The organism is Microbacterium sp. MPKO10, assembly GCF_026107415.2.
Lineage (GTDB): Bacteria > Actinomycetota > Actinomycetes > Actinomycetales > Microbacteriaceae > Paramicrobacterium.
In genome coordinates, this window is sequence record NZ_JAPCHX010000001.1 from 1 (window position 1) to 230686 (window position 230686).

212 protein-coding genes, 7 tRNA genes and 1 pseudogene (1 of these 220 cut by a window edge) are annotated in these 230686 nt (G+C 64.7%); 86 read left to right on the top strand and 134 right to left on the bottom strand.

The genetic code is table 11. The annotated features are described in order from the left end of the window. Positions 1-207, top strand: a 207-nt coding sequence (locus OK352_RS00005; protein WP_265139345.1) for a hypothetical protein, incomplete at its 5' end; no start/stop codon positions are given. A gap of 275 nt (positions 208-482) precedes the next feature. On the opposite strand, the gene OK352_RS00010 is transcribed toward OK352_RS00005, so the two are convergent. The 8 genes from OK352_RS00010 to OK352_RS00045 all read right to left on the bottom strand — a co-directional run bounded on the left by OK352_RS00010 (position 483) and on the right by OK352_RS00045 (position 13311). Beyond that, positions 483-1643, bottom strand: a complete 1161-nt coding sequence (locus OK352_RS00010; protein WP_265139346.1) for a hypothetical protein — start codon at positions 1641-1643, stop codon at positions 483-485. 102 nt (positions 1644-1745) lie between these two features. Further along, on the bottom strand, positions 1746-2405 hold the full coding sequence (locus tag OK352_RS00015) for a hypothetical protein (RefSeq protein ID WP_265139347.1): 660 nt from the start codon (positions 2403-2405) through the stop codon (positions 1746-1748). Between the two features lie 132 nt (positions 2406-2537). Further along, complete coding sequence (locus OK352_RS00020; protein WP_265139348.1) at positions 2538-6419, bottom strand: DNA-directed RNA polymerase subunit beta'; 3882 nt, start codon at positions 6417-6419, stop codon at positions 2538-2540. A 44-nt stretch (positions 6420-6463) separates the two neighbouring features. Further along, positions 6464-9955, bottom strand: coding sequence for a DNA-directed RNA polymerase subunit beta (rpoB, locus tag OK352_RS00025; protein WP_265139349.1), 3492 nt, complete (start codon positions 9953-9955; stop codon positions 6464-6466). A 264-nt stretch (positions 9956-10219) separates the two neighbouring features. Then, entirely contained in the window at positions 10220-10693 is a 474-nt protein-coding gene (locus OK352_RS00030) for a P-loop nucleotide/nucleoside kinase family protein (RefSeq protein WP_265139350.1), read from the bottom strand. Positions 10694-10813: 120 nt separating this feature from the next. Then, positions 10814-11671, bottom strand: coding sequence for a 5-oxoprolinase subunit C family protein (locus OK352_RS00035; RefSeq protein ID WP_265139351.1), 858 nt, complete (start codon positions 11669-11671; stop codon positions 10814-10816). Next, a complete protein-coding gene (locus tag OK352_RS00040; RefSeq protein WP_265139352.1) occupies positions 11668-12294 on the bottom strand; it encodes a 5-oxoprolinase subunit B family protein in 627 nt (208 codons plus the stop codon). The genes OK352_RS00035 and OK352_RS00040 overlap by 4 nt, the downstream gene beginning before the upstream one ends. Positions 12295-12564: 270 nt before the next feature. Continuing rightward, complete coding sequence (locus tag OK352_RS00045; protein ID WP_265140224.1) at positions 12565-13311, bottom strand: 5-oxoprolinase subunit PxpA; 747 nt, start codon at positions 13309-13311, stop codon at positions 12565-12567. Positions 13312-13587: 276 nt separating this feature from the next. On the opposite strand from OK352_RS00045, the gene OK352_RS00050 reads away from it, so the two are divergent. The 4 genes from OK352_RS00050 (at position 13588) to OK352_RS00065 (ending at position 16815) form a co-directional block, all read left to right on the top strand. Then, positions 13588-14439: a spermidine synthase gene (locus tag OK352_RS00050; protein WP_265139353.1), complete on the top strand. Its 852-nt coding sequence runs from the start codon at positions 13588-13590 to the stop codon at positions 14437-14439. 2 nt (positions 14440-14441) lie between these two features. After that, on the top strand, positions 14442-15716 hold the full coding sequence (locus OK352_RS00055) for a PQQ-dependent sugar dehydrogenase (RefSeq protein WP_265139354.1): 1275 nt from the start codon (positions 14442-14444) through the stop codon (positions 15714-15716). Positions 15717-15803: 87 nt separating this feature from the next. Then, positions 15804-16271 (top strand): tetratricopeptide repeat protein, encoded by a 468-nt coding sequence (locus OK352_RS00060; protein ID WP_265139355.1) that lies wholly within the window; start codon positions 15804-15806, stop codon positions 16269-16271. Positions 16272-16323: 52 nt separating this feature from the next. Next, on the top strand, positions 16324-16815 hold the full coding sequence (locus OK352_RS00065) for a SprT-like domain-containing protein (protein WP_265139356.1): 492 nt from the start codon (positions 16324-16326) through the stop codon (positions 16813-16815). Between the two features lie 135 nt (positions 16816-16950). On the opposite strand, the gene OK352_RS00070 is transcribed toward OK352_RS00065, so the two are convergent. The 4 genes from OK352_RS00070 to OK352_RS00085 all read right to left on the bottom strand — a co-directional run bounded on the left by OK352_RS00070 (position 16951) and on the right by OK352_RS00085 (position 22155). Beyond that, positions 16951-18171, bottom strand: coding sequence for an ROK family transcriptional regulator (locus OK352_RS00070; protein WP_265139357.1), 1221 nt, complete (start codon positions 18169-18171; stop codon positions 16951-16953). Between the two features lie 48 nt (positions 18172-18219). After that, positions 18220-19440, bottom strand: coding sequence for a multiple monosaccharide ABC transporter permease (mmsB, locus tag OK352_RS00075; protein ID WP_265139358.1), 1221 nt, complete (start codon positions 19438-19440; stop codon positions 18220-18222). Between the two features lie 4 nt (positions 19441-19444). Further along, complete coding sequence (mmsA, locus tag OK352_RS00080) at positions 19445-20977, bottom strand: multiple monosaccharide ABC transporter ATP-binding protein (RefSeq protein ID WP_265139359.1); 1533 nt, start codon at positions 20975-20977, stop codon at positions 19445-19447. A gap of 68 nt (positions 20978-21045) precedes the next feature. Next, entirely contained in the window at positions 21046-22155 is a 1110-nt protein-coding gene (locus OK352_RS00085; protein WP_265139360.1) for a substrate-binding domain-containing protein, read from the bottom strand. Between the two features lie 391 nt (positions 22156-22546). Between OK352_RS00085 and xylA the strand changes: the two genes are divergently transcribed. The 6 genes from xylA (at position 22547) to OK352_RS00115 (ending at position 29628) form a co-directional block, all read left to right on the top strand. Beyond that, a complete protein-coding gene (gene xylA / locus OK352_RS00090) occupies positions 22547-23740 on the top strand; it encodes a xylose isomerase (RefSeq protein ID WP_265139361.1) in 1194 nt (397 codons plus the stop codon). Between the two features lie 85 nt (positions 23741-23825). Next, the gene (gene xylB / locus OK352_RS00095) at positions 23826-25220 is read left to right on the top strand and encodes a xylulokinase (protein WP_265139362.1); all 1395 of its coding nucleotides are present in this window, start codon (positions 23826-23828) and stop codon (positions 25218-25220) included. A gap of 107 nt (positions 25221-25327) precedes the next feature. Further along, positions 25328-26317 (top strand): LacI family DNA-binding transcriptional regulator, encoded by a 990-nt coding sequence (locus OK352_RS00100; RefSeq protein ID WP_265139363.1) that lies wholly within the window; start codon positions 25328-25330, stop codon positions 26315-26317. A 141-nt stretch (positions 26318-26458) separates the two neighbouring features. After that, complete coding sequence (locus OK352_RS00105) at positions 26459-27736, top strand: ABC transporter substrate-binding protein (protein ID WP_265139364.1); 1278 nt, start codon at positions 26459-26461, stop codon at positions 27734-27736. A gap of 72 nt (positions 27737-27808) precedes the next feature. Continuing rightward, the gene (locus OK352_RS00110; protein WP_265139365.1) at positions 27809-28699 is read left to right on the top strand and encodes a carbohydrate ABC transporter permease; all 891 of its coding nucleotides are present in this window, start codon (positions 27809-27811) and stop codon (positions 28697-28699) included. Continuing rightward, positions 28696-29628 (top strand): carbohydrate ABC transporter permease, encoded by a 933-nt coding sequence (locus tag OK352_RS00115; protein WP_265139366.1) that lies wholly within the window; start codon positions 28696-28698, stop codon positions 29626-29628. Before OK352_RS00110 ends, OK352_RS00115 begins: the two co-directional genes overlap by 4 nt. On the opposite strand, the gene OK352_RS00120 is transcribed toward OK352_RS00115, so the two are convergent. Continuing rightward, positions 29618-31060, bottom strand: coding sequence for an MDR family MFS transporter (locus OK352_RS00120; protein ID WP_265139367.1), 1443 nt, complete (start codon positions 31058-31060; stop codon positions 29618-29620). The two genes, OK352_RS00115 and OK352_RS00120, sit on opposite strands and share 11 nt — an antisense overlap. A 69-nt stretch (positions 31061-31129) precedes the next feature. Here OK352_RS00120 and OK352_RS00125 point away from each other — a divergent pair, with 69 nt between their 5' ends. Further along, positions 31130-31744: a TetR/AcrR family transcriptional regulator gene (locus OK352_RS00125; protein WP_265139368.1), complete on the top strand. Its 615-nt coding sequence runs from the start codon at positions 31130-31132 to the stop codon at positions 31742-31744. Positions 31745-31806: 62 nt separating this feature from the next. On the opposite strand, the gene OK352_RS00130 is transcribed toward OK352_RS00125, so the two are convergent. The 5 genes from OK352_RS00130 to OK352_RS00150 all read right to left on the bottom strand — a co-directional run bounded on the left by OK352_RS00130 (position 31807) and on the right by OK352_RS00150 (position 36925). Next, positions 31807-32598: a carbohydrate ABC transporter permease gene (locus OK352_RS00130; protein ID WP_265140226.1), complete on the bottom strand. Its 792-nt coding sequence runs from the start codon at positions 32596-32598 to the stop codon at positions 31807-31809. Between the two features lie 113 nt (positions 32599-32711). Then, a complete protein-coding gene (locus tag OK352_RS00135) occupies positions 32712-33728 on the bottom strand; it encodes a carbohydrate ABC transporter permease (protein ID WP_372338066.1) in 1017 nt (338 codons plus the stop codon). After that, the gene (ngcE, locus tag OK352_RS00140; RefSeq protein WP_265139369.1) at positions 33725-35140 is read right to left on the bottom strand and encodes an N-acetylglucosamine/diacetylchitobiose ABC transporter substrate-binding protein; all 1416 of its coding nucleotides are present in this window, start codon (positions 35138-35140) and stop codon (positions 33725-33727) included. Before ngcE ends, OK352_RS00135 begins: the two co-directional genes overlap by 4 nt. A gap of 82 nt (positions 35141-35222) precedes the next feature. After that, positions 35223-35978, bottom strand: a complete 756-nt coding sequence (locus OK352_RS00145; RefSeq protein ID WP_265139370.1) for an SIS domain-containing protein — start codon at positions 35976-35978, stop codon at positions 35223-35225. Continuing rightward, a complete protein-coding gene (locus tag OK352_RS00150; protein WP_265139371.1) occupies positions 35975-36925 on the bottom strand; it encodes a MurR/RpiR family transcriptional regulator in 951 nt (316 codons plus the stop codon). The genes OK352_RS00145 and OK352_RS00150 overlap by 4 nt, the downstream gene beginning before the upstream one ends. A gap of 101 nt (positions 36926-37026) precedes the next feature. Between OK352_RS00150 and OK352_RS00155 the strand changes: the two genes are divergently transcribed. Both OK352_RS00155 and OK352_RS00160 read left to right on the top strand, forming a co-directional pair. Then, positions 37027-38001 carry an N-acetylglucosamine kinase gene (locus OK352_RS00155; protein ID WP_265139372.1) on the top strand — a complete coding sequence of 325 codons (975 nt, stop codon included), beginning with the start codon at positions 37027-37029 and terminating at the stop codon, positions 37999-38001. A gap of 278 nt (positions 38002-38279) precedes the next feature. Then, positions 38280-39302, top strand: a complete 1023-nt coding sequence (locus tag OK352_RS00160) for a LacI family DNA-binding transcriptional regulator (RefSeq protein ID WP_265139373.1) — start codon at positions 38280-38282, stop codon at positions 39300-39302. A gap of 166 nt (positions 39303-39468) precedes the next feature. On the opposite strand, the gene OK352_RS00165 is transcribed toward OK352_RS00160, so the two are convergent. Further along, positions 39469-40281 carry a zinc metalloprotease gene (locus tag OK352_RS00165; RefSeq protein WP_265139374.1) on the bottom strand — a complete coding sequence of 271 codons (813 nt, stop codon included), beginning with the start codon at positions 40279-40281 and terminating at the stop codon, positions 39469-39471. Between the two features lie 283 nt (positions 40282-40564). Here OK352_RS00165 and OK352_RS00170 point away from each other — a divergent pair, with 283 nt between their 5' ends. The 4 genes from OK352_RS00170 to OK352_RS00185 all read left to right on the top strand — a co-directional run bounded on the left by OK352_RS00170 (position 40565) and on the right by OK352_RS00185 (position 44962). After that, positions 40565-41689, top strand: coding sequence for a Gfo/Idh/MocA family protein (locus OK352_RS00170; protein WP_265140230.1), 1125 nt, complete (start codon positions 40565-40567; stop codon positions 41687-41689). An 11-nt stretch (positions 41690-41700) separates the two neighbouring features. After that, positions 41701-42861, top strand: coding sequence for a dihydrodipicolinate synthase family protein (locus tag OK352_RS00175; protein ID WP_265139375.1), 1161 nt, complete (start codon positions 41701-41703; stop codon positions 42859-42861). Beyond that, positions 42858-43718, top strand: coding sequence for a sugar phosphate isomerase/epimerase family protein (locus tag OK352_RS00180; RefSeq protein ID WP_265139376.1), 861 nt, complete (start codon positions 42858-42860; stop codon positions 43716-43718). The genes OK352_RS00175 and OK352_RS00180 overlap by 4 nt, the downstream gene beginning before the upstream one ends. A gap of 467 nt (positions 43719-44185) precedes the next feature. Beyond that, a complete protein-coding gene (locus tag OK352_RS00185) occupies positions 44186-44962 on the top strand; it encodes a sugar phosphate isomerase/epimerase family protein (protein WP_265139377.1) in 777 nt (258 codons plus the stop codon). Positions 44963-45194: 232 nt separating this feature from the next. Here OK352_RS00185 and metE read toward each other — a convergent pair whose 3' ends face one another. Beyond that, a complete protein-coding gene (gene metE, locus OK352_RS00190) occupies positions 45195-47555 on the bottom strand; it encodes a 5-methyltetrahydropteroyltriglutamate--homocysteine S-methyltransferase (protein ID WP_265139378.1) in 2361 nt (786 codons plus the stop codon). A 302-nt stretch (positions 47556-47857) separates the two neighbouring features. On the opposite strand from metE, the gene OK352_RS00195 reads away from it, so the two are divergent. Beyond that, a complete protein-coding gene (locus OK352_RS00195; protein WP_265139379.1) occupies positions 47858-49279 on the top strand; it encodes a L,D-transpeptidase family protein in 1422 nt (473 codons plus the stop codon). A gap of 12 nt (positions 49280-49291) precedes the next feature. On the opposite strand, the gene OK352_RS00200 is transcribed toward OK352_RS00195, so the two are convergent. The 11 genes from OK352_RS00200 to OK352_RS00250 form a co-directional block, all read right to left on the bottom strand. Beyond that, a complete protein-coding gene (locus OK352_RS00200; RefSeq protein ID WP_265139380.1) occupies positions 49292-50314 on the bottom strand; it encodes a LacI family DNA-binding transcriptional regulator in 1023 nt (340 codons plus the stop codon). Positions 50315-50449: 135 nt separating this feature from the next. Continuing rightward, on the bottom strand, positions 50450-51481 hold the full coding sequence (yjfF, locus tag OK352_RS00205) for a galactofuranose ABC transporter, permease protein YjfF (RefSeq protein ID WP_265139381.1): 1032 nt from the start codon (positions 51479-51481) through the stop codon (positions 50450-50452). Next, positions 51478-52515, bottom strand: a complete 1038-nt coding sequence (locus OK352_RS00210) for an ABC transporter permease (protein WP_265139382.1) — start codon at positions 52513-52515, stop codon at positions 51478-51480. The genes yjfF and OK352_RS00210 overlap by 4 nt, the downstream gene beginning before the upstream one ends. Then, the gene (locus OK352_RS00215; protein WP_265139383.1) at positions 52512-54053 is read right to left on the bottom strand and encodes a sugar ABC transporter ATP-binding protein; all 1542 of its coding nucleotides are present in this window, start codon (positions 54051-54053) and stop codon (positions 52512-52514) included. Before OK352_RS00215 ends, OK352_RS00210 begins: the two co-directional genes overlap by 4 nt. Positions 54054-54113: 60 nt before the next feature. Then, complete coding sequence (locus OK352_RS00220; RefSeq protein ID WP_265139384.1) at positions 54114-55097, bottom strand: ABC transporter substrate-binding protein; 984 nt, start codon at positions 55095-55097, stop codon at positions 54114-54116. Between the two features lie 289 nt (positions 55098-55386). Then, positions 55387-56664, bottom strand: coding sequence for a sugar ABC transporter ATP-binding protein (locus OK352_RS00225; protein WP_265139385.1), 1278 nt, complete (start codon positions 56662-56664; stop codon positions 55387-55389). Beyond that, positions 56664-57677, bottom strand: coding sequence for a LacI family DNA-binding transcriptional regulator (locus OK352_RS00230; RefSeq protein ID WP_265139386.1), 1014 nt, complete (start codon positions 57675-57677; stop codon positions 56664-56666). Before OK352_RS00230 ends, OK352_RS00225 begins: the two co-directional genes overlap by 1 nt. Before the next feature lie 105 nt (positions 57678-57782). After that, positions 57783-58574 carry an ABC transporter ATP-binding protein gene (locus OK352_RS00235; RefSeq protein WP_265139387.1) on the bottom strand — a complete coding sequence of 264 codons (792 nt, stop codon included), beginning with the start codon at positions 58572-58574 and terminating at the stop codon, positions 57783-57785. A 32-nt stretch (positions 58575-58606) separates the two neighbouring features. Continuing rightward, on the bottom strand, positions 58607-59635 hold the full coding sequence (locus tag OK352_RS00240; protein ID WP_265139388.1) for an ABC transporter substrate-binding protein: 1029 nt from the start codon (positions 59633-59635) through the stop codon (positions 58607-58609). Positions 59636-59665: 30 nt separating this feature from the next. Next, positions 59666-60487 (bottom strand): ABC transporter permease, encoded by an 822-nt coding sequence (locus OK352_RS00245; protein ID WP_265139389.1) that lies wholly within the window; start codon positions 60485-60487, stop codon positions 59666-59668. Between the two features lie 160 nt (positions 60488-60647). Further along, positions 60648-62045 carry an MFS transporter gene (locus OK352_RS00250; RefSeq protein WP_265139390.1) on the bottom strand — a complete coding sequence of 466 codons (1398 nt, stop codon included), beginning with the start codon at positions 62043-62045 and terminating at the stop codon, positions 60648-60650. Positions 62046-62106: 61 nt separating this feature from the next. Here OK352_RS00250 and soxR point away from each other — a divergent pair, with 61 nt between their 5' ends. Next, positions 62107-62580, top strand: a complete 474-nt coding sequence (gene soxR, locus OK352_RS00255; RefSeq protein ID WP_265139391.1) for a redox-sensitive transcriptional activator SoxR — start codon at positions 62107-62109, stop codon at positions 62578-62580. Between the two features lie 24 nt (positions 62581-62604). Here the strand turns inward: soxR and OK352_RS00260 are convergent, their stop codons facing one another. The 6 genes from OK352_RS00260 to OK352_RS00285 form a co-directional block, all read right to left on the bottom strand. Beyond that, complete coding sequence (locus OK352_RS00260) at positions 62605-63768, bottom strand: cystathionine gamma-synthase (protein ID WP_265139392.1); 1164 nt, start codon at positions 63766-63768, stop codon at positions 62605-62607. Positions 63769-63813: 45 nt separating this feature from the next. Beyond that, on the bottom strand, positions 63814-65178 hold the full coding sequence (locus tag OK352_RS00265) for a cystathionine beta-synthase (RefSeq protein ID WP_265139393.1): 1365 nt from the start codon (positions 65176-65178) through the stop codon (positions 63814-63816). Between the two features lie 77 nt (positions 65179-65255). Further along, positions 65256-67136, bottom strand: coding sequence for an ABC transporter ATP-binding protein (locus tag OK352_RS00270; RefSeq protein WP_265139394.1), 1881 nt, complete (start codon positions 67134-67136; stop codon positions 65256-65258). 68 nt (positions 67137-67204) lie between these two features. Continuing rightward, positions 67205-68182, bottom strand: a complete 978-nt coding sequence (locus tag OK352_RS00275; protein WP_265139395.1) for a carbohydrate ABC transporter permease — start codon at positions 68180-68182, stop codon at positions 67205-67207. Next, positions 68179-69150: a carbohydrate ABC transporter permease gene (locus OK352_RS00280; protein WP_265139396.1), complete on the bottom strand. Its 972-nt coding sequence runs from the start codon at positions 69148-69150 to the stop codon at positions 68179-68181. The genes OK352_RS00275 and OK352_RS00280 overlap by 4 nt, the downstream gene beginning before the upstream one ends. Positions 69151-69226: 76 nt before the next feature. Beyond that, positions 69227-70576, bottom strand: coding sequence for an ABC transporter substrate-binding protein (locus OK352_RS00285; RefSeq protein WP_265139397.1), 1350 nt, complete (start codon positions 70574-70576; stop codon positions 69227-69229). A 292-nt stretch (positions 70577-70868) separates the two neighbouring features. On the opposite strand from OK352_RS00285, the gene OK352_RS00290 reads away from it, so the two are divergent. Beyond that, entirely contained in the window at positions 70869-71876 is a 1008-nt protein-coding gene (locus tag OK352_RS00290) for a LacI family DNA-binding transcriptional regulator (protein ID WP_265139398.1), read from the top strand. A 6-nt stretch (positions 71877-71882) separates the two neighbouring features. On the opposite strand, the gene OK352_RS00295 is transcribed toward OK352_RS00290, so the two are convergent. The 4 genes from OK352_RS00295 to rplJ all read right to left on the bottom strand — a co-directional run bounded on the left by OK352_RS00295 (position 71883) and on the right by rplJ (position 74683). Next, positions 71883-73103: an MFS transporter gene (locus OK352_RS00295; RefSeq protein WP_265140231.1), complete on the bottom strand. Its 1221-nt coding sequence runs from the start codon at positions 73101-73103 to the stop codon at positions 71883-71885. Positions 73104-73142: 39 nt separating this feature from the next. Next, positions 73143-73619 carry a MarR family winged helix-turn-helix transcriptional regulator gene (locus OK352_RS00300; RefSeq protein WP_265139399.1) on the bottom strand — a complete coding sequence of 159 codons (477 nt, stop codon included), beginning with the start codon at positions 73617-73619 and terminating at the stop codon, positions 73143-73145. A gap of 107 nt (positions 73620-73726) precedes the next feature. Next, the gene (gene rplL / locus OK352_RS00305) at positions 73727-74119 is read right to left on the bottom strand and encodes a 50S ribosomal protein L7/L12 (protein WP_265139400.1); all 393 of its coding nucleotides are present in this window, start codon (positions 74117-74119) and stop codon (positions 73727-73729) included. A 48-nt stretch (positions 74120-74167) separates the two neighbouring features. After that, a complete protein-coding gene (gene rplJ / locus OK352_RS00310; protein ID WP_265139401.1) occupies positions 74168-74683 on the bottom strand; it encodes a 50S ribosomal protein L10 in 516 nt (171 codons plus the stop codon). Between the two features lie 345 nt (positions 74684-75028). Here rplJ and OK352_RS00315 point away from each other — a divergent pair, with 345 nt between their 5' ends. From OK352_RS00315 to xdhC, 4 genes are all read left to right on the top strand, one after another. Continuing rightward, positions 75029-75187 (top strand): hypothetical protein, encoded by a 159-nt coding sequence (locus OK352_RS00315; protein WP_265139402.1) that lies wholly within the window; start codon positions 75029-75031, stop codon positions 75185-75187. 179 nt (positions 75188-75366) lie between these two features. Further along, complete coding sequence (locus OK352_RS00320; protein WP_265139403.1) at positions 75367-76800, top strand: xanthine dehydrogenase small subunit; 1434 nt, start codon at positions 75367-75369, stop codon at positions 76798-76800. After that, positions 76797-79169 (top strand): xanthine dehydrogenase molybdopterin binding subunit, encoded by a 2373-nt coding sequence (xdhB, locus tag OK352_RS00325; protein ID WP_265139404.1) that lies wholly within the window; start codon positions 76797-76799, stop codon positions 79167-79169. Before OK352_RS00320 ends, xdhB begins: the two co-directional genes overlap by 4 nt. Beyond that, positions 79166-79963: a xanthine dehydrogenase accessory protein XdhC gene (gene xdhC, locus OK352_RS00330; RefSeq protein ID WP_306387754.1), complete on the top strand. Its 798-nt coding sequence runs from the start codon at positions 79166-79168 to the stop codon at positions 79961-79963. The genes xdhB and xdhC overlap by 4 nt, the downstream gene beginning before the upstream one ends. Here the strand turns inward: xdhC and OK352_RS00335 are convergent. Further along, positions 79960-81435, bottom strand: coding sequence for an NCS2 family permease (locus OK352_RS00335; protein ID WP_265139405.1), 1476 nt, complete (start codon positions 81433-81435; stop codon positions 79960-79962). The genes xdhC and OK352_RS00335 overlap by 4 nt on opposite strands. 10 nt (positions 81436-81445) lie before the next feature. Next, the gene (locus OK352_RS00340; protein WP_265139406.1) at positions 81446-81943 is read right to left on the bottom strand and encodes a nucleoside deaminase; all 498 of its coding nucleotides are present in this window, start codon (positions 81941-81943) and stop codon (positions 81446-81448) included. 318 nt (positions 81944-82261) lie between these two features. Here OK352_RS00340 and moaA point away from each other — a divergent pair, with 318 nt between their 5' ends. After that, the gene (gene moaA, locus OK352_RS00345) at positions 82262-83320 is read left to right on the top strand and encodes a GTP 3',8-cyclase MoaA (RefSeq protein WP_265140233.1); all 1059 of its coding nucleotides are present in this window, start codon (positions 82262-82264) and stop codon (positions 83318-83320) included. Positions 83321-83340: 20 nt separating this feature from the next. On the opposite strand, the gene OK352_RS00350 is transcribed toward moaA, so the two are convergent. From OK352_RS00350 to OK352_RS00360, 3 genes are all read right to left on the bottom strand, one after another. Continuing rightward, a complete protein-coding gene (locus OK352_RS00350) occupies positions 83341-84831 on the bottom strand; it encodes a nucleobase:cation symporter-2 family protein (protein ID WP_265139407.1) in 1491 nt (496 codons plus the stop codon). A 129-nt stretch (positions 84832-84960) separates the two neighbouring features. Beyond that, a complete protein-coding gene (locus OK352_RS00355) occupies positions 84961-86406 on the bottom strand; it encodes a sensor histidine kinase (RefSeq protein ID WP_265139408.1) in 1446 nt (481 codons plus the stop codon). Between the two features lies 1 nt (position 86407). After that, positions 86408-87151, bottom strand: coding sequence for a response regulator transcription factor (locus tag OK352_RS00360; protein ID WP_306387756.1), 744 nt, complete (start codon positions 87149-87151; stop codon positions 86408-86410). Between the two features lie 251 nt (positions 87152-87402). On the opposite strand from OK352_RS00360, the gene OK352_RS00365 reads away from it, so the two are divergent. Genes OK352_RS00365 through OK352_RS00375 form a run of 3 tightly spaced genes read left to right on the top strand, consistent with a single transcriptional unit; the run spans position 87403 to position 89858 of the window. Next, positions 87403-89079, top strand: a complete 1677-nt coding sequence (locus tag OK352_RS00365) for an MDR family MFS transporter (protein ID WP_265140236.1) — start codon at positions 87403-87405, stop codon at positions 89077-89079. Between the two features lie 10 nt (positions 89080-89089). Next, on the top strand, positions 89090-89581 hold the full coding sequence (locus OK352_RS00370; RefSeq protein WP_265139409.1) for a MarR family winged helix-turn-helix transcriptional regulator: 492 nt from the start codon (positions 89090-89092) through the stop codon (positions 89579-89581). A gap of 7 nt (positions 89582-89588) precedes the next feature. Next, the gene (locus OK352_RS00375; RefSeq protein WP_265139410.1) at positions 89589-89858 is read left to right on the top strand and encodes a thioredoxin family protein; all 270 of its coding nucleotides are present in this window, start codon (positions 89589-89591) and stop codon (positions 89856-89858) included. Positions 89859-89879: 21 nt separating this feature from the next. On the opposite strand, the pseudogene OK352_RS17665 reads toward OK352_RS00375, so the two are convergent. From OK352_RS17665 to OK352_RS00395, 5 genes and pseudogenes are all read right to left on the bottom strand, one after another. After that, positions 89880-90470 (bottom strand): annotated as a pseudogene (locus OK352_RS17665) (Pr6Pr family membrane protein); the annotation flags it as partial. A 65-nt stretch (positions 90471-90535) separates the two neighbouring features. Then, positions 90536-91552 (bottom strand): sugar phosphate isomerase/epimerase family protein, encoded by a 1017-nt coding sequence (locus tag OK352_RS00380; protein ID WP_265139411.1) that lies wholly within the window; start codon positions 91550-91552, stop codon positions 90536-90538. A 270-nt stretch (positions 91553-91822) separates the two neighbouring features. Next, positions 91823-92917, bottom strand: a complete 1095-nt coding sequence (locus tag OK352_RS00385; protein ID WP_265139412.1) for a Gfo/Idh/MocA family protein — start codon at positions 92915-92917, stop codon at positions 91823-91825. After that, a complete protein-coding gene (locus tag OK352_RS00390) occupies positions 92914-94011 on the bottom strand; it encodes a Gfo/Idh/MocA family protein (RefSeq protein ID WP_265139413.1) in 1098 nt (365 codons plus the stop codon). The genes OK352_RS00385 and OK352_RS00390 overlap by 4 nt, the downstream gene beginning before the upstream one ends. Further along, complete coding sequence (locus OK352_RS00395) at positions 94008-94760, bottom strand: sugar phosphate isomerase/epimerase family protein (RefSeq protein ID WP_265139414.1); 753 nt, start codon at positions 94758-94760, stop codon at positions 94008-94010. Before OK352_RS00395 ends, OK352_RS00390 begins: the two co-directional genes overlap by 4 nt. A 123-nt stretch (positions 94761-94883) precedes the next feature. On the opposite strand from OK352_RS00395, the gene OK352_RS00400 reads away from it, so the two are divergent. The 4 genes from OK352_RS00400 (at position 94884) to OK352_RS00415 (ending at position 98850) form a co-directional block, all read left to right on the top strand. Beyond that, on the top strand, positions 94884-96041 hold the full coding sequence (locus OK352_RS00400) for an ROK family protein (protein ID WP_265139415.1): 1158 nt from the start codon (positions 94884-94886) through the stop codon (positions 96039-96041). 70 nt (positions 96042-96111) lie between these two features. Continuing rightward, the gene (locus OK352_RS00405; protein WP_265139416.1) at positions 96112-96696 is read left to right on the top strand and encodes a YqaJ viral recombinase family protein; all 585 of its coding nucleotides are present in this window, start codon (positions 96112-96114) and stop codon (positions 96694-96696) included. Positions 96697-96789: 93 nt separating this feature from the next. Further along, on the top strand, positions 96790-97812 hold the full coding sequence (locus OK352_RS00410) for a diaminopimelate dehydrogenase (protein WP_265139417.1): 1023 nt from the start codon (positions 96790-96792) through the stop codon (positions 97810-97812). 60 nt (positions 97813-97872) lie between these two features. Then, complete coding sequence (locus OK352_RS00415; RefSeq protein ID WP_265139418.1) at positions 97873-98850, top strand: NADP-dependent oxidoreductase; 978 nt, start codon at positions 97873-97875, stop codon at positions 98848-98850. Between the two features lie 46 nt (positions 98851-98896). Here the strand turns inward: OK352_RS00415 and OK352_RS00420 are convergent, their stop codons facing one another. The 6 genes from OK352_RS00420 to OK352_RS00445 all read right to left on the bottom strand — a co-directional run bounded on the left by OK352_RS00420 (position 98897) and on the right by OK352_RS00445 (position 102174). Then, complete coding sequence (locus OK352_RS00420; protein ID WP_265139419.1) at positions 98897-99430, bottom strand: GNAT family N-acetyltransferase; 534 nt, start codon at positions 99428-99430, stop codon at positions 98897-98899. 96 nt (positions 99431-99526) lie between these two features. Next, entirely contained in the window at positions 99527-100216 is a 690-nt protein-coding gene (gene rplA / locus OK352_RS00425) for a 50S ribosomal protein L1 (protein WP_265139420.1), read from the bottom strand. 72 nt (positions 100217-100288) lie between these two features. After that, positions 100289-100717: a 50S ribosomal protein L11 gene (gene rplK / locus OK352_RS00430; protein ID WP_265139421.1), complete on the bottom strand. Its 429-nt coding sequence runs from the start codon at positions 100715-100717 to the stop codon at positions 100289-100291. Positions 100718-100831: 114 nt separating this feature from the next. Next, positions 100832-101707: a transcription termination/antitermination protein NusG gene (gene nusG, locus OK352_RS00435; RefSeq protein WP_265139422.1), complete on the bottom strand. Its 876-nt coding sequence runs from the start codon at positions 101705-101707 to the stop codon at positions 100832-100834. 76 nt (positions 101708-101783) lie between these two features. Then, positions 101784-102059, bottom strand: a complete 276-nt coding sequence (gene secE / locus OK352_RS00440) for a preprotein translocase subunit SecE (RefSeq protein ID WP_265139423.1) — start codon at positions 102057-102059, stop codon at positions 101784-101786. Positions 102060-102101: 42 nt separating this feature from the next. Further along, a tRNA-Trp gene (locus tag OK352_RS00445) sits at positions 102102-102174 on the bottom strand. Positions 102175-102422: 248 nt separating this feature from the next. Between OK352_RS00445 and OK352_RS00450 the strand changes: the two genes are divergently transcribed. Both OK352_RS00450 and OK352_RS00455 read left to right on the top strand, forming a co-directional pair. After that, on the top strand, positions 102423-103040 hold the full coding sequence (locus OK352_RS00450; RefSeq protein WP_265139424.1) for a DJ-1/PfpI family protein: 618 nt from the start codon (positions 102423-102425) through the stop codon (positions 103038-103040). Beyond that, a complete protein-coding gene (locus OK352_RS00455) occupies positions 103037-103966 on the top strand; it encodes a CPBP family intramembrane glutamic endopeptidase (RefSeq protein WP_265139425.1) in 930 nt (309 codons plus the stop codon). The genes OK352_RS00450 and OK352_RS00455 overlap by 4 nt, the downstream gene beginning before the upstream one ends. Positions 103967-103984: 18 nt before the next feature. Here OK352_RS00455 and OK352_RS00460 read toward each other — a convergent pair whose 3' ends face one another. Together OK352_RS00460 and OK352_RS00465 are read right to left on the bottom strand one after the other, a co-directional pair. After that, positions 103985-104854 (bottom strand): ABC transporter ATP-binding protein, encoded by an 870-nt coding sequence (locus OK352_RS00460; RefSeq protein WP_265139426.1) that lies wholly within the window; start codon positions 104852-104854, stop codon positions 103985-103987. A gap of 594 nt (positions 104855-105448) precedes the next feature. Beyond that, positions 105449-105754, bottom strand: a complete 306-nt coding sequence (locus OK352_RS00465; RefSeq protein ID WP_265139427.1) for a hypothetical protein — start codon at positions 105752-105754, stop codon at positions 105449-105451. Positions 105755-106268: 514 nt separating this feature from the next. Between OK352_RS00465 and OK352_RS00470 the strand changes: the two genes are divergently transcribed. Continuing rightward, the gene (locus OK352_RS00470; protein ID WP_372338067.1) at positions 106269-107522 is read left to right on the top strand and encodes a pyridoxal phosphate-dependent aminotransferase; all 1254 of its coding nucleotides are present in this window, start codon (positions 106269-106271) and stop codon (positions 107520-107522) included. 193 nt (positions 107523-107715) lie between these two features. Here OK352_RS00470 and OK352_RS00475 read toward each other — a convergent pair whose 3' ends face one another. The 9 genes from OK352_RS00475 to OK352_RS00515 form a co-directional block, all read right to left on the bottom strand. Further along, complete coding sequence (locus OK352_RS00475; protein WP_265139429.1) at positions 107716-107976, bottom strand: hypothetical protein; 261 nt, start codon at positions 107974-107976, stop codon at positions 107716-107718. A 185-nt stretch (positions 107977-108161) separates the two neighbouring features. After that, a complete protein-coding gene (locus OK352_RS00480; RefSeq protein ID WP_265139430.1) occupies positions 108162-108974 on the bottom strand; it encodes a hypothetical protein in 813 nt (270 codons plus the stop codon). 6 nt (positions 108975-108980) lie between these two features. Continuing rightward, positions 108981-110117: a UDP-N-acetylmuramate dehydrogenase gene (locus tag OK352_RS00485; protein ID WP_265140237.1), complete on the bottom strand. Its 1137-nt coding sequence runs from the start codon at positions 110115-110117 to the stop codon at positions 108981-108983. Positions 110118-110122: 5 nt separating this feature from the next. Beyond that, entirely contained in the window at positions 110123-110560 is a 438-nt protein-coding gene (locus OK352_RS00490) for a MaoC/PaaZ C-terminal domain-containing protein (protein ID WP_265139431.1), read from the bottom strand. Next, the gene (locus OK352_RS00495) at positions 110557-111003 is read right to left on the bottom strand and encodes a MaoC family dehydratase N-terminal domain-containing protein (RefSeq protein WP_265139432.1); all 447 of its coding nucleotides are present in this window, start codon (positions 111001-111003) and stop codon (positions 110557-110559) included. Before OK352_RS00495 ends, OK352_RS00490 begins: the two co-directional genes overlap by 4 nt. 48 nt (positions 111004-111051) lie before the next feature. Continuing rightward, the gene (locus OK352_RS00500; protein WP_265139433.1) at positions 111052-111426 is read right to left on the bottom strand and encodes a hypothetical protein; all 375 of its coding nucleotides are present in this window, start codon (positions 111424-111426) and stop codon (positions 111052-111054) included. Between the two features lie 70 nt (positions 111427-111496). Then, on the bottom strand, positions 111497-112492 hold the full coding sequence (locus OK352_RS00505) for a DNA-3-methyladenine glycosylase 2 (RefSeq protein ID WP_265139434.1): 996 nt from the start codon (positions 112490-112492) through the stop codon (positions 111497-111499). Positions 112493-112495: 3 nt separating this feature from the next. After that, entirely contained in the window at positions 112496-113008 is a 513-nt protein-coding gene (locus OK352_RS00510; RefSeq protein WP_265139435.1) for a methylated-DNA--[protein]-cysteine S-methyltransferase, read from the bottom strand. A gap of 244 nt (positions 113009-113252) precedes the next feature. After that, on the bottom strand, positions 113253-114020 hold the full coding sequence (locus OK352_RS00515; RefSeq protein WP_265139436.1) for a sulfite exporter TauE/SafE family protein: 768 nt from the start codon (positions 114018-114020) through the stop codon (positions 113253-113255). Between the two features lie 80 nt (positions 114021-114100). Between OK352_RS00515 and OK352_RS00520 the strand changes: the two genes are divergently transcribed. Both OK352_RS00520 and OK352_RS00525 read left to right on the top strand, forming a co-directional pair. Further along, positions 114101-114877, top strand: a complete 777-nt coding sequence (locus OK352_RS00520) for an alpha/beta fold hydrolase (RefSeq protein WP_265139437.1) — start codon at positions 114101-114103, stop codon at positions 114875-114877. Beyond that, positions 114874-115635: an SGNH/GDSL hydrolase family protein gene (locus tag OK352_RS00525; protein ID WP_265139438.1), complete on the top strand. Its 762-nt coding sequence runs from the start codon at positions 114874-114876 to the stop codon at positions 115633-115635. Before OK352_RS00520 ends, OK352_RS00525 begins: the two co-directional genes overlap by 4 nt. A 312-nt stretch (positions 115636-115947) precedes the next feature. On the opposite strand, the gene OK352_RS00530 is transcribed toward OK352_RS00525, so the two are convergent. From OK352_RS00530 to OK352_RS00545, 4 genes are all read right to left on the bottom strand, one after another. Continuing rightward, a complete protein-coding gene (locus OK352_RS00530; RefSeq protein WP_265139439.1) occupies positions 115948-118587 on the bottom strand; it encodes a multicopper oxidase domain-containing protein in 2640 nt (879 codons plus the stop codon). Continuing rightward, the gene (locus OK352_RS00535; protein ID WP_265139440.1) at positions 118574-119713 is read right to left on the bottom strand and encodes a hypothetical protein; all 1140 of its coding nucleotides are present in this window, start codon (positions 119711-119713) and stop codon (positions 118574-118576) included. The genes OK352_RS00530 and OK352_RS00535 overlap by 14 nt, the downstream gene beginning before the upstream one ends. Positions 119714-119882: 169 nt before the next feature. Beyond that, positions 119883-120437, bottom strand: a complete 555-nt coding sequence (locus OK352_RS00540) for a YceI family protein (RefSeq protein ID WP_265139441.1) — start codon at positions 120435-120437, stop codon at positions 119883-119885. Between the two features lie 192 nt (positions 120438-120629). Further along, entirely contained in the window at positions 120630-121373 is a 744-nt protein-coding gene (locus OK352_RS00545) for an aminoglycoside 3'-phosphotransferase (protein WP_265139442.1), read from the bottom strand. Positions 121374-121468: 95 nt separating this feature from the next. Between OK352_RS00545 and OK352_RS00550 the strand changes: the two genes are divergently transcribed. Continuing rightward, on the top strand, positions 121469-122095 hold the full coding sequence (locus OK352_RS00550; protein ID WP_265139443.1) for a DUF3887 domain-containing protein: 627 nt from the start codon (positions 121469-121471) through the stop codon (positions 122093-122095). A gap of 21 nt (positions 122096-122116) precedes the next feature. After that, a complete protein-coding gene (locus OK352_RS00555) occupies positions 122117-123139 on the top strand; it encodes a CPBP family intramembrane glutamic endopeptidase (protein WP_265139444.1) in 1023 nt (340 codons plus the stop codon). A gap of 17 nt (positions 123140-123156) precedes the next feature. Here the strand turns inward: OK352_RS00555 and OK352_RS00560 are convergent, their stop codons facing one another. Then, positions 123157-124191, bottom strand: a complete 1035-nt coding sequence (locus tag OK352_RS00560) for a YeiH family protein (RefSeq protein ID WP_265139445.1) — start codon at positions 124189-124191, stop codon at positions 123157-123159. Between the two features lie 70 nt (positions 124192-124261). On the opposite strand from OK352_RS00560, the gene OK352_RS00565 reads away from it, so the two are divergent. From OK352_RS00565 to OK352_RS00575, 3 genes are all read left to right on the top strand, one after another. Continuing rightward, positions 124262-125170 carry a LysR family transcriptional regulator gene (locus OK352_RS00565; RefSeq protein WP_265139446.1) on the top strand — a complete coding sequence of 303 codons (909 nt, stop codon included), beginning with the start codon at positions 124262-124264 and terminating at the stop codon, positions 125168-125170. Between the two features lie 78 nt (positions 125171-125248). Then, the gene (locus OK352_RS00570) at positions 125249-126433 is read left to right on the top strand and encodes a hypothetical protein (protein WP_265139447.1); all 1185 of its coding nucleotides are present in this window, start codon (positions 125249-125251) and stop codon (positions 126431-126433) included. Between the two features lie 104 nt (positions 126434-126537). Beyond that, on the top strand, positions 126538-127911 hold the full coding sequence (locus tag OK352_RS00575; protein ID WP_265139448.1) for a short-chain fatty acid transporter: 1374 nt from the start codon (positions 126538-126540) through the stop codon (positions 127909-127911). A 66-nt stretch (positions 127912-127977) separates the two neighbouring features. Here the strand turns inward: OK352_RS00575 and OK352_RS00580 are convergent. The 7 genes from OK352_RS00580 to OK352_RS00610 all read right to left on the bottom strand — a co-directional run bounded on the left by OK352_RS00580 (position 127978) and on the right by OK352_RS00610 (position 134746). Further along, positions 127978-128051 (bottom strand) — tRNA-Met (locus tag OK352_RS00580). Between the two features lie 23 nt (positions 128052-128074). Then, a tRNA-Thr gene (locus tag OK352_RS00585) sits at positions 128075-128146 on the bottom strand. 97 nt (positions 128147-128243) lie between these two features. After that, complete coding sequence (locus tag OK352_RS00590; protein ID WP_265139449.1) at positions 128244-129038, bottom strand: hypothetical protein; 795 nt, start codon at positions 129036-129038, stop codon at positions 128244-128246. A gap of 2 nt (positions 129039-129040) precedes the next feature. Then, positions 129041-130891 carry a glycoside hydrolase family 13 protein gene (locus OK352_RS00595; RefSeq protein ID WP_265139450.1) on the bottom strand — a complete coding sequence of 617 codons (1851 nt, stop codon included), beginning with the start codon at positions 130889-130891 and terminating at the stop codon, positions 129041-129043. Positions 130892-130899: 8 nt separating this feature from the next. Further along, the gene (locus OK352_RS00600; protein ID WP_265139451.1) at positions 130900-131835 is read right to left on the bottom strand and encodes a sugar ABC transporter permease; all 936 of its coding nucleotides are present in this window, start codon (positions 131833-131835) and stop codon (positions 130900-130902) included. Position 131836: 1 nt separating this feature from the next. Continuing rightward, a complete protein-coding gene (locus OK352_RS00605) occupies positions 131837-133447 on the bottom strand; it encodes an ABC transporter permease subunit (RefSeq protein ID WP_265139452.1) in 1611 nt (536 codons plus the stop codon). Between the two features lie 63 nt (positions 133448-133510). Then, the gene (locus tag OK352_RS00610; RefSeq protein WP_265139453.1) at positions 133511-134746 is read right to left on the bottom strand and encodes a sugar ABC transporter substrate-binding protein; all 1236 of its coding nucleotides are present in this window, start codon (positions 134744-134746) and stop codon (positions 133511-133513) included. 216 nt (positions 134747-134962) lie between these two features. On the opposite strand from OK352_RS00610, the gene OK352_RS00615 reads away from it, so the two are divergent. Beyond that, positions 134963-136681, top strand: coding sequence for a glycoside hydrolase family 13 protein (locus OK352_RS00615; RefSeq protein WP_265139454.1), 1719 nt, complete (start codon positions 134963-134965; stop codon positions 136679-136681). A gap of 119 nt (positions 136682-136800) precedes the next feature. Here OK352_RS00615 and OK352_RS00620 read toward each other — a convergent pair whose 3' ends face one another. After that, a complete protein-coding gene (locus OK352_RS00620) occupies positions 136801-138453 on the bottom strand; it encodes a M23 family metallopeptidase (protein WP_265139455.1) in 1653 nt (550 codons plus the stop codon). Positions 138454-138940: 487 nt separating this feature from the next. Between OK352_RS00620 and OK352_RS00625 the strand changes: the two genes are divergently transcribed. Continuing rightward, the gene (locus OK352_RS00625) at positions 138941-139486 is read left to right on the top strand and encodes a type 1 glutamine amidotransferase domain-containing protein (protein ID WP_265139456.1); all 546 of its coding nucleotides are present in this window, start codon (positions 138941-138943) and stop codon (positions 139484-139486) included. Here the strand turns inward: OK352_RS00625 and OK352_RS00630 are convergent, their stop codons facing one another. Next, positions 139487-140431, bottom strand: coding sequence for a LysR family transcriptional regulator (locus OK352_RS00630; protein ID WP_265139457.1), 945 nt, complete (start codon positions 140429-140431; stop codon positions 139487-139489). 121 nt (positions 140432-140552) lie between these two features. Here OK352_RS00630 and OK352_RS00635 point away from each other — a divergent pair, with 121 nt between their 5' ends. Continuing rightward, positions 140553-141491 (top strand): EamA family transporter, encoded by a 939-nt coding sequence (locus OK352_RS00635; protein ID WP_265139458.1) that lies wholly within the window; start codon positions 140553-140555, stop codon positions 141489-141491. Positions 141492-141565: 74 nt separating this feature from the next. On the opposite strand, the gene OK352_RS00640 is transcribed toward OK352_RS00635, so the two are convergent. Continuing rightward, positions 141566-141647: transfer RNA gene (locus tag OK352_RS00640), tRNA-Tyr, on the bottom strand. Positions 141648-141746: 99 nt separating this feature from the next. Further along, positions 141747-142634: a carbohydrate kinase family protein gene (locus tag OK352_RS00645; RefSeq protein ID WP_265139459.1), complete on the bottom strand. Its 888-nt coding sequence runs from the start codon at positions 142632-142634 to the stop codon at positions 141747-141749. 70 nt (positions 142635-142704) lie between these two features. Here OK352_RS00645 and OK352_RS00650 point away from each other — a divergent pair, with 70 nt between their 5' ends. Then, the gene (locus OK352_RS00650; RefSeq protein WP_265139460.1) at positions 142705-143715 is read left to right on the top strand and encodes a LacI family DNA-binding transcriptional regulator; all 1011 of its coding nucleotides are present in this window, start codon (positions 142705-142707) and stop codon (positions 143713-143715) included. Positions 143716-143856: 141 nt separating this feature from the next. Here the strand turns inward: OK352_RS00650 and OK352_RS00655 are convergent, their stop codons facing one another. Next, the gene (locus OK352_RS00655; protein WP_265139461.1) at positions 143857-145488 is read right to left on the bottom strand and encodes a beta-N-acetylhexosaminidase; all 1632 of its coding nucleotides are present in this window, start codon (positions 145486-145488) and stop codon (positions 143857-143859) included. A gap of 84 nt (positions 145489-145572) precedes the next feature. Between OK352_RS00655 and OK352_RS00660 the strand changes: the two genes are divergently transcribed. Continuing rightward, complete coding sequence (locus OK352_RS00660; RefSeq protein ID WP_265139462.1) at positions 145573-146472, top strand: sugar kinase; 900 nt, start codon at positions 145573-145575, stop codon at positions 146470-146472. Here OK352_RS00660 and OK352_RS00665 read toward each other — a convergent pair. The 7 genes from OK352_RS00665 to OK352_RS00695 all read right to left on the bottom strand — a co-directional run bounded on the left by OK352_RS00665 (position 146451) and on the right by OK352_RS00695 (position 153204). Further along, positions 146451-147359, bottom strand: a complete 909-nt coding sequence (locus OK352_RS00665) for a MurR/RpiR family transcriptional regulator (protein ID WP_265139463.1) — start codon at positions 147357-147359, stop codon at positions 146451-146453. The two genes, OK352_RS00660 and OK352_RS00665, sit on opposite strands and share 22 nt — an antisense overlap. Before the next feature lie 15 nt (positions 147360-147374). After that, on the bottom strand, positions 147375-148319 hold the full coding sequence (murQ, locus tag OK352_RS00670; RefSeq protein WP_265139464.1) for an N-acetylmuramic acid 6-phosphate etherase: 945 nt from the start codon (positions 148317-148319) through the stop codon (positions 147375-147377). After that, entirely contained in the window at positions 148316-149500 is a 1185-nt protein-coding gene (locus OK352_RS00675; protein WP_265139465.1) for an anhydro-N-acetylmuramic acid kinase, read from the bottom strand. Before OK352_RS00675 ends, murQ begins: the two co-directional genes overlap by 4 nt. 25 nt (positions 149501-149525) lie before the next feature. Then, positions 149526-150356, bottom strand: coding sequence for a carbohydrate ABC transporter permease (locus OK352_RS00680; protein ID WP_265139466.1), 831 nt, complete (start codon positions 150354-150356; stop codon positions 149526-149528). Beyond that, complete coding sequence (locus tag OK352_RS00685) at positions 150353-151315, bottom strand: carbohydrate ABC transporter permease (protein ID WP_372338068.1); 963 nt, start codon at positions 151313-151315, stop codon at positions 150353-150355. Before OK352_RS00685 ends, OK352_RS00680 begins: the two co-directional genes overlap by 4 nt. 6 nt (positions 151316-151321) lie before the next feature. Beyond that, positions 151322-152599: a sugar ABC transporter substrate-binding protein gene (locus OK352_RS00690; RefSeq protein WP_265139467.1), complete on the bottom strand. Its 1278-nt coding sequence runs from the start codon at positions 152597-152599 to the stop codon at positions 151322-151324. A gap of 140 nt (positions 152600-152739) precedes the next feature. After that, on the bottom strand, positions 152740-153204 hold the full coding sequence (locus OK352_RS00695; RefSeq protein ID WP_265139468.1) for a nucleoside deaminase: 465 nt from the start codon (positions 153202-153204) through the stop codon (positions 152740-152742). Between the two features lie 55 nt (positions 153205-153259). Here OK352_RS00695 and upp point away from each other — a divergent pair, with 55 nt between their 5' ends. Beyond that, positions 153260-153892 carry a uracil phosphoribosyltransferase gene (gene upp, locus OK352_RS00700; protein ID WP_265139469.1) on the top strand — a complete coding sequence of 211 codons (633 nt, stop codon included), beginning with the start codon at positions 153260-153262 and terminating at the stop codon, positions 153890-153892. A gap of 523 nt (positions 153893-154415) precedes the next feature. Then, positions 154416-155111, top strand: coding sequence for a winged helix-turn-helix domain-containing protein (locus tag OK352_RS00705; RefSeq protein ID WP_265139470.1), 696 nt, complete (start codon positions 154416-154418; stop codon positions 155109-155111). Between the two features lie 7 nt (positions 155112-155118). Here OK352_RS00705 and OK352_RS00710 read toward each other — a convergent pair whose 3' ends face one another. Further along, entirely contained in the window at positions 155119-156027 is a 909-nt protein-coding gene (locus tag OK352_RS00710; protein ID WP_265139471.1) for a GNAT family N-acetyltransferase, read from the bottom strand. Positions 156028-156497: 470 nt separating this feature from the next. Here OK352_RS00710 and OK352_RS00715 point away from each other — a divergent pair, with 470 nt between their 5' ends. Together OK352_RS00715 and OK352_RS00720 are read left to right on the top strand one after the other, a co-directional pair. Further along, positions 156498-157979, top strand: coding sequence for a hypothetical protein (locus OK352_RS00715; protein ID WP_265139472.1), 1482 nt, complete (start codon positions 156498-156500; stop codon positions 157977-157979). A 55-nt stretch (positions 157980-158034) separates the two neighbouring features. Next, on the top strand, positions 158035-158478 hold the full coding sequence (locus OK352_RS00720) for a MarR family winged helix-turn-helix transcriptional regulator (RefSeq protein WP_265139473.1): 444 nt from the start codon (positions 158035-158037) through the stop codon (positions 158476-158478). Here the strand turns inward: OK352_RS00720 and OK352_RS00725 are convergent. From OK352_RS00725 to OK352_RS00735, 3 genes are read right to left on the bottom strand one after another with little or no spacing between them, the layout of a single operon-like run. Further along, complete coding sequence (locus OK352_RS00725) at positions 158475-159485, bottom strand: YihY/virulence factor BrkB family protein (RefSeq protein ID WP_265139474.1); 1011 nt, start codon at positions 159483-159485, stop codon at positions 158475-158477. The genes OK352_RS00720 and OK352_RS00725 overlap by 4 nt on opposite strands. Beyond that, positions 159478-159714 carry a hypothetical protein gene (locus OK352_RS00730; RefSeq protein ID WP_265139475.1) on the bottom strand — a complete coding sequence of 79 codons (237 nt, stop codon included), beginning with the start codon at positions 159712-159714 and terminating at the stop codon, positions 159478-159480. Before OK352_RS00730 ends, OK352_RS00725 begins: the two co-directional genes overlap by 8 nt. 56 nt (positions 159715-159770) lie before the next feature. Beyond that, on the bottom strand, positions 159771-160331 hold the full coding sequence (locus tag OK352_RS00735; protein ID WP_265139476.1) for an HAD domain-containing protein: 561 nt from the start codon (positions 160329-160331) through the stop codon (positions 159771-159773). Between the two features lie 127 nt (positions 160332-160458). Between OK352_RS00735 and OK352_RS00740 the strand changes: the two genes are divergently transcribed. Continuing rightward, the gene (locus tag OK352_RS00740; protein WP_265139477.1) at positions 160459-161376 is read left to right on the top strand and encodes an aldose 1-epimerase family protein; all 918 of its coding nucleotides are present in this window, start codon (positions 160459-160461) and stop codon (positions 161374-161376) included. Between the two features lie 396 nt (positions 161377-161772). Here the strand turns inward: OK352_RS00740 and OK352_RS00745 are convergent, their stop codons facing one another. From OK352_RS00745 to OK352_RS00765, 5 genes are all read right to left on the bottom strand, one after another. Next, positions 161773-163305, bottom strand: a complete 1533-nt coding sequence (locus OK352_RS00745) for an arabinosylfuranosidase ArfA (RefSeq protein ID WP_265139478.1) — start codon at positions 163303-163305, stop codon at positions 161773-161775. Positions 163306-163341: 36 nt separating this feature from the next. Then, on the bottom strand, positions 163342-164241 hold the full coding sequence (locus tag OK352_RS00750; RefSeq protein WP_265139479.1) for a carbohydrate ABC transporter permease: 900 nt from the start codon (positions 164239-164241) through the stop codon (positions 163342-163344). A gap of 1 nt (position 164242) precedes the next feature. After that, complete coding sequence (locus OK352_RS00755) at positions 164243-165172, bottom strand: carbohydrate ABC transporter permease (protein ID WP_265139480.1); 930 nt, start codon at positions 165170-165172, stop codon at positions 164243-164245. A gap of 55 nt (positions 165173-165227) precedes the next feature. After that, positions 165228-166568: an extracellular solute-binding protein gene (locus OK352_RS00760; protein ID WP_265139481.1), complete on the bottom strand. Its 1341-nt coding sequence runs from the start codon at positions 166566-166568 to the stop codon at positions 165228-165230. Between the two features lie 240 nt (positions 166569-166808). Beyond that, positions 166809-167816, bottom strand: a complete 1008-nt coding sequence (locus OK352_RS00765) for a LacI family DNA-binding transcriptional regulator (RefSeq protein WP_265139482.1) — start codon at positions 167814-167816, stop codon at positions 166809-166811. A 310-nt stretch (positions 167817-168126) separates the two neighbouring features. On the opposite strand from OK352_RS00765, the gene OK352_RS00770 reads away from it, so the two are divergent. Next, on the top strand, positions 168127-169110 hold the full coding sequence (locus tag OK352_RS00770; RefSeq protein WP_265139483.1) for an SDR family oxidoreductase: 984 nt from the start codon (positions 168127-168129) through the stop codon (positions 169108-169110). A 34-nt stretch (positions 169111-169144) separates the two neighbouring features. Here the strand turns inward: OK352_RS00770 and OK352_RS00775 are convergent, their stop codons facing one another. Continuing rightward, a complete protein-coding gene (locus OK352_RS00775) occupies positions 169145-169669 on the bottom strand; it encodes a hypothetical protein (protein ID WP_265139484.1) in 525 nt (174 codons plus the stop codon). Positions 169670-169869: 200 nt separating this feature from the next. Next, entirely contained in the window at positions 169870-170280 is a 411-nt protein-coding gene (locus OK352_RS00780) for a hypothetical protein (protein ID WP_265139485.1), read from the bottom strand. A gap of 420 nt (positions 170281-170700) precedes the next feature. Here OK352_RS00780 and OK352_RS00785 point away from each other — a divergent pair, with 420 nt between their 5' ends. Then, on the top strand, positions 170701-172437 hold the full coding sequence (locus tag OK352_RS00785) for a hypothetical protein (protein ID WP_265139486.1): 1737 nt from the start codon (positions 170701-170703) through the stop codon (positions 172435-172437). Between the two features lie 177 nt (positions 172438-172614). Here the strand turns inward: OK352_RS00785 and OK352_RS00790 are convergent. Continuing rightward, positions 172615-172687: transfer RNA gene (locus tag OK352_RS00790), tRNA-Arg, on the bottom strand. A 161-nt stretch (positions 172688-172848) separates the two neighbouring features. Here OK352_RS00790 and mgrA point away from each other — a divergent pair. Continuing rightward, positions 172849-173907, top strand: a complete 1059-nt coding sequence (mgrA, locus tag OK352_RS00795) for an L-glyceraldehyde 3-phosphate reductase (protein WP_265139487.1) — start codon at positions 172849-172851, stop codon at positions 173905-173907. A gap of 152 nt (positions 173908-174059) precedes the next feature. Then, the gene (locus OK352_RS00800) at positions 174060-175091 is read left to right on the top strand and encodes a hypothetical protein (protein WP_265139488.1); all 1032 of its coding nucleotides are present in this window, start codon (positions 174060-174062) and stop codon (positions 175089-175091) included. Here the strand turns inward: OK352_RS00800 and OK352_RS00805 are convergent, their stop codons facing one another. Then, on the bottom strand, positions 175092-175562 hold the full coding sequence (locus OK352_RS00805) for a hypothetical protein (RefSeq protein WP_265139489.1): 471 nt from the start codon (positions 175560-175562) through the stop codon (positions 175092-175094). It abuts the gene before it with no gap. A 302-nt stretch (positions 175563-175864) separates the two neighbouring features. Between OK352_RS00805 and OK352_RS00810 the strand changes: the two genes are divergently transcribed. After that, the gene (locus OK352_RS00810) at positions 175865-176956 is read left to right on the top strand and encodes a VIT1/CCC1 transporter family protein (RefSeq protein ID WP_265140239.1); all 1092 of its coding nucleotides are present in this window, start codon (positions 175865-175867) and stop codon (positions 176954-176956) included. Positions 176957-176984: 28 nt separating this feature from the next. On the opposite strand, the gene OK352_RS00815 is transcribed toward OK352_RS00810, so the two are convergent. Further along, positions 176985-177773 carry a LysR family transcriptional regulator substrate-binding protein gene (locus OK352_RS00815; protein ID WP_265139490.1) on the bottom strand — a complete coding sequence of 263 codons (789 nt, stop codon included), beginning with the start codon at positions 177771-177773 and terminating at the stop codon, positions 176985-176987. Between the two features lie 61 nt (positions 177774-177834). On the opposite strand from OK352_RS00815, the gene OK352_RS00820 reads away from it, so the two are divergent. Then, positions 177835-178236 carry a DUF5997 family protein gene (locus tag OK352_RS00820; protein ID WP_265139491.1) on the top strand — a complete coding sequence of 134 codons (402 nt, stop codon included), beginning with the start codon at positions 177835-177837 and terminating at the stop codon, positions 178234-178236. 179 nt (positions 178237-178415) lie between these two features. Here OK352_RS00820 and ehuA read toward each other — a convergent pair whose 3' ends face one another. From ehuA to ehuB, 4 genes are read right to left on the bottom strand one after another with little or no spacing between them, the layout of a single operon-like run. Further along, entirely contained in the window at positions 178416-179207 is a 792-nt protein-coding gene (gene ehuA, locus OK352_RS00825; RefSeq protein WP_265139492.1) for an ectoine/hydroxyectoine ABC transporter ATP-binding protein EhuA, read from the bottom strand. Next, positions 179191-179847: an ectoine/hydroxyectoine ABC transporter permease subunit EhuD gene (ehuD, locus tag OK352_RS00830; protein ID WP_265139493.1), complete on the bottom strand. Its 657-nt coding sequence runs from the start codon at positions 179845-179847 to the stop codon at positions 179191-179193. The genes ehuA and ehuD overlap by 17 nt, the downstream gene beginning before the upstream one ends. Continuing rightward, a complete protein-coding gene (gene ehuC, locus OK352_RS00835) occupies positions 179844-180572 on the bottom strand; it encodes an ectoine/hydroxyectoine ABC transporter permease subunit EhuC (protein WP_306387757.1) in 729 nt (242 codons plus the stop codon). Before ehuC ends, ehuD begins: the two co-directional genes overlap by 4 nt. 1 nt (position 180573) lies before the next feature. Next, positions 180574-181485, bottom strand: coding sequence for an ectoine/hydroxyectoine ABC transporter substrate-binding protein EhuB (ehuB, locus tag OK352_RS00840; protein WP_265139494.1), 912 nt, complete (start codon positions 181483-181485; stop codon positions 180574-180576). A 276-nt stretch (positions 181486-181761) separates the two neighbouring features. On the opposite strand from ehuB, the gene OK352_RS00845 reads away from it, so the two are divergent. The 3 genes from OK352_RS00845 (at position 181762) to crcB (ending at position 183501) form a co-directional block, all read left to right on the top strand. Beyond that, complete coding sequence (locus OK352_RS00845; protein WP_265139495.1) at positions 181762-182520, top strand: GntR family transcriptional regulator; 759 nt, start codon at positions 181762-181764, stop codon at positions 182518-182520. 169 nt (positions 182521-182689) lie between these two features. Continuing rightward, the gene (locus OK352_RS00850) at positions 182690-183127 is read left to right on the top strand and encodes a fluoride efflux transporter FluC (RefSeq protein ID WP_265139496.1); all 438 of its coding nucleotides are present in this window, start codon (positions 182690-182692) and stop codon (positions 183125-183127) included. After that, the gene (gene crcB, locus OK352_RS00855) at positions 183124-183501 is read left to right on the top strand and encodes a fluoride efflux transporter CrcB (RefSeq protein WP_265139497.1); all 378 of its coding nucleotides are present in this window, start codon (positions 183124-183126) and stop codon (positions 183499-183501) included. Before OK352_RS00850 ends, crcB begins: the two co-directional genes overlap by 4 nt. An 8-nt stretch (positions 183502-183509) precedes the next feature. Here the strand turns inward: crcB and OK352_RS00860 are convergent, their stop codons facing one another. Then, positions 183510-184241: an IclR family transcriptional regulator gene (locus OK352_RS00860; protein ID WP_265139498.1), complete on the bottom strand. Its 732-nt coding sequence runs from the start codon at positions 184239-184241 to the stop codon at positions 183510-183512. A gap of 196 nt (positions 184242-184437) precedes the next feature. Here OK352_RS00860 and OK352_RS00865 point away from each other — a divergent pair, with 196 nt between their 5' ends. From OK352_RS00865 to OK352_RS00880, 4 genes are all read left to right on the top strand, one after another. Further along, positions 184438-186345, top strand: a complete 1908-nt coding sequence (locus OK352_RS00865) for an FAD-binding monooxygenase (RefSeq protein ID WP_265139499.1) — start codon at positions 184438-184440, stop codon at positions 186343-186345. A gap of 20 nt (positions 186346-186365) precedes the next feature. Then, positions 186366-187313 carry an alpha/beta hydrolase gene (locus OK352_RS00870; protein ID WP_265139500.1) on the top strand — a complete coding sequence of 316 codons (948 nt, stop codon included), beginning with the start codon at positions 186366-186368 and terminating at the stop codon, positions 187311-187313. 139 nt (positions 187314-187452) lie between these two features. Continuing rightward, the gene (locus tag OK352_RS00875) at positions 187453-187866 is read left to right on the top strand and encodes a MarR family winged helix-turn-helix transcriptional regulator (protein WP_265139501.1); all 414 of its coding nucleotides are present in this window, start codon (positions 187453-187455) and stop codon (positions 187864-187866) included. Between the two features lie 40 nt (positions 187867-187906). Further along, positions 187907-188512: a DUF998 domain-containing protein gene (locus tag OK352_RS00880; RefSeq protein WP_265139502.1), complete on the top strand. Its 606-nt coding sequence runs from the start codon at positions 187907-187909 to the stop codon at positions 188510-188512. Between the two features lie 55 nt (positions 188513-188567). On the opposite strand, the gene OK352_RS00885 is transcribed toward OK352_RS00880, so the two are convergent. Next, the gene (locus tag OK352_RS00885) at positions 188568-188834 is read right to left on the bottom strand and encodes a Rho termination factor N-terminal domain-containing protein (protein WP_265139503.1); all 267 of its coding nucleotides are present in this window, start codon (positions 188832-188834) and stop codon (positions 188568-188570) included. 184 nt (positions 188835-189018) lie between these two features. After that, entirely contained in the window at positions 189019-189225 is a 207-nt protein-coding gene (locus tag OK352_RS00890) for a CsbD family protein (protein ID WP_265139504.1), read from the bottom strand. A gap of 173 nt (positions 189226-189398) precedes the next feature. Between OK352_RS00890 and OK352_RS00895 the strand changes: the two genes are divergently transcribed. Further along, complete coding sequence (locus tag OK352_RS00895; protein WP_265139505.1) at positions 189399-190154, top strand: class I SAM-dependent methyltransferase; 756 nt, start codon at positions 189399-189401, stop codon at positions 190152-190154. Positions 190155-190217: 63 nt separating this feature from the next. On the opposite strand, the gene OK352_RS00900 is transcribed toward OK352_RS00895, so the two are convergent. The 5 genes from OK352_RS00900 to serS form a co-directional block, all read right to left on the bottom strand. Next, a tRNA-Ser gene (locus OK352_RS00900) sits at positions 190218-190310 on the bottom strand. 88 nt (positions 190311-190398) lie between these two features. Then, positions 190399-191643: an LCP family protein gene (locus OK352_RS00905; protein ID WP_265139506.1), complete on the bottom strand. Its 1245-nt coding sequence runs from the start codon at positions 191641-191643 to the stop codon at positions 190399-190401. 174 nt (positions 191644-191817) lie between these two features. Further along, positions 191818-191905: transfer RNA gene (locus OK352_RS00910), tRNA-Ser, on the bottom strand. A 68-nt stretch (positions 191906-191973) separates the two neighbouring features. Beyond that, the gene (locus OK352_RS00915) at positions 191974-192765 is read right to left on the bottom strand and encodes an HAD family hydrolase (protein WP_265139507.1); all 792 of its coding nucleotides are present in this window, start codon (positions 192763-192765) and stop codon (positions 191974-191976) included. Next, positions 192762-194027, bottom strand: coding sequence for a serine--tRNA ligase (gene serS / locus OK352_RS00920; protein ID WP_265139508.1), 1266 nt, complete (start codon positions 194025-194027; stop codon positions 192762-192764). The genes OK352_RS00915 and serS overlap by 4 nt, the downstream gene beginning before the upstream one ends. A gap of 36 nt (positions 194028-194063) precedes the next feature. Here serS and OK352_RS00925 point away from each other — a divergent pair, with 36 nt between their 5' ends. Next, positions 194064-195041 (top strand): diacylglycerol/lipid kinase family protein, encoded by a 978-nt coding sequence (locus tag OK352_RS00925; protein WP_265139509.1) that lies wholly within the window; start codon positions 194064-194066, stop codon positions 195039-195041. On the opposite strand, the gene OK352_RS00930 is transcribed toward OK352_RS00925, so the two are convergent. From OK352_RS00930 to pheA, 6 genes are all read right to left on the bottom strand, one after another. Next, positions 194992-195702, bottom strand: coding sequence for a hypothetical protein (locus OK352_RS00930; RefSeq protein ID WP_265139510.1), 711 nt, complete (start codon positions 195700-195702; stop codon positions 194992-194994). The genes OK352_RS00925 and OK352_RS00930 overlap by 50 nt on opposite strands. Then, positions 195699-196184, bottom strand: coding sequence for a MarR family winged helix-turn-helix transcriptional regulator (locus OK352_RS00935; RefSeq protein WP_265139511.1), 486 nt, complete (start codon positions 196182-196184; stop codon positions 195699-195701). Before OK352_RS00935 ends, OK352_RS00930 begins: the two co-directional genes overlap by 4 nt. 212 nt (positions 196185-196396) lie before the next feature. Then, complete coding sequence (gene gdhA, locus OK352_RS00940) at positions 196397-197749, bottom strand: NADP-specific glutamate dehydrogenase (protein WP_265139512.1); 1353 nt, start codon at positions 197747-197749, stop codon at positions 196397-196399. 145 nt (positions 197750-197894) lie between these two features. Next, entirely contained in the window at positions 197895-198416 is a 522-nt protein-coding gene (locus tag OK352_RS00945; protein WP_265139513.1) for a hypothetical protein, read from the bottom strand. Next, positions 198413-198973 (bottom strand): hypothetical protein, encoded by a 561-nt coding sequence (locus tag OK352_RS00950; RefSeq protein WP_265139514.1) that lies wholly within the window; start codon positions 198971-198973, stop codon positions 198413-198415. Before OK352_RS00950 ends, OK352_RS00945 begins: the two co-directional genes overlap by 4 nt. Positions 198974-199024: 51 nt before the next feature. After that, on the bottom strand, positions 199025-199984 hold the full coding sequence (pheA, locus tag OK352_RS00955) for a prephenate dehydratase (RefSeq protein WP_265139515.1): 960 nt from the start codon (positions 199982-199984) through the stop codon (positions 199025-199027). Positions 199985-200033: 49 nt separating this feature from the next. Here pheA and pgm point away from each other — a divergent pair, with 49 nt between their 5' ends. Continuing rightward, a complete protein-coding gene (gene pgm / locus OK352_RS00960) occupies positions 200034-201656 on the top strand; it encodes a phosphoglucomutase (alpha-D-glucose-1,6-bisphosphate-dependent) (protein WP_265139516.1) in 1623 nt (540 codons plus the stop codon). A gap of 135 nt (positions 201657-201791) precedes the next feature. Here pgm and OK352_RS00965 read toward each other — a convergent pair whose 3' ends face one another. Continuing rightward, entirely contained in the window at positions 201792-202691 is a 900-nt protein-coding gene (locus tag OK352_RS00965; protein ID WP_265139517.1) for an amidase domain-containing protein, read from the bottom strand. 514 nt (positions 202692-203205) lie between these two features. On the opposite strand from OK352_RS00965, the gene OK352_RS00970 reads away from it, so the two are divergent. The 8 genes from OK352_RS00970 to OK352_RS01005 all read left to right on the top strand — a co-directional run bounded on the left by OK352_RS00970 (position 203206) and on the right by OK352_RS01005 (position 212401). Further along, positions 203206-204465, top strand: a complete 1260-nt coding sequence (locus tag OK352_RS00970; RefSeq protein ID WP_372338072.1) for an ABC transporter substrate-binding protein — start codon at positions 203206-203208, stop codon at positions 204463-204465. A gap of 50 nt (positions 204466-204515) precedes the next feature. Continuing rightward, positions 204516-205640 (top strand): carbohydrate ABC transporter permease, encoded by a 1125-nt coding sequence (locus tag OK352_RS00975; protein ID WP_265139519.1) that lies wholly within the window; start codon positions 204516-204518, stop codon positions 205638-205640. After that, positions 205637-206521, top strand: a complete 885-nt coding sequence (locus OK352_RS00980; protein WP_265139520.1) for a carbohydrate ABC transporter permease — start codon at positions 205637-205639, stop codon at positions 206519-206521. Before OK352_RS00975 ends, OK352_RS00980 begins: the two co-directional genes overlap by 4 nt. Then, on the top strand, positions 206521-207942 hold the full coding sequence (locus OK352_RS00985; RefSeq protein WP_265139521.1) for a GH1 family beta-glucosidase: 1422 nt from the start codon (positions 206521-206523) through the stop codon (positions 207940-207942). Before OK352_RS00980 ends, OK352_RS00985 begins: the two co-directional genes overlap by 1 nt. 39 nt (positions 207943-207981) lie before the next feature. Further along, positions 207982-209019 carry a LacI family DNA-binding transcriptional regulator gene (locus OK352_RS00990; RefSeq protein WP_265139522.1) on the top strand — a complete coding sequence of 346 codons (1038 nt, stop codon included), beginning with the start codon at positions 207982-207984 and terminating at the stop codon, positions 209017-209019. A gap of 63 nt (positions 209020-209082) precedes the next feature. Beyond that, positions 209083-210375, top strand: coding sequence for an aminotransferase class V-fold PLP-dependent enzyme (locus OK352_RS00995; protein WP_265139523.1), 1293 nt, complete (start codon positions 209083-209085; stop codon positions 210373-210375). Next, on the top strand, positions 210372-210812 hold the full coding sequence (gene sufU, locus OK352_RS01000) for a Fe-S cluster assembly sulfur transfer protein SufU (protein ID WP_265139524.1): 441 nt from the start codon (positions 210372-210374) through the stop codon (positions 210810-210812). Before OK352_RS00995 ends, sufU begins: the two co-directional genes overlap by 4 nt. Positions 210813-211177: 365 nt before the next feature. Next, entirely contained in the window at positions 211178-212401 is a 1224-nt protein-coding gene (locus OK352_RS01005) for an NAD(P)/FAD-dependent oxidoreductase (RefSeq protein WP_265139525.1), read from the top strand. Positions 212402-213183: 782 nt separating this feature from the next. On the opposite strand, the gene OK352_RS01010 is transcribed toward OK352_RS01005, so the two are convergent. Both OK352_RS01010 and OK352_RS01015 read right to left on the bottom strand, forming a co-directional pair. Then, complete coding sequence (locus OK352_RS01010) at positions 213184-214005, bottom strand: DNA-methyltransferase (protein ID WP_265140241.1); 822 nt, start codon at positions 214003-214005, stop codon at positions 213184-213186. Between the two features lie 74 nt (positions 214006-214079). Next, positions 214080-215129, bottom strand: coding sequence for a lipoate-protein ligase LplAB (locus OK352_RS01015; RefSeq protein ID WP_265139526.1), 1050 nt, complete (start codon positions 215127-215129; stop codon positions 214080-214082). 52 nt (positions 215130-215181) lie between these two features. Between OK352_RS01015 and OK352_RS01020 the strand changes: the two genes are divergently transcribed. Then, entirely contained in the window at positions 215182-215799 is a 618-nt protein-coding gene (locus OK352_RS01020; protein WP_265139527.1) for a histidine phosphatase family protein, read from the top strand. Between the two features lie 177 nt (positions 215800-215976). Here the strand turns inward: OK352_RS01020 and OK352_RS01025 are convergent, their stop codons facing one another. Together OK352_RS01025 and OK352_RS01030 are read right to left on the bottom strand one after the other, a co-directional pair. Further along, positions 215977-217593, bottom strand: a complete 1617-nt coding sequence (locus tag OK352_RS01025; protein WP_265139528.1) for an HNH endonuclease signature motif containing protein — start codon at positions 217591-217593, stop codon at positions 215977-215979. A 136-nt stretch (positions 217594-217729) separates the two neighbouring features. Continuing rightward, positions 217730-218512, bottom strand: coding sequence for an aminoglycoside phosphotransferase family protein (locus tag OK352_RS01030; RefSeq protein WP_265139529.1), 783 nt, complete (start codon positions 218510-218512; stop codon positions 217730-217732). Positions 218513-218705: 193 nt separating this feature from the next. Here OK352_RS01030 and OK352_RS01035 point away from each other — a divergent pair, with 193 nt between their 5' ends. After that, positions 218706-219320, top strand: coding sequence for a class I SAM-dependent methyltransferase (locus OK352_RS01035; protein WP_265139530.1), 615 nt, complete (start codon positions 218706-218708; stop codon positions 219318-219320). Between the two features lie 43 nt (positions 219321-219363). Continuing rightward, positions 219364-220158: a class I SAM-dependent methyltransferase gene (locus OK352_RS01040; RefSeq protein WP_265139531.1), complete on the top strand. Its 795-nt coding sequence runs from the start codon at positions 219364-219366 to the stop codon at positions 220156-220158. Positions 220159-220265: 107 nt separating this feature from the next. Here OK352_RS01040 and OK352_RS01045 read toward each other — a convergent pair whose 3' ends face one another. The 3 genes from OK352_RS01045 to OK352_RS01055 form a co-directional block, all read right to left on the bottom strand. Next, positions 220266-221006, bottom strand: coding sequence for an NRDE family protein (locus OK352_RS01045; RefSeq protein WP_265139532.1), 741 nt, complete (start codon positions 221004-221006; stop codon positions 220266-220268). A gap of 4 nt (positions 221007-221010) precedes the next feature. Continuing rightward, the gene (locus tag OK352_RS01050) at positions 221011-221874 is read right to left on the bottom strand and encodes an alpha/beta fold hydrolase (protein ID WP_265139533.1); all 864 of its coding nucleotides are present in this window, start codon (positions 221872-221874) and stop codon (positions 221011-221013) included. A gap of 114 nt (positions 221875-221988) precedes the next feature. Further along, entirely contained in the window at positions 221989-222609 is a 621-nt protein-coding gene (locus OK352_RS01055) for a TIGR03086 family metal-binding protein (protein ID WP_265139534.1), read from the bottom strand. A 157-nt stretch (positions 222610-222766) separates the two neighbouring features. Here OK352_RS01055 and OK352_RS01060 point away from each other — a divergent pair, with 157 nt between their 5' ends. The 6 genes from OK352_RS01060 (at position 222767) to thrC (ending at position 229301) form a co-directional block, all read left to right on the top strand. Next, entirely contained in the window at positions 222767-223192 is a 426-nt protein-coding gene (locus OK352_RS01060) for a MarR family winged helix-turn-helix transcriptional regulator (protein ID WP_265139535.1), read from the top strand. 5 nt (positions 223193-223197) lie between these two features. Next, positions 223198-224790, top strand: a complete 1593-nt coding sequence (locus tag OK352_RS01065; protein WP_265140243.1) for an MFS transporter — start codon at positions 223198-223200, stop codon at positions 224788-224790. Positions 224791-224852: 62 nt separating this feature from the next. Continuing rightward, positions 224853-225929: a type III polyketide synthase gene (locus OK352_RS01070; protein WP_265139536.1), complete on the top strand. Its 1077-nt coding sequence runs from the start codon at positions 224853-224855 to the stop codon at positions 225927-225929. Further along, positions 225926-226630: a methyltransferase domain-containing protein gene (locus tag OK352_RS01075; protein WP_265139537.1), complete on the top strand. Its 705-nt coding sequence runs from the start codon at positions 225926-225928 to the stop codon at positions 226628-226630. The genes OK352_RS01070 and OK352_RS01075 overlap by 4 nt, the downstream gene beginning before the upstream one ends. Next, on the top strand, positions 226623-227696 hold the full coding sequence (locus tag OK352_RS01080; protein WP_265139538.1) for an FAD-dependent oxidoreductase: 1074 nt from the start codon (positions 226623-226625) through the stop codon (positions 227694-227696). Before OK352_RS01075 ends, OK352_RS01080 begins: the two co-directional genes overlap by 8 nt. A gap of 180 nt (positions 227697-227876) precedes the next feature. Beyond that, entirely contained in the window at positions 227877-229301 is a 1425-nt protein-coding gene (thrC, locus tag OK352_RS01085) for a threonine synthase (protein WP_265139539.1), read from the top strand. A gap of 9 nt (positions 229302-229310) precedes the next feature. On the opposite strand, the gene OK352_RS01090 is transcribed toward thrC, so the two are convergent. Beyond that, positions 229311-230147 (bottom strand): M55 family metallopeptidase, encoded by an 837-nt coding sequence (locus OK352_RS01090; RefSeq protein WP_265139540.1) that lies wholly within the window; start codon positions 230145-230147, stop codon positions 229311-229313. After that, positions 230144-230686 carry the 3' portion of an ABC transporter ATP-binding protein gene (locus OK352_RS01095; protein WP_265139541.1) on the bottom strand. Its footprint extends 504 nt past the window's final position, so 543 of the gene's 1047 nt are visible here — the last part of the coding sequence; its start codon lies beyond the right edge, outside the window — the gene reads right to left on this strand; its stop codon occupies positions 230144-230146. Before OK352_RS01095 ends, OK352_RS01090 begins: the two co-directional genes overlap by 4 nt.

A 230686-nucleotide genomic window follows, 5' to 3' on the forward strand; every position in this document is an offset into this window, starting at 1 on the left:
CTGACATTCGCTATCAATCAATCAAAGGAATCCCAACCCAGACAAAAAGCCCAGGCCGAGGTTCAAAAATTGGCATTTGACATGTGCACGCTATTGAGTTCTCAAGGACCAGACGCATCTGAAGTGATTCCTTGCGGAATCTGCCTCAGAGCAACCTCATTACTTTACCACACCCGAACGGAGCCTGACGCCGTCAAAGCCCGGTGAGATCTGTACAGATTCACTGTGCTTCCGACTCACGCAGCCTTTGCGGTTCGGGTGGATTCTCCATCCTAAGCCGTGATTCACGGCTCGACAAGACTCGAATAGAATCTTGGGAGAGTTTCGCCGATTGAGGCCTGTGAGCTCTTCGGCTCTTCAGCACCTTTGTGGCGACAGATGAATACTTTACGCAGTCTCCGGGCTCGAGCCAAATCCCACCAGCATCCCGGGCGTGTCGCCTTAAACCGGACAGTTTCGCCGTCCGCGACGACGCCGAACGGTCACCGATACACGGCTTCGCTTTCGTCGCGCTGACGCTCATATTCATCGCGCTCTTCGCGGTTACGGGCTGCAACCTTGCGCCCCCGTGCGGCCGTCCACGCACCGAACCAGATGGGGATCTCACGACCCAGGAGGAATGCGGCGATGGCGGGCCAGGTCAGCAGGTTGTCCCAGATGAATTCGAGAACACGATTCGAGGGAACGCTCATGGCGTCCTGCACCAAGAGTCCACCGATCCACCCGACATACGCGAACACGGCAACCAACAGTCCACCGAGAATCCACGACCACCACCCGGCACGGTTGACAAGCAGAGCCACGACGATGAGCCCAATGAAGAACATGCCCACGGTGATCAGCAGTGCCGGTGACAGGAGCGTCCCGAGGAGGTCAATCTGTTCTCCTGCGAGAACGTCGAGCAGTGTCAGTACCCCGAACATCGCGGCGGCAAAGAGTACTGCCTGAATTATTCCGATACCGATTCCGGCCCAGCGATTGCCCCGGCGCTTGGGCGCGGTCGGGAGTTCGACGAGCGGTGGTCCTGCCAGCGGATCGTTCACCGGCGCTGCCTGCGTCGGTGCGGGGGAGCTGCGTGTCGGCTCGGGCCCCGTGAGCAGATGCTCTGTTGGCGCGTTGTCCGTGTATGCGTCGGTCACCGCGTGGTCCGACCCCGGTGACGGTGCGGGGCGCGCGGCGGGAGCCTGCGGGTACACGTCGGTCTCGACCGCGTCGTCCGTATTCGTCGACCGTTCATGGGCTGCGGCCGGCGGTTCGTCCGGCGTCGATTTCGGTCCGCCCGTCAGTGACGTCGCGTACGGATTCCTGCGGGCGGGCTCCCCGCGATCCGGGTCTCCCCCGGATCGGCTATGGACAGGAGTCGTCGGCGGCTCCGCGCCGTCATGAGAGCTACCGGTCGATGCAGGTGGTTCCGGAGCGTTGTCTGACCGATCGGGAATCGGTGGATGCTGGGATTCCGCCGGATCCGGTGCAGGCTCCGACGACCCCGGAGCATCCTCTGGTGTCCTGGCAGTTTCGGGTGCGTTCGGCGCGTCAGCGGAATCGGAGCGAGACGCGTCGGCCGGTGCCTCCGGGTTCGGAGCCGGGGAATCCTGTCCCTGCTCACGCGTCGGATCACTCGGATTCGAGTTGGGGTCGCTCATGGCAGCCTCCTCGGCGGTCACGTCCAATTGCGGTCACTCTACTGCGAGCCAGGCGGACCGAAGCAGCTGCCTGGGCGTGTCGGTGCTATCAAGAGCCGATGCTCAGGCAGCATCCTCCGACCCGGGCCAGATTGTCTCAACGATGTCTGGCGTGTAGCCGTTGGGAGCGAAGTTCACCCACGACGTGGCGACCCACAGCCCCTCGCGGAAGAAGTGGGATTCTCCGACGTGCCCTCCACCATCGGCGAACGAGATGATGCATCGGGTCCCGCCGAGTTCGTCGTGGCAGTCATACCCCTGAGCATCCATCCTCGCGCGAACCGAGTCCTGCGTACCGGCATCGATTCTCGTGATGCTCGTCGTGAGTCCGTAATCGCCAGCGTAGCCCCAGCTGCAATTCAGATGATTCGTTCCGGCGATCACAGCAGCCAGTTCCTCGTCTTTGCTGCCTACGTTGTCGGCGACGGACGGGTCGTTCAGCGGCATCCCCGTGCCTGTGAGGTAGTCATACATCTCGGCAGAGTAGATCTCGTCGCACGACGTCGGATTGGGACCAGCCGGTGCGGGCTGGGGCTGATTCTGAGGAAGCGGCCTGTCCGGTTCGGGAGTTGAGGACTGCGCAACCGGCGCCTCAGTGCCTGAGTTAGCAGACACCAGAGAGGAGACGAGTGCTCCGCTGGCCACGACGAGGACGGCGATCACGATAGTGGCCACGATGAACCACCGACGTGCCGTTGTGCGTCCACCACCTTGGTCAGTCATGACTTGTCTCCTCGTCCACACCGATCCTATAACCCGCAGACGGACCGTCAGCCCCCGCGTTCGCGGGGCGATGCCCTGCACCATCAGCAAAGCGGAGGGCCCCACAGGGACCCTCCGCTTTGGTGTGGGCTGTTAGCTGTACGTGCCCGGGTTGAAGTCGTCGCTCGAGAAGCTGTCGAAGTCGACGAAGGACAGGTCGGACTCGCTGAACGTTCCGTCATCCGCGAAGATGCGGTTCGGGTAACGCTCAGCCTTCGCCTCTTCCGTCGCCTCGACCGAGACGTTGCGGTACTTGGCGAGGCCCGTCCCAGCCGGGATGAGCTTACCGATGATGACGTTCTCCTTGAGACCGATCAGCGGGTCACGCTTGCCTTCCATAGCCGCCTGCGTGAGTACGCGAGTGGTCTCCTGGAAGGACGCGGCAGACAGCCACGACTCGGTGGCGAGGGACGCCTTGGTGATACCCATGACTTCCTGACGGGCGGACGCCGTGCGCTTGCCCTCGGCCAGAGCCGCGCGGTTGAACTCGTTGTACCGCGAGCGGTCGACGAGCTCACCCGGCAGCAGGTCGGTGTCGCCGTGGTCGACGACGGTGACCTTGCGGAGCATCTGACGGACGATGACCTCGATGTGCTTGTCGTGGATCGGGACACCCTGCGACCGGTACACACCCTGCACTCCGCCGACGAGGTGCTTCTGGACCTCGCGGACGCCCTGCACGCGCAGAACCTCCTTGGGGTCGGTCGCACCGATGTGCAGCGGCTGTCCGAGCTCGACGTGGTCGCCGTCCTCGACGAGGAGCGTCGCACGCTTCAGCACCGGGTAGACGACGGGCTCGTCGCCGTTGTCCGGGGTCAGGATGACCTTTCGGCTCTTCTCTGTCTCTTCGACAGTGACACGGCCGGCAGCTTCCGCGATCGGCGTCGCGCCCTTCGGGGTACGAGCCTCGAAGAGCTCCTGAACACGCGGCAGACCCTGAGTGATGTCGTCAGCCGATGCCGAACCACCCGTGTGGAACGTACGCATGGTGAGCTGGGTTCCCGGCTCACCGATCGACTGAGCGGCGATCGTTCCGATGGCCTCACCGATGTCGACGAGCTTGCCGGTCGCCAGCGAGCGGCCGTAGCACGCAGCGCAGACGCCGATGCTCGACTCACAGGTCAGGACGGAGCGGACCTTGATGGTCTCAATGCCGGCCTCGACGAGACGGTCGATGAGAACGTCACCCACATCGTCTCCTGCCGAAGCCACGACCGTGCCTTCAGCATCAACGACGTCGGACGCCAGTGAGCGAGCGAACACCGAGTTCTCGACGTTCGGGTCGCGTACGAGCGTGCCCTGCGAGTCGAACGAGGCGATCGGGAGCTCGAGGCCCTTCGACGTTCCACAGTCCTTCTCGCGAATGATGACGTCCTGCGAAACGTCGACGAGTCGACGCGTCAGGTATCCGGAGTCGGCGGTACGCAGTGCGGTGTCGGCAAGACCCTTGCGGGCACCGTGCGTCGCGATGAAGTACTCGGCCACCGACAGTCCCTCGCGGTAGCTCGAGATGATCGGACGCGGGATGATGCCACCCTTCGGGTCGTTCACCAGTCCGCGCATACCCGCAATGTTGCGGATCTGCAGCCAGTTACCACGGGCACCAGACGACACCATGCGGTTGATGGTGTTGTCCGCGGGGAACCCGTCGCGCATGGCCTGCGCCACCTCGTCGGTCGCTTCCGTCCAGATCTTGATGAGCTCCTGACGACGCTCAGCGTCTGTCGTGAGGCCCTTGTCGAACTGGCTCTGAACCTTCGCCGCGAGCTTCTCGTGCTTGGCGACGATGTCCTTCTTGCTCGGCGGTGTGAGGATGTCGCTGAGTGCGACGGTCACGCCCGAGCGAGTCGCCCAGTGGAAGCCAGCGTCCTTGATGTTGTCAAGGGTGGTCGCCGTGTCGGTCTTCGAGTAGCGCTCGGCGAGGTCGTTGACGATCGACGAGAGCTTGCCCTTGTCGGCCACCTCGTTCACGAACGGGTAGTCGGCCGGCAGCGCCTCGTTGAAGATCGCGCGGCCGAGCGTCGTCTCGTAGATGAACGGCTCGTCCTGCACGAAGCCCTCAGGCTCCTCACCGGCACGGAAGTGCAGACCGTGGAGGCGAATGCGGATCTTCGCGTTGAGGTGCAGCGTGTGCTGGTCGTGCGCGAGGATCGCCTCGGCGATGCTCGAGAACGCGCGGCCCTCCCCCACAGCACCCTCGGTGAGGGTTGTGAGGTGGTGCAGACCGATGATCATGTCCTGGCTGGGCAGGGTCACCGGGCGGCCGTCCGATGGCTTCAGGATGTTGTTGGACGCGAGCATGAGCACGCGAGCCTCAGCCTGAGCCTCGACCGACAGCGGAAGGTGCACGGCCATCTGGTCACCGTCGAAGTCGGCGTTGAACGCGGCACACACGAGGGGGTGCAGCTGAATGGCCTTGCCCTCAACGAGCTGCGGCTCGAACGCCTGGATGCCCAGACGGTGCAGAGTCGGAGCACGGTTCAGCAGCACGGGACGCTCGCGGATGATCTCCTCGAGAACGTCCCAGACCTCGGGACGTGCACGCTCGACCATGCGCTTCGCTGCCTTGATGTTCTGAGCGTGGCTCAAGTCGATCAGGCGCTTGATGACGAACGGCTTGAACAGCTCGAGCGCCATCTGCTTCGGCAGACCACACTGGTGCAGCTTGAGCTGCGGGCCGACGACGATGACCGAACGGCCAGAGTAGTCGACGCGCTTCCCCAGGAGGTTCTGACGGAAACGCCCCTGCTTGCCCTTGAGCATGTCACTCAGCGACTTGAGCGCGCGGTTGCCAGTTCCCGTGACGGGACGGCCGCGACGACCGTTGTCGAAGAGCGCGTCGACGGCCTCCTGCAGCATCCGCTTCTCGTTGTTGACGATGATCTCGGGAGCACCGAGGTCAAGCAGACGACGAAGACGGTTGTTGCGGTTGATCACACGACGGTAGAGGTCGTTGAGGTCGCTCGTTGCGAAGCGCCCTCCGTCGAGCTGCACCATGGGGCGGAGCTCCGGCGGGATCACCGGGACGACGTCAAGAACCATCGCGGCAGGCGAGATGCTCGTCTGCAGGAAGGCGTTGACAACCTTGAGGCGCTTGATGGCGCGGATCTTCTTCTGACCCTTGCCCTCGGCGATCTGCAGGTGAAGCGACTCGGCCTCGGCCTGCAGGTCGAAGCTCGCCAGACGCTTCTGAACACCCTCGGCGCCCATGTAGGCCTCGAAGTACAGGCCGTAACGGTCCTGCAGCTCCTGGAAGACAGCGTCCTCGGGCTTGAGCTCGCCAACCTTGAGGTTGCGGAAGTCTTCCCACACACGCTCGAGCTGACCGATCTGCTCGTCGTACGACTTGCGGAGCTGCGTCATCTCCTTCTCGGCAGCATCCTTCGTGCGACGCTTCTGGTCGGCCTTCGCGCCCTCTTCCTCCAGCGCAGCAAGGTCGTCCTCGAGCTTCTTCAGCCGGTCGGCGATCTGCGAGTCACGCTGGTCGGAGAGCGTCTTGAGTTCGAGACGGAGCTCGTTCTCAAGCCCCGGCATGTCAGCGTGGCGAGCTTCCTCGTCGACGCTGATCACCATGTAGGCGGCGAAGTAGATGACCTTCTCGAGGTCCTTCGGCGCCATGTCAAGCAGGTAGCCGAGGCGCGAGGGAACACCCTTGAAGTACCAGATGTGGGTGACCGGAGCGGCAAGCTCAATGTGGCCCATGCGCTCACGGCGGACAGAGGACTTGGTGACCTCGACTCCACAGCGCTCACACACGATGCCCTTGAAGCGCACCCGCTTGTACTTACCGCACGAGCACTCCCAGTCACGGCTCGGGCCGAAGATCTGCTCACCGAACAGGCCGTCTTTCTCGGGCTTCAGTGTGCGGTAGTTGATGGTCTCAGGCTTCTTGACCTCGCCAAATGACCAACGACGGATGTCGTCGCCGGTCGCCAGGCCAATGCGAAGCTCGTCAAATGTTGTTGCGTCGAGCAATTTCTCTCCTGAAATTCTCTGAAGTTTCTACAGTGGCCAGGCGCTTAGATCTCGTCGATCGACGAGGACTCGAACCTGGAGGAAATGTTGATCCCGAGCTCCTCGGCGGCGCGGAACGCGTCGTCGTCGGTGTCGCGCAGGCTCACCGCGGTGCCGTCGGCCGAGAGGACCTCGACGTTCAAGCACAGCGACTGCATTTCCTTCATGAGGACCTTGAAGCTCTCGGGGATGCCGGGCTCCTGGATGTTCTCACCCTTGACGATCGACTCGTAAACCTTGACGCGTCCGAGGATGTCATCCGACTTGATCGTCAGGAGCTCCTGCAGCGCGTACGCGGCACCGTATGCCTCGAGCGCCCAGACCTCCATCTCACCGAAGCGCTGTCCACCGAACTGCGCCTTACCACCGAGCGGCTGCTGGGTGATCATCGAGTACGGTCCGGTCGAACGTGCGTGGATCTTGTCGTCGACGAGGTGGTGCAGCTTCAGAATGTACATAAACCCGACGGAGATCGGCTCCGGGAAGGGCTCGCCCGAACGACCGTCAAAGAGACGGGTCTTTCCGGTCGAGTCGATCATGCGCTCACCGTCGCGGTTCGGCAGGGTCGCGTCGAGCAGACCAGCGATCTCGTGCTCTTCCGCACCGTCGAACACAGGCGTAGCGACCTTCGTCCCCGGCTCGCCCTCACGGGTGACCTCCGGGAGTCCCTTCGCCCACTCGGGGTTTCCTTCGACCTTCCAGCCCTGGTTGGCGATCCAGCCGAGGTGGGTCTCGAGAACCTGACCGAAGTTCATGCGGCCGGGGATGCCGAGCGGGTTCAGGATGATGTCGACCGGAGTTCCGTCGGACAGGAACGGCATGTCTTCGACCGGCAGGATCTTCGAGATGACGCCCTTGTTGCCGTGACGGCCAGCGAGCTTGTCACCCTCGGTGATCTTGCGCTTCTGGGCAATGTAGACGACAACGCGACGGTTGACGCCCGAGCCGAGCTCGTCATCGCCCTCTTCCGCGTCGAACTCCTTGACGGCGATGACCGTCCCGTTCTCACCGTGGGGCACCTTGAGGCTGGTGTCGCGCACCTCGCGGCTCTTCTCGTTGAAGATCGCGCGAAGCAGGCGCTCCTCGGCACTCAGCTCGGTCTCGCCCTTCGGCGTGACCTTCCCGACGAGGATGTCGCCGGGGTGCACCTCGGCGCCGATTCGGATGATGCCGCGCTCGTCGAGGTCCTTGAGGAGGTCCGGGCTGACGTTCGGCAGATCGCGAGTGATCTCTTCCTTGCCGAGCTTGGTGTCGCGGGCGTCGACCTCGTACTCCTCGATGTGAATCGAGCTGAGTGTGTCGTCCTTCACCACGTTCTGGCTAAGGATGATGGCGTCCTCGAAGTTGAGGCCCTCCCACGGCATGAATGCCACGAGCAGGTTCTTTCCGAGTGCCAGCTCGCCGTTCTCGGTCGAGGGGCCGTCGGCAATGATCTCGCCGGCCTCCACGCGGTCACCCTCGTTGACGATGACGCGGTGGTTGTAGCTGTTGCCCTGGTTCGAGCGAATGAACTTGTCGAGGTAGTAGGTCTTCGTTCCGCCCTCGTCGAGCTGGAGCGTGACCGTGTCTGCCGAGACCTGTGAGACGACACCGGCCGACGTTGCGGTGATGACCTCACCGGCGTCGATGGCCGCGTAGCCCTCCATACCGGTTCCGACGTACGGCGACTCGCTGCGCAGCAGCGGCACAGCCTGACGCTGCATGTTCGCACCCATGAGGGCACGGTTCGCGTCGTCGTGCTCAAGGAACGGGATGAGCGAGGTTCCGACCGAGACCATCTGGCGCGGCGACACATCCATGTATGCGATCTCGTCAACAGGAACGAGGTCGACGTCGCCGTTCTCCTTGCGCGCAAGGACGCGGTCGTCACGGAAGGTGCTGTCGTCGTTCAGCACCGCGTTGGCCTGAGCGACGATGTAGTCCTCTTCTTCCATCGCCGTCAGGTAGTCGACCTTGTCGGTGACCTTGCCGTCGACGATCTGGCGGTACGGCGTCTCAATGAAGCCGAACGCGTTGATGCGCGCGAACGTGGCGAGCGAGCCGATCAGACCGATGTTCGGGCCTTCAGGGGTCTCGATCGGGCACATGCGGCCGTAGTGCGAGGGGTGGACGTCGCGAACTTCAACGCCAGCGCGCTCACGCGAGAGCCCGCCGGGCCCGAGCGCCGAGAGGCGACGCTTGTGCGTGAGACCCGCAAGCGGGTTGTTCTGGTCCATGAACTGCGACAGCTGGCTCGTTCCGAAGAACTCCTTGATCGCGGCGACGACGGGGCGCACGTTGATCAGGGTCTGCGGCGTGATGGCCTCGATGTCCTGCGTCGTCATGCGCTCGCGGACGACGCGCTCCATGCGCGAGAGACCGGTGCGAACCTGGTTCTGGATGAGCTCGCCGACGGCCCGAATGCGGCGGTTGCCGAAGTTGTCGATGTCATCGACGTCGAGGCGGATGTCAGCATCCTTGCCGTTGCGACGGCCCACGTAGGACGTCTCACCTGCGTGCAGGCGGACGAGGTACTTGATGGTGGCCACAACGTCTTCGACGGTGAGCACCGACGAGCTGAGCGGGGCTTCAAGACCGAGCTTCTTGTTGATCTTGTAACGGCCGACCTTGGCGAGGTCGTAGCGCTTCGGGTTGAAGTAGAAGTTGTCGAGAAGCGCACGAGCGGCTTCGGCGGCAACCTGCTCGCCCGGGCGGAGCTTGCGGTAGATGTCGCGAAGGGCGTCCTCCTTAGTGAGGATCGGGTCCTTCTCAAGTGTCGACGCGATCGACTCGTAGCCGGCGAACTCCTCGAGGATCTCTTCGCTCGTCATGCCGAGCGCCTTGAGGAACGTCGTCACCGACTGCTTGCGCTTGCGGTCGACGCGAACGCCGACCTGGTCGCGCTTATCGATCTCGAACTCGAGCCACGCACCGCGGCTCGGGATGATGCGCGCCGAGAAGACGTCCTTGTCGCTGGTCTTCTCTGGCGTGCGCTCGAAGTACACGCCGGGGCTGCGGACGAGCTGGGACACAACGACACGCTCGGTGCCGTTGATGATGAACGTGCCCTTCTCGGTCATGAGCGGGAAGTCGCCCATGAACACCGTCTGGGTCTTGATCTCACCCGTGAGGTGATTCATGAACTCAGCCTCGACGTACAGCGGAGCCGCGTACGTCTTGCCACGCTCAGTGCACTCTTCGATGGAGTACTTCTCAGGCTCGAGGTACGGGTTGGCGAACGAGAGCTGCATGGTCTCGCCGAGGTCCTCGATCGGAGAGATCTCTTCGAAGATCTCCTCCAGGCCCGAATCGTTCGGCAGATCCTTGCGGTCAGACTCCGCCGCGTTCGCGACGCGGTCCTTCCAGTTCTCGTTGCCGACGAGCCAGTCGAAGCTTTCCGTCTGCAGAGCCAGAAGGTCTGGGACGGTCAGCGTGTCACTGATCTTGGCGAATGAAGGCCGGGATGCGTTGCGGCCATTCTTGGATGTGGTGGTGGTTGCGTTGCGCGCAGCAGCCAAGGGATATAACCTCCGTGGGCCCCGTCGGGCCAAGTTACTGTTAGTAATGGAGTACTCGCCTCACGCCATGTGAAGTCGTGCGTCATGCGAAACACGATGCACTGGGCCGACCGCAATATGAAGGCATGGTAGAACGTCGAGGGAGCGCAAAGATCAAGTGTATGCCGTTTGACGCGCCGTGTCCACTGTGGTTCTTGACGATCGGCAATCTCTCAGGTATAAACAGGGCGCTCGCCCGGCAGCATCCGGATTTCTTCGGCGTCATCACGCGCCCGGGACGACAGTCAACGGCCCCTCCTCCGGCGTCGGGACCTCGAATCCGTCGAAGAAACGGGCTGCGGTATCGGCGCTCAGCATGACATCGTTAGGGCCCGAACCGCGTCGCTCGCTGACACGCCGCAGTGCGACGTCTCGCGGCGTGTCCACATAGACGGTCTCGGGGACGATGCCATAGGGCGCGACGAACGCGCGGTAGGCATCGCGAACCGCCCGCGTCGAGAACGAGAAGTCAAGGACCACGTCGTGGTTCGCGATGAGAAGTTCGGCGAGCCGCTCTCGCAGAAGTGCGTCGATCTCATCAGCATCCTGAACCGAAATCGGATGAGAGCGGAAACCACGCTTCCACGCCTCGTCGTCGATCGACAGACGCGTGAAGGAGTCGGTCTCGACAAGACGCATCGCCACCGCGGTCTTGCCTGACCCGGCGGGCCCGCACATGAATACAACGCGACTCACCATCTGATGCTCAACCCGCGGGATCACGCGCGACACCACTCTCGCCCGCGGCAATGTGGTCGCGGATGCGCCGAGGGCCGACCTCTGCCAGAGAACACGGACGTGACGGAACAACACGGCGCCTTACGCATGACGGAACTCGACAGCCTGCCCCGGGCGCACCTGAGCGAAAACATCAAGATCTTCGCTCGCGACCACGGCGAGCACCGGGTAGCCGCCCGTCACCGGATGATCGGCCAACAGCACAGTGGGCTGCCCGGACGGCGGAACCTGGATGCTGCCAGCCACCATGCCCTCGCTCGGCAGCTCATCGCCGGCGTCGCGCATGAGCGGGTCGCCCGTCAGCCGCGCGCCGACCCGGTTGGACGCTGCACCCACCAGCCACGTGGTGTCGAAGAACGCCTCGAGCGCAGCATCCGGAAACCAGTCGTCGCGCGGGCCTCGCGTGACCGCCACCTCGACGCGTCCATCTGTTGGTGGACTCCACGGTGCGATCTCCAGCGCTGGAATCGGCGCCGGCGGGATGCTGCCGACACGCACCTCGTCTCCGGCAGCCAACGGCTCCGGGCCGAGACCGGAGAGCACATCGTGCGAACGAGACCCGAGCACGACATCTGCATCGACGCCGCCGCGAACGGCGAGGTAGGCGCGCAGGCCGTGCTCGGCGGCGGCCACCCTCAGTGCCTGCCCCGCGCGCACGCGCACAGCTTCGTTGGGGTCGGCCGGTTCGCCGTTCACCGTGATCGGACACCACGCCCCCGTGACGGCGACCCACACGTCGGCATCCGTGCGCGCCTCGAAGCCGCCGACCGTGATCTCGAGCGCCGCCGCCCCCTCGTCGTTGCCGAGGAGCCGGTTCGCAAGCGTCAGCGCACCGCGGTCGAGGGCGCCCGAATGCGGCACCCCAATGTGCGCGAAGCCCGGGCGGCCGAGGTCCTGCACCGTCGTGAACGGACCGGCCTCCAGAACAGTGAGGGTCATCGTGCCTCCCGAAAGACAACGCGCGCACCCGGTTCGAGCAGGGCCGGATGCTCGCGCTCGACGTTCCACAGGTCGGCATCTGTGCGGCCGATCAGCTGCCAGCCTCCGGGCGACGACCGCGGATAGACGCCGGAGAACGCCCCGGCGAGGCCGACAGAGCCGAGGGGAACGGCCGTGCGCGGAGTCTCGCGCCGCGGAACGGCGAGCCGCTCATGATCGGTGACCAGATAGGCGAACCCCGGGGCGAAGCCGCCAAATGCGACGCGCCACGTCGACCCGGTGTGGCACGCGATCACGTCGCGCTCGCTGAGACCCGTGTGCCGGGCAACCTCCGCGAGGTCGGCACCGTCATACTGCACATCGATCGGCACCGGCGGGCCGTCCTCGGTGGCGGAAGGCGGCACGGGAACAGCATCCTCCAGCCAGCGGCGCACCGCGGCCACACCGCTCGGGCGCGCAACGGTGACCAGGATCGTGCGCGCGGCAGGCACGACGTCGACAACGGCATCCGGGCGCCGGGCGAGTCCGCGATGCAGCGCCATCACCTCGTCGAGCGACGAGCAGTCCACCAGCAGCGCACGGTCGCCGACAGGCCGGATGCTGCGACGCTGCGCCGTACTCATGACACCACCGCCGGTGTTGCGCGGTCCGCCGCGTAGATGCTGCGACGTCGTACTCTGCTCATCGCGACACAACCCCCATCGCGACACCGAGCAGACGGAGTTCCCGACGCCGACGGGGCCGTCGCTCCGATGCCCCTGATGCGAGACCAGCCGCATGAATGCTGCGGGCACTGTAGGTTCTGCGGGCACTGTAGGTTCTGCGGGCACTGTAGGTTCTGCGGGCACTGTGGGCGCTGCGCGCACTGTAGGCGCTGCGGGACGTCGTTGCTCTCACAGGCTCACCGCCTCGATCGCAATGCCGTCACGCTCGAGTGCCGCACGGACATCGGCCGCCATCTGCACGGCGCCCGGCGTATCGCCGTGCACGCACAACGAGTCGACGTCGAGACGTACGCGCTCTCCCGTCGCCGCGATGACCTCGTGCTCGGCCACGATGGCGACGGCGCGTTCTGCGACAGCATCCGGAGCCAGCAGCGCTCCCGGGTCGTTGCGCGGCACGAGCGTGCCGTCCGCGCGGTACCCGCGGTCGACGAATGCCTCCCTGATGAACCGCAGACCATGGGCGGATGCTGCGTCAGCGATGCGCGAGTCGGGCAGCCCCATGATCGGAAGCGCACAGCTTCTGGCGACGGCCTCGGCGACAGCGTCGGCACGCTCCGGGTCGCGCGCGATGCGGTTGTAGAGGGCGCCGTGCGGCTTCACATAGCGGACGGCTGTGCCGGCAGCATCCGCGATCGTGTTCAACGTTTCGATCTGCTCGACGACATGGCTGACCAGCGTCGCCCGGTCGATCTCACTGTCGACGCGGCCGAAATTCTCACGGTCGCGATACGAGACATGGGCGCCGACCACGACGTTGTGCCGAACCGCGAGTTCGCACGAGCGGCGCATGCTGTCGGCATCACCCGCGTGAAAGCCGCACGCGACGTTGGCACTCGAGATGTGCGCGAACATGGCGGCATCGTCTGCCGTCGGCTGCCCGTCGACGGTCTCACCGAGGTCGCAGTTGAGATCGATGCGCACGGTTCCAGGCTACCGCGGGGCGCGGTGTCGCGGATGGTGCATGGGGAGCCTCGCGGCAGGAACTCGCTGCGCATTTTCTGTCCTGTGCGGAAAATTTGTGCTTCCGCGGAAGGACATATTTTCCGTAAGTGACAGGAAATGCCGAGGCATCGGCACGGCGGCCCTCGGGATAGAGCACCCCGCAGACGCACGGGACGGAGTGCACCGTAGACCCACGGGACAAAGCACACCGCAGACCCACGAGGCAGAGTGCGCCGTAGACTCACGAGTGTGAGCGAGAGTTCTTCCATCGTGTTGTCGGGCAGTGGCCTGACAGCATCCATCGAGCCGGATTCCTTCGTGGACGGCGCCTTTCAGCTCATCGTCGACGGCACGCCGCAGTCGCACGTCAATATGCGCGATCCGCGCGAGCTGTTCTTCGAATATGTGCGCCGCATCGGGCACGTCGTCGACCTCGTCCGCCCGCCCGGCTCACCGATCACCGCCGTGCACCTCGGCGCCGGCGCGCTCACGCTCCCCCGCTACGTCGATGCGACACGACCTGGGTCTCGGCAGCAGGTGATCGAGCTGCAGCGCGACCTCGTCGATTTCGTTCGCGAGCAGCTGCCCTGGCCAAAACGTGCACAGATCCGCGTGCGCTACGGAGATGCTCGCGAGGTTCTCGGCAAGCTACCCGCGGGGTTGCACGGCACCGTCGACTTGGTGATCAGCGACATTTTCAGCGGATCGCAGACACCGGCTCACGTGACGAGCACCGAATTCTATGCGATGGCGAAGTCGTTGCTGAGCGATGACGGCATCCTCGCCGTGAACGTCGCCGACGGCCCAGGTCTCGCGTTTGCACGCAGCCAGGCAGCAACATTGAGCGCCGTGTTCGGCGAGGTGGCGGCGTTTGCCGATACTCAGATTCTCAAGGGACGTCGGTTCGGCAACGTCGTGCTTATCGCGTCGCGGGCCCTTCTGCCTCTCGACATGGTGCCGCGGCTGCTGGCCGGCGGACCGTACCCCGCCAAGCTGGTGGCCGGCCGCGAACTGCGCGACTTCATCGCCGGTGCCCGCGCCGTGACCGACGCCGAGGCGATTCCCTCCCCCGCGCCGTCCCGAAACGTCTTCGACATGTGATCATGCCTCTTCACGCATATGCCAGACGGATGCTGTCGCTCGGCGTCGCGACAGCGGCATCCGCTCTGGTCCTCACCGGGTGCGTGACCGAGAACACCGCGGTGCCGACCCCCACGGAAGCCGGCGTGATTCCGAACGGGGAATACGAGGTGCTCACCACGGGTCTCGATGCTCCGTGGTCGATCGTGCCGCTCGAGCACGGAGCGCTAGTGTCACTGCGCGACGAGGCGGAAATCGTGTACGTCGATGGCGACGACACCACGGTGATCGGCACCGTTCCTGCCGCCGCACCTGCCGGCGAGGGCGGTCTGCTCGGGCTCGCACTGCTCGACGAGACAGCCAGCACAATGGGCACGGACGCGGGCAGCACCGAGAGCGCAGACGACGGCTACACGGCACCCTCAGAGAGCACGGCTGGCATTGCCGGCCTCGGCGACACCGCAGAGCAGAGGGGCAGCACAGAGAGTGCGGCGATCAGAGACACTGCGGACGACGTGCGCGATGCGGGCGGCACGTGGCTCTACGCGTACGTGACTACGGAGACCGACAACCGCATCATTCGCTTCCCCGTGACGGGGCTCCCGGACGCCCCGCGCCTCGGGGACGGCGAAGCCGTGCTCACGGACATCCCGAAGGCGGCGGTCCACAACGGTGGGCGGCTCGCCTTCGGCCCAGACAGGATGCTGTATGCCACGACCGGTGACGCCACGGGAGGCGACATCGCCCAGGTCGTCAATTCACTCGCGGGGAAGATCCTGCGCATGACGCCCGAGGGCACGGTGCCAGACGACAACCCGTTCGACGACTCTCTCGTCTACTCGATGGGGCACCGGAACCCCCAGGGCCTCGCGTGGACGGACGACGGCACGCTGTGGGCAAGTGAGTTCGGCCAGAACACGTGGGATGAGCTGAACCGCATCGAACCGGGCGGGAACTATGGCTGGCCCGTCGTCGAGGGCCACGCCGGCGATGACCGCTTCATCGACCCCGTCCTCCAGTGGTCGACAGACGAGGCCAGCCCGAGCGGCCTTGCTGCGGTCGGCGACACCCTCTTCATGGCGGGACTCGGCGGTGAACGGCTCTGGGTGGTCGACACACGCGGCGACCCGACAGCATCCGCGTTCTTCACCGACGAGTTCGGGCGCATCAGGGACGTCGTGGCGACGGCATCCGGTTCTCTCTGGCTGCTCACGAACAACACAGACGGACGCGGAAATCCTCGCGCTGATGACGACAGGCTGATCGACATCCACCTGATCAGGGCGCGCGAGGGTTAGCCTCGATCACGAGGTCGGCGTCACGAGACGAAGGAGAGCGCTCTGGGAATCATACTGGGCTACGACACCACCACACTGCGCGAAGAGGTGGATCTTAAAGCCGTCGGCGAGCGCCTTGACAAGCTCGGGGAGATGCGCAGCCTTGAGGCACTGTGCGAAAAGGCGTGGCTACTCAAGGTGGCCGGCCAGCTTGACGAGGCCCTCGACACCGCAAATGCCGCCGTCAGACTTGCGCGGTTCACGGGCAACCGCCGCGACCTCATGAGACCCCGGATGCTGCGTGCACAGGTTCTGCAATTCCGCACCGAGTTCGAGCCGGCACTGCACGAACTGAACTCGCTGATCGAAGAAGCACACACGCACGAATGGCAGTTGTACGAGGCCTTCGCCCTGCAGCACCGAGGCAAGGTCTACTTTGATCAGGGGGAGTACGCGCTCGCCCTCGAGGACTTCAGGGCAGCCGTGCAGATTCGCCGGGCCGCGGGCGCGTCTGAGGCGCAAATCGAGTCGTCGCTTGTCGCCATCACCGCCACAGAATCACGTCTTCCCGCATAACCCACCGGTCGACTGCTCACCAAACGTCGGTGGGGTGTCTTACCGTTAAGGCATGGCAGATCTCGCCCGTGTCAGGGTGTGGGCGCACGCGCTCATCTCCCTCCACCTCGATGCGTCGTGGACATTCGCGTTCGACAACGCGAAGAAGCGAGCGGGGCTGTGCAATTACACGACGCGACGCATCTCGGTGTCGCGATACCTCGCGTCGCGCTATGACGATGACGAGATCCATCAGGTACTCCTGCATGAGGTGGCACACGCGCTTGCGGGGCCGAAGGCCGGCCACGGCCCTGGCTGGGTGAGCATCGCCCGCGACATCGGCTACGAGGGGCAACGGCTGCACCGCGGTGAGATCGCCGACGAGCTGGCACCGTGGGTCGGCGCCTGCCCGCGCGGACACCGGCTGTATCGCTACCGCGCCCCCACGCGCCGCGTGTCATGCGGCGAGTGCTCACGGCGGTTCGACCCCGCGTTCGAGATCGTCTGGACCAAACGCGTGATCACCCCGGAGACCCGGCGCAAAGCGGCGCTCAACGCGACGTGACACAGGGCGATCGACGATACCCCGCTCACCGGATGAGGGCATGCGCCGTGATGGCCGACAGCGTAGATCTGAGTGGTGCCAGATCTGAGTGGCACGAGGCCGGAGTGACGCCGCCCGGTGGGCGAGGGCGACCACTCAGGCGCGGCGGAAGGCGAGCGGATCAGCGAGAAGTGGCGCAAACGCGAGCTCTGCAGCGCCGATCATCACTCGCCGCGATCTCAGGCGCGCACGCGCCAGAACGACCGAGCGGGAGTGCCCCGACATCGAGCGCAGTTTGAGCTCACCGCCGAGGCGCTCATCTGACACCGTCAGCAGGGCGCCCAGGTAGCCGCCGAGAACAACGACCTCCGGGTCAAAGATGTTGACGAGGTTGGTGAGCGCGATCGACAAGAAGCCCAGCTGTCGACGAACCTCCTCGAGCACGGCGTGGTCGCGTGTGACCCCGAGCTCGATGTCGAGCTCGTGCTCATCGGCGCGCGTCAGGCCGAGGATGCCCAGGATTCCCTGCAGGTTGACCTCGGTCTCAAGGCATCCGATGCGACCGCAGTGGCATCGGCGACCGTTGCTGTTGACCATGATGTGGCCGAGCTCGCCGGCAAAACCGGAGGTTCCGCGCAGCGGCTGGCCATCGATGATGACTCCACCGCCGATGCCCGAGGCGCCGCCGTCAACGAAGACGAGATCTTTGGCGTCCTTCGCCGCGCCGAAGAGATTCTCGGCGATCGCACCGACCGAGGCGTCGTTCGCGATGAAGATCGGCAGCTGGAACGCCTGCGCCATCGGGGTGGCCAGATCGACGTCTCTCCACCGCAGCTGCGGTGCATTCACGATGCGCCCCGTCGCGGCGCTCACCAGTCCGGGAACGGCGACGCCCACACCGACGAGGTCGTAAGACTGCTCGATCTCACCGCGCATTCCCTCGACGATCGAGTGAGCGGCACGGACGGCTTCCGCCGGGCTCGGCACGCGCGCACTGTCGAATCGGACGCTGCGGATGATCTCTCCACCGAGTCCGATCAGCCCGATCGCGACGCTGCCACGCTCGGGGTTCACGGTGAGCGCGGCGAGGCGCGGCTCCGGGTGCACTCGCAGGCTGGGCCGCCCGATTTGACCGACCACGGTCTCGGGCTCCCCCTCATATGCGAGGCCCGCCTCGACAAGTTCGGCGACAAGCACGGCGATCGTCGACCTGTTCAACCCCGTGCGCCGTGTCAGCTCGGCGCGACTGCACCCGCCGTTGCGGTGCAGCATCTGCATCAGCATCGACAGATTGAAGCGTCGAAGCTGGTCGTTGCTGGTTCGTGAACCAGACGAGGGAGCGGTGCGTTCCCGCACGCCTTCGTCGCGACGGGTCATCGCCCCGCTCCCCTCTGATCCACTGTGTGCTTTCAAGTCCCTTCGAGACTAGCTGCGGCTGCCGCGTTTTTTATTGAAGATGTCGAACGCGACGGCCAGAAGAAGCACAAGACCCTTGATGGCCATCTGCCAGGCGGCATCCACCGACAGAATAGACAGTCCCATATTGAGCACACCCATCACGAGCGCACCGATAACCGCACCAACCACGGTTCCGACCCCGCCGGTCACGGCAGCCCCTCCAATGAACACGGCGGCAATGGCGTCCAGCTCATAGTTGGTGCCCGCCGACGCCACGGCTCCACCGGCCCGAGCCGTCGACACGACACCGGCGAGACCCGCAAGCAGGCCCATGTTCGTGAGGATGAAAAAGTCGATCCACCGTGTCTTCACACCGCTCATCATCGCGGCGAATCGGTTGCCTCCGATCGCGTATACGTGGCGGCCGAAGACCGTGTTCCGGAGGAGGAACGTGTAGGCGAGGATGATCACCGCGAGGATGATGAGGATGTACGGTGTTCCCGCGTAGTCGCTGAGCAGCCAGGCGAGAGCAAGAATCGCCACAGAGGCGATGCCGAGCTTGATCCAGAACGAGACGAGCGGTTCACGGGCCAAGTCGAGACGACGCTGGGCGGCGCGAGCGCGAGACTGCTGAAGGATGAGCAGGACGACGGCGACGGCCCCGAAGACGAGGGTGAGGGCGTCACGACCACCCAGCTCGCCCAGCCAGCCGGGGAACCAGCCCGCTCCGATGGCGACGAAACCTTCGGGAAGGCCACTGATCGTTCCGCCTGTGAGGAGCACGAGGGTGAGTCCGCGGAAGAGGAGCATCCCTGCCAGGGTGACGATGAACGCCGGGATGCCGACGAAGGCGACCCAGAATCCCTGCCAGGCCCCGACGAGCGCTCCGACGCCGATCGCGACGATGGCGGCGAGCCACCAGGGAAGTCCCCATTGTTGTATGGCGATCGCTGCTATGGCACCGACCATGGCGACAACGGAGCCAACTGACAGATCAATATGACCGCCGATGATGACGATGACCATGCCGACGGCGAGAATCAACACATAGGCGTTCTGCTGGATCAGGTTGTTGATGTTTCCCGGAAGCAGGAGGCGCCCATCGGTCATGATCTCGAACAGCAGGATGATGACCGCGAGCGCGGCCAGGATCCCGTACTGCCTCAGATTCACCGAGATGGACGGCCGCTTTCGCGGCTTCTTCCCTGGTGCCGGTGTGGTGGGTGCTGTCAATGTTGACGTGCTCACGACGTCAGTCCTTTCCCGCTGTCATGTACTCCATGAGCACTTCCTGCGTTGCCTCGGCCCGGGCGACCTCGCCCGTCAGCCGGCCTTCGGATATTGCGTAGATGCGGTCAGAGAGCCCGAGCAGTTCGGGCAGCTCAGACGAGATGACGACCACGGCTTTGCCCTGCGCCGCCAGCTCGTTGATGATTCCGTAAATCTCGTACTTGGCGCCGACGTCGATGCCGCGCGTGGGCTCGTCGAGAAAGAGCACGTCAGGCCCCGTGAAAATCCACTTCGAGAGCACGACCTTCTGCTGGTTTCCGCCGGAGAGCTTCCCCGTGATCGCCGAGACCGACGGAGCCTTGATGTTCATCTTCTCGCGATACGAGTCCGCGACCTTGTGCTCGCGATTGCGATCGACGATGCCACCGCGCGAGAGCTTGGGAAGCGCCGCTGACGACACATTCTCTGCGATGTCCTTGATCAGGTTGAGTCCGTAACGTTTGCGGTCCTCCGTGGCATACGCGATGCCGTGGCGGATCGCCTCGCCCACGGTGCGCACCTGGATCTCCGAGCCGTTCTTGTAGACCCGACCCGAGATTCGTGTGCCGTACGAGCGCCCGAAGACGCTCATCGCCAGCTCGGTTCTGCCCGCGCCCATGAGGCCAGCGAACCCAACGATCTCCCCGGCACGCACCGAAAAGGACGCTCCGTCGACGACCTTCCGCGACGTGTCGACCGGGTGATAGACGGTCCAGTTTTCAACACGGAGAACTTCGTCTCCAATGTCGGGATCCCGCGGGGGAAAGAGGTTGTTGAGGTCACGTCCGACCATCGAGCGAATGATGCGGTTCTCGGTGGCCTCCGGTTCAGACATCGAGAACGACTCGATCGTTTTGCCGTCGCGGATGATTGTGACGCTGTCGGCAATGCGCTTAATCTCTTTGAGCTTGTGCGAGATGATGATGCTCGTGATTCCCTGCTCACGCAGCTGTTCGATCAGCCCGAGCAGGTGTGCGGAATCCTCGTCGTTGAGCGCGGCGGTCGGCTCGTCGAGAATCAGCAGCTTCACGTTCTTCGAGAGCGCCTTCGCGATCTCCACAAGCTGCTGCTTGCCGACGCCGAGTTCGAGAACGGGCGTCGAGGGGTTCTCACGCAGACCAACGCGTTCGAGCAGCTTTGCCGCTTCGGCGTTCGTGGAGTTCCAGTCGATCACTCCGCGGGTCTGCTGCTCGTTCCCGAGAAAAATGTTCTCGGCGATCGACAGGTAGGGACTCAGCGCGAGTTCCTGATGGATGATGACGATGCCGTCGCGCTCGCTGTCGTTAATCGACCGGTATCCGACGGAGTGGCCGTCGAACTGGATGCTGCCGGTGTACGTTCCGACCGGGTTGACGCCGCTCAAGACCTTCATGAGCGTCGATTTTCCCGCGCCGTTCTCACCGCAGATTCCGTGGATTTCACCGCGGCGGACGTCGAGTGAGACTCCGTCGAGTGCCTTCACCGGTCCGAAGCTGATCGCAATATCTGACATTGTCAGGATGCTAGGTGGCTGCATAGGGATTTCCTTCATTGTCGTCGGTGACAAACCGTGTGCGGCCGGCGCTGTGCGCCGGCCGCACGGTCTCACAGGCCGAGCTCAGAGGCGTCGATGAAGCCGCTGTCGATGATCTCCTCCTGCACGTTGTCCTTCGTCACGACGACGGGGTCGAGCTGAGCCGTCGGAACGTCGAGCTTCCCGTTATCGTAAGTGACGGTCGTGGACACGTCGTCGCCCGCGACGATCTCCTGGATCATCTCGAACACGGTCTGGCCGAGCTTGCGGGTGTCTTTCAGCACCGTCATCGCCTGCTCACCGTCGAGGATCGCCTTGACGTTCGCCGTGTCAGCATCCTGACCCGTGATCAGCGGGTAGTCCTCACCCGGCGTGTAACCCGCGGACTTCAGCGATGCCTCAATGCCGATGGCGAGGCTGTCGTTCGGCGAGAGCACGACGTCGACCTTCTCGTCACCCGAATAGAACGAGGTGAGACGGTTGTCCATCTCGGCCTGTGCCTTGTCTGAGGCCCAGCCCTGGATGCCGATGGACGCCCACTCGTCGTTCGAAGCGGGAGCCTTACCGCTCGGCACGACCAGCTGACCATTTTCGACGTACGGCAACAGGACGTCCCAGGCGCCCGAGAAGAAGAACTTCGCGTTGTTGTCGTCGGGGCTGCCCGCGAACGGCTCGAGGTTGAAGGGACCCTCGCCGTCGTCGAGTCCGAGCTGGTCGACGATGAATTCGCCCTGCATCTTGCCGACCTTCGCGTTGTCGAATGTCGCGTAATAATCGACGTCTTCCGTGCCGTTGATGAGGCGGTCGTACGAGATGACGACGGCATCCTGTGTCTTCTTCGCCTCGCTGAGCACGGGGGCGAGAACTTCACCGTCGATGGGAGCGACGACAAGAATCTTCGCCCCGCCGGCGATCTGGTTCTGAATCTGGCTGATCTGCTGGCTGGTCTTGTTGTCTGCGTACTGCAGGTCGACGGTGCACCCGTCGTCTTTGAGCAGTGCTTCAAGCTGCTCGCCGTCATTGATCCAGCGCTCAAGCGATCGCGTCGGCATCGAGATGCCGACGTTGCACTCAACAGCGCCGTCTGAGGTTGATCCCTCTGCGTCGGACGAACAGGCGGCAAGCCCCGCCGCCATGAGCCCGACGGCTCCGAGGGCCAAAGCCTTCTTGGTGATGGACATGTGCTGATTTCCTCTCTGAAATGCGATCACGTCATTGCCACGCGGTGAGGCGCTCACGAGATGTCTGCCGAACGTTCATGCTCGGACTGGCATTCCGCGTAGCTTTGTTGACGGAGAAAACATAGCTGACATTTTTGTCTTTGTCTACGCCGGGAACAAAAAACGCCGCGAAAAAATAGCCCGAAGAGTCGGCGAAGTCCGCTCTGCCCAGCACACGTCTCACAAGAGGGCACATTCGTTGCGTGACACACCAAACGGATGCTGTGACACACAGTAAACGTCGACGGCGCAGGGTTTTTGTCACACACGGCTGGTGCAAACAGCATCCGTGATCTAATATGTTGTGCAGATCGACAAATCATCGACGATGCTGACACAGACGGAGTTTCACATGAGCCCCACACCCACACGCGACGATAAGTTCTCATTCGGACTCTGGACGATCGGGTACAACGGAACCGACCCGTTCGGCGGGCCGACCCGCGCTCCCCTCGACGTTGTTCACGGGGTTGAGAAGCTGAGCGAGATCGGCGCCTACGGCCTGACCTTCCACGACGACGATCTCTTCGCCTTCGGCTCGACAGACGCCGAGCGCCAGACGCAGATCGACCGCCTCAAGCAGGCACTTGCCGACACCGGAATCGTGGTTCCGATGGTCACGACAAACCTCTTCTCGGCCCCGGTTTTCAAAGACGGCGGCTTCACGTCGAACGACCGCGCCGTTCGCCGCTTCGCCCTGCGCAAGGTGCTGCGCAACATCGACCTCGCCGCCGAACTGGGCGCAAAGACCTTCGTCATGTGGGGCGGCCGCGAAGGCGCCGAGTACGACACGGCGAAGGATGTTCAGGCGGCCCTCGAGCGCTACCGCGAGGCCGTCAACCTGCTCGGCCAGTACGTGACTGACAAGGGCTACGACATCCGCTTCGCGATCGAGCCGAAGCCGAACGAGCCCCGCGGCGACATCCTGCTGCCCACGCTCGGCCACGCCCTTGCGTTCATCGAGACGCTCGAGTGCCCCGAGCTCGTCGGCATCAACCCCGAGGTCGGACACGAGCAGATGGCCGGCCTCAACATGACGGCTGGAATCGCCCAGGCGCTGTACCAGGGCAAGCTCTTCCACATCGACCTCAACGGCCAGCGCGGCATCAAGTACGACCAGGACCTCGTGTTTGGGCACGGCGACCTGCAGAACGCCTTCTCGCTCGTCGACCTGCTCGAGAACGGTGGCCCGAACGGCGGACCGTCGTACGACGGCCCGCGTCACTTCGATTACAAGCCGAGCCGCACCGAAGACGAGAACGGCGTGTGGGATTCGGCACGTGCCAACATGCGCTCGTACCTTCTGCTGAAGGAGCGCGCTGCTGCGTTCCGCGCCGATCCCGAGGTGCAGGAGGCCCTGGCCGCCGCGAAGGTCGACGAGCTCTCGACGCCGACCCTCGGCGACGGTGAGACCTACGACGCTCTTCTCTCCGACCGCGCCTCCTTCGAGGACTTCGACGCCGACGCCTACTTCAACGGCAAGGGCTTCGGATTCGTGCGCCTGCAGCAGCTGACGATCGAGCACCTGATGGGCGCTCGCGGCTGACAGCATCCGACCTGCCGCGCATGGCCACCACGGCGAGCACCAGGGTGGCCATGCGCGGTTTGTACGCTGAGGGAAAGGCACAGCCATGACGCTTGTCGCGGGTATCGACTCATCGACGCAGAGCTGCAAGATCGTAATTCGGGATGCCGCAACGGGCGCCGTCGTGCGCCGCGGCCGGGCACAGCATCCCGAGGGAACGGAAGTGCCGCCCGCCGCGTGGTGGGACGCTTTGAGGAGCGCTATCGCAGATGCCGGCGGCATCACAGACGTCGCAGCAATCTCCATCGCCGGGCAGCAGCACGGCATGATCGCGCTCGATGCCGAGGGGGTGGTGATTCGCGACGCGCTCCTGTGGAACGATACGCGCAGTGCTCCCGCGGCCCGCGACCTGATCGACGAGGTTGGCGCCGACGCATACGCCCGTCGCGTGGGTGTTGTACCCGTCGCGTCGTTCACCGGCTCCAAACTGCGGTGGCTGCGTGATGCCGAGCCCGAGAACGCGGCGCGCGTCGCTGCTGTCGCACTCCCCCATGACTGGCTGACCTGGCGGCTGCGCGGTTACGGCCCCGTCGGAGAATCACCTCTCGGCCCGCAGCTCGACCAGCTGACGACCGACCGCTCCGATGCCTCCGGAACCGCCTATTGGTCAGCCGAACACGAGTCGTACGACCTTGAGCTGGCCGAGCGTGCTCTCGGGCACCGCGTCGTCCTCCCGCGCGTCCTCGGCCCTGGCGAACGCGCGGGGACAACACCGGACGGAGCCATCGTTGGTGTAGGCGCGGGTGACAACGCCGGCGCGGCACTGGGCCTCGGCGCAGCATCCGGTGATGTCGTCGTTTCGATCGGCACGTCGGGAACCGTCTTCGCCGTCGCCGACAGACCGACGCGCGACGACTCGGGCACCGTCGCCGGTTTCGCCTCCGCGGACGGGGCCTACCTTCCGCTCATCGCAACGCTCAACGCCGCCCGCATTCTCGATGCCGTGGCTGGCGTTCTGGGCGTCGACCACGCCGCACTCGGCGCCCTCGCTCTGCAGTCCGCCCCGGGAGCAGGCGGACTCGTTCTGCACCCCTACTTCGAGGGCGAGCGAACCCCGAATCTACCCGACGCCACCGCGACCCTCTCGGGCATGACACTGAGCTCGACAACCCGCCCGGGCCTCGCCCGTGCCGCCGTGGAAGGTATGCTCTGCGGCCTCGCCGATGGCCTCGATGCGGTGCGCGCGCAGGGCGTCAGAGCCGACCGCATCCTGATGGTGGGCGGAGCCGCCCAGAACACCGCCGTGCAGCAGATCGCCGCGCAGGTGTTCGATATTCCCGTCGTCATCCCCGAGCCCGGCGAATACGTGGCTGACGGCGCGGCCGTCCAGGCGGCCTGGGCTCTGACGGGCGAGCGCCCGGCATGGACCGTGGCGATCGCGGCCGAGCCGACCGCCGACCATCGTGCGATCATCCGGGAGCAGTACTCCGCGCGCTCCTGATTGACGCAGCCGGTACCGGTCTTGGTAACGTTTCCTCAAGCATTGTGACGAGGAGAGCGATGGCGCCCGACCAGCACCGCGGCCGATCAGGCCCCACACATCCGACGATGAAGCACGTCGCCGCACGCGCTGGCGTCGGGCTCTCGACGGTCTCACGTGTCGTCAACGGTGACCCACATGTCAGCGCGGCAAAAATCGAGGCAGTTCACCGAGCGATCGACGAACTCGGCTATCGCCGCAACGAATCGGCACGCCAGTTCCGCACCGGCGCAACCGAAACCGTCGGGCTCGTGATCGAGGATGTGACAGACCCGTTCTTCTCGCAGCTGACGCAGTCGGTCGAAGACGTCGCGCGCGATCGCGGGTCGATGCTGCTCGTCGCCTCATACCGGCGCGAGAACGACCGCGCGCGGCAGATCGTCCATGCCCTGAGCGCGCGCCGCCTCGAGGGCATCGTCGTCACCCCGTCCGAGCGCGGCGACGTCAGTTACTACGCCTCGGCACTGCAGTCCGGGCTGCAGATGGTCTTCGTCGACCGACCGGCTCCCGACCACATCGCGGATGCTGTCATCAGCGACAATCGCGCCAGCTGCCGAGACGGCATCGCGCACCTCATCGCGCAAGGGCACCGCCGCATTGCTTGTCTCAGCGACCGCGCGCACCTCTACACCACTGTCGAGCGCCTCGCCGGTTACAAGGACGCGCTCGCGGCGGCCGGCATTCCGTACGACCCCGCCCTCGTGCACTCGTCTGTTCCCGACGATGGGCAGCATCGCGTCGCGGTCTCGCGAATGCTCGATTCAGAGAACCCACCAACCGCGATCTTCACCTGCAACAACCGTGCGACGATCACTGTTCTGAAGGCGCTCAGCCTCCGGCGCGAGAAACCCGCGCTCCTCGGCTTCGACGATCTCGAACTCGCCGGATCGCTGACTCCGGGTCTGTCCGTCATCGCTCAAGACCCGTTTGCCATGGGCCGAATCGCGACAGAACAGCTCTTTCAGCGCATCGACGGCTACCGCGGCCCGGCGCGCACGACACTCCTGCCCGCAACGCTGCACTCGCGCGGCTCGGCGGAACGCGGCCCCGAAGGCTGACGGCAGACCAGGCGGACACGAGTGCCGGACATCACGATTCGATAATTACCACGGCGTCGGACTTGCGTTTGGCAACGTTTTCATACTTGAATATGAGAACCGAAGAACTCGGCATTGCACAGTTCCAATGGAGGAAGCACCATGCGCAAGAGAATGTCCATTCTGGCCGGCGCCCTCGCTGTCGGCCTCGCACTCACCGGGTGCTCGTCAGGGGGGTCGAACGGATCCGACCCCGACAACCCCGACCAGGTCGAGGTATTCACCTGGTGGGCCTCGGGATCTGAGAAGGCGGGCCTTGACGCCCTCGTCAAGGAATTCAACTCGCAGTACCCCGACATCGAATTCATCAACGCGGCAGTTGCCGGCGGCGCCGGCTCGAACGCGAAGGCAGCGCTGGCCTCACGCCTGGAGTCCGACAACCCGCCAGACACGTTCCAGGCACACGCGGGCGCCGAGCTGTCCGACTACATCGCCGCTGAGCAGATCCAAGACCTCAGCGGACTTTACGAAGACCTTGGCCTGAACGAGGTCTTCCCCGCCGATCTCATCGATCGACTCACCGTCGACGGCAAGATCTACTCTGTTCCGAGCAACATCCACCGTGCCAACGTCACCTGGGTCAACACCGAGGTGCTCGAGAGCGCGGGCATCGACCCGACGAAGGCTCCGGAGTCGATTGACGCCTGGATCGCTGATCTGCAGAAGGTCAAGGACTCCGGCGTCGATGCACCGCTCGCGATCGGTACCGAGTGGACGCAGATGCAATTGCTCGAGAACGTTCTGATCGCCGACCTCGGCGCCGACGGCTACGCCGGGCTCTGGGACGGATCAACGGCGTGGGACAGCGATGGCGTGAAGACCGCTGTAGACCACTACGACCAGCTCATGGACTTCGTGAACCAGGACTACGCCGGCCTCGACTGGGATGCCGCTTCGCAGATCGTGATCGACGGCAACGCCGCCTACAACGTGATGGGCGACTGGGCGGAGGCTGCGTTCACGCAGGCGGGCCAGACATGGGGAACCGAGTACACGACCTGGCCGACGCCCGGCACGGACGGCGTCTTCGACTTCCTCGCCGACTCCTTCACGCTCCCCGTCGGAGCTCCCCACGAGCAGGCCGCGAAGGACTGGCTGACCACGATCAGCTCAGCCGAGGGACAGAAGGCCTTCAACACGGTCAAGGGCTCCATCCCGGCCCGCACGGATGCTGACCCCGCCGACTACGGCGAGTACCAGCAGAGCGCTATGGAGTCGTTCGCCAACGACACGATCGTCAGCTCGCTCGCGCACGGCGCGGCAGCCCCGATCGCCTGGTCGAGCGACATCTCGTCCGCCGTTGGTAAGTTCGGCAGCGACCGCGACCAGGATGCCCTGATCTCCGCGCTCGTCTCAGCGGCAGAATCAGCGCTGTCCTAAGAAACCACCTGACGGGGCCCGGCCGGCCATTCCACGCTGGCCGGGCCCCGGGATGCGAGGAGAACCGCAACCGTGCGCAAAGGCATACGCAATTGGGGCCCGCCGGTGCTGCTACTGGCACCGAGCCTCGTCCTTGTCGCGATTTTCGTCTACGGACTGATCTTCGCGAACATCCAGACCTCGATGACCGACAGGCACTCCCTCGCCTCCGAGGGAGCGTTCGTCGGCTTCCAGAACTACGTCGCACTGCTCACCGAGGGGCGGTTCCTCCATTCGCTTCTGAACCTCGTCGTGTTCACCGTCGTGTTCATCGCGGGGACGATGATCTTCGGCTTCATCTGGGCCTGGCTCCTCGACAAGGGAGTCAACGCCGAGGGAGTGTTCCGCTCCGTCTACCTGTTCCCGATGGCTGTCTCGTTCGTCGCCTCCGGTGTCGTCTGGCGGTGGCTGCTCAACAGCGCTGAAGGCGACAGGGCTTCGGGGCTGAACCGGATGCTGCAGACATTCGGTCTCGACTTTCTGCAGAACTCGTGGTGGAACGAGCCGATCTGGGGAATGGCCGCCATCGCGATGCCCGCGATCTGGCAGCTCTCCGGCTACATCATGGCCCTGTTCCTCGCCGGCTTCCGCGGCATCCCCGATGAGCTCCGCGAAGCGGCCCGCATGGATGGCGCGAGCGAGTGGAAGCTGTACCGCCACGTGATCTTCCCTCAGCTCAGCCCGATTGCGCTGTCGGCGCTCATCATCGTCAGCCACATGTCGCTGAAGGTGTTCGACCTGATCATGGCCGTCACGAAGGCGATTTACCAGACCGAGGTCCCCGCGACCTACATGTGGGTGGCCCTGACCTCCAACGACTACGCGAAGGCGTCAGCGATTGCCACGGTGCTTTTGATCATCGCCTCGCTGTTCATCATTCCCTACCTGATTCATACGATGCGCGAAGAAAAGAGGTCGTCATGAGCGAGGCAACCCAGACTGACCTCTCCAGCGGAGTCGCCGCGTCGTCGTCCGCCGGTGGCGCGCCGACGGGGAAAGGATCCCAGTTCGTTCTCGGCCGCACAGCCAAGTACGCCCTGCTGCTGTTCTTCGTCATCATCGTGCTCATGCCGGTGTACGTGCTTCTCGTCACCAGCTTCAAGCCGCCGGCCGACGTCAACCCCGAGTCGTCCTGGGGCCTTCCCCTGCGGTGGCCGTGGGAGTCCGTGAACGGTGGGCCGACCGGTTTCGACAACTGGATCACCGCGTGGGACGCCCTCGCACCCGCACTGGGTCGCACGTTCCTTCTGGCGATCCCCGCGGCGCTCATCGCGGCGATGCTGGGCTCGATGAACGGCTTCGTGCTGTCGCGGTGGCGCTTCCCGCATGCGAGCCTTGTGTTCACGCTGATCCTCTTCGGCATGTTCATTCCGTACCAGGCCGTGCTGACGCCGCTCGTGCAGATGAAGACCGATCTCGGTCTGCCGAGCAATATCTCGACGCTGCTGATCGTGCACGTCATCTACGGTCTGCCGATCTGTACCCTCATCTTCCGGAACTACTACGAGGGCATCCCGATCGAGCTCATGGAAGCCTCGCGCATGGACGGCGCCGGGATGCTGCGCAGCTACGCATCGATCGTGCTGCCACTGTCGCTTCCCGGCTTCGTGGTGACGATCATCTGGCAGTTCACGAGTGCGTGGAACGACTACCTGTTCGCTCTGTTCCTCACCGATGTGCAGGGAGGCCCCGTGTCTCTCGCGCTGAACAACCTCGCTCAGGGGGCACAGCTCGCCAACTACGGCGCGGCCATGGCCGGTGCGCTGATCGCGTCGTTCCCGACGCTTCTGGTGTACATCATTCTCGGCAAGTACTTCATCGGCGGCCTCATGAGCGGATCCGTCAAGAGCTGACGACACTCCGCTCCGTCTGCGCATCGTTCTCGGTCGTTCGCCCCAGGTTCTTGCCGGGAAGGACGACCGAGAGCACGACGGCGACCGCGGCGAATCCACACGCCCACCAGAACGCCACGTCGAAGGCACGGGCGGGTGAGGATGCTGTCTGAGCGACACTCTGCAGGATCACCGTGAGCAGGGCGACGCCGACGGCTCCGCCAATCTGCTGCGCGATGCGCGTCAGGATGCTGGCGTGTGGAATCTCGTCATGGACGAGGCCGACGTATGCCACGGTCATCAGCGGCATCGTGACGGCACTGAGCCCGAACCCGCGTACGAACAGCGCGGCGAGGAGGACCCAGAGGCTCGTGTCGGCATCGGCGAAGGCAAACGGCAGCGTCGAAGCGCCGACGACGGCGAAGCCGACGATCGAGACGGTTCGGGCTCCGAAGCGCTCCGTCAGCTGGGCCGCGGCGAAGCGGCTGAGCAGCGCCCCGACACCCTGCGGGATCAGCAGGATCCCCGCACCGAGTGCATCAGCTCCCCTGATGTCCTGCCAGAACAGCGGAAGCAGAACGAGAGCACCGTAGAGAGCGGCACCCGAGAGGAAGAGGAGCGCCGTCGCCGACCACGTCTGGCGGTGTTTCAGCACACGCACATCGACAAGTGACTTTGCCCCGCGACCGGCAGCCCAGAAGGCGAAGCCGATCAGCAGGGCAAGCCCCGCGCCGATCGGGACGATGGCGTCGACGCGCAGGAGTCCGCCGTCCTTGGGCACATTCGCGAGCCCCCAGAGCAGCCCGACCAGTGCCGGGGCGAGAAGGAGCAGGCCGACGAAATCGAGTCGTGCCCGCTCGGCGCCGTGATGATCGGCCGGGAGCACGCGCCAGGCCAGGACCAGGCCGATGACGCCCACCGGTAGGTTGACGAGGAAGAGCCAGCGCCAGTCTCCCGTCGACATCAGAAGTCCACCGATGACGGGCCCCAGAATGGGTCCCAGGGCGGCGGGCAGCGACACCGTGGCCATGAGCTTGCCCAGGTTCTCTCCTTTGGCTGCCTGCATGACGATGGTCACCATGAGCGGAAGCATCACTCCCCCGCCCAGGCCCTGCACAACGCGGAAGACGATGAGGCTTGTCACTCCCCAGGCGCACGCCGAGAGCAGTGATCCCAGGAGAAACACGGCGAGTCCCGCCAGCCAGAGCCGTTTCGCACCGAGGCGCTTCTGCAACCAGCCGACGAGGGGAATGGCCACGCCGAGTGCGAGGAGGTATCCGGTGCTCACCCACTGAATGGTGGCGATCGAGGCATCGAGGTCGCTCGCCAGGTCGCGCAGCGCCACACTGACGATCGTGGAATCGAGGATGACGGCGATGCCGCCGACGAGAGTGACGATCGCGATGATCAGCACACCGCGATCAAGCGGTGTGCGTGTTTTCTCAGCGGACACGAGAGGCTCCTTAAGATGCGCATGTGTATCTAACAGGATCAGCGTACGCCGATGCGATAAGATACACAAATGATTCCTATGGATGATGAGCCGGCGACCCGGCGCCGCGGGGCGGAGCTCGAGAATGCCATCCTCGACGCGTCGTGGGATGTTCTGGTGAAGCGCGGATACAACGACTTCACGTTCGAAGCCGTCGCCGCCGCAGCATCCACGAGCCGACCTGTGCTCTACCGACGCTGGCGTGACCGCACCGAGCTGCTTATCGCCACCCTCGGGCGGGTCCGCGAGCTCTCGCCTACGACGATCCCTGACACCGGGAATCTGCGCGACGACAGCGTCGGCCTGCTCGTCAACGCGAACACGTCGCGAGCCGAGATCGTTGCCGTCCTCAGCGCTCAGCTCGCCGGGTTCTTCACCGACACGGGACTGAGTATCGCCGATCTGCGAGCGCGCACCGGAATCGGCACACAGTCATCTGTCGAACGCATCGTTGAGCGTGCTGCGGCCCGACGTGACCTGGACGTCGCCTCGATACCGAAGCGAGTCCTCGATGTGCCGGCCGACCTTTTTCGGCACGAGCTGCTTTTCACGGGCGCCCGCGTGCCGAGAGATGTCATTGAGACCATCGTGGACGACGTGTGGCTGCCGTTGCTGCGGCAATATGGCGTTCCGGGTGATGCCTGACAACGGACGATGCCACCGCCGGTGAGCGAGCGGTGGCATCGTCCGAACTGACGGTGGTGTGACTACTTCATCGTTCCCTGCGAGACCGAGCCCTGCAGCTGACGCTGGAAGATCACGTACACGATCAGCACGGGGGTGATCGTGATGATGACTGCGGCGAAGAGCGCACCGAAGTTCACGGCATAGCCAGCGGAGGAGGCAAACGAGGCCATCCCCTGCGACAGCACGTACTTGCTCTTATCGGTGTTCAGCGCGATCGGCAGGAGGAACTGGTTCCACAATCCGAGGAAGTTGAAGATCGCGACGGACGCCATTCCCGGCTTCGCCATGGGCAGCATGACCTGGAAGAACGTGCGCCACTCACCGGCACCATCGACGTACGCTGCCTCCTGAATCTCGTCCGGCAGCCCCTTGAAGAAGGCGAACAGGAAGAACACGGTGAACGGCAGTGCGAACGCCACGTACGTCAGCGTCAGACCGGGAAGCGTGTTGAGCAGCCCGATGTTCTTCAGAATGAAGAACAGGGGAACGATCGCGAGGAAGATCGGGAAGGTCAGCCCCGCGAGCATCAGGTAGTAGATCGCCTTGCTGCCGGGGAAGGTGAAGCGCGCGAGAACATACGCGCACATCGCACCCAGCACCATCACGATGACCAGCGCAAAACCGACGACGAGGATCGTGTTGAAGAACATCCCGCCGATGTCGTACTCGGTCCACGCAGAAACGTAGTTCTCGAAGTTCCACTCCGCCGGGAGCGCGAACGGCGACGCGAAGATCTCTTTCGTCGTCTTGAACGACGTCATCAGGGTCCAGAGCATCGGCAGCACGACAATGATCGACCAGATGATGAGCATCGCGTGCGATGCCGTGCCGACCGCGCGGTCCCCGCGGCTCAGCTTCGTCTTGCGCAGGGAGCGAGCCAGATCGTTTGGCTGCACCGTCTGCTTTCGGGTTTCGGTGATGTGACTCATCGACGGCCTCCGTCTTCCTTGCCACCGGCCAGGCGGTTCACGGTGAACACGACAGCGGCGAAGATCAGAGTGATGGCAGCGAGAATGACACCCATCGCGCTCGCGTAGCCGAACTTGCCATGCGAGAACGCGGCCTCGAACAGGTATTGGCTCATCACTAGTGTTGAGTTGGCTGGCCCGCCATTGGGGTTCAGGGCAGCCATATAGACAAACGCGTCAAGCGCCATGATGCCGACGTAAATGTACGCGGTCTGGATGTTGTCGCGAATCAGCGGGATCGTAATCGAGACTGCTGTGCGGAATCGTCCCGCGCCATCCAGCCTGACCGCCTCAAAGGTTTCGGCGGGAATTCCCTTGATGGAGGCGATGAACAGCACCATGTAGAAGCCGACGAAGCCCCAGATGATCACGAATACCGAGACACCCATCGCTGTTCGCTCGTCGCCGAGCCAGGGGAACGACTCGAACATGTCGAGCCCGAACATCCGCAGGAAGCCGTTCACGAGCCCTTCGGGCCCGAAGATTTGCGCCCACATGAGGCCGATGATGATTCCGGGAATCACGTAGGGGAAGAACGACACGACGCGGTAGAAGCTCGATGCCTTGAGACCGCGAGTCTGTCCGTGGCTCGGACCGCCGACGGTGATCATCGTGGCGAAGAGCAGGGCGAGCGACAGCGTGATCAGCGGAACCACGATGGCCAGGAAGATGTTGTTCCCCATGGCCTTCATGAACTGGTCATCCTGAAAGAGGTTGACGTAGTTCTGCACTCCGATGAAATTCATCGTTTGAGAGAAGCCCGACCAGTCAGTGAGTGAATAATACGCGGCCTGGACGAACGGCGAGATGACGAAGATCACAAAGATCGCCAACGGCAATCCGAGAAACACCGCCATAAAGCTGACGTAATCGAACGTGAGCTTACGCCGGCGCCGCCGGGGGGCCTTCTGGCCCCCCGGCTTGCCCAGGGTCGCGGCTATCGCGTTCCCCGGGTCGGCACCGGCCGCTGTCACTTGACTTCCACCTTGTCGATCGAATCGTCGTTGCGCACCTTGTCGGTGATCTTCTGAAGACCATCCGTCAGGTCTGCAACGCTCATCTTGCCGGCGAGGAACTGGTTCCACAGCGTGAGCTGGTCGCCATTCATGCCATACAGGTCGACGAACTTCCAGTTGTAGATGTTCTCACCAGCCGCGTCGAGCATGTCGGTCTGCGACACGAGTGCCGTCGAACCGAATCCGTCATCGGGAACGAGCCCCTTGACGATCGTGGGAGCCAGCTTCGTCTTGGCGAAGTTGGTTGCGGCGTCCTTCGAGAGCATCACACGCAGCAGTTCCTTACCGCCGGCGACGTTCTTGGCCTGGGATGGCACGATGAAGGGCTCACCGGCCGTGGCACGCACGGCTTCGGCGGGCATCTTGGCGTTCTCATCGAGGGCGGGCGTCGGGAAGCCCGTCATCTCAAAGCCGTCTTTCGTCTGATCCTTCATCTCGTTCTCGATCCACGAGCCCGAGGGGTAGAGGATCGCCGCCTGGTCCTGACTCCACTGCGCTTGAGCCGCCGTGAACTGCGTTCCCGCACCACCCGGCTTCACATACCCGGCGTCAATGATCTCTTTGAAGGCATTGAAGACGTCTTGAATGGCTTGCTTCGACCAGCAGCCTTCCTCAAGGTTCTCCAGGGCGAGACGAACTTCGTCGCCACCCTGCTTGATGGCGGCACCGATGGACATCGTCTGGTAGTAGGTGGCGGCTTCCTTGCCCCAGCAGAACAGGTACTTGCCATCTTCCTTCGCCTTGGCGCCGAGGTCCTTGAGGTCGGCCCACGTCGTGGGAACCTCCCAGCCCTTCTCTTTGAAGAGGCTCGCGGAGTACCAGACGCCGTAGATCGTCATGACGTAGTTCACCGCGGCGAACTTGTCGCCGTACGTGCCCGGGTCGAGCGCCCCCGCATACAGCGTGTCGCGGATCGTGTCGCCCTCGAGGTTCTTGGCGTCGATGACGTCGGTGAGGTCTTCGATCTGGTCCATGATGGTGCTGAACCCGATCTGGTCGGCTCCGGAGTTGTCGATGAGGTCTGGCGGGTTTCCCCCGACGAATCGTGGCTGAAGCTCCTGGGTGATCTTGGTCGATGCCGAGACCTTTGTGGTGACGCCGTCATGGTTCTTGTCGAGAACCTTCGCGGCGTACTCAACGTAGTCGACGCCGTAGCCGCCGTCGAAGATGACGGCATCAATCTTGGTGTCGGTGGCGAGGCCGAAGGGGTTGTCTGCGGTGACGTCCCCCTTGGGTCCGGCATCGCCGCCTCCTCCGCCGCCGCCCGTGGCGCACGACGCGAGTGTTGTGGAGAACGGGATCAGCACCGCTGCTGCCACCGCTCCCCGCAGGACGTTCCTGCGATTGACAGAGACGTTTTCGATATTCATCGTGGTGTCTACCTTCCAGTTTCAGGGGGTGTTTCGGGTGTGAGACGGCCGAGATCGTGTGCTGTGACTCGGCCGCGCGCCCTCAGGCGCCTCGGCGGATCCGATCGCGATACAGATCCTCCAGTGCATGATTGTGCTCGTCACCTCCAGGGATGTTCGCCGAGATATACATCGGGGGCACGCCCCCCGATTCTGAGAGACGCTGGGCTACGCCAATCGTCAGCAGCTGCGCGATGAACGCCGCCGTGATCGATGAGATGGCGCCAGCCGAGACGCCGTCCGCGATCTCGAGCGTCGCGTCGCCGTATGGCGCCAGGTTGTCGATCACTACATCCGCGATTTCACTGAGACGCTTGCCACTCGGATGCTTCGGCTCGACGGCCGCGGTGTGCTGAAGGCTCGTGACGGCGATGACCGGGTGCCCCAGTTCTTTCGCCTTGAGCGCGACGCCGACAATTGAGCCGTTGACACCCGAGTTCGACGCGATGATGAAAACGTCGTCCGGCCCGGTTAGCGACACGTCGAACAGTTCGTCGACCACACCAGCCTGCCGCTCCAGCCCGGAGCCGATGAGCTCGTCTGCGCTGCGCCCGCCCCAGAGAGCGATGTCACGCAGGGCGATCTTGTTGGTCGGGATGAGCCCGCCGGCACGTCCGGCGATCTCCATGGCGAACGCTTCGGAGTGCCCCGTCCCGAACGCCTGCACAACACCGCCCGCGTCGATGGCGCCGACCATCAGCGCGATGGCCTCGTCAAGCGCCCCCGCCTCAGCATCCGTCGCAAGCGTTGACAGCCGCGATGTCGCTTGGGCGAGAAAATCGGTGGGTGAGACAGTCATTCGGTGGGCTCCTTGATGCGCAGTGTTGGTCGGTCGTGTGTGCGGGTCGGACGCTGAGGGCGACGATGCCCTGAGACGGCCATAGCGGATGCCGCAAGCCGCGTCGCGGTGTCAGCGAAGCTCTCTTGCGCGACGAGGAGATAGATCAGGTCGAGCACCATCAGCTGCGAGTGCTTGGCAGAGAGGTCATCCGGCTGCAGGTACGGGTCCGGTGCTGCCGTTCCGAGCGTGACATCGGCGACGTCGGCGAGCGGCGAGGTCGACTCGTGCGTGATGGCGACGGTGAAAGCACCGGCGGATGCTGCCTGCGAGAGCATCTGGATCGTCTCGTCTGTGCGCCCGGAGTTCGAGATTCCGATGGCCACCGAGTTCTTCGACTGCAGCGCAGCGCTCGTGAGCCCGCCGTGAACTTCCTGCCAATAGTGCGCGCTCACGCCGATGCGGTAGAGGCGCGCCTGCAACTCTTCAGCCATGACGCCGCTGCCGCCGATGCCGTAGATGTCGAGGTGCCGGCACGTCGCGATCGCCCGCGCAACGCTCTGCACCTCGTCGAGATCGACGAGACCCGCCGTCGTCTCGAGCGCGCGCACGTGCTCGTTGAGAAGAGTCCTGACAACCTCGCGCGGCGTGTCTTCCGGATGAAACTCGCGACCGATGTCTGCCCGCCAGGATTCGTGCGCGTCGCCGCGCCCGATGTCTGAGGCGACGCCCACACGGAACTGCGTGTAGCCGGAGTAGCCGATCACCCGGCAGAATCGCGTCACCGTCGCGGCCGAGGTTCCGGCCTTTTCAGCCAGTTCGGTGATCGAGAGGTCAATGGGCGCTGACGGTGTCTCGAGAAGAACCTCGGCGATCTTCGCCATGGCCGCAGGCATGTCGGGCAGGCTCGCCTGCACACGGCTGGAAACAGTCGTACCGTTTCCGCTGCCGTTGACCTGTGACACCATTGCCTTCATGAAAACTCGCTCGCCGTTGGGAGATTTGTATGAAAACTATTCTTATTCTGGGCGAACGTCAACTCAGCTCCAGTCACGAATAGGTAACGAACATGCTTCAGATCGGTCTTGATGCGGGCGGAACGTCCACTCGCGCGACAGTCGTCACAGCAGATGGCAGATGTGTCGGATACGCGAAAGGATCCGGCGGAAACCCGATCTCATCGGGGAAAGAGCGAGCACTCGCGTCGATCACAACGACGATTGATCGGGCACTCGAGCAGGCAGAAAGCAGCGTCCACGACGTCGACGTCATCGTCGCGGCAATGGCGGGGAGCAACGCAGACGATCGGCAGGGATGGTTGCTCGAAGCACTCGCCGCTCGAGGCTTCTCTGGCCGTCTGGGAATCGATTCCGATCTTCTCGCAACATATTTTTCAGGGGCATTTTCATCATTTGGATACGCCATCGTGTCCGGAACCGGCGCCGCCGTCATCCGGGTCGAGAACGGCCAGCTTGCCGCGACGAGCGACGGTCTCGGCTGGCTGCTTGGCGATGCCGGAAGTGGCTTCTGGATCGGCCACCAGGTCACGCTTGCCGCCCTCGCCCACGTTGACGGGCGGGGGCCGGCGACGGCGCTGACACCCCGCCTGATGGATGAGCTCGGTGTCGCGCCAGGCGGCACACGCTCGAATGGCCGACCCGCCGAGCTTCCGCGGATGATCGGCGCCCTGTATGCGATGCGGCCCGTTGAGCTCGCACAGTTTGCGCCGCTGGCCTTCGCCGAATCAGAGGATGCTGTGGCCCGCAGCATCCTCGACCAGGCGGGTACACTGCTGGCACACTCGGTCGACGCCGTGCACACGCAGCCAGGACCCCTCGTCATTGGCGGAAGCGTGCTCGCGCAGCCCGGGCGGCTGACCACGACCTTCCACGACGAGCTGGCCGCGCGCGGCATCACACCCGAGATCTCCCCCGTCGCCGATGGAGCGGTGGGCTCGGCCCTCCTCGCCCTGAGGGAGGCGGGAACCAACATCACAGGCGACCTGTATCACTCAGTGACGGACAGCCTCGCCCGCCTGCGCTGATACCGGGCACGGCCCCGTACCCGTCTTCCCCGATCCACTGCCGGGCACATGCCGGCCGGGGCGTTCTCTGCCACAATAGGAGAGACACAGACGAAAGGGTGTGGCGATGTCGATGGAACTCGTGTTGTGGCTGATCCTCGGTGCGATCGGAGTCGTCGGCGGTGGTCTCGGGCTCGCAGCCAGCATCGCACTCGCACGCGGCGGATACCGCGGCTAGCCGTACACTCGTCTCCATCACCGCGTGCTCACACGTGCGCGCCGACGCGTGAGGAGCCGTCGTGGAATCAGCATCCCCCGTCACCCTGAATGATGTGGCAGACGAGGCAGGAGTCTCGCTGGCCACAGCATCCCGTGTTCTCAACGGCAGCACGCGCAAGGTGGCCGACTCGTACCGCGAACGCGTGATGGCGGCCGCCCAGAGGCTGGGCTACGCGCCGAACATCTCGGCACAGGCGATGGCGCGAGGGCGCGCGAACATCATCGGGCTGCTCGTCGGCGACATCGCGGACCCCTACTTCTCGGCGATCACGTCCGGCGCTATGGCGGCAGCCGAGGAAGCTGGTCTTGTCGTGACCGTCGCCGTGACCGGGCGGGATGCTGAGCGAGAGCTCAGGACCGTGCGGGCACTGCGCGGGCAGCGGCCCCGCGCGATCGTGCTCGCCGGATCACGGTTCTCAGACGCAACGCTCGACGACGAGTTGACGGCAGAGCTCGACGGGTTCCGGTCGACGGGCGGACAGGTCGTGTTCATCAGTCAGAGCGGCCTCGGGTTCGACACCGTGCGAATCGAGAACACCGGCGCCTCGCGCGATCTCGGGGAGCGCATGGCCTCGCTCGGCTACCGACGCGTCGCCATCGTGGCGGGCCCGGAGCCCCTGATCACATCGACCGAGCGCGCCGCCGGTTTCGCCGAGGGGTTCGCGCGGGGCGGGGGCGAGATCGTGCGCACGGTGCGTGGCGACTTCAACAGAGACGGCGGCTTTGCGGCGGGTGAGCAGCTGGCAGCATCCGGGGTCTCTGACATCGACATCGTCTTCGCCGCGAGCGACATCATGGCCGTCGGGGCGATGTCTGCCCTGCGGCAGGCCGGAGTCACGCCGGGAGCGGACGTCGGAATCGCCGGATTCGACGATATCTCGACGGCGCGGGACGTCACTCCCCCACTCACGACCGTGGCGATCCCCCTCGAGTCGATCGGGCGCAGCGCCGTCGAGCAGGCCCTGCGCACCGACGGCGGGGAAGCTCCGGCCCCCGTGAGCGGGCCCATTCTCGTGCGGGAGAGCACCCCTCTGCGCACGTAGTGTCTGCGCGGTGATGGCGTCAGCTGGCTGGTAGACCACGTGTTCGCCTGCCTGAGCGGGCGACGGTGAACTGCGCGCAACCAGCCCGACCCCACCCATGAGCCGTCTCGCGAGAGCACGCCCGCTCGGCCCTGCCGCACGATGATGCGCGCGCCCGACCGGGCCGTCAGCCGATCGACAGCCCCGTCGAGAGCACGAGCAGGTTGACAGCCACGATGATGACGGCGATCACGATGCCCGTGACCGGCACGCGCGGCAGAGTCAGCGGTTCGCTTGCCACGGACTCCGGCTGACGCTTTCGCGCTCCTGTTGTAAACGGCATCGCCATGGGCGAGAACACTCCGAGGGCGAAGGTGCCCATGAGTACAGCGAAAATCTCGCCTCCCGAGAAGTTGCTGCCCGCGATCAGCAGATTGGCACCGCACAGTGCCAGCATTACAAGGGTGCCGAAGATCCAGGGGTAGAACGTGAAGCAGCGCAGAGCATCCAGGTCGCCCGACGTGTGCCGCAGGGCGACGGAGGCGAAAGCGCGGGCGAGCAGAACGTAGCCGAGCGCCCCGACGGCGAAGCAGGCAAGAGAGACGACGACCGGCGCCCCGAGCGATTCGGCCGTCGTGCCCGTGTCACCGACTCCGAATGGGGTGAGCACGAGGTAGCCGACCCCCTCCATCACCGAGGTGAAGGCCACCCAGATCCAGAGCAGGTGCGCAAAGCCAGCCCGTCGACGAAACGGCTGGATCGCGAGCGCCAGCACACCGATGACAAGGCTGAATGCCGGGCCGGTGAGCGCTGCGATGGCAGCATCCGCAGTGTCTGGATCAGGGTGATGCGTGACGCCGAACGGATACAGTTCGTTGCCGTAGCCGAGCGCGAACCCGGCCACGACGTGCGACAGCTCGTGCAGTAGCACGACGATGAGCTGGGCGGCGATGAAGGCGACGGTGACAGAGAATATGACGGTTCGGCGCGATGCGGTCATGGTTTCTACCTTTGCGCGATTTGCCGAGCACGACAAGTGTGCAGCGCCTGGAGACAGCCTGAACCGCAGCGGGCGGCGGAGTCCCGAGCAGGCCACATCCGCCGCGCGCATCACGTCAATTCTCCGGATGCTGTCGGGGAGAGCGACGCGGTCGATTTCCCCGTCGTTGCTGTCTCACAAAATCTGTCCTACACTTTGGTAAACGCTTTCCCGCCACCGTTTGCGCGGAACCCGAAATCGACAGAAAGAGCTTCACGTGTCAGAGACGACGATCGGCATCATCATGAACGGCGCTTCCGGGCGCATGGGCTACCGCCAGCACCTGTTGCGCTCCATCCTCGCGATTCGCGAGCAGGGCGGGGTGCTGCTTTCCGACGGCACTCGGGTTCAGGTGAAGCCGATTCTTGTCGGCCGCAGCGAAGCGAAGCTCGCCGAGCTGGCCCGGCGACACGACATCGCCGATTACACGACGGACCTGGATGCCGCTCTGGCCGACGACCAGTGGCAGATCTACGCCGACTTCCTCGTCACCAAGGCCCGGGTTCCGGCGCTGAAGAAGGCGATCGCCGCGGGCAAGGCGATCTACACAGAGAAGCCGACGGCCGAGACCTTCGAAGACGCCCTCGAGCTCGCCCGCCTCGCCCGAGACGCCGGCGTCAAGAACGGCGTTGTGCACGACAAGCTCTACCTGCCGGGGCTGCGCAAGCTGAAGCGCCTGATCGACTCGGGCTTCTTCGGGCAGATCCTCTCGGTGCGCGGCGAATTCGGCTACTGGGTGTTCGAGGGCGACTGGCAGCCGGCTCAGCGCCCGAGCTGGAACTACCGCTCAGAGGACGGCGGCGGAATCATCGTCGACATGTTCCCGCACTGGAACTACGTGCTCGAGAACCTCTTCGGCCGTGTGAAGACCGTGTATGCGCACGCCACGACAGAGATCCCCGAGCGCGTCGACGAGAACGGCAACCGCTACACCGCCACAGCCGACGACGCCGCGTACGCAGTATTCGAGCTGGACGGCGGGGTCACCGCACAGCTGAACTCCAGCTGGACGACGCGGGTGAACCGCGACGAGCTCGTCGAGTTTCAGGTGGACGGCACGCACGGCAGCGCTGTCGCCGGGTTGTTCGGCTGCAAGATCCAGCCGCGAAATGCCACGCCCAAGCCCGTGTGGAACCCCGACATCCCCGACACCCACGACTACGACGCCGACTGGCTTGAGTCGCCCGCAAACGACGAGTTCGAAAACGGCTTCAAGGTGCAGTGGGAGGAGTTCCTGCGCCACGTGCTCGAAGACGCACCCCACGAGTTCGACTTCCTCTCGGGCGCACGCGGCGTGCTCCTCGCCGAAGAGGGTCTCAAGAGCTCGGCAACAGGGCAGCGCATCGCACTCCCCGACGTCCAGATCTGAAAGGCGCACCCATGGCAGACTTCACGCTGATCGACACCGCCGGTGCCGTCTCGACGGCCGCCGTGAACCAGGCACCCGACTACCAGAAGCCGAGAGCCGCATTACGCGCGCGGACGGCTTTCGCAGCGTCCCATGTCATTCCGCACGCCTGGGCCGACAACACGCCGGGCCGGCCGGCCGAGATCGACTGGGACGCGACTCTCGCCTTCCGCCACCATGTGTGGTCGTGGGGGCTCGGAGTCGCCGACGCGATGGACACGGCACAGCGCAATATGGGGCTGGATGCTGCCGCCACACGCGAGCTGATCACGCGCAGCTCAGCCGAGGCACGCTCGGTCGGGGGCACGCTCGTCGTGGGCGTCAGCACGGACCACGTCGACGACACGGTGCTCACACTCGACCAGATCGTCGACGCCTACACCGAGCAGCTGCAGCACGCTGAGGATGCCGGGGCCGGAGTCGTGCTGATGTGCAGCAGGCACCTCGCCCGGGCGGCGACATCTGCCGCCGATTACGAGAGCGTGTACGCACGCGTGCTCGCGGCAGCATCCACCCCCGTCGTGCTGCACTGGCTCGGCGAAGCATTCGACCCGCAACTTGCCGGTTATTTCGGCGCCTCCGACTGGCAGACGGCAGCAGACACGGTGCTGCGGATCATCGAGGCGAGCGACGGACGCGTCAATGGCGTCAAGATGAGCCTTCTGAACGCCGAATCCGAAATCTCGGTGCGCCGCCGTCTGCCCGCGGGCACCACGATGTACACGGGCGACGACTTCAACTACGTCGACCTCATCGCCGGGGATTCAGAGGGCCACTCCGACGCGCTCCTCGGTGCGTTCGCCGCCGTCGCGCCCTCGGCATCGGCCGCCATTCAGGCGCTCGATGCCGGGGACGAGGCGCTGTACCGCAGCATCCTGGCCCCGACTGAGGCGCTGTCGCGGCAGATCTTCGCGACCCCCACCTTCTATTACAAGACCGGTGTCGCGTTCCTGTCGTGGCTGAACGGGCACCAGTCCGCGTTCTCTATGGTGGGCGGGCTGCATTCGGCACGCAGCCTCCCGCATCTGTCAGAGATCGTTCGGCTGGCCAACGACTCGGGAGCCCTCGAGCGACCCGAACTCGCTGCCGCCCGCTGGAACGGCCTTCTCGCACAGAACGGAGTCACCGCATGACGCACCCCCGACTGTCGCTCAACCAGGCGACGATCAAGTATGCCGACCTCGACACAGCACTGCGCGTCACCGCCGATGCCGGTTACCAGTCCGTGGGGCTCTGGCGCGAACCGGTGCAGGAGGTCGGCCTGGATGCTGCTGCCGCGATGATCCGCGATTCGGGCCTGCGCGTCTCGAGCATGTGCCGTGGCGGATTCTTCACCCCGCTCGAGGGGCCGGAGCGTCGCCGCGCGATCGACGACAACAGGCGCGCGATCGAAGAGACGGCACGGGTCACGGATGCTGCAGCTGACGGGTCTCGTGCGGTGCTCGTGCTGGTGGCCGGCGGGCTGCCCGGTGGTTCTCGCGATCTGATCGGGGCGCGTGAGCGGGTCGGCGAGGCGCTGGCCGAGCTTGTCGAGCCAGCGCAGGCCGCGGGCGTGCAGCTGGCGATCGAACCGCTGCACCCGATGTACGTGTCGGATCGCGCCGTCGTCTCGACGCTCGGGCAGGCGCTCGACATCGCCGAGCCCTTTCCTGCCGAGGCCGTGGGCGTCGTCGTCGACACGTTCCACATCTGGTGGGACCCTGACGTACTCGCCCAGGTCGCACGCGCGGGGGCGGCGGGGCGCATCGCCAGCTACCAGGTCTGCGATTGGGCGACGCCGCTGCCCGCCGATGTGCTGCTCAGTCGGCACTACCCCGGCGACGGTGTCATCGACTTCGCGCCGCTGACGCGCGCGGTCACCGACGCCGGCTACACGGGCGACGTCGAGGTGGAGATCTTCAACCAGGAGATTTGGGACACGGATGCCGCGACAGCGGCCGCGCGTACGGCCACTGCGTTTGATACAGCCGTCGCGCCGCACCTGTCCTGACGCGGCACGTCAGGCGTGAGCCGTAGTACCTGGCGTGGCGCGCATACCTGTCCTCAGACGACGCACTGGCCTGGCACGCCGCACCTGGCCTGACGCGCCACACCTGGCCTGACGCGCCACACCGGCAGCATGTCGCGAGCTCGGCCCCCGCCCGCACGTGCGCCCCGTCGTCGTACATGCGTCGTCGCGTCGCACCGGCCCGGTCGGGCTCAGCTCTGAATTGGGGACCAACTTCGCCCGAGGGCTCGGCAGCGGCTTACGCTGGGGACAGGCACCGGCCCGCACGAGCCGGGCAGACCCGAGAACATGGCCGAATGGCGCGGGCCGCACGGCACGATGAGGCGACACGATCAGGCGACACCAACCGTTCAACACATGACCGAGCGGCACGTTCAAGCGTCACGACAAGACGTCACGACAAGGCATCACGACCAGGAATCACGACCAGACCACACGAGAGGATCCGCATGCAGCAGCACATGCGCGCCGGGCTGTGCTCGGTGACATTCCGGCAGTTGGCCCCGGACGACGTCATCGATGCGGCCGTCGGCGCCGGACTCGAATCGATTGAGTGGGGAGCGGGAACCGACGAGCACGTAACGCCGGGCGATTCGGCAGCAGCCGCCTCGCTCGGGGAGCGCACGCGCGATGCGGGGCTCGCCGTCGCCTCGCTCGGCGGGTACTTCCGCTGCCGCAACGACGAGTCGATCGAGCCGCTGCTCGACTCCGCCGTCGCCATCGGAGCCCCCCGCGTACGTGTCTGGGCAGGCACCGTCGGCTCAGCGGATGTCGATGACGCCGAACGTGCACGCATCGCCGACAGGCTCACGGATGCCGCGGACCGCGCCGCCGCGCAGGGCATCGAGCTCGCCCTGGAGTATCACGGCCGCACCCTCACCGATACAGTGGAATCGGCGCGCGCGCTGCTTCAGACCGTGGCACACCCCAATCTCACGACGTACTGGCAGCCGACGCAGGGCGCCGACGACGACGTGGCGATCGGCGAGCTCGAAGCCGTTGCCCCGTGGGTCTCGACGCTGCACGTGTTCTCGTGGTGGCCCCGCGCCGAGCGACTGCGACTGAGCGAGCGCGCTGCGCTGTGGCAGCGCGTGTTCGCGCGAACAGCATCCCTCCCCCATGTCACAGACGCACTCATCGAGTTTGTGCCGGACGACGACCCCGCGCTCCTGCCGGCCGAGGCGGCAACGCTGCGCGGCTGGCTCGACGCTCACGACCGGGGATAATGGAGGGCGTCCCGACGCCAGACGAAAGAACCCGATGATGACTCCTCCCTCTGCCGCAGCGGTGTCCGCCGAGTGGCTCGTCACGCACTTCGCGGGGGCGACCTCAAGCGACATCATCGACGCGGTCGAAACCCCGCCGAAAGCTCGGATCACGTCGGGTCATGCGCCCCTCGGTTTCGACAGCCGCATACGCGCCAGCATCCTGGCCCGCTCCCTGCCGCAGAATCAGCACTCATGGCACGGCTGCGGCTGCACTGGGATCGTATGCGCCCAGGCGTTCACGGACGGCACGGGTCGCCTCGACGAGGTGCCGCAGGGCGGGCTCCGCCTCGCCGAGTTGCCGTTCCGTGAGCCCACAATCCGGCACCACCCACAGGTGCTCGGCGTCGACCTCGCTCAGGATGAGCAGTAGGCGCTCCTCAATCTCAGCGACAGATGGAATGTGCGCCGTCCGCACATCGTAGACACCGGGGGCCAGGTCACCACGGTCAGCACCGTCCAGGCCGGTCAGGGCGTCCCACGGGCGGGGCACGGATGCTGAAATGACACGCGCTGCCTCGAAACTCGTGACATCGGCGTCAAGCTGGGTCACCGCCGCACGAATGGCGTCGACGTTCGAGGTGCACACATGGGCCTGTAGGTGCGTGCCGGGGCGCGCACCGCCCGTCGCCAGCCGGAACGCCCGGACGGGCCAGGCGTTCGCTGCCGATCCATCGTCGGGGCGCAGGTCACGCAGCGCAGGCTCGTCGACCTGGATGATCGACAGCCCGGCTTCCTCGAGATCGGCGATTTCGTCGCGCAGCACGAGTGCGATCTGATCTGCTGTCTCGGCGAGGGGCTGATCGTCGCGGACGAACGAGAGCGACATCAACGTCGCCGGCCCCGTGAGAATTCCTTTGACCGGCTTGGCCGTGAGCGTCGTCGCAAACCGTGTCCACGCCACCGTAATGGGGCGCACCCGCGATACGTCTCCCCAGAGAATCGCAGGGCGCGCGCACTGTACCCCGCGCGTCTGCACCCAGCCGTACTGTGTGTTCTCGAACCCCTCGAGATTCTCGGTGAAGAAAGTCACCATGTCAGCTCGCTCGGCTTCCCCATGCACGAGCACGTCGAATCCGAGCCGGTCCTGAAGCGCGATGACCTCACCGATGGCATGCTTCATCGCCGCAACGTATTTCTCAGCGCTGTCGACGCCGCTACGGTACCGCGCCCGGGCCGACACGATCTCATCCGTCTGCGGGAATGCCCCGATCGTTGATGTCGGCAATACGGGCAGGTCGAGTGCCGCGCGCTGAACCGTGCGCCGCTCCGACCGCGGCACACGGTGCCGGTCTCGTTCGTTCACCGAGTTGATCCGTTCACGCACAGCCAGATCGGTGCGGCCCTGTGCAGCCTCGCGATCAGCGAGGGCAGCGGATGCTGCACGCAGCTCACTCGCGACCGACGCAGACCCGTGCTCAAGGCCCGCCGCAACGATCCGCACTTGCTCAACTTTCTGATCGGCGAACGCGAGCCATCGGGCGACGCGGGGATCGAGCTCCGTCTCAAGAGTGACGTCATGCGGTACGTGGATCAACGACGCCGACGTTGACACGCTGACAGTGCGGGTGAGACGGCGCGCTTCCGCGGCTGAGGCGAGTGCCCGTTCGAGGTCTCCGCGCCATACGTTCTGCCCGTCGATGACACCGGCGACGATCGTCTTCTCCGCGAGCCGGGCACGCGTCACGTTGTCGATGCGACGAGGAAGCGGGCCTGTGACCAGGTCCGCGCCGATCGCCTCGACCGGGGTGGCGGCGAGGACGGCAAGCGTATCGCCGATCGGTGCGTATGACGTCGAGACGAAGAGCCCCGGGCGATCAGCGACTGCACCAAGCGCGGTATACGCGGCGGTCGCGGCAGCGAGAACACGGGGTGTTGCGCCAGCGCCGACGATCGCGGGCTCGTCGAGTTGGACCCAGTCTGCTCCGGCGGCTCGCACGCGCGACAGAAGCTCGGCATACACCGGAACGAGTTTGCCGAGGAGTCCGAAGGGGTCCGCGGCCGCGGAGACATCGCGGTCAGGGGCACTGAGCTCTAGGAGCGTAACCGGGCCGACGAGAACGGGGCGCGTGGCGTAGCCGGCGACGCGCGACTCATGCGCGTCCCTCTCCAGGCGCACACTGTTTGCCGCGAATCGCGTGGACGCTCCCACTTCAGGAACGTAATGTTGAATGAGCGAGCCAAACCAGGATGCGCTCTCGAGGGGACGTACCGCCCCGTCCCCACGGGTCAGTCGATCGGCCACTTCCCAGGGGTTGTCCTCCGGACCCACGATGCTCTGAAACCGTTCGGGAAGCGCACCGACTGCAATGGCGGTGTCGAGAACGCCGTCCGTCAGAGGAAGCGGGTCGGGGATCGACGAATTGCGGGCAGAGAGTCCGAGCTGTGCCAGACGTTCTCTTGTACCCGATCGAATCTCGTCGGCATCAGCCTGGAGCGTGGCGAGGCTGATCCGACCCTCCGTATACGACTCATGAGCGGCAGCGAGTTCACGACGAGGCCCGATTCGCGGATAGCCCAGAATCGTGGCCGCCGGAAATCCGTGCGCCCTCATGTCGCGTCCTTTCTGCGTAAAACGGGACCGTGTGGCACGAAACTACGTCAGCTCAACGCAAACCGGAACTATGTGTCGCAATGTTTCTTCGATATGACGCCGTGTGTCCGAAGGATCTTTACAAAACGTCAATCACCGGTCATGCTCACCGTCGGGCGCTCCGAACACAGACACCAGAGGACCACACGGGCACTCTGATTGTTTTCACTTTGTGATCTGGAATATTCCGGTTGTGACATGCGCTCCATTACCATAGGAGTGCAGCTGCGCGCGCATTCGGCGCGCCTCTGGGGGGATGGGCCATGACAACTTCGACGAGCAAGGGCACGACAGCTCAGTCGATCGACGACGCGAAGAAGACGCGGCGCAAGCGCCGTGGGCTGCGCCTGGGACTCGGCTTCGGCATTCCCGGCGCCCTCATCGTTGCTGTTGCAGCCGTGAGTTCTGTCGTTCTGATTGCCCCCGGTGTCAGTGCCGCGGGGACGACAGTCGGCTGGCACACCGCGGACCTCGCCGCTGAAGCAGTGTCTGAGCAGCTGGCCGCGAGCGACATCACGATCACAAGCGATGACGGCAGCGTGACGCTGACCGGTGCCGACCTCGGCGTGAGCGTCGACGCAGCATCCGTGGCCAGCGCCGCACACGACGCACGGCCGCTGTGGAACGTGACGACGTGGAACTCCGGCCCCGTTCCCGTCACGATCAAGGTCGACGAAGACACGGCACTTTCGGCCCTACGCGAGGCCGCTCCCGAGATCTTCACGATGCCCGAGAACGCCTCGATCGCCTTCGACTCCGAGGCCATCGCCTACACGGTCGTGGATGCTGTGGCCGGCACCGGCCTCGATTTCGACGCGTTCGCCGCCGACCTGTCGTCGGTTCTCAGTAGCGACTCACACTCCAACTCCGACGACATCGCGGTGACCGCGACGTTCAATGACGTTGAACCCGCAATTACCACGACGTCGGCGCAGCACGAGGCCGAAACGCTCAACACGATGCTCGCCTCGGCAGGCTTCTACATCGGCGACTCCAAAGTCGTCGGCGTCAAGCCAGCCACCGTCGCCTCGTGGCTCACGGTCGAGAACGTCGACGATGCCGTACATGTCTACGCCGATCAGGCGGCCATCGAAGAAGTCGTCGCCGGTCTTCCCGAAAAGGTCAACCGCCCGGCCGTCGACGAGAAGGTCGTGACGAACTCGGCGGGAACCCACCTGCGCACCATCCAGGAGGGACAGGACGGCTGGAAGCTTGACAGCACGGACGGCGTTGCCGCTGCCTACGCCGAGCAGCTCGCCTCGGGTAACAGCGTGTATCAGCTCGATGTGACGACCGATGAGTCCGAGACGATCGAGCTGTTCCGCAAGGTCGAGGTCGACAAGAGCGCCGGCCAGGTCATCATGTATGAGAACGACAAGGTCGTCTCAACGTTCCCCGTCGCAATCGGCAAACCGGGGACGCCGACCGATGAGGGACACTTCACGGTATACGCGCAGCTCACCATTCAGGACATGGGCTGTGTTCCTGGCTATGACTACTGCACCGAGGACGTCCCCTGGATCTCGTACTTCAACGGAGACCAGGGCTTCCACGGCACGTACTGGCACCACAACTTCGGTGCCGGAGCCATGATGAGCCACGGCTGCGTGAACATGACGATCGAGGCCGCGAAGCAGATGTATTACTTCGCGCAGGTGGGAACCGAAGTGTGGGTGCACGCCTGACCGGCGACCGCCTCAGGGGTGCGGGACGCGCCTCGTCGAGTCTCGTTCGACGAGATCCGGCACGATAGCTGCCCGCGGTGCCGCGGCTTCGTCGTCAAGCTGGGCGAGCACCATGGCCATCACATCGTGGCCGAGGCTGACGAAGTCCTGGCGCACCGTTGACAGAGGCGGCGAGAAGTGCGCGGCCTCGGGAATGTCATCGAACCCGACGATCGAGAAATCCGCGGGAACTTCCCGCCCGCTGTCGCGGAGACCATGGATCACACCGAGCGCCATCTGATCGTTGGCGACGAATGCCGCCGTCGCTGTCGACTCGCCTAGTGATCGCCCGTACTGGTACCCGCTCGCGGGAGACCAGTCCCCCGTCAGAATCTCGTTGGCGACGAGTCCGCGAGCCGAGAGTTCGTCTCGCCACCCCCTGATCCGCTCGCGCGCTTCGAGAGACTGCGCCGGTCCGGAGACGTGGCGAATATCTGAATGACCGAGCTCTGCGAGATGCGCAACGGCCGTGCGCGCCCCCGCATAGTGGTCGATCGCCACGGATGCTGCCCGACCCTCCGCGTGCGGAGCGACGACGATGAGGGGGACGCCGAGTTCCTCGTGCGCCAGCGAGGCGACATCGCTGGCTGTCGCCGCAATGAGCACGAGGGCTTCGACGTTCTGTCGAAGCAGGAGTTCGGCTGCGGAGCGCAGCGCCCCAGCATCCGCTTCCAGCATGCTGGCAATGCTCACGGCGTAACGCGCTTCGCGTGCTGCCTCGTTGAAATAGAGCAGTGTGCTCGACGGCCCGTAGTCCGGCCCGCCCGTCTGGATGAGGCCGAGCGTGCGCGAGCGCCGTGTGACGAGAGCCCGGGCGGCCTGAGACGGCGTGTAGCGCAGCTGCGCAATCGCCTTCTCAACCCGCTCACGGGTCGACGCCCGCACGTTCGGCAGGTCGTTGAGCACGCGCGAGACCGTCTGGTGCGAGACTCCGGCCAGGCGCGCGACATCGAAGATGGTGACAGGCCGGTTCTTGCCGTCGTCTGCGACTACCACCTGTCTGACGTCCCCTCATCGAATGGGCTGCTGCACAAGTCCCCGGAGCCCGCAGGCTCGTGCGCATGCCCAGAATATCGCGCCGGGCGACAGCATCCGCCCCATGCTCGCATCGCCCGGCCCGTGATCTGTGTGTCAGCCACGTCTGAGGGTCAGAACCTTCTGCAGCACGATGAAGATGAGAAGCAGCGCGCCGATGAAGATCTTCGTCCACCACGAGGTGAGTGTTCCGTCGAAGGTGATCAGCGTTTGGATTGTGCCAAGCACGAGCACGCCGAGAACCGAACCGAGAACCGACCCATAGCCCCCGGTGAGCAAGGTTCCGCCGATGACCACGGCCGCGATCGCATCGAGCTCGGTTCCGACCGCAGTGAGGGCATACCCGGAGAGCGTGTAGAACGTGTAGAGCACACCGGCCAGGCCGGAGCAGAAGCCCGAGATCGCGTAGACGAGCACCTTGGTGCGCGCGACAGGAAGCCCCATCAGCGTGCTCGATGCCTCCGAACCACCGATGGCGTACACCGTGCGTCCGAACCGCGTGTACCGCAGCAGGATCACGGCGATGATCACGACCAGGACGGCGACGATCACGCTCGGGGTGATGCTGAGGCCGAAGACGCGCAGCCGGGTCTGGCCCATCATCGTGAAGAAGGGTGCCTCGATCGATATCGACTTGGCGCTGATCACATAACAGAGCCCACGCGCCAGGAACATCGCCGCGAGCGTCGCGATGAACGGCTGAATGTCGAAGTAATGCACCATCACGCCAACGAGCAGACCGAGAACTGTTGTCGACACGAGAATCAGCGGAATGATGACCCCGGCAGGGAGCCCCGATTGTGCCATCGACGCCGTCATCATCGTTGCCAGGGCGAGCACGGCACCCACGGAGAGGTCGATGCCCGCCGTCAGAATCACGAACGTCATGCCAACGGCGAGAACCACGAGGTGGGCGTTGTCGATCAGCAGGTTCACGACGATTTGCGGGTTCGTGAAACCGCGGTACTGCGACATGCCGTAAATGAACATGCCGACAAGCAGCAACCCCGTCACGATCACCGGACCGTACTTGGGGTTCGTGAAGACATCCCGGATGCTGTGGAGACCACGTGCGGAACGCGCGATCGTTCCTGGCGTGGACTCGGGCTGTGTGCGAGTGAGCGTCATGATGCGGCCACCTCCGTGCGCAGGACCCGGCGTCGTCGCCAGGCGTTCAGGTATTCGGCGGTCTTCGGCGATTGCAGAAGACACACGGCAGCAACGACAGCGGCTTTGAAGACCATCGTCACGATCGGTGGGATGCCGACGGTGTAGACGGTCGTGACGAGCGTCTGAATGACCAGCGCGCCGACGACCGTTCCCCAGAGCGAATAGCGCCCGCCCATCAACGATGTTCCGCCGATCACAACAGCGAGAATCGCATCGAGTTCGATGAACAGACCCGTGTTGTTGGCGTCTGCAGCCGTCTGACTACTCGTGAGAATCAGACCGGCTACGGCGGAGCACAGCGCGCAGAACACGTAGACGAGAATGAGCAGACCACGTGCCCTGATACCGGCCATGCGGCTTGCCCGCGCATTGATGCCTGTCGATTCGATGAACAGGCCCAACGCGGTTCGGCGTGTGAGCAGGCCGGCGAATGCGACGGTCACTGCCGCCGCGACGACAGCAAACGGCACGCCGAAGATCACCCCGGAGCCGAGGTAACGAAAGGCGTCACTCGACACGGTGATGATCTGCCCCTTCGTGATGAGCATCGCAATTCCGCGCCCCGCGGTCATCAGAATCAGCGTCGCCACAATCGGCTGGATGCCGATCACCGCCACCAGTGCGCCGTTCCAGATGCCCAGAACGAGCGACACGGCGATGGCCGTCCCGATCGCCACGATGGTGGTTCCCACGCTGTCCGGGTTCGGCGACCCAAGAATGATCGCGGCGGCGACTGCTCCGGCAATCGCACAGACGGAACCGACAGACAGGTCAATGCCCTGTGTCGCAATCACAAGGGTCATGCCGATCGCGATCATCAGGGTCGGTGAGCCATTGCGCAGAATATCGATGACGCTGCCGTACAGGGCACCCTCGCGAATCTGAATCGTGAAGAACCCGGGAAAAGCAATGACGTCGATCACCAACAGTGCCAGGAGCATCGCGATCGGCCAGAACAGCTTCGACGAGGTGATGCGCTTGAGCAGTGTCATGATGCGTCCTCCAGGTCCTGTCCCTCGGCGATCACGGCGAGGACGTCGTCGGTCGTGAGAGTGTCATTGTCGAGAACCGCGACGAGGCGACGGTCGCGCATCACAGCGACCCGGTGGCTGAGGCGAAGAACTTCGTCAAGCTCGGCCGAGATATAGATCACGCCCATGCCGTTCTCGGCCAGGTTGACGACGAGCTTCTGAATTTCGGCCTTCGCCCCGACGTCGATGCCCCGTGTGGGTTCGTCGAGGACGAGCAATCGCGGCGCGATCGCCAGCCATCGAGCGAGCAGCACCTTCTGCTGGTTTCCACCGGAGAGGGTGCGCACGAGAGCATCCGGATTCGCCGGCTTGATTCCGAGTGTGCTGATATAGCTGTCGACGAGTTCGTTGCGGCGCTTGGCCGAGAGCGGGCGGAACCAGCCACGGTCGGCCTGCAGGGCCAGAATGATATTGTCACGGATGCTGAGTTCGCCGAGGATCCCCTCGGCCCTGCGATCTTCGCTGGCGTAAACGACGCGATCGGACAGCGCCCGACGCGGGGTCCGGAATTTGACGGGCGACCCCGCAAAGCTGATGGTTCCCGAATCCGACCTGTCGATGCCGGTCAGGAGCCGGGCAAGTTCGCTGCGGCCGGAACCCAGAAGACCGGCGAAGCCGACGACTTCGCCCTCGAGGACGCTGATGTCCGCCGGGTGGACGGCACCTCGCCGGCCGAGGCCCTGGGCCTCGATGATCGCGGGGATGTCCGATTCCTGCGTGTCCTCGGCGTCATCGGACGACCGCTTTTCGAGAGCATCGAGAACTGTGATCTCTTTGCCGATCATTTTCTGCACAAGGTCGATCCTCAGGAGTTCGTTCGTGAGGTACTCCCCCTCGAACCGTCCGTTACGCAACACGGTCAGTCGGTCGGAGATCTCGTAAACCTGGTCGAGAAAGTGCGAAACGAAGAGAATCGCGACACCGTCGTCCTTCAGCTTCCGGATGATGCGGAAGAGTTCTTTGACCTCATCAGCGTCGAGGCTGGACGTCGGTTCGTCGAGGATCAGAACCGTGGCGTTGATGCTTGTCGCCCGAGCAATCGCGACGAGCTGCTGCACCGCGAGCGAGTGCGAACTGAGAAGCGAGCCCGGGTCGATGTCGATACCCATGCGCGTCAACACCTCGGCCGCGTGCGCTCGGCAGGCCGCCCAGTCAATGCGACCAGCTCGGCGCGGTTCGCGCCCCAGCACGATATTCTCGGTGACGGTGAGGTTGGGAAGCAGGTTCACTTCTTGGTACACCGTCGAGATTCCCGCATCCTGCGCAGCCGCCGTCGAGGCGAAGGTGACGGGGCGCCCGTCGAGAAGCGTCGTCCCCGAGTCCGGGCGATACACGCCGGTAAGCGCCTTGATGAGCGTTGATTTCCCTGCCCCGTTCTCACCCATGAGCGAATGCACTTCGCCGGGGAACATACGGAAGCTGACGTCGTCCAGCGCCTTAACGCCGGGAAAGGTGATCGAGATGTTGGTCATCTCGACGATGGGAGCCGTTGTGGACATCGCGTTATCTCCTCTGATAACACTGTGTGCCGGGCCCCGTCGGGGCCCGGCACGGTGTGATCAGTACTTGCGGTCGGGAAGGGCTTCCTTCGCCTCTTCCTGGGTGAATGTCGTCTCTTCGGTGACAACGCGCTTCTCGACGTCCTCACCGGCAGCGACCTTCTTGACGAGCTCGACGAGCTGGTCTCCGAGCAGCGGGTTGCACTCAACGATGAAGTTGATCTTTCCCTCGGCCAGCGCGGTCATCCCGTCTTTCACCGCATCGACGGTGATGATCTTGATGTCCTCGCCCGGCGTGAGCCCGGCCTCTTCGATTGCTTCGATGGCTCCCAGTCCCATGTCGTCGTTGTGCGAGTAGATCACATCGACGTCGGAGTTCGACTTGAGGAGCGCTTCGGTGACCTGCTTGCCTCCGGCGCGTGTGAAGTCACCGGTCTGCGAGGCGACGATCTCGAACTTGGAGTCGTCCTTGATCACATCAGCGAAGCCTTCGGCACGATCGATCGCCGGAGCGGCACCCGTCGTTCCTTCGAGCTGGATGATCTTCACGGGGTCATCGGAATCCGCATACTCCTCGACGAGCCACTCCCCTGCCTTTTTGCCCTCTTCGACGAAATCACTGCCGAGGAATGTCTCGTACAGCGAGTCATCTTCAGAATCAACGGCCCGGTCGGTGAGGATCACCGGAATACCGGCGTCCTTCGCCTCTTGGAGCACGGCGTCCCAGCCCGACTCGACGACAGGGGAGAACGCGATCACGTCAACACCCTGCTGAATGTACGAGCGGATCGCCTTGATCTGGTTCTCCTGCTTCTGCTGGGCATCAGAGAACTTCAGCTCGATTCCCGCTTCTTCAAATGCGCGTTTGACGTCCTTCGTGTTCGCCGTGCGCCATCCGCTCTCGGCTCCCACCTGAGCGAAGCCGACGATCAGGTCCTCCGGAGCCTTCTCGCCGCCATCGCCACCGGATGCTCCTGCGGAACACCCGGTCAGGGCGAGCAGCATGGCGCCGGCCGCCGCGAGTCCGGTCACAAACTTCTTCACACTAAACCTCCTTGTTCAGCCGCGACCGATTTGGCCGCTCCGGCACCAGTCGCAGTTCGCCTGAGCACCTGCCAGAATGTTAGCGCTCACAATTCACATGTGACAAGCATTCAACATCACGAATCGGTAACGTGCTGAACTATGGGGTTCCGCGGCGAGAAGCCCGATGCTCCTGAAATGTGAGCGTTCTAAACCCCACATCGCTAACAAACGATCGTCAGCACTTCCCCCGTCCGCTCAATGCATGGCGCCGCCAGAGCGCCCCCTGCTCGCTCAGCACATGGCAGGGTCAAAGCGTCAGAATGCGCTCGAGGCGCGGCCCGGTCAGGTCGCCCGCCGCGAGCGCTGCCCGCACGCGGCCGTGAACAACCGCCAGAGCCCCATCGGCGAGCGCCGCGGCGTCATGGGGCCCCGCGGAGATGACGACGGCCGCGCCTGCGCCGGCGATCCGCGAGACCAACTCGATCCGTGCTGCGCGATCATCGGGGCCGAGCCCGAGAAGCGGCTCAGCGATCAGCACCACACGGGCTGGTCCGGTGACGAGGCTCTCCAGCATCCCCTCGAACTGGTCCCTCGACGGCGGCCTGCCGACGCCAACAGCCTGCAGCAGTGACGCCGTCGACACCGGGCGGTACTCGCGGCCGGCGTCGATCACCCCGGTGCGCGAGAGGGTGCGCAGGCGCTCCGCCGAGACACGACTCGGGAGACCACCAATGAACCCCACCTCGTAGCTCAGGGGGTGCTCGGTCGTGAACACCGCTCCGTGCTCGAGGGCCGCTTCGCGGGACAGCCCCACAATGTCGGTTCCGGCGACGGTGACGCTCCCCGAGACGATCTCGCCGTAGCCGCGCCCGCTCAGGCTCGCCAGCAGCTCATGCGCGTGTGTTCCCGCCAGAGCGAGCACCCGGCCAGCGCGCGCCTCGAACGAGATGTTCTCGAACACCGGGCGATCCGCCCGCACCGGGTGGCGGACGGTGACCTCGCGCACGTCAAGCAGAACGTCCCCTGCCGGGCGGGAAGTCACGGGAGCTATGGAGTCGCTGATCCCGAGCGCAGCGCTGAGACCGGCAGCATCCGTCGGTTCGAACGGCCCCCGCAGGCGTTCGTGATCGGCCACGAGCACCTCGTCGACATCCGGATGTAAACCATCGAGCGTTGTCAGCGCTACCACCAGCGGGATCCGACGCGAGGCCTCGACCAGGGCATGTTGCCACCGGATGCTGTCAGCGAGCACAAGCTCCTCGTGCGTGTCGTCCACCAGCACTGCTGGCTCCTCGCCCTGCCTGGCCAGCGCCACGGCCCGCGCGAGCTGCACCAGGCGCGCGTCGACGACGTCGAGGGTGTTCGCCGGCGCCCGGACATCGCCGCGCCACCCGACAGCATCCAGGCATTCGATCGCCTGCGCCTCAAGCTCCCGGCGCCGAATGAGGCCGAAGCGCGTCGGCTCATGACCGAGCATGACATTCTCGGCGATGCTCTGATGCGGGCTCGGCGCGCCGCCGGGAGTGAAGCGATAGCCGGGGAGCGCGTCGGGCAGTCCGCCGAGCACGATTTGCAGGCGCGCCATCAGAGCTGTGCCGTTGACTGCCGCACGATCAGACGCGGTTCGATCGTCTCGACGGGCGCGCCCGCGGAGTCATCGATGTCGTTGATGAGACGGGCCACGGCGCGCCGCCCCACCTCGGTGAAGTCCTGGCTCACTGTGGTGAGCGGGGGCCAGAAGTGCCGTGCTTCCGGAATGTCGTCGAACCCGACAATCGACAGATCGCCCGGAACGTCGAGGCCTCCCTCGCGGAGCGCGTGGATCAAGCCGAGTGCCATCTGGTCGTTGCTGGAGAACACGGCTGTCACACGGGGATCCTCCCGCAGCCGGCGCCCCACGCTGTAGCCGAAGTCTGACGACCAGTCGCCGATCAGGGGCGCTTCAGTGGTGATGCCATGTGCTGCCATCTCTTCGACGAACCCGCGTGTGCGCGCCTCGGCCTCGATCCAGTCCTGCGGTCCCGCCACGTGGGCGATGCGTCGATGCCCCAGTTCGACCAGATGCCTCGTCGCCAGCCGGGCGCCCAAGACCTGGTCAACGGCAATCACGTGTCGGCCAGCTTCTGCTCGCTGATGGACCGCCACATACGGCACGCCAAGCGGAAGCAGGCTGAGCGTATTGAGTACGCGCACCTGCGGGGCGACGATCACGATGCCATCCACCGCCTGATTCATGAGGTGGTCGAGACCGGCACGGATCTCGTCGTCGTCTGAGCCGCCGAGGTTCACCGTGCTTGCAAAGTATCCGCTGTCTTTCGCTGCGATCTCCACGGCCTTGATCATCGTAGCCGGGCCGTATTCAGATCGGTGCGATGCGAGGATCCCGATCGTGCGCGATCTGCTCGTCACGAGTGCACGCGCTGCGCGGTTTGGGCGATAGTTGAGCTCGGTCATCACCTCAAGGACGCGCTGCTTCGTCTCATCGCGCAGGCTCGGGTGATCGTTGATGACACGCGACACGGTCTGATGGCTGACGCCCGCGGCTCGGGCGACGTCTCGCATATTGGGAGCGCGACGTCGTACGTCGTCTGTAGCCATGGGCCCCCTCATCACGCGATCCTGCGGATCAAATCTACGATGCCGGGGGCCGATGTGACAACGTCACATCGACCCCCGGCATCCGCAGTCACAGATTTCGGGTGCTCAGTCTGCGGTAGCTGTTGATCCGAGGAGCTCGCGGACGCGACTGGAAACCCGGTGGAACTCCCCGGTCTCGAGCACACTCGCGTAATCACGCTCCGGGGCGAGATCGACGGTGTGCTCTTCAACGATGCGTCCCGGCCGCGCACTCATCACGACCACCCTGGTCGCCAGGTATACGGCTTCGGCCACCGAGTGGGTCACCAGCAGAACAGTCGTGTTCGTCTCACGCCAAATGCGGTTGAGCTCAACGTTCATCTTCTCGCGTGTCAAGGCATCGAGGGCACCAAATGGCTCGTCCATGAGCAGCACATCCGGCTCGTGCAATAACGCACGGCACAGAGAGACACGCTGCTGCATACCTCCCGACAATTCGTGCGGCAACGCCTTCTCGAACCCACCAAGCCCCGTCATCTCAATCAGTTGATCTGTGCGTTCGTTCGCGGCACGCATGTCCATTCCTCGCATCTCAGCTTGGATCAGGATGTTTCCGCGCACGCTACGCCAGTCCAGAAGAGCAGCTCGTTGGAAGACGTATCCGATGTCCTGCCGAGGAGCGTCAACCCGACTACCGCGGAGCTGGATCTCGCCATGACTCGGCTTAGTCAGGCCGGCGACGGCCTTGAGCAGCGTCGATTTGCCGCAGCCGGATGGTCCCGCAATCGCGATGAACTCACCTTTCTGAACATCGAGATCAATGCCGTCGAGCGCGTTGACACGTCCGCGCTTAGAGGCAAACGTCACAGCCATATCAGCGATCGAGACAATCTGCGAGTCTGTACCTTGCTTCGCCATTGGACTTCCTTCCGGTGTGAGGAGCGTCATGGTCACTTCCCCGGTGAGAATGACGCATCGAAGTAGCCTTCGACGTCACCACCGCCGTCGATGAGCCCGGCGTCCGTGAGGACCTCGATCGTCGACTCCCAGTCCTCCTCTGCATTGACCCCGGGGGCGTCGCCCTCTGTCGCATTCGTGTGGAGCAGCTTGATCGTCTCATTCCACTGATTGAGGAGCACGTCCTGGCTGGGCAGCTGGGGATCCTTGCCCTCCATCGAGGCGACGGCTGATTCGGGATCATCGGTAGCCGCTTCGAAAGCCTCTGAGGTTGCTGCGACCATGGCGGATACCAGGTCTGGATCGCTCGAAATCGTGTCCGTCGGTGCGACGAGCCCGTTGCTGAAGAAGTTCAGCCCCGCATCTGAATAGCGAAGGTAGCGGACGTCCTTGCCGCTCTCCTCAGCGATTGTTGGGCCCTGGTCGTGCGCGAAACCGATGAGTCCATCGACCTTTCCCGAGAGCATGGCAGCCATCTTGCCTGCCGCATCGAGGTTCTGTTGCTTCACGTCCCCCTCAGAGAGGCCCACTGCTTCGAGATAGGCGGGGAAGGTCGTCGTTGGAGCATCACCTGCCGAGACAGCAATCGTCTTGCCCTTCAGATCCTCCGGCGATTCAATTCCCGAATCGGCAAAGACCTGTACGGCCGACGGCGTTGTCTGGAGAAACACTCCGACGCTCTTGATCGGCACGCCCTTGTCAATGTTGGCCAGCACAGCAGGGGTGTCGGCCCAGCCGAAGTCCACTTGCTTCTGGCCAACAGCCTGTGCCGTCTTTGTGGACCCTTGACCGGCCTTGATGGTGAGGTCGATTCCATGCTCTTCGAAGATCCCCTGCTCGACGCCGTAGTAGAACGGCGCGTGCTCCCCATACGGGTACCAGTTGAGCATGAGCGTGACTTCGGTCGTGCCCTCACCGCCCCCGGACGACTCGGCGTCGCCGGACCCGCTGCACCCGGTGAGCGCGAGTGCTGATGCGGCGATCCCGGCAATTGCTGTTAGTGCTGCTTTTGACTTCTTCATCGAAAGCCCCTTTTCTTGGTTTGTGAGTATTCAAAGTCGAACTGTGGTGGCGCCGAGGTCTCGCTTCGACGAATGCCACGGGATGAGGAATCGCTCGGCGACTTGGATGAGTCCGAAGAGAAGAACACCCATGAGCGACATGATGATGAGTGCGGCAAAAAGCATCGCCGTATCAAGGTTTCCGTTGGCTTGAAGGATCACGTAGCCGAGCCCTTCATTCGCGCCGACGAATTCTCCGACCACCGCGCCGGTGACAGCGAGCGTCGCGGCAACTTTAAAACCCGACAGAAGCTCGGGGAGCGCAGCAGGAAGCCGGACCTTGATGAACGTCTTAAAGCGCCCGGCACCCATGGTGGACGCGAGTTGAAGAACGTCCGGATCTGCCGACCGCAGGCCCGAAAGGCCAGAGATCACGACGGGGAAGAACGCCATGAGCACAGCGACGAGGATCTTCGGGCTCGCCCCAAACCCAAGCCACACGATAAAGAGTGGGGCGATGGCGATCTTCGGAACAACCTGGGCGAACAGGATCACGGGATAGAGCGTCTTCTCGAGGCCACCCGAATAAACCATCACCACCGCGACCGCGAGTCCGATCACAATGGCGATGACGAACCCAACAACTGTCTCGTATGTCGTGACCCACGTGTGCTGAGCCAGATAAGCAGCATTGTCGGCAAAAGCCGCCCATGTGTCGACCGGCGAGGGGATGATGTACGGCTTGACCCATCCGGCCTCCGTCACCACCCACCAGACAACCGCAAGCGCGACGACGAACACGATGGGATGCCAGCTCCGGCTCCACCAGCGTGCGAACGCTCCTGGCTCAGACTTCTGTTCTGAAAGAGCCATCATTTCTGTGCCGGGTTGCGTCGATAGAGCCGCCATTGCCACTACCTCGTTCTCGTCGATGAGTTTGGGAAAGCGTATTCCGAGTACGCCACCGATACTAGGTTGAGCATCGAGCGGTGTCAATTCTCCCGACGTTTCTCCCCGGCTCTATTGAGGCGTGTCAGCCGATGTCGGGCGTGAGGTGAGAAGACTCGTCAACGGATGCCGCGACTCGCGGCGCCGCGCAGGCGGCTCCCACCGCAACTGCCGCGGTGAGGGCGAAAACGGCTGCAAACGCCATCGCGCCCGAGGTAAAGACGGCGAAGACAAGTCCCGTGAGCGCCAGCGAGAGGGCACCTCCTAACGAGTCAGCTATCGAGATGGCCGAGCTGTTGAAGCCCTGCTCGCGAACCGTCGAGTATGCAAGCACCAATACGGACGACCTCGGATAGACAAGACCCATGCCTGCACCACCTACCGCCCAGCCGATGATGATCAACAACGGGGGCAAGTGAAGAGCTGCCGTGATGCAAGCAACCGCCATTGACGTGACGATGAGCAGCGTTCCGACGCGGGCAAAAACGACGCTCGGCACCCGCGACCCGATGCGGCCCTGGACAACAGAGCCTCCCGACCAGCTCAGTGCGGCGAGAGTGAGCGCGAGTCCTGCGATGCTTGGGCTGAATCCGAATTCCCGCGTGAGCAGATAGGGCACATACACCTCGGCGCCGATGAATGCCGCTGAGGCGAGGCCACGCAGACTGATTACTGCCGGAAGCCCTCGTGCCGCTCTCAGCGCGCCGCGAGGCATCAGACGTGTTGCTGACGCGATCGCCAGTGCACCAAAGCCCGTTGCGAGAAACCAGCCAATAACCGGCGCAGTTCCGAGAAGGCTCACCCCGAGCACACCGCCCGCGGCAAGGCCTGCGAACCCTAGTCGAGCCCAGGGGATCGGTGTCGTTTCCACACGCGGCCGATCAAGTGATCGCAGCGCGGGAATCACCATGGACAGCGCCAGGCAGACAAGCGCGACGACGCCGAGAAACACCCAATGCCAACTGAAGATCTCGGCGACTGCTCCAGCGACGAACGGCCCAACGAGCGAGGGCACCACCCAAGCCGCCGCGAATGCAGCGAAGATCCTCGGATGCAGTTCGGCCGGAAATACGCGGGCGACGACGACGTAGACTGCAACAGTCAGCCCACCTCCCCCAAAGCCCTGCAGCAGCCGTCCCAAGACAAAGACCGCCATCGAACCAGCCACACCGGCAACGAGCAATCCGATGGTGAACAGGGTGACCGAGGCGTATAGAGAGAGAACGGGTCCGCGCCTATCGGCCCAGCTTCCAGCCCCGACCATGCCGATAATGCCCGTCGCGAGCGGACCGGCGAAGGCGAGCGCATAGAGCGCGTCGCCCCCGAGGTCAGCACTCACGACGGGCATGACGGTCGTGATGGCCAGGGATTCGAACGCCGAGAAGAAAACGAGCGCGACCGTTCCCGTCGTCACCCAGCGATATCTTCTTTTCAGGATCCCGATCGCACCATGGTTCTCGTCGACCGTTTCCCCGCCTGTCACATGTACAACCGTAGAACCTCAACTATGGTTGAGGTCAAGCACAGTGGAAGGGATCCGAGTCATGCCGCAGCTTCCCGGAGGAAAGCACCACGACCTGACGATCGGCGAGCTGTCGAAACGCAGCGGCGTCACAGCATCCGCCCTGCACTTCTATGAACGAAACGGGCTCATCACAGCCGAGCGGACGGGCGGCAATCAACGCCGCTATCGCCGAGACACACTCAGACGCGTCGCGTTCATCCGCACGTCACAGCGTGTCGGCATGTCGCTGGCCGACATCAGGGCCGCCCTCGACTCGCTTCCGGACGGCCGCACCCCGACCAAGCGCGACTGGGCGCGGCTCTCGGCCGGGTGGCGCGCCCAGCTCGACGAGCGCATCGCCGCCCTGCAGCACCTGCGCAACGACCTCGACGGCTGCATCGGCTGCGGCTGCCTGAGCCTCAAGAACTGCTCGCTGCAGAACCCAGACGACTCACTCGGTGAGGCCGGGACGGGACCGCGGCGCTGGCCCGAGGTGGCTCCGCCTCCCGCGTAGCCGCGCTGAGTGGAAGCGGTCGGGTCAGCGCTTCTTCGACGTGCGGGCGAGCGCGCCATCAACGTCGGCAAGCAGATCATCGACGTCTTCGATGCCGACAGAGAGCCGCACGACGTTCTCGGGCACGGCAAGATCTGTTCCGGCCACGGACGCATGCGTCATCGCACTCGGATAGTTGACGAGCGACTCGACTCCGCCCAGCGACTCGGCGAGCGTGAAGACGCTCAGTCGCTCGGCGAAGCGCCGCGCCGCCTTCTCTCCTCCGGAGAGCGCGACAGACAGCATCCCGCCGAATCGCGACATCTGCTGCGCCGCCAGCGCGTGCCCCGGGTGCGACTCGAGGCCCGGGTAGTAGACACGCTCCACGCCCGCGCGTCCCTCGAGGAACTCGGCGATTTTCTGCGCGTTTGCCGAGTGGCGCTCCATGCGGACGTCCAGCGTCTTGATGCCGCGCGAGGTCAGGTAGGCATCGAACGGACTCGACACCGCACCCGCCGCGAAGTGTTGGAATCGCACAGTCTCGTACAGCGCGTCGTCGTTCAGAACGATGGCACCGCCGATCACGTCGGAATGCCCGCCGAGGTACTTCGTCGTCGAGTGCACAACGACGTCGGCACCGAGCGCGAGCGGCTGCTGCAGCGCCGGAGTCGCAAACGTGTTGTCCACGACGACGGTCACTCCGGCGGCATGCCCCACTTCAGCCAGCTCGGCGATGTCTGTCACTTTCATGAGCGGGTTCGACGGCGTCTCGACCCAGAGCACCTTCGTCTCGGCGCGCAGCGCACCCTGCACCTCGCGCAGGTTGCCCAGGTCGACGACGGAGTGTGTGACGCCCCACGCGTCGAAGATCTTCGCGATGAGCCGGTATGTTCCGCCGTACACATCGTTGCCGATGACGATGTGATCGCCCGGCTTCAGGATGCCGCGCAGCAACGCGTCTTCAGCAGCCAGACCGGACGAGAACGAGATTCCGTGCGCGGCCCCCTCAAGCGCGGCGAGCTGCTGCTCGAGCGCGGCCCGCGTCGGATTGCCCGCACGACCGTACTCGTAGCCCTCGCGCAGGTTGCCGATGCCGTCCTGCAGGTGCGTCGACGTCAGGTGGATCGGCGGGATCACCGCTCCCGTTGTTCGATCCGGCGCCTGTCCGGCGTGAACGGCGCGAGTGGAAAAGCCAGGGTGTGTCGACATGAGGTCCTTTCATGCGCTGCCTCGTGCGGCAGCATCCGGTATCGATCAGCTGCTGAAGAAGGTGAGGAGGTCCTGGCGCGTGAGCACGGCCACCGGGTTGCCCTCGTGGGTGACGAGAAGAGCATCGGATGCTGTCAGCTCGGCACGTGCCGCCGCGACAGTCGCTCCGGTTCCGACGAGGGGAAGGGGGTCGCCGATCACCGACGACACGGCATCGTTCATCGCGGTGTCGCCCGAGAACACGCGCTCGAGCAGATCGCTTTCGTTGATCGAGCCCGCAACCTCTCCCATCACAACGGGCGGCTCAGCCGTGAGAACCGGCAGCTGCGAGACGCCATATTCGGTCATGATCTGAATGGCGTCGCGCACCGTGTCTGTCGGGTGCACGTGCACGAGCGCCGGCAGTTCGCCGGTCTTGCCTGTGACGACATCCGAGATCGTGCGTTCCTCGGGGTCGTCGAGGAACCCGTATGAGCGCATCCAGTCGTCGTTGAAGATCTTGCCGAGGTAGCCGCGGCCACCATCGGGCAGAAGCACGACGACCACAGCATCCGCGGGCAGGTCCTGCGCCGCCTTGAGAGCGCTGACGACGGCCATGCCGCTCGAGCCGCCCACCAGCAGCCCCTCCTCGCGGGCGAGGCGCCGGGTCATGGCGAACGACTCGGCATCGCTCACCGCGATGACCTCATCGACGACGCTCGGGTCGTACGCGCCCGGCCAGAAGTCCTCACCGACTCCCTCGACGAGGTATGGTCGCCCGGAACCACCCGAGTACACGGAGCCGTGTGGATCCGATCCGATGATGCGCACGGCACCGTCCGAAACCTCACGCAGGTACCGTCCGGTCCCCGTGATGGTTCCGCCGGTGCCGACGCCCGCGACGAAGTGCGTGACGGCACCATCGGTATCGCGCCAGATCTCAGGGCCGGTGGTTTCGTAGTGACTGCGCGGCCCGTTCTGGTTGAAGTACTGATTGGGCTTGAAGGCGCCGGGAATCTCACGCGCGAGCCGGTCGGAGACCGAGTAATACGAGTCGGGGTCGTCCGGCGCCACCGATGTCGGCGTGACGACGATCTCTGCCCCGTAAGCTGTGAGGACGTTGCGCTTGTCCTCCCCCACCTTGTCCGGCAGCACGAACACGCAGCGGTAGCCGCGCTGCTGCGCGATAAGCGCGAGCCCGACCCCGGTGTTTCCCGACGTCGGCTCGACGATGGTGCCGCCCGGCTTCAGGTCGCCCGCCTCTTCGGCCGCATCGATGATGCGCTCGGCGATGCGGTCCTTCGAGGAGCCGCCCGGGTTGAGGTACTCCAGCTTCACGAGCACGGTTGCGGCAATGCCCTCTGTCACCCTGTTGAGCTTGACGAGAGGGGTGTCACCGATGAGATCAGTGATGGATGAGGCGTACTTCACGTGAGTGTATCCGTTTCAAGGTCGTGTCGCTTCTGGCGTCGCTTCGAGCCTAATACGCGCGCCCTGGGCATGGATGACTATGACGGATGCTGTGACACACCGTGCCCGCCCGACTGCTCGCGGTACATTCGCGCGTACACGCCGTCGGCCTGTACGAGTTCGTCGTGTGTGCCCTGTTCGGCGATGCGTCCGCCGTCGATGACCAGGATGCGGTCAGCGCCAACGATCGTCGACAGCCGGTGGGCGATGGCGATCGTCGTGCGCCCCTGCGATGCGGCGTCGAGTGCCCGCTGCACAACGCGTTCCGAGAGCGAGTCGAGCGCGCTGGTCGCCTCGTCGAGCAGCATAACGGGCGGATCCTTGAGCATCACGCGGGCGATCGCGAGGCGCTGCTTCTCACCGCCGGAGAGCCGGTAGCCGCGTTCCCCCACCGTTGTGTCGTACCCTTCGGGGAACGCCGCGATCGTGTCGTGGATGTTCGCCGCTCGCGCGGCGACTTCAAGCTCAGCATCCGTCGCCTCCGGCTTCGCGTAGCGCAGGTTCTCGGCGATCGACGCGTGAAACAGATAGGTCTCTTGACTCACGATGCCGATGTTGTCGATGATCGACCCCTGTGTGAGCTCCCGCACATCGTGCCCCGCGAATCGCACTGTTCCGCTTGAGGCATCGTAGAGCCGGGCAACCAGATACGAGATCGTCGTCTTGCCCGCTCCGGACGGGCCGACGAACGCCGCGAACTCGCCCGGTTCGATGGCGAACGAGACAGAATCGAGCGTGGGCCGTGACTTCTCGGGAGCATCCGGGTAGCGAAAGCTCACGTTCTCGAAGCGCACACTGCCGATTGGGCCCGGAGCATCGGCGACATCCACGGCGTCCGGGCTCTCGGTGATCGCGGGTGCGAGGTCGAGGTATTCGAAGATGCGCGCAAACAGAGCGCCGGAGGTCTGCAGGTCGAGGGCGACGCGCATGAGGCTCGTGAGCGGAAAGAGCAGGCGGGACTGCACGGTCGTGAACGCGACGATCGCGCCCGCCGTGATGTCACCGATTCCGCCGGTGATGAGGAACCCGGCGCACAGATACACGATGGCGGGAATCGACGACATGAAGATATTGACGAGGGCGAAGAATCCCTGACCGCTCATCGCCTGCCGCACCTGCAGACGGATCTGCGTGCGGTTCGCGTCGCTGTAGCGGTCGATCTCGGAGCGCTGCCTGTTGAAGGTCTTCGACAGCAGAATCCCCGAGACGCTGAGGGTCTCTTGCGTGATCGCTGTCATGTCGGACAGCGATTCCTGTGCCTGCCCGGCAATGCGCGCCCGGACCTGGCCGACGCGTCGCTGTACGAAGACGAGGATGGGCATCAGGATCAGGGCGACGACGGTGAGCTGCCAGCTGATCAGCACCATCGCGACGAACGCGGCGATGACGTTCACTGTATTGCCGAGCACGCTCGAGACCGTGTTCGTCAGTGCGTTTGCGACGCCGCCGACGTCGTTCTGCAGGCGCGATTGGATCACCCCGGTCTTCGTGCGAGTGAAGAAGCTCAGCTCCATCGCCTGCAGCCGCTCAAACAGCGTCACGCGCAGCTCGCCCATCACACTGTTGCCCACGGAGGCCGTCAGGTACGCCTGCCCGACCCCGAGCCCGGCAGACAGCACATAGAGGCCGATCATCGCCGCGACGATGACGCCCAGAGCGTCGAGGTTCGGTGACCCGGATGGCGGAAAGAGCCCCACGTCGAAGGCGTCCTCGACGAGCAGCGGCGGAATCACCGAGATCGCCGCGGTGACGAGCACGACGGCGACGGTGAGCGAGACCGCGAGCTTATGCGGCCGGAACAGCGCCATAATGCGGCGGAAAAGATGCGGAATCTGCGGTGCGCTCGCGTTCTCCCTCTTCAACGCGTTGGCGTCTGCACGCGCGGCGCCGCCCACAGGTCGACCGCCGCGCATGCTCATGCCCTCACCTTATGCAGATGAGGGCATGAGTGTGGGCGCGAACGCGACGCTTTCGGCGAACGCGCCGGTCAGCCCTTCGTCGACCCGGCGAGCAGACCACGTACGAAGTACCGCTGCAGGCTGAAGAACACGATAAGCGGCACGATGAGCGAGACGAAAGCGGATGCTGTCAGCCTCTGCCAGTCCTGACCGCGCGTTCCGGTGAGCTCTGCCAGCCTCTGCGTCAGTGGCGCAACATCTTGCGTTCCTCCCGAGAAGATCAGGGCAACGAGCAGGTCGTTCCAGACCCAGAGGAACTGGAAGATCGCCACCGAGGCGAGCGCCGGCATCGCCAGCGGAATCACGATCCGGAAGAAGATCTGCGCGTGGTTCGCGCCGTCCACTCGTGCCGCCTCGATCACATCGCCGGGAATCTCGGAGATGAAGTTGTGCAGCAGGAAGATCACGAGCGGAAGCCCGAAGATCGTGTGCGCCACCCAGATGGAGAGGTAGCTCTGCTCCGGAATCATCGGGATGATGTCGTGAATCACACCCTGAATCGGCTTGAGCAGCTGAACGGTCAGCTGCAGCAGGGGCAACAGGGCCATCTGCAGCGGAACGATCTGCAGCGCGAACACGAAGATGAACAGCCAGTTCGACCCGCGGAAGCGAATCCACGCGAAGACATACGCCGCCATGGCGCCCAGGATGATCGGGAAGATCGTCCCCGGAATCGCGATTGCGAGCGAATTAACGAAGTACGCGCCGAGCTGCGGTGATGAGGCGGATGCTGAGAGCAGCACCTCCTGGTAGTTGTCGAGCGTGAAGCCCGGGTTCTGGAAGATCGTCCACCAGCCTGTCGACTGAAGCAGCTCGGCGGGGCGGAATGACGAGACGAAGAGCCCGAACGTCGGGATCGTCCAGATGACGGCGATGATCAGCGCGAACGCTGATGCTGTGCGCGAGGTCAGGCGGCGCCTGACCCGCTTGCTCGGCCCCTGGTCGAAGCCGTCCTTGCCTGCCTTGCCGGGCGTCGTCACCGCGGCGGTCGTTGGTGTCGTGCTCATCGGATCTCCCTCTGCTGCCGAAGCACCCTCACGTTGTAGACGACGATCGGGAGCACCATGATGAACAGCACGAGCGCGAGTGCCGACCCGCGCCCGGGCTCGTTCGCACGGAAGGCCTGGGTGTACATCTCATTGGCGACGACGCTCGACCCGAAGTTACCGGCCGTCATCGTGCGCACGATGTCGAACACCTTGAGCGTCGCGATCGTGATCGTCGTGACGACGACGACGAGAGAGCCCCGGATGCCGGGAAGCGTGACGTTCCGGAATCGCTGCCACGCATTCGTGCCGTCAAGTTCTGCCGCCTCAAGCTGGTCGGCGGGGATCGCTTTGATCGCTGCCGAGAGCACGACCATGGCGAATCCGGTCTGAATCCAGATCATCACAATGATGAGCAGGAATGTGTTAATCGGGCTCGACTGCAACCATTGCACGGGGTCGCCACCGAACCACACGACGATCTGATTGAGCAAACCGATCTGATCCCGGTCGCCTGCACGGTAGTCGTACACGAACTTCCAGATGACGCTCGCTCCGACGAACGAAATCGCCATCGGCATGAACACGAGCGCCTTGTAGACCTTCTCGCCCCGAGACTTATCAATGAACACGGCGTAGGCGAGGCCGACCGCCGTTGAGATGGTGGGGACAAGAATGACCCAGAGCACCGTGTTGAGCAGGGTCTGGAGAATCGTCGGCTGGGTGAACATCCAAATGAAGTTGTCCACGCCGTTCCACTCACCATTGCGATTCGTGAATGACAGGAGCGTCGTGCGAATCGCCGGATAGATGAGGCCGACGGTGAGGAGGATCATCGCGGGGGCAAGAAAACCGAGGATCTGCCAGACGGTCTTTCCCCGTCTGGGCGCGCGCCCGAGGAGGAGCAGGAGAATCCCGATCACCGCCGCGAAGATCGCCAGGCCGCCGACCAGCTGAATGATCTTTCCGATGAGATCAGCAGTCGTCATGGTGAGACGCCTTTCCGTGAAGCGAGAGTGAGTGTAGGTGAGGCGCCAGCTGGCGCCTCACCTACACTCAGGGCGTTCAGCTGCTGGGCCAGCTGGACTCGATGGTGTCCGTGACATCCTCCGAGCTCTTGCCGTTCAGCCACTCGATGATGCCCGTCCAGAACGACGAGGCGCCCACGGCGCTCGGCATGAGGTCAGAGCCGTCGAAGCGGAACACGGTGTCCGGGTTCTGCAGAATCTCGACGCTGTCCTTCAAGATGTCGCTTCCCGCGTTCTCCGGGTCGAGACCCGAGTTCGCGCTGATCACACCGCCGAGCGAGACGCGCTTGTTCGCCCACGTGTCGCTCGACAGGTAAGCGCGAACCGCTTCAACGGCGTCGCTCTCGGTGAACGCGACGACGAGCTCTCCGCCGCCGGTCACGGCCTGACCCGCGTCTGCGGATGTCGGCGGCATCAGGAACGCATACACATCACCGTCAGCGGCGACCTTCGTTCCCTCGGGCCAGAAGCCCTCATAGAACGATGCCTGGTGGTGCAGGGAGCATTCGCCGTCAAGGATCGGGAGTCCCGCGTCACCGAATGCCGTCGAGATGATCGTCGAGACATCGCCGAGTCCGCCGTTGACCATGTCAGGGTTCTTCAGGTACTCGCCTGCGGAGTCGAAGGCCTTGACGATTGCCGGGTCGTTGAACGGGATCTCGTGTTCAACCCACTGGTCGTACACGTCCGGTCCGGCCTGGCGGATGACGAAGTCTTCGATCCAGTCCGTCCCCGGCCAGCCGCTCGCCTCGCCGGATTCCATGCCGGCACACCAGGGCTTGTGGTCACCTTCGGCGGCGATGGTCTCGCTGAGTTCCTTGAGCTCGTCGAGCGTGGTCGGGATCTCGTATCCCTTTTCCTCGAACTCACTCGGCGAATACCAGATGTAACCCTTGACACTCGCCATGAGCGGGGCGGCGTAGAACTCGCCGTCGTAGGTGCCGTAGGTCTTCCAGTCTTCCGACCAGAACTCGTCAACGTGGTCTTCCACAGCCTGCGATGCCGGTTTGAGGTAGCCGCCCTCGGCGAGCGTGTTGAAGAGCCCAGGCTGCGGAACGATGCCGATATCGGGAGCGTTTCCGGCCTTCGCCTGTACGGCGATCTGAGTCTCGAACTCCTGCGAGCCCTGATAGTTGACCTCAATGCCCGTGCAGGCAGCGAAGTCCTGCCAGGTCTTCGTCATGAGGTCGGCCTCGGTGTCAACGATGGTGCCCGCGATCGACACCGACTCGTTCTCGAATGTGCCGTACTCCTCGTACGGTGCGCAATCGACGTCCTCTTTGTCTTGGGCCGCGATGTCGCCCGTGCACCCCGTGAGCGCCAGGCCGGCGACTCCGGCAAATGCTAATGGGATGAGAACGCGTCTGCCGCGCTGTGTGAACCTCATCGTTATCCTCCTCGTCGAGTGATGCAGGGCGGGTGGTGTTACCCGAGAAACCGTCAGGAACCGGTTCCAGTTCATAACCTACTTGGCTCTCATCAGACGCACAAGCCATCAAGATCACAAATGGATATCCCCTTGGTTTCCCTCTCATCCCAAATGGGAGCGCTCTCACTGCCCGTTGCGTTTCGGGAATCGGTTCCAGAACGATCCAATCTGCGGTACTGTCGCCTCGGGCGAGAATCCCGGTGACACCGGATGTTCGCACCGTGTTCCATAGAAGCCGACGGAGGACACCATGAGCGCTCTCGCTGATGTTGCCAAACTCGCCGGCGTCTCCAAATCGACGGCGAGCAGAGCGCTCTCGGGCGGCGGGTACGTCTCGGAGGCGACACGGCAGAAGGTCTCGGCTGCCGCCGCGAAGCTCGGCTATGTGGCGTCGAACACGGCAGCGAGTCTCGTCACGGGTCGCACGAAGTCCGTCGGCGTCATGATTCCCTTCATCTCACGCTGGTTCTTCGGCGAGGTCCTCGAGGGAATCGAGTCCGAGCTGCGTACGCATGGCTACGACATGACGCTGTACAACGTGCACCCCAGCGAGCGGAGCGACGACGTCTTCGACTATTTTCTTGCCCGCCAGCGCTTTGACGGCGTCATCGCCGTCGCCGTCGAGCCGGCCGAATCCGACGTGCGTCATCTGCGCGGGCTGGGTCGCCCCCTCGTTGGCATCGGCGGCCATATTCCGGGGATCGCCTCCATCGCCATCGACGACGTGGGCGTCGCGCGCCTGGCAACGGAACACCTAGTGGAGCTCGGACATACCGACATCGTCCATATCGGAGGGGACTCCGGCCCGCGCACCGATTTCTCGGTTCCACGCAAGCGACGTCTCGGATACGACCAGGCGATGGATGCTGCCGGGCTCCCGCACCCGCGGATCCTCGACGCCGATATGAGCATCCCCGGCGGCTACGAGGCAGCCGTCGACGTACTCACTGATGCACGCAATCGCCCGACCGCGGTCTTCGCCGCCTGCGACGAGATCGCGATCGGGGCAATCATCGCCGCGCGAAGGCTCGGCATCGATGTTCCGGGCCAGCTGAGCGTGATCGGCATCGACGGCCACGAGTGCGCGCCGATGTTCGCCCTCACGACGTTCGAGCAGTCACCTCGCGATCAGGGCAGCCAGATCGTCGACACGCTCCTGTCCGCGATCGACCGCGGGGTCGAGCCGGCCGCGGGCGTCGTCTTTCACCAGACACGGCTCAGGGTGCGCAACTCGACGAGCGCGGCACCGACGCGCTGATCACCGTCAGGAGGCGTCACCCGCCGCGATCGCTGTGGCCTCTTCAAGCTCGCTCTCGATCGACGTGTTCACCCGTCGCAGCACGCGATGGCCACCGAGCACGACGAGGAACGAGATGAACGCGGCACCCGCGGCAACGTAATACGGAACGGGAGCACCGAAACCATCGGCGAGCATCGTCGCAGCCGTCGGGGCGATAGCCCCACCCACGAAGCGCACACCCGAGTAGGCTGACGAGGCGACGGATCGCGGCAGGTCCGTGGCCTCCATGACCGATTCCGTGAGCACGGTGTTGAGGACGCCGAGCACGAGGCCGCCGAAGACGATGCAGCCGATCAGGCCGGGGATGCTGTCGATGAAAATCCCAGCGGCGACGAGCGTCAGCGCCAGTAGAGCGAGCGCGATGCGCAGGACGGTCGTGCGATGCAGACGTGCCGTCAGGAACGGAGCGAGGAAGACGCTCGTGATCGCGAGGCCGACCCCCCAGCCAAAGAACGTGAAGCCGAGGCCCATAGCGGGAAGCCCGAGGGGGAACGGCGAGTAGGCGAGCAAAACGAAGAACGCCATGTTGTAAAACAGTGCAGCGATCGCGAGTAGTCCGAGTGCCGGCCGTCCCAGTGCGCGGAATGGCGCTGACAGGGGAATCGGGTCAACGCGCGCGTTGGCGCTGGAGTCCGTCTTCAGCAGAGTGACAATGGCGATGAACCCGAGGGCCATGAGCACGGCAGTGCCGAAGAACGGTCCGCGCCAGCTGATGTGACCAAGCAGGCCGCCGAGCAGCGGCCCGATGGCGATGCCGAGGCCAAGCGCGGCCTCGTAGAGAATAATTGCTGCGCTTGATCCCCCGGCGGCAGCACCGACGATCGTCGCGAGAGCCGTCGAGATGAAGAGTGCGTTTCCCAGCCCCCAGCCGGCGCGGAACCCGATGACAGCCTCCACGTCGTTCGAAAGCGCGGCAAAGAGGGCGAAGGCGACGATCAGCACCAGCCCGAACATGAGAGTGCGCTTAGCCCCGAGCCTGCTCGACAGCCAGCTCGTGAAGAACATGGCGAGGCCGGTGACGGCGAGGTAGCTCGTGAAGAGCATTTCCGTCTCTGTCGGTGTGGCCTGAAGGTCTTCGGCAATGCTCGGAAGAATCGGGTCGACGAGGCCGATGCCCATGAACGCGATGACTGCAGCGAATGCCACTGCCCATACGGACTTCGGCTGCTTCAGGATGTCACGCATACCACCGTCAGAGGCTGCTTTCACGAGAGAGGATCTCCTTTAACTTGTTGAAGTGACACCACCAACTGATGTCCGGTCATTCACGATCTCGAGCGTGCGAGTGATCACGCGTACGTCCTCCGCGCTGAGATCGGCAAAATACGGGGCGAGGGAACGCGCGAGGGCACGGCGCCACTCATCGAGCGCAGCGACACCGCTTTCCGTCACGTCGAGCACCTGCGCTCGCGCATCGTCCGGATCGACAACCCGGCTCGCCCATCCCAGCTCAACCAAGTGCTGGACGATCTTCGTCATCGTCGGCTGCGTCACACGAGACTGCCGTGCAAGTTCACCGAGCCGTGTCGGCCCCAGAGATCGGAGCGCCGAAACAGTGCGCCACACAGCGGGGTTCTGCGGGTCCACAAGAGCCTGCGCGGCAAGCCGAGTGAGCCGGTGCGCCGATACGACGAGTTCACCGATGAGTTCTTCCGGCCCGCTGTCGCCTTCGGAGCGCGAGCCGTCGATCATATCTGCCATTATCTATATAGCCTATCTATAGATCAAACCAACGTTAACCACAGAAGGCTCTGCTCCCACGGGGAGCAGAGCCTTCTGGAATCACGATTGTCCCGGCAGGGACGTGATTACTTGAGTGTGACAGTGGCGCCGGCCTCTTCGAGAGCAGCCTTCGCCTTGTCAGCGGTCTCCTTGTTGGCACCCTCGACAACGGGCTTGGGTGCACCATCGACGAGACCCTTGGCGTCGCCGAGGCCGAGCGAGGTGAGCTCGCGGACGACCTTGATGACCTGGATCTTCTTGTCGCCAGCGGCCTCAAGAATGACGTCGAATTCGGTCTGCTCCTCTGCCTCTTCCTCGGCAGCGGCGCCACCGGCGGCCGGAGCCGCACCAGCAACGGCGACGGGAGCAGCAGCGGTGACCTCGAAGGTCTCCTCGAATGCCTTGACGAACTCGTTGAGCTCGATGAGCGAGAGCTCCTTGAAGCCCTCGATGAGCTCCTCAGTTGACAGCTTTGCCATTGTTTTCTCCTTGTTTTTCGTTACTCACCGCTGTAGTAGGCATACGCCTTACGCAGCGGACTCCTGCTTTTCGCGCAGCGCGTCGACCGTGCGAACGGCCTTCGACAGCGGTGCGTTGAACAGATATGCGGCTCCGAACAGCGAGGCCTTGAAGGCACCGGCGAGCTTCGCCAGCATGACTTCGCGGGACTCGAGGTCGGCGAGCTTGCCTACCTCTTCGGCGGTCAGAGGGTTACCGTCGAAGTAACCACCCTTGATCACCAGAGAAGGGTTCGCCTTGGCAAAGGCACGCAGACCCTTGGCGACGGCAACAGGGTCACCGTGCACGAACGCGATAGCGGACGGTCCGGTCAGGTCATCGTTGAGCGATGACAGGCCCGCGTTGTTCGCAGCGATCTTGGTCAGCGTGTTCTTCACCACGGCGTAGGTTGCGTCCGCACTGATGGACTTGCGCAGCTCCTTGAGCTGCCCCACAGTGAGGCCGCGATACTCGGTCAGCAGAACGGCAGTCGAGCCCTGAAACTTCTCAGTGAGCTCGGCAACCGCGGCTTCCTTGTTCGCCATGGCCACTCCTTATGTATGCGTACGCGCGTCGCGGAAGCGACGCGCCCTGACACCGTGGTGGCTGCGTTCATGAAAAAAGCTCCGGCACAGGAGGCGCGGAGCTGATGCAGAGAACTGCGAAAACTTCGATTCCACCTGCGCGGGCCGTTCTCGAAACGAGAACCTTCGTGCGTGCGCACTTCTGCGCACCACAGACCAACGGTCTTCGGTACGACAAAGATTACGCGACCGAGACAGCAATGACAAATCCACGGGGCCGCACCCTTGACGCACCGTCCGCGAATTCCTATTCTTTCCATATTGCAAGAGTTAGATTTTGCCATATGGAATTTCAAGGGAGATGCCATGACGACAGCAGACGACGACGCACGCCCTGAACCAGGCACCGACGGCGCCGAGCCCATCTGGAACGGCGTGGATGCCGACTTCTACCTTCCACAGGAAGACAGTCGCGGGTGGTTCGGATTCAAACGCCGAGCACGCGATTCCGACACCTCAAGGTAATATCCGCGATGCGAAAAGGGATTTCCGAATTATTGGACGTTGCCACTCGGGCAGGGTAGAATCTCAGCACGCCGTCGTTGACGGCGCAGGGCGGCGCCAATCGGCGCGTATTCCCACCGTATGACGAGGTACGGCGGTTCGAGGCGAACGCCACCTCGGATCGACAAGGAGCCTGACACATGGATGTGACCGTCAACGGGCAGAAGCGCTCGCTCTGCGGGATCCGCGCTCATGAGAACGCGCTGGATTGGCTGCGTGCCAACCGGCTGACCGGCAGCAAAGAGGGCTGCGCTGAAGGTGAGTGCGGTGCGTGCGCCGTCATGGTGGCGCAGCCAGACGGCACAGGCGGCAGCAGATGGACAAGCGTCAACTCCTGCTTGATTCCCGCCGCGGCTCTTGACGGCGGCGAGGTCGTGACGTCGGAGGGTCTCGCCTCGGATGACGCGCTCCACCCGGTTCAAGAAAAGCTCGCCGAGGCCGGCGGCTCCCAGTGCGGCTACTGCACGCCGGGCTTCGCCTGCAGCATGGCCGCCGAGTACTACCGCGGCGACCGCACCCCCTGCGAGCATCCCGAGGACGGCGAGCACGGTGAGAACGGCTTCGACCTGCACGCGCTGAGCGGCAACCTGTGCCGGTGCACGGGGTATCGCCCCATCCGTGACGCCGCATACGACCTGGGACAGCCTGCCGCAGACGACGCGCTGGCCGCCCGGCGCGACAGCGCACCGCCCGAGCCCGCCGCAACGGACTACGCCGCCGATGACGGACGCTTCGTGCGACCAGCATCCCTCGCCGATGCCCTAGCGATGATCGCTGATGATCCCGACGCCGTGATCGTGGCCGGCTCGACCGACTGGGGCGTCGACGTGAACATCAAGGGACGCCGCGTGCCGCTCGTCGTCGCGATCGACAGCCTCCCGGAGCTACGGGGCCTGACGATGGACGACTCGGTCATCGAGATCGGCGCCGCCGTCACGCTTTCCGAGGCCGAACGCTACCTGGGCGGTCGCGTTCCGCTGCTTGCTCAGCTGTTCCCGCAGTTCGCCTCGCGGCTCATCCGCAACCGGGCAACCATCGGCGGCAACATCGGCACGGGCTCCCCCATCGGCGATGCCCCGCCCGCACTTCTCGCGCTCGACGCGAGCGTGGTCCTGGCCTCGGCGCGAGGTGAACGCATCGTTCCCCTCTCCGAGTACTTCACCGGCTACCGACAGACGGTGCGCGCCGGTGACGAGCTGATCCGCGCCATCCGCATTCCCCTCCCCCTCGCGACGGAGACCGCATTTCACAAGATCGCGAAGCGCCGCTTCGACGACATCTCCAGCGTCGCCGTGGCATTCGCCGTCGACACAGAGAACGGCATCATCACCCGGGCCCGGATCGGACTCGGAGGCGTTGCCGCAACGCCGATACGTGGGCTGCGCACCGAAGATCTGCTCGTCGGCAAGCCATGGACGGCCCAGACGGCGCAGGCTGCCGCAGCATCCCTCGCCGGTGAAGGAACACCCATGAGCGACCACCGTGCGAGCAGCGAGTACCGCAGCATCATGCTCTCGCAGGCGGTGCTCAAATTCTTTGCCCAGGCCGCGGAGCACGAGGAGGTGGGAGCATGAGCGCCCTGTCGGAACGCCCAGAGAATCCCGTCGTCGGGGTCCGCGAACCCCACGAGAGCGCTGTCGGTCATGTCACGGGAGCCGCTCTGTACACAGACGACATCGCGACGCGCAGCGACGCCCTCACCGCGTGGCCTGTCCAGGCACCGCACGCCCACGCTCGCGTCATCAGTATGAATGTTGAGGGTGCGCTCGCGGTTCCAGGTGTCGTCCGCGTGCTGACGGCAGACGACGTCCCGGGCATCAACGATGCGGGCGTCAAGGGCGATGAACCGCTCTTCCCGACCGAGGTCATGTACTACGGTCACGCCGTGTGCTGGGTGCTCGGCGAGACGCCCGAGGCGGCTCGACTGGGCGCCGCCGCCGTCGACGTCGAGTACGAACCGCTCCCCTCGCTCATCACGGTGCGCGAGGCAATCGAGGCCGAGTCGTTCCAGGGCCCGCAGCGGCTCACCCGCCGCGGCGACGCGGATGCTGCTCTCGCGGCGGCTCCGCGGGTGTTCGAGGGCGTCACGGAGTTCAGCGGCCAAGAGCACTTCTACCTCGAGACCATGGCGTCGCTCGCCTACTACGACGAGGGCGGCACGCTCTACGTTCAGGCTGGCACGCAGCATCCGTCTGAGACGCAGGAGATCGTGGCGCATGTGCTCGGCCTCTCGAACAACGAGGTAGCGGTGCAGTGCATCCGCATGGGCGGCGGCTTCGGCGGCAAGGAGATGCAGCCACACGGACTCGCCGCAATCGCGGCGATCGGCACGACCCTCACGGGGCGGCCCGTTCGCCTCCGGCTCAACCGCACGCAGGACATCACGATCACCGGCAAACGCCACGGCTTTCACGTCAGCTGGACGGCGGGCTTCGATGACGACGGGAAGATCCTCGCGCTCAAGGCAACGCTCACCGCAGACGGCGGCTGGAGCCTCGACCTCTCCGAGGCCGTGCTCGGGCGCGCCCTGTGCCATCTCGACAATGCGTACTGGATTCCCGACATCGAGGCGCTCGGGCGCATCTCGAAGACGAACAAGACGTCGCAGACGGCGTTCCGCGGATTCGGCGGCCCTCAGGGAGTCTTCGTGATTGAGGACATCATGGGTCGCTGTGCCCCCGAACTCGGCATCGACCCGGCCGAGCTGCGCCGACGCAACTTCTATGTTGCCGGTCAGGCGACCCCCTATGGTCAGCCCGTGCGGCACCCGGAGCGGATGCACGAGATCTGGGACCAGGTGCTCGAGAACGCGAGCTTCGGCGAGCGCAGCGCCGAAATAGCCGCGTTCAATGCGACGCATCCCCACACGAAGCGCGCGCTGGCCGTCACCCCGATCAAGTTCGGCATCTCGTTCAACGTTGCCGCGTTCAATCAGGCCGGCGCCCTTGTGCTTGTGTACAAGGACGGCTCTGTGCTGATCAACCATGGCGGCACCGAGATGGGCCAGGGGCTGCACACCAAGATGATCCAGGTCGCGGCGACGGCGCTCGGCGTGCCGCGCTCCGCCGTGCGCCTCGCCCCGACGCGCACAGACAAGGTGCCGAACACGTCGGCGACAGCCGCGAGCACCGGTGCCGACCTCAACGGCGGCGCTGTCAAAAACGCGTGCGAGCAGATTCGCGACCGCATGGCTGGCGTCGCTGCCACCATGCTGCGCGCCAACCCGAGCGACGTGCGCTTCTCGCAGGGGAAGGTCACGGCGCTCGGCCAGCACGACACGGTCACGTTCGACGACGTGGCGCAGGAGGCCTACCTGCAGCGGGTCCAGCTGTCAGCATCCGGGTACTATCGCACCGAAGGGCTGCACTGGGACGCCGAGGCCTGGTTCGGCTCGCCGTTCAAGTACTTCGCGTACGGAGCGGCCGCCACCGAGGTCGAGGTCGACGGGTTCACGGGTGCGTACCGCATTCGCCGGGTCGATATCGTTCACGACGTGGGCGACTCACTCTCGCCCATCATTGACATCGGTCAGGTTGAGGGCGGGTTCGTGCAGGGCATGGGCTGGCTGACGCTCGAGGATCTGCGTTGGGATTCCTCGGACGGCCCGGGGCGCGGCCGCCTGCTCACCCAGGCGGCGAGCACGTACAAGCTGCCGAGCTTCTCGGAGATGCCCGAGGAGTTCAACGTCACGCTCTATGACCGCGCGCACGAGGACGGCGTGGTCTACGGGTCGAAGGCCGTTGGCGAACCACCGCTCATGCTCGCGTTCAGCGCTCGCGAGGCGCTGCGCCAGGCGGCTGCCGCGTTCGGCCCAGCCGGAACGATGTGCGAGCTGGCCTCGCCCGCCACGCCGGAGAACGTGTTCTGGGCGCTCCAGCGTGCCGCCGCGCTCGCTGACGATGCCCGCCCCGATGCCTCTGAGCCGAGCCTCGCGAGGGCATGATGGACTGGCTCAGAGCCGTTCAGGCTCTGCGCGACCGCCGCGAGAGTCACGTGCTCGTGACTCTCGCGAGCGTGCGCGGGCATACCCCGCGTGACGGTGGCGCCAAGATGGTCGTCTCGGCATCCGACACCTGGGGCACGATCGGCGGCGGCAACCTTGAGGCCACGGCCACCGACCGTGCGCGTGCGATGCTGGAGTCTGGTGCCGCGTCACCCGAGCTGATCACGCTGAACCTGAGCGATAAGGCACCGGCGGAGTACGGCGTGCAATGTTGCGGAGGGGAGGTCACGATGCTTTTGGAACCCCTGCGGCAGTCGCCGTCGGTCGCCATCTTCGGCATGGGCCACGTCGGGCACGAGCTCGCGCGCATCCTGGCACGCCATGACCTGCATCTCACGCTCGTCGATTCACGAGAGGATGCTGTCGCCGCCGACGGTCTCACCGGGATCGACGGCGGCACCGCCACGATCGACGTGCACCACGCGGCTGTTCCAGAGTCTGTGCTGCGGCTGCTCCCCGAGGGCACGCACGTGCTGATCATGACGCACGATCATGCCGAGGACCTCGCGCTGTGCGACCTGGCACTGCGCACTGAGGGGCTCGCCTCGATCGGCCTCATCGGCTCAAGCGCCAAGTGGGCTCGGTTTCGCAAGAAGCTCACCGAGGCTGGGCACACGGCCGACGAGATCGAGCGCATCCAGACGCCCATCGGCATCGACAGCATCCGCGCAAAAGAACCGGCTGCGATCGCCGTGAGCGTCGCAGCCGGTCTTCTGAGCCGGTTCGAGAACTAGCCTCCAAGCAGTGCCGTGATCGGGCCGCGCACGAAGTAGAGCACGAACCCAGCAGCGACGAGCCACAGCAGCCAGTGCACCTTACGCGCTCGGCCTGCGGCCACGTTGATGACGGCCCAGCTGATGAAGCCGATCCCGATGCCGTTGGCGATCGAGTACGTCAGCGGCATCGTCACGATCGTGAGGAACGCGGGAAGCGCCACCGAGAACTTCGTGAATTTGATCGCCGTGATCTGCGCCATCATCATGGCCCCGACGACGACGAGCGCGGCGGACCCGACTTCCATGGGCACAACGCCGGTCAGCGGTGTGAGAAACATGGATGCCAGGAACAGCACACCCGTGATCGCGCTGGCGAATCCGGTGCGCGCCCCCTCGCCGATGCCGGATGCCGAGTCGACGAACACGGTGTTCGACGACCCCGACGTCGCGCCGCCGGCGATCGCTCCGGCACCCTCGATGATGAATGCGGCACGCAGGCGCGGGAACGTTCCGTCCTTATGCGCGAGGCCAGCCTGCTTCGCCAGTCCCGTCATCGACCCCATCGCGTCAAAGAAGTTCGTGAACACGAGGGTGAACACCAGCATGGTGGCCGCGAGCGCACCGATGCGCTCGAACGAGCCGAACAGATCGAAGTTGCCGACGAGAGAGAAGTCGGGAACCGAGACGACAGTCGACGGCAGCGCGGGCACGTTGAGGTGCCAGCTGCCCGGCGCTCCAGGCTCCAGTTTCCAGATCGCCTGCGCGATGATGGCGAGCACTGTCGAGACAGCCATGCCGATCAGGATGCCGCCCGGCACCTTGCGCGCGACGAGGATGCCGATCAGCAGCAGTGCAATGACGAAGATCGCCGTCGGCAGTGTGGCAATGCTGCCGCCGACGCCGAGCTGCACGGGAGTTCCCTCCGCCGCCGTGACGAAGCCGGAGTCAACGAAGCCGATGAACGCGATGAACAATCCGATGCCGACGGTGATCGCCGCCTTGAGCTCTTTCGGGATGGCCCGAAAAATCGCTGTGCGGGCTCCCGTCGCCCCGAGGACGACAATGATGATGCCGTTGAGGATCACAAGCCCCATGGCCTCGGGCCACGTCACATCGTGGATCACGGACACAGCGAGGAACGAGTTGATCCCGAGCCCGGCCGCAAGCCCGAAGGGCAGGTTCGCGACGACGCCGAACAGCAGCGTGATGACGCCGGCGGTGAGGCCGGTGACCGCGCCGACTTGAGCGGCGGGCAGCCACCCTCCCGCGACGTCTGTGGCCGCAGCATCCGCCGAATATCCACCGAGGATCAGCGGGTTGAGAATGACGATGTAGGCCATCGTCACGAAGGTGACGATGCCGCCTCGTATCTCACGGGGTATCGTCGAGCCCCGCTCGGTAATCTTGAAGAACCGATCGAGGAGCGAACGCGAACCGGGCTCGCCGCTGTCGCCGTCGTGTGCGCGTGTCTCAGAACGTGTCTGTGTCATGACGGCCTCCTCAATATTCGATGCGGTTCGCCGTGATGCCCCATTCGATGAACGGAGCTGTCCTCGTCTGATCGTCAAGCGGAACCGCCGCGACCGGGAGCATGCTGTCGCGCACCTGAGGCTCATCAAAGAAGCGGTAGAACGCAGCGTCGTCAAAGCCGGCGCGTGCCGCGTCGTCGCGGTTCGCTGCGAACACGATGCGGTCGAGGCGTGCCCACAACGATGAGGCGAGGCACATGGGGCACGGTTCGCAGCTGGTGTAGAGAACGGCACCGCTGAGGTCGAAGCTTCCCACTCCGGTGCAGGCCGCCCTGATCGCGGAGACTTCAGCGTGCGCTGTCGGGTCGAGGTTCGCGGTGACCCGGTTGACTCCGGCGAACTCCTGGCCATCTGCTGTGACGATCAGAGCGCCGAATGGGCCGCCCTGCTCCTTCACGTTCTGCGTGGCAATGTCGATGGCACGCGCGAGATACTTCTCGTCGCTGCGCGTCGTGGTTTGAACGGTCATCGTCGTCCGTCACCTTCCTGATAGGGAATCCGGACGACACGGGGCGTGAAAACGGCTCAACATCGACCGGGTAACAGTGAATTGTGTTGAATCGCATTTGTCACGGTAATCATCATCGACGAGCGTGTTGCGGGCGAGATTGAATCTAACAGGAAGAAAACCATCTGTCCAGATTTTTGAAATCTTAATTTTGAATAGTGGAAACTATACCCGTCCGCAGTGTTACGGTGAGAGAGCTACCCGGAGGTGATCGTGGCCACAGACCCTGCGCGTGAGACGACATCGTCTGGCGCCCGCTCCACCCCGCTCTCGCTGCCAATGCCGGCGCTTCGCCGACCACGCGCACCGGGAGCACCTTTCGACGCCGATCGCCGCGGTCGGAGTCTGCGTGACCTGCGCATCTCGGTGACCGACCGATGCAATTTCCGCTGCGTCTACTGCATGCCGAAAGAGATCTTCGGGCGCGATTACGCCTTCCTCGAGCGCGAGGAGCTGCTCACGTTCGAGGAGATCACGCGCATCGCACAGGCGGCAGCGCGCGGCGGGGTGCGGAAGATTCGCCTCACCGGTGGTGAGCCGCTGCTGAGACGAGGGATCGAAGAGCTCATCGCGATGCTCGCCGAGATCCGGACGCCGGAGGGTGCCCCACTCGACATCGCGCTCACGACAAACGGCTCCGCTCTCGCCGTCAAGGCTGACGCACTCAAGGCGGCGGGGCTCGACCGGGTGACCGTCTCGATCGACTCCCTCGACGAGCGGACCTTCCAGGCTATGAACGACGTGAAGTTCCCCCTCGCCCGGGTGCTCGACGGCCTCGAGGCCGCCCACCAGGCCGGACTCGGACCCATCAAGGTGAACATGGTCGTCAAGAAGGGGCTCAACGACAAGGATGTCGTCCCCATGGCGCGCTACTTCGCCACCACGCCCTACGTGCTTCGTTTCATCGAGTACATGGACGTCGGGTCGACGAACGGATGGCGGCTCGACGACGTCGTGTCGGCGGACGAGATCATTTCGCGCATCTCGGCAGAGATGCCGCTCGAACCACTGGAGTCGACGGCGACAGGTGAGACGGCGTCGCGCTGGCGTTACAGCGACGGTTCGGGCGAGATCGGTGTGATCGCCTCGGTCACGCAGGCGTTCTGCTCAACCTGCACGCGCGCACGCATCTCTACGGAGGGGCAGCTCTTCACCTGTCTGTTCGCCGATGCCGGCTACGACCTTCGAGCGTTGCTGCGTTCCGGGTGCACCGATGCCGAGCTCGACGGAGCTCTCGGCGGGATCTGGGCGAATCGAGCCGACAACTATTCCGAACGCCGTGCGAGCCTGACACCGGGCTCACGGCGCAAGATCGAGATGTCCTACATCGGCGGTTGACCTCGGTTGGAGAGAGCCCATCAGCGCTCCGTTGCGTCGCCGTCCGCGGTCAGTGTCGGGATCTCGACACCCTGCGTGTCGAGAAGCTTTCCGCCCTCGACATGGTCGCCGTCCTCGAGCGCGCGGACGAGCTCTGCGGGTACGGCACGCGCGGGCGCCGAGGCAAAGACGCTGCCCTCGCTCGTCGACCGGCGCCCGATGTGGTTGAACACGATATTCAGCAGCAGTGCCATGACCGTGGCCGAGCTGATTCCTGACTGGAAGATGACCTGGAACCAGCTGGGGAACTGCGCGTAGATCGTCGGCTGAACAAGAGGCAGCATGCCGAACGACAGTGCAAGCCCCACGATGATGAGATTGAGGTTGTTGCGGTAATCCACCTTCGACAGCGTGTTGATACCACTGGCCGCCACGGTGCCGAACAGGGCGATTCCGACTCCGCCGAGCACCGGTGTGGGGATCGCCGCAACAACGCGCCCCAGAACAGGCAGAACGCCGAGGACGACGAGCACGACACCACCGGTGGCGACGACAAATCGGCTCGACACCTTCGTGATTGCCACGAGACCGACGTTCTGAGCGAACGCGCTCTGGGTGAAGGAGTTGAAGATCGGGGACACGGCGCTGGAGATCATGTCGGCGCGAAGGCCGGCAGCGATGCGCTTCTGTGTCACCTTCGTCTTCACGACCTCGCCGACGGCAAGGATATCCGCCGTCGTCTCGGTGAAGGTGACAAGGATCACGATGAGCATCGAGATGATCGCCGCGATGTCGAACGTCGGGAGTCCAAAGGCGAACGGTGTCGGCACCGCGAAGATGGGGCCGTCCAGCACAGCGGAGAAGTCGGCCATGCCGAGCAGCGCGGCGATGATCGTCGACAGCACGAGCGAGAGCAGAATCGACAGCCGCGAGATTGCCGGGGTGCCGAACTTCGACAGAACGACGATGAGGGCGAGCGAGAGCGCGGCCATGCCGATGTTCGCCACAGAGCCGTAGTCGGGCGCCTCGGCGTCGGCCCCCATCGCCCAGCCGCCGGCGACGGGGAGCAGCGAGAGCCCGATGGCCGTGATGACGACACCCGTAACGACGGGCGGGAAGAACTTCACGATCATCGCGAAGAACGGGGCGACGAGCAGCCCAATGACTGACGAGGCGATCACCGCGCCGAAGACACGTGGAAGGCCGCCTCCCCCGTCAAGAATGGCCGTCATCGTGGCCACACCCGAGAACGAGACGCCCTGAACGAGCGGAAGCTGTGATCCGAAGAACGGCACGCCGAGCGTCTGGAGCAGCGTGGCGAGCCCGCCGATGAACAGACAGCAGGTGATGAGCAGTCCGACCTCGGCTGTTGACAACCCGGCCGCCTGGCCGACGACGAGCGGCGGGGCGATGATTCCCCCGTACATCGTGAGGACGTGCTGGATGCCATAGGCAAGCGTTGGCCACGCCTTGAGCTTCTGGTCTTCTGGCCGTGCGCCAGCATCCGTCGTCTGTGAGCGTGATCGACCCATTGTGCTGACCCCTCTGTCCGCAATTCGTCGCACTATTTCAGATAGTGAAATATCAATTCCACTCAATCAATTGAGTGAAGCAGTGGTTCCGCACGGTGTCAAGCAGCGAACCGCCGCCTCCCGTGAAGACTACCGGGCCAGCGGCAGGCTGATCCGGAAGATCGTCTCCCCCGGCTCGCTCGTCACACTCGACTCGCCCCCGTGGGCAGCGATGACTCCCTGAACGATCGCGAGGCCGAGGCCGGTGCTGCCCGTGGTGCGGGCTCGTGACGAATCCCCGCGCACAAAGCGCTCGAAGACCGTGTCGATGGCGTCCGGGTCAATACCCGGGCCATCGTCGGTGACAGTGATGACCGCGTGTTCCGCACCAGCATCCGACAGCTCCGTCACGACCGTCGTTCCGGCCGGAGTGTGCACGCGCGCGTTTGCGAGCAGGTTCACGATCACCTGGAAGAGCCGCCCCTGATCACCGCGAACCGTGACCGGATGCTCGGGCACAACGACGCGCCACTCGTGATCACCGGCTGCGGCACGGGCATCCGAGACGGCATCTTCGACGAGCCCGGACAGCTCGACGGCTGCGTCATCGAGCTGTCGCCCCTCGTCGAGCCGCGCGAGAAGCAGAAGATCCTCGACAATATCCGTCATGCGCCGGGATTCAGATTCGATGCGCCCCAGCGCGTACGAGGTGTCGTCGGGGATCGTCTCGCCGCTCATTCGCGTCAGCTCCGCATATCCGCGGATCGATGCGAGCGGCGTCCGGAGCTCGTGGCTGGCGTCAGACACAAACCGGCGCACCTTGTCTTCGCTGCTCTGCCTGGCCTGCAGCGCGTTCGACACGTGCTCGAGCATGCGGTTGATCGCCAGGCCGACCCGACCGACCTCCGTGTGGGGGTCGGTATCGTCGTCCGGGACCCTGACGGCGAGCGCGACGTCTCCCCTGTCGAGCGTCATCGTCGACACCGTCGTCGCGGCAGCAGTCACCCGCTCAAGAGGGCGAAGCGTCAACCGCACGAGCCCGTACGCTCCCGCACCCGAAAGCACGAGTGCGCCCAGCGCGACGATGGCGACCACGAGGATGAGCTCCGAGATCGTCGCTTCGATGTCAGCCAGCGGCAGCCCGACAATGATGGCGACGTGCTGGTCAAGCGGCACAGCGACGACGCGGTAATTGCCGAGCGACGTGCCGAGCGAGATGCTCGTAGGGTGTGTGCCGATGTCGCCGGCCTGCAGGGCGGCGAGCTGCTGGTTGTCGAGATAGGGGCTATTGAGGTTCCGGTCGAGATAGGCGCCGGCGACGACGGTTCCGTCGACGCTCACGGCACCGAGGGTGCCGATGGACTGCCCAAGTGAGCCGATGAAGTCCGGGCCATCCGTGGAGTCCGGCGCGTGCTGACCGACGGATGCTGCCGCCCGCGCGCCCGCCTCGACAAGCTGTCTGTCTATGCGGTTCAGCAGAATGGACTGCAGGCTGAAAACGCTGACGAGCCCGATCACCAGCGCCGAGAGCGTGATGAACGCAACGGTCGCGAGCACGAGGCTGCGCCGCAGCGGTCGCTGCTGATGGCGGCCCACGTCACACGGCCTTCAGCATGTATCCGGCTCCCCTGACGGTGTGGATCATCGGCTCACGGCCGGCATCAATCTTCTTCCGAAGGTATGAAATATAGAGCTCAACGACGCTCGCCTTGCCGCCGAACTCGTAGCTCCACACGCGGTCGAGAATCTGCGGCTTGCTGAGAACCCGTCGCGGATTGCGCATGAGGTAGCGCAGCAGCTCGAATTCCGTCGCGGTCAATTCAATGGGGTCTCCCCCGCGCGTGACCTCATAGCTGTCTTCGTCGATCACAAGATCGCCGACGGTGATGATGGAATCGGAGGCCGTCGCCGATTGCGTGGCACGCCTGATCAAGCTGCGCAGGCGCGCGACGACTTCTTCGAGGCTGAACGGCTTGGTCACGTAGTCATCGCCGCCGGCGGTCAAGCCTGCGATGCGGTCGTCGAGAGCATCCTTAGCCGTCAGGAAGAGAACAGGAACGTCGTCACCATCGGCGCGCAGGCGGTGCAGCACGCTCATCCCGTCGAGATCGGGGAGCATGATGTCGAGCACGATCACATCGGGCCGGAACTCACGAGCCTTCGCCAGAGCCTCGTGGCCGGTGGCAGCGGTCTGGACATCCCACCCCTCATAGCGCAACGCCATCTTGATCAGATCGGTCAGGCTCGCCTCGTCGTCGACCGCGAGCACACGGATCGGCGTGCCGTCCACGCGCGTCAGTTTCGTCGTCACGGGTTCGGATGCTTCGGGATACATGCTCATGACTCCAGTATCCGCGGGAACCTATGAAGCAGCTATGTGGTCGCCATGCGATTCCCGTGGGTGTCGATGACGGCCGCGGAACGCCGCCGCCTGAGGGTTCGCCGTGAGTGCGGCATCCTGGCAGGAAATTAGTTGCGCTATGTCAACCATAAATTCTATTGTTGACGAATACAACGATCTGATCCCTCTCTGGAGCTCCCCGCGTGACATCATCTTCCACCGCCCTCCCGCCTGCCGCTTCCCGCGCAAAAATGTCGCATCGTGAGGTGTTGCAGGCCCTCTCCGGCCTCCTCACCGGCATGTTCGTGTCGATCCTCGCCGGCACTGTCGTCAGCAGCTCGCTGCCGATCATCATCGCCGACCTCGGAGGTTCCCAGGCGTCATTCACCTGGGTGGTAACCGCAACGCTTCTGGCGACGACCGTGTCGACACCGATCTGGGGCAAGCTCGCCGACATCCTCAACCGCAAACTGCTCATCCAGATCGCACTCGTGGTCTTCGTCTCCGCGTCCGCAGCTGCGGGCTTCTCGCAGGATCCGGGGATGCTGATCACGTGCCGCGTGTTCCAGGGGCTGGGTGCCGGCGGACTCACCTCGCTCAGCCAGATCATCATGGCCGACATCCTCAGCCCCCGCGAGCGCGGCAAGTATATGGGGCTCTTCGGCGCGGTCATGGGCGTCGGCACGGTCGGCGGCCCGCTCATCGGTGGGTTCCTCACAGACGCCATCGACTGGCGCTGGAACTTCTTCGTCGGCATCCCCTTCGCCATCATCGCGATCATCCTGCTCCAGAAGACACTTCACCTGCCCCGTCGCCCCCAGAAGCGCGTCACGATCGACTACCTGGGCACCGTGCTGCTGGCCGGAGGCGTCTCGCTTCTGCTGATCTGGGTGAGCCTGGCCGGCAACCAATTCGACTGGTGGAGCACGCAGACGTTCCTCATGGTCGGGGGCTCGCTTGTTCTGCTCGCCATCTTCATGATCGTCGAGTTCCGGGCCGTGAACCCGATCATCCCACTCACCCTCTTCAAGAACCGCACATTCACGCTCGCCGTCATCGGCAGCATCTCGGTGGGCGTCGCCATGTTCGGCACCGCGGTGTTCCTCAGCCAGTACATGCAGCTCGCCCGCGGCGCGACAGCAACGGAATCGGGGCTCATGACGATCCCGATGATCGGCGGGATGCTCGTGTCGTCCACGGTCGTCGGAGCGATCATCACCCGCACCGGAAAGTGGAAGCGGTACATGGTGACCGGCTCGATCATGCTGACCGCGGGCATGTTCCTCATGAGCACGATCCGGTACGACACGAACTTCGTGCTCGTCTCGGCATTCATGGTGCTGCTCGGCGCCGGTGTCGGCATGATCATGCAGAACATGGTGCTCGTCGTGCAGAACGCCGTCGACCCCTCCGAGCTCGGCGTGGCCAGCTCCGGCGTCGCCTTCTTCCGCAGCCTCGGGGGCACCGTCGGCATCTCAGCGCTCGGTGCTGTTCTTGGCTCGCAGGCGACAAGCCTCATGGCCGACCGCACGGACGACTTGATGGCCGCCATCGCGAAGCTCGGCGAGAAGGGCGCCGCCGTTGCCGATCAACTCTCGGGCGGGCAGCTTCCCGCGATGAGGGACCTCCCTGACAGCATCCGGGTCATCATCGAGTCCGTGTACGGGCAGGCTGTTGCCGACATCTTCCTCGTCGCCGCGCCGCTCGCGATTGTGACGATCATCACCGTGGCACTTCTGCCGAATCTGAGCCTCAGCGACAAGACCAACCACGAGCGACTCGCCGAAACTCCGGCGGACGAGGCCGGCGAAGAGATCGCGCAGCTGGCCGAAGCGACGGTCGCCGCCGAACCGCGCACCGGTCAGCTCGACGTCGTCACGCCGCCCGCAGGCGACGAGCAGAATGGGCGCGAGGCGGACGCTCGTTAGAATGTGGGCCATGGCGGATCAGCACGAGGCCGTCGCCTCGGATCATGACAACGCGATCAGCGACGTCGAGCGGGAGTTCACCGCGATGTACACGCAGATGCGTCGCGTGCTGATCGCCCGCGCCGAATCTGTGCACCCCGAGCTCACCGTCTTCGGGTACAAGCTGCTCCGTGAGCTCGACCGCGGCGACGACCTGCAGCAGAGCGTCATCGCCGAGCGCCTCCTGTCGGACAAGGGCGCCGTCAGCCGCGTCGTGCGCCAGCTCGAAGATCTCGGGCTCGTCACGCGCACCCCCGACCCGTCGGACGGCCGGGCGCAGCTCGTCGGGATCACCGACAGCGCTCGTGCCGGCCTCAGCTCGGTCTCGGAGGACAACCGCTCGGTTCTGCGCTCGCGACTGACGCTCTGGGAGATCGACGAGATCCGGCGCCTGCGCGACCTGCTGGGCAAGCTGAACGAGACGATGGCCGAACGGGAACAGGCGCGGCACGACGAGCGTTGAACCGAGCATGGATATCGTGCTCTACACCTCGGCGTTCTGCGCGCCATGCACGGCGGCGCGGCGGGCCGTGGCCGAGGTTGAGCGGCTGGTTCCCGTCGTGACGACGCGCGAGCGTGATGTCGCCGCGCACCCGGAGTCGGCTGAAGCCGACAGCATCCGGGCCACGCCCACGCTGCTGCTGCGCTCGCCCAGCGGTCGCGAGGTGTTCCGCGCCGAGGGTGCGCCGCGTGTCAACCAGCTGCTCACGGCCGTCGCGCTGCACATCGACGACGCGTGAGGCACGCACGCGGGTGACCGCGATGGCGCCCAGTGCGGCAGCGATGATGATCGATGACGCGACGCAGACGTACCCGGTGACCGCGACAACTCCCCCGATCTGATGCGGATTGAGGAAGTCATACGGGTACCACCCCGTCACGGCGCCGCGCGCCATTGTGTATCCCAGCCAGGCCAGAGGCAGACCGAGAACTCCGCGGATGCTGCGCCAGGGGAGCGTCCCCGTGCGCCGTGACGCCAGCCACAGCAGGGCGAGGCTCACCGGCGCCCCGAGGTGCAGCACCTCGTTCCCCCAACTGTCGGGGGCCGTGGACACGGGCCGGAGGAACGCGTTGTAGACGGCGCACGTTGTCATCGTGTAGGCGACAGCGACAACGAGGAGGCGGCGGTACCACTCCGGGTCGCTCTCGAATCTCCACGCTACGACCGACCCCAGAACGAGGATCAGGGCCGCGAGGGAGTTGGAGAGCGTCGTGAAATAGCTGAGGTAGTCAGCGAGGTGCTCGAGGGGAGTCATGTGCAGCAGGTGGGCTGTGCGGATGAATTCGTACCCGAGCGCACCGACGATGACAACTGCTAAGGCAGCGCGGACAGCACCCTCGCGTGCACGCATGCCCTCATGCTATGCGGTGGCGCGCGGCCGGGGTAGACCCCGTGAGGGGGTCTAACCCCGCGGTGTCACTGGTTGCTGAACGCGGCGTCGAACGAGGCAGTGGGCTGTGCCCACAGCAGCGAGCGGATGTACCCAACGGCCTCCTTCGCGCCGTGCAGACGATCCATCCCCGCGTCCTCCCACTCGATCGAAATGGGGCCGTCGTAGCCGATCGCGTTGAGCGCGCGGAAGGCGTCCTCCCACGGCACATCACCGTGCCCTGTCGACACGAAGTCCCATCCGCGCCGCGGGTCGCCCCAGGGCAGGTGCGAGCCGAGAACGCCGGCGCGACCCTGCGCGGGGCGCATGCGCGTGTCTTTGCAGTCCACGTGGTAGATGCGGTCGCGGAACTCCCAGATGAATCCGATCGGGTCGATCTGCTGCCACATCATGTGGCTCGGGTCCCAGTTGAAGCCGAATGCCTCGCGGTGCTCGATCGCCTCGAGCGTGCGCACGCTCGTCCAGTAGTCATACGCGATCTCGCTCGGGTGAACCTCGTGGGCGAAACGAACGCCTTCCGCATCGAACACGTCGAGAATGGGGTTCCATCGGGTCGCGAAGTCTTCGTAGCCGGCGTCGATGACGGATGCTGGCACGGGCGGAAACTGCGCCACATATGGCCAGATCTTCGACCCCGTGAATCCGACGACGACGTCGACGCCGAGCTTGCGTGCGACGCGCGCCGAGCGCTTCATGTCTTCGGCGGCACGCTGCCTGACGCCCTCGGGGTCGCCGTCGCCCCACGTGGACGGGCGGACGATCGCCTGGTGGCGGAAGTCGATGGGGTCGTCGCACACCGCCTGTCCGGTGAGGTGGTTCGAGATCGCGTAGACCTGCAGGCCATGGCGGTCGAGGATCTCGAGGCGGCTCTTCAGATAGGCGTCGTCTTCGTCGGCCCGCTCGAGGTCGAGGTGGTCGCCCGAGGCGGCGATCTCGAGGCCGTCGTAGCCCCACTCGGACGCCAGCCGCGCCACCTCCTCGAACGGCAGGTCAGCCCATTGCCCCGTGAACAGTGTGACGGGGTGCGTCGATTCGTTCGTCATTGTGTGTCTCCTTTGTGCCGTGGCGGCTTTCAGCGCCGCGCCCGTGGCAATCTCTGCAGCTGCGGACATCTTGTCAGGGTGTGCGCCCCGAGGTTGTCCGCACCTGCAGACCTTTCTCTGAGTGCTCCGTGTCGGAAGCTGTGGCAAGGCCCCGCGCTCGGCGCAGGATCAGCGCACCTGAGTGAGTTTCTGCGCCTCTGCGGTCACGATTGCCTGCCGCGGCGTTACAGCAGGCCCGCAGGTATGCAGAGCGCCGCGGTCGGTCCAGAGTCACGGGTGACTCTCTGAGGCGGCGGGGGCGACGTCGACCCACGCGTCGGACGCGGCGGCGTTCATCACAGCATCCGTGAGCCGCACGGCGCGCAGCCCATCGTCAAAGCGCGGCAGCCCCTCGGGTGAGGCACCGCTGATCGCCGCATACGTGTCGCTGACGAATGCGTTGAAGGCGTCTTGGTAGCCCTGCGGGTGGCCGGCCGGCACCGTGCAGAGCCTCGCGGCATCCGGAGCCAGCTGATCGGCGTCGCGCGGGACGACGAGGCTGCCGACGCGGCGCCCGACCCACAGGGTCTCGGGATGCTCCTGCTCGAATCCGATGCTCTCTGCGCTGCCGGCAATCTCGATGGTCAGCGCGTTCTTGCGCCCCGGAGCGGTCTGCGACACCAGCAACGTGCCGAGCGCGCCTCCCGCCGTCTCAAGAACAACGGCGGCGGCGTCCTCGGTCGTAATGCCGGTGTGCTCGGCGCGGTCGCCGAAGAAGGTGCGCGTCGTGGATGCGAGCCGTGTCACGCGGTCGCCCGTGACGAACTCGATCAGATCGATCAGGTGCGATCCAATGTCGGCGAACGCCCGCGAGCGCCCGCCTGCGGCAGCATTCACGCGCCAGTTGTCGTCTGTGGAATCCAGCATCCAGTCCTGCAGGTACGACCCGCGGATGCTGAGAACGCGACCAGCCTCGCCCGAGGCGATGCGCGCCCGAGCATGCCGCACCAGCGGATGGAAGCGGTAGACGAAGGGCACTGTCGCAACGATTCCGGATGCTGCGTTCACAAGGCTCTCGGCATCGGCGACGGTCGTCGCCAGCGGCTTCTCGCAGATGACCGGCAGCCCCGCCTGCAGCACGGCGAGCGCCTGCGGAGCGTGCAGAGCGTTCGGCGTGCAGACGTGGACGACATCGACGTTCTCGATGAGTGCCGAAACATCGTCGAACCCGCGCTCGATGCCCAGCTCGTCCGCGACCTGCCGCGAGCGCTCGGGCGAGGAAGCGACGATGCCGGTCAGCTGCGCCCGGGCGGCACGCGCCGCTCGGGAGTGGACGGCGGCCATGAAGCCGCCGCCGAGGATGCCGACGCGGAGCGGGGCCGTCACTGCGACACCGCTGCGCGACGCGGGTCCCACCCTTCCGGAAGCGCGGGCTGTAGCTCGACGGTGCTCTCCACGGTGACGGGCATGCCCGACTCCGAGGCTTCGATCGTCGATACCATGACGTCGAGCACGTGGAACGCCTGCTCGCCCGACGCACGCTCGGTGCGCTCCTCGCGGATCGCCTGCGCCAGTTCGGCGACGCCGGTTCCGCGTGACGTCGTCGTGCCCGTCGAGGGGATCGTGTCGATGTCGTCGCGGCCGCGGTGCACGACCAGATCCCCCTCGAAGGTGTTCGGGTCGGGGACGACGAGCGTCCCGTCAACGCCGGCCACCTCAAACTGGGTGCGGCCGAGCTTCGAATCGAAGCTGAAGATGCTCTGCGCTGTCTGGCCGCTCTCGAACTCATACATCGCGGCGACGTGAGTCGGGACGGTGACGTCGAAGCTCTCGCCCGCACGTGGACCGGAGCCGATCGTGCGCGTGGCGCGGGCCTTCGACGCCGATGCCGTGACGCGCGCGACGGGGCCGAACAGCTGCACGAGCGTCGTGATGTAGTACGGGCCGATGTCGAAGAGCGGACCCGCGCCGTCCTGGAAGAGGAAGTCGGGATTCGGGTGCCACGACTCCGGGCCCGGGCTCTGCATGAGCGTGAGCGCCGTGAGCGGTGCCCCGATCGCTCCGGACTCGAGCAGTCGGCGTGCCGACTGGATCCCGGCGCCGAGGAACGTGTCGGGCGCCGTCGCCACACGCTTTCCCGCCGCGCGGGCGGCGTCGAGCAGTGTGCGCCCCGACTCGCGGTCGAGAGCGAAGGGCTTCTCGCTCCAGACGTGCTTGCCCGCGGCGATGGCCTGCAGAGCGACGTCAACGTGCACGGCAGGGATCGTGAGGTTCACCACGATCTCGATGTCGTCGTCAGCGAGCAGGTCCTCGACGGTTCCGGATGCCGCGACACCGAAGGCCTGCGCCTGCGCGGCGGCACGATCGGTGTCGATGTCCGCGACGAACCGAACATCGAGGTCCGGGAACGTCGTGAGGTTCGTGAGGTACTCCGTGCTGATCGTTCCGGCGCCGATGACGCCCACTCCGACCCGGCTCATGCGCTGACCTCGCTCTCCAGCGAACGCAGGTACCCGAGGCTGGCGATGACCGCCTCGAAGCGGTCGCCGCGCGAGTCGTCGAGCTCAATCACGCGGAGAGCATTCGGTGCCGCCGCGAGAATCGCCGGAATGTTGAGCGAGCCCTGGCCCACCGCGACCTGGTCTTTCGTCTCGGCGGTCGCTGGCCCGTCTTTGACGTGGATCGCGACGACGCGGTCGCCGAGGCGGCCGAGCAGCTCGACCGGGTCAGCCCCGCCGACGGCAACCCAGTACGTGTCGACTTCGAGCACGACAGCCGGGTCGAGAAGGCTCGCGAAGTGCTCGAGCGCGGTGACGCCGTCGATCGTGCTCTCGATCTCGTGCGCGTGATTGTGGTAACCGACGGTGATGCCGTGCTCGGCGGCGATGACCGCTGCCTCGTTGAGGCGGCGCGCGGTGTCGGCGATGTCGTCTGCACTCTGCCACTTCTCGGGAGCGACGAACGGGTCGATCACTGTTGTGATGCCCAGGGATGCTGCGGCAGCAGCGACCTCGGCGATGCTGCCGTCGGCGATGAAGCCCTGATGCGTCGTCGGGGCACCAAGCCCCGTGCTGGTCAGGGCGTCGCCGAGCCCGTCGAACCTCGTGAAGGCGAAGGGCTCGACGCGGTCGAACCCGGCATCGGCCAGACGCCGAAGCGAGCCGAGCAGATCCTCGGCGATCGCTTCGCGCACGGTATAGAGCTGCACTGATATTGCGGACGTAGTCACGGGTCTCCTCGCTGAGCGATGGCGGTTTGCCTGTCTCCGCTTCTATTCAAGGACCACTTCTGTTTTCTGTCAAGCAAAAGTTCACTATTTCGCATCAATAGTGGCGTATGGTTTACTCACAACATGGTGACTGTCACGGGACGCACGGCCCCGCGCGCCGCGTCGGCGGGCGATCTTCTGCAGATCTTGCGCGATGGCGTTCCGCGCACCAAGGCCGAGATCGCCGCCCTCACCGGGCTGTCGCGCTCCACGGTCGCCACACGCATCGACGCACTGCTTGCACGCGGCCTCGTCGAACCGGCGGGCGAAGCCGTGTCCTCCGGCGGCCGTCCCCCCTCGCGGATCGCCTTTGCGGCAGCATCCCGCCTCGTGATCGGCATCGATCTCGGCGCCACGCACGGCGTCGTCGCGATCGCCGACCTCGCTGGAGGCATCCTGGCGGAAAGCTCAGCAGCGATCCGCATCACTGACGGCCCCGAATCGGTTCTCGACTGGGCCTGCACCGAAGCGCTCGCACTGCTGCACCAGGTCTCCCGCGACGTCGCCGATGTTCTCGGGGTGGGTGTCGGGCTGCCCGGCCCCGTCGAGCACTCCACGGGCCTGCCCGTGAACCCACCGATCATGCCCGGCTGGGATCGCTTCGACGTTCCGGCGTTCATCAGATCGCGCATTCCCGTCACCGTCCTCGTCGACAACGATGTGAATATTCTCGCGCTCGGCGAGCACGCCGTCTCGTGGCCCGACTCCGATGAGCTCATCTTCGTCAAGGTGTCAACCGGCGTCGGCGCTGGGATCATCATGGGCGGAGAGATTCAGCGCGGGGCACGAGGCTCTGCCGGCGATCTTGGTCACCTGCGCCTTCCGATCTCTGACGGCACAGACGCTCCCGATCTGGAGGACATCGCGGGTGGACCCGCAATCGCCGCACGCCTCGGCGGGGCCACCAGCTCAGACGTCGTCGAGAGCGTGCGGGCCGGCGACCCCGAGGCGTTCGACGCCGTGCGTCAGGCCGGGCGTGATGTCGGCGAGGTACTGTCCGGCGTCGTCAACCTGCTGAATCCCTCGGTCATCGTCATCGGGGGCAGCATCGCGCGGGCGGGCGAACACCTGATCGCGGGAGTACGCGAAGTCGTCTATCGGCGTTCGATCCCGCTCGCCACACAGGATCTCGCGATCGTCACCTCACGCGGCGGTGAGTCGGCGGGCGCGCTCGGGGCGGCGATCATGGTGATCGGAGCAGCGTTGGCCCCGGAGGCCATCGACGAGATCCCCGCGCGCTGATACAGCATCCGGATGCCGCAACGCGGGCTGCTTGTCAGGGGAAGCCCCTCTGCCGGGTGACAATGGAGAGGTGCATTCCCGTCTCACCAGCCGCATCATCGCCGATTCGAGCGACCGCGTCGGTTGGCTGAGGGCCCGTTCGCGCGGAATCACGGCAACGGATGTCGCCAAACTGTCGACGCCGCACTCCATTCAGGTGGCCGCGGATGCGAAATTGAATGGCACAGGCTTCACCGGAAATGCATACACGGACCACGGGCGGCGGCGCGAACCCGAGATTGCCGCGTGGGTCGCCGCGACGCACGGAATTCAGCCGTCGTCGGCACTCTTTCGGGCTGAAGTGGAGCATCGCCATCTGGCCACCCCGGACGGCGTCACATCGACGCCGGACGACCGCGTCATGCTGGCGGAGATCAAGACGACGACAAAGCCGTGGCGGTCGATCCCCCGCAACTACCTGCGCCAGGTGTGGTGGCAGCAGTATGTGCTCGGCGCCGAGCGCACGCTCGTGGTGTGGGAGCAGCACGAGAACTTTGTTCCCATCGGCGACGAGCCTCTCTGCCAGTGGGTCGATCGCGACGAGACGCAGATCTCTCGGCTCATCACGCTGGCGAATCAGCTCATTGACGAGCTCCACCGTCGCACCGCCCGCTGAGTCGAGACGCCGGTCGCCGTCATCGCGCACACGGCCACGCAACTCTGTCATACGCTGAAGTGACCTGCGAAACGACCCTCGACACGGAGAATAGTGGACACGACGACACCCACCACCGAGACTGCCCCTGCTCACACGCCCTTCCGCGTCGGAATCGTCGGATACGGCAACCTCGGTCGCGGCGTCGAGGCCGCGATCGCGAAGAATCCGGACATGAGTCTCGTCGGGATCTTCTCACGGCGACCGCCGTCGAGCATCGCGCCGCTTGATCCCGCGGCATCCGTCTTCTCGATCGATGACCTCGCCGGCCGCGAGAACGACATCGATGTGCTGATTCTCTGCGGAGGGTCGAAGTCCGACCTGCCCGAGCAGGGCCCAGAGCTCGCCGCACGGTTCAACACCGTCGACAGCTTCGACACGCACGCCCGCATTCCCGAGTACTTCGAGCAGATGGATGCTGTCGCCCGTCGCGCCCAGAACACAGCGCTCATCTCGACGGGCTGGGATCCCGGCATGTTCTCGATGAACCGGCTGTTCGGCGAGGCGCTTCTGCCCGACGGAGAGACGTACACCTTCTGGGGGCGCGGTCTCAGTCAGGGGCACTCAGACGCCGTGCGCCGTGTTCCGGGAGTCGCGGCCGGCGTGCAGTACACGCTCCCCTCGAGCGACGCCATCGACGCCGTGCGGCGCGGCACCCGCCCAGAGCTCACGACGCGCGAGAAGCATACGCGCGAGTGCTTCGTCGTGCTGGAGGAGGGCGCGGACTCTGAAGCCGTGCGCGAAGCGATCGTGACGATGCCGCACTACTTCGCCGACTACGACACCACGGTGACTTTCGTCACCGCCGAGGAGCTCGCCCGTGACCACTCGGCGATGCCCCACGGTGGGTTCGTACTGCGCAGTGGACGCACGGGTGACGGTCACTCGCAGATCATCGAGTACAGCCTCGCACTCGAGAGCAACCCGGAGTTCACGGCGAGCGTTCTCGTCGCCTACGCCCGCGCCGTTCACCGCCTCAGTCTGATGAAGCAGCATGGCGCCGTCACGCTGCTCGATGTCCCGCCCGGTCTGCTGTCGCCGAAGTCAGCTGCGCAGCTGCGCGCCGAACTGCTCTGAGCAGGCGGGTCACGGCTCCCGCGGCGGCACGCGTACGCCCTGCTGTGGCAGACTGCGGGTATGACCGAGAGCACCGCCGTACCTGAGACCATGACCGCAATCGTCGTCGATGAGCCGGGCCCCGCGACGACGCTGCATCCGGCAACGGTCCCGGTGCCTCCGGCCTACATCGGCGAAGTCCTCGTGAAGGTCGCCGCGGCCAGCGTCAACCCCATCGACACAAAGATCCGGTCGGGTGCGAGCCCCACGGCGAAGGCCCTCGCCTACCCCGCAACGCTCGGTCACGATTTCAGCGGAACGATCGCACGCGCGCCGTACGAGGCCCACCCGCTGCAGCCCGGCACCGAGGTGTACGGCATGACGCGGCTGCCCCGTTACACCGGAAGCCACGCCGAGTATGTCTCGGCGCCCACGCTGTGCGTCGCGCCCAAGCCGCACTCCCTCTCCCACGTCGAGGCCGCGTCCGTTCCGCTTGCCGCGCTCACGGCGTGGGGCGCCGTCGTCGATGTCGCCCGCGCCCACCACGGGCAGCGCATCCTCATCCATGCCGGCGCGGGTGGCGTCGGCCAGTTCGCCGTGCAGTTCGCGCGCTTCTTCGGAGCCGACGTCATCTCCACAGCATCCGGACGCAACGTCGATTTCGTGCGCTCGCTCGGCGGATCCACGGTCATCGACTACACGGCTGCCCGGTTCGACGACGAGCTCAGCGACATCGACGTCGTCATCGACCTCATCGGCAACGTCTCAGACGACACCGGGTCGCGCTCGCTGCGGGTGCTGAAGCCCGGCGGCCTCTTCGTGAGCGTGCCGACAGGGTCGTTCCCCACGATGCACGACGAGGCGGATGCTGCGGGCATCACCGCCACACGCTTTACTCTCACGCCGAGCGGCGACGTGCTCGCGAAGATCACGCGCCTCATCGACCGGGGCGAGGTGCGGGTGCACATCGACAAGACATACGAGCTCGCGGATGCTGCAGAAGCACACGCCGCCGTCGAGTCTGGCCACACGCGCGGCAAGGTCGTGCTGACGGTCTGACTGCCGGCCCCTCTCACCGCCGGAGCCCGCGGTGCCCGCGCCGGGCTCAGTCGCGCAGCACGGCCTGCATGACGAAGTCGTCGCACCACCGGTCGCCGACTTTGAAGCGCCGCGTGCCGACGACGGAGAAGCCGGACTTCTCGTAAAAGCGCACGGCGCGTGAGTTGAGCTGGTTGACACCGAGCCAGACGCCACGGGCTCCGTGGGTGAGGGCGGTGTCGAGTGTTGCGCGCATGAGCGCACCCGCAGCGCCGCTGCCGTGTGCCCGCGAGCGCACGTACACCTTGTTGAGCTCGACGGCGGGGCGTGCCGTGACCGCTTCATCAACGTGTGGGTCACTCGGCGGCCTGTCGATCAGCAGGGTATACCCGACAAGCGCACCGTCGTTCTCGGCAGCGAGGAGCACCTGCGTTGGGTCAGTCAGAAACGATTCGAAGCGCTCGGGCGAGAGGTTCTCGCGTGTGAATGCGTCGATGTCTTCCGGTGCCATGTCCGGCGGGCAGGCCAGTCTGAAGGTCTCGACAGCGAGTGCCGAGAGTTCTGCGGCGTCTGAGGCGTCCGCCTGCCGTACTGCGGTCACAGTGGCCAGCCTACCTGCGATTCGTGCGGGCAACCATGCCTGAGAAGCGCAAGACCCCCGCCGCGAGTGCGACGGGGGTCAAGAGTGTCTGTGCGATCAGATCGCGTTGACGTCAAGCGGGATGCCGGGGCCGAACGTGGTCGAGACGGCACCCTTCTGAATGTAACGACCCTTCGAGCTGGTCGGCTTGAGGCGCACGACCTCTTCGAGAGCTGTGTTGATGTTCTCGGCGAGCTGGCCGGCCGAGAAGCTTGCCTTGCCGACGACGAAGTGCACGTTGGCGTGCTTGTCGACACGGAACGCGATCTTTCCGCCCTTGATGTCGTTCACGGCCTGGGCAACGTTCGGCGTGACGGTGCCGGTCTTCGGGTTCGGCATGAGGCCGCGGGGTCCGAGGACCTTTCCGAGGCGTCCGACCTTGCCCATGAGCTCCGGCGTCGACACGGCGGTGTCGAAGTCGGTGTAGCCCTCGGCTACCTTCTCGATGAGCTCGTCGCCGCCGACCTCGTCAGCGCCCGCCTCGATGGCGGCCTCGGCGGCCGCGCCGGTCGCGAACACGATCACGCGGGCGGTCTTACCCGTGCCGTGGGGAAGGATCACGGTACCGCGAACCATCTGGTCTGCCTTGCGGGGGTCAACGCTGAGCTTCAGCGCGACCTCGACCGTCGAGTTGAACTTCGACGAGCCGGTCTCCTTCGCAAGGGCGACGGCGTCGGTGGGTGTGTAGAACTTTCCAGCCTCGATCTTCTCGGCTGCGGCCCGGTAGGCCTTTGACTTCTGTGCCATGTTTTTCTCCTGTTGAGAATGTGGTCATCTGCGCCTGGCCGGCGCTGCCACTGATGTCTGGGGGAACGAGTGTTACTCGACGGTGATGCCCATGGAACGAGCGGTGCCGGCGACGATCTTCTTCGCGGCGTCGATGTCGTTCGCGTTGAGGTCGGCCATCTTTTGCTCGGCGATTTCCTTCACCTGGTCCTGGCTCAGCTTGCCGACCTTTGTGGTGTGGGGAACTCCGGAGCCTTTCTTGACTCCCGCAGCCTTCTTGATGAGCTCGGCTGCCGGCGGGGTCTTGAGGATGAACGTGAACGAACGGTCCTCGTAGACGGTGATCTCGACAGGCACGACGTTTCCGCGCTGCGACTCGGTCGCGGCGTTGTACGCCTTGCAGAACTCCATGATGTTGACGCCGTGCTGACCGAGCGCCGGGCCGATGGGCGGGGCGGGGTTGGCGGCGCCGGCATTGATCTGAAGCTTGATCAGACCAGTTACCTTCTTCTTCGGTGCCATGTTTCTTCCTTCTTCTGGTTATCGAACTCCACCGGATGTGGTGGATGCTCTCCCGACGGCCCTGGCCGGGCCGCGGTAATCCGGTCGGGTGCGTGGAAGCATCCGACCGAGGTTCTAAAGCTTGGTGACCTGGTCGAAGCTGAGCTCGACCGGCGTCTCACGCTCGAAGAGCGAGACGAGCACGGTGAGCTTGCCGCTCTCGGGCTTGATCTCGCTGATCGTGCCGGGCAGACCCGCGAACGAGCCTTCCTTGATCGTGATGGTCTCGCCGACCTCGAAGTCGACCTCGGCGGGAATCGGGCGGGCGGCCGCCTTGGCACCGCCGGTGCCGCCGGTCTTGGCCGGAGCGGTCTCCTTGACCTCGACGAGGCTCTTGAGCATGTTGAATGCCTCCTCGAAGCGCAGCGGGACCGGGTTGTGAGCGTTGCCGACGAAGCCGGTGACGCCCGGCGTGTGGCGCACGACCGACCAGCTGTCCTCGTTGAGGTCCATGCGGACGAGCACGTAGCCGGGGACGCGGACGCGGGTGACCATCTTGCGCTGGCCGTTCTTGATCTCCACCACGTCTTCCATGGGGACCTCGACCTGGTAGATGTAGTCCTCGACCTCGAGCGTGCCCTTGCGCTGCTCGATGTTGGCCTTCACGCGGCGCTCGAATCCGGCGTACGAGTGGATGACGTACCACTTACCCGGCATCATGCGAAGTTCGGTGCGGAACGCCTGGTACGGGTCGACCTCGGGCTCTTCCTCGTCTTCGACAGCGTCAGACTCCTCGGCACCCTCGGCGGCGGGCGTCTCTCCGAGAGCGTCGAGCGCGGCATCGAGAGAACCCTCGACGTCATCGCCTTCGACGTGCAGCGCACGGTTCTCGGCGGGCTCGACGGCCTGCTCGTTACCGGCGAGGACGTTGCCCTCCTGGGCCTCGTCGACCTCCGACGACTGCTCAGCCGCGGTTGCCCAGTCGACGTCGTCTCGGTTTCTCTCTGACACTGAATTCATTCCATTTCTTGTCGTGCGGCGACGCTCCCGTCGGTGTGCGGGGTCGGCGCCGTATGAGTTGACTCGGTCAGACTCCGGGGGTTCCGAAGGCCAAGATCACGAGCCAGCTGAAGAGTTGGTCAAGTCCGAACACGAGCGCCATCATGAAGATCACGAAGACCAACACGACGCCGGTGTAGCTCCACAGCTCTTTCTTGGTCGGTGTGACGACCTTCTTGAGCTCGCCGATGACCTGCTTCAGGAACAAAACGATCCCGGCGAAGGGTCCGCGCTTTGCGGCGCGATCCTTCTTCGCTGCAGCGACGACATCCTCGCTGGGTGTGTCGATTACTTTTCGGGCCAACGTGTTACACCTTTCGTGTGCCGATGTTCGTACATCGACGCGCAGGGCGGACAGGACTCGAACCTGCAACCTGCGGTTTTGGAGACCGCTGCTCTACCAATTGAGCCACCGCCCTATGAGTGGGGTTGCACCTACTCTAGGGGTGAAATCTGCACAGCACCACTGAACCAGGTGCACCCTTTCGGATGCTGAAATAGGCACAGAAAAGCTTGGCAGACTTCAACTACCTTGCATAAGTGTACGCGACGACGGAACCATCTCCAAGCTGAGTCACGCCGCCATTCGCATTGGCGCGTGCAGGGCATCCGCGGCAGATGGGGAATCGGCGTCACGACTGACCGCGCCCCGTGGAAAGATGGAGATATGTCGTTACCGCGCAGGGTCTCCATCGTCCTCTTCGACGGGTTTGAACTCCTCGACGCCTTCGGCCCGATCGAGCTTCTGAGCCGTCTGCCCGACGAGTTCGCCCTCACGCTCGTGGGGCCGGCTGCGGAGCCCATCCGCAGCTACCAGGGCACACGCACCGTCGCCGACGTCAGCTATACCGAGGCCGAGGCCCCGGACATCGTGCTCGTTCCCGGCGGCCAGGGCACCCGATCGCTCGCCGGAGACCCAGGCTTTCTGCGCTGGCTTCACGACTGGGCCGGCGACGCCCGGCTCGTGACGTCGGTGTGCACGGGGTCGGCGCTGCTCGCAGCATCCGGGCTCCTCGACGGATTCCGCGCCACGTCGAACAAACGCGCCTTTGCCTGGGCAACGCAGTTCGGCAGTGACGTGACCTGGGTGCCGCAGGCCCGCTGGGTGGCGGACCGCACTCGGTGGACGTCATCGGGCATTGCCGCCGGCATCGATATGACGCACGCGCTCGTCGCCGACATCGTCGGACCGGATGCTGCCGCCGAAGCTGCCGCGAGCATCGAGTACTCGCCTCGCACCGACCCCGACGATGACCCGTTCGCGCGGGCAAACGGTCTGGCGTGACAGGAGGGACGTCGCGGCCCAGCCTCGCGCTCGGCGTCTACCTCGCCATCGCTTTTGGGCTCTCCTGGATCGTCGCACTGCCGCTGTGGCTGAGCGGCGAGGGGCTTGAGCATCCCGCGTTCGGCACGATCTCGCTCTGCATGATGCTGACGCCCACGGTGGCGGCGCTCGCGACGGTCTTCGCCATCGAGCGCCCGGATCATCCGGCCGAGTCGCTCGGGCTGGTTCCCCTGCGCCCCGCCGGACGGTTTCTCGGGTTTCTGGGGCTCGGCCTCGCGGTACCTGTCACTCTCGTGTTCGCCGCGCTCATCGTCGGCAGCGCGCTCGGCGTGTACCCGGCGGACTTCGCCACCTTCTCGGCGTTTCGCGATCTGCTCGCCCTGCAGTCGGGCGGGCAGCCAGCCCTCCCGATCGGCACGCTCGTCGCCCTGCAGTTCGTGAACGTCGTGCTCGGCAGCATCCTGAATCTGTTGCCCGCTCTCGGCGAAGAGTTGGGCTGGCGCGGATGGCTGCTGCCGCACCTGCTCCGATTCGGCACGATCCCCGCGCTGCTGATCAGTGGTGTCATCTGGGGGCTCTGGCACGCTCCGCTGATTCTGCTGGGCTACAACTACCCGACCGCACCCGGCTGGCTCGGCGTTCTGATGATGGTCGGCATGTGCATCACGATGGGGTCCGTATTCGCGTGGCTGCGCATCAGGTCGCGCTCCATCTGGCCCGCGGCTCTCGCGCACGGGACGCTCAATGCCTCGGTCGGGCTCGTTGTGGTGTTTGCGCGCTCGGGGTCGACGGTCGACACCGTGCACGCGACGATCCTCGGCTGGTCCGGGTGGATCCTTCCGGTCATCCTCGTCGTCACCCTGATCGCAACGGGACAGTTCCGGTGGCCCGCGGCTCCTCCGCTCCGTCGTCGCCGCTTCTTCTGACGACCTGACGGCCGTCGCTCAGCTCCCGTCGCCGGAGCCCGCATCTCCCGGGGTGTCGGGAATCGCATCGAGCGGCACGATCATCGGCTTGCCCGTCACGGGATCGTCGACGCACACGGCACGCAGGCCGAAGACCTCGTGCACGAGCTCTGCCGTCACGATATCGGCCGGTGCACCCTGCGCGACGATGCGCCCGTCACGCATCGCAATGACGTTGTCGGCATAACGGAACGCCATGTTGAGGTCGTGCAGCACGGCGACAAGCGTGTAGTTTCCCCGCGCATGCAGGCTGCGGCACAGGTTGAGCACGTCGATCTGGTGGGCGATGTCGAGAAACGTCGTGGGCTCGTCGAGCAGCAGAAGCTGCGTCTGCTGGGCCAGCACGAGTGCCAGCCACACGCGCTGGCGCTGCCCTCCGGAGAGCTCGTCGACGGAGCGATCGGCCAGATGGACGATGTTCGTCGCCTCCATCGCCTCGCGCACGGCGTCCTCGTCGGCGTCAGACCACTGACGCAGCAGGCTCTGGTGGGGGAAGCGCCCGCGTGAGACGAGATCGAAGACCGAGATCCCGTCGGGCGCGATCGACGTCTGCGGCAGAAGGCCGAGCCGTCTCGCGACTTCCTTCGACCCGTACTCGCTGATCGCACGGCCGTCGAGGATCACCTGACCCTCCGTCGGCGCGAGCAGCCGTGACAGGGCACGCAGCAGCGTCGATTTTCCGCACGCGTTGGGGCCGATGATCGCCGTAAATGAGCCGGCGGGAACAGAGACGTCGAGGTCTTTCGAGATCACGCGTCCGTCGTATCCGAGCGTCAGCCCCTCCGCGGCAAGCGTCTGCTGCGCGATCGTCACGGCTACCTCCGCTCGGTGGGCTCTCGGGTGGGCCATGCCCCGTCCGCACGCAAACTTAGCACAGCCTAACTTTGAGGCGAATGGATGCTGTCACATCGCCCATTTTCAAAAGAACCGCCCAGTTTTCGACCCACCTCCCGCGCGAACGCATCCGACAGAGGATGTGGGCCCGCGGGCTCGAGAAAAACCGTACTTTTTCGCAAACGGGTAATGTCGCATCATTTTTTCCACAGAATTGTGGCCCAACTCCTGTCGCCGAGGCGCACAGTAGTAATTACCCCGCAACACAACCGCGAAGGAGGACATCATGACAAGCACTCGTATTGTGCGCGACACCGATCAGACGCCCGCGGCTGTGGAACTTGCGGCGGCATGGAGCGAAGACCCGTTCTGCCACCTCACTGTTCCGATGGACTAGCCCTCGCGGGCGACGCCAGAACAGTCGCACGGCATACCCGCCAATGCGATGATCGCGTAGAACGCTTTCAACAGATCCGGATGCTGCGGCCCACTGTGGGCCGCAGCATCCGTTCTTTTCTGCCAGCTGACGCTGTACGGCACAGTCAGCTTCCTGTTACTGGCACATCTGCGCGTGCTTTCTGGCGAGCAGCAAGAGTCTGCAGCCAGCTTTCATAAGGCAGCGAGTCGCTGAGAGAACGTCGCGAGAGCGTCAGCAATCACGTGCACATCGTCCACATCGCCATCGGTCGACAGTCGCTCAACGATCCACGTGCGTGCAAGCGTGGAGGCCGGAACGCCCTCGCGCTCCGCTACCACTTCCAAAGCAGCAACTTCAGCCTCGGTCAGACGGATCGAGTACACCCGTGCACGAGCGCCTCCCGGTCTGGTCGCGACGGTACCGGCTCGCTCCGGAGCGTCTTTATTGGCCTCTGCGTGTTCGGCTTCCTCGCGAAGAAAGCCTGCGGTGTCGGTCATCAGCCTGTCTCCCAGTCGTTGTATTTGCGTCGGTCGCGCGCGCTTGATTTCCAACCGTTCACTCCGTATGTGACCCCGGCCTCGGTCGTGAATGTGATTATCGTGAGCAATCGTCCAGCCGACCCTGCCCAGCCGATGGTTCGAACGCTCTTCCCCGATTTACTCGCCGGGTCGGGATCCAGAACCAGCCTCGCCGGATCAGTGAGTGCCTCGTCAGCCTCGTCCGGTCGAACACCGTGACGCACCTCCATGTACGTGCCTCTGTACGTCCAATCCGCCACCCCGCGTATGCTCACAGTGTACGACGTTTCGTAGTACACTGCACGATCTTTCCTTGGGTGTGCGGGTGACCTGCCGCGCCCGAACGGGAGAAAACGTTGCGGGCAGGTCCCGTGGTTGCGCTCATCCATCCCAGCAAACCGGCTACGACGAATGTGTGCTGCGCTCCGGGGCTCGGACGTGGAGCGTTACACTCCCCGACAGGGCTGTGGACGACGATTCAGCGTCACAATGAATGCGGTCCCGGGCGGGCCTGGGAGACGAGAGCCGTACGCGATACCCTCGTTGTGTGGCTACGACACCGAGACTCTCTCAGAAGATCACTGCAATCGCCGAGTCGGCGACGTTGAAAGTCGACTCCAAGGCCAAGGCGCTCAAGGCGCAGGGCGCCCCCGTCATCAGCTTTGCGGCGGGCGAGCCCGACTTCCCCACCCCCGACCATGTCGTCGAGGCGGCTGTCGCGGCGGCGCAGGACCCCGCGAACCACCGCTATACGCCGGGCAAAGGCCTTCCCGACCTGCGCGAGGCCGTCGCCGCCAAGACGCTGCGCGACTCGAAGATCGAGGTCAGCCCCGACCAGGTCATCATCACCAACGGCGGCAAGCAGTCGGTCTACGAATCGTTCCAGGTTCTGCTCAACCCGGGTGACGAGGTCATCGTGCCCACCCCGTATTGGACGACCTACCCCGAGGTGATCGGGCTGGCGGACGGCGTCGCCGTCGATGTGTTCGCCGATGCCGAGCACGGGTACAAGGTCACTGTCGAGCAGCTGGAGGCGGCACGCACCGACCGCACGAAGGTGCTGCTGTTCGTCTCACCCTCGAACCCGACGGGCGCCGTCTACTCACCGGACGAGACCCGCGCGATCGGCGAATGGGCCCTCGAGCACGGTATTTGGATCATCACTGATGAGATCTACCAGAACCTCACGTACGACGGCGTCGAGGCGACGTCCATCGTCGCCGCCGTGCCCGACCTCGCCAACCAGACGCTGCTGGTCAACGGCGTGGCGAAGAGCTACGCAATGACCGGGTGGCGCGTGGGCTGGACGGTGGGGCCGACGGATGCTGTCACAGCGATGACCAACCAGCAGTCCCACCTGTCGGGCAACGTCAACAACATCGCGCAGCGTGCCGCGATCGCTGCGCTGAACGGCTCACAAGAACCGGTCGAGCAGATGCGCCAGGCATTCGACCGCCGTCGCCACGCGATCGTCGAACAGCTGAACCTCGTGAACGGCTTCTCGGTTCCCACCCCGCAGGGGGCGTTCTATGTGTACGCCGATGTCTCCGGCGTGATCGGGCGCGACATCGACGGCGTGACGCCACAGAGTTCTCTCGAGGTCGCCGACCTGATGCTCGAAAAGGCACAGGTTGCCGCCGTTCCGGGCGAGGCGTTCGGCCCCAGCGGCTACCTTCGGTTCAGCTACGCGCTCGGCGACGAGCCACTGCGCGAGGGCGCCCAGCGCCTGCAGAAGCTGTTTGCCTGAGCGAACGGATCATACGAGGCGGCCGGGTGCGACAGCATCCGGCCGCCTCTGTCTGAGCGACCGGCAGGCTGCCCCGCTGTCGGCATGGCTCACGGACACTCGCTGACTCACGGGCGGAACCGCGCCATGAGCATCAGATAGTGAGCTGCACGTCAGATTGCAAGCGGCGCGGCAGATCGTCTCGAGCGACGCGTCAGAGCACGATCGCGAGCACAATGCCCGCGATGATCACGGCAAGAATCGCGATGATCGCGACGACGATCCACGGTGAGATCGTGGAGCGTGCCGGTGCTGGCTTCTGTTCGGGCGACGCACCGTACGGCTGCGACGAATTCGGGAGGTTCCTGACGACGGGGCCCTGGCCTGTCCACGGTTCGCTGCGGCGAGGGGCCGAGCCCGGGCGATCGCGCTTCTCCGCAGCATCCGGATGCTGGTTCGGCTTGTTCTCGCTCATGGGCTGCCTTTCGGGTGAGTCCTCTCTCAGCCTATCTCGCGGCAGCGGCCTCGTGCTGAGGCGCTCGGGGAATGGTCAGGAGTTCACGAGGCGGTGCCCCACTTCAGCATCGGCATCGGCATCGGCATCGATTCTGCGCGGCCGCACCCGCTGAGACGCTCGAGCACAGGTGGGTGACGGGCGCCCTATGACAGGGTCATCGTGAACTGGTCCACGATCTTTTGCGCAAAGCCCTCATGGTCGAAGGACTCAGCACCCAGGCACGAGATCGTGATGCCGTACGAGGAGTCCTGCCACATCATGCCGCGGGTGAGCTGCATGAAGAAGCCGCCCGCGTAGTCGAGCCGGCGGCCCGCGAACTCGATCGTATTGCCGTCGGAAACGGGCATCTCGACGACGAAGTCGTCGCCGTGATCGTCGAGATCCGGAAACTGCGCGAGCAGGTTCGCCTCACTCAGCTCGAGGTCCCGCGTCGTGTAGTAGCCGTCGTTCTTGTCCGGCTCCGGGTCGCCGAAAATGTAGATCCATTTGGGCTCCGCCGTCATGTTGCAGACCGGATCGTCGCTCAGCCAGTACTCACCGAACTTGTCATCTGTGCTGTACCAGTTGTCTGCCAGGTGCTCCTCGAACGTGACGTCCTGCTCGAAATACGCGTAGCTCGACAGCGGATACACACCATCGACGGGAGTGGAGTATGGGGGCGGGTCGTAGCTGGGCGGCTCGCCGAGCCCGGTCTCGGTGGGCTGCGGCGTCGGCGTTGCGCCCCACGGCGCCGTCGGTGCCGCGGTCGGCACGGCAGCAGCATCCGGTGGCGCCTTCGGCAGCGTGCTCGCGACAAGACTCGACACGGCGATCACGGCGATGACCGTGAACGCTGTGATGCCCGCACCCGCGACAATCCAGCCCCACACACGGCGACGCTTCGACGGCGGAACCGGGCGGTTCTCATCGTCCGGGCCGTTCACGCCTTTCGGGACAGGTGGCGGAGTGAAGCTCATGACCGATCAGAGTTCGACGTCGATGAGGACGGGCTCGGGCTGCAGCGTGATGCCGAATTCGGACTGCACGCGTGCCTGGACGAATCGAGCGAGCGCCGCGATGTCGTCGGCACGGGCGTTGCCCTGATTCGTGAGGGCGAGCGTGTGCTTCGACGAGATCGCCGCCCGCGAGCCGGGCAGGTGGAAGCCGCGCGAGATGCTGGCGTGCTCGATGAGCCAGGCGGCGCTGAGCTTCACCTGGCGCTGCGGTGCCGCGGTGATCGGCGGCGGCGCGATCACATCGCTCGACCCGTCGAGCGGAATGACCGTGGCGCTCTCGTCAACGTCACCGAGCGGCCAGCGCGGAGCGTCGGTGGGAAGCGCGTGGGTGGCGGATTCGGCCACGATCGGGTTGGTGAAGAATGATCCGGCGCTCCATGTGTCACGGTCGGCGGCGTCGAGAACCATGCCCTTGGAGCGCCGCAGCGCCAGAACAGCGTCGCGGGTGCGCGCGAGCTCGACGCGGTCGCCGAGGTCGACGTCGAGGGCCTTCGCCAGCTGCGCATAGGCGATCGGGAGGCCGCGACCGTCGGCGGACTCCGTGAGCAGCAGATCGACCGAGAGCACGACGGCCTCGCGGTCAGCATCCACGCCGCCGTGGCGTTTGAGGACGGATGTGCGGTATCCGAGCCCCAGCGCGGACGCGGGAACGTGCGTGCGCTCGCCGGTCTCGTAGTCGAGAAGCTCGACGCCGAAAAGCACGCTCGAGAGCTCCTGCCCGTATGCGCCGATGTTCTGAATGGGGGCCGCGCCGACGGAACCGGGGATGCCCGAGAGCGCCTCGATGCCGGCGAGGTTGTTCTCGATCGCGTACGCGACGAGATCGTCCCAGGTCTCCCCCGCCTGCACACGCAGCACGACTCCGGCGTCGGTGGTGATGCGCTCGATACCGCGCGTGCGCACGAGCACGACGGTTCCCTCGATGCCGGCATCCGCGGCGACGGTGTTGGAGCCACCGCCGAGCACCATCCAGGGGTCGTCGCCCTGCCACAGCTCGGTCAGCTGGTCGACGAGCTCGTCCGGATCGGTGGCCACCAGCATCCGCTCGGGCGCGCCTCCGACGCCGAGCGTGGTGAGCTCGGCGAGGGGCGTGGGCTCGGCCAGTTCACTCACCGCAGATCCACGGCCACCTGTGCCTTGCCGAGCACGGTGGCAGAGTCGAACGAAACGGTCAGGTCGATGCGCGCGGTCTGAGCCTCGACGTCGACGGCGCCCACTTTCGCGGCGATCGTGACATCGGCTCCGCTCTGCGGGTCGACGACGACGGGGCGGGTGAACTTCACCTGGTAGTCGGTCACGCGGGCGGGGTCGCCGAGCCAATCGACGACCGGCTGCACGGCCACGCCCATCGTCAGCATCCCGTGGGCGATCACGCCGGGCAGATCGACGGATGCTGCCACGTCATCGCGATAGTGAATGGGGTTGAAGTCCCCCGAGGCACCGGCGTAGCGCACGAGCGTGTCGCGCGTAAAGGTGACCTGGCGTTCAGCGACGACGTCGCCGACGGTCAGCTCGGCTGCGGGCGGGGCGGATGCTGCGGTGCTCATTCGTCTCCTCGCACAACGAGAGTGGAGATCGCGGTGACGACGTGGTCGCCGGATGCGTCGGTGATGACCGTGTCGGCCGTGACCATGGAGTGCGGCCCGAGGGTCTTGATGCTCGACACGGTGAGCTGTGCTGTCAGTTCGTCTCCGGCGACGACAGCGCGAGTGTAGGTAAAGCGCTGGTTGCCGTGGACGACGCGGCTGAAGTCGATGCCAGCGTCGGGCTCGGCGAGCAGCTGCGCGAGCGTCTTCTCCTGCACCACGACGGGGAACGTCGTCGGGGCGACGAGGTCCGCGTGGCCTGCGGCACGTGCGGCATCGACGTCGAGGTGGATGTCGTTCGTCGCGAGCACGGCATGCGCGAACTCGCGCACCTTCTCACGCCCGACGAGGTACGGATCGGTCGGGGGCAGTGTGCGCCCCTGCAGTTCGGGATTCACTGACACAGGGGCCAGCTTACCGGGAGCCTGCTTGGCACGTGCCGAGAAACGAGGCTAGCGCTGAGCATCTTCTGAGATCTTCTGCCTCAGGGCCGCCACGTCTGCTTGCCGCACCATGAAGCCCAGCGAGACGATCTTCCTGCCGTCCGCACGAGTCGACAGCACATCGCCGTCCGTCGACAGGTCTGCGAGCGAGGTGATCGGGTAGCGCTTGAGCACCATGCCGAGAGGATTCCGCACCTGAACCTCGGTGGCAGTAATCGACACAGACGGGTTCACGAGCATCAGGACGCCCAGAACCATCAGAATCACCCCGGCAACCGCCTGGATCACCTGCGGAGTCACCAGCATCAGAAGCAGATTGAGCGCTCCGATGACGACAAGCGCGATCGGCAGAGGCTTCGAATATCGAATCGTCAGAATGCTCACCCGTTCCACTTTACTGAGACCCGGCTCTTGACAGCCAGGGCAGAGCTACCCGTCTGTCTGCGCACTCGCGTCACACGCAGTACGCGTGCTCCGTCCAGAGATGGAACGTCGCATACGCTCGACGTGGCCGCCAGGCTTCGCCCCGCGCCATCGCCTCGCGCACGTCGGCGGCCCCCATCGCACGCCGCAGCACGAGGTCGCCGGCCGGGAACGCATCGCGATCGCCCACTGCGCGCACCGCGAGGTAGTCCGCTGTCCACGGGCCGATGCCCTTCAGCCCGAGCAGGCGATGCCGGATGCTGACAGGGTCGCCGTCGAGCGTCAGCCCGGACGCCAGCTCGGTGACGACCGTATGCAGTGTCGCCGCCCGCGAGCGCGTGAGCCCGATCGCGTCGCGGATCGTCGCCGGATCAAGCGCGGCGATCTCGGCAGCATCCGGGAAGTGCCGAAAACCCGTCGCCGGGTCGTGCGTGGCGAACGCCGCGACGAAGCGACGTTGAAAGGTGCGCGCGGACGCGAGTGAGACCTGCTGACCCAGAACGGCGAAGCAGGCGGCCTCGAGATCGTCGAGGTGACCGAGGATGCGCAGGCCGGGACGTTTGCTGATGAGCGGGCCGATGACGGCGTCGTCGCCCAGCTGCTCCGCCGTCTCGGTCGGGTCGACGTCGAGGTCGAGCCACCGCCGCACCCGACGCTCAAGGGCGGCGTCAACCGGCAGCGAACTGCTGAGCGCAACGTGGTCGTCGGCGAACGTGACGCGGAGAACTCCGGTGCGCCCGTGGTGCCGGATGCCGCGCTCGATGACAGCATCCTGTGTCTCACCCGTCGTGTTCTGAGCTGTCTTGTTTTGAGCCGTGCCAGTGACCTCGTCGACAGGCTTCGACTCGGTTGTCCTGCGCCCCGCACGAGTTCGGGCACACTCCGTGTGTCCCGGTGCGTGGCGGGCGCCAGTGGGCTCGGGGGCGTCGATTCCGGGTACCGCATGTGTGCGCTGCGCGGCGAGCAGCGCGTCGACGTCGTAGGGCGATGTGAACGCCAGCGTCTGTGCGTGCGGGAGTTCGGGCATCGGTCAGAACAGCCTGTCTGTGGCCGGCGACGAATCGCGTTCGAGCGAGAGCAGAAACCGCTTGCGTTCGAGCCCGCCCGCGTAGCCGGTGAGCGATCCGTCGGCACCGATGACGCGGTGGCACGGAACGATGATCGAGAGCGGGTTGCGCCCGTTCGCCGTGCCGACAGCGCGCGAGAGGTTCGGGTCACCCAGCTCGGTGGCAAGGTCGCCGTAACTGCGCGTCTGCCCGTACGGAATGTCGCGCAGCAGCATCCACACGCTCTTCTCGAATTCGGTGCCCTCGGGGTCGAGCTCCATGTCGAAGCGTCGACGCTCCCCCGCAAAGTACTCGTCGAGCTGGCGTGCGGCGACAGCGAACGCCGCGTCGTCGCGCGGGCCGAGCTCGTCGCCTCCGTGTGCGTGGCGTGGCACATCCATCCACACCGCCGTGAGGTTCGCGCCACCGGATGCTGGTCGACCCACCAGCGTGAGCGCGCCGATCGGTGAGTCGACGACGCTGTGCAGAACGGTCATGATGCCTCCAGTCTCCCGCATACGGCCGACGGTGTGGCGACCGGGCGCCCGCAGGACGGGTACAGGTGGCAGACGCGTGGGCGGCACGATCTGTGAGGCGCGGTTGGGAATCCTCGAGAGACGCCGCACCGGCAGCATCCGCACTCTCGGCGTTCGGCCTGCGGTAGTCCACGCTGTCACAGCTGGTGGCCTGCCTGACGACCGCTGCGTCTGCCACGGAGGGCCGCCGGCGAGCGGCCTCGCGCTAGCGGGTCCGGATCGCCCGGATCGACAGCTGCACGGCGATCGCCACGAGGAAGGCGGCGAACAGGATGTTGCCGAGCATCGGATCCACAGCGCCGGCCACGATCGCGCCGAGTGAGGTGGTCAGGCACGCGCACAGCCCGATCGTGAGCGCCGCCGGAATGTCGACGTTGCGGCGGCGCGAGTTGCCGATCGTCCCCGAGATCGCCGTGGGAATCATCACCGCGAGCGAGGTTCCTTTGGCGACGAGATCGCTCGCTCCGAACAGCAGAATGAGCATCGGGACGATGACCGCTCCGCCCCCGATGCCGAGAATTCCCGACAGGATGCCGACGACAAGACCGAGCACGAGCAGCCCGATGACCGGCAGAACGCCGAGGTGAATATCGGCGTCACGCGAGGGTATGACGAAGAACAGCGAGACGACGACGATCAGCAGGAAGACGATGAACGCCCACTGCACGATCTTCTTCGGCAGCTTATGCAGCAGCACGCTGCCGATCTGCGCGCCGACGATCGACCCGATGCACAGCACGATGGCGGCGATCAGCGCTACGTCGCCATTGACGGCATACGAGATCACCCCCGCGACTGAGATCGGAACAATCGCCGCGAGCGATGTGCCTGCCGCGCGCTTCTGCCCGAAGCCAGCCAGTGTGATGAGCATCGGCACGATCAGAATGCCGCCGCCGACGCCGAAGAGCCCCGACATGAACCCGGCGATGAGACCGATTGCGACGAACCAGAGCCAGTCGATGCGTCGTCTCATTCAGCGGTGCCCCTCACTTTGTCAACGCCACACAGACTATCGCGGTCGCACCGCGTCACGCGCCATGGTCGAATAGAGTCATGCTTCCCACAGCGCCAGACCCCCGCATGATCCGCTCGGGCGATATCGAGATCGCCACCTATGAGATCGGTGATCCGGATGCTCCGCCCGTGGTCCTCGTGCACGGCTTCGCCTCGAGCGCCGAAGCCAACTGGGTCCTCACCGGGTGGACGCGCGAGCTGACACGCGCCGGCTACCGCATCATCGCGCTCGACCACCGCGCCCACGGCCGCAGTGACAAGCCGCACGATCGGGAGGCCTACAGCATGAGCCTCCTGCGTGACGACGTGTACCGCACAATGGACGCCTACTCGATTTCCACGGCGCCCTGGATCGGATACTCGATGGGGGCACGCGTCACCTGGTACGCCGCGCTGACGAAGAACGACCGCATCAGCCGTGCGGTTCTGGGCGGCATCCCAAAGGCTGACCCATTCGCGCGCCTCGACGTCCGGCAGGCTCGGGGCTACACCGAGATGGGGCTGCCGATTTCGGATGCTGTCACACGCACGTACATGCAGATGGCGTCGGAGCAGCGTGACAACGATCTGTTCGCACTCGTCGCGCTCGTCGAAGGGCTTCGCGGCGACCCGGATGCCGCGATCGAGGAGCCTCCCGCACAGCCGCTGCTGATCGCTGCCGGAAGTGACGACGCGATCGCGGCGGAAGCACGCAGCCTCGCCGATGCGACGCCGAATGCCCGGTTTCTCGACCTGCCGGGCCGCACCCACTTCAATGCGCCGACCTCCGGAGTCTTCCGCCGCGCGGCCATCGAGTTTCTGCGGGAGGACGCATGATCCACAGCTACGTGGCTGTCGGCGACAGCTTCACCGAGGGCGTCGGCGATGACCGCCCGGGCGGAACCGTGCGCGGCTGGGCCGATTTCGTGGCGATCGGGCTGCAGGCAGCATCCGCCGACCCTGTCGGCTACGCCAATCTCGCGATCCGCGGGCGCAAGCTGGGTCCGATCATCGACGAACAGCTGGAGCCCGCCCTCGCACTCGGCGCAGACATGCTGACGTTCAACGGCGGCGGCAATGACATCATGCGGCCGCGCGTCAAGATCGATTGGGTCGTCGAGCGCACGATGGACGTGGTCGACCGCACACTCGCCACCGACACGCGACCGGTCATTCTGGCGGGAGCCAACCCGTCGCGGCAGCTTCCGCTGGGCCGGGTGATCCGGGGGCGCGGTGATGCCCTCGCGGACGCCGTCGCCGATGCGCTCGGGGGAACGGGTGTGCTGTTCGTCGACAACTGGCACGACGAGCAGCTTGAGGCGGCCCGCTACTGGTCGGCCGACAAGCTGCATCTGAACGCGCTCGGTCATGCCCGGGTCGCCGCGAATGTGCTTGAGGCGCTTGGCGTCGCTGTTCCGTCAGAATGGGGCGTCGACGAGGTAGCGGATGCTGCCGAGGGCGAACGCCGCACATTCACGTACTACCGCACGTACGTTCTGCCGTGGATCGGGCGCCGGCTGACCGGGCGCTCGTCGGGGGACGGCCGCGAGGCAAAGCGCCCCACGCTTCAGCCGGTCAGCGCACCGAGCGAGTAGCTGGCTCTGCGCCGCTGCCGGTCTGCGCGGCGAGCACGGAGGCGTCGCCCTTTGGCTGAACGGAGCGATTCAGCCCCCGACGCCGTGCACAAATTCGGAATTTGTTCGCGACACGCCGTGGTAAGCGTATTCCAGCACGGCGTGTCGTCCAGATCTCCGAATTTGTGCACACGTACCGCGCGGACACCCCCTGCACACACGGAGTCACTCCGTGACGTGGGCTGCCCCCCAGTCGCCGCCCTTCAGGTGTCACTATGTGCAGCATAGAGCGCTGAATAATGACAACTTCGCCACCTGAAGCGCAGGTCCAGGTCAGCTGACGTGGACCGCTCCGGTTGCGCCCTTCTCAGCATCCGACATCACGTGTGAGACAAACGGGTAGGTGCCCGCCTCGGGGAACGTGAGCTCGACGAACCCGCCCTGCGCCGGTGTCAGGCCCAGCGCTTGGGAACCGCCGACGCCCGTCGACCCGCCGTCCTTCAGCGTGTAGTCTCCCTCTTTCCACACCGTGTGGAACTGCCCGCCGATCACGTGGAACGACGAGGTCACGTTGGGCCCGGCGTTCAGCACCCAGAAGCGCACGGTGTCCCCCGCCTGCACCTCGAGCGGCACGTCGCGATACTGGTTGGCGTAGCCGTTGAATGCGACGATGTCGGGCAGCTGTGTGGCGACAGCATCCGGATCGACGGGCCCGCCCTGACTGCCGAGGTAGAACTCGGACTGCACCATCACGAACTCGTGGTCGACGGGGGCGAGGTCGGGCGGATCGATGATCACGGCGCCGAACATGCCGTTGGCGATGTGGCTCGACATCGGCATCGTCGCGCAGTGGTACATCCAGATGCCGGCGCGCGTCGCCGTGAACGTGTACTCGAGGCTCTCGCCGGGCATGATCGTGCGCATCGGCTCGTCGGGGGCGAGCACGCCGGCGTGGAAGTCAATGGAGTGCCCCATGGTGCCGTCATTCACGAGTGTGACTTTGAAGGTGTCACCGACCGAGCCGCGCAGCACCGGGCCGGGCGCTGTGCCGTCGAACGTCCAGAGGGTCTGCGTCACGCCGGGAGCCACTTCGGTTTCTTCTTCGGTCACCGGAAGAGTGATCTCGTGCACGGTTCCGGCGGGTGCGGGATCGAGCTCGGCGTCGTAGGGGACGAAGCCGGCGTCGGGCGACAGGTGGAAGTCCAGGTCAGCCGCGGCGCTGTCGCCAGCATCCGATGTTGTACCGTGATTGTGGTGGCCGTCGGCCGCGTCATCGCTTGCATCCCCGGCCCCGACAGCGACGACGCTCAACTCCATGCCCATGGCGCGGTGGCCCGTGACGGAGCACCAGCCCTCCATGTCTTCCGAGATCACGCCGACGTCGATCGTCTCGCTGTCTCCCGGTGCCAGGCGCTCCGAGCTCACCCCGTTGGCAAAGGTGAGGTCGTGAATGTCTGTTCCGGTGTTCGTGAACTCGACGACGAGCTCGTCTCCCGCGGGCACCTCGAGAACGTCGGGCACAAAGCGCATGCCGTCGACCGTCACCTCGATCGTTGTGGTTTCACCGGTCGCCTGGGCCTCCGAACCGGCGAGCGTGTTGATGCCCGCCGCTGCTGGGTCGATGGCGATGCCCCCGGCGACAGTGAGAAGAACGACGGATGCTGCCGTGACCAACTGGCCGCTCACGGCGCGCTTGGGCTTCGCCTGCCGTGGTTTCGCGCCGATGCGCAGCTGCTCCCCCGGCGTGTGCGTTGCCGGAGCCGGCTCGGTCTTGCGCTCGCGCAGCCCCACGATGATCCCGCGCACGGCGAGAACGACGACCGTGATGAACAGTGCGAACACGACGACGCTCAGCAGCACCTTCACGACGCTCGGAACCGGGAGCAGGTAGGCGACCATGCCGATGTTGATCGTCGCGGCGCGGAACACGGCACCGCGGTCGAGTTCGGTCTCGGCAGCTTTGCGGGCGTTCGGCCGCCCCATGATCACCGGCAGCAGGTAGCTGAGGGCGCCGAGGACGATCTGCACGGCGAAGCCCGCGACGAACGGCTGCACGATCCAGGCGAGCCGGTCAACAGCTTCGTCCCAGCCGGAGGCACTGCCCACGCCCGCGGCGAGGAAGCCCGCAGATACCGCGAGCCAGCACAGCGCCGCACCGATTGAGAGGCCGGCATAGCTCAGCCGCGCAGCATCCTTCGTCTGTCTGATTCCCTCGAACAGCACCAGCGCCAACGCGCACAGCCACACCACAACGCCCGCGGCGACGAGGGGCAGCACGCCCGCGCCCGCACCGACGAGCACCAGCACCAGCCCGAAGATCGAGATCGTCAGAACGAGCGGCGACCGACGGCCGTCCGTCGGCCGCATGCGCGCGTGCAGCACCGTGGGCCAGAACAGGATCACCGTGCCGAGAACCGTCGTTCCCACCCAGCCGAGCAGGTTCACGGCGACGTGGGCGACGAAGAGGCGGCCGCGCAGCGGGTCGTCGGCGAGCAGCTGTGACATCCAGAACCCGAGTCCGACCCCGACCACGAGCCACAGCGCCGACACCGCGTAGAACCGCACGAGCGGACCGAAGCGCGAGGTGAGCGCGCCGCGAAGCTGCAGCGTCATTATCGTGGCATGTGTCAGCGCGGCCGCGGCCACGAGCGCCGCGCCGGTGAGGATGACCGGCAGTGCGTCCGCCAGGATTCCCGCCACGACGCAGACCGCCCCGACGGTGTGCAGGCCAAGCCGGATGCCGAGGCCGAGGCGCCCTCCCGGCGCCTGTCTGCGGGTCAGGGTGTCGGCGAAATGCTGACTCCAGATGAGGATCGCTGTGCTGACGGCGCCGAGCATGGTCAGGTGCACCATGAGCCAGGTGCTGTGCGGAAGAACCCGGTGCGCTGACACGGCGACGATGGCCGCCAGCATCCAGAGGCCGAGCACCGAGTTGGTGATGATGTACCAGGTGCGACGCTCAAGAGTGCGCATGAACTTCTCCCTTCGGCCGAGCCGCCAGCACGGCTGAGGTCACGGCGCAGAACAGGAACAGCAGGATCGCCGCGACATTGCCGATGCCTCCCGCCTGAACGACGACGACGATGCCGCGCACGTCACCGAGAACGCGGGCGATGAGCGAGAGCTGCAGCAGCACGATCGGCGCGTAGAACCAGGGCCGGTACGGCAGCGCAGTGCGCAACACGGCGGGCAGGATCACCGAGGCGTGGGCCATGATCATCGACATCACAAAGCCGAGAAGCACGGCGTGCGTGACGATGTCGTGCGACGCAGCATCCGGTTCGCCGCCCGCCAGCAGCATCGCCCCGGCCACGGCCAGCCAGGCGTATCCGCACAGAAGGCAGGCCGCCATGTACCGTGCTGCTCCGGTCGAGGTGATTGTGACGCGCGCGACGTCGACGATGAGCAGCCAGGCGACCAGCACGAGCAGAGCCGCCCCCAGCACCGTGTGCGCGATGCCTGGCCACAGCACGGTGGCCACGGATGCTGCCGCCACGACGAGCGCAAGGGCGAGCCCCACGTTTTCACCCCGCGCGGTCAGCCCGCCCACGCGGCCAAGCTCGATGCGTTCTCCCACGATTGTCAGCACCAGGAACATGGCGGCGACGAGGCTGACACGGTCGAAGGGTACGCCGACGCCCCAGAACACGGCGGCGATGAGGCCGCACACGGCGGCGAGCACCTGCACGCTCGTGGCGACGGCTGCCTGCCGCAACCAGATGAGACGGTAGATGACGAGCATCAGCGCCAGGCCGAGAACGGTCGCCGTGCGCCCCACTGCCACGGGCAGCGGGGTGATGAGCGACAGTGCCCCCAGGCTCAACAGCAGCGGTGCGGCGAAGGCCCACGCGCGCCGGATGGCCACCGCTCGCTCGAGGACGACGAGGGAACCGACGAAGCCGAAGAGCATGGCCGGGGCGTGAGCGGCACGGAGCGCTTCAGCATCCGTGAACCAGAGGCCCATGCGCGAGAGCCCTGCAGCCATGCCGATGAGGAGGGCGACTCCGGCCGGCGCCACGAAGGCAAGCCGCCCGGCGCGCACGGCTCCAGGGCCTACGGAGGCGGGCGCGCTGCGGGGAACGGGCGCGGGGTTCTGCACGACTCCAGCCTACCGTCGCTGTTCTACGCCGTGTAGAGCTTTGGGGAGCTCTCCGCGCACACGAAAGGGGCCACCTCTTCGACGTGACGGTTCGCGTCTCGGAGGTTGGAGCTCTCCGCGCACACGAAAGGGGCCGCGGCACGCGCCGCGGCCCCTGAAGCACGAGGGACTACTGCTGCAGAGCGAACTGCAGGTCGAGCGTGATGGAGACCTTGTCGCCGAGCGTCATGCCGCCGGCCTCGATAGCTGCGTTCCAGTTGACGCCGAAGTCCAGACGGTTGATCGTCGTGGTTGCCGTGAGTCCCGCCTTTGTCGCGCCCTGGGCGTCGATGACGCCGCCGAACTCGCCGGTCAGCGTCACAGGCTTGGTGACGCCGCGCAGCGTGAGCTCGCCCTCGACGGTGAAGTCGTCACCGTCGTTCGAGACCTTCGTCGAGCGGAACGTCATGGTCGGAAACTCGTCGACCTTGAAGAAGTCGTTGGTGCGCAGGTGGTTGTCGCGGTCGGCCTGGCCGGTGTTGACGCTCGCGACGTCGATCGTCGCCTCAACCGAGCTGTCGGCGGGGTTCTCGGCGGTGACGACGGTGGCATCGACAACGTCGAAGGTTCCACGAACCTTGCTGATCATGAGGTGCTTGACCGAGAACTCGACCTTCGAGTGCATCGGGTCGAGCTTCCAGGTGCCGGCAATGTACTGGGGGTGAACGAGTGTGTTTTCAGTCATGTATCTATGCAACTGCATAGAGTTCTCTTCTATTCCTTGCCGCGACAACTTTTTTGAGAAATTTTTGCTGCGTTACCCCGGCCCCTCCTCTCGCCTCGGTGTTCAAGTGGCGCAATTGTCACTAAGACGCGCCAGCAAGAACCAATTGCGACATATGAACGCCGTGGGCCGCCGCGGGCGGCGCGCCATCCCTCAGGTGGCGTTCCAGAGGTCGCGATAGTAGACGAGGCGCTCCCTGTCCGGCCTCAGACCGTAGGCCTCGATCAGCGCGTCCTCCCAGCCGGGTCCGTAGTTCCACTCCGTGCTCATCGAGGCAACGGCGATGTCGGCCCAGCGGTCAGCCACGCCCAGTGCACCAAAGTCCACATGTCCGGCGAACTCGCCGTCGGCGTCGAGGAGGGTGTTGGGGCAGCAGGCGTCGCCGTGACAGACGACGAGGCTGTCAGCATCCGGTGGCTCGACCAGCGCATCAGACACACGGATGCCGCGGCGAGCCGCGTTCGCGATGCGGGACTCCACGCTCCAGTCGAAGGGGCACGCGTCGACGGGAAGCGCATCGTGCAGCACTCGAAGCCCGCGGCCGACAGCGGCAACGGCAGTCTCGGGCTCGGCGATCCAGCGTGGAGCGACAGCGCTCTGTCCCGGGAGGGCAACCGTCACCAGCCATTCGTGCGTCGCATCAGAACCATGTTCGAGTACACGCGGGACGCGCGCATACGTTCCCGCCCAGGCGAGGCGTTTGGCCTCAGCATCCATCGATGTCTCGTCTCCCCGCGGACCCCATTTGACGTAGCGGTCTTCCGTGCCGCCCGGCGTCGGCCCGACCCGGAAGGTCAGTCCACCGAGCGCATTACGCCAGATGGGCTCGAGGCGTGCTCCCCCGGCAAGCAACATCACACGGTCGGGCACCGGAACCGGAGTAAGAGGAATGGACACGAAACTCCTTTGCGCCCTGTCGATGCTACTGGGCGGATCACAACGCGTGTAAAGAAAATCTTGACACCGTGAGCATGTAAAGAGAAAATTGACACATGACACAGATCACGGTGACGACCGAGGCGGCTCGCTCGTCGGCAGCTGAGGCGGAGGCCCGTGCCCGGGCGCTCGACAAAGCGCTCGACGACGGCGACGCCAGAACGATCATCGCGGCCGCGGTCGAGGTGAAGAGCACGGCTGATTCAGCCCTCGCTGCCGCCATCCGCGCGGCGCGGGCTCACGGCGCCACATGGCAGCTCGTCGGTGATGCTCTCGGCATCACCCGGCAAGCCGCCTTTCAGCGATTCGGCCGACCGACCGACCCGAGAACAGGAGAACCCATGGATACGCAACCTTTCCCCAACGCCCCTGAACGTGCGCGCGGCGTCTTCGCAGATCTGCAGAGCGGCCGCTGGGACGCCGTCACCACACACTTCGACGAGACGATGCTCGAGAAGCTGGATGACAACGCCCTCTCAACCATGTGGGCACGTCTTGTCGCAAGATTCGGAGAGCTGGAATCGATCGGCTCTGCCTCACCTCAGCGAGCGGCAGATCTCACGGTCACCGACGTCGCTCTCTCGTTCGAGGCGGCCGAGATGGTCGGCCGCCTCTCATCGCGTGAGAACGGCGAGGTTGCTGGCCTGTTCATTCTGACTCCCGAGCAGGCGCGCAGCCTCTGACCGGACAAGGAGATGGTGAAAATGTCGACCAACGATTCGCAGACCGATGCCGCAGAGGTACTGCCTCGCCGCGTTCCCTGGCGTGCGGTCGGAGTATTTCTCATCGTGAGCTTCGGGCTCGCCTGGGCCGTGATGCTGCCGATCTGGCTCGGACCACGAACGATCGACACACCATTTTTCTACCCACTCGCTGTGGTCATGATGTACACACCGACAATCGGCGCTGTGGCTGCGATGCTGCTGTTCCGGCGCCCACCGCGCGGACATCGCACACGTTTTCTCGGAATCACACCGCTGCGCCCCGTAAAATCCAGCATCCTCATGTCTGGCGTGGCGATCCTCGGCAGCCTTGTCGTGATCATCTGCGGGGCATTGCTTGCATCCGCACTCGGGTTTCTCGTCATCGACCCCGTGCACTTCTCAGGACTGCGCGAGCAGATGATGGCAACAGTCGGCGAACGCGCCGGAGAGCCCGCAGCCGCCGCGATTGCGCAGGTTCCGGCCGTCGCCCTCGTGATCTCCCAGGTCAGGAACGCTCTTCTGGGCTCCGTGGTCAACGGTGTGGTGACAGTCGGTGAAGAAGTGGGCTGGCGAGGCTGGCTACTTCCGACTCTTCTGCCGCTCGGCACGTGGCGGGCGCTTCTGCTCACCGGCGCACTCTGGGGGTTGTGGCACGCTCCGATCATTCTGCTGGGATACAACTTCGGACTCACGAACGTGTGGGGCGTGCTGATGATGGTGGCCGCGGCCATGGTGCTGGGTACCGTCATCGGCTGGCTGCGGCTGCGGACGGCGTCACTCTGGCCCTCGGTGTTCGCACATGCAACGTTCAACGCGGCTGCCGTGCTCGTTCCGTCGACTCTCGTTGCCGCGGGGCATTCCGTCGACCCGGTCTCGGCCACGGGGGTTGCGTGGCCGACGTGGATCGTTCTCGCCGTCCTCGTCGTGTTTCTTATCATCACAGGTCAGTTCTCGAGGCGTAAGCTGCCGACGGTGCGCCTCGCCCCGTCGACGACGAACTCGGCGGAGCCGAGCGCCGTGTAGCGACGCCCACGCGAGATTCAGGCAACGAGCATGACGCCGCCGAGCGCGATACCCGCGACGACGAGGGTGCTGCAGGCGGCGAGGGCGAACGGCTTTGGCCCCACCTTCACGAGATTGCGGATCTTCACCCCGGCACCCAGCGCGAACATGGCGGCCGAGAGCAGCGCATTCTGAACGACGGATGCTGCGTCTACGACGATCTCCGGAACGATGCCCGTCGAGCGCAGCACGACCATGACGATGAAGCCCGCCACGAACAGCGGCATGATCGGCGGACGCTTTCCTCCGGTGCCAGCGCTCTGCCTGCGCTGCACCGCGCTGATCACTGCCATCACCGGGGCGAGCATGAGCACCCGCGCAAGCTTGACGATGACGGCGACGCCCAGCGCTCCCCCGCCGATGATGCCGCCGGCTGCGACGACCTGCGCGACCTCGTGGATGGAGCCCCCGGCCCAGAGACCGGCATCGAGTGTGCCGAGCCCCATTGCACCAGCAGCGAGCGGGACGAGCGGGATCATCAGTGTGCCAAAGAGCACGACGAGGGCGATCGCGGTCACGACCTCTTCATCGTCGTCAGGCTCGACCACGCCATCGACCGCGGCGACCGCGGCAGCACCGCAGATCGAGAATCCGCACGCGATCAGCAGCCGCTGCGTGAAGCCGATTCCGAACAATTTTCCGAGCAGCAGCGTCGAGACGATTCCGCCGACGACAATGGCGATCACGACGACGATCACGCCGGCGCCGAGCCCGAGGATGTCCCCCACCACCAGCTGGAGGCCCAGCAGCACGACGCCAAGCCGAAGAAGCTTCTTCGCCGAGAACGCCAACCCCGGCTCGAAGACCGGGTGCACTGGCGTGAGGTTGCGCAGCAGCATCCCGATGACGATGGCGATCAGAAGCGCGCTCACCGCCGGCACAAAATGATTGACGGTCAGTGCGATCACGACGGCGATGGCACAGAGGCCCAGGCCGGGGAGGACAGGAGGGAGAGGGTTTTGGCGACCGGGGCGCTGTGTGGCGCCGGTGCGCTCAGAGACAGGATGAGACATGGTGTCCAGCGTGCCCGGGCTGAGACCGCGGCAGAATGCCCAATTTCTGTCAACGTCATATCATTGCGATATGGCACAGCTCCCTGACCTCTCCGCCCTCGCACTGCTGTGTGCCATCGCCGAGCACGGCAGCGTCAGCCGGGCCGCCGCCAGCATCGGCATGGCACAGCCCAATGCCTCGCGCACGCTCCGGCGACTCGAGGCCGATTTGGGGTTCCGGCTTCTTGATCGCGGCCCGCGCGGCTCGACGCTGACGGAGGAGGGGGCGATGGTCGCCGACTGGTCGTCGGATGTCGTCGCGGCGGCCCGCACGCTGCAGACCGCGGCGTTGGCGTTGCGTGAGTCCCAGCAGTCGCACCTGACGGTTGCCGCAAGCAAGACCGTCGCCGAAGCGTTTCTGCCCCGCTGGCTTGCGGCGCTGAGAGCGGAGCGCCCGCAGCTCGAACTGCACCTGGCCGCGCAGAACTCGGAGGAGGTTCAGGATGCTGTCGAGTCGGGCAGCGCCGACCTCGGCTTCGTCGAGTCGCCCTCCGTTCGCCGCGAGCTGCGCAGCACAGAGGTGGCGCGCGACCGCCTCGTGGTGATCGTGGCTCCACAGCATCCCTGGGCTCGTCGTCGGCGCCCTCTCACCGACGCCGAACTCGCGCGAACCCCTTTGGTCGTCCGTGAGCCGGGATCCGGCACCCGCACAACCTTGGAATCGGCGCTCGCTCACCTCGATCCGGTTGCCCCGACGCTCGAGCTCGACAGCAATGCCGCGGTGCGCATCAGTGTCGCCTCGGGCGCCGGGCCTGCCGTGCTCAGCGAGCTCGCTGTTGCCGACGCGGCACGAGCAGGTGGTCTTGTCGTCGTCCCGACAGAAACCGAATTTGCCCGGCGCATGCGGGCAGTGTGGCTGCCCGGCAGCGTTCATGACGCGGCCGAGCTGCTCATCGGCATCGCCCGGCGCACCTGCGTCACGCATGTGCGACCCGTCTGAGCTTCGCACTCGCCCATGACGATGACGACGCGGCCAAATCGATTCGCACCGATGCCCGTCTCCATCGATAATGTTCAGATGCTACGTCGGCGCACCCGCACCTCATTACGGCTGATCGCCGATGCCCTCGGGTCGTTCGAGGCTGACCCGGCAGTGAGTCGTCTGGCCGCAGCCTTCGGGGGCGACCCCACCCACATCACCGACCGGCGCATCGGCGAGCCCGGGTATCGCTCGAGGCACCTGCACTTCTCGTCTGGCGGCGAGATCGTCACGCACGACGAGGCCGTCGTCTCGGTGACCCTGCACGTCGCACCGACGCCGACCGCCCCGCAGGGAGTCACGCTGAATCATTGGTTCGCGAATGTCGACAATGACGCGACACTCGACGATCTGGCGGCTGCGCTGAAGACGACTCCGAAGTACACGGGAGAAGGCAGCCGGCAATTCACGCTCGAAGGCCTTGATGTGTGGAGCATCTTCACAGAGTCACGCCTGGAAGAACGGGGTAACCTGCTCCGCCTCTTGTTCCGGACTGCGCGCCAGGAACTGGAGCACAGCGACACGCACGAACAATGCCCCACGTGCAGCAACCTTCTTGTCCGCAGGGGAGGTGAGGGCAGCGGGGTCGCCGTGGATGACACCGTTGCCGCTCTCTCACACGCACTCGAGCACGGCCTCGTCACGGAAGATGAGTCGTCTGTCGCGCTTTCTGACCTCCTGCCGCTTCACACCTCGGGGCTGATGGATGCCGCCGAAACGCGGCTCACCTGCACAGCGTGCGGGCGAGTGCTGTGCCTCACGACCTTCCGCAACGCCGATCCGACATTCGAGTACGTCACGTGGGGCGCCGCGAGCACGCGCCCACTCGACGAGATCCCGCCTGTCGAGCAGTGGGGCGACGCCGCGAGAATCGCCGCAGAGAGCGGGCGCATGCACCTCGTGGATCACCTCCCAGGGGGCTGGTTTCTCGTTGAGCAGCGCGGCGAGCTCTTCCTCGACGCCCGGTACAGCTGCGGACCAACCGACTTCTCTGCCTTGATTCGCCTCGACGACTCCGAACGCGAGGCTTACAGAGCCGAGGGTGCCGACTACATCTCAGATCTCGCCAGGAGAATCGACAACAGCGGTCCCTTCCAGAAGGAGTCGCCGTATTTCTCGCGTGACCTCTACCGCACATCGAAGCGGGATCGGTACAAAAATGAGGTCAATAGGGCGGTCTCTCACGTCACCTGGATGGCTCAGCAGCGTCGCCGCCGTCGCTGATAACGCACGCGAGCCGACCGTGACCGGTCAGAGGCTCTAACCGCTCCCCAGCGCCCGGTAGAGTCTCTGTCGTCACATTCGAAGTCGGAACAAAGGAGTTCTCTATGTCGACGCCATCCGCGCCCGAGAAGACCTCGCGACGGCGAAGCGTCATGCGCCCCATCAACCGCTTTCTTGAACGGTGGATACCTTCGGCACTGACATTCGCGATCGTCCTGACGATCATCGTCGCGATCCTGGCGGTAACGCTCACGCAGACGAGCCCCGTCGATGTGGTCAAGGGATGGGGCGACGGTCTCGCGGGTCTGCTCGCGTTCATCACGCAGATGTGCCTGATTCTGCTGCTCGGATATATGCTCGCCAATACCCGCCCCGTGCGCAAGCTGCTCGGGTGGCTGGCGAGCGTGCCGACGGGGCCCGGAACGGCGTACGTTTTCGTTTTCGTCGTCGGTGCGATCGCGAGCCTCATCACGTGGGGACTCGGGCTCATCGTGGGCACGCTGCTCGCGCGCGAGATCGCCGTTCAGTCGCGCAAGCGCGGCTACAAGGCGCACTTCCCTCTGCTCGTCGCCGCCGGCTACTCGGGCTTCGTCGTGTGGCATATGGGCTATTCGGGCTCCGGCCCGCTCACAGCCGCAACGCCCGATTCGTTCCTCGCTCCGGCCCTCGGCGGCGAGGTCATTCCCGTCTCGCAAACGATCTTCTCGTCGTGGAACATGCTCGCCGCCCTCGCGGTGATCGTCGTCGTCGCGCTGCTGTTCTTCCTCATCCGCCCCAAGAGCGGTGACCCGATCTACGAGCTGCCCGAAGCAATCGGATCTGAAGAGCAGGATGCCGCTGGCGATGCCGTCGTCACTCCCGCAGACCGCATCGATGCCTCCCGCATCCTGACCTTGATTCTCGGGCTGGCGCTCGTGGCCTACCTCGTTGTGCATTTCGTGCAGGGTGGAACGCTCACGCTCGACATCGTGAACTGGTCGTTCCTCGCGCTGATCCTGCTGCTGGTGAAGAACCCGTTCGAGCTGATCCACCTGACGAAGAAGGCTGCGTCGAATGTCGGCGAGATTCTGCTGCAGTTCCCCCTGTACGCCGGCATCCTCGGCATCATGTCGTCTTCTGGGCTGATCACGCTGTTCTCAGACGCGTTCGTGTCGATCTCGACGCCGACCACGTTCGGTGTGCTCGCGCTTCTCTCGGCCGGTATCGTCAACTTCTTCGTGCCTTCGGGCGGCGGGCAGTTCGCGGTGCAGGGCCCCATCATGATCGACGCAGCGAACCAGCTCGGCGTTGACCCCTCAATCGCGATTATGGCCGTGGCATACGGCGACCAGTGGACGAACATGATTCAGCCGTTCTGGGCGTTGCCTGTACTCGCGATCGCCGGGCTGAAGATGCGCGACATCCTGGGGTACACGTTCGTCACGCTGCTGGGCTCCGGTGTGGTGATGGCCGCCGTGCTCATTCTCGTGAGTCTCTGAATCGCAGCGCCCTGCCAGGCGAGACGACAGAACCCCCGGTCGCGATGACCGGGGGTTCTTGCGGTGTAGCAGGAGCGGGACTCGAACCCGCGACCTCACGATTATGAGTCGTGCGCTCTCACCAACTGAGCTACCCTGCCGCACGACGCTCCGAAGAACGACGAGCCCCGAGTCAGGATTGAACTGACGACCCCTTCCTTACCATGGAAGTGCTCTACCACTGAGCTATCGGGGCATCGCCCGCTGCTTCCCGCAACAGGCAACCGCTAAAGAATATCAAACCTTTGAGCGGTTCGTGAACACGGCGCCTTCACATCAGCACCGTCGTCGTCTCACCAACCAAGACGTGCGGCGATAGCGTCCGCTGCGTCACTCGGGAAGCCATCCCAGCCGGGCTCGAGCACATCCCGTGCCACGTCGAAGAGGCCATGCGCAGCAGACTCGACATCCTGCGCGAGGGCGGTATCTATCCGCGCAGCGAGCTCGGGGTAACCGCGTTCAAATCGACGAAGCGGATCGGTCTTGTCGCGGGAGCTCGGGAGCTGCGAGGGAATTCGGGCGCGCACCACTCGGGCCAGCAGCTCGACAGCCCAGCCCCGCACGAAGTTCGAACCATTGAGAACCTCCCCGCGACGTGCGCGACCAACTCCAATCAGAAGCTTCACCAGAACGAGCCGCATGTCGTTCGCCGCGCGTTCCTCAGAAGGCGCAGCGAGCCCGTCGCTGGCGTTTGCGCGATCCCGAGCAACCGCGATGATCCGTGCAACGATGCCTTCACTGTCATAAACGATCAGAGCGTCGTCGGCCAACGCGCCAGTGAGTTCGTCGGCTGTTGCCGCCGCGAACTCAAGAATATGACCGTCTGAATACACGACAACGAACCCGATATCGCCTTCACGCCCGAGCAGCACGCTTTTCTCGAATCGCGGCAGCCAGCTCATATCGCGGCGCACGTCGCGCTCGCGGCCCGGTTCAAGGAGCACGAAGAAGTCGTGATCAGACCATTCGTCGCGACGAGTCGCATCTGCCGCTGAGCCGAGCAGCACCAATCCGATTACACCGTCTGTCTCACGGCACGCCTGCTCCAGCTCGTCGCTCAGGCGAGAGAATTCCTCAACGTTCCGCACGCTCAGGCTCCTGCCGTCTGCCACACCGAGAAGTCAGGACCAGTGCCCGACATGCGGATGCTGTCGCCCTCTGTGCTCAGCACCAACCCGCCGAACAGCTGCTCGACAGCATCCGGCGTCGGAATGACCTCGGCAGGCAGATCGACGCTGACGTCAGCGCGCGCTGCCACGATCAGCAGGCTCTCGTCGCCGTCTTCGCGCACGTACGCGAGCGCGTCATCGCTCACGTGCACCCAGCGCATTCCTCCGCCGTTGAGAGCTGAATGCTTGCGGCGCAGGGCAATCAGCTCCGAGTACAGGTCGATGGTTCCGGATGCTGCATCCGCAGCGTGCCACGGTATCGGCGTGCGCGAATGCTCGCCGTCGACCCCCGTGAGCCCGAACTCGTCGCCGGCCCACACGACGGGGATGCCAGGAAGCGTCACAGACATCCCTGCCGCGACCGGGAGTGTGCCCGGCAGCGCGCGCGTGAGAAACCGCGGAGTGTCGTGCGTGTCGAGGGCGTTCATGTTGCCGAGGCGCACCCGCCACGGGAACCCGGCGGTGAACTGCCGGTGGGCCGCATAGAGCTGCCGCCCGGTGTACCGGGGAATCGTCTGCATCGCCATGCCGAGCCCTCCCCCGGCATCCGCGAGCGGCTCAGACAGCCAGCCCCACAGCGGTCGGGTGAAGTTCGCATACGTCATGGCACCGTGCCATGCGTCTCCGTGGAAGTCGCTCGATGCGTCGTTTGTCGACTCGGCGAGCAGGATCGTGTCGGGATTGATCTCGGTCATTGTGCGGCGAATGGTCTGCCGCACCTCGGCGTTGAAGTCATCGTCGCCGAGCCGGCCCGTCATGTTCGCGACGTCGATGCGCCAGCCGTCGAGGGAGTACGGCGGTTTCAGCCACCGCGCGACCACCGAGTCGGCTCCCTCGATGAACCGTCGGCGCAGCTCTCGCGAGTTCCAGTTGAACTTGGGCAGGCTGGGCACGCCGAGCCACGACTCGTAGCCATCGTGCTCGGCATCGCGCCAGTAGTAGAAGTCGCTCTCAACAGCATCCGGATTCTTGTGGGCGGCGACGAACCACTCGTGGGCGTCACCGGAGTGGTTTGTTGTGAGGTCGCCGATCACGCGAAGCCCGCGCTCGTGCGCAGCCTCAACGAGGCGGATCAGCGCCCCATTACCGCCGAGCAGCGGATCGACCACGTCGAAGTTCGCCGAGTCATACCGGTGATTGGAGCGCGCGGGGAAGACCGGCGTCAGGTAGATCATCGTCGCCCCGAGTCGCTCAAGGTGATCGAGGTGTTCGATGATCCCGTCGAGGTCGCCGCCGTAGAACTGCGTCGACCGCGCCTCGGGGTCCAACCGCACCTCGTCGTCCCACGCGGCGGGCACCGCCCACTCGGGGGTCGGTCGCGCGTCCGCGGCATCCGAACGGGCGAATCGATCGGGGAAGATCTGATAGAGCACGGTCGACGCAGCCCAGTCGGGCGGTGCGTCATACGTGACGAGCAGAAAGTCCTCGCTGTCGAGGGTCTCGGTGTCGAAGACGCCCCGGGCATTCACCCACAGATCGGTGCCGGTCGCGGTGCGCAGCAGCCAGCGGTACCCATGCTCACGCGAGGCGACAGTCACGTCGGCGCTCCACCAGTCCCAGCCAAGAGCGGATGCTGTTCGCCGGGCGACAGCAAAGACGGGCTCTCGGTCCGGATTCGAACGAACGCGCACACCCTTCAGCTCGCCCAGCGCCTGGGGCACGCGCAATCGAACGCGCACCGTCTCGCCGAGACGCGGATGCTGTGTCGAGACGTACAGCGGCGAGCCGTCGTGGTGCGGCAGCAGCGGAAGGTCGGGCAGCTCGGTGGTCATGGGGACTCCTACTTCACGGAACCGGCGACGAGGCCGCCGACGATGTACTTCTGCAGGTAGAGGAACAGTGCCATCACGGGCAGTGCGGCGAGCACGGCACCCGCCGCGAAGACGCTCCAGTTGCTCGTGAACTCCTGCGAGACGAACTGGTAGAGCCCGACGGCCAGGGTCTGCTTCTCGGGCGAGACCAGCACGACGCTGGCAATGACGAAGTCGTTAGTCGTGGCGATGAACGACAGCAGCCCGACGACCGCGAGAATCGGCGAGACGAGCGGCAGGATGATCGTGAAGAACACGCGTGCGTGCCCCGCCCCGTCGATCTTTGCCGCTTCGTCGAGCGCCGTCGGCACCGTGTTGAAGAAGCCATACATGAGGTACGTGTTCACGCCCAGCGCGCCGCCGAGGTAGACCATGATGAGGGCGACCTGGTTGTCGATGCCCAGAATCGGGAAGATCTCGCCGATCGTGTTCAGCAGGAGGAAGATCGCGACGACGGCGAGAAGCTGGGGGAAGATCTGCACGACCAGCAGCGAGACGAGCCCGAACCGGCGCCCTCTGAAGCGCATGCGGCTGAATGCATATGCGGCAAGCGCCCCCAAGAAGACCGTGCAGACCGACGCCGTCAGGCCGATGAACAGCGTGTTGCCGAACCATGCTGCATACGGCTGCTGCGGAGATGTGAACAGCGTCACGTAACTGTCGAGGCCGATCCTCGCGAAGAGACCGTTTGAGCTCAACAGCGTCCCATTCGGGTTAAGGGATGCTGAGAGCACATACAGCAGCGGGAATACGGCGTAGATGATCACGATGATTCCGACGAGGTGTCGCCATCCGGTGGCGCGGAACCAGCGGCCGGCGCTGACGGGTCGCTTGCCCGGGAGGGCAGCCGGGTTCGTGGGAACGGCCTGTCGGGTCGCGGGCGATGCGTTCTGTGTGCGGCTCATGTCAGTTCAGATCCTCCAGCGCCTTGGTCTGTTTGAAGCTGATGATCGCCACGAGCGCCACGACGACGAAGATGATGATCGAGAATGCGCTCGCCAGTCCGTAGTCGCTCGTCGCCCCGTCGAACGCAACCTTGTACACCATTGAAATGAGAATGTCCGTGCCGCCGACGTTGATGCCGGCAGCGGCGTCACGGGGACCACCCTCAGTGAGCATGTAGATCAGGTTGAAGTTGTTGAAGTTGAAGGCGAACGACGAGATCAGCAGCGGCGCAATCGAGACCAGGAGGAGCGGGAGCTTGATCAAGCGGAAGACCGCGAACGGTTTCGCCCCGTCGACCGTTGCTGCCTCGGTGAGCTCATCGGGAATCGACTGCAGGGCGCCCGTGCAGACGAGGAACATGTAAGGGAAGCCGAGCCAGAGATTGACCCACAGGATGCTGAGTTTCGCCAACCATGTGTTGGTCAGCCAGGGGATGGCGGCTCCGCCGAAGAGCACGTCGTTGACGAAGCCGAAGTCTCGGTTCAGAAGCCCAGCCCAGACGAGCGCCCCAAGAAAGCCCGGGAACGCGTAGGGCAGGATCATCACGACCCGGTAGAGCTTGCGCCCCTTCATCCGCATGTCGTTGAACACGATCGCGAGAAAGAGGCCGAGCGCGAAGGTGGTGAGAACGCTGAGCAGGGCGAAGGCGAACGTCCAGATGGTGACGCTGATGAGCGGGCCGCGGATGCTCTGCTCCGTGAACGCCTTCGTAAAGTTCTCGACCCCGACGTTGATGCTCCACCCCGGCATGAGCTGCTCGCCGCTCTCGGCAGTGAACGCACCGACCCCGGTGTCTGAGTAGACGGTGCCCGTCTCAGTGTCGGTCATCGTCCCGGCCGCCTCATCGTATTCAAGCGTCGAAACATACAGGTACGCCTTGGAGCCGTCTGGGGTGCGAAGGGCTCCGTCGTTCGGATCGTCGGAGATCTGCACCGTCATCGCGGCGATCTCCTTCTGGTGTTCGAGAATGCCGGCGAAGTCGAGACTCGTGTAGCCCGGGAGGCCGACAGCGACGCCTCCGGACATCTCCGCGTCGCCAACGGAGCTCAACGGGGTGTCGTCATCACCAACGCTGACCGTTCCGTCTGGTGCCGTGACCAGAAAGCTGTAGTTACCGAGTTGTTCGAGCACCGTCAGGTCATACGCCGGTGAGTCGGGCACGCGCTCCTGGGCCGACTGCACGAGTGCCATGACGGCATCCTCTTTCGTGCTGTTGTGTCCCGTACCGTAGTTCGTGAAGGCGATGTAGCCCGTGTAGCCGATCACGAACACCTGGAAGATCAGCAGAAAGACGAGCCCCGGTGTGAGGTATTTGGCGGGCAGCCAGCCGCGGGTGAAGTACACGACGTTGACGACGGCCGCGATGACGAGCACGACGGCAAACACGATCCACTGCCGCTGCGTCATGGCGACGAACAGCGCGAAGAGCGAGATCGCATCGACCACCGCGATGAGGGCGATCTTGATGATGAGAGAGAGGATGCCGCCTGAGGCGTGTTCCGCGATCTGCCGCGCTCGGCGCCGCTGGCGCAGTTCGCGCCCGCTCGGGGCGTGTGGTGTCTGAGTGCTCATGATTCCCTGTGCTCGTCGGGTAGGCGATGCCGACCGGGTACCTGCCCGGTCGGCATCGGGGAATTACTCGCCGTCGATGGCGCTCTGGATGTCGTCGGCCATCGTCGTCCACAGCTCGGCGGGGTCGCCCTTGCCGTTGATGATGTCGGCCTCGGTCACACCCCAGTACTGCCATACCGCACCCATCTCGGGGATGTTCGGCATCGGGACGCCATTGGCACCGACCTCGCCGAAGGCCGCGGTGATCGGGTCAGCGCTGGCCTCGTCGAACGCCGCGGTCAGTGCTGGTGCACGGTTGCCAACCTTGTACAGCTCAAGCTGCACGTCTTTCGTGCCGATGTAGTTGGTGAGGAACTCCGTGGCCGCGAGCACGTTCTTGCTCTTCGCCGAGACGTAGAAGCCCTGCACGCCGACGAACGGCTGAGCGGGCCCGCTGCCCGGAGCGGGGATCGGGTCGACGGCGAGGTCGATGCCCGCTTCTTCAGCAGCGCCCACGTTCCACGGGCCGGTGATGAGGAAGGGCGAGTCGCCACTCACGAACTTCTCTTTGGCGATGTCGCCGTCGACGGTCGTCGGGAGCAGCCCCGCTGCGCCCTGCTCGGCCAGCCAGTTCGCGAATTCGATGCCGCCATCGTTGCCGATCTGCAGGTCGTCAGAGTTGTAGCTCCCGTCGTCGTTGGTTCCGAACACCGGGGCGCCGAACGAGGTCTGGAACGGGTAGAGGTGATACGGGTCGCTCTCTTCACCGACCTGCACAAGGAACGGGAACTCTGTTCCCGCGTCTGTGCCCATCTGCACCATGTCGTCGTAGCTCGCGGGTGCCTCCGGTGCGAGCTCCGTGTTGCGCAGCAGCGCGATACTCTCGATCGAGTACGGCACGCCGTAGGTCTTGCCGTCGTAGCTCATCGCCGTGATCGCGACGTCCTGGAAGTCACCGGCGGTGTCTCCGAGTTCGATTGGCTGCACGACGCCGTTCGTCACGAAGTCGCCGAGCCAATCGTGCGCGCCGATCGTGATGTCCGGCCCTTTCCCAGTCGGAACCTGCTGAACGAACTGCTCCTGAATCTTGCCGAAGTCTTTCTGAACGAGCTTCACCTTGATGCCCGACTCGTCTTCGAACGCCGCGGCGACATCCTTCAGGACGGGCGCGCGGTCGGCGTCGACCCACACGGTCAGCGTCGTGGAGCCATCCTTCTCGCTCGCCTCGTCGCTGCCTCCGGACGAGCATCCGGTCAGCGCGAGCGCTGCCACCGCGGTCATCGCGCCAAGGGCGAGAATGGGGTTCTTCTTCACCGTCATTGGTGTGCCTTTCGATTGCTGTGTGCCTGTGCGGCTCGTGGTGCTCTTCGTGCATGATGCTTGTCACGTTCGATGTGTAAGCGTTTACACTATTACATGAGCAATCCCTAAAACACAAGCGCGAGGGTGCAGTTGTCGCGCCAATAGAGGAAGCTACTCGCGCGCCTCATCAGTAAGCGTTTCCATAAATGCCGAATGCTCCCGTACAGTAGTCGCATGACTCATGCCACCGCACATTCACCCGATGCGCCCCTCGACGCCTCGGCGACCATCGACGGCGCCGAGTGGTGGCGCTCCGCTGTGATCTATCAGATTTATCCGCGCTCGTTCGCCGATGCGAACGGTGACGGCATCGGCGATCTGCGCGGAATCACCTCACGCCTCGATGCACTGAAGCACCTCGGCATCGATGCGATCTGGCTCTCACCGTTCTTCGCCTCACCGCAGAAGGACGCCGGCTACGACGTTGCCGATTACCGCGCCGTCGACCCACTCTTCGGCACGCTCGACGACTTTGATGAGATGACTCAGGCTGCGCACACCCGCGGCATCCGGGTCATCGTCGATCTCGTCCCCAACCATTCCTCCGACCAGCACGAATGGTTTCAGCAGGCACTCGCCGCACAGCCCGGATCGCCAGAGCGCGCTCGGTACATGTTCCGTGACGGGCGGGGGCCGAACGGCGATACAGCACCCAACAACTGGGAGTCCATCTTCGGAGGGCCGGCCTGGACGCGCATTGTCGACGATGACGGCACACCGGGCCAGTGGTACCTGCACCTGTTCGATTCCAGCCAGCCCGACTTCGACTGGTCGAATGCCGATGTGCGTGCCATGTTCCGCGACGTACTGCGTTTCTGGCTCGACCGGGGCGTCGACGGGTTCCGTATCGACGTCGCGCACGGTCTGGTCAAGGCGGACGGCCTCCCCGACTACACCCCGCCGCAGAGCGCCGGGAGCATGGGCGGCACAGGCAAAGCGGATGCTGACCTGCCGCCGTATTTCGGGCAAGACGGAGTTCACGAGATCTACCGGGAATGGCATCAGGTTCTCACCGAGTACGACGGCGAACGCGTGCTCTGCGCCGAGGCCTGGGTAGATCCGCTGTCGACGATGGCGCTGTGGGTGCGTCCAGACGAGATGCAGCAGGCCTTCAACTTCCCCTACCTCGAGACCCCGTGGAACGGGCCTGCGTTGCGCGCCGTCATCGACGAGTCGATCGCCGCGTTCTCTGCGGTCGGCGCGCCGAGCACCTGGGTGCTCTCGAACCACGATGTCGTCCGCCACGCCTCGCGCCTCGCGCTGACCGAGGACAATCCGCAGGGCCACGGCATCGGACCGAAGACCACGGACCGTCCGGACACGGAGCTGGGGCTGCGGCGTGCACGCGCAGCATCCGCTCTCATGCTTGCCCTTCCGGGCGGCGCCTATCTCTATCAGGGTGAAGAGCTCGGGCTGCCCGAAGCGATCGACCTGCCCGATGATGCGCGGCAGGACCCGACGTGGTTCCGCACGCACGGCACCCGCTACGGTCGAGACGGGTGCCGCGTGCCGCTCCCGTGGGAGCCCGGCGCACCGGCATACGGGTTCAGCGAGACAGGTGCGTCTTGGCTTCCGCAGCCCGCCGATTGGGATGCCTACGCTCGCGCCAGCCAACTCGGCGACCCCGCCTCGACACTCGAGTTCTACAGCCGAGCGCTTTGGCTGCGCGCCACCCATCAGCTCGGGCTCGGTGCCCTTGAGTGGCACGACGCGGGTGACGACAGCATCCTCTGGTTCGCCAACGGCCCGGTCACGGTCGTCGCCAATACGGGTGACTCGGATGCTGCCACGCCGACGTCTCTCATTGAAGCCACGCGGATCCTCACCAGCGTTCCGCTGTCGGGTGACGACGTCATCCCGGCGGACACAACGGTCTGGTACCTGACGCCGTAGAGGGTGAGGTGCCGCCGCGGCGGCGCCTCACTCGAGCCCGGCGCTTCACCTCACACAGACTTCACCCCACACAGCAGAAAACCCGGCCGGAGCCGGGAGAGTGATGACGAGTGCCGTGCTTAGTTGGTGTTTTCGTAGAGCCACGCGAGCGGGTCGACGTGCGTGGTTCCGTTGATGAGGATCTCCAGGTGCAGGTGGGCACCGGTCGAGATTCCCGTGCTCCCGGTCTTGCCGATGATCTGGCCGACCGAGACGTGGTCGCCGACCTGCACCGTGCGTGAACCGGGGATCATGTGCCCGTAGAGGCTATGGATCATCTGGCCGTCGATGACGTGCTCGATAACGATCTTGACGCCAAAGCCGCCGCCGGCGTCGGTCGACTCGACGACAACGCCATCGGCGATCGACTGGATGGGCGCCCCGTAGCCGGGGTTGAAGTCCTGGCCGAGGTGGTTCGTCGAGCAACCAAGCGAGCAGCCGGCGCGGGGGCCGTAACCGCTGCCGATGTGCACGCCGACGGAGAACGGCCACTGAACTGTTCCGTTCGGATCGTTCGTGAACGTATCTTCGGGGTTGATCCCGAGCGAGGTCGCGGTCTGAGCAGCCGACAGCGCGCCGTAGGTGTCACGGTGAACGCTGAGATCGGCTGATGCTGTGTTCACCATCGACTGCGCGTCGCCCGGCGCCGACGTCTGCGATGCCACGAGCGCCTCACGCTTCTGCGCCTGCACATCGTCTGCGCTCAGCAGGGCGTTGGCGGGGATGGACGTGGCAACGGTCATGAGGCCGACGGCGAGGAGAGCGCTGATGCTCATGGTCTTCGCGGCGATGCGGCGAATGGAACGCGGCGGGCGCGGTGCCTCGATGGGGTCCGACGACGAAGCGCCGTGACGTCCGCGGCGGTCGGCGGCGGGCTCAGCAGACTCGTCACGGGTCGGGGTCTCGGCCTCGTCCGCGGAGTCCGTCGACGTGTCGACAGGCTCGTCCTCAACGGGCTCGTCCGGCACCGATGACTCGTCGATCGGGAATGCGCCGGCAATGATCTGCTCGAACGACTCGGTCGTTGTCGGGACAGCGTCGGGAGCGACCTCGTGAGCCTCCGCGTCGACCGGCTCAGCATCCGCGTTCTCAGCATTCGCTGCCGATGCCTCGGGGGTCCAGATCTCTGCGGGCTCGGACACCATCGGTCCGGCGTCTGGCTCGGAACTGTTTTCAGGCGTGTGAAGGGCGCTCGTGCCGTCTGTCTCGGCCAGCTCGGCCGGTTCAGCCTCGATGACCTCTTCCGTGCCCTCAGTTGTCGCGGTGGCGGCGTCGAAAATGTCTGCGAGCTGCCGCCCTGCGTCGCTGTCGCTGCGGGGCGCTATTGCCTCGCTCGCGGCGACCTCTTGGATCTCCTCGTCACGGGTCGGCTCCGCGATGGCCTGCTCTGCGCTGCCCGGTGCCGCAGTGCGCCGACGGCCGCGCCGCGTAAGAGGAGGCTCGGCAGGAGCGTCCGGCTGTGACGACAGAGCCGATGACAGGCCGTGTGAGCGGGGCTCGGATGCCGCACGGCGCTCGCGGCGCGTCAGGAACTCCGTGTTGGCCGGCGTCGTCGATGACGAACCGTCAACCAGATCGGCAACCCCTGACGACTGCGCCTGCATACGCGCGGCCTGCGCCTCACGCTCACGGCGAGCCCGACGCGATTCGAATGCGGCTCCTGTGTGAGGGGTCGATGCGGTGCCCGAGGGGTCGAGAACAGATTTGTTCTCTTCAGAGGCACGGCTCGACACAGGCAGACGGACTTTCTTCGCTAGGGGGCACAGCTGTCGCTACGCACGACAATGGGGGCTGTCGTTTTGTAACGGATTGGTAAACAGTAGCAAAGGGAGGCTGAATATTTCCAGACCGCGACGCGTGTTTGTGAAGTCCCCCAAAGGGGGAACAACGCACCTCAGGGCTTCTCGCCTGTCATGACGGGCGAGAACGCCAGCCAGACAAATTTTCCACTCGGGCCATAACCTTCAAGTGTTAGTTCAAAGAATGCGCGTGCTGGCGCCACGGCAAACATGCGACCGGATGCTGTGTCTAGAGACCCGTGATCGGCGTTATCCCGCGTTGTCCGCACCTGCTCGTCTCACCGAATCCCGTGATGAAGAACGTCCCCTTGCATCACACACGACTCCCGAGAACACTGGGGAGTGTTCCGACGTCGTGAACGTTCGCTCTGCACCGAGGCGTCACAGCGATCCTCGGTCGCACCCGATGAGAGGAGAGCATATGAGCACGACAGGTAAGAAGGTGGCGGTTCTCGCCACGAACGGTTTCGAAGACAGCGAGCTGACCAGCCCCTGGAAGGCGCTCGTCGACGCGGGAGCCATCCCCACGATGGTCGCTCCGATTGCCGACAGCATCACGGGCAAAAACGGACATGCGCAGGATGTCGACATGCTTGTTCGCGAGGCGAAGCCCTACGATTTCGACGCCCTGCTGCTGCCGGGCGGCGTGGTGAATGCCGATAGCCTCCGGCTCGACCACGACGCCGTCGCGTTTGCGCGGGGCATTTTCGAGCAGCACAAGCCCGTCGGCGTCATCTGCCACGGAGCATGGATTCTCGCCGACGCGGATGTCCTCGCGGGCCGGACGCTGACGAGTTACCCGAGCCTCCGGACGGATCTGACGAACGCGGGAGCCACGTGGGTCGATCAGGAGGTCGTCGTTGATCAGGGGCTTGTCTCCAGCCGAACGCCCGATGATCTTCCGGCGTTCAACGACAAGCTCGTAGAAGAGGTCGGCGAGGGCCAGCACAGCGGTCAGACGACCTGATCAGACTGTGCGCTCAGAGGCTTCCAGAACGTGCACGGGCGACGGGGGTTCTTCCCACCGCGCGGCCTCAGCCAGGCATTCGCGGAAGGCACGGACCGCCGGATGCGCGCTTCGCCCGGCTCGCACCGCTGTGAACAGCATCCGCTGAGGGTCACCGGGCAACCCGAAGATCTGCGTGCCACCCAGATATTGAGCGGCAATCAGCGCCGGAATGAAGGCGACGGCGTGCCCGGTCCGCGCCAGGTGTGCGTGCATGAGCGGGTCCGGGGTATCGAAACGGACAGTCGGCTCAAACCCGGCGGCGCGGCACTCCATGCGCGCCCAGGCTCCGGTGGGCGCACCCACCGGGTCGAACGCCCACGGAGCATCGGCCAGGTCGCGCAACACGCGCGGACGCGTGCTCAGGGGGCCGCTCTGTGGCAGAACGAGCCTGAGAGGGTCGCTGAGCAACTCAGCGCGGTCGACGCCGTCGCGCACTGGCTCCGGCATCCCCGGATACTCCTCCCCGAGAATGAGGTCGAAGTCGTGCGAGAGCAGCCCGTCGAAGGCGGGACCCACCTCGCGCTGCGTGATCTCCACTGTCACGTCCGGGTGCCGCTCGGCCATGAGGGTCAGCGCCGTCGGAGCGAACGACAGCACAACGGTCTGAAACGACGCCACTTTCAGCGTGCCGCTCACGCGTTGATTCGCCGTTGCGAGTTCGGCTTCGGCTCGCTCGAGCTGCGCGAGAACCTCCTCGGTGTGGGCAACGAGCGTCAGGGCCTCGTCGGTGAGCCGGACCCGGCGTCCGACTCGCTCCAGCAGCGTCACACGGCATTCGCGCTCCAGCAGGGACAGCTGCTGCGATATCGCAGACGGCGTGTACGAGAGCGCACGCGCCACTTCGGCCAGCGTGCCGAGACGGTGCAGCTCTCGCAGCATCCGCAGTCGTGACAGTGACAGCATGAGCACCCTCCCGTTCATTTAGTTCACCTAATGCTAATAGGTAATGAACGATCGCTAGACTTAAGTTTTGGTCCGGGCGACGCTGGAGGCATGCACACGCTTCTCCGCAATCCGGTGTCTGATGACTGATGCACGGCGCTCAGCGTCCGGCGTCGCGCTCGTTCTCGGCTCCTGCGTCTCGCTGCAGTTCGGCGCTGCTTTGGCCACGCAGCTCTTTCCTGACCTCGGATCCTGGGGAGTGACGGCGCTGCGCCTCGGCATCGCCGCCTTGGTCATGCTTCTCGTGGCACGGCCGCGTGTTCGCTCGTGGACCGGTGGGCAGTGGCGCGGAGTGATCGTCCTCGGCATCGCGATGGCGGGAATGAAAGGCTTCTTCTACGCATCCATCGGGCTCATTCCGCTGAGTGCCGCCGTCACGATCGAGTTCGTCGGCCCGCTGCTGCTCTCTGCACTTCTCTCAGGGCGTCGGCTCGATGCACTCTGGCTGGCGATCGCGGCTCTGGGTCTCGCCGCCATCGGCGTTGAGAGCATGGCCGGTGTCACCGCCCTCGACCCCCTTGGCGTCGCGTTCGCGCTGATCGCCGCGGTCTTCTGGATGGGCTACATTCTCGCCAGCGCGCGTGTTGGTAGCAGCGTTCCCGGTCCGTCTGGCCTCGCTGTGGCGCTGGTAATCTCTGCGCTGGTCGTGCTGCCGTTCGGACTGCCCGGCATCGTGGCCGCAACGTTCGACGCCCGGGTGATCATCCTGGCGATCGCAACAGCGGTGCTCGCCTCAGCGCTCCCCTACTCGCTCGAGCTGTCTGCGCTGCGACGACTCCCACGTCACGTCTTCAGCATTCTGCTCAGCCTCGAGCCCGTCGCCGCCGCATTCGTCGGGTGGATGCTACTGCAGCAGCCCTCGGGACTGCTTCGGTTGACGGCCATCGCGCTGGTGATCGTCGCGAGCCTGGGCACCACGATCTCTAATACGGCGCGTCCTACACCTCCTACAGCGAGGACGCGATCGTCCCGTCGAGAGAGAACATCCCCGAGCGCTGTCGGTGCGAGACGCGGCGAATGATGCAGCCACCTATCGAGCGCAGCGTCAGCTACGTCGCGACTCAGACGTCAACGATGTCCCGACTCAGAAAAAAGTGGCGAGTGAGGGATTCGAACCCCCGAAGTCGATGACAGCTGATTTACAGTCAGATCCCTTTGGCCGCTTGGGTAACTCGCCAGGGGCGCGCTCGACCAAACTTGTACAGCCAACCGAAGGCGCCACAGAAATATTAGCCGTTCAGACGGCGTGGACGAAATCGGGCCACGCCGCGCAGAATCATGGCTGGCGAAGAAGCGCTCCCTCGTGGCGGCAGGTCGCTGCGGCGACCCTCATCGCACGTTCCAGAACCTCACCCCAGGCGTCGGGTGACGACGGAACACCCGCTGTCACGAGCCCCGCCGCAACGGACGCGAGAACCGCATCCCCCGCGCCCATCGTGTCGATGACGGCACCGGGAAGCTCAGCGATCGGGCGCGCGATCGTCACCTCTCCCGTGCGCACGATGGCGCCGTCGCGACCCGCCGTCCCGACCACGTGCGGCACCCCGGCGTCGGCCAGACGAGCGACGAGGTCGTCGAGCTCTGTGCCATACAGCATCCGGGCATCATCGTCGCCGACCTTGATCAACGCACTGTGCTCGGCGACGCTCTCGAAACCACGCACGAAACGCTCGCGCGAATGCAGCATCCCCTCACGCGGGTTGGGGTCGACGACCAGACGCCGATCACCACGGGGCAGGGATGCCGTGAGCTCGCCCACCTGCGCAAGATCGTCGAATGGGAAGCAGCTGACCACCGTGAACGATGCATCGGCGATGACGGCCCTCGCCTCGGCCCCGAACTCGATTGCGCGCTTCTGCGCCGCCTCGTTGAAGATGTAGCGAGGCTCGCCGTCCGTGCGGTCGCTGATCGCACGCGAGCTTCCGTTGGGCCCGATCGTGCGCACGAAGCCCACACCGTGCTGGTGTAGAAACTCGGCGATCCGGGCACCGTCAGCATCGTCTCCGACCATCGCGATGAGAGTCGCGGGCACGCCGAGCCGGGCGAGGCCCACGGCGACGTTGAGCGCGGCACCTCCCACGAAATCCCGGGTTCCCGTCTCATCACGCAGTTCGTCAATGAGCGCGTCACCGATCACGGCAACCGGGGCAGACATCGTGTGCATATCGGTCAATGTACACGGCTCAGTATGCTGGTGCTGATCACGTTCGTGCTGATCACAGGCAAGGAGCGCAATGGCCGGGATCGACGAGGTCGCCCAACGGGCTGGCGTCTCGACAGCGACAGTCTCACGCGCGCTGTCCGGGCGCGGCTACGTCTCTGACGCCACACGCGAGCGCGTGCAGGGCGCTGCCTCCGAACTGGGATACGTCGTCTCGTCGACAGCATCCGGTCTGGCCTCGGGCCGCACCCGGAACATCGGCGTCGTCGTGCCGCTGCTCAGCCACTGGTACTTCTCGAGCGTCGTCGAGGGCGCCGAAACTGCTCTGCTGCGTCGCGGATACGACACGACCCTGTACAACCTGACCGGCGGTGATGCCGAGCGCCGCAGCGTGTTCACGCAGTTCCTGCTGCGCAAGCGAGTGGATGCTGTCATCGCCATCAACCTCGAACTCACCGTCGATGAAGTGCGCGCGCTGCACGATCTCAACAAGCCGCTCGTCGGTATCGGTGGGCCGATCCCCGACGTGCCCACGCTGGCCCTCGACGATCTCGAGGTTGCACGACTCGCGACCTCTCACCTGACGGGGCTCGGGCATCGGCGCATCGGGCACATCGGCGGCGAGCGCGAATTCGACGTGGACTTCCACCTGCCGACGACCCGCAGGCAAGGATACGAAGCCGCATTGGTCGACGCGGGGATACCCGTTGAGGGTTCGCTGTTGCAGCCGGCAGATTTCACCATGAACGGCGGCTACATCGCCGCGAAGCAGCTGCTCGGTTCACCGCGCGACCGGCCGACCGGCATCTTCGCCGCCTCGGACGACATGGCGATCGGGGCGATCCTCGCCGCCCGTGATCTGGGGCTCGTCGTTCCGCGCGACGTGTCGATCGTCGGTGTCGATGACAATCAGTTGGCGCCGTTCTTCAACCTGACGACGATTGCCCAGTTCCCGCGGAATCAGGGGGAGATGGCCGTCAATCTGCTGCTCGCCGAGCTGGGCGAAGAGACGACGAAGCCGAGCGATCTCAGTCTGCCGTTCGAGCTGGTCGTGCGCGGGTCGACGGCACGCCCTCAGGAGTGACGGCACGGTCAACGCGCCCAGTGGGACGCTCAGCGCCACGAATTGTGTGGCGGCGTCTCATATTTGCGTCGCCACCACACAATTTGTGGCGCTCATCGGCGTCCCAGGACTCGGGAGGCCACCACAGGGTGTGCGTCTACGTCAGGTCGGAAGGATGTTCTCGACGAGAGCGCGCTGAATCGCCAGGCGTTCTTCGCGGGTGATCGGGTTGCCCGGTGCGTCGGGCCGACTCTGCCAGGGTGCGGGGCCATCGGGATGCCGGTACTCGACGCCGAGCGCGTCAAGCCGGCGCCTGTGCTGATCGAGCCGCGCGTGAAAATCGGGGAGGTTCTTCTCGGCGGACCACACGGCCTCGGCGAGCGCGCACAGTCTCGGAAACAGCATGTAATCGAGCGAGCGCGAGGAGTCGATGTGCTCGCTCCACATGTTCGCCTGACCGCCAAGCACATGTTCCGCTTGTGCGGGCGTGAGCTCGGCGGGCAGCGGGTCAAACGCATAGACGTCGTCGACCCCGAGCGGAAATCCGACAGGAATCGGCTCGCCCGGGTGATCTGACTGCCGGTAGTCGAGATATACCTCCGTGTCGGGGCACACGACCACGTCGTGGCCGGCACGGGCAGCCGCGATCGCGCCATAGCTGCCGCGCCACGAGGCGACGGTAGCGCCCGGGGCCAGGCCTCCCTCGAGAATCTCGTCCCACCCGTACGCCCGCCGCCCGCGACGGCTCAGGTGTGCGTCGATCTGGCTGATGAACCAGCTCTGTGCGGCCTCGCCATCGGGCAGACCGCGTTCGCGCATCAACTCCTGCGTGCGCGCATCGCTCTGCCATTCGTCCTTCTTCGCCTCGTCACCGCCGATGCCGATGAACGTCGAGGGGAAGATCTCAATCACCTCGTCGAGAATGCGGCAGAACGCCGCCACCGTGGCGTCTTCGAGGTTCAGCACACGGGTGCTGATTCCCCAGTGTGCCCATGGCTCCGCGGGGGCCGCGCCGATGCCCCACTCCGGGTAGGCGGCGAGCGCTGCCTGCACGTGCCCGGGCATCTCGATCTCGGGAACCACGGTGATGCCGCGCTCGGCTGCGTAGGCGACGATCTCGCGGGCGTCGTCTTTCGTGTACCAGCCGCCGTGCGGCCGCCCCGTCGTGGTCGCGTTCGGGCCGTGGCCGCGCTGGCTGTCGCTGCGCCATCCGCCGCGTTCGGTCAGCAGCGGAAACGCGTCGATGTGCAACCGCCACCCCTGGTCGTCCGTGAGGTGCAGATGCAGGGTGTTGAGCTTGTGCAGCGCCATCACGTCGATCACCCGCATCACGTCACGCGCGGGCCGGAAGTTGCGGGCAACGTCGAGCATCAGGCCACGCCAGCCAAAGCGCGGTGCGTCCGCGATCACGACGTGAGGCAGCATCCAGCCGACATCGTCGACGATGGCGCGACGATGAATCGCGGCGGGCAGCAGTTGAAGCAGACTCTGCGCACCCCACAGGATGCCGCGCGGTGACCCCGCGCGCACAGACACGCCGCTCTCATCAACCGTCAGCTCATACTGTTCGTCAGCGAACGCGCCGTCCAGGCTGAGCTCGATCATGCCCTGCCCCGGAGCGACGCTGTCGAGAGCGAACCCTGTTGCCGGCTGCAGAAGCCGGCGTAGCTGTGCTGCTTGCCGGGCAAGCTCCGCGGGTGCCGCGATGGTCGCTGACGACGTCAGTTCATACGTGCCCGGCTGTGCTCGCACTTCGCGGGATGCCGGAATGATCGCGATGTCGGAAGTCACCATTGCCACCTTGTCGTTGCGTTATTTGCACAGTAGATTGCAGAGTGCGCTCAAACACCGTATTCTCCGAGACGTGGAGGTGTCAATGTGGACGTGACGTGTCTCGGCGAGATGCTCATCGTGTTAACCCAATCTGCCGCCGAGCCGTTGGAACGCACAACAACGTTTACGCGCTCGCTGGGCGGAAGCGAGTTGAACACCGCAATCGCACTTGCCGAGCAAGGAGCCTCCGTCGGCCTGGCCACGGTGGTCGGTGATGACGGTTTCGGCCGCTACGCCGCAGACACCGCCGCGTCACGGGGGATCGACACGTCAGGAGTCGTCGTCGACGACGAACACGCGACGGGGCTGTATGTCAAAGAGCTCGGCGATGGCGACGCGAGCCGCATGCACTACTTCCGGGCGGCTTCGGCCGGAAGCCTCCTCTCGCCCGCGATCATCCGGCGTCCGGCGATTGAGTCGCTGCTTGAGTCGACACGAGTGATACACACCACGGGCATCACCGCAGCACTCTCCAAGGGAGCGCACGATGCGATCTCCCTCGTCGCCCTCGAACGGGGAGAGCGCTTGATGAGTTTCGACGTGAGTTGGCGATCAGCGCTCTGGCGCTCACGTCATGACGAAGCCTCAGAGGTGCTCGGCACCTTCGTCAGCACCGCCGATATCGTCTTCATGACGAGCCAGGATGCTGTTCGCGCTTTCGGAACCGACGATCCCGCCGCTCTCCGCTCGCTGTTTCCCGAGCCGCGCTGGCTGATGATCACCGGCTCAGAGTCTGTGACCGCGTTCGAGGGCGACGAACGACTGGATGTCCCGCGGCCAAGACAGACGGGTGTCGATGCCATCGGCGCATCAGACGCATTCTCCGGCGGTGTTCTCGCGTCCCTACTTCGCGGAGAGTCGACGGCGAGCGCTGTGGGCGTCGGCCTGCTCCTTGCCACACGTGCGAGCGCGACGACGTCCGATCACCTCTTACCGGCGTCGTAACTTCGACGTCGCCGCGTGTGCGGTATTCGGCGACCCTTCACTGACTCATACGTGAGCCGCAATGACTCAGAGACAACGGGCATCTGCCGTTGCACAACGGCGGCGAAGAGAATGTCGATGACGGCAAGCTGCGCGATACGACTCGACATCGCTGCCGAGCGGTACTCGTCTTCTCGTGAGCGTGTGCGAAGCACGAGGTCGCACGTCAATGCAAGCTCGGACTCCGGGTCGCTCGTGATCCCGATCGCCGTGCCGCCAGCCTTCTGCCCTACAGCAATCGCCTCAATTGTCTCTCTCGTCTGCCCGGAGTGTGAGATGCCGATGATCACGCCGCCCGGCCGTTGCAGTGCGGCAGAAGCCATCGTCAGGTGATGATCGGCAAAATGGTGCGATGGAGCGTCCACACGCTGCATTTTCATCTGCAGATCTGCGGCGACGAGCCCGCTCGAGCCGCTGCCGACGACGTCGATACGCGTTGCCTTAGCCAGTGCCGAGACGGTCGTCTCAACCGTCTCGGCATCCAGATGTTTTGCGGTCTCTTCAATCGTCATCGATTCGCGATAGCCGATCGTGGCGATGATGTCGCTGACCGAAGCATCCGTCGCGATCGGACCGCCATCGACAGAAAAGCGCTCGCGCCTGACGTACTCTCTGCTCGTGGACGTCGCGAGTTCCAGGCGAAAGTCCCGATATCCGGCGTAGCCGAGAGACTGGGCGAAGCGGGCGACGGTTGCCTGCGAGACGCCGCATCGCTGCGCGAGCTCGGTGATGGTGAGCGCAGCAGTGCCCTCGGGGTCAGCGAGCATCGTCTCAGCAACGCGCGCCTCAGCAGCGCTCAGGTTCGGCAGTACTCGACGGAGCGATTGCACAACGTCTTCGTCGGGCACGTCCCCTCCTGTTCCTCATCGAGAATTTTCGCGTGTGAGCGCGTCGCGAATAAATCCGTCGGCTTGTGCAAGTGCGGCACGTGCGTCGGCAGCTGGAAGGCCGGCGAGCAGGGCGACAATCGCAGTCTTCACTGATCCGTCTGCGGCATCCAGCTGATCAGCGGCGTGTTCCCTGCTGCAGCCTGTTGCACGCATGATTGTACGCTCAGCCCGCGCACGGAGCTTTTCGTTCGTGATCTGCAGGTCGACCATGAGCGTGCCGTACGTCTTTCCCAATCGCACCATCGTCAGGGTGCTCAGCATGTTCAGAACCATCTTCTGCGCGGTGCCGGCTTTGAGGCGCGTCGACCCTGAGATGATCTCGGCGCCGACGACGACCTCGATCGGCACGTCGGCCGCTCTCCCCAACGCCGATCCGGAGTTGCATGCCAGGCCAACGGTCAACGCGTTCTGCTCGCGAGCGTATTTCACGGCGCCCAGCACGTACGGGGTGCGACCGGATGCTGAGATGCCCACGACCGTGTCGAGTTCCGTGACGTCGCGCTGCGCCATGTCCTGCGCTCCGAGCGCACTATCGTCTTCTGCCCCCTCGGCCGCCGAACGGATAGCGCCGTCCCCGCCCGCAATGACGCCGATGACACGGTCGGGGTCTAAGCCGAACGTCGGCGGAATCTCGCTCGCGTCGAGCACACCGAGCCGGCCCGGTGTTCCCGCGCCGACGTAGATGAGGCGACCGCCGCGTCGCATGCGATCAGCGATGCCATCGATGGCGCTTGCGATCTCTGGTTCCGCCCGCGCGACCGCGGCGGCAACCGAGGCGTCTTCTCTGTTCATCGCCCGCACCAGTTCGGTCGTGCTCTGCGCGTCAAGGTGCGAATACTCGTCATTCACCTGTTCGGTGTCGAGTCCGCCGATCTCGCGGTGCACTGCGACAGAGGCGTCGCCCTGTTCCTCGGTCATTTCATGTGCCTTTCTCGAATTTGCATCTCACCGATCGATGAGACTCTGGTGTTCGCCGCCCATCCGGCGGGTGTGGTGACGCCAGCCACTCGGGGGCCAACTTTCGGGTCAAGCGCGATCGGTATCGCATGTGCGCTGAAGTATCCTACGAACGCGAAGAGCAGAGACTCCTTGTGAATCGGATCGATGCCCCGCTCGGCGCTCGTTGTCAGTGTGCAGCCGTCTTCGGCGAGCGCATCGCCCATCGAAGCCATCAGCGCAGAATTGCGCACGCCCCCGCCGGACGCGATGAGCGTGCTCGCGCCTCCGGCTCTTCTCAGGGACTCGGCGACAGTGCGCGCGGTGAGCCGCACCAGCGTCGCCAGCAGATCATCGACCGGGACGTCGCCACCGAGTGTGTGAACGGCAGCGTCGACGAAGTCGAGGGCGAACGTCTCGCGCCCCGTGCTCTTCGGGGGTGCCTGCGCAAAATACGGGTGCCCCTCCATGATCTGCAGCAGATGTCGATTGACCCGCCCGGATGCTGCGCGATATCCGTCGTCGTCGAAACTCTCTCGGCCCGACGTTGCACGCATCACGACGGCGTCAAGCAGTCCATTCGCGGGGCCGGTGTCCCACCCCGACGCTGTTCCGACTGGCGTGATCCGGCTGATGTTTGCGATTCCGCCGAGGTTGAGCGTGGCGATGGCTTCGCCCGAGTGCGCTGCTTCTGCCCCGAGCCAGGCTCCGTCGAAGACCGGCATGAGCGGTGCGCCGGTGCCACCAGCCGCAATGTCGGCGGCGCGCAGGTCGCTCACCACGGCCGCCCCCGTGCGCTCGGCGATCACGGCAGACCGCCCGAGCTGCAATGTTCCTCGTGTGCGACCGCCCTCCACCCAGTGGTAAACAGTCTGACCGGGCGCGACGACGAGATCAGCTTCGTGGCAGCCGGCACGAATCACAGCATCCGCGAATGCCTCGCCGATCTGCACGTCAAGACGTGCCACCTCCGCAATGCTCACAGGCTCGCCGAGCGCGATGGCAAGCACACGGTCGCGCAGGGCACTCGGCCACGCGACGTCCGTGAGAATGAGCGGTGTCATGTCGGTGACGCCCGCCCGCTCATCAGTGACAATGTCGACAAGTGCCACATCTATGGCGTCGGCGGAGGTGCCCGAGTGCACGACGGCGACTCTCACCACGTATCTCCCGTCTGTCTCGCCGCGGTCATCCCTTCACGGCTCCGGCGACAAGACCATTAGACAGCTTGCCCTGCACCAGAACGAAGAAGATCATCACAGGAATGGTGATCACCGTGGATGCGGCCATGACAGCACCCCAGTCGTTGGAATGCAGACCGAAGAACTGCTTCAGCCCAATAGCTACTGTGTAGTTCTGGTCTTCACCGCCGAGCAGCGTCATGGCAAAGATGAACTCGTTCCACGCCGTGATGAACGAGAAGATGCTTGTCGCGACCAGCCCCGGCGCGACGAGCGGCAGCAGCACCGAGCGGAACATGCGCCCCCAACTCGCGCCGTCGAGATACGCGGCCTCTTCAAGCTCGACCGGCACAGCGGCGACGAAGCCGCGCAGCATCCAGATACCGAACGGCAGCGAGAACGCCAGATACACGATGACGAGGCTTGTCAACGTGCCGAGCAGTTGCAGATCGCGCACCTGAACGAACAACGGAATGACGAGTGCTTCGAGCGGCACCATCTGCACGGCGAGGATCATCATGAGCATGCCCGTGCGGAAGCGGAACCGGAAGCGCGCGACGGCGACGGATGCGAAGAGGGCAAGCACCGCAGAGATCAGCACGGTGAAGAACGCGACCACCGCTGAGTTCCCCAAGAAGCGCAGGAAGTTGCCCTCGGTGAAGACGAACTCGAAATTGACGAACGAGAATTCGCGAGGGAGGAGGGACTGACCACCGCTCGATGCTCGAGCATCGAAGGCACTGGAGACCATCCAATAAGCGGGAAACAGCGTGAAGATCAGCAGCAGCGTGACGAGAACGGCCTTGGTGATCTTTCGCCCGAGAGTCTGTCGCCTCACAGTTCGTCCTCCTTCAAGAGGTAGCGCACATAGATGGCGGTGACGATGAGCAGCAGCAGGGTAAGAAGCACGGCGATGGCTGAGCCGAACCCGTAGCGGTTCTGACCGAACGATTCGACATACGACCACACGCCAAGGTTGAGCACTTCGCGGTTTGACCCGGACCCGCCCGGCATCAGATAAATCTGTGCGAATACCTTGAAGTCCCAGATCGTCGAGAGGATGAACACAACGGCGAAGACCTGCCGAAGGCTCGGGAAGATGATCTGGAAGAACCGGCGCACGGGGCCGGCTCCGTCCATCTCTGCGGCCTCGAGCATCTCCTGCGAAACACCGAGCAGGCCGGCGAGCACGGTGACGGCGACGAACGGGAAGCCATGGTGGATGATGTTGATCACGACAATGGCGTAGAAGGTCACGGGATTGGTGAACCAGTTGAACGGCTGATCCATGAGTCCGATGCCCTGCAGCATCGAGTTCACGAGGCCGTGATCGGCATCGAAGATCCAGATCCAGACGTAGGTTCCTGTGACAGCGGGCATCGCCCAGGCGACCATGATGGCGCTGCCCACGATGAGCCGCCACACTCTGCCGAGTGAAGCGAGCAGCAGTGCGACAAGCGTTCCGAAAATCACCGTGCCGAGAACCGCGACGATGGCGAAGCCGACGGTGTTCGGCAGAACCACGGTCCACAACTGACTGTCGGTGAAAATCTCGACGTAGTTGCCGAAGCCGATCCAGTTCGGCTCTCCGCTGACAATTTCGCGCAGACCGTAGTCTTGCAGCGAGAACAGGAAGACGCGGACGAGCGGCCACAGCAGAAGCCCCGCGAGCACGATGAGCGCGGGGGCGAGCAGAAGCCAGGGCCGGGTTCGGACGATGAGCGGCGTTCGCCGTCGCGGTGGGGCCGCGGGCGGACGCCGTCCGCCCGCGGCCTTGTGTGGTGTTGTTACCGCCACGAAGGGTTACCCTTCTTCGTTCATGATGCTGTCCATCTCGTCGGCAGCATCTTGTGTCGCCTGGTCCACCGTCTTCTGCCCGGACAGGATCGCCTGGATCATCGCGTTGACGGTCTTCTTTGCCTGGACCGCGCCGAACGTGGGCGTGACAGGCACAGAACCTCCGCCGTCGACCATCTGCGTGGCGAACGGCTTCACGAGCGGGTCGTCCGACCCCATCGACTTTTCAAGCAGTGAGGTCTGGCCGGGGAAGTAACCGGTCTGCTCGCCCCACTTCTCGGCGAACTCACCCGTTGTCATCATCTCGACGAATTGGAAGGCAAGGTCTTCGTTCTTCGTCGTATTGAAGATGCTCAGGTGCGATCCACCGAGCACAGATGGCGCAATCCCGCCGTCCTGGCCGGGGATGGGCGCCGCGGCGAACTTACCCTCGAGGTCGGGGTTGTCCTGCACGACCGTCGCCGGAGTCCACGACCCTTGAAGGGCCATCGCCACGTTGCCCTGCGTGAAGTTGTCGAGGACGTCCGTCTCGTTCCACGTTGTCGCTCCGGCGGAGGAGAAGCCGTGCTCGGTGGCGAGGCCAGTATAGAAGGCAATGCCCTCGCGCGATTCGGGGCTCGCGAGACCGGACTCCCACGTGTCACCGTTCAGCTCCGAGATCTCGCCGCCCGCACCCCATACCCAGGGGTAGACACCGAACTCGGCGTCACCGGGGACGGCGAACGGGATCATGTCGGGCTTTGCTTCCTTGATGGCGTTTCCCACCTCGACGATCTCGTCCCACGTGGTCGGTGCTTCGAGCCCCAGCTCGTCGAAGACGTCGCTGCGGTAGATCAGTGAGCGTACGCCCGCGTACCAGGGCATGCCGTAGAGCTCTCCGTCGTACGTGCCCGATTCGACGAGCCCGTCGACGAGATCATCGCTCAGCCCGGCCTCGTCGACTTTCTCGCCGATCGGCATCAGTGCTCCGGCGTCGGCGAACTCGGCTGTCCACGTCGTCCCCGTCTCAGCGACATCCGGCGTGGTTCCACCGGCGATCGACGTGACGAACCGGTCGTGCGCGTCTGCCCACTGAACGTACTCGACGTCGAGAGTTGCTCCCGTCTTCTCCTTAAACGCATCTCCGACCTCGTCGAAGAAGGCTTCGGAGTCCGGGTTCGTTCCCTGCATGATCCACACGGTCAGGGTGTCGCCGTCCGACGAATCGGAGCCTCCCCCTGAGCATCCGGTGAGCGCGAGGCCAGCCGTTGCAAGTATCGCAAACGGCACGAGTCGCTTCTTCATTTGTCTCCTCGTTGACACATAGAAAAGGAGCGTCGCGCGCTCCACGAATTGGTGATGAAAATAATCTTCACAGAAGAACGGAAGTTTGTAAACTTCTCTCACAAATGAGCAAAAGTCTCCTTCCGACTGACCGCTCCAGGTCAGACTTCGCGGAAGAAACGGGTCAGTAGCTCACCGCATTCGCGCGCCCGTACGCCGGGCACGACCTCAACCGTGTGCATGAGTCTTCGGTCGCGCAACAGGTCGTGGATGCTGCCCGCGGCACCCGCTTTCTCATCCCACGCCCCGAAAACGACAGTGGGAATGCGCGCCGCGAGGATCGCGCCCGCACACATGACGCACGGCTCCAAGGTGACGACGAGGACGGCATCGTCAAGCCGCCATTCCCCGCGCGTCGCTGTTGCCGCGCGAATGGCCTCGATCTCGGCATGAGCCGTCGGATCCGAGCGCGCCTCCCGCGCATTTCGCCCGCGGCCAATCACGGCCCCCGCCGCGTCGACGATCACGGCGCCCACCGGAACATCACGGGTCTGCAGCGCTGCCGTCGCCTCGTCGAGAGCGAGGCCCATCAGCTCCTCGTGATGCGGGTCGACGCCGAGCGGCATCCGGATTCTCCCTCTTGTGCTTCACCGTGCCCATGTGGGCTGTAGGTTTAACAGTATGCGAGTGCACGTTGCCGATCATCCGCTCATCACCCACAAGCTCACGGTGCTGCGCAACAAAGACACGTCGTCGCCGACGTTCCGGGCCCTGACGGACGAACTCGTCACTCTGCTTGCCTACGAGGCGACCCGCGGTGTGCGCACCGAGCCCGTGGATATCGAAACGCCCGTGACAACCACGACCGGGCTCAAGATCAGCACGCCTCGCCCGCTCGTCGTACCGATTCTGCGCGCCGGGCTCGGGATGCTGGACGGCATGGTCAAGCTGCTGCCCACCGCTGAGGTGGGCTTTCTCGGCATGGTGCGCGACGAAGAGACGCTCCAGCCCATGACCTACGCCGAGCGGCTGCCGGACGACCTCTCAAACCGCCAGTGTTTCGTTCTCGACCCCATGCTCGCGACCGGCGGCTCCCTGGGCGCGGCCATTCAGTTCCTCATCAATCGCGGCGCCGTCGACGTCACCGCCGTATGCATTCTCGGCGCACCCGAAGGCCTTGAGCGTCTCAAGCGCGAAACGGAGGGGCTCGACGTCACAATCGTTCTGGGTGCTCTCGACGAGCGGCTCGACGAGAACGGTTACATCGTGCCGGGACTCGGAGACGCCGGCGACCGCCTCTACGGGCTCGTCTGACCCGTCACTCGCTGTTCTCCCTCAGCCCCGCGATCCTCCGTGGGTCGGGAGCACGAACGTGTAGCACGTCCGTGACCGGATGTCGTCGACAGTGACCCGCGCACCCATGTGGAGCGCGCTCGGCCGTAAAAGGTTCTGTGAGCAGCAGCATCCGGCGCCCATCACTGCAAAATAATCTGCATCCTGATTCGTTTTCACTCGCAGAATCATCATTGTTACGCAGTCAAACGTCATTTACTGCAATGATTTGACACACCGATTCGCGCACGGTTTAGATTGATGTCATGACACACAGCACGCGCACCCTGAGCTCCGTCGAGTTCCGTGGGAATGCCGGGTCGATGATGGCCGGCATCGCTGCTGTCATGTGTTGTCGAATGTGCCGCTAACCACTTTCCACTCGCGCCACACATCACCGGATGCTGTCAGCATCCCTCACTTTCGACACCACAGTTACCTCGCCGGGCCCCGACAGACGTTGGAGCGGCTGCGGCGACGCATACCCATCATCTAAGGATCTTTCATGTCACTCGCTACTGCTTTCCCCCAGTCCGCCGCCCAGACCGCGCCCGCCGAGAACCGCTCTCGTGCGCTCCGCGCCGTGCCCGCTGCTCCCGAGCCTCGCGGGTTCGCCCTCTACGTCGGTCTCGACGAAGACGCCGCGCGTGCTGCCGGCACGTCGCTCGGCGCCATTGTCGAAGCCGTCAAGAAGACCATCGACGAGCTTGCGCCGGCGGCACAGTCGTACGCTGCCGTCGCACTGGCACCGGCCGGCGTCGGAGGCCGCGACGTTGATGTCGTGCGCCTCGCCCTGCAGGAGCCCACAGCTGTTGCGCGCAACAGCGCAGGCGACATCGAGGAAGATGAAGAGCTCGACCGCGCACACGCGGGCGTCGTGATCGACATTTCACGCAAGCGCGTCGTCCTCGACAACGCGACCGCCACGCTGACCTACAAGGAGTTCGAGCTGCTGCAGTACCTCGTGCTGCGCGAGGGTCGCACGATCGAGCGCATCGAGCTGATCAATGCGCTGTGGTCCGAACACGAGGGCGACATCCCGAACGAGCGCACCATCGACGTGCACGTACGCCGCCTGCGCTCGAAGCTCGGTCGCTACGAAGACATCGTTCGCACGGTGCGCGGTGCGGGATACCGCTTCGACCGTCACGCCGACGTCTCGATCCGGCACGCCTCGACGCCGTCGCCCGACCTCTTCTAAGCGGCGATCACGCGGCGCCTGCACCTGTAGGCATGCCGGGGTAGCCGTCAGGCGTAACCCACAGCTGGGCAGTGACGATCTCCCGGCCTGCCGCGAGCGCGTTGCGCAGGGATGCGGTGTTGCCCGGGTGGATGTGCCCCCAGAGCACGTCGCCGGTGTTCGGCAGCCGTCGCGCTAGCTCGCGAAGTGTGGCACGGCCGATTCCGCGCCCGCGGTGATCGGCATCGATGCAGATCTCTTGCATGCAGTGCCCGCGCAGCCCGAAGGAGTCATCACGAATAGCGGCGACGACTCCGGCCGAGTCGCCATCCACTCTCACGTCGAAGAGCAGCCCTTCCGCCGCGCACTCCGCCAGCGATTCTTCATCCTCCGGCGTCGCCCAGTCGGCAATGCTCGGGCGGGATGCTGCCAGCTCAGCGTAGATGGCCGAGACACGCTGCGCCGCAGCATCTGATTCGATCGTCTCGAGCGCCACGAAAGGCTCATCGTCGTTCGACGTTCGCACAGTCAGATCAGCGACCTGCCCTGCGACAATCCACATATCCACCGTCGCTGTGGCCTCCCCTGACGCGGCGAGCTCGGGTATCAGGGTGCGCGGTTCAGGGGCGTTCACGCGCAGACACAGCGGCGCGAAGGCCGCATAGTGCGGCAGGATCTCGGCAAGTGCGGTGATTCCCGCAGCATCCGGAGTCACGGACGTCGCGATGATGTCGACGAACGGCTTCGAGAGATCGCCTCCGCGAAACCGGATGCCCGTGACCGCCCAGTTCCCGTCAGCCAGCTCGATGCGGCGGTTCGCCCAATCGAGTGGATCGCCCACGTCGAGGCCCGTCAACCGGCGACCGGTCGCGCCCCACTGCTCGTCGCCGACGAGCCCGAGCTGCGGTTCGAGCCATGCGGCGAGGTTCTTGCGCAATGTCGGCGACCACTCCCGAACCTGGGCGGGAGCCCACCGCTCGGCAGCGTCGAGGTGCTGCTGCGTGGTGTGTTCTGTCTTGACGATTCGTCGTCCTCCGTATGCTCGCCGAGTGGTCCGCGCTCCAGACTATGTGACCCAGGCGGCGATCGCTTCGCCGCCGTTGAGCGAGTGGATAGCGTCCGCCCAGAACATTGGCAGAAAAATAACGCTTTGGTAACTAGACGCTGTTACCTTTCCGTTATATATTCGAAGAGCGTTAGTTGTTTTGCTGTGGCAGCTAACGCGGAATGTGATTGCAGGACACTCTTGGTGCAAGGGAGAGGGCCGGTCGTAAGCCTCTACGACCGGCCCTCAATCTGTTCAGCGCCTCTCGGCGCAGCCTCGCCCGCACCTCACATGGGGAGCCCTCCACCTCGAACGCACGCACGCAGCGCTGTAACGTGGGCGTCGAAGGTGAGGTGGGCTCGATGCGGCGTTCACGCATGCTGATATTCGCCGGTGCGAGCGTCGCCGGGATCGCCGTCGTCGCTGCGGGGCTCAGCGCTTTCGCTCTGCATCAGGCGACGCATTCAGGCGTTCTGTGGGAACACAAGCTCAGCGCGGGGAACCAGTCGGCCACCCACGTGGCTGTCCTCGAGGGCGACATCTATGAGTTCGACAGGCCGACCGACGACAACGGGGCACGCGACTTCACCCGGACGATGGTCACGAAGGTCGACGCCGCAAACGGCCACGTCCTGCAGCGATGGACGCACCCGTCGCTCTCACTCCCATTCATCACCGGCGACAACGAGATTCTCTTCTCAACGGAACAACGCGCACCCGACTCCGACGGTGCGACAGCAGAACTCACGCTGTACTCCCCCACGGATGAGCGCGTCTGGAAGGCCGAGATTCCCCACGGGCCAGACGAGTCTGTGTACGTCACAGCGGCCGCCGACAGCAGCGTCCACGTCGCTGTCTGCGGGGGAAGCGATTCTGTCGAACCACCCGAGACGTCAGCACTGACGAAAGCCACCGAAGTGTCAACGTGTGCCCTCGTCACCATCGATGCCGCGGGCACAGTCAGCCCACCAGACGACTTCGCGTACCCGTGGCAGGCCATGCCCGGCGACGACGTGTGGATGGACCATCCGGGAACGGTGCTCCCCCGCGTCACACTCGTGCCGCGTGACCTCTCGCGCATCGACGTCATCAGTCCGTCGTCAGCCGAAGCGCTCGCGACGCTGCCGTTCTCAGCTGACGATCACGTCTCTGATGTGCTGGTAACTCCCGAGCGCGTGGTAACGATTGCGCATGAAAGCGAAAGCGGCTGGTGCGAAATCCGCTCCCACGGCACGGCGGAGGCGGGACCATTTTCTTGGGTGTCCGCGATCGCGTGCGATCCGACAGATGTCGCCTCGCTCGCCGCCACGACGGACCCCTCCGGCCCTATTCATTTGGCGATCTCGAACGACGACCTCACGATCGCAGCAATTGACGCATCATCGGGAACCCTCCACGTCGTTCCCCCGAGGAGCTTCGACCATCACCGCATACCGCTGACTCACGACAAGCAGCGTCGGCTCACCGAGGTCGCTGCGGGCGGCTGGATCGTTCAGGCCACAGACGCGGGCGAGTGCGAGGTAACGAACGCAACGGAACCGCGCGAACGATTCGACATCGCCGTTCCCGGCTCACTGACGCTGCCGGCATCGGCACACGGAATCACGATGGCTCTGCACAGTGACATCACGAAAGACAGGGACGAACTGCCCGGGATGCTGCGGTTCAATCCCCTGGCGTTGATGTCGGATTTCACCAGTGTCTCGATCGTCAATGCGGCTACCGGAAAACTGGCCGCCCGTGCGTTCATCTCGGTGCCGCTGACCTCGATGATCGCCCTGAACGACAATCGCGCGCTGGTCACGACCGAAGACGGGCGCGTGCTCGTCATCGGCGCACGGTGATTGTGGGCACGGCCTCCGATGTCACCCGTATCCTGGGTGAAGGAGGAGCGAGCATATGCCGAAGAGATCAACAGCGGTTTACGCCTGGGAATCACTGTTCCGTGCCCAAGTTCAGGTGATGCGGGTACTGAATGATGAGTTTCCGACACACTCCATCTCGATAAACGAGTACGACATTCTGTTCAACCTCTCGCTCGAGCCGGAGCACTCCGCACGGCTTCGACTGCTGAACTCGCGCGTGCTGCTCAGCCAGCCCAGCGTCTCGCGCATGGTCGACAGACTGGTCGAACGCGGTTACGTCGAGAAGGTGCAAGACGCCAGCGACGGACGTGGAACGATTGTGCACATGACGGATGCCGGTTACCGCGAGTTCCGGTCGATCGCTGTGAAGCACATGGCCTCGATCACCAACGTCATGCAGGCAGCCCTCACCGACGACGAGCTCACGCAGCTCACGGAACTCACCACAAAGGTACGCACCACGACGGCTGGCTGCTAGTCGCCAAACGACCGGCGCAGCTTGCGTGCGGCGATCACCGCCTTGGCCTCGGCCTCGATCTTCTTGTCGATCATCGTCACGTCGCGGAGCGGCAGCTGAAGCGAGTACTCGGCCGCGATGCCCCGCTGCAACTGCCGAGCGCGTTCCAGCTCTGCTTCAACGCTGATCCCGAAGACGAGCGCCATGTTGCTCAGGTACAGCCAGATGAGAAACACGATGACACCGCCGAGCGAGCCGTACGTGGCGTTGTAGCTTCCCGCGTTCGACACATAGAGCACGAACCCGACCGTCGTGATCGTCCACACCAGCAGAGCCGTCACCGCGCCGAGCCCAACGAAACGGAACTTCGACGGCTTCACGTTCGGAGTGAAGTAGTAGAGCACGGCGATGAGCGCGACAGCCGCAAGAACCAGCACCGGCCACTTCGCGATGTTCCACGTCGCCACCGCAGCATCCCCGAGCCCGATGACGGATCCGACAAGGCGCGCGACGGGTGCGCTGACGATGAGCAGCACGGCCATGATCGTGATCGCCACGAGGCTCATCGCCGTTACGAACAGCACGGTTGCGCGGAGTTTGAGCGCCGGGCGACCCTCGGTGACGCCAAACGCGCGGTTCGCCGCTCGCGTGAACCCGTCGACGTATTTCGAGGCCGACCAGATCGCACCAAGAATACCGAGAACGAGTCCGAGCCCGGCACCTGGCGCCGTCATGATCGTGGTGATCGGCCCCTCGAGGGTCTTCGCCGTCTCTTCCGGAGCAACATCATTCAGCATCTGGATGAGCCCGGTGCTCACCGACCCGTCGGCGTTGACAAGGGACAGGATCGAGACGATCGCGACGAGGCCCGGGAAAAGCGCGAGCACGAGAAAATACGTGAGAGTTGCCGCGACATCGGCACCCTTGTTGACGGTGAACATCTGCACGGCGCGCATGTAGGCGGCCCGGATGCTGCGAAATCGCAGCCGCTTGGGGCGCTGCGACCCCGTGTCAGCGTTCTCACTCATCGTCGTCACCGCTCAGCGCTGTCGCCACAACATAGACGGCTGCGGCGGCCGCGGCGATCCCCACGCCGATCGCCACGGGAACGATCTTCTCTCTGATCGCCGCGATCGTCTCGTCGAGCTCTTCCCTCAGCTCATCGATGTTCAGCTGCCGGACCCACGGCCCGACCTCGCCTGTCCGCTTCTCCCGGTCAACCGGAAGAACCATCGCCCGCCCCGCGTGTTCTGCCATACCGTCACGCTATGAGCATCCGGCCCGCCTGGCAAGAGCCGCGCCGTGCGTCGCGATCAGGACACGGCGATCGGCGCCGCCGTCTGCGCGACGAGGAACGAGCGCATCTGCGCGAGGTGGAGCCGTTCGATTCCGTGCTCGTACACCGTCGTGAGCGTGAGTGACGGAGTGCCCGCCGTTGCCTCGGACACCATCTCACCGTGTGCCATCACCGCTTCGTCGTCGACCCACACGAAGGGGGCTGGAGAGTTCTCTTGGTCGGCGATGATGCTCTGTGCCTTCCACCAGCCGCGCCCGATATCTGAGCTGACAGCGTCGATATCCATGATCGCTCTGCCGCCGAACAGGCCGCCGAGCGCTGGAGCGAGGCTCGTCATCGACGCGTGCATCTCGTTCCAGGTTGAGAGCCACACAAGCTCCACATCGAACTCGTCGCGCAGGGCATCGAGCTCGGCCACGACCTCCGGAGCCCAGGTAAGAGGCATGCGACTCATCATGCCGCCGCCATACTCGATCTGTACACGCGTTGACTTCACCTCCGGGAAGGGTGGCTCGTCTGCGTTGATCGCTCCGTCGACGTCGAGGTACAGGCGGGTCTTCGCCTCTGAGTGAGACATTGTGCTCCTTGCCGATCTGTGCGGGATGATCAGTCAACCATCCGGCTCTGACATCGCCCTGGAATCAGCTATGAATCAGCCATGCATCGGTTCGTTGGCCGCGAACGCATACGGCAAGATGGATGCTATGACACGAGCGCTTTCAGGGCGGCAGATCACGCTGCGGCACGGGGACTATTCGGCATCCATCGCTTCGATCGGCGCCTCACTGCGAGCGCTGCAGTATGCCGGCCGCGATCTCGTGGTTCCGTTCGACGCTGACGACGTGCGGCCCGCGTACCGCGGTGCGACGCTCGTTCCCTGGCCGAATCGGGTCGTCGACGGCCGCTATGCCTGGCGGGGCGCTGAGCATCAGCTGGCGCTGACGGAGCCGGCACGCGGACACGCGCTCCACGGGCTCGGTGCCTGGCTGGACTACGGGATCGTCGAGCAGACCGACGACGCCGTCACGCTGGGAGCGGCGATCCCCGCCCAGGACGGATATCCCTTCGCCCTCGACGTTGCCGTCGCGTTCCGTCTTGACGCCGACGGCCTGCACACCGCGGTCACGGCGACCAATCGTGGCGACCAGGCGGCGCCCTTCGGCACCGGTCCCCACCCGTATCTGGTGGCGGGCGAGGGCCGCGTCGATGACTGGGCCGCAACGATTCCCGCCGAGAACGTTCTGACGGTCACCGAGGACCGCCTGATCCCGACGGGGCTCGAGCCGGTCGAGGGCACACGCTTCGACTTCCGCTTCGCGCACGCGATCGGGGACACGTTCATCGATCACGCGTACACGCAGCTCGCGCGCGATGCCGAGGGAATCGCAGCGGTGCAGCTTCGTTCGCCGTCAGGGACGGGTGTCGAGATGACCTGGGACGACGCGTGCCCCTGGGTGCAGGTGCACACGGCAGACCGCGATGACGCTCCTGAGATCAGTCGCATCGGTCTCGCCGTCGAGCCCATGACGTGCCCGCCGGACGCGTTCAATTCAGGAACGGACCTCATCACGCTCGACCCCGATGCCTCGGCGACGGCGAGCTGGAGCATCCGTGCTCTGTAACTACTGCACCGAGTAACTACTGCACCGAGTAACTACTGCACCGAGCGTGCACCCACGCAGCCAGAGAGCCTCGCACCGTTCAACCATTCGGAAAAACCACCCACCCCGCGGCGTGTCGCACACCGACACGCCGCAACGGGCAGCAAAATTCCGAATCGCTGAACGGTCTCATCCGCCCGCGCGCACAACTCCCCCTCCCCCAACGCAACTGAGCGCCAGTTCCGGAACCGGGCCCCAGAAAATTCTGTGGCGCAATTCCGAAACTGGCGCTCAAGCGGTCTTTCGCAGGGGCGCTGGCTCTGCGGGTCCTCAGACAGCAGAAGTCCGTGGGCCCCGCCCCATCGCAGCCGCCACGCGCGCGGCGAGTTAGCCACGCCGCACGCGTCACAGCGGCCGCTACGCGCGCGTGACGTCGACCTCCACAACCGCCCACGACAGCGCCGGGAGCCGGAGTGACAGCGTCGACCCATCGACCGAGACGCCGTCGAGCGGCGTCATCACGACCGGCTGCGCAGACTCCGTGTTCGACGTGAGGCGGTCACCGCCGTCAGGCACCGTGAGCACCTCAGCACGCGAGACACCGGATGCTGCAAAACCACCGAGCTTGACCGAGACATCCGCAGCCTCGTCAAGACCGCGGTTGGCGAGGAAGAACGCCACCTTGCCGTTCTCGTCGTCCCACGTGGCACTTACGTCGACGGCGTCAGCATCCCCGTATTTGGCGGTGTCGATCTTGTCGGACTCGACCGCCGTGCGCAGGATGGTGCCGCGTGCGAGCTGCGACATGCGCGCGAACGGCCAGAAGATGCTCTGGCGCCACGCCGGGCCGCCCTCTTCGCTGCGGATCGGCGCGATCACGTTGACCAGCTGCGCCTGGTTGGCGATGGTGACGCGGTCACCGTGGCGCAGCAGTGAGTTGAGGAAGGTGCCGACCACGACGGCATCCGTCACGTTGTACTCGTCTTCGATCAGGCGCGGGTGCTTCTGCCAGCTCTTCTCGACGTTGTGCGGCTGGTCGTCTGTGTCGAGGCCGCTCTGATACCAGACGTTCCATTCGTCGAACGAGAGGTTGATGCGCTTTCTCGACTTGCGCTGTGCCCCCACAGCATCCGCCGTGGAAATCACCGACTCGATGAAGTAGTCCATGTCGACGGCGGTGGCGAGGAAGCTCTTCGCGTCACCATCGTGCTCCTGGTAATAGGCGTGCAGCGAGATGTAGTCGACCTCGTCGTACGCGTGATTGAGTACGGCGTGCTCCCAGGCTCCGAAGGTCGGCATGCCCGTGTTCGAGCTGCCCACGGCGACGAGCTCGATCGACGGGTCGACGAGCTTCATGGCCTTGCCGGCCTCCTGCGCGAGACGCCCGTACTCGTCCGGCGTCTTGTGACCGATCTGCCACGGCCCGTCGAGCTCGTTGCCGAGGCACCACACCTTGATATCGAACGGATCCTCTGCCCCGTTCGCGCGGCGCATGTCGCTCCAGGCGGTGCCGCCCGGGTGGTTGGCGTACTCAACGAGTGCGCGCGCAGCATCCACGCCCCGTGTTCCGAGGTTGATGGCCTCCATCACCTCGACGTCGGCCTCGCGCGCCCAGTCCACGAATTCGTGCAGACCGAATGCGTTGGTCTCGATGGTGTGCCAGGCTCCGTCGATGCGCGTGGGGCGCTGGTCGACAGGCCCCACGCCGTCTTCCCAGTTGTAGCCCGAGACGAAGTTGCCTCCCGGGTAGCGCACGATGGTCGGCCCCATCTCTTTCACGAGCTCGAGCACGTCGCGGCGGAATCCACGCTCGTCTGCCTGAGGGTGTCCGGGCTCGTAGATGCCGGTGTAGACGCAGCGTCCCATGTGCTCCACGAACGAGCCGAAGATGCGCCGAGGCACGTCTCCGACACGGAAGTCGCGGTCAATGGTGATGCGGGCGGTGGTCATGGATCTCCTTGTGTGTTACTTATCTGGTCAGCCGGGCTACTGTCCGCCGAAGCCGGTGGTAGCGATGCCCTTGATGATCTGGCGTTGGAAGAAGAGGAAGACGATGATGAGCGGCAGCGCGGCGAGAATCGCCATGGCCATGTTCTGGGCGTACTGGATACCGTAGGCGCTCTTCACCGTCTGCAGTCCGACAGGCAGCGTCATCAGCTGCGGGTCGTTGATGATGATGAAGGGCCAGAGGAAGTTGTTCCATGCCCAGACGAACACGAAGATGGATGCTGCCGCGAGAATCGGCCGCGACAACGGCATCACGATCGACGTGAACACGCGCAGCCGGCTCGCGCCGTCGACGCGCGCGGCCTCTTCGAGCTCGACGGGTATCTGGTCGAAGAACTGCTTGAGGATCAGCACGATGATCGGCTGCACGACCTGCGGGAGGATGAGCCCCCAGTACGTGTCGACAAGGTTCATCGCGAGCATCTCGTAGAACAGCGGCACGATGAGCACCTGCGGCGGAACGGCGATCGCCGCGATCACGATGATGTACACCGTCTTGTTGCCGCGGAACCGGATGCGCGAGAACGCGTACGCGGCAAGCGCTGAGGTCAGCACCGTGATGGCGGTGATCAACGCCGAGGTGAAGAGGCTGTTCCACGCCCAGATCGGCACGTTGCCCTCGGCGAGCACCTTCGCATACGCCTCGAGGGTGTACCCGTGGGCGGGGAAGAGCGTCGCGGACCCCGCAGCATCCGTCTCAGTTTTGAGCGAGGTGACGATCGCCCAGAAAAAGGGCAGCAGCCACGAAATGGCGAGCACGATCAGCACAGCAAGGGCGGCGATTCCGGCCGGGCCGAGCTTTTTACGCTTGACCGGGGCGATGGATGCTGCAGAGCGCCCCTCTGCAGGAACGGTCAGGTGTTCGGTCACTGTCGACATGTCATGCGCTCCTTCGCGCCGTGATGCGGAACTGGATCACCGAGACGATGATGATGAGGATGAAGAAGATGTACGAGATCGCCGATGAATAGCCGAACCTGAATCCCGTGAAGCCGCTCTCGAAGATGTACTGAATAGCCGATCGCGTCGTTCCCGCCGGACCTCCCCCGGTCATCTGGTAAATCTGGTCGAAGACCTTCAGCGACGCGAGCAGCTGCAGGACGATCACCATAGCGGTCGTCGGCCCCAGCTGCGGGATCGTGATCGAGAACAGCGTGCGCCAGGGGCCGGCCCCATCGAGCGATGCCGCCTCGTACTGGGTGTCCGGAATGTTCTGCAGCGCCGCGAGGTAGAGCAGGAAATTGAAGCCAATCGTCCACCACACCGTCGTGACGACGACGGAGAGCATCGCGAGGTCCGGATCCTGCAACCAGGTGACGGGGTCAACGCCGAACCAGCCGAGAATGGCGTTGAAGAGCCCGAGCTGCGGGTTGTACAGCCACACCCAGATGAGCGAGACCACCGTCGAGGCGAGCAGGTACGGCATGAAGAACGACAGGCGCCACAGCCATTGCCCGGGCAGCCCCGTGTTCACAAGGAGCGCGAGTGCAAGCGCGATCACGACGAGGGGAACGGTACTGAGGATCGTGAACCACACGGTGTTGAGCATCGACCGCCACATGTCGGGGTCGCCGAGTGCCTCCGCGTAGTTGGCGACGCCGATGAAGTCACCGCCGGCGCCGGTGAGGCTCTGGTTGGTGAAGCTCAGGTAGATTCCCCAGAAGATCGGCACGAGCATGAACAGAATGAACAGGATGCCGAAGGGGGCGATGAATCCCCAGCCGGTGAGGGTTTCCCGCGGTTTGCCTGGGTGCGACGACCGGGCCGTGGCTCCGGTGTCGGAAAGAACGTTTTGGGCAGTTGCCGTCACAGCGAGACTCCTTCGTCGTCGCGCAGCGCCGTGCGCTGCCGAATCTGTCGTGCGCTCATACCGTCACCGGATTCGGCTTCGAGAGCAGGGTGTTGATGCGGGCGATGAATGATGAGAAGCCCGCTTCGGGCGTTGTGCCGCCGAGCATGACGCCCTGGATGGCGTCGAGGAAGTAGTTCTGAAAATCGGATCCAGAGCCCGTGAACCAGGCTGGCGGGTCGTAGTTGATCAGATCAGCAGCATTCGCGTAATGCGCTTGTGGAATGAGGTCATCGTACGCCGGGTCTTCGATGACCGGCAGGTACGCGGGGATGTGCCCGGCGCCCGCCCACTCGATCGAGTCCTTGAGGAGCGTCGACATGAATTCGTATGCGGCACGACGCTTCGTCTCGTCGGGGTTCGATTGGTGGGGAAGCACGAAAGCGTGTGAATCCGCGTACACGGCGGGAGTGCCGAACAGTGTCGGAATCGTCGTGGCGTCGAAAGGGATCCCGGCGTCTTGCATCGTCCGCAGCTCCCAGACGCCCGAGAAGAGCAACCCGCTCTTCCCACCGGCGAACTCGGCGATGCCGTTGTTGATGTCGCTGTTCTTCGCGGCGACCGTGCCATCGACGAGCTTCGTCATGTACTCGAGCGACTCGATCGCAGCATCCTCGTCGAACTGCGCTGGCTTGCCGGTCTCGAGCACCATGTCGGCACCGTGCTGCTTGTAGAACGTGTAGAACAGCCGCCACAGCTGCGCCCCATCGTTGAGGTATCCCCACGAGAGCCCGTGCTGACCGGTGACCTTCTGCATCTCGAGGGCCATGTCGAGAAACTCGTCGGGAGTCGACGTCTCGATGAGTTTTCCGTCTGACGCGAGAACTCCCGCGTCGTCGGCGACCTCGGTGTTGAAGAACATGATGAACGGGTGCGAATCGAGCGCAACTGAGTAGAGCTTGCCGTCGGTGAACCCCTTCTCCCAGATGCGCGGCTTGAACGTGTCTTCGGTGATGTCGAACTCGGCGAGCAGGTCGAGATCCCACGGGTCAAGAAGTCCGCCGGGCGCCCATCCCGTCACACGGCTCGCGTGCATGATCGCGATGTCGGGAGCGCGACCACCCGCTGCAGCCATGGCGAGCTTCGTGTAATACGGGGCACCCCAGGCGAGAACCGTCTGGTCGACGGCGAGATCGCCCAGCTCTTTCTCGACCTCGGCAACGAGCGTCGCCATCGTGATGCCGTCACCGCCGCTGAGCAGGTGCCAGTACGAGAGATTCGTGATTCCGGATGCTGCGCCAGCGGCCGTGCAGCCGGTCAGCGCGGGGGCCGCGAACGCGCCGCCGAGCAGAGCGGCAGTTCCGGCAAGCATGCGGCGCCGCGACAGTGCGGGACCGCCCGGACGAGATCGTGTCATGAACATCACTCCTTTGTGTTTGTGCGGGACACCATCATGGAATCACCATCATTACATCGATGTAATAGGCGGCGCAAGAGGTCCCTCGCACGAGAAGGTGCGATCACTGGATCAGACGATTACCGTTCACACATTCGGAAAAAACAAAACTGTGCGGCGTGTCGCGGGCTGTCTCACCGCGTGTCGCCCAAAAGTTCCGATTCGTTGAACGGCGGCGCTATGGGCGGGCGCTCTCCCCTATTACGCCCGGGTGCTCTCCCGCACCACCACGTCATACGGCACCCGCACACGTTCGGGCTCGAGCCGCGGATTGCCGAGCCGCTGCTCAAGCCGCCCGATCGCACGCGAAGCGAGGTCGCGCCGATCGAACGCGACGGTCGTCAGCGGCGGAACCGCGTACGGGCTGTCGACAGTGTTGTCGAAGCCCGCCACCCGCACATCGTCAGGCACGCGCAGCCCCCGCGCCCACAGCACGTTGAGCACGCCGAGGGCCATGGTGTCGGTGAACGAGAACACGGCATCAGGAACCTCGTACGTCTCGTCGAGGAACGAGGCAAAAGCGGATGCTGCGCCCGCAGCCGTCCACGCGTCGCAGCCGATCTCAAGAGCAGCATCCGGCGCCAGCCCCGCCTCGCGGAGGGCGTCACGGTATCCCTCCGTCCGCTGCCGAGCCGTCGCTGTCTGAAACTCCCCGATGGGCGACCCGACTGTCGCGATGCGGCGGTTGCCTCCGGCGATGAGGTGCCGTGTCATGTCGCGCGCAGATTCTCGGCTGTCGACACCGACGAGGTCGACGAGGCTCTGCTCCACCTCGCCGATCAGCACCAACGGCGGCAGGTTCTGCACCTGCGCGATCACGCTGTCTTCCAGCGTGATCGGGTTGAGGATCAGGCCGTCGACGAGATGCGCTCGCGCCCGCGACAGCAGCTCGCGCTCACGCTGAGGCTCGGCGCCGGTCTCTTCCACCTGGATCGCCCAGCCGCGCCCGTGCGCAGCCTCCACGAACGCGCCGATGGTCTCCGCAGAATACTGGGTGTCGAGATTGGGCAGGGCCAGTGCGAGAACCCCAGACCTCCCGTTGCGCAGCCCGCGAGCACTCAGATTGGGCACGTAGTCGAGCTCGGCCATCGCCTGTTCGACACGTTCTCGTGTGTCGGGGCGCACGAACACGACGCCGTTGATGACGTTCGACACCGTTTTCGGCGACACCCCAGCCCGCGTGGCCACGTCACGCATTGTCGCTCGCATGTTCTCAGCCTAATCGGCGCCGGCACGGGGGCGCGGCATCGTCGGGTACGGCTCTACCCGATACGGCACTACCCAATACGGCACACTGCTCGGTACGACACCGCCCGATACAGCACACTGCTCGGTACGACACACTGCCGCAGCGACGACACACCCGCGCCAGGGAAGGGAAGACAAGGGGCTACGCCGAGGATGCCGGGCTCGTCGACGCGCCCGAGACGGCACAGCGGGAAGCAAAGCACCGTGCAGGTCGCGACGCCGAGAGCGCGGGGCATGGCCATGCGCTCCAGCATCCGGCATCATGAGTGACATGACACGAGTTCTTTATATCGGCGGTTCCGGCGTGATCAGTTCTGCGTGCGTGCGCGCATCGCTCGAGCGTGGCCACGAGGTGACCGTGCTGAATCGCGGGCGCAGTACTGAGCGGCCGCTTCCCGCCGGCGTCGAGCAGCTGACGGCGGACGCCAGCTCACCAGCATCCCTCGCCGATGCCCTCGGCACACGCGAGTTCGACGCCGTGGCGCAGTTCGTCGCGTTCAGCCCCGAGCACGTGCAGCGCGACATCGAGTTCTTCACCGGCCGCACCGGCCAGTACGTCTTCATCAGCTCGGCGTCCGCCTACCAGACGCCGCCGGCGCGCCTGCCCGTCACCGAGTCGACGCCGCTGCGCAACCCGTTCTGGCAGTATTCTCGCGACAAGATCGCGGGAGAAGACGCGCTGGTCGCCGCGCATCGCGAGCACGGATTCCCCGCGACGATCGTGCGCCCCTCACACACCTACGACAAGACGCATCCGCCCACGATCGGCGGTTGGATTGACGTCGCCCGCATGCGCGCGGGCAAGCCTGTGATCGTGCACGGCGACGGCACCAGCCTGTGGACGCTCACGCACACCTCAGACTTCGCCGTCGGGTTCACCGGGCTGCTGGCCAACCCGCTCGCGATCGGCGACGCGTTCACCATCACCGGCGATCACGCGCCGACGTGGAATCAGATCTACGAGTGGCTCGCAGATGCGGCCGGCGCCACGGCCGACATTGTGCACGTCACGAGCGACCGCATCGCCGCTGCTCTCCCCGATCTCGGTCCTGGTCTGCTCGGCGACAAGGCACACTCGATGGTTTTCGATACGAGCAAACTCCGTGCGCTCGTGCCCGAGTTCGCCACGACGATTCCCTATTGGCAGGGTGCCCGAGAGCAAATCGCCTGGCTCGATGCGCAGGCAGAGCAACAGAGTCCGGATGCTGCGCTCGATGCTGCCTTCGATCGGCTCGCTGCCGAGGCGCGGCCCTGATCTGACGCCCGCACGCGCCGCGGTGCTTCCCCCGTCACCGCAGTCGCGTGCAGTCCCCTGAGGTCTCGCCGCCGACGTTGTTCCCGTTGCCGTTCACTCCGCCATTGCCAGAGCAGCTGAGGTCGCCGCCCACGGTGTTCTTGACGATTGTGCTGTGCTGACTGCCCGTAACGCTGAGTGCACCGTCGAGTGTCGAGAGCTTCACAACGGCACCGTCGTTGTCAGAAAGCGTCAGGTCACCGGTGACGTCCGTCTTGGTGACGACGACTTCGCGGGCACCGTCCACAGTCACCGTGCCGTCCACCGAGGTGTCGATCAGCTTGACGACCGTGTACCCCGTGAACGCCAGGTCGTCGGTGAACTCCTGGTTTTTCAGCACGCAGACGCCGTCATCGCCTGACTCACTGTGCGCATCGCACATCTGGGCAGCGACGTCCTCTGCTGAGTCGTTCGCCCCGGCATCTTCGTCGTCTTCGGCGGAGTCATCGGACTGGTCCTCACCCGGCGACGTCGTCGCGGGGGCAGACTGCGTGGCCTCATTATCCGGGGCGTCATCCACTGCCGGCGCGCAGCCCGCAAGTCATAGCCCGGCAAGGGCAACAATGGCAAGCGCACACGAGATCCGGCGCATAGCGTTCCTCCTAGAAGTTAGGGTTTCGAAGCGCAACGCCGTCGGTGCCGATGCGGGTGGCATCACGTTCACGATATCCCCACATCCCTCCAAGGATGCTTACAGTTGTTACTCGGGTTGTGCACCGGTCAGTCGATGCCGGCGCATTGGTTGACGGCCGAGCCCGATACCGCGTTGCCTTCGCCCTCGACTTTGCCGTTGCCCGAGCAGTTCAGGTCGCCGTGCACGGTGTTGCCGGAGATCGTTCCGTGCTTTCCGCCGTCAAGAGTGAGCGTTGCCCCGATGCTGGTCTTCGTGACGACAGCATCCGCATTCGCCAGCATCTCAAGATCCCCCTGCACATCGCTGCCGGTGATGACGACGCTCTCGGCGCCGATGATCGTCGCCTCGCCCGTGATCGCCGTGCCCACGAGCTTCACCACACGCGTGCCATCGAAGACGATGTCGCCGTCGATCTCTATGTTTTCGAGGACGCACGCGTCATCGTCGTCCGCCGTGCTCTCTGAGGCGCAGATTTCGTCAGCGTTCTGCTCGTCCACGGCGACATCGGTCGCTGACGGCGCCAAGCTCGGCGGAACTGACGGTGTCGCTGTCGGGCCGGCGTCGCTGTCGGCGGGAGCGCATCCTGCCAGGCCAACCGCGACGGCGGCGATGAGAACGGGGATGAAGGCGTGGCGGCGAATAACGGACTCCTCACGACGCGTGCGATTCGGGATGCCGCCCGGCTCAGTGCCGCGGCAGCATCCGGTTCACCATAACCATGCCCCGTGGCTGAGTCAGTAATGATTCCGGAGAGGTGTCTCACGTGCACCCGATGCTCAGGATCGGCACCATCGTGGCCGCGATTGTGTCGGCAAAACGCTCACCGAGGATGCTCGAAACGAGCACCCCGATGACCGCTTCGCGCCGCACGCGGGGTTTCTCCGCGACAATCACCGAAGATCCCAATGGAGGCGATTGTGACACTCAGCACTGGACTCAGCACTGGTCAGCACACCGATGAGAAGCGGTGGATCCGCAGATCCGCTGCCGCTCTCAGCATCCTGTCGATCACGCTTGTGACGGCATGCGCGCAGGGCCCGGCAGCGGTCGACGAGGCGGCATCCGCGACGGACGAGGGGCCGCAATTCGAGTTTCTGGATGCTGGCGAGGGCGTCGTGATTCGCACGGGGGATGACTGGAGCCTCCCCTCCGGCGTCACTCCCGCGCCAAACTCGGGGTTCTTCTCTGAGGAGGCGTCGCCGTCTGACAACGTGTTCACGCGCTCCATCGATGTGTCGTGGCGTCAGATTCAGCCGGAGCCGGGCGCTCTCGATCGAGAGTCGAGCGGAGAGGCGCAGGACATGAGCTTCGCGTCGCTTGATGATCAACTCGCTGAATCGGAACCGTTCTGGATGCGCATCTTCGCCAGCGGCGAGACGTGGGCGCCCGAGTGGGTCGTCGACGACTGCGGGGTCTCGACGTATGGCCCAGACTACGACGGGCAACGGCATCTGCCGATCTGGGACGAATGCGTCTGGGGCCATCTGATGGACACCTACGAGACACTCTTCGTCGATGAGGGGCTCGCTGACGATGAGCGCCTTGCGTTCGTCTACGTGCCCGGCGCATTCACGTGGGCCGAGTTCGACTACGAGATGATCACCGCCGCTGTCGACGACGGGGATCTCGATCTGGAGACGTACCTGTCGTGGTACGACCATGCCTGGACGGACCTTGTCGACCTGTTCGGCGACAACGCGAATAAGCTCGTGTTCACGGGCGAGGACTACCCGTGGGGTCCGTTCGGCGCTGACGATGACCTGCTGGCGAAGCAGGCAGTCGACGCCGGTCTGGGCATCCGCACGGGCATCACCGAGCTGTCGAATTTTCACCTGAGCGAAGCTCCCGCCTACGGGTCGCACATTCTGCCGAACGGTCACATGGAGTTGGACGACACGCTTCCGGTGCACGACGGCACCCGCATCGTCGCGACCGAGAACGAGTGCTACAACGACTGCGGATACGAAACCGACGATCCCTACTACGCGGTGCGGCAGTCGAACCTCAAGGCGCTGCAGCTGCACACCAACTGGATCTACGTTGTGCCCGAGCCCTCGTATTTCGCCGAGTACCCGAAGCTCTGGGATTGGGTGCGGCTCTCGATGGGGCAGACGGCAGACACTTCCGCCGATGCCTGGGCGGCTCTGCGCGACGCTGAGGATATGTATTGGGCTGAAGACGGAGCTGGCCCCGTCGACGGGCAATGGGAGTCGCGCCCCTGGGTGCGCAACCTCGAACGCTGGCTCGTTCAGGTCGATGAGCCCGGATCGGTCGCCCATCGATCGGATGCTGACGTGCACACCGACGTGTTCGAGCCAGACAACGGCACGGCGCACGAGGGACTCTCAACGGATGCTGCGGCAGGCGACACCGGGTTCGTCTTCGACCTTGACACACGGTATGCCTCGGCAACCGAGGGCTCGTCTGACCTCGTGGTGAAGGTGACGTATCTCGACTCGGGATCTGGTGGCTTCACCGTGGACGTCAGCGATTGGTCGTCACCCGTCGTGGAGCGCACGGGCGACGGGCAGTGGAAGACCGCAACCATCGCGCTTCCGACAGACTCCTTCGACGGCAACACGTCGTTTCGGGTGTCGCTGACCGATGGCGCCGACGACCTGACCGCGCGATTCGTGCGCGTTGTGCACGCGTAAGCGCTACCCGCGCACGCCCGGAAGCTCAGCTTCAGTTCTGCTTGGCCCCGAGACTGGGAACGCTCGCCCGATCTCTGCTCGGTCGCGTGATAGCGCCGTCGCGGTACGATGTCGCGATGGTCGAAAAAAGAAGACGGCCCGCTTTCGCGAGCCGTCTCCCACTGTCTCAACACAGAGTGCGCCACGAGGGATTCGAACCCCCAACCTTCTGATCCGTAGTCAGATGCTCTATCCGTTGAGCTAGTGGCGCATGGCCCGAAACTGCGGTGTGGGCCGTAGTAGAGGATACATCACCGTGACGGTCACGCGCCAATCGACTTCATGCTGATCAGCGCGATGCTCGAGTATGCCGCAGAATCGCTACGCTCGAGAGTGTCACGTGACAGCATCCCCGACCCAAAGGAGAATTCGGTGAACGAAGAGCGCTTCGACCAGCCCGTCCCCGAGACGCATCAGCCTTACGTTGCCGCGGCCGATCGGTACACGACATTCGGGTACCGGCGCGTCGGCGAGAGCGGGCTGCTGCTGCCTCCCATTTCGCTCGGGCTCTGGTACAACTTCGGTGACAACAAGCCCTTCGACGGGCAGCGCAAGCTGCTGCGGCACGCATTCGACAGGGGCATCAACCACTTCGACCTGGCCAACAACTACGGCCCACCGGCCGGCAGCGCCGAAGAAAACTTCGGCCGCATGATGCGCAGCGACTTCAAGCCGTACCGCAACGAGCTCATCATCTCGTCGAAGGCCGGCTGGGACATGTGGCCCGGCCCGCACGGGATGCTCGGCACGCGGAAGTATCTGCTGTCGAGCCTCGACGAATCGCTGCAGCGCATGTCGGTGAACTACGTCGACATCTTCTACTCGCACCGCTACGACCCAAACACGCCCGTCGCTGAAACGATCGGGGCTCTCGACACCGCAGTTCGCCAGGGCAAGGCGCTGTACGCCGGCATCTCGTCGTACTCGCCCGAGCGCACGCGGGAGGCCGTTGAGGTGGCGCGATCGCTGGGCACTCCCCTTGTGATCCACCAGCCGTCATACTCGATGCTCAACCGGTGGATCGAAGAGGGCCTCACCGACACGCTCGCCGAGTCCGGCATGGGGTCCATCGGCTTCACCCCGCTGGCGCAAGGGCTGCTCACCGACAAGTTCCTCGGCGGCAAGCACGAAGAGCACGCCACGACGCGAAAGTCGTTCAGCGAGGACATGCTGAGCGACGACAACCTGCGTCGACTCGAGGGGCTCAACAGCATTGCTCAGGAGCGCGGGCAGACACTCGCGCAGATGGCACTCGCCTGGGCACTGCGCACCGTGACCTCAGCACTCATCGGAGCCTCGCGCGTGGAGCAGCTTGATGAGAACATCGCGGCACTCGACAATCTCGAGTTCAGCGATGACGAGCTGCGGCGGATCGACGAGTTCGCGGGAGACGCGGGCGTGAACATCTGGGCGAAGTCCAGCGAGCTCTAACGCGATGCCACAACGGCGGATGCTGTCGCGGTCGTCCTGCGGCAGCATCCGCCGTTGGTGTGTGACGCTAGTCTCGATTCCATGATCGACATCAAGATTCGGACATCCGTGGTTGTCTTCACGTGCGCGCTGCCCAGGGAAATGATCATCTCGTGAGCGCCTCGCCTCCGCACGCTCTCGGCTCGATTCGAGATTTTCGCCCCATGGCGCGCGAAACTGCACCGAAGAGTCTGAGTCGACGCATCTGGGTGGCCGTCGCCGTATTTGCTCTCGTCGGACTGTTGTTCGTTGTCATCGGCATGCTCATGCTTGCGACCGCGTCGACGCCGTCACCAACGATGAGCGCCGGTGAACAATTCACAGCGGGGTCATTAGTTGCCTTCGCCGGGGCCGCAGGCGTCGGCGGGGCAGCAGCGCTCGCCTGGGTGCACAGACGCCGCGCCCGCCGCCTCCGTCAAGCGGCACAGATGGGCATAGAGCATGGATGGCACGTGCGCATCGAGGGCGACCCTCGCGAGCACCCAGCGTCGGCGTTCGGTTCCGGCTCCATCAAGGGTTCGTGGCTTGAGACTCCCATGCATCTGCACGAGCCCCGGTACATCGAGGTCGGAAATTATGTCTTCGACGCAGGACAGTCCGGTCTCGGTCGATCATCAGTCGGCTGGATTGCCATCGAACTCGATCGCCGGCTTCCGCACATGTACCTGTTTTCACAATCGACGCCCCACCAGGTACGTCCCTACAACGTACCGATTTTCTCAGCCGATCAGAGGCTTGATCTTGAGGGGGACTTCAACACGCACTTCCGGCTGTTTTGCCCGCGAGAGTACGCCACTGACGCCCTCTACGTGATCACCCCAGACGTGATGGCGCTGATGATCGATGAGGCGCAGGGTTTCGACATCGAGATCGTCGACGACATGCTGTTCGTTGTCGCCCGGCGGCCATTCGACATGTCTGACAGTCGGATCCTCGAGTTTGCTCAGCGGCTCGCCGCCACGCTCGGAGCGCGAACCGCGAGGCAGGGGGCCCGATACGTTGATCATCGCTCTGGCGATCCCGTCTTCATCGCACACGAAGGAGCGCGGCTGGCGCGTAGGCCTGTGCTCGCGATACTCACTCCACTTCTCGTCACAGCAGCAGTTGTCGCTCTCGCCGGATGGTTCGGCGGAATATTCGGCTGATCAGATCGACACGCGTCGCCGTGAGGTTTCGCGCTCGGCCGCGTGCTCAACACGCGCATCTGCATGGCGGACGCCGATGCGCGCGCCCCAGGCCGCGAGAAGCGCGCAGATGGCGATGAGCGCGAGCATCGAGACAGGCACAACGCTCGGTGCTCCCTCGATGAGCCACAGCCCGATGGCAAGAGCGACGACGCCAATGGGTGCTCCATACGATGCTGCTTTCTGCCGTGCCCGAGACCCGGCGTCGAGCTCTCGGTCACGGATCACGAGCGCGACGAGCACACCGAAGACGACGACAACGCCCACGAGGGCACCAGCGAGCGCCGACACGAGGAGTGCGACCGGCAGCAGCTGGGCGACGATCGAATTGCCCGCGACCAGCGCCGGAAGTGCGGCGCCGATGTACAAAACGGCACCAAGGAATGCTCCGGCCACAACGCCGACGAACGATTCCCTGCCGTACCGCAGCATGTCTTAATGTTAACCTCGCGTTCGGTTTTCGGTAGCCCACGTTCGGGCGACACGCCGGAGATTCCGCGGCAACAGCATCCTCGCCCTGGTCTTCGGCACCGGTTGCGACTAAACTTGCACGTTTGAAGGGGAGTAGTTCCCACGGCCCGGACGCCGGGCAAAGCGGAATGTCGACACACTGGTGCCGCAGCTGGCACCCGGCACTCCACCCGTACGCGGGCGAACGAGACCTTCGGCCGAAACCGGTCGGAGTTCTGTTGCTTTCTCCGGCCGCCGACCAGGAGAAGACCGTGACCGACGCCATGTCAGCCGCACCTCGCAACCCCACGCCAGCAGAGATCCGCCGCTGGCGACAGTACCTCGCCGATGAACGCGCCGAGGCCGCCGTCTACGAAGAGCTCGCCAGCAAACGCAGCGGCGAAGAGCGGGCGATCCTCCTCGGGCTCGTCGAAGCCGAACGGCGCCACGAGGCCCATTGGGTGACGCTTCTCGGTGAGAACGTCGGGCTGCCCACGCGCACGAAGATGCGCACACGGATGCTGGCATTCCTGGCGCGCCGCTTCGGATCGATCTTCGTGCTCGCGCTCATGCAGCAGGCGGAGGCGCGCTCCCCCTACGGCACAGACGACGACGCGACAGACGCCATGGCCGCCGACGAGCAGATTCACGAGGAAGTCGTGCGCGGGCTCGCCGCTCGCGGCCGCACCCGCTTGTCTGGAACGTTCCGCGCTGCCGTCTTCGGCGCGAACGACGGGCTTGTCTCGAACCTCGCACTCGTGATCGGCATGGCCGCGACGGGCGTCTCGAACTCAATTGTGCTGGCCGCGGGCATCGCCGGACTTCTCGCCGGGGCGCTCTCGATGGGCGCAGGCGAGTTCGTGTCTGTGCGCTCGCAGCGCGAGCTGCTCAGCTCGACCCTGCCCAATCCCGAGACGACGAAGGTTCTGCCGAACCTGGATGCCGAGGCGAACGAGCTCGCACTCGTCTACCGGGCGCGCGGAATGACCGAAGAGGATGCCGAGTCCCACGCCCGCGAGCGGCTCTATGGGCTCGAGTGCATCCACGGGGAGGACGACACAGCACGTCGCACCCCGGGCGACGACGGCCACTCGGCGATCGGGTCGGCGTGGAGCGCTGCAGCCTCAAGCTTCTGCTTCTTCTCCTCGGGAGCGATCATCCCGGTGATCCCTCTCTTCTTCGGGGCAACGGGCCTCGTGGCGATCATCATCTCGGCGATACTCGTCGGCATCGCCCTGCTGATGACGGGAGCGATCGTCGGTGTGCTGTCCGGCGCATCGCCGTGGAAGCGTGCGTTGCGGCAGCTGGGCATCGGCTACGGAGCCGCGCTCGTTACCTACCTGCTCGGGCTGCTCTTCGGCACCAGCGTCGGCTAACACCGCGTATCTCGACCCGGATGCTGCGTCAGCGGCGACCTCTTCGGCGCCCACCGGCGGCGCGGCGGCTGGCACGCACCGCGTTCTTGCGCTCGCGTGCGCGCTCGGCCGACTGCCGTGCAGCATCCTTCTTCTGGGCCGCCCGCTGCTTGGCCGCCCGCTGCTCAGCCTCGGCCGAACCGGGCGCCCGCGTGCTGCGCGGCGAGCGCCCCCGCACCACACCGATGAACTGCTCGATCAGCTCGCTCTCCGCCGCCTCCGGCCAGCACAGGCCAATGCGCGTCTCGGCGACCCCTGTGACGGGTCGGCGGATGAGGTCTTTGCGCTCGTACTGCCGCGCAACAGACAGCGGAACAATCACGATCCCGGCACCGCTTGATGCAACCTCCATCGCCTGCCGTGGGGTCAGCCTTTCACCCTCAACGCGCGTGCCTTCGAGAACCTCGTGCGCCACGTCGCGCCATTCAGGCACGTCGTCAGGATGCTGAATCAGATGCTCTCCCGCGAGCTCCGTCACATCCACCGTCGTTGCGGCCTCGACAGTGTGCCCCTTCGCCGCGACGACGACGGGGCTCTCACTGTAGAGCGGGATCACGTGCAGCCCCTCGTCATCGAGCGGCAGCCGCCCGAGCAGCATGTCGGCACGTCCCTCTGACAGCACCGTGTCTTGGCCGGCAGCGTCCTCGAGGGGAACCGCGATCAGTTCTGCGCCCGAGACGCGCTCTCGCCAGAGGCGAAACCACTTGTCCGGCGTCACACCCGGCACGAATGCCACACGGAAGGTCTGCCGTGCAGCATCCAGATCTTTTTCGCTCATGCTGTGCTCCCGTCACGCTCGTGCAAGCGTAGTACGCCCACACCCCGTACGCTTGACCATTATGAGCGCACCGCAATCTCAGTCGATGAAAGCCGCGACAGCCGCCAAAAAGCTTGGTGTTCTGCTGTCGGCGACCCCGCCCGAGTTTCAGGAGGGACCGGTGACGCGAGAGGAGCTCAATGCGCTGCAGAGCGATCCGCCCGAGTGGCTCGCTGAGCTGCGGCGCACGGGGCCACACCCGCGGCAGGAGGTCGCGCGCAAGCTCGGCGTCTCGACCTCGGGTCTCGCGCGCGCCGGCATCACCGATCCACTGACGACGGCAGACATCAAGACGCTTCTCACTGAGATGCCTCAGTGGCTGGTCACCGAACGTGCACGGCAGGCCGAAGTGCACAAGGAGAACGCCCGCATCAAGGCCCAGGATGCGGCTAAGCGGGATGCTGCTAAGCGCACAGGTGCCTGACGCAGCCTGACCTCCGCGTTCTGCCCCCACACATTGACCGACGCCGCTTCCGCGTACTCCCGTCAGGCGTCGCTGGCGGCGCGATGTGTGCAGACGCGACGATGGGCGAGGTTCCGGTGAAGAACCTCGCCCATCGTGGGGTCGGCCCGCATCGCCGTGACGATGTCGGGGCTCGAGCGTCAGTTATTGCCGAGCACGGCAGACAGGAAGTCGCGCGTGCGCTGCTCCTTCGGCGACGTGAACATCGTCTCGGGGTCGGACTCCTCGACGATCTTTCCGCCATCGAACATCAAGACGCGGTTCGAGACGTCACGCGCGAACTGCATCTCGTGGGTCACGATCAGCATCGTGATGTCTGTCTCGTTTGCCACGTCGCGCAGAATGTTCAGCACTTCCCCCACAATCTCGGGGTCGAGGGCAGACGTCACCTCGTCGAGAAGCAGGATCTCTGGGTCCATGGCGAGTGCACGAGCAACGGCCACGCGCTGCTGCTGCCCGCCCGAGAGCTCCAGCGGATGCGCGTCTGCCTTGTCTGAGAGCCCCACCTTCTCGAGAAGGCCCTTCGCCTTCTCAATCGCGTCGGCTTTCGACATCTTCAGCACGTGCACGGGAGCCTCGATGAGGTTCTCCATGACCGTCATGTTCGGGAACAGGTTGAACTGCTGAAACACCATGCCGATGCGCTTGCGCACCTCATTCTTGTGCTTCTCTTTCAGCTCGACCCGCTTACCGCCGCGCTCCTCGTGTGTCAGGGGCTCCCCATCGACGTAAATGTAGCCGCCATTCGCCTCTTCGAGCGTCATGACCAGGCGCAGAATCGTCGTCTTTCCCGATCCACTGGGCCCGATGAGGGTGACGCGGTCACCCTTGGCGACACTGAAGTTCAGGTCGTGCAGAACGACGTTGTCGCCGAATCGCTTTTCGACGTTGTCGAACCGGATTGCGGGCTCTGTATCAGTTTGAGAAGGCAAGTCGCTTTTCCAATCGGCCGATGAGCAATGACGTGGGGTAGCTGGCGATCAGGAAGATGATGCCCGCCGTGGTGATCGCTTCGATGTAGGTGAAGTGGTTTCCACCGAAGACGAGAGCTGCCCGGACCATCTCGGTCACGGTGATGGCGATGAGGAACGGGGTGTCCTTGAACATCGAGATCACGTAGTTTCCGAGAGCCGGGATCGTCGACCGCAGGGCCTGCGGAATCACCACAGCCACCCAGGTTCGAGACCGCGACATCGACAGGGCTGTCGTCGCTTCCCACTGCCCGTCCGGCACCGCCTCGATTCCCGCGCGGTACACCTCGGCCATATACGTCGAGTAGTGGATGCCGAAGATGATGACACCGATTGTCACGGGATCCAGCTCAAGGAACAGGTAGTACGCAAAGAGCAGCTGAACGACGATGGGAGTCATTCGGATGAAGTTCACGATGAACGTCAGCACCGCAGCGATCGGCTTCGGAGCAGATCGCCGTGCGATCGCGATGATTAGTCCGAGCACAGCGGCGATGATGCTGCCGAGGATGGTGACGAGAAGTGTCACCTCGACGAACTTCAGAAGAAGGTCAGGGAGGGACTCCCAGACCATCGTCCAATCCCATTGAAGACCGGTCATGAGATCCCCGCCTTCCCGTCAGCGCTTCGCGGAGTGCGGAAGCTGAGGGCCTCACGCAACGACTCGCCGCGGCCGAGCTTGTGCTTTGCCTGCACCTCGAGTGCGTTCATGATGAGCGTCAGCACGTAGGCGATGAGGAAGTAGATGAGCAGACTGACTCCGTACGCGAAGAACGTGTCTGTCGAGTTGCGGAGCTTGTCTGTCGCATACGTGAGGTCAGTCAGCGTGATGAAGCTGACGATCGCCGTGCCCTTGAGGAGTTGAATCAACAGGTTCGTCAGCGACGGGATCATCAGCGCCCAGGCCTGGGGGAAGATGATCCGCCACATCCGCTGCGTCGAACTCATGCTGAGCGCCGTTGTCGCTTCCCATTGACCGGACGGCACATTGTTGATCGAGCCGCGGACAACTTCGGCACCATAGGCGCCATAGTTGAGGCCGAGCGCGAGGATACCCACGAACATTGCGGGCAGTTCGATTCCGAGCTGCGGCATCACAAAGAAGAACCAGAAAAGCTGGACAACGAGCGAGGTTCCGCGAAAGAACTCGATGATGACGCGCGCAATGCCTCGCAGAACCACATTCTTGAAGCGCGCAAGGAGCCCAAGTGCGACGGCGATGACAAGCGCCAGCAGGGCGCCGCCGATGGTGAGCTGAACGGTGATCCATACACCTTCGCCCACCATCGGCAGCGCCCCGATGAGCGCATCGAAGTTGTCGCCCAAGTTAGCTCAGGTCTCCTTCACAGAGCTGCTCTGTCGTGAGGTCCTCGGGCGGAAGGTTGTCTTCGGTGAAGCCATACTCTCCCACGAGTGACATGTACTTGTCGACGTCACCCGTGATCTTCGCGAGCTCCTCGTTGTACGCATCGAGCAGTTCCGTGTCGTCTTGGCGGAAGACCGTCGATCCGGCACCGATCTGCTCAACGCCGTCGATGACCTGCACGAACGGATCCGTTGTCTCGACGCCAGCATCCGGGTTGTTCTCGGCCATCCAGTTGAGCGAGATCGCGGTCATGGCGAAGACATCGGCACGGCCGTTGGACACGAGGTCCATGCCGTCCTGAGCGTTGTCCACCTCGACGGTGTTGCTGATGCCGAGCGACTCAGCGTAGCCGGCCTCGATGCCGCCTGCGAGGATGGCGAGCTTCACGTCGCCGTCTGTCGCCTTCACGGAGTCAAGGTCCGTCAGACCAGCCGGGTTGCCCTCGGGCACCATCAGCGTCGTCGTATACATGATCTCCGGGTCGCTGAACGCTGCCTTGGCGCAACGGTCAGGCAGAATCGACATTCCCGCGCTGATCACGTCGAAGCGGCCGGCGTTCAGACCGGGGATCAGCGAGTTCCAGTCGGACTCGACGACCTTGATGTCGTCGATGCCGAGGTTCTTGAAGATCTCCTTGTGCATGGCGATGGTGGCGCCCTGAGGCTCACCGTTGTCATCGACCCACGAGTAGGGACGCTCGTCAGCGACGGCGATGGTGATCGAGCCAGCATCAATGGCCTTCTGAAGAGTGCTGCCTCCCTCGTCAGATCCGCCACCGGATCCTGAGTCAGAGCTGCACCCGGCCATGAGGCCAAGTGCCAAGATCCCGACCGCGGCAATGCCGGTACGGGCGAGCATTCGACGCTTTGTCATCGTGTTCCTCTTTCGGTTGTGACGGGGCGAACCCTCACCCTTCGTTGTGAGCGGGGACCCGGCCCGAAATTGGGGATGGCTTTGGATACCTTATTCCCATTCTCGTCAATGCGCACATTCTGCGCGCCTTATTGTCTGCTTGTATACACAGTTGTTATGGTTGGGACGCTGATCGCGGATTATGCTCGATCACGCGTGGCAACACCGGATGCGACCGCTTCACATGCACGTGGAGCCCTCCGGGACCGCTGATCAGCATCGACAAAAGGAACTGTCATGGCACAGAGCACCAGACCGCCGGGGGCGCCGGCTTCGGTACTCCGCGTTCCCCGGACGTCAACAGTGGACCTCATCGCCATCGAGCTGCGCAACGCGATCTTCTCGGGAGCCCTCGCTGTCGGCAGCCAGATCGGCGAAGTCGAGATCTCGTCGCAGCTGGGCGTCAGCCGAAGCCCGCTGCGCGAAGCCACGCAGCGCCTGGTTCAAGAAGGCCTTCTCATCGCCACGCCTGGCCGCGGTCTTCGCGTCAGTAAGATCGGCCCCGAGCATGTCAAAGACCTCTATGTCGCCCGTCTGGCAGTGGAGTCCGAGGCGCTCCGCATCATCATTCGCCGCGACGATGCCGAGGCGATCACGCTGCTCGACACCCAGTTCGCCACGCTCGTCACGGTCAGCGAGGGCACAGACGCCCGGGCGATCGGCAATGAGGATATCGCATTCCATCAGACGCTCGTCGATGCCGCGGGCAGCCGCCGCCTGTCGCACTACATGAGCACGCTCATCATCGAGACACGCATTGCCAGTTTCAGCGCACCCGACGGCTACGCGGTGCGGCGCAGCGTCTCCCCCACCTACCGCGACCTCCTCGACGCCCTTCACGAGCGAAACGTCGATGCGGCGGTCGCGGCGCTGTCTGTGCAATTCGACGATGCCGTCTCGCGCCTGATCGGCGACGACGCCGAGGTCGAGACCGTCGAGACGCCGCCAGACGACGTGCCGCCGAGCTTCGAGCCGATCGACGCGCCACGCCCCTGACAGCATCCGCCTCTCACCGCCACAAGCGACACACGTCCGTTGTTTCTGGCAGACTGAACAACGTGCCCCGGCACAGCGGCGGTGGGGCTCGCCGCACCCGACCTCGGATTCCCCGACAACGGTCCCTACTCGCGGCGCTCGCATGCGCATTTTCGGGTAGGAGACTTACATGATCAGGCAGCATCTGCCACACACGAGGTGGCGGTTTATCGTGCTCGTGGCCGCGGGCGGCGCGGTTGGCAGCGCCGCGCGGGCAGCCGTGGGCCTCGCAATCGGCGGCTCAGCGTTCCCCACCGCGACCCTCACCGTCAACCTGCTCGGCGCATTCGGGCTCGGGATGCTGCTCGAGGCTCTCTCGCGCTTCGGCGATGACTCGGGCCGCCGACGCAAGCTTCGCCTCGGCATCGGCACGGGCTTCTTTGGCGGGTTCACCACCTACAGCACCTTTGCCCTCGATGTCGTTGACCTGTTCGGCAGCCACGAGATCGGTCTCGCTGTCGGATACTCCCTCATCACGGTCATCGCGGGCGCGGTCGCGACGGTGATCGGCATCATGTCGGGAGCGGGTCTGCATCGGCGGCGCACGCAGGGACGGGATGCCGAGTGACCCCCCTCGTATTCATTGCGTTGGCCCTGGCCGGCGGCCTCGGCGCGGCACTGCGGTTCTGGCTCGACGGCGTCATCACCCTACGCAGGCGAACACCGTTTCCCACCGCCACCGCGTTCATCAACGTCAGCGGATCCCTTGCCCTCGGCATCCTGGCCGGTGCGGCTGCCGGTGCCCTCGTACCGACGAACGTCGCGCTCATTGTCGGCACGGGCTTCCTCGGCGGGTACACCACGTTCAGCACGGCAAGCGTCGAAACAGTCCGTCTCATTCAGCAGGGCAAGTGGGCGGCCAGTCTGGCAAACAGTATCGGGATGCTCGTGCTCGCCGTCGCCGCCGCGGCGCTCGGCTGGTGGCTCGGCTCGCTCCTCTGACTCGGCCTTCAGCCGCCGAGCGCGGCGCTGATCGCGGCCGCAGATCGATGCAGTCGCGTCGCTATGGCTTCGACGTCGAGAACCGGTGCGACGTGAACGACGGCGATCGCCGCTGGTTGCCGCCCGCGGAGCGCCAAGGGCACCGCGACCGACTGCACGCTGGGGATCACTTCGTTGTGACTCGTGGCAAAGCCGTGCGCCACGACCTGGCCGACTTCGCTCAGCAGCGCGTCGGACATCCCTGCGGGCCAGTCCGCCCGCGGGAGCTGCGCGATGATCGCTTTGCCCGGCGCTCCCGCCGTCACGGGGTGGCTCGCGCCGGGGCGCTGCGCCACTGAGGCGATCGCGTGTCGCGGCTCGATGCTCGCGAGTGTCGTGCACTGGTCGTGGTCGAGGACGGCGAGAAAGCAGGTCATTCCGAGATCATTGGCCACCGCCGTGAGCTCTGGAAGGGCCTCGGCCTGCAGGTCATGCGACACGCTCGCGGCAAGCGACGCCATCCGCGCACCAAGCACGAGCCGACCGGAGGAGTCGCGACTGACGAGACCATGTTCTTCGAGCGTGCGCACGAGCCGGTAAGCATTCGACCGGTGCACACCGAGCGCGGCGGCGACCTCGTCGATGCTCAAGGGAGAGGCGGCCTCTGCCAGCGTCTCGAGAATTCGGATGCCACGGCTCAACGTCTGCGACGCGGCTCCCGCCGAGGACGCACGTCGCTGTTCCTGTGCGGTGTCGCTCACAGCATCCGCCCCCTCTGTGTGTCGTGCTCTCCCGGCACATCCGCACGCGCGCTCACTTGCACCGCGCTCGTCACGACACGTACCATTATCTGATAGTAGAACATCGTGTTCAATAGTAGAACACAGACGGTGACCAATCGGCCACCCGGTGCGCGAAGAAACCTCGACGACGCAGTCAGGGGAAGGATCACAGACGATGCAGTTTCACCACCACGGATACGTGTCAGGCGACCCCCGTGTACAGCCTGCGGCTGGCAGGGGCGTTGATCGCCCCGCCGATCTTCCCGACACAACAGACGTTCTGATCGTCGGATCGGGCCCGGCCGGGATGCTCCTTGCGGCGCAGCTCTCGCAGTACCCAACCGTCACGACACGACTCATCGAGCGCCGCCCCGGGCGTCTCGAGATCGGCCAGGCCGACGGCATTCAGGCGCGCAGCGTCGAGACCTTCCAGGCCTTCGGCTTTGCCGAGGCGATCACGGCCGAGGCATACCAGATCACCTCGATGAACTTCTGGTCGCCGAACCCGGATGACGTGACGAAAATCATCCGCTCTGGTCGCGAGATCGACGACCCGAACGGCATCAGCGAGTTCCCGCACCTCATCGTCAATCAGGCACGTGTTCTCGACTACTTCGCGGCGAGCGCGAAGAATGGCCCCGGTCGCATCCAGCCCGACTACGGATACGAGTTCGTCGGGCTCACCATCCACGACGAGGGCGAGCATCCCGTCGAGGTGACCGTGCGACACACGGCCGGACCACACCAGGGAAGCACGCGCACGATACGCGCGAAGTATGTTGTCGGCTGCGACGGCGCCCGCAGTGCGGTGCGTGAGTCCATCGGCCGCACGCTGGACGGCGACCAGGCATTTCACGCGTGGGGCGTTATGGACGTGCTCACCGAAACCGACTTCCCCGACGTCCGCACCAAGTGTGCCATCCAGTCCGAATTCGGCAGCATCCTGCTCATCCCCCGCGAGGGCGGCTATCTGGCGCGCTGGTACGTCGATCTCGGCGAGGTCGGAGCCGACGACCATCACGAGGTGCGCTCCACCCCGATCGAGACGATCATTGCCAAGGCGAACGAGATTCTGCAGCCGTACACGCTCGAGGTGCGCAACGTCGCCTGGTGGAGCGTGTACGAAGTGGGCCACCGCGTGACCGACAAATTCGACGATGTTCCCACCGACGACACGGATGCCGTAGACCCGCGCGTCTTCATCGCCGGTGACGCCTGCCACACGCACAGCGCGAAGGCGGGGCAGGGCATGAACGTGTCGATGCAGGACGGCTTCAACATCGGCTGGAAGCTGGGGCAGGTGCTCACGGGACGCAGTCCGGAGAGCCTCTTGCGCACCTACTCGGGCGAACGGCAGGAGATCGCGCAGAACCTCATCGACTTCGACAAGGAATGGTCGACGATGATGGCGAAAAAGCCAGAGGAATTCGAGAACCCGAAGGAGCTCAGTGACTTCTACACAGCCACTGCCGAGTTCCCTGCCGGGTTCATGACGCAGTACCGGCCGTCGATGATCACCGGTGGGGGCGAGCATCAGGAGCTCGCGACCGGGTTCCCGATCGGAAAGCGCTTCAAATCGGCACGGGCCGTTCGCGTCTGCGACACCAACCCGGTTCACCTCGGTCATCATGCCCGCGCAGATGGGCGCTGGCGCATCTATGCGTTCGCGGATGCTGCGGGGCCGGGCGAGGCATCCGCTCTCTCCGCCTGGGCGACATGGATGCTGGACGGCGACAATTCCCCCGTGACCCGGTTCACGCCAGAGGGCGACGACATCGACAGTCTCTTCGATGTGAAGGTCATCTACCAGCAGAAGCTCGATGGCATCGACCTGGGCGACGTTCCGACGATCTTCCTGCCGCACGGCGGACCGTTCCAGCTTGTCGACTACGAGAAGGTCTACGGGGCGCTCGAGGGCGACGACATCTTCGACGAGCGCGGCATCTCACGTGACGGCGCCGTCGTCGTCGTGCGGCCCGACCAATACGTTGCACACGTGCTGCCACTGCAGGCGACGGACGAGCTGACCGACTTCTTCGCACTGAGCATGAATGACTCGAGTCGGCAGCAGCGCACCAGCTGACGTCCGCGTAGATTTGTCCTATGCGCGCGCATCACACCCCTGATCCCAAACGCACCACGGGACGCATCTCACGGGTGTGCGCGCTCGGAGCACTTGCCGTCGTCGTGTGGGCATGCGCGACGGGCTGGGGCGGCATTACGCACGGGCACCCAGCGTACGCAGTGCTGCTGGCTCTGACGACCCTGCTGTCGATCGGCGTGCTCATCTCTGCAGGCACGCGAGACCACCGCCGCGGACGGTGGCGAATGGCCGGCAGAATCATCACCGTGACCCTTGCCATCGTTGGAATCGCGGTCGTGGGCTGGCTTCGACCGCACTCGGCGACGGATCCTTCACTCACGGCGATGACGTCGAGCCCTGACGTGACAGTGACAGAAACGGCGACCTCAATCACGTTCATCCCGGCCGACGGAGACGAGCGCGTCGGACTGTTCTTCCAGCCCGGTGCTTTGGTCGACGCGCGCGCCTATGCGGCGACCCTCCGGCCCGTTGCGGAGTCCGGAACCACGGTCGTGATTGCCAAGCAGCCTCTTGGCATCGCCTTTCTCGCGCTCAGGGCTTTCGACGCGACGCGCTCGGCGCATCCGCTCATTGACGAATGGGTGATCGGCGGGCATTCCCTCGGCGGAACTGTTGCGGCCCAGCTCGCGGCGACAGAGCGCACCGTGTCCGGTCTGATTCTCTTCGCGTCCTACCCCGCCTCAGATATCAGCGACGCAGACATCGTTGCTCTGTCCGTCTTCGGCACTCGTGACGGTTTGTCGACGCCGAATAAGATCGCGGCATCACGACCGGATCTTCCCGACGGCACCGAATTTGTCGAGATCCACGGCGCTTCGCACGCTCAGTTCGGTGACTACGGCACGCAGCGGGGCGACGGCACCCCGACAATCGACGACAACGACGCGCGCCACCAGATCTCGCGTGCGGCCGTCGACATCGTCAACGCGATCGTCACCACGCGCTGAGCGGATGCTGCCTGACACCCGTCACGCGCATCGCCAGCCGCGAACGGCACCGCCATGTCATCCCAGCTCCTTCCCTGCACGCTTGTGAGGGTCGAGAGAGAACTTGCGCATTAGTAACTTAAGGTCTTAAGTTAGTCATATGGATCTCGCATACGAACTGCACGACCTGGTTCGCACACTCGACCGGATGGCCGAGAAGATCCTGCGTCCGCACGGGCTCAACTTCAACCGCTACGTGGCGCTCGTGATCGTCTCCGAACACCCGGGTCTCACCGGTCGCGACCTCTCTGGCGCCCTCGGCGTCACCGAAGCCGCGGGAAGCGGCATCGTGAGATCGCTGCTCACCCACGGTCTGATCGATGATGCTGCGGAGGCCGGCAGCGGAAATGTCCGCCGGCTCCGCGTCACGAATGACGGAGCTGAGCTCGTCCGCCGCTGCTCACGCGAACTGGGCACGTCGCTCGACGACAATGCTCGGGCCATCGGCGTTGACCCCGCGGGTCTTGCCGCAACGATTCGTGCACTTCACGACGAGGTCCGCACGTTCCGCTGACCTCTTATCCACCATCCAGGTCGATCTCAAGGAGATGCCCATGACCGCCGTCCTCGCCAGTGCCACTATTGCTCTGGGAATTGCACGCCTCGCGATGTTCATTGCGCTGCACCTCGTACCCAACGAGTACAGCCCAATCAGGCACGCGGTGAGCGACTACGCTGTGGGGCGCACACGTGCACTGAGTTCGGTTATGACGTGGACGACAGGCGCGATGTGGCTGGCCCTCGCTGGCACGCTCCTCACGGGCCTTCCGACGTGGAGCGACCTGACAGGCGTCACCGTCTGCATCCTCGCATTGGCGGTGATCTTCATCGTCCTGCCGTTTCTTCCGACCGATCTCGAGGGCCAGAAGACGACAACCATCGGCCGACTGCACCTTCTCGCGGCAATCGCCTGGTTCGCGCTGAGCTATGCGTGCATGGGCAACCTCACGCGTCTTCTCACGCCGCTGGCGCCCGCTGCGCTGGGCGCCACACTCTCGGTCGTGTCGACGATCACGCTCGTGGCGCTCATCGCGCTCGTCGCGGCCCTCGTCATACAGCCGCTGCGTCAGCACGTGTTCGGGCTCTCAGAACGCGTCTTCATTCTCGGTGTCACGATCTTCTACGTCGCGGCAGCGTTCGGCATCCTCCTCGTGGCGTGACGACAGCCCCGCAGCATGCGGCGCCGGTGGTCATCGGCGCCGTCGTGCTGTCGGGTCAGTGATTCCGCAGCATCCTGATGACCTCTGCCTTGCGTTTGCCCGAGTATCCGCTGACTCCGAGTTCTTTCGCGCGCGATTTCAGCTCGTCGACGGTCCAGTCCTCGTAGTCTCCGGCTTTTCCGCCGCGCTTACCGACGCGTGACCGTCCTTCGGAAGCCGCCGCGTTCGAGATGCGTGCAGCCTTCTCTTTCGACGCGCCGTCTTTGCGCATCTCTTCGTACATCTCAGGATTCTTGAGGCTCGAGTTCTTTCGTCCCGGCATTGTGCTCACCTTCTTGACCTCGAATGGTGCTGCTTCTCGTGACGATACGTGCTCTGCTCAGAGTTGGCCGCGATGCTGAGACAACTCACATGTGCTGTTCTCGTCGCCGCCATTCCCATGGCCACTTAACGACGTTGCCCCCGCGAAGATTCGCGGGGGCAACATTCATGCCAGAGGCAGCACGTTACTTGTCGAAAAGATCTTTCGCGCCCTGCTTGGCGTTCTCAGCGGCATCCTTGACGTTTTCGCCGACCTTCTTGGCTGTGGCGCTCGCCTGGTCAGCGCGACCCTCATTCTCGAGGTCCTCGTTGTCCGTGGCGTCGCCAATCTTCTCCTTGGCCTTGCCCTTAGCGTCTTCGGCAGCGTTGCTGATCTTGTCTCCGAAACCCATATAAGGCCCCCTTTGTGAGTAGTGGTCTCACACTACGTGTCCGACCTGCATGCGACAAGCAATTGTCAGTAAGCGTGACGATTCCTTTCATCGGCTGCGTGGACTCACTGCCATGACGATCCGAGCCACTACGATCTCAGTACCCGATTCCGTGTGGACGACGAAGGGTCGACATGACAGATTCATATGCTGAGCTCATTGCGTGTGGGCAGGCAGCAGACGTGTCGGGGTGGGACTTCTCATGGCTTGACGGACGCGCCATTGAGGAGAGGCCAGCGTGGGGCTATTCCCGGATGCTGGCGCAGAAGCTGAGCAGAGTTGCGTCCTCCCTCGATATTCAGACGGGAGGGGGCGAAGTCCTCGCCGAGGCGCCAGTGCTGCCCCCGACCGCCGTTGCTACGGAATCCTGGAGCCCGAACATCGCGCGTGCAACGCGGGTGCTTCACCCGCGAGGGGTCGCCGTCGTTTCAGACCCTGACGAACCGCCGCTTCCCTTTGCCGACGAGGCGTTCGAGTTGGTCTCCAGCCGGCACCCGGCAACGATCTGGTGGACGGAGATCGCTCGCGTCCTTCAGCACGGTGGCACGTATTTCGCACAGCACGTCGGGCCGGCAAGCGTCTTCGAGCTGATCGAGTTCTTCCTCGGCCCCCAGCCGGAGGCTCGGCGAGCACGCGACCCGAAGGTCGAGGTCGCCGCGGCACGCGCCGCCGGGTTGGAGATCGTCGATCTGCGTACAGCGCGGCTGCGCATCGAGATCTATGATGTGGCCGCCGTCGTCTACCTGCTGCGCAAGGTGATCTGGTGGGTTCCGGACTTCAGCGTTGAGAAGTACGGTGAACGGCTGCGGGATCTGCACAACCTCATTCAGGAGGACGGCCGATTCATTGCCCACTCGACACGCCATCTGATCGAGGCACGGCGACCATAGCCCCGGTCGTAACAGGACAGCGCGTTCAAGGCCCGACACAAACATACTACGACCAGGGTTTTCTGGCGGAGACGGAGGGATTTGAACCCTCGGTCCCCTAAACGGGGACTCCACCTTAGCAGGGTGGTGCACTCGACCGGACTATGCGACGTCTCCAGGCGCCCACAAGGAGCGCGGGTTCAATCATAACGGGTGAGAGCGTCAGCGGCGAATCACGCGGATGCTGCCGCTCACAGCATCCGATTTACCTGCCGTTACCGTCGGCACAGGTCACCTCTGAGGCGTTCTGTCCGTGAATCGAATCCGGCAGTTCAACCGTGCCGTCATCGGTCTCGTCCGTTGCGTCGGGATCGGGCGTTTCGGTCGGTTCCGTCGTCTCCGGAGGCTCCGTTCCGTCCGTTTCGCCGTCCTTCGGAATCGAACCGCCCGTTCCCCCGGTGACCGAGAGGTTCTTGTCAGCCTTGATGGCATCCATCAGCGTCTCGGCGTCAGAGGTGAGCGGGGCGACGCCATCTCCCTGGTAGTAGTTCGGGTACTGCACGAACGTGATCTTGTCTGTCGGAATCTCGGACACCGACTTTGCTAGCCCCACCATGGTGTTGATGTTGTTGAGACTCTGCGAGAACGTCACATTCGCGCTTGCGACTTTCGCGATGCTGTACAGCTTGACCGGATTCGTGAGTGTCTCTGCTGACTTGAGGTCGCGCACCAGAGCTGAGAGGAACAGCTGCTGGTTGCTGATGCGGCCGAGGTCAGAACCATCGCTCACGCCGTGGCGCGTGCGCAGGAACTGCAGTGCGTCTTTCCCCTTCAGAGACACGTTGCCTGCGGGTAGGTCGAGATCGGTCTTCGGGTCCTTGATCGACTGCGCCAAGCAGACCTCGACGCCCCCGATGGCGTTCGACAGGGCGATGACGCCATTGAACTGCACCATGGCTGCGTACTGAATATCGAGACCGGTGAGCGCCTCGACCGTGAGCACAGTGCAGGCCATGCCGCCATAGGACAGCGAGGTGTTGATCTTCTGACTGCTCATCGCGTAGTGGTACTCACCCGTCGGCTTGCCGTCTTCATCGACCTTCGGGCACGACGGAATCGGAACGTACATGTCGCGGGGAAAGCTCACGACTGTCGCGTTGCTGTGGTCCTCGGCAATGTGAACGAGCATCGTCACGTCGTTGAGAGTGGCCGTCTCGTGCTGGCCATAGCCGTCGCCCTGCCCCTCGCGACTGTCGCTGCCGATCACCAGGATGTTCGCACCGCCCTCGATCGAGTTGATGTCAGGAATGACCTGGCCGGGGGTTTCACCGGCGAGGGTCACTCCCTCGGGGGCCGTCTGCACGACATCCGTGACTGCCCAGGCGACGACAGCAGAAGCGCTCACCAGCAGCACGGCAAGGCTCGATGCCACGAACTTACCGAGGGTCGACCAGGCGCTGCGCCGTGGCAGCTTGCCGTGGCGCGCAACGGGGGCAACTCGTCGCGCCAAAAGGTGTCCTCTCACAGTGGCCAGAACGTCAGAAGTCGCTGGTCAACCCGTGGTCAGGGGAACAGCTGACATTCTCAACCACTGATTTTACGCACAGGTGCCTGAAAATCAGGTAGAAGCAGGCTCGGGAAGCGCCGAAAACTTCCCGATGAGCTGCCCCGCAGAGCGAGAAATTGGCGGAGGGCGTGGGATTCGAACCCACGAGACATTTCTGCCCACTGGTTTTCAAGACCAGCTCCATCGGCCGCTCGGACAGCCCTCCTCGCCGCCTGAAAGACGGCGCGAACGATTCTACCTGACCTGCCGCACGAGAACGATTCGAGGATGCCGCTAGAGCGACGCGAGCACGGGGACGACACCGTCGGACGTGACATCAGCGGTGACGGATGTCGCGGCATCCTTCACTTCATCGGGTGCCTGCCCCATGGCGACGCCGCAACCAGCCTGCCCGGCCCAGCGCAGCATCTCGATGTCATTGCGACCGTCTCCGACCGCGACGACGTGTGCTCGGTCGATGCCCAGCCACGACCGCACGTGTTCGAGTGCCGTCGACTTGTTGACGCCGAACGGGGCAATGTCGAGCCATGCCGTCCACCCGATCGCGTAGGTCACGCGATGCAGACCCATGTCTTCCACAGCCTTCAGGAATTCCTGCTCATCGTGGCCAGGCGAGACGACGACAACGCGCGATACAGGCTTCTCAAGCAGCTGCTCGAACTCCACCATCTCGGCGCCGTCGAGGTTCCAGTCCGTCATCCCCTCGGTGTAGCGGCGGTCGCCGTCGGGATATTCGACCAGGTAGCGCCCGTCATCGAGGTGGTTATGGATCAGCCTCAGTACCTCGGTGGGGTCGAACGTCTCAACGTGGTGCCGGATGTAGCCGCCGTCGACGCGCTTCATGATCACAGCGCCATTCGCGCACACGACGTAGTCGCTGACGATGCCGAGCTGCGTCATCACCGGCTCTGTGGCATCCCAGCTGCGCCCGGTGGCGAGCATGAGCGCATGACCGGCGTCGGATGCTGCCGCCACGGCGTCCCGCACGGCAGGCGACACGTCGCCGTCTTCGTGCAGCACGGTCCCGTCGACGTCGAGCGCGACGAGCTTCGAAACCGCCGTCACGCCACGGGCTCCGCGACCTCGAGTCCGCCCAGGTAGGGGCGCAGCACCTCGGGGATCACGACGGAGCCATCCGCACGCTGGTGCGTCTCGAGCAGAGCGACGAGCCAGCGCGTCGTCGCGAGTGTTCCGTTGAGCGTCGCGACCGGAGCCGTTTTGCCCGAATCCGTGCGATGCCGCGTGTTGAGCCGGCGCGCCTGGAACGTCGTGCAGTTCGACGTCGACGTCAGCTCGCGGTATGCCTCTTGCGTGGGAACCCAGGCCTCGACATCGAACTTGCGGGCTGCGCTCGAACCCAGATCGCCGGCCGCGGTGTCGATGACCCGATAGCTCAGGCCCAGGCTCTGCAGCATCCCCTCTTGCCAGGCAAGCAGACGCTCGTGCTCGGCCTCGGCCTCGGCGGGGTCGGTGTAGACGAACATCTCGAGCTTGTTGAACTGGTGCACGCGAATGATCCCGCGCGTGTCTTTGCCGTGTGATCCGGCTTCGCGGCGGTAGCAGGTGGACCAGCCCGCATAGCGCAGTGGCCCGTTGGAGATGTCGATGATCTCGTCAGCGTGATAGCCGGCGAGCGCCACCTCGCTCGTTCCGGTCAGATACAGGTCGTCGGCTTCGAGTTTGTACACCTCGGCGTCGTGCTCGCCGAGGAAACCTGTGCCGGCCATGATCTCGGGCTTCACGAGCGTCGGCGTGATGAGCGGCGTGAACCCGGATGCAAGGGCGCGGTCGAGCCCGAGGTTCATGAGCGCGATCTCGAGCCGTGCGCCGATTCCCTTGAGGTAGTAGAAGCGTGCTCCCGAGACCTTGGTGCCGCGCGCCATGTCGATGGCATCGAGGGTCTCGCCGATTTCCAGGTGGTCACGCGGGGCGAAGCTGAACGTCGGTTTCTCGCCCTCGGTGCGCAGCAGCGAGAAGTCCTCTTCGCCGCCGGAGGGAACGCCGTCGACGATCACGTTCTCAATCGCCTGCGCGACAGTCGTGAATGCCTCCTCGGCTTCGTTCGCCTCACGCTGCGCGTCTTTCACGCGTGCGGCCAGCTGCTGCACCTCGGCGATCAGCGACTTCTTCTCGTCCTTCGGCGCCGTGGCTACCTTCTTGCTGAAGGCGTTCTGCTCGGCGCGCAGCTCTTCGTAGCTGCCGATCGCGCGTCGCCGGGCAGCATCCGCGTCGATCGCCTCGTCGACCAGGTCGACACGGGACCCACGCGCCTCCTGCGAGCGTCGGATGAGGTCAGGGTTTTCGCGCAGAAGTACGGGATCAATCACAGGCTAAGTCTAAGCGGAACCGGGTAGGTTTCTGCTATGAGCGTCGAAGGCGAGAGATTCGCGGCAGTCGTGTATAACCCGGTCAAGCTGGATGCTGCCAAGCTGAAGCAGGTCTTCACGGCGGGCGCGGCCGAGCACGGGTGGGCTGAACCACGCTTTGTTGAGACCACTGTCGACGACCCGGGCGTCTCGATGGCACGGGATGCTGTGGCCGCCGGAGCTTCGCTCGTCGTCGCCGCCGGGGGCGACGGCACCGTGCGGAGCGTTGCTGAGGGTCTGCGCTCCAGCGGCATCCCTCTTGCCATCGTGCCTGCCGGCACCGGCAACCTCCTCGCGCGCAACCTCGACCTCCCGCTCAACAATCTCAAGCACTCGATGACTGTCGCCTACACGGGCACGCAGCGCTCAATCGACATGGGCATCGCCGAGGTGCGGGCAGACGACGGCACGAATGAATATGTCTTTCTCGTGATGGCCGGCATGGGTATCGACGCGCAGATGATCGCGAACACCAACGACGACTTGAAGAAGTCGGTGGGGTGGCTGGCATACGCGGATGCTGTCGTGCGCTCGGTCGCGGGCCTGAAGCCGTTTCGCATTCGCTACCAGCTGGCAGAATCCACGCCGCACAGCGCCCATGTCAGCACGATCCTCGTCGCGAACTGCGGCACGCTGCCCGCCGGAATCGAGCTGCTGCCCGATGCGAAGATCGACGATGGAAAGCTCGATCTCGCCGTGCTGCAGCCGAAGGGCGTTCTCGGCTGGCTGCAGGTGTGGCGCAAGGTGCGGTGGGAGAACGGCGTGCTGCGCCGGTCGAGCATTGGGCGCCGCATCCTGAAGGCTTCCGAAGGCCGCGACAGCACGGTGACCTATCTGCGTTCGGCCATGGTGACGGTGAAACCGGACGATGCTCAAGAGCTTGAGCTCGACGGTGACGAGATCGGCACGACGTCGGCGACGCGCTTCACGGTCGATCCGGGCGCGCTGACGGTGATGGTGCATCCGAAGCGTTGATGTGTTTCCGACCTTCAGCGATGAGGCCACGCGGATCATCCGCCCAGAAGCGCAGTTTTGTCACCGTGTGAATGCCGCCGCGTGGCTCGAGACCGGGTAAGCGGATCTCGAGGGGCCGCTCGAACTCGATTTGAAGGTTCGTGTCATGGCCGATGCGCACCGCGCAGACCCACTCATCGCCCTCATCGAAGACGCGACGCTTATCTTCATCCTGCGTCGTGTGGAGGATCTCCACCGATGCGATGTCACTCCACGCCACAGGAATATCAAGTTCGAGACCCTCGCGCACGCGAATGCCGTCCGGGCCGACGGTGTGCGGGCGCATAAAGTACGCGCAGAGCAACCCGATCATCCATGTGACGCCCCAGATACCGAGGATCAGGAAGCCGATGCGCACGGGAAGCCACCGATGCACGATCGCATCCACGACGGGGATCTCAATGGCGGAGATGACGATGAAGATGATGAGAATCGTGAGAACCGGGCGATGATAGAGGAACCCGCGTGCTCCGGCGGCAATCGCCGGACGTCGGGCGATCGCACGCCCCAGGCTCTCATAGATGCGCAACTCGACGCGTACCGCACGGATTGCAAGATTCGCAACATAGTGCCACCACCGCGGGCGGGGCGGGCTTGTGGCCTCGCGCGCCGACGTGCTCATCCGACCTCTCTCCTCTCCTCGGGTCGTGCTTCGAGATCGATGTAGGTCACAGGTTCGCCGTCCACAAGGTCGGCGAGGCGTTCGTACACGGCATTGACTCCACGCTCGAATGCCGCGCGATCCGCCTCGTCAACTGCCGACAAAAGCTCGGTCGTCAGCGCGGCGTGGTCGCGCTGCATCCGCGCCATCATCGTCGCCGCCTGCTCCGTGAGAACGACAAGCACCGCGCGCCGATCGTCCGGGTGCGGCTGCCGTTCGACGTAGCCCGTCGATTCGAGCGCGTCAATGAGGGCGGAGACGCTTCTGGGTGTCACCGAAAGTGCAGCCGCCAGAGTCTGCTGCGTTGCGGCGCCTTCGTTCTGCAGAACCCACAGAGCATGCACTCGCGTCTCAGTGAGCGAGGTGCCGTCGAACGAACGTGCGGTGTCTCTCTGAAAAAGCGCACTGATGCCGAGAAGTCGGTCGAGGATTGTGGGTTCCACAATCATTACACTACCTCATTATTACATACTGTAATCATAATCTGAGGTCGTTGCTGAACACGCGATGCCATTCACGGCCCCCGAGGGGCGACCTGCGCGTATGTCAACGAGCTCACCGAATGCGCGCGAAACGCGTGCCAGGGGTGCTGCCTCCCGATCGCGGAAGACGCACCACCTGGCACGCGTTGTGGGTGGGTTGTCGCGGTGGGCTGCTAGATGACGCCCTGCGCGAGCATCGCGCTCGCGACCTGCACGAATGCCGATGTGTTGGCACCAACCACGTAGTCACCGGGGTGTCCGTAGCGCTCGGCCGCTTCGTACGCCGAGCGGTGCACGTTGCGCATGATGTCGTGCAGACGGCGCTCGCTGTCATCGAACGACCAGCGCTCACGCGACGCGTTCTGCGTCATCTCGAGGGCACTCGTCGCCACGCCGCCCGCGTTCGCGGCCTTGCCCGGCCCGAACAGAACTCCCGCCTTCTGGAAGGCGTGAACGGCGTCAGGCTGCGTCGGCATGTTCGCACCCTCAGACACGGCAACGACACCGTTCTTGATCAGTGTCTCAGCGTCCGCAAGGCTCAGCTCGTTCTGCGTGGCGCTCGGAAGGGCGATGTCGCCCTTCACGTCCCACACCGAGCCACCCTCGATGAATCGAGCAGATGTCTTGCGCGCGGCGTACTCCGAGATGCGCAGGCGCTCGACCTCCTTGATCTGCTTCAGCAGATCAACGTCGACGCCGTCCTCGTCGACGATGTAGCCAGACGAGTCGGATGCTGTGATGGCGGTGCCGCCCAGCTGCTGCACCTTCTCGATCGCGTACGTCGCGACGTTACCGGCGCCAGATACGATCGCCGTGCGCCCGTCGATGCCTTCGCCCTTGACGGCGAGCATCTCCTCAGCGAAGAACACGGCACCGTATCCCGTGGCTTCGGTGCGCACCTGCGCGCCGCCCCAGCCAAGGCCCTTGCCCGTGAGCACGCCCGACTCGTGGCGGTTCGTCAGCCGGCGGAATCGTCCGAACATGTAGCCGATCTCACGCCCTCCGACGCCAATGTCGCCCGCGGGAACATCCGTGTACTCACCGATGTGGTGGTACAGCTCGTCCATGAACGCCTGGCAGAAGCGCATGACCTCGGAGTCCGACTTTCCGTGCGGGTCGAAGTCGCTTCCGCCCTTGCCGCCGCCGATGCCCTGACCGGTGAGCGCGTTCTTGAAGATCTGCTCGAAGCCGAGGAACTTGATGATCGAGAGGTTCACAGACGAGTGAAAGCGCAGCCCACCCTTGTACGGTCCGAGTGCCGAGTTGAACTGCACGCGGAACCCGCGATTCACGTGAACCCGATTGGCGTCGTCCGTCCACGGCACACGGAACATCACTTGGCGCTCCGGCTCGACAAGTCTCTCAAGAATGCCTGCCTCGATGAACTCCGGGTGCTCAATCAGCGCGGGCGCGATCGACTCCAGCACTTCGTGCAGTGCCTGGTGGAACTCGGGCTCGCTGGCGTTGCGCGCGACAGCAGTCTCGTAAACAGAGCTGAGGTAGTCATTGACGGTGGAATTCGTCACATGCGGTCTTTCTGTGTGATTCGTCGAAAGCGTCAGACAACGCCGGCTGATGCTCGTCCGGCGAGCACGCGCATGCGGGATGGCGGCGCGCAGAGCACCGGGACAGAGGGTACGACCTTTCGTGGGGCCAGACACAGTTTCGCTGTTACAGCGGTGTTTCGTCAATCTCACGCCGATGAGCGGATGCTGTCAGGTGCCAGCGCGTGGCCAGCCAGAACAGCCCGGCGAACGTGACAGTTCCGCCCGCGAACGCCGGAATCATGTACGCGTGCGGCGCCCATGGCCGGGCGACGCCCCCGCTTGCAAGTTTCCAGAAGTTGGGCATCTCGCCCGAGACGGCGACGACGCCGTGCTCTTGAACGTAAACATCGAGATGGGGTACTTGGAAAGACCCGCTCGCTTCGGCGTCGGCGAGTGTCAGGGCGACGATGTCGTCCATGATGTACGTGATGTTGTCGTCGATGGTCAGGCCATTTCCCCCGGAGAAGGAGTAGTACGTGTACTCGTTGAGGTCGTTTGGGTGCGGCTGCTGATGAACGGTGAGCGATGAGTGTGCACCCACGTATCTCTGTGCCAGTCCCTGAGACACGAACACTGCTCCGCCGACGAGTAGGAGCACGCCGACGACAGTCACGACAAGAGCTCGTCGTGAGATTCTCGAGGTCATCGCGCGGCGACCTGATCGCGTCGCCACGTTGCCGCAGCGAAGAATCCGATGCCGCTCAGAGCGAGAAGTCCCACGGCAATGCAGAACGGCGCAAACCCCAGGATGAACTGGGACTTCGTGTACTCGGCCTGGGTCTGCTCGTCATCGCCGAAGCTGCTCGAGAAGAGATTCGTCGACGTTGCGACAGCAGACTCGTAGGACGTCCACGACCACACAAGCAGAGCGACGCTGAGCACGAGGATGATCCACAGGAACGGGTTGCGCAACAGCAGCGCGGCCTCACTGCGAGGCGGCGTCTTCGCAGCATCCGGTGTCTCATGCTCCTGTTGGTCGAGCGCTCCCCCATGCGCGAGGTGCTCCGCGTCGAAGACGGGCACGGATGACCGTGCGTCCTGCTCCGCGCCAGAGTCGCGCTCAGTGCCCGAATCCCGCTCCGCGCTCATCTGCGCCGACGAGTGGCGCGGACGATGTTCTGACTCGGCATGCACCGCCGGATCGTAGCCCGGCTGGAATCGAGGATCGAACCGCGGATCGAAGTCGGGTTTCGTCTCAGGCATGGTCAGCTCCTTCGCTCACTCGTGGTTGCCGGGTCGCTACCGTGAAAAGCGTCAGCCCTCGGGATTCGGCTCACCCGAGATCAGGCCGCGCAGCCAGTCGCGGGCCTCGATGTACACATCGTCGTCATAGCGGGCGTCGAAGCGCACGGGTGCCTTGTCTGCTCGCGGGTACGAGCCGAGGAACGTGACGCGCGGGCTAAAGCGATGGATGCCCATGAGAGCATCCGCCACCCGCTCGTCTCGAATGTGCCCGTCGATGTCGATGACGAAGCGGTACCGGCCCAGCTCATCGCCGATGGGCCGCGACTGGATCATCGACATGTTGACCCCGCGCGTGGACAGCTGCTCGAGCATGTCGAGAAGCGCACCCGGCTGGTCGACGGGAAGCTCGGCGACGAAGCTCGTTTTGTCGGCGCCGGTGGGGTCAGGGATGCTGCGCGACATCGTCACGAGCACGAAACGTGTGACGGCGTTGATGTTGTCACCGATGTGCTCCGCGAGGATCTCGAGATCGTAATGGTCTGTGATCGTGGGCGGCGCGATCGCGGCGTCAGCGACGTCGCTCTCGAGAAGGTTGGCCGCCGCCGCGACGTTGCTCGTCGAGGGAATGTGCGTGTGACCGGGCAGATGCGTCTCGATCCACCGCCGGCACTGGGCGTAGGCGACCGGATGCCCGTTGAGGTGCGTGACCTGATCGAGCGTTGTTCCGGCACGTGCGACGACGTTGAAGTCGACGGGAACGAGGTACTCGCCCATGATCCGCAGCCCCGGAGTCGTAGCCAGGGCGTCCTGCGCCGCCGAGACCCCGCCGTCGATTGAGTTCTCGAGCGCGACGACAGCACCGTCGGCGACGCCGTTCGCGACATCCGAAAATGCCTCGCCGACGTTGTTGACGCTGCGCCAGATCTGCCCCTCAGCCTCGGCCACCTGGGCAAGCGCTGCCTCGGTAAACGTTCCGCGTGGGCCCAGATAGCTGTACGTGCGCAGGTCGGTGGCGTCATTCTGAGGCATAGCATCGAGCCTAGTCGCCACCGGAAGCGCGCACTGAGAGAATGGGCAGATGAACGAACGTGCCGGAACATTCGCCACAGAGGCCGACCTGATCGACGTCGAAGCTCTGATCGCCGCCTACCACGAGCGCACTCCCGACCCGAGCGTCGCAGCGCAGCGCGTGGTCTTCGGCACGAGCGGGCACCGTGGATCATCGCTCAACACGGCATTCAACGACGCTCACATTGCCGCGACGACCCAGGCCATCGTGGAGTACCGGGCATCGATCGGGGTGGACGGGCCACTGTTCCTCGGGGCCGACACGCACGCGCTCAGCGCCCCGGCCCGCACGACGGCGCTCGAGGTGCTCGTGGCGAACCAGGTGCACGTTCTCGTCGATGAGTACGACGACTTCGTCCCCACGCCCGCGCTCAGCCACGCGATCCTCGTCTACAACAACGACCCGGCGCACCACGATCGCGCCGACGGCATCATCATCACGCCAAGCCACAACCCGCCGTCCGATGGCGGTTTCAAGTACAACCCGCCGCACGGTGGGCCGGCAGACAGCGACGCGACAACGTGGATCGCCGACCGCGCCAACGCACTCATCGAGGGCGGCCTCTCAGAGGTGAAGCGCGCCGAACCGGCGGCCGTCGACACGTACGATTTCCGAGGCCGATACGTCGACGATCTCGCCAGCATCATCGACATGGATGCCATCAAGCACAGCGGCATCCGCATCGGTGCCGACCCTCTCGGCGGCGCCAGCGTGCACTACTGGCAGGCGATCGCCGACCGGTACGACATCGACCTCACCGTTGTGAACCCGCTCGTTGACCCGACCTGGCGGTTCATGACGCTCGACTGGGACGGCAAGATCCGCATGGACCCGTCGAGCCCCTCGGCCATGGCCTCCGTGCTCGAGCACCGAAGCGACTACGACATCCTCACGGGAAACGACGCGGATGCTGACCGGCACGGCATTGTCACGCCCGACGCGGGGCTCATGAACCCGAACCACTTCCTCGCCGTAGCAGTCCACTACCTCTCCCAGCATCGCAGCGGATGGAAGCCGGATGCTGCAGTGGGCAAGACACTCGTGTCGAGCTCGATGATCGACCGTGTTGCAGCATCCCTCAGCCGCAAGCTTTGGGAGGTTCCGGTTGGGTTCAAGTGGTTCGTGCCGGGCCTTGTCGACGGGTCGGTGGGCTTCGGCGGTGAAGAGAGCGCCGGAGCGAGCTTCCTGCGCACAGACGGCACCGTCTGGACGACAGACAAAGACGGCATCCTGCTGTGCCTGCTTGCCGCTGAGATCCGCGCGGTCATGGGAAAGTCGCCGTCGCAGCTCTACGCCGAACTGACCGAACGCTTCGGGGACCCCGCCTACCGGCGCGTAGATGCGAAGGCGACGCCCGCCCAGAAGGCCGTGCTGAAGAAGCTCGACGGCGACAGCATCCGTGCCACCGAACTTGCGGGCGAACCAATCACAGCGAAGCTCTCGCATGCCCCGGGAAACGATGCGGCCATCGGAGGCGTCAAGGTGGTCACCGAGAACGCGTGGTTTGCGGCCCGCCCGAGCGGGACAGAGGACGTGTACAAGATCTACGCCGAGTCATTCCGCGGCACCGAGCACCTCGAGCAGGTGCTTGCCGAGGCGAAAACGATCGTGGACTCCGCCCTGGAGGGCTGACGAGCCGCGACCCTACCGTCGGCACGAACCGTGCGCTTATTTCGGAAATCTGTCGCTGAAACCGACGTGTGGGCGCCTTTTACCGGCGTGTCGCGCCAAAAGTCCGAAATTGTGCACGCGCCCGTACCGTACGGCCTACGGAATCGAGTAGAACCAGGCGTCTCCGCCGGGATGCTCCTCGGTGACAGTCTCGTCGAAGTCGCGGAAATCGTAGTCAACGTTGTGGCCCACGAGCTTGATGTCAATGCTGCCGTCGTCGTTCGTGACGACGTCAGACACGATCATGACGTGGTCGCGATACGTGGTGCCGCTCCAGCTGAAGACGGCGACGTCGCCGACCTCGATCTGATCGCGCTGATCGCTGGACAGTCGCGTGACGTCGGGCACGGTCTGCAACCAGTTGTCGAAGGCGGGCACGAACGCCCACGCATTCGTCGCCGTTCCCGAGTAGTTGTGCCACGTGTTCGTGGGTTCCCAGCCTCGGGCGGCGAGAGTCTGCGACACGAAATTGGCGCAGTCTCCGCCCAGCGGGTTGTAGTCGCCCCATTCCTCGTCGTTGTAGTCCTTCCAGTACGCGAGGGCGTACTGCATCTGGCGATCGACGGGCGTCACCGCGGTGTACTCATAGCTGAGTTCAGCCGATGCCGGAACCGCCTGCTCGCCGATCATCGCGACAACGTCGACGGTGCCCGGCTGGTATGTCGCGTCACGAGGTGCAACGACCGTCAGCGTGTTGTCGTCGACCACCGTCAGATCCGTCGCGGCGCGATCTCCGAACGTCACAGCGCTCACCTGTCCGAGCGACTCACCCGTGAGGGTCACAGTGTCGCCCCCCGAGAGAGATCCGGATGCCGGTGAAACCTCGTTCACGGTCGGAATCGAGACCGCTGTCGCCGTCGCCGACGGGACGGGACGAGGCTCGTGATGGGTTCCCTCACTCGCGGTTTCGGCGAAGGCCGCCGTGCACCCGGCGAGGAGCAGCGCAGACACGACGAATACCGCCGCAGCAGCGACGGCACGTGGCGAATGGCGCATAAAGACCTTCGGGGCGGGGACAGGAACCGCTCTCAATCATAGGCGAAGTGCTCTGAGTGCACCTCGTGCGTCCCCGTACTCTTCCGCGATATGAGCCTTCCTGCTTTCACCAACCGTCTCTCACTCAGCATCACACGGTGCGCTGCTCAATGCTCACGCCCGGCCGCCAGCCCTGATCGCACCCGGTCATGAAACTCTCCCCGCATCCTGCCGGGGCGCTCTCCGCTTCCGTCGCGAGCGTCGTCCGCGCTGTTTGCGAACCGTACGCCGCTCCTGTCGAAGGCGACGCGCACACCGGGTTCGCGACTGAACCTCGTGGAGACGATTGACAAATCACCACGCACCTGTCTAGAGTCTTTCCAGATTGCGTGAGAGCGCTCTCACGCCCCCAAATGAGAGCGCTCTCACCCTTCGCCTCACAGAAACCGCACCCACCACCCACAAAGGAGTGACCGTGAAACTCTCACGACGCACCAAGGCAACAGCAACAGTTGCCGGCGTTGCGGCCCTCGCCATGCTGGCCACTGGCTGTTCAGCAGACGGCGGCTCGGCAGCATCCGGTGATGAAGACATCACCCTCACCATCACAACGTTCGGCACTTTCGGTTACGACGACCTGTACGCCGAGTACGAAGAACTGCACCCGAACATCACCATCAAGCCGACGAACATCGACACCGGAGGAAACGCCCGTACCGATGCCTTCACCAAGCTCGCAGCCGGCTCCGGCCTGAGCGACATCGTCGCCGTCGAAGAGGGCTGGCTTGGCGCGATCATGGAGGTGTCCGACCGCTTCGTCGACCTCAACGACTATGGCGCGCAGGACATCAAGGACCGCTGGCTCGACTGGAAGTTCGAGCAGGGCACCGACCCGGACGGCCGCGTCATCGGCTACGGAACGGACATCGGGCCCACGGGCCTCTGCTACAACGGAAAACTGTTCGAAGAGGCGGGACTTCCCAGTGACCGCGACGAGGTCGCCGAGCTCTTCGGCGGAGACGACGCGAGCTGGGACACGTACTTCAAGCTCGGTGCCGAGTACACCGAGAAGACAGGCAAGGCGTGGTACGACCACTCCGGCTTCGTCTGGAACTCCATGGTGAACCAGATGGACGAGGGCTACTACACCTCGGACGGCGAGCTCAACATCAAGGGCAACACCGAGATGCGCGACCGTTTCAATCAGCTCGCCGAGGCGACGTTGAATGGCCAGTCGGCCGCGCAGACCGCGTGGGACTGGGGCGGGGGCAAGGCCTTCGTTGACGGCTCCTTCGCCACGTTCGTCTGCCCGGGCTGGATGCTCGGCACCATCAAGGGGCAGCTCGAGGCCGGTGGCGGCGACGCCAGCACCGGCTGGGACTTCGCCGACGTCTTCCCCGGAGGGCCAGTGAACTGGGGCGGTTCGTTCCTCTCGATCCCCACCACGAGCGAGCACGTTGAAGCCGCAGCCGAGCTGGCCGCCTGGCTGACAGACCCGGAGCAGCAGGTGAAGCAGTCCAAAGCTGCCGGCAACTTCCCCAGCACGATTAAAGCTGAAGAGAAGCTCGCCGAAGAGGCCACACCGAACGAGCTCTTCAACGATGCCCCCACCGGAGCGATCCTCGCCGAGCGCGCTAAGGGCGTGAAGGCGCAGTTCAAGGGCCCGGACGACTCCGTCATTCAGGAGAACGTCTTCGGCCCGGCGCTCAACCTGCTCGACCAGCAGGAAGCAACAGCCGATGAAGCCTGGCAGAAGGCACTCGACCTTCTGCAGGACCTCGTCATCGACAACTGATGTCACGGGGCTCCCGGTGAGAGCCGGGAGCCCCACACGATTGGGCTCTCATGACTGCGACACTCTCCCCGGGCACCTCGACGCCCCCGCGCTCCTCCACACCGCGCACTCCCTCACGCTCTGAACGGCGCCGCCACTGGCTCAGCCGCGTCGACGTCAAGGCATCCCCCTACGCCTACGTCGCCCCGTTCTTCATTCTCTTCGGACTCGTCGGGCTCTTTCCCCTCGTCTATACGTTCGTCGTCTCGCTCTTCGACTGGGATCTGCTGAAGGGGCAGGGCGACTTCGTCGGCCTCGCCAACTTCGCGAGCATCCTGCAGGACGAGTACTTCTGGAACTCCCTGTTCAACACGTTCAGCATCTTCCTGCTATCGGCGATCCCGCAGCTTGTGGCCGCGACTTTCATCGCGGCCATCCTCGACCAGAACATCCGGTCGAAGACGTTCTGGCGCATGAGCGTCCTGCTGCCGTACGTGGTCACCCCCGCGGCTGTTGCCCTGATCTTCTCGAACATGTTCAGTGAGGACTACGGCCTCATCAACAACATGCTGCAGAACTTCAACCTCGACGCCATCGGGTGGAAGACCGACACGCTCCCCAGCCACATCGCGATCGCGACCATGGTGAACTGGCGCTGGACGGGCTACAACGCCCTCATTCTGCTGGCCGCCATGCAGTCGGTTCCGCGCGACGTCCACGAATCAGCGGCGCTGGATGGGGCCGGAGCACTGCGCCGGTTCTTCAGCATCACACTCCCCAGCATCCGTCCCACCATGGTCTTCGTCATCATCACGGCGACGATCGGTGGCCTGCAGATCTTCGTCGAGCCCCGCATGTTCGACGCAGCAACGGCCGGCGGTTCCCAGCGGCAGTTCCAGACCACCGTTCTCTACCTCTGGGAGATGGCATTCTTCCGACAAAACTTCGGTAAAGCGTCGGCCATCGCCTGGCTGCTGTTCCTTATCATCGTGGGCATCGGCCTGATCAACTTCATGCTGTCGAAATCGATAGCGACGGCCGAAACCAAGGTATCGAGATCGCGGCGGCACCGACGCCTCGCCCGGTACCGGCAGGGTCAGGCCACAGCATCCGCCCCGAGCGCCCGTGGGGCTCAGAGTGCGAGCGAAAACCACGGCACGCACTCGTCCGATCGCACCAAGGAGGTCCCTCGATGAGCGTCGCAACCGAGAAGAAGCAGACGGCTCCGAGAGCGGAGAAGCGCCGTCGGTTCTACGGCATCGACCGCAGGCCCGGCTTCCTCACCTATGGGCTTCTCACGGTGTTCCTGGTGTGTTCGGCATACCCGCTGTGGTGGTCGTTCGTCATGTCGACCCGACCCAACTCGGACTTCGGCCTCAGCTGGCCGCCCCTGCTTCCCGGGGGTCAGTTCTGGGTCAACATCCAGACGGTCCTCGAATCGATCCCATTCTGGAAGGCCCTCGGCAACAGCCTCATCATCTCGAGCGTCGTCACGATCTCGGTCGTCACGTTCTCGACGCTCGCGGGCTATGCATTCGCCAAGCTGCGCTTCCGCGGCCGCAATGGGCTCATGGTCTTCGTGATCGCGACACTCGCCGTCCCCACGCAGCTGGGAATCATTCCGCTCTTCATGCTCATGCGCACGTGGGGCTGGACCGGCAGCATCGGCGCGGTCATCATTCCGTTGCTGGTCACCGCGTTCGGTGTGTTCTTTATGCGCCAGTACCTCGTCGACGTCATCCCTGATGAGCTGCTCGAGGCCGCCCGTGTCGACGGTGCGAACATGATCCGTACGTTCTTCCACGTCGCTGTGCCCGCGGCCCGCCCAGCCATGGCGATCCTCTCTCTGTTCACGTTTATGACGGCGTGGACCGACTTTCTCTGGCCCCTGCTCGTGCTCGACTCGACGAACCCCACGCTGCAGACGGCACTCAGCCAGCTGCAGTCGGCGCACTACGTCGATTACTCTGTCGTGCTGGCCGGTGCTGTACTCTCGACCATCCCGCTGCTTGTACTCTTCGTAGTGGCAGGCAAGCAACTCATTTCCGGAATCATGCAAGGAGCTGTGAAAGGCTGATGACACTCAATTTCCCGCCGACGTTCATGTGGGGATCCGCCACAGCAGCCGCCCAAGTCGAGGGCGCGGGGCACGAAGGGGGCAAGCGCGACTCCGTGTGGGACGCCTTCGCCCGCGTTCCCGGGGCGATCGCCCGAGGCGAGAATCTCGAGACGGCTGTCGACCACTACCACCGCTACCGCGAAGACGTCGCCATCATGCGCGAGCTCGGTCTCGACACTTACCGGTTCTCGACGAGCTGGTCGCGTGTGCTCCCCGACGACGGCGAGGTCAATCCTGAAGGCGTCGACTTCTACAGCCGCCTCGTCGATGAGCTTCTCGCCGCCGGCATCCGCCCCTGGCTGACCCTGTATCACTGGGACCTCCCGCAGGCGCTCGAAGAGCGCGGCGGCTGGGCGAACCGCGAGACGGCAGAGCGCTTCGTCCGCTACGCCGAGGTCATGTACGACGCCCTCGGCGACCGTGTGCAGCACTGGACGACGTTCAACGAGCCGTTCTGCTCGTCGCTGCTCGGCTATGCTTCCGGGGTTCATGCGCCGGGCAGGCAAGAGCCGGATGCTGCCGTCGCAGCGATCCACCACCAGCACCTCGCCCACGGCCTCGCCGTGCAGCGTCTCCGCGAGCTGGGCGCCGAGAACCTCGGCATCACGCTGAACCTGTCGAACTCGATTCCGCTCGATGCGAATGACCCCGTCGATGTGGAGGCAGCCCGCCGCTTCGACGTGCTGCAGAACCGCGTGTTCCTCGACCCGATCGTCACAGGCGCCTACGCCGACGACACCCTCTCGGATCTCGAGCAGTTCGGGCTTCGCGAGCTGATCCAGCCGCGCGACATGGAGATCATCGGGTCCCCGATCGACTTCCTCGGCGTCAACCACTACCACGACGACCAGGTCTCGGGGCACCCGACGCCGGGCTCTGACGGCCACTCCGGTGCAACGGATCGTGAGATCTCCTCTCCCTGGGTCGGCAGCGACAACCTGTCCTTCCCCTCGCGCGGACTGCCCCGCACGGCGATGGGCTGGGAGGTCAACCCGTCCGGACTGCGCGTGCTGCTGACACGCCTCGGCCGCGAATACCCGAACATGCCACCACTGTTTGTCACGGAGAACGGCTCGGCCTACGACGATGTCGTGTCAGAAGACGGGCGTGTGCGCGACCCCGAGCGCGAGGCGTACATCCGGGACCACGTTCAGGCCATCTCGGACGCGATTGCCGACAGTGCCGACGTGCGCGGCTACTTCGTGTGGTCGCTTCTCGACAATTTCGAGTGGTCATGGGGCTACGACAAGCGGTTCGGCATCGTGCGCGTTGACTACGAGACGCTCGAGCGCACCATCAAGGACTCAGGCCGTGCGTACGCCGAGATCATCGCGCAGGCTCGCTCCGACGCACGTCGCGAGACGGCATCCGCGCATTAAGGTGGTGACAGGCACACTGCGCGACGGAGGGCGGGCACGATGACTGATCGGATGATGGCGAAGTCAAGCGCGCCCACCCTCGAGGCCGTCGCCGCGCACGCGGGCGTCTCGCGCGCTACCGTGTCACGCGTCGTCAACAATTCGCCCAAGGTCACGGACGAGGTCGTTGCGATCGTGAACGCGGCGATTGACGAGCTCGGCTACGTGCCCAACCGCGTGGCCCGCTCGTTGGCGAGCCGCAAGACGCAGGCGATCGCTGTGATCGTGCCGGAGACCGCGGCGAAGGTCTTCGACGACCCGTTCTTCTCGTCAATCGTGCAGGGCATTGCGCTGCATCTCGCGGGGACCGAGTACACGCTGAGCCTACTGATGGAGACAGAGAACTCCTCGGCGAAAACCCGGCGGTATCTGCGCGGCGGCAACGTCGACGGGGCTCTCATCGTGTCTCACCACGTGAGCGACCACTCGTACACGCAGCTCGGCGCGACGGTTCCGATGGTGTTTGCCGGGCGGCCGCTGATCCCCGAGGCCGTCACCGGGTACTACGTCGACGTCGACAACGTCGAAGGCGCCCGTCTGGCGACGAACCACCTCATCGAGCTGGGGCACAGGCGCATCGCGACGATCGCCGGCCGCACCGATATGCCGGGTGGTCACGACCGGCTTGACGGCTGGCGGTCAGCGATGGCGGACGCCCGGCTCGACGACTCGCTCATCGCCTACGGTGACTTCTCGCCGTCAGACGGCGCGGCGGCGATGCGGACTTTGCTTGACAGCGGAAAGCCCATCGACGCCGTGTTCGCGGCGAACGACCAGATGGCGGTCGGTGCGTACTCGGCGCTCCGCAGTGCGGGCCTGCGCGTGCCCGACGACATCTCCGTCGTGGGATACGACAACGACAGGTATGCCGCGACAGCATCCCCGCCCCTGACCACCGTCAATCAGTCACCAGAGCAGATGGGCGATGCGATGGCCGGCATTCTGCTGCGGCTCATCGAGGGCGACGAGACGGTTCCGAACGCAACAATGATTCCCATTGATCTCGTGGTGCGTGACTCGACGGCGCCGAGGCGCTGAATCGGCGGCAGCCTGGTTGGTAACACCGCCCACGAGCGGGGCGCTCCGCGAGACAATGGGGACGTGACTGTTCAGACGCTTCCCCTCGATGACACGGCGGTCCGCCGCATCCGCTCCGATTTCCCCGAGCTCGGGGCGCTCGTGAATGGGAAACCCCTGGTGTATCTCGACTCGGGAGCAACGAGCCTCAAACCGACGAACGTGCTCGACGCCGAACGATGGTTTGCCGAGAACTTCACGGCTGCCGTGCACCGCGGGGCGCACACGCTCGCGGCCGAGGCGACCGAGCAGTTCGAGCGGGCGCGCGAAAGCGTCGCCGCGTTCGTCGGGGCCGACGCCGACGAGATCGTGTGGACGTCGAACGCGACAGAGGGCCTCAACCTCGTCGCCTATGCGATCGGTAACGCGACGGCAGGTCGTGGCGGGGCAGCATCCGCGCAGTTTCGGCTCGAGCCCGGCGACGAGATCGTTGTGACCGAGTCAGAGCACCACGCCAACCTCATCCCCTGGCAGGAGCTCGCCGCGCGCACGGGAGCCGTCGTGCGTGCGATCCCCGTCGATGACTCGGGGCAGGTGACGCTCGAGGCCGCGGCCGAGGTGATCGGCGAGCGCACGCGCATCGTTGCCATCGCTCATGTTTCGAACGTGACAGCGGCGATCGCGCCGGTCGACGGGCTGGTGCGTCTGGCACGCGCAGTCGGGGCGTTTGTGGTTCTCGACGCGTGCCAATCGGTGCCGCACATGCCCGTCGACCTGCACGCCCTCGACGTGGACTTCGCCGTGTTCTCAGGCCACAAGATGCTCGCACCCACGGGGATCGGCGTGTTGTACGGGCGGCGCGACCTGCTGAATGCGCTGCCGCCGTTTCTCACGGGCGGGTCGATGATCACGACCGTGACGCTCGAATCGGCCGAGTACCTGCCGGCGCCGCAGCGCTTTGAGGCGGGCACGCAGCGCATCTCGCAGGCCATCGCCCTCGCAGCAGCCTGCGACTATCTCAGCGTCGTGGGCCTCGACCGCATCGCCGCGCACGAGCACGAGCTCGGTGCGCGTCTGGTTGACGGTCTGCAGCAGATCGACGGCGTGCGACTTCTCGGGCCGACGGATGCTGTCGCCCGCACAGGTCTCGCAGCGTTCGACCTTGAGGGCGTCCACGCCCACGACGCGGGGCAGTTCCTCGATGATCGCGGCATCGCCGTTCGCGTCGGGCACCACTGCGCACAACCGTTGCACCGTCGCTTCGGCATGACGGCGTCGACGCGCGCGAGCACGTACCTCTACAACACGACAGACGACGTCGACGCATTTCTCGATGCCCTCTCCGGTGTGCGCTCGTTCTTCGGGGTGAGCGCATGAGCGGGCTCGAATCCCTGTACCAGCAGGTGATCCTTGACCACTCCCGCGAGAAGCACGGTTTCGGATTGCGTGAGGGCGAAGCAGCATCCTCGCACCAACTGAACCCGACGTGCGGCGATGAGCTTACGCTGCAGGTGCATCTCTCTGAGGACGGCGCGACGATCAATGATGTCGCGTGGGAGGGCGCTGGCTGCTCGATCTCGATGGCGTCGGCGTCGCTGCTGAGCGACTTGGCGGCCGGGATGCCGGTAGCCGATGCCCCGGCACGCATTGCGCTCTTCCGCGAGCTGATGCGGTCGAAGGGAGCCGGTGTCGCCGACGACGAACCTCTCGGCGATGCGGCTGTACTTGAGGGAGTCTCGCGCTACATCGCCCGCGTGAAGTGCGCGATGCTGGCGTGGGTCGCGCTCGAGGACTCCCTTGCACAGCTGCCGTAGGCACAACGTGCTCCGCCTCTCCGCCTGCGCCCCGCGCTCTTCGCTCCGCGCGGCACGCAGCACCCCGTTCAGCGCCTCGCGCCCGCCCGCGCCCTTTGCCCCAAGCTCAGCCGCGCCTCGCGCCGCACCCCCGTTCAGCGCCACGGGTTGTGTGGTGGCGTATCAAATATGACTCGACACCACACAATTCGTGGCGCAACCGGGCTCGCGCAGCTGAGCGTGACAGGACGTGACCGAGCGTCACAGATCGCGCCGAGATGCGGCGACAAACCGGAGGTACCCATCAGACAAAAACAAGCCTTGCGATTGGCCGACAGGTTTCCGATACTGGCCGAGACGCAAGGCGCGAGCTCGAGGAGGGCTACATGACACGATCGATCGTCATCGGAGCGGGAATGGTCGGGCTCGCGACGGCCTGGCATCTGCAGGAACACGGGGTCGACGTGACGGTCGTCGATCGTGGCGGCGTCGCGGCGGGGTCCTCGTGGGGCAATGCCGGCTGGCTCGCTCCCGCGAAGACGATCCCGCTCGCGGACCCGAGCATCTGGACGTATGGTCCGCAAGCGCTGATCGACCCGGATGCTGCGTTGCACATTCCTATGCGCGTGGACCTCAGCTTGTGGTCATTCCTCGCACGCTTCGCGGCTCACGGCACGCAGCGCGCCTGGGACCGCGCGATGGCGGCCCTCACGCCGATCGATAAGATCGCGCTCGAGAGCTTCGACGAGTTGCTCGGGGGCGGCATCGACTCGTGGACGCGTGAAGGTCCGTTTGTCATCGGGTTCCAGCGGGAGCAGCAGGCGAAGGGGTTCATGCGCGACGTTGCCGGTGTGATCCAGCACGGTCAGAGCGTCACCGTCGAGCGCTTGGACGACCCACGCGCGCTTGCCCCGCAGCTGTCGCACAACATCGGCGCTGCATACCGCATGGATGGGCAACGGTTCATCGAGCCGGGCCCGTTCGTGCACGCCCTCGCGGACTCCGTCGAGGCGCGCGGTGCCGAGATGCGGCTGAGCCACGAGGTGACCGCGGTCTCATCAGCATCCGCTCCATCGGTGACGCTCGCGACGGGTGAGACCCTCACCGCGGATTCGGTCGTGATCGCCACGGGCGCATGGATGCCGGAGCTGGCACGGCAATTCGGTGTCAACGTTCGGGTGCAGGCGGGTCGTGGGTACTCGTTCACCGTCGAGACCGCGGAGCCGGCCGAGCATCCGGTCTACCTGCCGACGCAGCGGATCGCCTGCACGCCGTACCAGGGGAGATTCCGCATTGCGGGCACCATGGAGTTTCGCGGGCCGGATGACCCGTTGCAGCACCGCCGCATCCAGGCGATTGTCAATCAGGTGCGCACTCTCATGACGGGCGTCGATCTCGACAACCGGCACGACGAGTGGGTCGGCTCGCGGCCGGTCACGCCAGACGGGCTTCCGCTTGTTGGGCAGACGCGGGCGCCGAACGTGTATGTCGCCGGTGGCCACGGCATGTGGGGCGTCGTGCTCGGTCCAGCGACGGGCAAGCTGCTCGCCGAGCGCATCGCTACGGGCCGCACTGACCCGGCGATCGCGCCGTTCGACCCGTTGCGCTGAGTTGCATTGCCCTCACGCGCTGACTCGCGCTGCCTCGTCTCGGCTCTGCCACTGCGCGCTGAGTCCCGCTGCCCTCACGCGCTGCCTCGCGCTGCACTGTCTCCGCACTGCCACTGCGTGGTGAGTTCCGCTGTCCTATCTCAGCCCAGCCACTGCGTGCTGAGTCACCCCGCCCTGACGCATCCTGCCCCAGGGCGCTATGTTGCTCTGCACTGCCCTGACGCCCAGACCCGCTGCCTTCTCACTGCGCTCGCTGTTGCCCCGCTGGCTCGTCGCATCCCTACCGCAGAAACTCCTGACGACGCGGCTGCCAAGCGGTACGTCACACCTTTGCGCTCCAGAATCGGATCTGCGCGCCAGAACTTTCCATAGCGCAGTTCCGATTGTGGCGCGCAGTTCCGCTTACGGGCTCACGGGCTGCGGCACAGCTGCGTGAGACGCAGGGCGCAGCACAACTTCGTCGGGCCCGCCACCGCTGCGTCATGCGCAGAGCGCAGCACGGCTACGTCATGCGCAGAGCAGCTACGGCGGGCGCAGGGCACAGCACAACTACGTCAGGCTCGCCACCGCTGCATCACGCGCAGGGCAGCACGGCTACGTCATGCGCAGAGCAGCTACGGCGGGCGCAGGGCACAGCACAACTTCGTCAGGCCCGCGACCGCTGAGTCATGCGCAGGGCGCAGCACGGCTACGTCATGCGCAGAGCGGCTACGGCGGGCGCAGGGCACAGCACAACTACGTCAGGCTCGCCACGGCTGCGTCACACGCAGGGCGCAGCACCGCTACGTCAGGCGCTCGCGCATGATCGCGACAGCATCCGGATTCTCATCGATCAGCACGTAGTTGCGGCCCAGCTCCGTCGCCGCCGCACCCGTCGTGCCACTGCCGGCAAAGAAGTCGAGCACCCAATCGCCCTCGCGGCTCGAGGCCTGCACGATGCGTCGCAGCACGCCCACAGGCTTCTGCGTGGGCCACCCCGTCTTCTCCCGACCGTTCGGCGAGACGATCGTGTGCCACCACACATCGGTCGGCAGCTTGCCACGCGCCGCCTTCTCGGGCGTCACGAGTCCCGGCGCCATGTACGGCTCGCGGTCGATCGCCTCGGCGTCGAACACGTACGCGCGCGGATTCTTCACGTAAACCAGGATCGTGTCGTGCTTCGTCGGCCACCGCGACTTCGACTTCGCGCCGTAGTCGTACGCCCAGATGATCTCGTTGAGAAAGCAGTCTCGGCCGAAGATCGCGTCACACAGCACCTTCGCGTAGTGCGCTTCGCGGTAGTCCAGGTGCAGGTACAGGGTGCCGTCATCGGCGAGCAGCCGCCACGCCTCGAGCAGCCGCGGCTCGAGAAACGCCCAGTAGTCATCGAACGCGTCATCGTAACGATGCAGCTGACCGCGAATGCGCTCGTAGGTCTGCCCTTTGAACCCGGTGACAGTTCCCGCCGTTCCTTCAGCTGCCCGCACATGGGTGGTGCGGGTGCGCCTTTGCTCACGGCCGGTGTTGAACGGAGGGTCGATGTAGATCAGCGTGAATGCGGCATCCGGAAATTGGGGCAGAATCGTGAGATTCTCGCCCTCGATGACCACGCTCGTCTCGGGCAGCTGGCGTTCATCTGGGCTTTCCGAGACCACGGATGCTGTCGCTGCAGCATCCGCGCCGACGGAGTCGTGCGCCACTACGGCACCCGGTTCAGCCAGGCATCGGTCGAGAACTTCGTTTCGACGAGCTTCTCGGCTTCGGCGTATTCCTCCGGCGTGATCTCGCCCGGCGTGGCACCTGTCTGCGAGACGAACGTCTCTTTCATGCGCTCGATGATCTCGGCGCGGCTGAGTCCAGTCTGGCTGCGCAGGGGGTCAACGCGCTTCGCGGCGGACGTAGTTCCTTTGTCGCTCATCTTCTCGCGCCCGATGCGGAGCACCTCGGTCATCACCTCGCCGTCCATGTCGTAGCTCATGGTGACGTGATGCAGCACTCCCCCGCTGCCCAGGCGCTTCTGAGCGGCTCCACCGATCTTGCCGCCCGGGCTCGTGATGTCGTTGAGCGGCTTGTACTCGGCGTCGATGCCGAGCGAGCGCAGCGCTTCAATCACCCACTCGTCAAGGTAGGCGTAGGAGTCGGTGAACGACATTCCCTGTACCAGCTCAGCCGGAACATACAGCGAGTAGGTGACGACTTCGCCCTTTTTCATGAGCATGGCGCCGCCGCCGGAAACGCGCCGGACGACGTCGAACCCGTGCTTGGCCGCGCCCTTCAGGTCGACCTCGTTCTTCAGTGACTGGAAGCTGCCGATCACGACGGCGGACTCGTCCCACTCCCAGATGCGCAGCGTCGGCCCGCGTCGCCCCGCTCCGACTTCGCTTGTCAGTACCTCGTCGAGCGCAAGGTGCATGCGCGGGGGCACGGCCTCAGAGTGGATGATCTGCCATTCGAAGTCACGCCAGTTCGCGGCCTGCGTGAGAGCACGCCGCGTGGCTACCGCGACAGACTCGGGGGTGAAGCCCAGAAGGGATGCGTCTTCGGGCAGAGCGTTCCGCACCGCGGCAGCGAACGTGGCAGTGTCGCTGCCTGCCAGCATCCCGCGTATTGCGTCGTCGATCGTCCCGAGTGCCTCGTCTGGCTCGAGGAAGAAGTCTCCGGCGAGCGCGAATTCCGTGATGACGCCGTCGTCCACCTCGAGGTCGACGACCACGAGTTTTCCACCTGGAACCTTGTATTCACCGTGCATGATGTCAGCCTATCGCCGTTGCGTCGGTGCCTTGGGGCGGCACAATGGAGACATGAGCACGACTTTGATTATGGTCAGACACGGTGAGACCGTCTGGCATGGCGAGCACCGGTACGCCGGATCCAGCGATATCGCACTGACCGACCACGGCATGCAGCAGGCCGAAGAACTAGCTGCGTGGGCCGCGAAGCACCGCCCTGACGTGCTCGTTTCGTCTGAGTTGACGCGTGCCTGGCGCACGGCGGATGCGGTGGCGCAGGCTACGGGCCTCGAGCACTGGACCGAGCCGGACCTGCGCGAAGTGGACTTCGGCAAGGGCGAGGGGCTCACGCTTGACGAGCTCTACGAAAAATATCCGGATACTGCCGCCGCATTCGTGGCGGCACCGGCGAGGTCGCCCATGCCCTCGGGTGAACCGGGAGCCATCGCGGTTGCACGTGCGCTCAAGGTTCTGGCGCGCATCATCCGCGACGCCGATGGCGGAACAGCTCTGGTCGTCGGCCACGGAACTCTGATGCGCCTCGTGATCTGCACTCTGATCTCGATTGACCCGAATCTCTACCGCGACGTCTTCCCCGAGGTCGACAACTGCGCGCTCACGACCCTCTCGTTCGAAGACGACAAGGCATCCCTGCTGAACTTCAACGTCCCGGTTGGCAACGCCCGCTGACCGTGCAGTTTTGAGCAGACACCGTTCCGGTGCGTGACCTGCACAACAAATTCCAATCCCTCACCGGCACCATCGTTCCGGACCGATTACGCGATCTGGCCCAGCATCAGCATCAGCATCAGCATCGACACGGTACTGCGCTGATCACGCGAGCATCATCGGCACACCTTGAGAGCTTCACTCTCGGGTGACGATGTAGGAGAATCCTGCGGGTGATGTCCATCGCACGCGCCCGTCGGGGAGTCTTGTGGGTGTCCACTTTGTGGCGTGTTTCAGCGTGTGGTGTCGTTTACACAGCAGGTGCAGGTTCTGTGTTGTGGACTTTCCGCCGTCTTCCCACGCCACAATGTGGTCGATATCGCAGTACGTCACGGGCGCATCGCACTCGAGGAAGTCGCACGTGACATCACGCAACCGGATCGCGCGTTTCATCTTCTCGCTCAACCGGTACTTATTCGGATCCGTGTACCGGTACGCGCCGGAGACCGGGTCCGTAAGAACACGAGTAAAGCTTGTCGCCTGCCCGATCAGGAGATTCGCCGTCTCCGGGTCGATCGGCCCATACCCGGCGAGCTCCGCCGGTTCAGAACTACGCCCAATCAACGACAGGGCAGGAACGGTGACCACAACACCCGGACGCAACGCAGCAAGCTCCGCACGCGACAACGTCACAGTATCACCATCGGCGGGGTCGCCATCTACAGTGTCGCCTGTCTCGAACCCGATGCCAGCATCAGCGTCGTCAGTAGCGTCTTCGGCCGTACGATCAGCGAGTGAGCCCGCGTCGCCAGGGTTGCCGATCGTCGCGGTGTCAGCACTCTCGGTCACCTTGTCAGCATCCGGAATCACATGATCAGCAGCAGCATCCGCGTTTCCAGCGCCCTCGATTGCGTCGTCAACGTCTCTGGTGGAGTTGCTATCAATGGTGCCGGACCCCGTGGGCACAGAGATTCCTGTGGTGCAGGCTGCGGCGACCAGGTCTGCCTCGATCTGCCGAAGCGTACGTGGGTCACCGGCGGCCCGAAGCGCTCGCGCCCGGGCAGCAGCCTGCCCCACAATCGAAGAGGTGACATCTGCGGAGTGGTAAAGACTGACGTAGGCCATGCCGTCGTCAGCCGGTTCGTGGTCGACACGCCTGTTTTCGAATGCCTCGTCCTTCCGGACCTGAATGGATTCCGGGTGAAGCTCCTCGCGCGTCTTTCGAGCAGTCTGCGTGAATCGAGTCGGGGTCTGCGTGCGAGCCGCAACCACGATTGCGGCGTCAAACTCGGCCCGCGCGTCGGCAGGCACCGACCAGGCTTGCCGAGCTGCGGTGCGAGCGTGCATAAAGCTGGTGAAGCCGACTCGGAATGCGTCCATCACCTGTGGCAGATCCTCCACCAGTGTGATGGCCTCGTGAATCATCGTCTCAGCAACACGGTCGGTGACGCCGATTTTTACCGACACCTCGGCGGCGAATGACCGCTCCATCGCCTGGTCTTCCGACAGCCCACCAGCGCGGGATGTCGCATCTGAGTGTGCAAGAACCGCATCGCGAGAACGCACGTATGTGTCGTGTGCCCGATAGAGGTTATCGATCATGAACGCGTGGGCACGCTGTGCCCGGTCGAAGGATTCACCGACCGCGTCCAGATCCGCCGCGAGCGCATCGCCAAACTGAGGCAATGGCGAAGCCGATTCGTCCTCCAGCTCCACGGCGTCGCGAATCATCCAAAACTCATCACCGAGTCGGTCGCCGGCATCCCCCATCGGGAGCGGACTCCGCGACATCGTGCACCACTGCTCCGAATTCATGCCACGAGTTTACCAAAACTCGTACGTATATACTAGTCTTTCGACAACATTTATTCGAACTAATCTACGATAACTCGGGAGCTCCTCATCCTTCATGGGTGCAACCTGTGCCTCACTATTTCGCAGCGTTCAGAGCTCAGACGTGCACTGCCAAAAGATGAAGAAGGTGACGAGCCTGGTCTTCTGTTGTTCCCGACGGATTCCTGGAGAATGCACCGTTCCCGGGCAAGAGCATCAGCAGCCAGAAACTCGCCCACAGCACTCGATACTGGTTCACGCGCACCACATCTTCGTCCGATAGACCCACAGCCTTCCCGAGCGCGCCAGCACTAAGTCTGCCCTCTCGTCGGTTCGCAATGTGCTCAACATGATCAGCGATTTCAAAAGCGGGTTCCGTGAGTCCGCCATCTTCAAAATCCACGAGACGACATACATGTCCGTCCCAGAGCACGTTTGCCGGATTCAGATCAGCTATGCCAATCGACGTCAAGCGTGGCGTGAGGTGTGCATCTGGACGGGCAGTGTAATCGCGCGCCGCGTCGAGTGCCTCACTGACGAGACCAGAATCCGCGCACGCACTCACGTCCCTCAGCTGATTGAGCTCGTAGTGCAGCATCCTGACGATCTTTGTTGGACCGACGCGTCGCTCGGGAAGGCCAGCTTCATGGGCAGAAGCCAGAGGAACCTGGTAGAGACGATTGAGTGCCAGGCCCAGTTCGGCGACGATCGTCTCGTTAAAGTCGCGGGCGCTCAGCGGCGCCCCCGGCAGCCGCTCCATAACGATTACAGGAGCATCGCCATCCTGTGCTCGCTGAATTGGGCGAGGAGCAACCCCCGGAGAATGCTCAGCAAGGAGCGACAGCATCGCCCATTCGCGGGATGCTTCACCGTCACTCCAGGTGAGGAACCGCTTGTGCACGGTAAATTCGCCGATCGTGAGGTCGTGCGTTGCAGTCTTCACGAGCTCAACCTACCGAAAATCGGATTCGACAATGGGCACCCGCTCAGTGTTGTAAGGCCTTGTGCCGCACACGTGTCAGAAAATCATTGAGAGCAGCACCGGCTTCATCTGAGCTTTCCATATTCAGATTCAGCTCGTAGACAATGGGCTCATGGCACGACAATATGGAGCTCTGTGGAACCACAACATCCACTTTCACCGTGTCGTGCTCGAGGCGATACCGGATGCTGCGATCTCTGCATTGGACGTGGGCACCGGAAACGGATTGCTCGCTCGTGACTTGCGTGAACGGCTTCCTGATGTCACCGCCGTTGACGTGGACGCCACAACTCTTGCCGCGGCGCAGGAAGCTCATTCCGGCATCGACTGGGTGGTCGCCGACGCGATGACCTATGACTTCGGGCGCACATTCGATGTCGTCGCATCGGTGGCTACGATGCATCACTTCGACGATCTTGAGCGCGCGCTTGGCAGGCTCAAAGAGCTCACCGCTCCCGGCGGCATCCTCGTCGTCGTGGGATTGGCACGGGCGACGACGCCTGCCGACTATGCGTGGGGCTTGCTGGGCGCCGTTCAGCACCAGCGGTACTCACGAACGCGAAACTTCTGGCAGCACACCGCACCGACAAAGTGGCCGCCACCGCACTCGTACACGGAGGTGCGCGAATGCGCGGCTCGCGTGCTCCCCGGAGCGCGCTGGCAGCGATTCGCACTATGGCGTTACTGCCTTACATGGCGTCAACCGCCGCTTACGCTGGGAGAATGAGTCAGCCGCCGTTCCGTTGAGCGGCGACGACTGGTGAGTGGGAATGACAGACAGAACCGAGAACGAGACCAAGGTCACGAGCGCCGATGGCCGAGATGTTGACCGCGCATGGGAGCAGCTCGCACCGGATTACGAACGGGCCCGGACAAGGGAAGACTCACTCGATCGCCTGGTGGAGTGGCCAGCGCAGCGGGAAATTCTCGGCGACGTCACCGGTCGCTCGATCCTCGATGTCGGCTGTGGCAACGGCGGCAAGCTCGCTGAGCTGGTCGGTGACGGAGCGGTCTCGTCGGCCGGAATCGACAACAGCGGCAACTTCATCGATCCTGAATCGCACGATCTCCAGCTCATCAACGCCGATCTGAACGAGCTCGCGTCCATGCGCGAGCTCACCGGGCGAACGTTCGACCGGATTATGTTTCTGCAGTCGTTCGGCTACGCGACTGACCCGGTCCGCACATTGACGACGGCGCGGTCGATGCTGACCGACGACGGTTTCATCCTGCTGACCAGGACTCAGCCGATTCGCTACGCCCTCGAACGGGCTGAGAAAAATGACACGTCACTGGGCGAGGAGTATTTCTCTGACTCGTCGTACACCTATCGCAGCGGGTGGAACGACCAGATCGCACTGACCAAACGCACCTACACGATCTCTAACCTGCTCAATACATTCAGTGCGGCAGGTCTGTGGATCGAGGCGACGGTCGAGCCTCAGCTCTCCGAAGACACGGCACGTCGCTACCCTCACAAGCAGGCGTGGATGAACAGGTATCTTGGCATTCTGATCTTCAAGCTCCGCCCCCTGCCTGAACGTCAAACAGCCGGAGCGCAGTAGCGTGGCCGTGTGAGCCTCTTTGCCTCGACCGCCGAGTATTATCGCCACTTTCGTGCGGGAGTACCGGAAGAGGTTGCCCACCTCTTGAGCGAGAACGGCAGAAGGCGTCACTCGGGCTGGACAGGCAGCACGAAGTCAAGGGCGTTCCACTGGCCCGGTGTCTGCAGCGGAGCAAAGCGCACGTCGGCGGCCTCCTGCGAGATGCTCGCGACACAGGCCAGCAGCGACAGCGTCGGATACCCGTGGGCACGGTTGTCACGAATGATCGCTGCGTCGTCGTCGGGTGACAGCTCTCCACTGCGCTTCAGCACACCAGCCCAGTCACCCCACCACTCGTCGTGCAAGCCGCCACCCTGCGGCGCAGCATCCTGAAACTCGGGCCGCCACCGCGTGATCCGCGCCGAACCCGGGTCATCAACCTCGTGATGCTCAAGCATATGTGTGCCTGGCACGAGCTCTTCAATGCCGAGACTGATGCCATCCCACGTCGTCACCGTGACGGCCGCCCCGGCCACCTCGACGAGGTTGAAGCCCGCCGTGCGCGGCTCGCGCGGCGGTCGCCCCTCGACAGATTCGAGAACCAAGCCTCCACGCGATTCCAGTTCGCCGGGCGCGGCATCCAGGTTGTCGGGACGGTTCAGCATCACGGCGACGCGGCCACACACCGGGTAAGCTGCCATCCACGCCCCGCCGGCGCGCACGTCGCGCACGCCCACAACTCCCGGATACATCTCGGGCCACCACGCCCCGAGTGGCTGCCAGGGCCGGCCCGGGTCTTCGTCGCGCACCGCAAGCATGCGCACAATGCCGTCGGGCGATTCGGGGACCTGAACGATGACCGTGCACATGGCGCTACTCGTCTCCGCCGCGGTGCTCGTCGAGCCATGCGATCAGTCGTGCGATGACCTCGTCGCGATTCGTCTCGTTGTACACCTCGTGACGCGCGCCGGCAAAGATCTCCAGGTTCACGTCGCTCACCCCGGCACGGCCGCTGTAGGCCTCCGCGAGCATGGTCGCCCCGCGCTCTCCACCGATCGTGTCGTCAGACCCCACCATGATCAGCACGGGGATGTCTCGCGGCATCCGCGGAGACGGGCGCCCCAGAAAGCTCAGTGCCTGTGCGAGGTTCCACACGGGCTTCTCGGCAATGTCGAAGCACAGCGGATCATCGGTGAACGCAGCCCCGACGGACGGGTCTCGGCTCAGCCACTCGAGCCCGGTTGACCGCTGACCGCGCCACGGCTTGTTGAGATCACCGCCATTGAGCACACCAGGAACCGCAAGCGAGGTGCCCGTGAGAATCACCCCGTCGTACACGCCGGAGCGGGCGATGATCTTCTGCACCATGAGCGAGCCCCAGCTGTGCCCGAGTCCGAACAGGGGCAGGCCCGGATGCTGCTCGCGCACCGTCTCGGCGACTCGCTGCAGCGCCGTGATGGCACCGCGCACGCCCCGCGGCCCGAGGTGCGACAGCCCCAGATAGTCCAGCCCGGTCTGCCCGTGCCCTCGGTGGTCGTCGGCGATGACCGTGTATCCGGCGTCGACCAGCTCGACGGCCAGCGGAGCGTAGCGACGCGCGTGCTCGCCCGCCCCGTGTGCGATGTGCACGATGCCGCGAGGCCGCGCAGCAGTCCACTCGTAGTACGTGATGCGCACGTTGTCGTCATCGACGAGCGTGCGTGTTGCGTCTGGTTCCCCCGTGCGTTCAGGCTCCATGCGCCCAGCGTAGCGCGACGGCATCCGTTATTTGTTTAGCGTCGCTAAGAACTCATGGAGCTCCGGCACGGACGAAACCACAAAAGGAGGCGCTTTTTGCTTGTCGCCCAGCTCTCAGGGCCACGAGGGGTTCCGGCCGGCAAGCCCAAGCAGTTTCGCGAACGCCGACGAGTCGGGGGTCATCTCAATCACGGGGCCATAGAGGCCGTCGCGGCTTTCCACAGTCTCTGGCGTCGACATCGCGGAGGCGAACTCCATGCACACAGCGATATCGGCATCGCTGGCAACGAAGTCCTGCCCCGTCGAGCGAGCCAGGTCCCATCCATGGAGCACGAGCTCGTCGAGGACGACGACGGCCATCTCATCGGACCGCATCCGAACACCACCGGCGTCCGCTTCGCCAGTCCACGCCTCCGGCTCGCGCCAGGCAGCAACGAGACTATCCAGACCCGCCGCCAGCTCCTCTTGCCAGCTTTCGGGCAATCCCGTATTCGCCGGTTCGTCGCGCGGGGTCTCGTGGCGTGCGGCCTCGGCGAACACCCGCGTGAGTCCGCAGATGTGCTCAGCGAGATCGCGCACCGTCCAGTCTGAGCATGGTGTCGGAGACTCCAATTGATCGTCGCGAACATTCTCGGCGACACGGCGCATCTCCGCAGCGGCATCGGCGAGGTCGAACGCGACAGCATCTCCCGCTGCCGTGTCCTCACCAGGGGAATTCGTGCTTGGCGTCGTCATGATCGCTCCTTGCCATCGCTATCCGTATCGTCCTTATGTTCACACCGTACACATGCGCAATCACCCCTACAAGCCCCATCGTGGGCGAACACACATTTCGAGAAGCCGCCCGCTGAATCATTTACTTAGCGAGGCTAATGAGCTAAGCTAATTAGCCGTGGCAAGGACTATCGGAGAGCAGAGCACAGAACTGCGCATCGCGACGTTTCGGCTGGCGAGGCGCCTGCGCGCCGAGAAGGCCGACGGCGAGTTGAGCGACGCCCACTTCTCGGTGCTGGCCGGGCTGCACAAACATGGGCGCGAGACCCTCACCGCACTCGCTGACCGCGAAGGGGTCACTGCCCCGTCGATGAACCGCACGGTGAACTCGCTGCAAGAGCTCGGCTACATCGAGCGCCTCGCCGACGAGAGCGATCGGCGGAAGGTGATCGTCACGCTGACAGCATCCGGTCATGAAACCGTCATCAACACGGTGAAGAAGCGGGATCGCTGGCTGCATCAGCAGCTGCGAACGCTCAGCCCCGACGACCGCGCCACGCTTGCGGCCGCCAGCGAACTGATGAGGAGTCTCGCCACCCAGTGAAGAATATGTTCCGCTCGCTGTCGAGCTTCAACTACCGCATCTGGTTCATCGGTGCACTCGTGTCGAACATCGGCGCGTGGATGCAGGCGACGACGCAGGACTGGGTCGTCCTCGTCGACCTGACCGACAACAATGCCCTGGCGGTGGGGACAACGATGGCGCTGCAGTTCGGGCCACAGCTGCTGCTCGTGCCGATCTCCGGCTATATCGCGGATCACTTCGACAGGCGCAAGATCCTGATGTGCACGCAGTCTGCCCTCATGCTGCTCGCGGCCGGCCTCGGAATCCTACTGCTCACCGACGTCGCGCAGCTCTGGCACGTGTTCGTCTTCGCCTTCACCCTCGGTGTCGTGAACGCCATCGACACCCCGGCCAGGCAGGTATTCGTCTCCGATCTCGTCGGGCAGGACAACATGGCAAATGCGGTGTCTCTGAACTCGGCGTCGTTCAACACGGCGCGTCTGATCGGGCCCGCGGTCGCCGGCATCCTGATCGCGCTCGTCGGCTCCGGCTGGGTGTTCATGATCAACGCCGTGTCGTTCCTCGCGGTGCTCACGGTGCTGATCAGCCTGCGCGTGAAAGAGCTGTTCCCGAGCCCACGTGCGACAGGCAGCCCCATCAAGAACATCGTCGAGGGCTTCCTCTACGTCAAGGCGCGACCCGATCTCACGGTGATCTTCGTCATCGTGTTCATCATGGGCGCCTTCGGCATGAACTTCCCCATCGTCGCGTCGACCATGGCCGTCGAGTTTGGTCGCGGCGCGAGTGAGTACGGGGCGCTGTCATCGGTTCTGGCGATCGGCTCACTCACGGGAGCGCTGCTTGCCGCCCGTCGAGCACGACCCCAGATGCGCATCGTCATCACGGCAGCGGGGCTCTTCGGCGCAGCATCCAGTGTGTCGGGAATCATGCCCACCTACATCTCGTTCGCGATCTCGCTAATTCTTGTGGGCTTCTCGACCGTGACGCTGCTCACCACCGCGAACAGTTACGTGCAGACGACGACGGCACCGATCATCCGCGGTCGCGTGATGGCTCTGTACGGCGCGATTCTCATGGGGTCGACGCCGGTGGGTGCCCCCATCGTGGGCTGGGTGGCGAACGTCTTTGGTGCGCGGTGGACGCTCGGAGTCGGGGCGATGGCCGGTTTCGCGGCGTGCGCCGTGGGGCTCGGGTGGCTGATCGTGTCGCGCGAGCTGCGGCTGCATCGGGATCCGAGCTCGCGGTGGCGGCTCGTCGTCACGCATTTCGGCAAACCGCTCCCGGGCGTTGCGACGTCAAACCTGGGCCGTATGGGACTCACCATGCCGATTCAGGTCGTCCACGGGGCCGACGGCGAGAAGGAGTACCTCGACGTTCACGGCAAAGCGCTGGCTTCCGCCGAGACGACAGACCAGGATGCCGGGGCGCGACGCCCCGACACGAAGCCGCTGCCTGTGGGCGGCGATGACGAGCCCTGCCCCGATACGGCCGCGGTGAGCCTGCCACAATCGGCGCCGCAGGCCGTGCCCTTCATCGAGCCGGAACCGCTGACGGGGCAGATCCGCGTGCAGTATCTCGACGATGATGACGACGAGGTTTCGCAGCCACGCCCCTGACGAGCATCTCGTCTCGGCGAGCGCCCCTAGCCAGGGGAGGACACCCCTGCATACCATCGACTATGTCCACCTCTCTCGCCGCACTGGCCGCCGTCACCCCCGAGACCGTGCTGCACCAGAACGAGGTGCGTGATGTCTTCGCCTCGCAGCCCGGCCTCAGTCGACTCGCTCAGCGCCTCATCTCGACGAGCTTCGACGGGTCCGGCATCGACACGCGTCGCTCGGCGATCGTCGAGTTCGACAAGGACGTGGCCGTCGAGCATCCAGAATTCTACGATCGCGAGGCGGGACTTCTGCTCTCGCCCGGAACCGAGGCACGCAACGACCTCTACACCGAGGCAGCCGGGGCGCTCTTCGTCGATGCCGCCCGAAAGGCGACAGCCGACATCGACACCAACACAGTCACGCACGTGATCACCGTGTCGTGCACGGGATTCTTCGCCCCGGGACCCGACTTTCTGATCGCACGCGAGCTCGGCCTGCGCCCGAACGTGCAGCGGTACAACCTCGGGTTCATGGGATGCTACGCATCAATGCCGGCGTTGCGCCTCGCCCAGCAGCTCTGCGCGGCAGACCCGGACGCCGTCGTTCTCGTCGTCAGCGTCGAACTGTGCACCCTGCATGTGCGCAGCTCAAGTGACCCCGACCAGATCATCGCGTCATCACTCTTCGCCGACGGCGCCGCGGCCGCGGTCGTGCATACGGGACCCGGCCTTGTGACCCTCGATGCTTTCGACACGCGCGTCACCCCGACCGGTGAAGAGGCGATGGCCTGGACCATCGGCGACAACGGCTTTCTCATGGTGCTGTCGAGCTACGTGCCGCACATCATCGGCGAGCACATCACCGGAGCCCTCGACGGGCTCATCGGCGACACTCCCCCACGCGACATCACGCACTGGGCGCTGCATCCGGGCGGCCGCAGCATCGTCGATCGCGTCGAATCCGCGCTCGAGCTCGACCCGGCCCAGCTCGGCGCGTCACGCGAGGTGCTGCGCGAGTTCGGCAACATGAGCAGCGCGACCGTGCTGTTCGTCCTCGAGCGCATTCTGGCGCGCGCGTCCCCCGGAGACAGCGTGTGCGCCATTGCTTTCGGGCCGGGGCTCACTGTGGAATCCGCATTGCTGACGGTGGAATGATGGTCAACCTCCGGCACCGAAACGCGTCGCTCCACGAGCGCATGGACGACCCGAACGCCGACCCCGAGCGTCTGCGCCGAACATACGCGCGATTTGTTCTCATCAACCGACTCTTTGCGGGATGGCGCCGCACGTATGCCACCCGGATCCACCCCTTTGCCGCGGCACGTGGCGGGCGCAGCATCCGGATTCTTGACGTCGGCTGCGGGGGCGGTGACATCACTCGTGCGCTGGAGCGCTGGGCAAGAAGAGACGGTCTCGCTGTTGAAGTCACGGGCGTCGACCCGGACCCCGTGGCGATTGCCGAAGCACGCACCAGCGCCCGACGCGAAGGTTCGACTGTGCGATTCGTGCAGGGCCTGGCGGGGGTTCTCGGCACGACTTACGACATCGTTGTGTCGAACCACGTGATGCACCACATCGATGACCTGCCCGGCTTTCTCGACGAGACGACAGGATGCTGCGCGCCGGGCGGTCTTGTGTTGCACAGCGACATCGAGCGGTCTCACTTCGCGTATGCATCGTTCTCGGTTCTCTCGCTTCCGCTGACCCCGGGGACCTTCATTCGTGAGGACGGGCTGCTGTCGATCCGCCGCAGCTACAACGCACCGGAACTTCAGATCACCCTGCCGGAGCCCTGGCACGTCACGCGTCAGGCACCCTGCCGGCTGCTCGTGCACAGCGTGATGCCGGATGCCTGACGTCGTGATCGCCGGGGCAGGGCCGGTCGGGGCCGTTGTGGCCGCACTGCTGCAGCGATCCGGGGTTGACGTTGCCGTGTACGAACGACGAGATGCGATCTCGTCGCGACCGCGCGCTGTTGGCACTCACCCGCCCGCCGTCGCCGTACTGCGCGACCTCGGCCTCGAGCTGCCCGGAGCGCGAGTGATCAGCCGGGGCGAAGCACGCGATGGCGACAGCATCCTCGGGTCGCTCGAGTTCGATCCGCCGGTGCTCACGCAGCCGCAGCACCTGCTGCAGGCCGAACTCGACGCACACCTGCGGCATGTTCGCCGCGGCACACCGGTGCTCAGCGTCGACGACGGTGCTCGTTCTGCCCGCGTGCACCTCCCGGGCGGCTCGGTCGGGGCGCAGCTGGTCATCGCGGCGGATGGCGTCGACAGCAGCATCCGGGCCGCTCTGGGCATCCGGCGACAGCGCTGGCCCGGGCATGCCCGCTACCTCATGGCCGATATCGATGACGGACATGTCGATACCGCAGCTGCTCTCGGCGACGCAGCCCTCCTCTGGTTTGCACGCGGTGGCGTCGTCGAGTCGTTCCCGCTCCCGGGATCGCGGCGGCGCTGGGTCGCGCGCACAGCGAAAGGCACCAGTCTTTCGCGGATCGTCGCCGAGCGCACGGGAGTACGGCTGGGCTCCGATGCCGACCAGGTGACGACAACGTTCACAGCGCAGCAGCATCTCGCTCGGCGCTGGGTTTCTGGGCGCGTCATCCTGCTCGGCGATGCGGCACACGAGGTCAGCCCGATCGGCGGGCAGGGCATGAATCTGGGGATCCTGGATGCTGCGGCCCTCGCGCCGCGCATCGTCGACGCCCTGAACGGCGACGCCGACGCGCTTCCGGGCTGGGAGCGCGCGAGGCGACGTTCGGCGCAGCGGGCAATGGCGCAGGCAGCGTTCAACATGGCGGTCGGCACCTCGGCACCACGGCCGCTGCATCCGATCAAACGCGGCGGCATCCGCGCCCTCGCGCACAGGCCGATCGCGCCGCATCTCAGCCGCGCCTTCACGATGACCACGCTCTGACAGCATCCGGTCACTCTGGCCTCGCGTGTCCACACCTCCATTTCGCTGTCGCGATTCACACACTCGAGTGCCCCGCGGTCATCGGCGGATGCTGTCAGCCGCGCGCCCGTATGATGGACAGCGACAAGTCGGACACCCCAGGCCGCTCACGGTGCGGCTCAGCAAGCGAGACGAGAGAACGTGCACTTCATCTCCACCCGTGGAGGATCACTCGGACAGTTCTGCGACGCCCTGCTTGAGGGTCTTGCGCCGAACGGCGGCCTTGCCGTCCCCGAGCAGATGCCGCACCTTGACGCAGCGGACCTCGAACGCTGGCGTTCACTCGGCTACGCCGACCTCGCGACCGAGGTCATCGGGCTCTTCGCGACAGACATCGCGCGCGACGATCTTTCCCGACTCTGCCACGCTGCGTATGGCGCCCCCACCTTCGGGTCAGACGAGGTCGTTCCTCTGACGGACATCGGCGACGGCATGACGCTCGTCGGGCTCTCTGAGGGCCCCACCCTGGCGTTCAAAGACATCGCCATGCAGTTTCTCGGCGAAGTGATCGAGCACGTGCTGAGCAGGACGGGCGACGTCCTCAACGTACTCGGCGCCACCTCGGGCGATACGGGATCCGCGGCAGAGCACGCCCTGCACGGCCGCGACCGTGTCGCAATCTTCATGCTCTCGCCGCAGGACCGCATGAGCGCGTTCCAGCGTGCACAGATGTACTCGCTGCACGACGACAACGTGCACAACATCGCCATCGAGGGCGTCTTCGACGACTGCCAGAACCTCGTCAAACGGCTCACCAGCGACATCGACTTCAAGCGCGCCCACAACATCGGCGCCGTCAACTCGATCAACTTCGGGCGCATCTCAGCGCAGATCGTGTACTACATCTGGGCATGGCTGCGCGTCACGGATGCTCTTCCAGCGGCCGAGCGGACCGGCTTCGAAGTGTCGTTCGCCGTGCCGTCCGGCAACTTCGGCAACATCCTCTCCGGGCACTACGCACGGCTCATGGGGCTCCCGATCCGCAAGCTGGTGCTTGCCTCGAACGAGAACAACGTTCTCGACGACTTCTTCCGCACGGGTCACTATCGGCCGCGCGATGCCGCCGGAACCCTGGCGACGTCGAGCCCGTCGATGGACGTCTCACGCGCGTCGAATCTCGAGCGCTTCGTCTTCGACCTGCTCGGCCGCGACCCCGAGCGCACGGCGGCGGAGTGGCACCAGCTCGACGAGAGCAACGAGATCGACCTCGCCGACCAGCAGCAGCGATTCCGCACGGAGTTCGGCCTCGTCAGCGGCACGAGCACGCATGCCGACCGTCTCGCGACGATCCGAGAGACGTTCGAGCGCAGCGGTGTGACGATTGACCCGCACACGGCAGACGGTGTGACCATCGCGCGTGACCACGTCGAGAATGACGTTCCGATGCTGGTACTCGAGACGGCGAAGCCCGAAAAGTTCGCCGACACCATCACCGAGGCTCTCGGCACAGCTGTCGAACCGGATGCTGAGACTCGCGCACTCCTCGATGCGCCTCAGCGCGTCACAGCGATGCCCGACGACGAGCAGCAGCTGCGGGCGTTTATCAGCGCCCATGCCCTGCACTGATGTCCGGAGCTACCTGCCGCCGAACTTCTGTGCCAGCGCGTTGATCGCCATGAACGACTCGTAGATCTCGCGGAGGTTCTCGCTCTCCACGCGAACGCTGCGGTCGCCCGTACGAGTCGTGTGCTTCGCCCAGACGGCAACGCTGGCCAGATCCGCCGTTCGGAACTCCAGGTCAAGCACAGCGGGCAGCTCAATGTGAGGCGATGCCATGCGCCCCGCCGAGACCAGACGGACGGCCTCGCTTGCCCCCTCTCGGATCTGCCGGCACGACTCGTCTGGATGCAGATTGCGCGCGCTGAAGCGCGTTATCGACTCTTTCGTGACGACTTCAACAGCATCCGGAGCGAATGGGCGTGTGTCATCCTGCGTGACACTGTCGCCCGTGACCAACGCGATCGGAACCCCGTAATGCTGAGCGACGAGCGCATTGATGCCGCTTTCGCCGACGGGTGTGCCATTGACACGCGCCGCAGAGAAGACGTCGGGGTTATACGAGTGGCTCAGTACAGATGAGCGCCCAGAGATCGCGCCGTGATATGCCAGGAAGAAGATTGCGTCGGCGCTTCCGTCGAGGCCCTGCATCATGTGCATCGGTTTATTTCGCCCAGATATGTAAGCAGCGGTGCCCGCGATCAGGTTCGGGTCGAGGTTCGACATATGCCCATGCGAATCGTTGAGAACCACTTCGGTCGCACCGGCATCGAGCGCACCCTCAATTGCGGCGTTGACCTCGTTCTGCAACAGTCTCTGCCCAAGAGCATAGGGTTCTCCGCTGCCCACCCGGCACTGCTCCCAATCGACGATGCCTGCAACGCCTTCCATGTCGAACGATATCCAGATCTTCATCGATTCTCCTTCTCGTGTGGTGCCGTGTCTGCGCCGACAAATGGCGGCGGGTCGTCAAGGATGCACGCGATTTCGTGTGCGCCGCTGAGAGCACCAGCAGGCACGGTGCGCAACGCGGGGTCTGTACTTCGGCACGCATCGACGGCAACGGGACAACGCGGGTGGAACCGGCATCCTGCGGGCACATCGATCGGGCTCGGCGGCTCGCCCTCCAGCAGTTCCGCAGCGTTGACGCTGTCGCCTGACATGCGCGGAATCGAAGCGATCAGACTGCGGGTATACGGATGCTGCGGGCGCGCAAAGAGCTCGTCGGTGTCCGCCACCTCGACGATGCGCCCCAGGTACATGACGGCCACGCGCTGGCTGAGGTGTTGAACGACGGCGAGGTTGTGCGCGATGAACAAGATCGTGAGGCCGAGCTCCTCGCGAAGCGAATCGAACAAATCGAGAATCGTCGCTTGCACGGAGACATCGAGTGCGGACACCGGTTCGTCGGCAATGAGGATGTCCGGGCGCACTGCAAGGGCGCGGGCGATGGC

Bases quoted from the DNA above. Each gene is read 5' to 3' on its own strand.
- OK352_RS00175 (WP_265139375.1), top strand. From the start codon at position 41,701: ATGGCAGACTTCACGCTGATCGACACCGCCGGTGCCGTCTCGACGGCC.
- OK352_RS00070 (WP_265139357.1), bottom strand. From the start codon at position 18,171: ATGACCCGTCGCGACGAAGGCGTGCGGGAACGCACCGCTCCCTCGTCT.
- OK352_RS00130 (WP_265140226.1), bottom strand. From the start codon at position 32,598: ATGCTCATCATCTGGTCGATCATTGTCGTGCTGCCGATGCTCTGGACC.
- OK352_RS01055 (WP_265139534.1), bottom strand. From the start codon at position 222,609: ATGACGACGCCAAGCACGAATTCCCCTGGTGAGGACACGGCAGCGGGA.
- OK352_RS00040 (WP_265139352.1), bottom strand. From the start codon at position 12,294: ATGAGTACGGCGCAGCGTCGCAGCATCCGGCCTGTCGGCGACCGTGCG.
- ehuD (WP_265139493.1), bottom strand. From the start codon at position 179,847: ATGACCGGTCTTCAATGGGATTGGACGATGGTCTGGGAGTCCCTCCCT.
- xylA (WP_265139361.1), top strand. From the start codon at position 22,547: ATGAGCCCCACACCCACACGCGACGATAAGTTCTCATTCGGACTCTGG.
- OK352_RS00770 (WP_265139483.1), top strand. From the start codon at position 168,127: ATGACACGAGTTCTTTATATCGGCGGTTCCGGCGTGATCAGTTCTGCG.
- OK352_RS00730 (WP_265139475.1), bottom strand. From the start codon at position 159,714: ATGGCAGAACACGCGGGGCGGGCGATGGTTCTTCCGGTTGACCGGGAG.
- OK352_RS00645 (WP_265139459.1), bottom strand. From the start codon at position 142,634: ATGCACACGATGTCTGCCCCGGTTGCCGTGATCGGTGACGCGCTCATT.
- OK352_RS00980 (WP_265139520.1), top strand. From the start codon at position 205,637: ATGAGCGTCGCAACCGAGAAGAAGCAGACGGCTCCGAGAGCGGAGAAG.
- OK352_RS00315 (WP_265139402.1), top strand. From the start codon at position 75,029: ATGACGACAGCAGACGACGACGCACGCCCTGAACCAGGCACCGACGGC.
- OK352_RS00945 (WP_265139513.1), bottom strand. From the start codon at position 198,416: ATGACCTCGAGAATCTCACGACGAGCTCTTGTCGTGACTGTCGTCGGC.
- OK352_RS00300 (WP_265139399.1), bottom strand. From the start codon at position 73,619: ATGGCAGATATGATCGACGGCTCGCGCTCCGAAGGCGACAGCGGGCCG.
- OK352_RS00390 (WP_265139413.1), bottom strand. From the start codon at position 94,011: ATGAGCCGGGTCGGAGTGGGCGTCATCGGCGCCGGAACGATCAGCACG.
- OK352_RS01025 (WP_265139528.1), bottom strand. From the start codon at position 217,593: ATGAATTCGGAGCAGTGGTGCACGATGTCGCGGAGTCCGCTCCCGATG.
- OK352_RS01045 (WP_265139532.1), bottom strand. From the start codon at position 221,006: ATGTGCACGGTCATCGTTCAGGTCCCCGAATCGCCCGACGGCATTGTG.
- murQ (WP_265139464.1), bottom strand. From the start codon at position 148,319: ATGACCGAGGAACAGGGCGACGCCTCTGTCGCAGTGCACCGCGAGATC.
- OK352_RS00515 (WP_265139436.1), bottom strand. From the start codon at position 114,020: ATGAGACGACGCATCGACTGGCTCTGGTTCGTCGCAATCGGTCTCATC.
- OK352_RS00690 (WP_265139467.1), bottom strand. From the start codon at position 152,599: ATGAAGAAGCGACTCGTGCCGTTTGCGATACTTGCAACGGCTGGCCTC.
- OK352_RS00490 (WP_265139431.1), bottom strand. From the start codon at position 110,560: ATGAGCACCGCAGCATCCGCCCCGCCCGCAGCCGAGCTGACCGTCGGC.
- OK352_RS00085 (WP_265139360.1), bottom strand. From the start codon at position 22,155: ATGTCCATCACCAAGAAGGCTTTGGCCCTCGGAGCCGTCGGGCTCATG.
- OK352_RS00595 (WP_265139450.1), bottom strand. From the start codon at position 130,891: ATGACCACCGAGCTGCCCGACCTTCCGCTGCTGCCGCACCACGACGGC.
- OK352_RS00105 (WP_265139364.1), top strand. From the start codon at position 26,459: ATGCGCAAGAGAATGTCCATTCTGGCCGGCGCCCTCGCTGTCGGCCTC.
- OK352_RS00155 (WP_265139372.1), top strand. From the start codon at position 37,027: ATGCTTCAGATCGGTCTTGATGCGGGCGGAACGTCCACTCGCGCGACA.
- OK352_RS00260 (WP_265139392.1), bottom strand. From the start codon at position 63,768: ATGTCGACACACCCTGGCTTTTCCACTCGCGCCGTTCACGCCGGACAG.
- OK352_RS01035 (WP_265139530.1), top strand. From the start codon at position 218,706: ATGGCACGACAATATGGAGCTCTGTGGAACCACAACATCCACTTTCAC.
- OK352_RS00360 (WP_306387756.1), bottom strand. From the start codon at position 87,151: ATGAGCATGTATCCCGAAGCATCCGAACCCGTGACGACGAAACTGACG.
- OK352_RS00610 (WP_265139453.1), bottom strand. From the start codon at position 134,746: ATGACGGTGAAGAAGAACCCCATTCTCGCCCTTGGCGCGATGACCGCG.
- OK352_RS01080 (WP_265139538.1), top strand. From the start codon at position 226,623: ATGCCTGACGTCGTGATCGCCGGGGCAGGGCCGGTCGGGGCCGTTGTG.
- OK352_RS01015 (WP_265139526.1), bottom strand. From the start codon at position 215,129: ATGCACGGTGAATACAAGGTTCCAGGTGGAAAACTCGTGGTCGTCGAC.
- OK352_RS00125 (WP_265139368.1), top strand. From the start codon at position 31,130: ATGATTCCTATGGATGATGAGCCGGCGACCCGGCGCCGCGGGGCGGAG.
- OK352_RS00975 (WP_265139519.1), top strand. From the start codon at position 204,516: ATGACTGCGACACTCTCCCCGGGCACCTCGACGCCCCCGCGCTCCTCC.
- OK352_RS00555 (WP_265139444.1), top strand. From the start codon at position 122,117: ATGTCGACCAACGATTCGCAGACCGATGCCGCAGAGGTACTGCCTCGC.
- OK352_RS00745 (WP_265139478.1), bottom strand. From the start codon at position 163,305: ATGACCACCGCCCGCATCACCATTGACCGCGACTTCCGTGTCGGAGAC.
- OK352_RS00015 (WP_265139347.1), bottom strand. From the start codon at position 2,405: ATGACTGACCAAGGTGGTGGACGCACAACGGCACGTCGGTGGTTCATC.
- sufU (WP_265139524.1), top strand. From the start codon at position 210,372: ATGAGCGGGCTCGAATCCCTGTACCAGCAGGTGATCCTTGACCACTCC.
- OK352_RS00890 (WP_265139504.1), bottom strand. From the start codon at position 189,225: ATGGGTTTCGGAGACAAGATCAGCAACGCTGCCGAAGACGCTAAGGGC.
- OK352_RS00815 (WP_265139490.1), bottom strand. From the start codon at position 177,773: ATGAGCGAAAAAGATCTGGATGCTGCACGGCAGACCTTCCGTGTGGCA.
- rplA (WP_265139420.1), bottom strand. From the start codon at position 100,216: ATGGCACAGAAGTCAAAGGCCTACCGGGCCGCAGCCGAGAAGATCGAG.
- OK352_RS00460 (WP_265139426.1), bottom strand. From the start codon at position 104,854: ATGGCCCACCCGAGAGCCCACCGAGCGGAGGTAGCCGTGACGATCGCG.
- OK352_RS00880 (WP_265139502.1), top strand. From the start codon at position 187,907: ATGACCGCCGTCCTCGCCAGTGCCACTATTGCTCTGGGAATTGCACGC.
- rplL (WP_265139400.1), bottom strand. From the start codon at position 74,119: ATGGCAAAGCTGTCAACTGAGGAGCTCATCGAGGGCTTCAAGGAGCTC.
- pgm (WP_265139516.1), top strand. From the start codon at position 200,034: ATGAACGAACGTGCCGGAACATTCGCCACAGAGGCCGACCTGATCGAC.
- OK352_RS00760 (WP_265139481.1), bottom strand. From the start codon at position 166,568: ATGACACGATCTCGTCCGGGCGGTCCCGCACTGTCGCGGCGCCGCATG.
- OK352_RS00925 (WP_265139509.1), top strand. From the start codon at position 194,064: ATGAGCGTCGAAGGCGAGAGATTCGCGGCAGTCGTGTATAACCCGGTC.
- OK352_RS00370 (WP_265139409.1), top strand. From the start codon at position 89,090: ATGGCGGATCAGCACGAGGCCGTCGCCTCGGATCATGACAACGCGATC.
- mmsA (WP_265139359.1), bottom strand. From the start codon at position 20,977: ATGCAGCCACCTAGCATCCTGACAATGTCAGATATTGCGATCAGCTTC.
- OK352_RS00415 (WP_265139418.1), top strand. From the start codon at position 97,873: ATGACCGAGAGCACCGCCGTACCTGAGACCATGACCGCAATCGTCGTC.
- OK352_RS00145 (WP_265139370.1), bottom strand. From the start codon at position 35,978: ATGACTGTCTCACCCACCGATTTTCTCGCCCAAGCGACATCGCGGCTG.
- OK352_RS00655 (WP_265139461.1), bottom strand. From the start codon at position 145,488: ATGGTGACTTCCGACATCGCGATCATTCCGGCATCCCGCGAAGTGCGA.
- OK352_RS00575 (WP_265139448.1), top strand. From the start codon at position 126,538: ATGTCGACGCCATCCGCGCCCGAGAAGACCTCGCGACGGCGAAGCGTC.
- OK352_RS00805 (WP_265139489.1), bottom strand. From the start codon at position 175,562: ATGCTGCGGTACGGCAGGGAATCGTTCGTCGGCGTTGTGGCCGGAGCA.
- xdhB (WP_265139404.1), top strand. From the start codon at position 76,797: ATGAGCGCCCTGTCGGAACGCCCAGAGAATCCCGTCGTCGGGGTCCGC.
- moaA (WP_265140233.1), top strand. From the start codon at position 82,262: ATGCCGGCGCTTCGCCGACCACGCGCACCGGGAGCACCTTTCGACGCC.
- OK352_RS00695 (WP_265139468.1), bottom strand. From the start codon at position 153,204: ATGCCGCTCGGCGTCGACCCGCATCACGAGGAGCTGATGGGCCTCGCT.
- OK352_RS00270 (WP_265139394.1), bottom strand. From the start codon at position 67,136: ATGAGCATGCGCGGCGGTCGACCTGTGGGCGGCGCCGCGCGTGCAGAC.
- OK352_RS01070 (WP_265139536.1), top strand. From the start codon at position 224,853: ATGTCCACCTCTCTCGCCGCACTGGCCGCCGTCACCCCCGAGACCGTG.
- OK352_RS00930 (WP_265139510.1), bottom strand. From the start codon at position 195,702: ATGAGCACGTCGGCGCGCGAGGCCACAAGCCCGCCCCGCCCGCGGTGG.
- OK352_RS00810 (WP_265140239.1), top strand. From the start codon at position 175,865: ATGTCAGCCGCACCTCGCAACCCCACGCCAGCAGAGATCCGCCGCTGG.
- OK352_RS00525 (WP_265139438.1), top strand. From the start codon at position 114,874: ATGATCCACAGCTACGTGGCTGTCGGCGACAGCTTCACCGAGGGCGTC.
- OK352_RS00055 (WP_265139354.1), top strand. From the start codon at position 14,442: ATGCCTCTTCACGCATATGCCAGACGGATGCTGTCGCTCGGCGTCGCG.
- OK352_RS00985 (WP_265139521.1), top strand. From the start codon at position 206,521: ATGACACTCAATTTCCCGCCGACGTTCATGTGGGGATCCGCCACAGCA.
- OK352_RS00215 (WP_265139383.1), bottom strand. From the start codon at position 54,053: ATGTCCACAACGGCTCCCATCGTCGAGATGACCAACATCTCGATCACC.
- OK352_RS00340 (WP_265139406.1), bottom strand. From the start codon at position 81,943: ATGACCGTTCAAACCACGACGCGCAGCGACGAGAAGTATCTCGCGCGT.
- OK352_RS00475 (WP_265139429.1), bottom strand. From the start codon at position 107,976: ATGAGCGAGAACAAGCCGAACCAGCATCCGGATGCTGCGGAGAAGCGC.
- OK352_RS00630 (WP_265139457.1), bottom strand. From the start codon at position 140,431: ATGCTGTCACTGTCACGACTGCGGATGCTGCGAGAGCTGCACCGTCTC.
- OK352_RS00560 (WP_265139445.1), bottom strand. From the start codon at position 124,191: ATGTCTCATCCTGTCTCTGAGCGCACCGGCGCCACACAGCGCCCCGGT.
- OK352_RS00100 (WP_265139363.1), top strand. From the start codon at position 25,328: ATGAAGCACGTCGCCGCACGCGCTGGCGTCGGGCTCTCGACGGTCTCA.
- OK352_RS00720 (WP_265139473.1), top strand. From the start codon at position 158,035: ATGCCGAAGAGATCAACAGCGGTTTACGCCTGGGAATCACTGTTCCGT.
- OK352_RS00970 (WP_372338072.1), top strand. From the start codon at position 203,206: ATGCTGGCCACTGGCTGTTCAGCAGACGGCGGCTCGGCAGCATCCGGT.
- rplJ (WP_265139401.1), bottom strand. From the start codon at position 74,683: ATGGCGAACAAGGAAGCCGCGGTTGCCGAGCTCACTGAGAAGTTTCAG.
- OK352_RS00990 (WP_265139522.1), top strand. From the start codon at position 207,982: ATGACTGATCGGATGATGGCGAAGTCAAGCGCGCCCACCCTCGAGGCC.
- OK352_RS00715 (WP_265139472.1), top strand. From the start codon at position 156,498: ATGCGGCGTTCACGCATGCTGATATTCGCCGGTGCGAGCGTCGCCGGG.
- OK352_RS01050 (WP_265139533.1), bottom strand. From the start codon at position 221,874: ATGGAGCCTGAACGCACGGGGGAACCAGACGCAACACGCACGCTCGTC.
- OK352_RS00540 (WP_265139441.1), bottom strand. From the start codon at position 120,437: ATGACTGAAAACACACTCGTTCACCCCCAGTACATTGCCGGCACCTGG.
- OK352_RS00165 (WP_265139374.1), bottom strand. From the start codon at position 40,281: ATGACCGCATCGCGCCGAACCGTCATATTCTCTGTCACCGTCGCCTTC.
- OK352_RS00180 (WP_265139376.1), top strand. From the start codon at position 42,858: ATGACGCACCCCCGACTGTCGCTCAACCAGGCGACGATCAAGTATGCC.
- OK352_RS00230 (WP_265139386.1), bottom strand. From the start codon at position 57,677: ATGGCTACAGACGACGTACGACGTCGCGCTCCCAATATGCGAGACGTC.
- OK352_RS00290 (WP_265139398.1), top strand. From the start codon at position 70,869: ATGAGCGCTCTCGCTGATGTTGCCAAACTCGCCGGCGTCTCCAAATCG.
- OK352_RS00245 (WP_265139389.1), bottom strand. From the start codon at position 60,487: ATGGCTCTTTCAGAACAGAAGTCTGAGCCAGGAGCGTTCGCACGCTGG.
- OK352_RS00035 (WP_265139351.1), bottom strand. From the start codon at position 11,671: ATGACCCTCACTGTTCTGGAGGCCGGTCCGTTCACGACGGTGCAGGAC.
- OK352_RS00750 (WP_265139479.1), bottom strand. From the start codon at position 164,241: ATGTCGACAGTGACCGAACACCTGACCGTTCCTGCAGAGGGGCGCTCT.
- xylB (WP_265139362.1), top strand. From the start codon at position 23,826: ATGACGCTTGTCGCGGGTATCGACTCATCGACGCAGAGCTGCAAGATC.
- OK352_RS00375 (WP_265139410.1), top strand. From the start codon at position 89,589: ATGGATATCGTGCTCTACACCTCGGCGTTCTGCGCGCCATGCACGGCG.
- OK352_RS00225 (WP_265139385.1), bottom strand. From the start codon at position 56,664: ATGGCGCGCCTGCAAATCGTGCTCGGCGGACTGCCCGACGCGCTCCCC.
- OK352_RS00465 (WP_265139427.1), bottom strand. From the start codon at position 105,754: ATGACCGACACCGCAGGCTTTCTTCGCGAGGAAGCCGAACACGCAGAG.
- OK352_RS00550 (WP_265139443.1), top strand. From the start codon at position 121,469: ATGACACAGATCACGGTGACGACCGAGGCGGCTCGCTCGTCGGCAGCT.
- OK352_RS00600 (WP_265139451.1), bottom strand. From the start codon at position 131,835: ATGAGCCGCACACAGAACGCATCGCCCGCGACCCGACAGGCCGTTCCC.
- OK352_RS00240 (WP_265139388.1), bottom strand. From the start codon at position 59,635: ATGAAGAAGTCAAAAGCAGCACTAACAGCAATTGCCGGGATCGCCGCA.
- OK352_RS01040 (WP_265139531.1), top strand. From the start codon at position 219,364: ATGACAGACAGAACCGAGAACGAGACCAAGGTCACGAGCGCCGATGGC.
- OK352_RS00275 (WP_265139395.1), bottom strand. From the start codon at position 68,182: ATGAGCACGACACCAACGACCGCCGCGGTGACGACGCCCGGCAAGGCA.
- OK352_RS00400 (WP_265139415.1), top strand. From the start codon at position 94,884: ATGGTGACTGTCACGGGACGCACGGCCCCGCGCGCCGCGTCGGCGGGC.
- OK352_RS00235 (WP_265139387.1), bottom strand. From the start codon at position 58,574: ATGGCGAAGCAAGGTACAGACTCGCAGATTGTCTCGATCGCTGATATG.
- OK352_RS00505 (WP_265139434.1), bottom strand. From the start codon at position 112,492: ATGCCCGAACTCCCGCACGCACAGACGCTGGCGTTCACATCGCCCTAC.
- OK352_RS00865 (WP_265139499.1), top strand. From the start codon at position 184,438: ATGCAGTTTCACCACCACGGATACGTGTCAGGCGACCCCCGTGTACAG.
- OK352_RS00845 (WP_265139495.1), top strand. From the start codon at position 181,762: ATGGCACAGAGCACCAGACCGCCGGGGGCGCCGGCTTCGGTACTCCGC.
- OK352_RS00150 (WP_265139371.1), bottom strand. From the start codon at position 36,925: ATGGTGTCACAGGTCAACGGCAGCGGAAACGGTACGACTGTTTCCAGC.
- OK352_RS00965 (WP_265139517.1), bottom strand. From the start codon at position 202,691: ATGCGCCATTCGCCACGTGCCGTCGCTGCTGCGGCGGTATTCGTCGTG.
- OK352_RS00030 (WP_265139350.1), bottom strand. From the start codon at position 10,693: ATGGTGAGTCGCGTTGTATTCATGTGCGGGCCCGCCGGGTCAGGCAAG.
- soxR (WP_265139391.1), top strand. From the start codon at position 62,107: ATGCCGCAGCTTCCCGGAGGAAAGCACCACGACCTGACGATCGGCGAG.
- OK352_RS00510 (WP_265139435.1), bottom strand. From the start codon at position 113,008: ATGACCGTTCTGCACAGCGTCGTCGACTCACCGATCGGCGCGCTCACG.
- OK352_RS00735 (WP_265139476.1), bottom strand. From the start codon at position 160,331: ATGTCTCACTCAGAGGCGAAGACCCGCCTGTACCTCGACGTCGACGGA.
- ngcE (WP_265139369.1), bottom strand. From the start codon at position 35,140: ATGAATATCGAAAACGTCTCTGTCAATCGCAGGAACGTCCTGCGGGGA.
- OK352_RS00740 (WP_265139477.1), top strand. From the start codon at position 160,459: ATGACACGAGCGCTTTCAGGGCGGCAGATCACGCTGCGGCACGGGGAC.
- OK352_RS00870 (WP_265139500.1), top strand. From the start codon at position 186,366: ATGCGCGCGCATCACACCCCTGATCCCAAACGCACCACGGGACGCATC.
- OK352_RS00365 (WP_265140236.1), top strand. From the start codon at position 87,403: ATGTCGCATCGTGAGGTGTTGCAGGCCCTCTCCGGCCTCCTCACCGGC.
- OK352_RS00875 (WP_265139501.1), top strand. From the start codon at position 187,453: ATGGATCTCGCATACGAACTGCACGACCTGGTTCGCACACTCGACCGG.
- OK352_RS01005 (WP_265139525.1), top strand. From the start codon at position 211,178: ATGACACGATCGATCGTCATCGGAGCGGGAATGGTCGGGCTCGCGACG.
- OK352_RS00605 (WP_265139452.1), bottom strand. From the start codon at position 133,447: ATGAGCACTCAGACACCACACGCCCCGAGCGGGCGCGAACTGCGCCAG.
- OK352_RS00570 (WP_265139447.1), top strand. From the start codon at position 125,249: ATGCTACGTCGGCGCACCCGCACCTCATTACGGCTGATCGCCGATGCC.
- OK352_RS01090 (WP_265139540.1), bottom strand. From the start codon at position 230,147: ATGAAGATCTGGATATCGTTCGACATGGAAGGCGTTGCAGGCATCGTC.
- OK352_RS00625 (WP_265139456.1), top strand. From the start codon at position 138,941: ATGAGCACGACAGGTAAGAAGGTGGCGGTTCTCGCCACGAACGGTTTC.
- OK352_RS00195 (WP_265139379.1), top strand. From the start codon at position 47,858: ATGACAACTTCGACGAGCAAGGGCACGACAGCTCAGTCGATCGACGAC.
- OK352_RS00170 (WP_265140230.1), top strand. From the start codon at position 40,565: ATGAACGGCGCTTCCGGGCGCATGGGCTACCGCCAGCACCTGTTGCGC.
- OK352_RS00520 (WP_265139437.1), top strand. From the start codon at position 114,101: ATGCTTCCCACAGCGCCAGACCCCCGCATGATCCGCTCGGGCGATATC.
- OK352_RS00565 (WP_265139446.1), top strand. From the start codon at position 124,262: ATGGCACAGCTCCCTGACCTCTCCGCCCTCGCACTGCTGTGTGCCATC.
- OK352_RS00350 (WP_265139407.1), bottom strand. From the start codon at position 84,831: ATGGGTCGATCACGCTCACAGACGACGGATGCTGGCGCACGGCCAGAA.
- OK352_RS00725 (WP_265139474.1), bottom strand. From the start codon at position 159,485: ATGAGTGAGAACGCTGACACGGGGTCGCAGCGCCCCAAGCGGCTGCGA.
- OK352_RS00705 (WP_265139470.1), top strand. From the start codon at position 154,416: ATGTCACTCGCTACTGCTTTCCCCCAGTCCGCCGCCCAGACCGCGCCC.
- OK352_RS00285 (WP_265139397.1), bottom strand. From the start codon at position 70,576: ATGAGGTTCACACAGCGCGGCAGACGCGTTCTCATCCCATTAGCATTT.
- OK352_RS01065 (WP_265140243.1), top strand. From the start codon at position 223,198: ATGTTCCGCTCGCTGTCGAGCTTCAACTACCGCATCTGGTTCATCGGT.
- metE (WP_265139378.1), bottom strand. From the start codon at position 47,555: ATGAGGGCGCACGGATTTCCGGCGGCCACGATTCTGGGCTATCCGCGA.
- OK352_RS00470 (WP_372338067.1), top strand. From the start codon at position 106,269: ATGCGGTCCCGGGCGGGCCTGGGAGACGAGAGCCGTACGCGATACCCT.
- OK352_RS00280 (WP_265139396.1), bottom strand. From the start codon at position 69,150: ATGACGACTGCTGATCTCATCGGAAAGATCATTCAGCTGGTCGGCGGC.
- OK352_RS00635 (WP_265139458.1), top strand. From the start codon at position 140,553: ATGACTGATGCACGGCGCTCAGCGTCCGGCGTCGCGCTCGTTCTCGGC.
- OK352_RS00530 (WP_265139439.1), bottom strand. From the start codon at position 118,587: ATGCGCACTCTTGAGCGTCGCACCTGGTACATCATCACCAACTCGGTG.
- OK352_RS00335 (WP_265139405.1), bottom strand. From the start codon at position 81,435: ATGACACAGACACGTTCTGAGACACGCGCACACGACGGCGACAGCGGC.
- OK352_RS00010 (WP_265139346.1), bottom strand. From the start codon at position 1,643: ATGAGCGACCCCAACTCGAATCCGAGTGATCCGACGCGTGAGCAGGGA.
- upp (WP_265139469.1), top strand. From the start codon at position 153,260: ATGCGAGTGCACGTTGCCGATCATCCGCTCATCACCCACAAGCTCACG.
- OK352_RS00895 (WP_265139505.1), top strand. From the start codon at position 189,399: ATGACAGATTCATATGCTGAGCTCATTGCGTGTGGGCAGGCAGCAGAC.
- OK352_RS00480 (WP_265139430.1), bottom strand. From the start codon at position 108,974: ATGAGCTTCACTCCGCCACCTGTCCCGAAAGGCGTGAACGGCCCGGAC.
- OK352_RS00765 (WP_265139482.1), bottom strand. From the start codon at position 167,816: ATGCGAGCGACAATGCGTGACGTGGCCACGCGGGCTGGGGTGTCGCCG.
- OK352_RS00450 (WP_265139424.1), top strand. From the start codon at position 102,423: ATGTCGTTACCGCGCAGGGTCTCCATCGTCCTCTTCGACGGGTTTGAA.
- rplK (WP_265139421.1), bottom strand. From the start codon at position 100,717: ATGGCACCGAAGAAGAAGGTAACTGGTCTGATCAAGCTTCAGATCAAT.
- OK352_RS00650 (WP_265139460.1), top strand. From the start codon at position 142,705: ATGGCCGGGATCGACGAGGTCGCCCAACGGGCTGGCGTCTCGACAGCG.
- OK352_RS00295 (WP_265140231.1), bottom strand. From the start codon at position 73,103: ATGCGTGACATCCTGAAGCAGCCGAAGTCCGTATGGGCAGTGGCATTC.
- OK352_RS00210 (WP_265139382.1), bottom strand. From the start codon at position 52,515: ATGACACTGCTCAAGCGCATCACCTCGTCGAAGCTGTTCTGGCCGATC.
- OK352_RS00950 (WP_265139514.1), bottom strand. From the start codon at position 198,973: ATGCCTGAGACGAAACCCGACTTCGATCCGCGGTTCGATCCTCGATTC.
- pheA (WP_265139515.1), bottom strand. From the start codon at position 199,984: ATGCCTCAGAATGACGCCACCGACCTGCGCACGTACAGCTATCTGGGC.
- yjfF (WP_265139381.1), bottom strand. From the start codon at position 51,481: ATGACGCTCACTCGCACACAGCCCGAGTCCACGCCAGGAACGATCGCG.
- OK352_RS00380 (WP_265139411.1), bottom strand. From the start codon at position 91,552: ATGACGAACGAATCGACGCACCCCGTCACACTGTTCACGGGGCAATGG.
- OK352_RS01075 (WP_265139537.1), top strand. From the start codon at position 225,926: ATGATGGTCAACCTCCGGCACCGAAACGCGTCGCTCCACGAGCGCATG.
- xdhC (WP_306387754.1), top strand. From the start codon at position 79,166: ATGATGGACTGGCTCAGAGCCGTTCAGGCTCTGCGCGACCGCCGCGAG.
- OK352_RS00065 (WP_265139356.1), top strand. From the start codon at position 16,324: ATGGCAGATCTCGCCCGTGTCAGGGTGTGGGCGCACGCGCTCATCTCC.
- ehuB (WP_265139494.1), bottom strand. From the start codon at position 181,485: ATGACAAAGCGTCGAATGCTCGCCCGTACCGGCATTGCCGCGGTCGGG.
- OK352_RS00115 (WP_265139366.1), top strand. From the start codon at position 28,696: ATGAGCGAGGCAACCCAGACTGACCTCTCCAGCGGAGTCGCCGCGTCG.
- OK352_RS00185 (WP_265139377.1), top strand. From the start codon at position 44,186: ATGCAGCAGCACATGCGCGCCGGGCTGTGCTCGGTGACATTCCGGCAG.
- OK352_RS00820 (WP_265139491.1), top strand. From the start codon at position 177,835: ATGAGCGCACCGCAATCTCAGTCGATGAAAGCCGCGACAGCCGCCAAA.
- OK352_RS01020 (WP_265139527.1), top strand. From the start codon at position 215,182: ATGAGCACGACTTTGATTATGGTCAGACACGGTGAGACCGTCTGGCAT.
- OK352_RS00615 (WP_265139454.1), top strand. From the start codon at position 134,963: ATGACTCATGCCACCGCACATTCACCCGATGCGCCCCTCGACGCCTCG.
- OK352_RS00320 (WP_265139403.1), top strand. From the start codon at position 75,367: ATGGATGTGACCGTCAACGGGCAGAAGCGCTCGCTCTGCGGGATCCGC.
- OK352_RS00850 (WP_265139496.1), top strand. From the start codon at position 182,690: ATGATCAGGCAGCATCTGCCACACACGAGGTGGCGGTTTATCGTGCTC.
- OK352_RS00885 (WP_265139503.1), bottom strand. From the start codon at position 188,834: ATGCCGGGACGAAAGAACTCGAGCCTCAAGAATCCTGAGATGTACGAA.